The following is a 228,064-nucleotide window of genomic DNA, read 5'->3' on the forward strand; positions in this document are numbered from 1 at the left end:
GCCCTGCCTGCTTTGAAGGAATGCGTAGCCTGGCCCATTCCGCACCAAATCCTCCATCCCACATACTGCCCGGCTGGAATTGCTCAATAGCTTCATATAATCGGGGCATAGCTGTACCGGTATCTATCACACCTTCCAAAAAGGTGATGCGAAGGTTATTGAGTGGGATGTCAGACTTTACCTGTAGATAAAACAACATGGGATTCTCTTGAATATCCCTAGAAGCAGAAGAGCCCTCGCTCTCCTGCCCTTGACCGGAGTGATCAACCAAATCAAGAACTTCCGGCAAATTATCGGAGCGGGTCTCCCCGCCCCGATGGGTGTCTCCCAAACCATAGGAGACACTGGGGCGCGACCTATGAAGAAAATCCGCCCCGGGTGAATCAGCAACCTGTGCTGTGAGTGTGCTTGTGGGTACGCATAGGCATAGATATCCCACTAAGCATAGAAGTATGTTTTTTTTCATGCTTTTGATGTTTGTATTGCTGGATCCGCCACGGCGAGACAGGTGTCCGGTGTCGGGTGACCGATGTCCGGTGAAAAGAGACCGCAGACCGCAGACGGAAGACCGAAGTGAGTCAGTGCTCCTTGTGGAATTCCGAGTCATTTCGAACGGAGCCTGCGGAGAGAGAAATCTCTAGCTTCTTGACTCTTGACTCTAACCTCTTGGCTCTTGACTCTCCCCTCTTGCTACTTGATACCTGCTACTTGCTACTTCCCACAAGACATAGTTTTTCCACCTTAGCCTACTTGGCCAACCAGCAATAAATAAATACTAAGAAATGTGTCAGCTCTACCGGCTACTGTGAGCTTGCTGACGTGAGTGTGTGGTAACCGATCTGCTCAGGGATGTGCACCTCCCCTTAATCGGTCTTAAAAGTGAAGCCTTTATATAGGATTCTTAGGTTTCAAAGGATACAGGCGATCTACCGCGGCGATGCCGTGTACCTCTGGAAGGATGTAATAGGTATTCTCTCCAATACTGAGCTGGGGAGAACTAACTGACCCGCTTACCAACTGAGCATACCCTCCCACCCTATGGATCCTACAGGATACTGTCTGCAACAGAAAAGGAAGTAAATCAATCATGCTCGTTTTCATTAGAAATGAAAAATGGTAAAACGAGTCTTTGAGAATTGGAAAGCTGGCAATTCCAAAAATTGGAAGGGCGAGCAAACTCCAAATTCTAATGCCACTAGGCTCTGGTAAGCCACCTGTCAATGACAGTCCGCGCATTTCAAAAAGGAGTGCCCGCCCTATTTCTTTGCAAAATAGGAAACGGGACCACTCTTTGAACTCTCGCGCGGAAAATTTACCAGATTTAGTGGCGAGACTCATTGAGCAGTCCTTCAAAAGAAGTTCTGCATTTTAATTAGTGTTTACTTATATCGATTTTCAACTAATTTATATGAAGCCAAATATATAACTATATTATCATTTTGCAAATTTAAATTCCTATTTTGAAAATATTTCTTCTGAAAATAAAGTGATAACCCCAGTTTCGCTCCTAATGAAATCAAGGGGATCAAAAAATTCAGTAAACGAGTTCAAACTCATTGAAGAGTTTGAAGGGATTGGAGCACTTTTTAACCAAGGCTCGATAGTTAGTTTGTCTAGACTTCAAGAACATCAACCGACTAACTTATCTAAAGCCCTTCAAATGGGATTTAATACATACACTGATAAACTAAGGAATCCTGAGCGGTTTTCTCTAGAGGACATTATCAAGCTGGCTATAGTAATTGGAACTGACTATCGGAAGATTCTTGAGGTCATTCAGCAAGAGATTAAAGAAAAATTCAAAGTTTAGTAATTATGTCACTCTATATTTCCCATTTAGATATGGCTGAATCTGAAAGTTGAGATAGCCCAGAGAAGAGGTCTGTGATTACTGAGGAGGGGAAAGGGGTGATTTGAAATATCACATTGCCGAACTATATGGTTTCTCTAACGGAAATTTTTTCCCGAGTTCAAGTTTTAATTCAGTGTAAAACGAGTAAAGATTTTCAATGCCTGTCTTAAGTTTATCAACTCTTTTATCATAGTCAATCGCCTTACGTTTAAAAGAACCGTATCTCTTACCATCCTCGGATATTGAGCTTCGAAAATCGTTAGTGGTTTTTGGAAATCTATGTGCCATTGAATTTCTCAAATCATTAATCTCCTTTAAATTATTTGAGGCAGTGATCAATATATCCTTAATTTTTAAATCTTCAATCTTCGAAATCACACTTGTACCCCACCGAACATCAAATTCAGAACTGAACTTTTCAATGAATGCCAAATTGATAATTTGCAAAATAACATCACGGGCTGAGATCAAATAATACATCGTAGTTTCAAAATAAAACTCAAATTGATTCAAATGAATCACCTTTTCTTCACTCTTAAATTCCTGATCTGTTTGAGCTATTCCTCTGTTGAAATTCACTAGAGTATTTACATATGACTGTCGTAAATTCCATATTTTAGTGTTTAGAACTAGGTCCCAGTGATAAAGATTTTGAATCTGATGAACTTCTTTAATAGATTTTTCTCCTCCTAACAAAAGAGTAATGTCCTTAATAAAGGAAAATCCAAATCCCCCCATTTCAGGAAAAGTCCTAGAAACCTTCAACCACTCTTCATTTGTTGGGTATTTATAGTTTTCCATTCTTAGTATCATAGCCTTCGCTTATTCATTAAGAGCTCTCTCATGTATTCCAACAATTCCTGATTTTTCCAATTCATCAAATATAACCTCGATATTAGTCATGGCTTGGGGACGCATACCAAATCTTAATTCACGTTGTTGACTGAATGTAAACACTACTCTTTCTTTTGCTCTAGAAAGAGCTACAAAGAATGCACATTTATCTTCATCAGGTTGCCTCTGAAACGACCAAAACGCACCATCTTCCAATCCAACAAATATTATTGTATGGTATTCAAGACCTTTGCTTTTATGAATTGTCATTACCGGAATGGTGTCCTTTCCTAACAGCATATCTAAGGCAGTAATCAAGCTATTTGAACTTTGGTAATTTCTGATTAACTCATCTTCAACCTCCTTTATATATGAATCTAAAATTGATAAGTTTCTATAAGTTGGAAAAAAAGCTCTTATCCGATCTCTACCAGCGAAATCAACTATCTCAACAATCATTTCCCTTATCAGATCATCATTTAATGTTGATGTTGCTTTGCGATTCTTAAGCTTTCTAATAAATCCGGATAAAGAAACTTCCAATTTCAATAACTGATCGTCTTCGAATTCTGAGTGAATGTTACTAAGGAAACCAAATACAATTTGTCTAGCGGAATTATCTTTTGGCTCGAAAATAGCGTATAACGTATTAATTATATAAAGACAAACTTCTTGGGTGAGTATATCCTGAAATCTATTTTCATCACGGGCTTTTAATCCATTTTGATTAAAATATTCAATTATATTCCCTGCATATAATGGTAACTGCTGCTTTACTAGGATGCATATATCTCTTGGATTTAAGCCATCCGTTGTGACCCAATGATTCACCTCTTGAAACAAGATTCGCATTTCAGCGTCAGGATTTTCAAATATCCAAACTGAGCATTCTCCTTGATCGGGATGCCATTTAGGCGAAGGTGTTGCAATGTCGGTTTTACCGAGCAAATGTTCTGTGAGATGATTTAATAGACTAACTAATCTTGGCGCACAGCGAAAGTTCATTGTAAGCGGTACACGAGTAGCCATAGTGTCAGCAATAAAATCATCAAAGACCGAATCTTGTGCTCCCGCCCATAGCATTATTCTCTGCTTGTCATCTCCTACAGCGGTAAAATAACTATTGCTATGTAAAAAGCAGCTTTTAAAAAGGTCATATTGAATTCCAGTTGTATCTTGAAACTCATCCAAAAAAACATGTTGATAAGTTTTTTGTAGATATTGTTTGATTTTGGGATTGGCATTAATGATATACTCCGCCAACCTCATAATCATCTTGAATGTCAATTTTGATGGAGGCATTGCCAACATCTTTTCCCATACCTGATTTCTGACACGTTCTCCTGGCGTATTACTGCTATGCGGAAATTTAGCATCGTGCAAAGACCAAATTGCATCTCGACTTGTCATGTTGAAATAATCAATGTCCTCGGACTTGTAAAAATCTAGAACAGTCTGATCCTGAATTACAATATCATAATCAGCACTGACCTTATACCCATTTGGCAACCCTTCTTTAAATCTGTCCAATATCTGCTTAGCGAAGGAATCAAAAGTTAGTGATTCAAATCTTTTGGATAGTTCATCTCCGCACCGTTTCTGAACCCTTTCCTTCAAATTAAATGCAGCATCTCGCTTGAAGCTTATTGCTAAAATCTTGTATGGGTAAGGACAGGTATTGGTCTGGAGAAGGAAAGAAGCCTTTTGCGCTAGCAATTCTGTCTTCCCTGCTCCAGGACCTGCAACTACCAAGGTATTTTCTGACGTTTTTGCTATATCAAGGGCATTCGATTCAAGAGTCATATCGTCTGCTGGTTCCCACATTTCTGGTTTAATTCTCTTCATTCTTCTAGACTTAATTCACAATTGACGAGATTCGACGAAAGATTTCTGAAAAAACTGGAGGCAAATCATCTTCTATTTCCTTATCGCTCATGGAGGACAAAACCTGAATGTGCGTAGCAGGTTTCCCCCTACCTAAGAAATGATAATTGTACCAAATCATAAGCTCTCTTTCTTCTTCTGAATATGTTTCACCGGTAGCTTTTTCTGATTTTAGCGTAGCACAAACAGCAGTTTTTACTTTTTCTTTAAATTCACCCAACTCTTTAACTTTGTCCGGAATTCTTGGGCCTCCTCCCTTAGGAACAGCTTTTTTATAATGCTCAGGATAATGCGTTAACATCAAGAAATCTAGGTCTAAGGGACTGGAATAAAAAATGTTATGGTCTTTCAAATAATCAACCCATCCATTTAGTTCGTCAATAGAATTTTCTCCTGCCAAGCTCCAACTATGCATTCCATCTAGATCTTCATCTGAAAGTACATTATCATCTACTAATTTTAATAGCTCATTTTTATCTATTCCAATATTGACAAGTTGTTTTAGCGCATACTGCACGCGTCCCCAACCACCGCCTTCTCTTTCTATATCCAAATCAAGTAGTGTAATGTAGGGTATGTGCAGCACATTTAACAATTTCCAAATATGATTAACAAAACGATGACCTAGAGGAGCAAACGTCATAATATTGTCATCAAAATCGACATTCATAACACTCATCAATCTATTGAAAATAACCTCTTCACTATCTCCTTCTCCAATAACAACCAATCTAGCAAAGTAGATTTCTGGATAATTATGAACCGCTTCTTTGATATATTTATAAGCTTCGTTCGTTTTTTCTGGAAGAAGTATTGCATTAACTTCTGTCTCATATTTTTCAGTTATTCTGAAATGAAAAATGGTCTCGGGTTCCAATCTTTTGACTATTGCTGAAGTGTGAGATGAAAGGAAAACTTGAGAATTTTCTTTTTCAGAAATAGTTTTTAGAATTTTAATAACCCTTCCAAGCAATTGGGGGGCAATATGATTTTCAGGTTCTTCTATTGCCAGAATTGTGAGAAGTGGTCTACTCGTACCTATGGTTTCTGTTTCTTCTGTTTCTGCGAGTTTTTCTTCTACATCCAAAAGAGAGCAAACTAAGGTTAGATAAAACATTGAGCGGTATCCTTCCCCTAGTTCATCAATCCCGAAAGATTTATGAGTACCTGTCGGGTTAAAGAATATTTCCAACTTTTTGAGGATGGAATCAAAATCACTACCACCAAAACCAAGCGTTGCATCTCTGTAACGCTCGTCTTTATGGAATTTTTGCCAAAATTCAGTAATTGATGCCTGTACCGTATTAAATTCTGGTAATCCCTTAAAGGAACCATTAATCTCCTCAATTTTTTCATCAAATTCGTGCTTGAATTGATCACTCGACTTAATTTTTCGAAGAACCCTGTGCATGATACTGCCTGAGGCATACTTCAATTGTTCCGCAGGTTTCCTAATTGCAGGGACATAAAGAATCTGAATTAGACTTCTGAGATGATTCGGAAAAGGCTTTTTACTATCCTCCTGTTCTTGCGCACCTTCAGGTTTACTAATAAAGTGGGTTCTAACTTCTATCTCCCCTTGTGGAACAATTTCCGATTTCTTCCAAGTTGCATCCAGTCTAATTCGAATGTAAAGATCACCGAACAAGTCATCTACAACCATATTGGAAAAGAAATGTGGAACAGCTTCTTGCTCTTCCTCTGAAAAGTCCATCCTCACTTCTATAGAAAGTTCTCTTTCTGATATCTCTTCGAAGTTTTCATCTTTTCCAATATGAAAGTCTTGTCTGGTAATTTCTCGTTCTGATAAGGAAGATCCGAAAAGCTTTCTTAGCGCTTCAAGTGCTGCGGTTTTTCCTGCACTATTCAAACCAATAAAGGCAGCCAGTTTCTCCTTAAAAGCTATTTCAACTTCATTTGGGCCAAATGATCTAAAGCCCTTTATTTTTATATTAGATATCCTCATAAATATTGCTACTATTTTTAACAATGAGAAAATTTGCTTTTGTATATGATAATTAATACACTTAAAAACTGAAATTATAATTTAAAGACGCACAAATGAAAAATTAAAAACATTAATTGTATTCTATGTACACATGTTGTCCAAAATTCCTTATTCAGCTACTAAATCAAATTCAGCCTTTCTGTCACTTTCATAGTCTAAATCAGTTAAGTTGGACTTTAGATAATCATCATTTAATATTCCAATTATTATCACTTTAGATACATCTGTATCTAAAACTATTCTGTCAGCCGCTTCATTAAATCTAATCTTCAGACTCAATTTAGTGTGATTTCCAATGAAATCGATAATTCGTGCCTTAGCTAATTGTAAAACAGGTGATTCAGGATTAATCCTTAGAACCCGTTTCGCATATTTAACATTCTCAACAAATAAAATTAATTCATTAAGGTTTTCAATCAAATCAAGCCCTCCAATTAATTGGATTTTTTCTCTTGCTTGATTTTTAATTATTTCCTTAAACCCATATGCCGCTGACAAGGTATTAATGTTATTGACCACAAGTTTGTCTTCTGCATAAATAAAGTCAATAGAATTATTAATCTGCAAGATATTGGAGTTAAGTTTTTCAAATCGATTACCAATTGGCACTAATCCTAACATCTTATCTTGTCGAACAATTGTAATAGGATAAACATGTTTAAAAATTGTAAAATAATTATCCTCATTTCCAATTGTTATTAGAATTGCTTTAATGGATTCCAAATCGTCATTATTAAAAGAAAATTCATCATAGTCAGCCCAAGTATCGAAGTCTTGAAGAATACTTAATTTTGTTGGAAACTCTTCGATATCATAATAAAATGCGCAATTACTAGTTTCAAGAGCAGTTGATATATTTGAAAAGCTTAATTCTTCATTGTTAAAAAACTTTCTATTTATAGTTTCCTTAAATATCTCCTTTAAATCATTAGCCAATTCATCGGAAACATCTGCCAATAATAAACTTTGAGTATCATCATCATTTTTCTTAACTAAATGAACCCTTACACCAACAGGTTGATCATCACTATTGACAATGTTCAACAATTCTTTAAGCTCGTTTAATTCCATTCTTTTTTGATTTAATTGCAAAATAAATATTATCACTTATAAGTTTATGCTCAACCCAATCTTGCTCCTGAATAACATCTCTTGAAATAATAACAATATTTCCTTTATTAAACGTTTTAGTCTTATAAATATGATATCCAAGTATTGCTAAAGTAGGATTATTGTAAAACATATTAGTTTTTACATAAATCATACCTATAACAATTAATACAAGAAAAAACATTAATCCATTTCTATCTTCCGATAGATTAAAGTCTAAATCGAAACTCAATAAAGGAATCACATATGTAACTAAAAAAGTTAAATGTTCCCAATTTATATTTTCAATTTCTTCAATTTTTTCAGGAAGAGATTTTGCTCCTTTAATAATATACTTAAATCGATAATAAAACCAAAATCCAGCCACAATAAAAATTATGCAAATTATCGGGATTACATTTTGAAGTAATAATTCATTTAGACCGATAAACTGGCAGTTATCAAAGCAAATTGGAATTTGAATTTTATTCACAAATAAAAGTGCAAATAATAACCAGAGGGACAATATGTATAACTGGATCTTTAATTTCATTAGTTTTCAAACAGTCGGTAACAAGTTATGACCTGAATTACGATTATTTTTTGATATTTATGAATTATTACTGCCTAAACACTACCTTTGTAAATAGTATTAGACAGTACTTTTTCTAATTTTCACCAACTTTTATTCCTCTATATTTGGCTTATCATTTATTCTAATCACCTGTCTGGATATGGTCACATCGGTAGTCGAGACTGGGTGAGTTTAACTTCACCCTTCTATATTTAGCAATTTGCAATTGGATGTTCTACCTCATCCCCTCCTTCTTCCTGCAATCCTGCGGGCTAGGCATTTAGGAGAAGGCGGGCATATGATGATATTATTCAAGCTGGTGCTTCCACTAGAATGAAGGGTTCTCCGGATTTACGCCCGGATGGGTGATAAAAGTTGGTGTAGTAGTTCTCTACTAAAAGATTACTGCAAGAAAAAGGAAAAATCGGAAATTTATATACCCTATACAGGGTATATTTTGGGTGAAAGCCAGAAAGTTATTCACATTTTACGTGGGATAACCCAGAATTGTTGGGGTTGGGGACAGACGGTGGTGGGATTGCTCTCTTTAAGCTGTGACAAAAAGGCTTCCAGAGTATGCTGAGAAACCTGAGAAATTCCATGTTGCTGCATATATCCTGGAATATGGTGGTGTGAGACCTGTGCCATAGTGCAGGCGCACCTAGTCAAATTAACGGTTGCTGAGGCCGTCTATTCGATTATAAGCCGTTTTATATAAATAGTTCCTTTTTATAGTCTTCGATGATTTTTCCAATGGATTTCAAACGTGATTGATTATTAATTAACTCCATTTCTTTTAGTCTATAAATTATTGAGGTCTTTGACACATTGAATAGATATGCCATCCGCTTTGTTATTTCATTAAAGTCTTTAATGTTCTGATATTGGTCATCTAGAAATATTATGCCCCGGCTTTTGTTTAATTTGTCCTGACATTTCCAAAGATGTGCAAGAAATTGTGCTTTAGGTAGAACTAAAGATGTCGCAAAATAATTTGCCTGCCACTCAATCCATTGTTTAGGATTATTCAAATCATGTTTTCCAGTTTTGAAATTTAATTCAGAATCATTAAATGTGTTGTAAAGTGTTTGTCCTATCGAAAGCCTTTGGTGTAAGGTATAATGACCAAATTCATGAGCCAGAATAAATAGCTCGCGATTCGTGTTTCGGATTGAAGTATTTAACCCGATTGAATTATTATTAAAGTCACATGAGCCAAGAATTGAGGCTTCATTAACATCACATATACTTACTTTATACTCGCTTTTTAAATATTCCGTAAGCTTTTTTGTCGATAGAGTATACGCATGAGTAAAAATTTTGGAGTCTATTTTTTCTAATTCATTTTTGGATAGCTTTTCTATAGCTTCTTTCGATAGTTTGTCAATTCCAAAACTTATTCGATTGTCACTAGAAATTATTTGAAATGAGCTTAATATTTTTTTATCTATTAGTCGTTCAATATGCTCTACGCCCGTGTCTATTATACTTTTGTCATGTGTGTCTGTTATGAAGGGTAGTGTATTCGATTCTGTCTGTCGAGATTTCCTATGTAAAATAATTTTGTAGTCTTCACTAGACTCTGCTTCAATAACCATCATACCAGTTGATTCAGCTATATTGAAACCTCCTTCTTGAAGAGGGGAATTTGAAATAAAAACCCCTTTAACATTTACTCCCGCGACTTGTAATATTTTACTATGAAAATCTTCTATTTTACTTACTGGAACTCTTTTGTCATAATCTTTGCATTCTATAATGTAAAGTAAGACATATCTGTTAGCGCCAGGAGGCCATACCTCAATCGTTAAATCAAATTTTATGTTCTTTTTGCGTAGAGAGGAATAGTACTCTTTTTTTCGAAATATTTTGATATGCTCAGTTAGATGACCAAGTTGCTCCTCCTCAATCATTTTTTTTATGATGTCAAGGGATTTTGACTCGAATTTATCTCCAATTTCTACTGTATTCAATTTTGTCAAAATGTAGTGTCATTAAAATGGCTTATAACCTTATTTATTTAAGCCATATTATGGCGTTTATCTACTGATATTGGACGTCTAAGCCACACAAATGCCTTTACTTTTGGCGTATATATTTCTTTCGGGTATTCAATACTCGTGAGAGGGCGCCTTTTTAGTACTATCTTCAAGATATCAGCATCAAAAGGTTTATGATGGGTTCCGGATTTAAGCCCGGATGGGTACTAAAAGTTGGCGTAGTTCCCGGATCCTGTCAGTCTCGGTACCCTTCACATAATGTTATATACTTTAAGTTCCTTATTTTTTGTTCTTAAGATAAAAATAGTTTCTAAATGTATAATGCCAAACGGTATCAACCAGTGATTTAAAAGCTTGCCAATAACCCTCGCCATTTTCCAACTCAATGATATGGTGTTTAATATATTCATTAATCTCTTTAAGTTTATCCAAATTTTCGAAGTCTTTGCCTGAACCATTGATATTTTGGAAATCAGTTAATAAAATCTCTATTTCATTGGTTTTTATCACATCAATTTCCAATAGTATTTTGGAATAACTTTTCACCGCCCCAATCATAATTCTAAAGTCAAGATTTTCTTCGTAAACGAATTTGTAATTGTCCAGATTAAATATCTCCCTATTTACCTGAGTAAATATTTCTTTATAAGATTGATCTTTCTTGCTTAGTAATTTACAGATTTCCGCAAATCTTTGACGGTTTGTCTTAAACAAAGTTGACAGATTGGATCTATTTGCCATTTCTGCCCCTGCTATTATTGCAAATAGACAAACTCTGAATATAACGTTTCCGTATGCACTTAAAGAATGATAAATATTACCTTTTTCAAAATTCATTCGATACTTTGATGTGGTTCCGGAATGCACTATTTCAGATCTTGCTTCATAAAACTGTGTAATCCATGACTCTAAATTATTTACCGGCCCTACAAGTACTTTTACAGCATCTTTAAATCTATCTTTTAGTTTTGGCTCATTTGGAAGATCTAAAAGAGTTTCAAATGCGACAGCCAATTTCAAAATTGTTTCATTTGAATCATTTAACATCGAGTTGCTCCTATTATACCATTTTAGAGCATTAAATATTTTATTTTCTACCCTTGAATTGTCTAGCTTTCTCTTTTGAAAAAGAAACTTAAAAATGGGATACACTTCTACGAATTGATTAAGATCAAAAGCAATATCCTGGCTTATATTCAATATTATATGAGGTGGAGTAGGATATACTCTACATCCATCTATGGCTGACATAGAAATGTTTTCATTTATATCTATTGAATACCCATCAACCTCACCGCGCTCATTTCTTAATATTTTTTTTAGTGATCTGCCTTTGTTGGACACATTAAAATCCTGTGTAACCAAAAAATAGGAGACCATTTTAGGTATCACATGATAAAACGTAGCTGATTCATATTTTATAAAAGAGTCCAAAAAGGTGGGATGAGGTGAAGAATATACATATCCTAAAATTTGTTGAACTTCAGAAATTGTTTCCTTTAAAATCACAACTCCATCATTTGAGTCATCCGTGCATATTAAACAAAAAGTCATTTTATCAATCTGATAATTGTCTCTCATGTAAAAAAGTTTACTTACATTCTTAATCAACTGTTTTTGTTCCCCTTCAAATGAGGACAAATCACCAGTACTATGAAACTCTAAACCTCTCAATCTGAAGGATTTTGATGTTTTTAAAAATGGGAAAAAGATAAGGTTTGTACTTTTCAAATCAATTCGTTTAAATGTGGCAAGTAATCAGATTGGAAAAACAAATAGCAACGTGCCTGAAATCCTCATCCGCTGCTGCATACTCTTCATGTTTATAGTATCCCCCTTGGTTCATTCAGGACAATAAGGAGTTGAGGGAGATGGTTAAATATTTAATCAGACACCTCTTTTTATTTTCCAGTCATTCCATTCTTTAGTAACATCTGTTTTACTGTCGCAATTGACGGAAATTTTACCATCTATGTCTCTGGAAAGGAATTTAGGAAGCAGGTCAATGCTCTCTCTGTTATAATAGTCCACCAAAACATCATCAATTTCATCTTCTATTGCCCATCCAATTGAACCGCTCTCAAGTTCTATAGTTGAATGATAGAACTGCGCGTTCTTTTTAAGCCTCTCTAAAATTCCTATTGCACTCATACCTTATTTATTAATAGGTTAAAGGAGTTGGTAAAATAAAATTAGCCGAAAAGTTGTAATATTTTTTGGGCTAAAGTTGTATGTTTTTTTTAAATCCTTCTCCTAATTCTTTTACACTAAATACCCCCTTGGAGTAGTAACATCGCTCGTGGCACTGGGTTGAATTTGTATTTCAACCCTACTATTCTTACCGATTTGAAATTGGCTTCTCTACCTCCTCCCATCTTCTTCCTTTAGGAGAAGGCGCTTGTTAAGCACTAACCTCAAGATATCAGAATCACAAGGTGTTTGATGGGTTCCGGATTTAAGCCCGGATGGGTGCTATAAAAGTTGGCTGCTCTACCTCATCCCATCCTTCTCCTTTAGGAGAGGGCGATGGGCTGTGGTAACTGATAGTTTTCAGTATTTAAAAGACATCTGCAATAAAAGGAATAAAATGATACCAGCACATACCCTATACAGGGTATTTTTTTAAGAAAATGGGAGAAAATGCGAAAGAATTGTGGTGTTTTTAGGTCTGTCCGCGGAATTATCTGTATCCTTCTGTGACATTTTTCAGATAAAAATAGAAAGTGAGTCAAATAATCCTGTTCCTGATCAGAGACCAAAACCATGGATATGAATTGAGCTGCAGAGCTTAAAAAAATGTCTTTTGAAAATTTTAAGCAAAGGAGGGAGGAGAGAAAGGAGGTTGGTACGCCATGGCGGATCAAAGTCCTATACTGGGAACAACAATTACTCCTTTTAGACTGAGAAGAAAAGGATACCAAAGTATGGTGGATTATTACTCAAAATCAAAGCCAGAGATTCTATGAACCGCCGTATACGAGACTTGAATAACTATTTATTACATTTTAGCTCTGCCAATCATAAAGCCCTGCCAGAGATATTTTGACAGGCTTTTTCTAAAAGGAAACCCGTATATTCAAACTAACACAAACTTCCTAGCAATGCGAGATATCAATTTTGAAGGCTACAAATTCACTGAAATACCAACCCTAAGCAAGTAAAATCCTCTGTTATAGAATGGGGCTGGAGCACTTAAACTAACCGGAAACTGAGACCATAAAAAACATGAATCTCTGATGGAAGCATGGCTTGTATTTGATGATCCCAAGGTATGGACTGATAATTCAGAAGTAAAGAACTAGGCGAGTGGAAAATCCACCCGCAAGGCAGCGCCTTGTCCATTCCTGACTTCTTCCCATCAGTCCAAAAAGTAGGCAATCAAGTTAAAAACAGCCTAAATAAAGAAAAAAAGCTAGAAAATGAACTTTTGATTATTCATGGAATACAATGTTGGGGGGCGTGCTTTTCTTTTCGGCCGTATTGGCTCAGACACACTCTTTGACAAGCTTTGGTTTGCGGCCGGCTTTCGTGGTTTGGCAATGAGTGTGGTTGAATGGTTTGGTCTCAATCAAAGCTATTCTCAAGTATTAATCTGGTACTGTCAACTAGTGCCTTACTTTCTTCTTTTAACTCAAAGCCTTCTTTTGCTAAACTTGAAATTTCTTCCGAGTTATCTAGAATAGGAATCTGAAAATCAGATATACGATCAATTCTTAAATGAGGTAAAGTGGACGCTATAATTGTTCTTTGTCTTGCTTGGTAAAGACCAACTTCATCTACACTTAATGCAGTAAATAAATAATACGGGTCGATTTTATTTTTCATTGGAATAATTCTCAAAATGCCACTTCCAAGTATACACTTATCAGAAGCAGTAATCATAGCAGTTAGTCCTATTTTTCCATCTTTTGAAAACAGTATATCATTTTCTTCAACTTCTTGATTAATGTCTTCAAAAATCTCTTTATCTATAAAGAAATCTGGATACCTATCTATTTCATAGTTAATAATATCCGTTGTCCTTATGAAAGGTACATCGGATTCCGACCTATCAAGAAACAACTTATAATTATTTGAACCTACCTCATTTCCAGACTTGAATTTTGCTAATTCTCCAAGTGTTTTACAGTTGTGCTTCTTTTTAATTTCAATTTGTGTGTTGACGTATAGGGGTCTGTAGAACTCAGGAGTTATTATATCGTTAGTTTGAAATGAGTTATTTGGAACTTGATACATTAAATTATTTCCGATTTTCCCAAAGTCAATTTCTAGTGATTTCCGGAACTTTAGTTTTGCTGCATCTATTTTTTTCAATCCATCCTTAGCTAACTTCTCGGCACGCAATAGATTCTCAGTAATTAAATCGTGAATTTCACGAGACTTAATAAATACCTTGAGAGATTTTAATTTTGGATATGTAAGAATGGGGTGGGTGTTACCAGTAAATAAACTGTCAATCTGGTACCGAGCTACATTTGAATTGAGGAAAGCCGCCAAATATTGAGGGCTAGCTAATTCTTTGTTTATTCTTAAACGGACAACATTTTGATTAATATTTCCACCAACTAAATATTCATTGACAACAGCTGCTACGCCAAGATATTTTCCAATGGTTGTAAATAGAACGTCATGTAATTCAAGTTGTGACCTTTGAAGAATGCGGTTTTTCTCATGCGTAATGTAGAAACCATCGTATTCACTAACTACAAATCTCTTGACGCATGAGTTCTTTATAAATGTAGCGCCAGTTTCCACGAAGACTTGACCTGCATGTTCACCATCGGTTAAAACTTCTATTACACCTTTATCACCCAGACTAAAAGACTGAATATCGTTGCGACTGGAAAATTCTTTGATTTTCTTTTTAAATCGATAAAGGTTTGGATAAAGATGATCATCCAATTGATTGTTCGGTATCAATAGAGTTTTCAGCATAACTTATAATAAGCTTTTCTTGTATGCTTCACTTACTAAGGAAATATCATCTTCTTCGATATAATCACCTCTGCGATTGTGTCCACATGTTTCACAAATGGCCATAAAAACATTATGGTCGACAGGAATTTCTTGACCTTCTTGAATTTTCTCAGCAATTAAAACGGTGGTTTTAGTTGATGTATTTGGTTGGAAGGTCTCTTTTGGAACATCAATAATCGCAAGCACCTTCATGTTCTCTTTGATATATTGTCGGATATAACCAAGCTTATCATTTCCATAAATACCATCAGGAAGTACGATACCAAGTTTTCCTCCAACTTTTAAAAGTTGAATGCACCTCTCAATGAAAAGTATTTGAGGGGCAACACCTTTAGTATTTCCTTTATTGTTCAGAGTTTGTTGATTTTCCCAAACTTTAGTTTTCTTATCGAACTTCCATTTATGACCAAATCCATATTGTTTGAGAATCCGTTCTTCTTTTATTGGGATTTTTGAACCAAAGGGTGGGTTTGTTAACACTAAGTCAAATTTTCCTAAATCAATCTTGTCCTGACATTTACCACTCCAAGATGATGTTGGTTCTAAACTGTTTTCGCAAAATACTCCACCTCGTCCATCACCAATTATTGCCATATAAGCTTTGGTGACCTTGGCAACAAAAGAATCTTTATCAATTCCTCTAAAATTACTCGTTGCAACGTATTGCTTCTCTTCGTCAATTCTCTTCTCAGACCACCCAAGTTCTTTAGCACGAATGTCGATTTTACCCCATACATGTCTCAACGACTCAATTAGGAATCCTCCTGTTCCACAACTGGGATCAATTACCATTGTGCTTTCTCCTGGATCAACAATTTCCACAATCATACGAATGACATTCCTTGGAGTGAAAAATTGCCCCTCATCCCCCTTAAGAGCTTGAGAAACAAAAACTTCAAAAGCATCACCAATAACATCACGTTCTGATTCTGTAATACACAGGTCTTGTATTTGACCGACAAAAAATGATATTGAATCTGGGTTCAGGTCTATGGAATCGTCTTTCTCAAAAACATCACTATACCTTCTTTTTACTTCATCAAATAATCCTACGATTCTCTTCTTAATTTCTTTTTTATCTTCTCGAACCCCTGCTCTAAAAGTGACTTCCTCATTCAGTCCAGTATATTGTTCATCGTATATTTTGCAAAACAGGAGATTAATTATTTGTTTAGCTCTGTTTCTTGTTGAAGTATCTTGTTTGGCCATATTGCCATACAAGTAATTGTTGATGACCTTGAAATGAACCTTTAAGTTTTTGGCAGGCTTTAAATCTTTTCGTTTATACTTACCAATGTCTTCTATCCTTTGCCCTTTCTTTGGGATATTTGGAATTTCAGAATAAATAAAATCTCCATCAACTTTAATCTTCTCTAGGTTTATCTGCTCTTTGCCATTAAACCATACCCCCCATTTCACGCTGCTACACATGTCCATGTACAGCTTCAGTTGTTCAATTCCGTCTTTCCTAGATTCTTTTTTGCATTCTATTACTCCGATAAGATCACTTTCAGCCCTTCCCTTACCATTAAAAATTCCAATGTCAATTGGATATTCCTTTACTTCATCAGATGGGGTTTTCCGAACACAATATTGAGGCCTTGTTTGTATTTGGCTTTTTTCGTATTCATATTCCTCCACAAGTCTCTGAGCAAATACTTGAGTTGCCTCAACTTCTTCGGGTGTTGCTTTAATTACTTGTCCAGATATGTAATCGGTTAGATAACCGTCTTTTATCACCTTTTCAGTTATGTAGTCAACTACTGTTTCTTCTGCTTTCATTCTTTAGATACTTGTTCAGTCAAATTTATTGTCATTTCGTGGCGTTGGCAAATAAATAGGCTCTTTTGCTTGCGAAGCGTCTGCCTTGTTGGAGCAAGTAAATGTGCCAGTTTGTGCGGTCGCCTTTTTTGTATGCCCCCCAACACGTGTGGTTACAGCACTCCCGCTACCGTATTGCGTCTATATTGCCATTGTCCACAGGTCTTCAGGGTTCTGCAGTTGTCAAATTAAGAATTTCGTCGATCCCGTCAAGTGGTCTTTCGATATTTTTATTGGTCATCGACAGCACATGTGTATAGATTTCATTTGTCATATTTCTCTTATGGTCTAAAAATGTCTGCACACAACGAAGCCCCGTTCCTTTTTAATGCAATAGCAAAATTTTGCCGTAGTGTCCTGTTGGTTCTGGAAAGCAACATCACCTTGAAATCCTCGACAAACCCAATCCTGTCCTGATCCCAGACTTGTGCAAATACCTCATACACTGCCTTGAACTGGCTACCCTCGGAAGCAGCGAAGCTTTTGCTCTGTAGCTCAGGGTGATCTCAGCTACTTCATACAAATCAATTTTTCTTTCGGAGGTCTTCATAATCTTTTTAGTTTTTGTGGAACAATGAATTATGAAGCATCCCCACCTGGGCGTAGTTTCTTCTCAGTACCTCTGAAGTTCAATTGGACGCTGGGTGAAGTTTGTAACTTCACCCTCATATCCTTACCAATTTGCATTGGCTACTCTACCTCCTCCCGTCCTCTTCCTTAAAGAGTAGGCGATTGATCCTGCTCCAGAGGTCATTCAGAAATAAGAAGTAGGTTGGTTGTTCCTGAATCGCTTCACTTCTCGGGGTCTTCGGTTTCAAAACTAAAAGGCTTACGCAAGAAACGGAATAAAATGATAGGAAGCCAGCCCGCAACTTAGCTCTTCGCTAAAACAGTCCAAATGGATCATTTTTTAACGCTCGTTCCTCATGTACAGGGTACTTCATACTTTTGATTAACGGATTGACATTATCCAATTCAGGTCAGTATTTTTTTTTTAATTTAGGGGAATTACAATCTCTCAACCCAATAAAAATACTATTTATGAATCATTTTTTATTAAAAATTTTTGTTATTGTAGCTGCATTGACGATCAGCCTAAATGGCTACTCTCAGTCTCACTTCAGCACTAGTTTAATTGGCTCGGGTGTGGTGGTATCCGATCTGAACCGTTCCCTGGACTTCTATGTTGATGGAATCGGTATGGTCAATGCCTATAACTTCAAAATCAATGAAGAGTTTTCCAAACGTTCGGGTCTTTCGAACGGTGTTGCTGTTGAGGTAAGCGTCCTGAAATTAGAGAATAGTCCAAATGCCAATGAATGGAAGCTGATGAGCTTTGGCAATAAGCAAACCAAGCCAAAACCAGATTATATCCAGGATGGAACGGGCGTTCAGTACATCACCATCAATGTCAAAGCACTGAATCCGGTGATCAAACGCTTAAAAGAAAAAGGTGTGAAATTATTGGGGAGTACCCCAACACCATTAAATGAAAACTTACATTTTGTGCTGGTACAGGATCCTGACGGAATCTTTGTTGAACTGATAGGGCCTTTGGAATAGACCACCCCCTTCTGGGTTCAGTCAAATTGTTAGGCGGAACTGGGTGGAATTTGTAATTCCACTCTAATATTATTACCAATTTACAATTGGCTTTCCTACCTCATCCCAACTCTCACCTGAAGAGAGAGGGAGCACGTCTCTGCTATCATTTCAGTATTTGATTCAGAAATAAACGGTTTCCGGATTTAAGCCCGGATGGGTGTGATAAAAGTTGGTGTAGTCTACCTACCTCCTCCCATCCTCCTCCTTAAAGAGGAGACGCTAGCCTCTGCTCCAGATGGAATAAAGGTTAAGAAGTAGGTTGGTTGTTCTCAATAATTAAAAGGCATCTGCAAGAAAAGGAATAAAATGATACCAGCACATACCCTGTACAGGGTATTTTTTGGGGAAATGGGAGGAAACGTGAAGGAATTGCAGTATTTTCTGGTGGGACAACAGAATTAATTAACGGCCCATTGTAGTTATCACTACTAATACATCCATACCATAGGGATGACTCTTAAGTTCACTTACCTTATTGTAATAATCTATTTTTGGATCATATAAAATCTCCAGGACTTCCAACAACTCTTCTTTAGGCACATTAGATTCTAACTGTATTTGCTCAATTTCATAAGGGGAGAATAAAGACAATCTGGCAAATCTATCATTTAGATAGTCTTCCATTTCCCTTCTTCGCATTTTTATTATATTATACCAAAATGAGGCCATGATTTAAGTTATTTAGTTGTTAAATGACTAGTTAATTTCAAGTATTCTTTCCTTTTGAATTAAGCGTTGTAACAAAAACGAAGAATAATCTCGTCAAAAACAGCTTAAAATTTAACCTCCATATGCACAAGCCAGTCCCCATCTATTTTTACTGTCTGAAATACCTCACCTTTTCCGTTTGGGGTCGAAATAGTAATCCAAGCTCTATTTCCCACAATAGAATCATTTAACACTTCAAATTTAAAATCGGGATCAACAGGGATACTGCCCATAGCACTTGCCATATCTATCACGTTGCCTGTGGCTTCAGTTGCATACTTTTTTGCTTCCTCCACTTTCCCTTTAGCCAGATTTTCAGTAAAATTCTTAACTGACTCCTCAGGCCCGGACGAGCACGAAAACAGTAAGGTTGCTAGACTTAAAATCGTGAATAATTTCTTCATATCAGTACCAGTTATAGATTATATTACTTATCTCCTTTCCACTCAATTTTTTAAAATTATCATCTTGCCCCCCCGTCATTACCGTTAGGATTTATATGTTTCCGTCTAGGGCGCATAACTATTTTGGTAACAATGTGTTTGGAGGGAAATATCCTCTCATGAATTAAATTGTGACTCTGTACCCTGATATGATTGTGATAAATCACCTGACCGCTTGCGGTTACTTCCTTGACAATATTCCATTTTGCCAGGTGATAAATCAGCACAGAATAAGCCCGGTCCCAATCATTATCGTTGGGTCTGATAATTTCCTGAAAAGTAAGTATGGGTATATCCATATTCTAAAGAAAAATGTATAACGTATCCTTAATATCGGAAAATATAGTTGTTAGTCAAACCAAAAAGATTGTATTGTGCTGATTTTACACACTACTGTGCCTGCAGTAACAAAGAATGCATGGCAAGCATAAGGCATGGAACGTCTATGCCCAACCCTAAAAAAAGCTTTTTGAACTTGATTTGAAAAGGTTTAACGAACGATGGAAAAAACAACATTTTCGACAGTCAGGCACAAGGCACCATACGTACAGTGATACGGGATCTATGCGCCTTTGCTTAGGCAAACCCTGGGCTTATAGCTCACGGCCTTCTATTCATTGTACTTTCGCACTTTTTTTCCTTACGCTCTTTGAAATCCAAACGACTAGAATTATGATTAGTCCGAATATTATAACATACCCAAAAATTTCGCCAACTAGATAACCAATATCATACGAACGTGAACCCTCAGGTGAATAGCTCATTTGGTCCTTAGCTGTCAGTGATGATGGCAATTTAACCGAACTGAATAACCTCTCTCTTATTGGGGTCATCTCATCAGTCATTGATTCTAGTTCCCAAAAATAGATTGAATATGTTTTGTTGGCGGCAAACACTGCTAAACAATGTCGAATTTGCTTTTCATCTTCCATTGTAGGTTTTAGCGAAAACCTTAAGAACTTCAGACCGTTTATCTCTATTATCTCCTCTTTAATTAATTCTCCCTTTTGGGAATTAATTGCTCCCTTTTGGAATCCTGTATAGAAATCGATCAGTTCATTTTCATTTTGAACGTTGACAGCCGTCTTCCCTTTGTTTTCTAAAGCAGAGACCAAAATCAGTCCGTTGTCGACCTGAGAAGTTATTACTCTTTGCCCCAGTGTATCAGTGATTTCAAAATTGTCGGGAATAGTTATTGTCAAGGTGGAGTCAACCTTGCATTCAGTCCATTGTTGTCCGAAGGAATTAATTGAAATCGCAGTCAGAATTGCGAATAATAATAGTATTCTATTCATTTTAATTTAGTTGTTCACTCTGTCCATAAGCATGACACGCAACACTTGGGTTTTCACCATTCCCGTTACCTTATTGCGTCCATATTGCAATTGTCCACAAGTCTTCGGGGACCTGCTGTTGCCAAATTAAAAATTTCGTCGATCCCGTCAAGTGGGCTTTTGATATTTTTGTTGGAAATCGACAGCATATGGGTATAAATTTCATTTGTCATATTGCCCATATGGTCTAAAAATATTTGCACTCAGCGAAGGTTTGTGCTTTTTTCGAGCAAATGTGGAGCAAAACTATGCAGTAATGTATGGACTGTAGCCCACGGATTGGAATTGATTTTTGCGATAGCCTGTCTGTAAACCACCTGTATACCAATGCAGAATATTGACCACCCTCCTTCCCTTCAAACAGCCACTAGTTTGGTTTTAATTTTCGTTCAGGTTAAAGATCCTGGTTACAAATCTGCTCAGAGCCTTTCCATTATCCAATATCAGCTCTGCAAAGTAACGTCTCGGTAACAAAGCCATTCAGGTTTAGCAGGTAATGATAAAGATAAAACTCTGAATTTTTATGCTTAGCCAGCTAACAATGGGAGCCCTAAAGCTCCCAATTATCCGCAAAGGAATAATACCCTTCTTCAGTAAGAATCAGATGATCCAGAACTGGAATATCAAGGATCTTTCCGGCTTCCTTAATCCGTTTGGTCAACCGCTTATCCTGCTCAGAAGGCATCAGATTTCCACTCGGATGGCAGTGGGCATTATGTAAAGCTTTACATAATTCCCATTATGCAAAGAAAATAGTTATGTAAAGTAATTAATTTAATCAATTGATAATGAGTCATTTAATTTGATTTTTGTTTACATAATAAATTGCTCCTGATTGTGGCGTCATTTGTATATTAACCAAAGCAGAATTCTAGAATCTCTGCTAAATGCTCTTTAAGGCTATTTTTATGGAAATTGCAATACTATAAAAATGCGATATCCACAGTTTAAATTCTAATACGGTGTATTTTTATGTAAAGTAATTTGAACACAACTCATTTTTAATCAGTGTCTTATAAATATTTCTTTGCATAAATAAATACTTTGCATAATGGGCCAGAATCACAGAACTGGCATTTGCTTTAATAGCGGCTGCATAAACAAGCTTTACATCCACCACAGTTCCTGCTGTCCCGCCTGAACTGATGGTTACGATTCCTAGCACCTTGTTGGCTCTGGAAAGCAACATCACCTTGAAATCCTCAACAAACCCAATCCTGTCCTGATCCCAGACTTGAGCGAAAACTTCATACACCTGTCTTGAACTCTCTACCCTTGGAAGCAGCGAAGCTTTCACTTTTGCTCTGTAGCTCAGGGTGATCTCAGCTACTTCATATAAATCAAATTTTCTTTCGGAAGTCTCCATAATCTTTTTAGTTTTTGTGGAACAATGAATTATGAAGCATCCCCAGGCCTTGGGCGACAAAGACCGGAAGGAAAAGGAATAAAAAGCGCAGCGCAGCAAGCGGCTTTATGCCGGAAGCTTACGGTCGCCCAGAGCCCAGAGGACTAACTTTGTGAGGAATTCATGAACAAAAAAAAGACCTCTAGTCCATATTAGTCATTTCCACCAATGACCAATTGCTTAAGCCACATTTAAGAGTTAGCAGGTTGTATTATCAGCGTTCAATCTTCCTGGAACTCCCAATCTATTATTGACTGAAAATAATATACTCCAAGGGAATTGCTACCATAAAGCTGGTCCCAAAAGCTGGTCCCAGAAATCTTCATTTTAGAATATCAAGAGCCCAAACCTCGAATTGAATTAAAATAAGAATGCAGAAGAACAGAGCCAGCAAGTCTATATTTTTGGAAATAGTGTTGCTGCCACACAAAGATTCGTGGTAACTATTGGATTTTGATTCATAGGATAGAGCCAATGGTGTGCAAACGAAATTCCCACCTCAATTAACCCGCATACTATGCCTTCTACACCGCTTCAGAAAGCGTCTTGTACAATGCAAAGTACACTGTCAATACAATCACCTTCCACAACATTTACTTCAATGAATAGCCGGAGGGATTATTCAAAAAGTCATGCAAAAACATCAGCATAAATTATCCCGAAACCATCATTAAACGCTTCTGAAAATCTGGATAAATCACCGATGGATTCCGGTGCTTTGTAGTAAGAGAGTACTGAGACTGTAACCCTACCATAGTCTGCGCTCTTCCTAAAGCTTATCAAGTAATAACCATCTTCCAGCCAATAGACCCCTGCGGACTCCTCTATCCTGGAATCCAGATGAGTCATGCAAAGTTCTGCACCTGTTGGGGTAATAGACTTTGATATCAGTTCAAAATCATTCCACTCAATTAATTCACTGGTGACCGGGTCATCAATCATGGAAGCCAATTTATCCAGTTCAACCATTACTTCATGACTTGCTCTTTTCCCTCCATACAGAGAATAGTTGGCCAAAAGTATTTCCAAGGTTACCGGAAATATGTTCATGCCACTTCCATTTTAGGAAGCTCCTCATATGCCTCTTGAATAAGCACCTCCGGCACGTTTGAGTCTTCAGACCGGGAAGTGATCAACCTGCTGATCGTATGTGTATCCATGGATTCATAATCAAATGGAGCCATGAGTTCACGGATTTCCTCTTTTTTAATATCATTGGAAAGCCATTTAACAGCAGCATCATGATCCAAAATCAAGGGCATCCGTTTTTTGGTATTATGGATCTGCTCCATCAGCGGGTTGGCAGCAGTAGTAATAATGGAACAGGTTCTCTTGATTTCTCCACTCTCTTTATCCAGCCATTCTTCCCAGATCCCACCCATTCTGAAATATCCTTCACTTTTAGGATAGATATAATAGGGGTAGGTCTTTTTGTTGTAGTGCCTCCATTCATAGAACCCTGAAACAGGAATTATGCAGCGTCTCTTTAAAATAGCAGCCCTGAAAGAAGGAAGTTCAAAAATAGTTTCGGATTTGGCATTCAGTGTTTTGTTGGCAATGTCAGCTGCCTGATCGGGAGACTTCACCCAAAAGGGAACTAACCCCCACTCCATTTCCTGAAGCTCTGCCAGGTCATTTGCCAGCACCAATAATTGGGGATGTGCAAAGCCATTCAGATGGTATCCAACTTTTTCTTTGGCAACTCTTTTGTGAGGTTTTACCTTAAATTCAGAACTGAAATCCAGTTCCAATTGCTCTCCTTCTTGATTGACATTATAGCACATAAGAAAACAGCTTATAAATTCACTTTAATATAGCTATTTCCGTGCATTATTGAAATGCCTTAAATATGGGTCAAGCTTCGGATCAACCGGACTATAATTAACTACACCAACGTCTTTCCTAACTTGCCTTCTTATCCTTCAGTCCCACCTTTTTCATCGAACTGACTTCCAAAGCAAAAACCCCGAATTCCTGAACCACCCTGCCCTTCAGCCTATAGAATCCCCTTCCCTGGAACGGGAACCGTCTTAGTGTATTGGGAAAATGTACCGTATCCAGCCAATCCCCCTGGGGATCCAAAAATGTCCCAAAGGCCATGTATTCCCTGTTGACCGTGCGTACATCCTTGGTTGTCACCAACTGCCCGAGGATTTCAACCGTCCTGCCGAGCAGTCCCCCGATTTCTGCTGCCATCACCGTACCCCTTCCGTCATCCGCACACAGCCTGAACATATCGGTCAGGGCAAAGCCAAGTACATTAATCTCATCTATGGCATCCTCCAGGGGATAATCCGGGAAATCCGGGAGCACAAACTCCATCGGCGGTTCCCTAAACAGTGCAGGGGCATCAATGGGCACCGCATGTCGCTTTTGCAGAAAATTGGTCTGCCACAGCAGTTTCTTTTTTCCCAGTCCCGTAAACCCAAATGCCCCCACACTGATCAGGATATTGAGCATTTCAGGACCTGCATGCGTACGCCCGATAAAATCGTGCAACCCCAGATACGGACCTGATTTTTCACGCTCGGTCAGTATCCGCTCACAGAGTGATTTCTCCAGCTGCTCAATATGGATCAGACCCACAAACACATCATCCCCTGAAATATTGGTCAGGTAATCACTGTTGTTTACGCAGGGCGGATGGACGGTCGCCCCTGTCCGTTTCAACTCATGGAAATAAAACTCGGTGCTGTAAAATCCCCCGAAATTGTTGATGACCGCCACCATAAATTCCTTGGGATAGTACGTCTTCAGATACAGACTCTGGTAGCTCTCCACCGCAAATGAGGCCGAATGTGCCTTGGAAAAGGAATAGCCCCCGAAGGATTCTATCTGCCTCCACACTTCTGCAGTCACTGCTTCCTCATAGCCCATTTCCCTGCAGTTGGAAAAGAACTTCTCACGTATCTGGTTGAATTTATCATGACCCCGGTATTTGCCGGACATGGCACGCCTGAGTATATCCGCCTCTCCCATGTCCATTCCACCAAAATGGTGGGCAACTTTGATCACATCCTCCTGATACACCATCACCCCGTAGGTTTCCTCCAGCAGTTCCTTCATCCTGGGATGCAGGTAGACAATCTTCTTGGGATCATGGAAGCGCTCGATGTACTGCTTCATCATCCCTGACTGGGCCACTCCAGGACGGATAATGGAGCTTGCTGCCACCAGCGTAAGGTAATCTTCACACTTCAGCTTGGTAAGGAGCTGGCGCATGGCCGGGCTTTCTATGTAAAAGCATCCTATGGTATCCGCGCGTTTAATCTGGTTTGCCACTTTGGGATCAGCCATAAACTGCTCCACCCGGTGGATATCAATATCAATCCCCCTGTTCTGCTTTACCAACCGGATTGCTTCCTTGATATGTCCCAGGCCTCGCTGGCTGAGGATATCCAGTTTGAACAGGCCTATCTTTTCGGCTAGGAACATATCCACCTGTGCGGTACAAAACCCCTTGGGCGGCATTTCATTGACCGTATACTGATAGATCGGCTTTTCAGAAATCAACATGCCCCCGGGATGGATGCTGTGATGGTTGGGAAAATTCTCCAACAGCTTCCCGTACTTGAGGATGGTACGCTGGATCTTATCCTCGTTCATAGGTTGGTCTTTGCCTCTCACCAATAGATCTATTTCCTCCTTGGGCAGACCAAACACCTTTCCGAGTTCCCGGATCACCGCCCTGCGCTGGAATGTGCTGTACATCCCCAGAAGCGATACATGATCTTTCCCATAGCGTTTGAAGATGTAATCAATGACCTCGTCCCTGTCCTTCCAGGAAAAATCAATGTCAAAGTCCGGCGGGGAAGTCCTGTTGGGATTTAAAAAGCGCTCAAAATACAGGTCCAGTTTGATCGGATCCACATCGGTAATCTTCAGGCAATAGGCTACAATGGAGTTGGCACCGCTTCCCCTTCCCACATGGTAAAAGCCCCTGTTCTGTGCATAGCGGATCACATCCCATACAATGAGAAAGTATGCATTGAAATTCAGCTCGTTGATGATCTTCAGTTCCTTGGCCACCCGCTGCCGTGCAACCGGATTGTTTCCGTACCGGTAGTCAAGCCCCTCCATAGCCAGCTTTTCCAGCAGGATCCTGTCATCCTCCGGTGAGGCTGAAAAATGCCGCTTGTTCTTGTCTGTATGGAGCTCCGTCCGGATACTGCAGGCATCTATCAGCTGCAGCGTGTTGGTGATCATGACCGGATGGTTGCGGAAAGCAGCCATCAGCTCTGCCTCCGGTACAAACATTTCATTCGGAGCCGCAAAATCTGCTGCTCCCAGTTTGGTGATCAGGGTATTCTTCCCGATTGCCCTGAGCAGCCGGTGTACGTTGAAATAGGTTTTATTCTGGAACGTCACCGGGTGTCGGATCAGCCACTTTTTTGGAAATGCCTGCAATTCCTCCTTTTTAAGGCGGTTCAGCTCCCCTGCCAGCACCCCAATCAATTCATGGTCCTTCAGCTCCCCGGCCCCAAATTTCCCCACAGGATAAACGATAAAAACCCCCGAAAAGCAGTCCGGTCTTTCAGGAAAAGGCAGTTCCTCCTGCAGGTGCACGGAAAGGAAGCGGTTGATTTCAAGTAAGCCTGTATCGTTTTTTGCCAGGAGCACATAACAGAGCTCATCCCCGTTTCTGATCTCTGCCCCCGCAATGGGTTTGATATTTTTACCCCTGCAGAAATCCACAAAATCCCAGAGATCCGCCGTGCTGTTGATATTGGTCAGTCCCAGTACGGGCAGCCCGAAATCCGCTGCGGTCTCCACCAGCTCTTTGGTGGAAAATGTACCATACCGGTAGCTGAACCATGTTTTACAGTTGATGAACATATCAGGCTCCTGTTAATGTGATTGCCCGGGTAATGCTGTCAGAACCGTAGCGGTTCTTGATCCAGTCAATGGCCTGGTACAGGCTCACTTCCTCTTCAGTATGCTCAAACAGATCGATCTGCTGGTTTCCCTGTACCAGATGGCTCAGCTTCACCCCGACCAGACGCACAAGCATCCTACGGTCGTAGAGCTTGGCAAAAAGCTCCTTTGCCCGTTGCAGCAACACCTCATCCGAGCTGTTGTAGGAGATCATACACTGCCGGCTTACCGTATCGAAATTCGAGTACCGCAGCTTTACGGTAATGCATCCGCAGAGTTTCTGCTTCTGCCTCATTTCAAATGCGACCTTCTCAGTCATGCGGACCAGCTGGGCATGCAGGAAATGCATATCAATCGTATCTGATTCAAAGGTGGTCTCTGTACCGATGCTTTTCTGTTCCGTATAGGGTATTACCGGGGATTCATCAATCCCGTTGGCCTTTCTGGACAGCTCAATGCCTGATTTTCCCAGCAGGTTCTGCATCATGCGAAGCGGTATCTCGGAAAGCAGTTTAATATTCTCCACCCCCATCCGCTCCAGCAGCACAGAGGTTTTCTCCCCCACCCCGGGCATCCTGCGGATAGGCAGCGGGGCCAGGTAAGGCTTCTCCGTCCCAAAAGGAACGGTCATCTGCCCGTTGGGCTTGGCATCATGGGTGGCAACCTTGGAGACCAGTTTGTTCACAGCCAGGGCATAGGAAATAGGCAGTCCCGACTCTTTGTAGATTTTTGACTTTAGTTCAGCGGTAAATTTCCCGCAGCCGAAAAAGCGATCCATCCCGGTGAGATCCAGGTAAAACTCATCGATGGAGGCTTTCTCCATCAACGGCACCTGGTCCTGGATTACCTCGGTCACAAGGCGGGAATAACGGGTGTATCCGTCGTAATCCCCTTTGATATAAAAGGCATTGGGACAGAGTCTTTTGGCCAGCCGCATGGGCATGGCCGAATGCACACCGAATTTGCGCGCCTCATAGCTACAGGAGGATACTACCCCTCTGTCAGAGCTTCCTCCGATGATGACGGGTTTATTCTTCAGGGCATCGTTTTTCAACCGCTCCACGGATACAAAGAAGGTATCCAGATCCATATGCACAATATGCCTTTCCATTATCCAAAATAAGTAGTATATTTGATACAATTAGTATCAAATTTCAACTTCTAATTGTATCAAATAAAAATGGCAATTCAAACATATTTTTGGGCAGGCAATCTTAAATTCCTGAGAAAGAGGAAAAAATTCAGCCAGGATGAACTCGCCGAAAAGCTGGGTATGACCCGAGTAAAACTCAATGCCCATGAAAGCGGCCGGACCAAATCCCCTCCGCTGGATGATCTGCTGCTCTGCGCGGACTTTTTCAGGATGAGTGTGGATACTCTGCTCCGGATAGATCTCTCCAAGCTCAGTGAATTAAAACTTCGTGATCTGGAAGCAGGGAATGACATATTTCTGAGCGGATCAAAAATGCGTGTACTGGCGACCACCGTGAATTCTGCCAACGAAGACAATATCGAAATGGTACCGATAAAGGCCAAAGCGGGCTACCTGCAAGACTATGGGGATCCTGAATTTATCAGCACGTTGCCCGTGTTTAATCTGCCTATTTTCACCGGGGGCAAAAAGTACCGCATGTTCCAGACGGAAGGCGACAGTATGCTTCCTGTTCCTGACGGGGCATTTATTATCAGCTCTTTCCTGACAGACTGGAAACTCAGCAAGGAAACACCCTGTGTTGTAGTGACTGAAGATGAGGGCATCAGTTTTAAGATGGTAAGTTTTAACCCGGAGAATAAAAGCTTTTCCTTAAGATCCTTGAACCCTCTTTATGCTGCCTATGAAGTGAAGGCAGAGGAAGTCCGGGAAATCTGGAAATTTGAGGCCACCCTGTCTAAGGAATTGCCGACAGAAACGTTGACACTCCAGCAGATCGGGTTAAGCATAGCGGAGATCAACAGAAAGCTGGAAAAACTGGAAAGCTGAAACAAACAGTTTCCGGAACAGGGTATTTAGATGGCTGTTGCACCTGAATTTACAGTGTATACCCAATAACCAGTTTTTTTTCAGAAGGCATGGTTACTACACGGTTGTTGTAAAACGTTTTTCATTCATTGCATTCGCACAAATTTTCCAGAATGAGAAATCACGTGCAAATTCACACGCATTCTAAATTCTAGCGTGTCTTTTTTGCAATCAGCAATTTCGTAGTATGCTTGTCCGTTTGAAGTTAATGCTTTTTGAAATTCAGTTAATGAGTCCGTTTGTTTTTCAAGAGACTTTAGTCTAAAAGAATTCTCTCCAAGATTTTCAATCTTATATCTACGATTCAATTCAGAGTTTATCTCTGTTAAGTTTTGTCCGTCTATTACGAACTCAAATTTTGGATAGTCCGAATACCGTTTGTCATAGATGACTTTATACTTTCCGTTATTCAAATCGCAATTCTTATCAGCGCATTTAAATCCGAAACAGAATAATATTAATATATACAGAGTTTTTTTCATAATGTTTTACAACGGGATTCAGCTTGGAAACGGCTGGCATTCTGAGTTGTTCCCTTCCTGCCTACTCCTAACTTCTTAAAGATACTGATTTTCATAGTTACTCTGAAACGCCCGCTGGATCCAAAGTGATGTTATGGGCTTTTTTCTTTAGAAGAAGACTTTCAAATCGTTTAAAGATTTTCTGAAGTATAAAATATTTCCCTTCAAAAAGACCGTTTTTAATCTCAACTACATCACCTTCTGGGTATCTTATTGTTAAATTCATCTCACCAGTTCCTGGAAGGGGTAACAACTCTTTTTCTGGATAATCCCAAATTTCAATGATTTCAAAAAGTTGATGGAGTTGATTAATGCTTAATGTATCCAGTTGAATTTCGTGTTTTCCTATCATCTCTGAATAAAGTTCTCCTTCATATGTTACTCTACCAGATTCGTCAATTTCCATCCTAAAAACTGGCAATCTTCCTTCATCAATTCCAGCTTCAAAGATTAAGGAATTAAATTTTTTGGGATTTCCTTTGGAGACTCTTTTAAATTTTAATGTATCATTATCTTGGTTGATTGCTATTAAATGAAGGTTATTAAGGTCGAAGAAATCAATTTTACCAACGCTCTGTAAATCAGAATCTTCAATAATCAAAGTATCATTCTTTATTGAATAAAAGAAAAACCCATAACTGTCCCAAAATGGATTAATCATGGTAGAATTTTGAATCAAAATAATTTGTTCACCATCTTGCCAAATACCTGTCAGGTCAAAATTTAATGCTTCATCTTTGCTATCACTGCAGGAAGATAACATTATGCCAAAAAGTAAAATATATAGGTTTTTCATATTCTTCTAATTGCCCACAACGGCTCCGTTGCAACAGCAGTTTCATCGTTCGTGCTACGCACCCGACGAAAACCTAGTTGTTAGGTGCTGATTTTCATTTTAATCCTAACTCTTGCTTAACTGCTGGTAACAAAAATAGATCTTCAGTCTTGTGTAATTCTATAATTCCTTCTCTCGTCAGGATTTTATTTGTCAAAGGATTTATATGATTCAAAAAGAGTTTTTCCATTTTTTCTATCCGCTGCGGATCAGTTAAATTATTTTCTAAGACAAATAAGTCTTGAAAGTCATTACTTGGTCCATGCATTATGTCAGCAACGTCATGCTTAACCCAATCCTTTTCCTTTTTGAATGTCCTGCCGTAAGCTAGTTTGAAGTTGACCTTGATTCGGAGATAATATAATTTACTGTAACTGGATTTTCTTAAAATCAATGCTAAGACACATTCTTCAGACTCTTTAAACCAAGCCCCAAATTCCGTAGCGAACCCGTTTTTTAAAGCAAAGTCATTAAAAGCTTTTTTAAATTCTTTAGTGTCCATTCAATTGTTTCTCATTACCAAAATTGCACCTAATACTTGTAGTTACAGCACTCCCGCTACCCTATTGCATCTATATCGCCATTGTCCACAGGTCTTCGGGGTTCTCCTGTGACCAAATTAAGAATTTCGTCGATCCCATCAAGCGGGCTTTGGATGTTTTTATTGGAAATAGACAATACATGAGTATAGATTTCAGTCGTCTTGCTGCTCCCATGGCCTAAAAGTGCCTGCACATAGCGTAGATTTGTGCCCTTTTGAAGCAAATGAGTAGCAAAACTATGACGAAGGGTATGGACTGTTGCCCAAGGATTCGAATTACTTTTTTCAATCGCCCCCCTAAAAACAGCTTGTATACTCGTAGCAAAATATTGTCCACCCTCCTGCCCTTCAAACAGCCAGTAGCTTGGTTTATATTCCTTGTAATACTGTCTTAAAAGCACCAATAATACAGGAGAAAGTACCGTCTTCCGGTCTTTTTTGTTTTTTGCTCCTTTGATGAAAATATATCCTTCATCGGAATGAATATCCCGATTCCTCAGTTTGATGGCCTCACTAATTCTCAATCCAGCACTATAAATAAGCATCAAAATCGCCCTATGCTTGAGATTGTCCACACTTTGTAGGATAACTTTTACTTCCTGCTGACTGAGCATATTTGGAAGGGTCATGCTTTTCTTTGGGCGCTGTATATCATAAATCGTTCGCTCTCTGCCCAGAACATGCTCATAATATGCCTTTATAGCATTTATAATCGTATTCTTCGCACTTTCCGAAATCTTATACTTGGTGGTCTGATGGTATACAAAGGCTTCTATTTCTTCCTTGGTAATATCTTTGAGCCTACGGCTTTCGAAAAAACCTAAGAACTGAGATAAAGAAGAAGTATAATTTTTGATCGTGGAAGGACTATAGGCTTTTAGGGTAAGTTTTTGTTTCAGATCAGCCAACACCTGAACAGATTACTGATTTAAGGTTTTTACTGAAATACTAACCTTTTTCTCAGCCTGCCTGATCTCGAACTTGCCTGTATAAACACGCATAATCAACTCTCAATTTTCTTTGGTATTGACCAAGCTCCAGAGTTTTTGGTTGGAGTGATAAAAACTTGTGTAGAGCGCTTTCAATTGCTCCCGCTCCTGTTTTAAAGGATAAGGAATGAATATTTTGATACGACTGGCGTTGGGTAGTGAATGATAAATCAGTATTCGTTGAGCAGTTTCCATGACTTTTTGAAACCAGTTTACTAAACTTAGGTCTTAAATGCTGGGGAATAAACGTTTGTAGTAGATTGTAAACATTTGTAGTCAATTTGGTCGGACTTACTCTTAAACTCTCCATAGCCCTGATTTGACCCAACAACTGTAACTCATTACAAGTTTTATCAAAACAATAAATATAAAGTTTCTATTCATTAAATATGCCCATCCATCTCATCCTTTCACCTATACCCCTTTTCGTAGTTTTCAGAGAGAATTACCTCAAAATCAAATGCCCCAACTCAGGTGTGTCAAACACCCTTTCCATTTCCATTCTGATAATCTCCTCCACTTCGCGCTTGATACTCCTATAGTTTTCCTCCACCTCCTCTTGGGTGATTTCCCGAACTTTAGGGATGTCCTTATAGCTTTCTTCCTCCCGCTTCAGCGCTATATGATCATTAATGATCTCAGCATGAAAAGCTTTCAATGTGATCTTCTGTTCAGGTGTGTCTGCTACCATTCCCACAAATTCACCGGAGGAAAGTGCTGATATGGTAGAAGCAGGAACGGCCTGATCCAGTTGGGTTGATTTGCTCAGGGAGGTTTCTGAACTATTGATTGAAATGCTCTCCCTGTTTTGGATAATCCTTCCAAACCTTTCGGAAAGTTGCTTTGCGGTATCGCCCAATACCTGCCCACTAATGAAATTCCCTACCGTATTCATGATCACATCTGCCTGTTCTCTGCCGTAATCCTTTCTCAACTGGCTGTAATCCTGTACGCCTAAGCAGGTGGCCACCTTGTTGGACCGCGCAGTGGCAATCAGGTTATCAATCCCGTTGAAATAAATCGTAGGAAACTCATCAAACACCAGACTGGATTTCAGTTTACCTTTTTTGTTTACCTGCTTGACAATCCTTGAAATATAGAGGGAAAGCACGGCTCCATAGACCTGCTGATTCTGGGGATTGTTTCCCATACAGATGATTTTAGGTGCATCGGGATTGTTCAGATCAAGCGTGAATTCACTCTCTGAAAGCACATAATAAAGCTGCGGGGAAGAAAGCCGTGCGATTGTAATTTTAGCACTTGCCACCTGACCTTCCAGTTGATCAAATGCCTTTTTGACCAAAGCAGAGACAAAAGGATTCACCAAAACTTCAATTTCTGGTTCTGTCCGGAGCACAGTAAACAGCCTCTCGTACTCTACCTGCATCAGTTCGATGACATGGGGTAGCGTACAGTATTTGCCACGCCTGTATTTTTTGAGAAACCAGATGATTGCAGTAAGGAAATTAATGGAGCTTTCCACGAAGAAGTCTCCCTGCTTTTTAATCCACTCCCTGTTCAGTCCAAGCATAATAGTACGGGCAGCTTCTGAGGCATCGGTAATGTCCAGCATGTTTTCCGGCTCCAACGGATTACATCGATGGGTATGGGAAAGTCTGTCAAAATTGATCGTGTAGAATTCCGGTTTCACCTTATACCCAGACAGGTTGTTTTGCAATGTATTGTAAGCAATGCGGGAGAGGTCATCGTACTTGAAGTCATAGACAAACATGGAAAAGCCTTTTTTAATGTGCTGGGTAATTACATGACGGATCACAAAGTAACTTTTCCCGGAACCCGGTGTACCGGCCACCAACAATGCGCGGAAGGGATTGATGATGTTGATCCATGATTTTCTGATGGTATCCTTAAGCCGGTATTGTGCAGGAAGATTAACCGAGTATTCATTTTCCAGGTAGCGCTCTTCCTGGGGAAATGTCTCGTTCAAATGATTAAATATTCCCTGATCAAACCGGTTCTTCAGCAACCGGCTCAGAAGTGCTCCTCCCCTGAGAATGAGAATGAACCCAAGACTGGTGACTGATATGTATATAATACTTACCGTATCCTCATTAAACGGAAGGTAAAAGACAAAAAAGCTGCCCGCATAGCTTACCAATCCACTGATCAGCGGCCAGCCTATCTGAGCCATTCTGAGTTTATCATCCTTCCTGCCTTTCGCACCGATTAAGGAAATCAGCAAAAGCACCAAGGCAAATACTTTGGAAACATAGAATTCATTAAACAGGCCTGTATCGCGAATATTGACCAGAAGCCTTTCTGAAATAGAATGCGTAAGCCCCCATTGATTGAACGAATGATAACAATAGTAATAGCTATGCAGACACAGCATTCCAATACTGGCCTTTCTGGTCAGATCAATAATCTTTCTTAACCCCTCGGTGTTTTCTCCGGTTTGCATAGGCTCAGTTTATTGAATACGTCTCTTGCTCCTTTTCTTTTCCTTTTGCCTTAGCCCATACGGGGTTGGATCTTCCGGCTGGTAAGAATTAAAGAAAATCTCCAGCCCGGGAATTCTGATGTCTGGCTCAGTTTCCTGCCCACTTATTCTTACCTCCTGCTCTCTTTCCGATGGATCGGGAAGCACATGGTCCTTTGAAAATCTAACAGAAAGCGCATTAGAGGATAATTCCCTGCCCAAAGCCGGACCGTTAAATACGCATCGGCTCACGTTATCTATATAGGTCACCCCGTATAGCCTTCCTTCTTCATTGATCCTAAGCAGCGGCTTGATTCCCTTGGTTCTGAGTCTGGAAGTAAATTCTTCCAGGGAACTGCAACTTTGCAACGTACCGTGAATTAGGCCCCGTAGCGTTTCCCTGTGCTGCTTTCTTGCTTCTTTGTTCCGTAAGAACAGCCTTTCCAATCTGGCCAAGGTAGGTCTGCAATAAAATGAACTGGCCTTCACAGGAACTCCTACCCGGTTCCCTGCCGTATCCAAAATCGAGTAAACCAGTCCTTTGTTTTTAAACATTGCACTTTCCTTTTCACCCCGGTATGCACATACATTGAACTGCCCCAACACTGCATTCAGCTCAGGAAGCGAAGCAAACTGATACGAACGTATTACCTCCTGAACAATATTGGATATGGAGGCTTTCGTTTCCCGTTTGCCATACGTAGCTTTCTCCAACGGCTGGGGCAAATTAACTTTTTGCTTCCGCTGCTCTTCTGCTTTTACAAGATGGTATCGCCCCTCAATTTCCTTTCGGGTCTGTTCTGACAGCACCTTGCCCAGGTTATGCGTTTCAATCCGCTTTCCTGAACTTGAAATATTGGTTGTCACAATATGCACATGTGGATGGGCAGCATCAAAATGCTGATACAGCAGGTAAGGTTGGTTTTCAAATCCAATCCCTTTCAAATAATCAGCGGCAATCTTTTGAAGCATAAACCCATCTACTTTATCCTTTGGGGAGAAATTGAGCGAAATATGTACGGTGTTTGTTTTCGTCCTTATATTCAACTTCTGCACCTTTTCAAATGATTGGATCTTATCCCTCACCGTAAGATTTTTAACCGCAAACCCTCCCATCTGTACCAGTTTTGCCTGCCCGTTTTTCACCTTCTGTTCATTGTATCGGATCACGACTCCGATAGTCTTTCCGGTACTAATTTTAGCAACCAACTAGGTTAGGGTTTTCAATCCTTCAATCAAGCTATGGAGCGCCTCTATTTTTGCATTTGTCCGCTCAAAGTAGGGGAGCATTTCCTTCACAAAAAACAGACGCTCTTTTGGATCAGCCTGCATATGAAAATAGTGCGTAATCTGGTTGAGATTCACCCCGATTGTGTTGAGCTCATTTCTGAGCAGCCCTAATTCTACCAGCGTGTTATCCAAGGATTCGTTTCGGGTGTTGAGGGTTAACTTTCTTTTGAAAAGCATGTCTCTAACGAGCTCACTTACTGTCTGACAATAGGCACTTCTTTTCAGCAGGATTTCCAGTTTCTCTATTTCAGTTGGAGTAAACCGGATCGTCTTACGTATGGGATAGTTTACTGTTCTCTTCTTCATGGTTCACTGGATTATAAAATTCGACTTCGGAGAAATTTTATCCCCACCCGCAACTCCGGCAGCGGTGGGCAAGATCGGATTGTGCCACAATCTTACATCTTTCTCATTGACAAAACGCAATGGGATTTCCAACCCGGTAAAGGTTTATTTACCGGAAGGGAGAAGGATTGTTTACAATTTGGATAATATCAGTTTTCCAGATTCCAGACCCAGTCATCAGCGGCCATCACCCAGTCACGGATAGCGGAACCCATTTCATTACGCCAGTCCATTCCCTGGTAATAGAAATAGAAGACTTCGGCTTCGGAAGACGGAACTTGAAGGGAGTTAAAGTAGGCCTGTACCTGTTCCAGTGTAGGAGGAACATTCCTGGAAAAGTTGAGATGCTGAGCTTCGAGATTCATAACGATTATCGTTTTTGATGAAGCTCAAAAGTGTGGAAGCTTAAGCTGGAAAGGTCACACTGAAATCAGAAGGGGGGTGGGGATAATTATTAGTTGGGAATTAGGCAAAATTCTGTATTTTCCCCATGAGTAAGAACAAAATCATTTCAAATGTTAATCTCATTGATATTTCGTAAAGAAGATTTTCAGAGAATTAGGAAACTTTAAATAGTGAGCTCTTAATTGCATTTTTTGTGAGCATTGATATTGTTTAAAAATTCTAATTGCTCCAGAAAGTGCGGAACCAATATGCGGCTGGTGTGTAAGACCATGGCCGCCTCACTCTTTTCGCAGGGATACGTGAAGCGACTTTGCATAATGAGCCAAAGCCAGTCAAAGGAATGAAGCGGCTTGAAGTTCTAAAAGCCTGCATTAAATGTAATCGGGGATTCTCATTGGATGTAGAATACCTAGCTAGTTTCTTGGAACGTACTCTTTGGAAGCTTGTAAATTGACTATCGAAGGCAAACTCAATTTTCAATGTTAATTGATCAGGATTGAGTACATTGTAGCGGAATCGTGGCGTACCAGTTTTTACCGAAATTTCCACGAGGTCTTAAATTGACCTGAATCCATCTATTATTTTTTTTAGGTTTCTGTGAATGATTTTCAAAAATCAATTTAGATAGGTGATTTTCTCTCAGAAAAAATTTACTGTTTCCGTTTTTCGTCATTTCCTTTAGGCAAGTTCATCTGAATTTACTTTCGATTCATTTGAGTCCTAAGAAATCCATCGATGGTTTTACCTGAACAAGTCGATAAGGCAGCAAAAGACAACCGTCATTAAATCACAAGTAAATATTACGAAAAATAAATTATCCAAAGGAGCAACAAAAATATTCCCTCCTCTATTAGAACGAATTTTAACAAAATCGATTTCTGAAAATCTCTATAAATTAAAATAATTCCTCTAACTTTTTAATAACTTTAGCCGATACATCCTTCAAGGATGTATCCGTTTTTGCGATTTGAAGAATGAATGTTTTAATGGTATCAAATCCAAAGGCTTCAATTCCATTGGCACTTTCCTTTTGAATAGTAGAATTTAGATCTTTAACCAATTTCCCCCTTAACTCTTTATTATCCCCTTTGAAATAGGTTTTGGATATAGCGGTTAAAATTGTTTGATAATCTAATTCTTTATAAGTATCTTTAGACTGAGTTGACTCATTCTCAACTTTGTACTCTTCTGGTTCTGATTCGCTTAGTTTTTCAATTTCAGCTGTAGTTTTTGCTTCCTTATGACCTTTAGGTTCAACTGTTTCTTCTGATTCCGCAGCCTTGCCTTTAACTTCTTTTTTATAAATACCTTGATTAGATTTAACTTTCTTTGGAAGTTTCGGTGCTATTTTTGACTTGTCTAATTTATCTTGTGGATTCAGTTTTGCAGTTTCTTTACCTTCACTGTGATCCTTGTTTGTAGGCTTTTCCTCTAACTCTAAAACTGGTTCTTTTTTTATAGTTATTTGCTTATCAAAAATTGGAGCTTTCGATAATCTATGGATGGATTCATAGAGTCGATCAAAAGAATGGACATATCCGAAAATTGAAAGCGCATATGCTAATTCAACTGGACAATTATTCTTTAGATCATAAATCTCGGATTCGATTTTTGTTAAATCAAAATCTTTGTCTTTCAGAATCCTATTTAAAGAAAGATATATGAAATATGATAGAAAAGTATTAAATTTACCAAATTCACTATTTAGTGTTTCTTTAACTTTGTTAATTCTTATTTTATCTTCACTATTTACAAATTCGATCAGTCTTTCAAACTCTAAGTATGCTTTAAATAACGGCTTGTTATTTAAAGCATTCAAGTTTTCACTAATGATCCTAAAGTAAGGGCCATTTTTCAAAGCATCTATAGGCGCCCCTAGAGTAATAAGCGTAATGCAGCCAAGCTTTAAAAAACTTTCAACATTTCCAGATGGAATAAAGCTTGGTGTCAGGTCAAATTTTATTAAATGATTTAGGGCTTTTTGCTCTTTTCCATCAAATGCTTCATGGCTAATCATTTTGATAACAATTCCCCTTAAATTGATTAGAAAACTATTATCAATCTGAAGGTCATATAAGCCTAAAATTTTGTTTACTGCGCTTATTCTAATCCTATCTTCCCTTATCCTTTTAATATCTCGTGTTAATTCTTCATTTAATGGGTCGTAAATGTTAAAATCTGGATTTAATCTGCTTTTTAAAGAGTTAAAGGCAAATCCCGATGTTGGAATTATTCCTAAAACACCATCAAATGAAATTCTAATTCCATTATTCATGTTGATTTTTTCCTTTACATACTCTAATAAAATGACTTCATCCTCGGATTCGAAGTAAGGCAAGGCCGATTCAATCTTTTTCGAAATCGATCTTACTGGAAGGCTGCCCAAAGAATTATAATCAAGGTCAATGATTCTATGAAGCGAAATTTCAGCTTCATTGTACTTAAAGAGATAATTGAATTTTTCCCTCTCAATTGCTATCAGGACTTTTCTCATATCCTACTGGGGTTTAGATAATTATATTTGCAGATGAATCTCCAATTTTTCTTATTTCAGTACCACCCAAAAATTTCTTAAATATGGAGTTCATAATACCAGTAAAAGTAACGATTAAATCTCTTTTTGAGCGAGATAAAGCCACCAAAGCCAAGGCATCTGGATTGTATGAGTGGGAAAAAGATGTGTCCGAAAATGGCAAGAAAACTGCATCAAAATCTAATCCTTTAGAGGAATGATAGGTTAGCATGACCATTCTATTCTCCCTTTCAGCATCTTGGAGAGAGCCATGACCATTACCAACAAACATTAAAGGGACTTTCTGAGATTTTAGATGAGCATTAAAGCTCTCTAAATCTAATTCTTCCCCCCATGGTTTTTCAACCATTTTTTGCTCCCAATTTGGTTTTTTTTCCAAACTCAAAACCTTATTTACAAAAGAAATTAAGTCTTCTTTTTTAAAAAAAATACTGGCAATCATTTCTCCTGGTCGAATATTATGGATCATCTTCATTTCACTCCAGACCCACTCAATTTCTTTGCTTCGGTCTAAGGTCGAAAGTACCCGGATATCAGTATTTTCTTTACCCACAAAAGACTGACTGCTAAATAGAGAATCATATACCCTCCGAATCATATTTAAAACGTTCAGAGGCAATCTGAAAATCATACTTAGCAAATGCTTGACGGGTTGAATTTGTTTGTCTATTTCTCCAACTGAGGTAGTTGGAAGTTTAAATGCTGGGTCTTTATCGTAAATGGACTGAGCAGCATCACCTGCAATAATCAATTTTCCGCAAGAATTTTTCAAACCTTCAATGAATTGAATTGGTAAATCCTGTACCTCATCACAAAATATTGCGTCATACCGAATTTTTCCTACTTTATATTTCATTTCATAGATAGTATGAAGTGGAATATTTTTATTTTTTAAAACAGGAATCTGTTTTAGGCCTGTGTCCAAAAGATCCTTAAGGGCGTGGGTAAATACAACAACTGCAACGTTGGAATTTGGGTTTTTCAGAATGTAATCACTCAATGAATAAAGCATCACTACTGATTTCCCGCTGCCTGCGTGGCCCTGTATCCAAGCTACATTTTGGTTCGAACCAATGTTTTTGATTATTTCTCTTTGTTGGGAAGACAATTTATCTTCTGGTACCATCCATTTCATAGGCTATTTTAATTTTGGGTTTAGGTGGGTTATTTTATTTTCAAAAAGGACTTCGCATTTTAGCTCTAAATCGGTGTCCACATAAAAAATAGCTTTGAAGGATTTACTTAGCAATCCAGATTCAAACAATAATTGATCATCTCCGTATATAATTTCAAAACTCGGAGTAGTTAATTCTACTTCCACTTCATTTGTAGGGCAAACTGTACCTTTTTCGAAAAGAATGAGATGAGGTAATTTACCAATCAAAAAAATATCATGATGTAAAACTGGGTTGATAATGTTTTTCCCAAAAAGGTGTTGAGCAAGGGATTGAAGCGCATTCCCTCGAGCAACTTGTTCCTGGATATTATCTGAAATGTTAATTTCAGAACTCTGGAACATTTCGAAAGTAAATCTTTGAATATAAGGATTTCTACTTCCTCCTCCTGTAAGGATGATTTTTGAAATTTGACCGACAATCAATTTTGCTTTCTTGAGTGCTGAAACAATTGTTTCTTGTACCCCATCATTTGCTTGCCAATAGTGAATCATTAGAAGTGAAAAATCTGAAAAACTTAAAGAAAGATTGTCTTCAAAATCAGTTAGGATTTCTCTTTGCTCATTTGAAAAAGCTATAGGGGGGAGTTGAAAATTAACTCGCCTGTCAGTGGTTATTGCTTTACAGAGTTTTAATTTCAGCCTTTCACAAAACCTTTCAATTTTGTTTTGAGGAATGCTTGAAGTGGGAGAAACCTTCAATTTATTTGCCATCAACGTATTAATTTTGTTCCCTCCAATCTCATTAATCCTTTCTACTGCCAAAAGTTTGGAATTGATATTGTCAGAATCTTTTTCTATTTGGACAATGGAGACGTCAACAGTTCCAGCTCCAATATCCAAAACAAGAATTACATCTGATTCTTCTAAAGTGCTGCCGGACTCAAAAACGTAATTTATTAAAGCTGAAATCGGCTCCTCTACTAAAGGGCTTGACTCCATATCAAATCCTGCTAATTCAGCACATTCTCGCAATTCATTTTTTTGTGTGATTCCATAATTGGCTGGTACACTCCACGTATAAAAAAATTCTGTACAAATAGGAAATTTGTTCTGCAATTTTTGATCGATACTTGCTTTCAGCCGAGTGAAAAATGTTATCAATCCATTTTTTCCATTGCTGATTTTTACCAGAGCATGGTCTCTTAATTCTGAATCCTTAAACTCTAATGAGGATAGGTTTCCTAAATTCGCTTTAAAACCATCCCAATAATTCTTTCCAAAGGTTAAATTTGGACCTAGTTCGGCAGCATGTTTTCCAAGCATAAATTGGTTATTGTTCAATGCCATCGCTGATGGTACTAATGGGGAACTTGATAGAAAACCATTTCTGTCCTTTTGGTCGATTTTCAAGGTATCTAAGTGGATTTGGCCATCCTGTATATAAGAATAACTTATTACTGTAACAGAGGTACCAAAATCTAATCCTACAAAAACCTTTTCATTTACATCCTTAAACTTTAACAAGTTTTCTTTTTGCAAAGGCTTATAAAGTCCTGGAAACCCTAATTTGTCTTGATTACTTTGTTCAAGAATCTGATCTTTGACCATCAAGAAATAATCATATTTTAGATGCTTTCTAGGTATAAGGCCATCAGAACTATTGAGTAAGTATTTTATTATCAGTTCACTCGGAGTTGCATTCAACGACAACATGGGTGAAGGTCCATTATTTTTGAGGGTTGATATCAACTCCTTCGGACCAAATTTGGCGACCAAATGATTCTCTATCTTTTGCAGAATCGCCCTAACCGAAAAGGTTAGATCAATCATTAAAAAAATTGCATTCCCATTTAGAATTTGAAAAATATGTTCAGCATTTTTAATGACTTGTGGATAGAATGTGCTACTCACTTCATTGATACAATTTTGGAATACTACAAGGTCTGCGTTACGAAATATAATATCGTTGGCTATTGTGTCCTCAATGCAGGTCAAATCGTATTTAATTGCCTGCCATCGTAAGTTGATACCTGACCTCAACTTCAAATCTTTCACTAACTCTTTTTTAACTATTTCATGACTATACTTCCAAGTTGAGGCATTTATATCAAGGATTGAAATAGATAATTCTTTTAAATTCGTGCATCTTTCATTCAGATACTTCAATAATCCAAATGCCTCTGAACCAGGTCCCCCTCCGATAAAAATTATTTTTATAGAATCTTTTTCATTTAGGAATTTAAAATCCCTCTCTTGAAAGATCTTTTGAATAAGTTGATAATAATGTGGGAAATAAGTCAATAAGTACGCGCTTTGGACTTTCTCCTCATGATATGGAACATAAACAAGCCTTGCTCTGTAAGCTACTCTAAGAGCTTTTACGGGCTCCTGAAGGGTAATTAAAAATTGATCAACTGGAAGTGAATTACTTTTACTAGAATCAATTCCATCCAATATAGCATCATAAATATTTCTCATTCCTTAATCGTTCTAAAAGTAAGATTGATTCTTGGTTGATTGATTTTTTTCTGCATAGGGATTTGATGTAACCAATGATGCTGAAGAGCTCCTTTCATGACGACCAAAGAACCTGGTGACAATTCAAGCCGTAATTTTTGATCTGGATCATCCTTGCGTTTGAGGTCAAACCTTCTGGTTACACCCAAGCTTACCGAGGCAATTGTGGGATTTATGCCTAATCCTTTTTCATTATCCGAATGCCAACTAACTTTATCATTTCCGTCTCGATAAAGATTGAGAAGTACGCTATTGAACCGTTCTTCTTTAAGAAAAAACTCTATCACTCTTTTGATGTCCAAAAGCTCTTTAGTCCAAGGTTCTGGGTTGCAAAGGATTCCCGAGTATTTGTAATTAAAACCATCATATCCATACCAGGCAGTTTTACGAGGAACAGGAAAGGTCTTGCCATATAGTTTGATTTCTTCTTGCCTCCAATTGACGTTATTCAATAGAGTTTTGAAATAGTCCTTCGCTTTATCTGAGGGTATAAAGTTGGGCATATACCAAACCTCTCCATCTTTCAAAAGATGTTTTTCAAAAGTTCTTGGTTTTGGTTCTTGTGATTGGTTGAATAGATCCATAATTTCTATGTGAAAATCTTTTAATAAAAGCTATTTTCCAATTGTTTTATTTTTATAGATATCCATAACTTCAGTTATTTTTTTAAAAGACTATCCAGAGCGTTTTCTTTGATTATCTGTGTATATTCATTCAAATTCGGATAAATGAATGGCTTATTGATTTGATGAATCACATTGATTTTTCTTTTCAAGTATTTTGCTAAGTCTTTATGTATATTGAAACAATCAAAAGGGCTTAAGTGTAAATTGACGCCATCTTCAAAAATCTTCGGATTGAAGATATCTTCAAGGTTTTTTTCTGGATAGGGATTGAATATAAATAATCCTTCTTGAGGGATTATGTTTTGGTTATAAGTATGTGTGTAAGGCTTATCTGTTCTTATCATCAAATTTTTTGAGGGTTTTATTTTCCCTGTAGATTCTCCTTTCTCTTCAAAATCAGATATGTAAAAGATAAAATTTGAATTTTTTAAATTCTGGCCATGAATGGTCTTTTGAAAATCTTCAATGCTTGGATATTTCCCATAGTCAAAATCAATAATATTCAAAAGTTCTTTAACATAATTGCGTTTGTTTATTCGGTAAATTGAAAAATAATTCTCGATCTTATCTTTTTCATAGGTAAATAAGTCAAGCTTTTCAGTGGCAAAATAAAATGCCACGTTTTGGTTGTAGGACCAATCCATTAACGGAGTTGGAGCGCCATAATGCTGAAGCAAACTTAAAATAGGGAAATCTCTATGGGTTTTTACATTAGTAAAATAAAGGCTAAAAACTTTATTGATTAGTACATTTTTATTTGCATTAATTATCATGGTTTTCACAAAATCCAGAAAATCTTTATTGCCCCATTGATTTAGATTCTCCAATATCCAGAGCCTTTGAGCAGAAGTATAAAGCTTATACTTTGCTTCTTTCGTACCTCTATAAATCAAAGCTGTTGCATCAAGAGATGCATTATCAATTTCAAATTCCTTTACATTTTCAAACCAGATGTCAAGTTCTTCAATTGTATTAATTATAAAACTTTCATCATTTCCATTTCTAAATAATGCTCTTTTTTCATCAAGAGTTTTATATTCCTGTAATTCAGCCATATTGATTCATTATAATTTCCAGATTTCCCGTAGGCGTAATATCTGCTGCGCACCTTTGAAGTTCGATTTGACACTAGGTGGGAATTGTAATTCCATCCCCGTATTATTACCAATTTTCAATTGGCTTTCCTACCTCATCCCCTCTAGGAGAAGGGCGTTTGGTTCTGGTATCTAAGAGATTTCAGAGTCAAAAGGCGTTTTCCGGATTTATGCCCGGATGGGTGCGATAAAAGTTGGTGTAGTCTACCTACCTCATCCCCCTTCTCCTTTAGAAGAAGGCGATTGTGAGATTATATTTTTCCATCTAGTGCTTCCACTAGACTGAGAGGTTCTCCGGATTTAGGCCCAGATTGCTGCTATTAAAGTTGGCGTAATTCCCAGATCCTGTCAGTCTCGATACTTGAGAGCTTCAGGGGATAAAGAACAGTGGCAAGAAAGGGAATAAAAATATAGGAAAACATACCCTATACAGGGTATTTTTTAGATAAAAACCAGAAAGTTATCCACATTTTGGACTTAATATGTGAAGGCAGTTGCGGGAATACTTTCGGTGGTTGATTTGGATTTAAATAGGAAATACCCTAGGTCCATCGGTTCGAATCTTAGCCATCCCGAATAACATCCTACAAATTGATAGTTGCCATCCTTCACAAACCGCAAAAAAGCCAAGCGAATTTAAGGGGCCTTGATGGACTAGCTCATTACTAAAGAGGACAAGGGGCGGCATAAAGCCGCTCACTGGCTTCACTATTTATATCAGTTTCCTTTTTTCCCATCTACAGGCCCCTTATTCAGGGCTTTCTGTTTTACTGTTTTTTCTTTGTGAAAGTGTTTTTATGACGCTCTGAATCTCTCAGATGTAGGTAAATCAACAGTTTCCACCTTCGGGTTTCAGTGTGACAGTATAGCAGAAGAAAGGAAGACTTTGTGTCTTGCACCAAAGAAATCCGCAATGAAGGTCAAAAAGAGTTTAACGCCTAAAAAGGTTCAAGAGGTAATGAAAAAGGAAGGAGTTGATATAAACCAAGCGGAGTCTGAACAATTATTGGACATGATCTATAGGTTTAGTAAATTAGTTGTCGAGCAAATTGTTAAGAAATGACACGAGTTGATCTCTACATCAGAGTAAGCACGGATGAACAGGCTGACAAAGGATACAGTCAGCGATACCAGGAGGAAATACTGTGAATTCAATCACCTGCAGGTTGGCAGCATCGTATTTGAGGATTATTCAGCCAGAAATTTCGACCGACCCGAGTGGCAGAAACTCCTCGCCAACTGTAGGAAATTTAGGGGACAGACCCAACAAATCCTGTTCACGAAGTGGGATCGGTTCAGCAGAAATACCGGGGATGCATACCAGATGATTTCAACGCTATCTAACTTGGGTATAAAGCTACAGGCGATAGAGCAGCCTCTGGATCTGGAAATCCCCGAGCAAAAAATGATGCTGGCCTTCTATCTGGCTGCACCTGAGGTGGAAAATGACCGCAGGGCATTAAACACATTGCAGGGAATGCGGAGAGAAAAAAAGAAGGACGGCACATGGGTACAGCACCCATTGGCTATACGAACACAAAAAATGAGTTTGGAAAGAAGGTCATACAGCCTAAGCAGCCTATGGCAGACCTTGTGAAATGGGCATATGAAGAAGTTGCCAGGGATGTACTGGCCGCAGATCAGATCCGGAAACTTGCAGTAAAGGAGGGATTAAAAATAGGTAGTTCCCAATTCTATAATATGATCAGAAATCCGATCTATTGCGGATACATCAAAATAAGCGCTTACAAAGACGAAGAAGAGCATTTAGTCAAAGGCCAGCACGAGGCTATTGTGTCGGAAGATTTGTTTTACGATGTCCAGGATGTGCTATCCGGGAGAAGACGAAATAAAAGAAAAAGGACAACAAAGGTCAACTCTGTGCCGGAACTTCCATTACGCGGTCATCTGATCTGTCCAAAGTGCGGGAGACAATTGAGTGGGAGCGCTTCACGCAGCGCTCAAAAGAATCTTTACTTCTACTACCACTGTCTATCATCCTGCGGATTTAGGTTCCGTGCAGATAAAGCAAATACACTTTTTGAAGAACAACTTGCCTCTTTTCGTCTGATTAGGGGGCAAGAGCTATATATAGCCGCAATACAGGATTCTTTTAACTCAGTAAATAAGGAATCCAAGACAAGCTATGATCAAAACCTTAAGACTATTCAGGCCTGTAACGAAAAAATCTCAAAAGCAAGGGATCTATTTCTGGAAGACAAACTGGATAGCTCAGACTTCCAAGCAATTAAAGCAAATTGCCAGGAAGAGATAAGGAAAAGTGAAAGAGTGCTCACAACCCTGAATGGAAAGAAGTCGAACTTAAAACCGCAAATAGAACGCGCATTATCCGCTGTTAATCAGTTGGATGAAATCTATAAGCTCTGCAATACGGAAGGAAAGCGGGAAATCATAAGTTCGATATTTCCCGGTAAACTGGTGTTTGAAGACAATATCTATCGAACTAATAGGATCAACTCAGTGATTGAATGTATCTACACTGTAAATCAATCACTTAAAAAATCTAAAAATCCGAAAAAATCTAATTTTTCGGCTTTATCCTACGAAGTAGCCCCGCTAGGAATCGAACCTAGATCTAGCGTTTAGGAAACGCTTGTTCTATCCGTTGAACTACGGGGCCATATTATTTCAAAGATTCTTCGGCGTTTTTGTGCCGTTTTAGCAAATCTCCCGCAAGATAACCCAAAACCTTTCTTTTAGGCAAATATTCTTTAGTCAACTTATGGCTTTACAAGGATTTACACTATCTTTGCACTCCAAAATTAGGATGGACGGGTTCCATCCACTCACTAAATACATTATAATTTATGTCAGTAAAAATCAGATTAGCACGAAGAGGTAGAAGAAAAATGGCTATCTACGACGTGGTTGTAGCTGATGCAAGAGCTCCACGTGATGGACGCTTCATCGAGAAAATCGGATCTTACAATCCAAACACGAATCCTGCTTCTATCAACATCAACAATGAGCGCGCTCTTAAATGGTTGTTGAACGGAGCTCAGCCAACAGACACTGTGAAAGCGATGCTTTCTTACAGAGGTGTCATGCTGAAAAAACACCTTCAGATTGGTGTATTGAAAGGTGCGATCACACAAGAACAAGCAGATGCAAAATTTGAGGCTTGGGTGAACGAGAAAGAAACGAAGATTGCCGGCAAGACAGAAGGTATCACTAAAGCTAAAGCTGATGCACGCCAGAAAGCGCTTGACGCAGAGACAGCTAAAAACCAGGCTAGACTTGATGCGATCAAAGCAAGAGAAGACGAGCAGAAAGCATTGCTAGCTGCTGCTGAAGCTGCCAACAACCCTGCTCCTGTAGTAGAAGAAGCTGCCGCTGAAGAAGCACCTGCTGCTGAGTCTGAGGCTCCTGCAGAAGAGAAAGCTCCGGAATCTGGCGAAGACGAAGCAAAAGCATAATATAAATCCCCATGAATAAGGACCAAAGCTTTCAGTTAGGCTACGTGTCTAAAGTTCATGGACTTCGTGGAGAAGTAATGATCATGCTGGATGTCGATTATCCTGAGGATTATGAGACACTGGAGCATGTATTCCTAGAGCAAAAATCCCGGCTGGTGCCGTTTTTCCTGGAGCATTTTGTACTCCAACCCGGAAACAAGGCATTGGCGAAGTTTGAGGATTTGGACTCACTGAGTCAGGTAGAAGATTTGGTTGGATTGGGAGTTTACCTTCCTTTGACAGCACTGCCTGAACTGAAAGAAGATCAGTATTTCTTCCATGAGTTGATCGGATTCGAAGTCTTTGACGAGACTAAGGGACTGATCGGGCCTATTCAGATCGTCTACGATCTGGAAACACAGAATCTCCTCGGAGTAACACATCAGGAAAAAGAAGTGCTGATACCAATTCAGGACGGAATTATCCAGAAGGTGGACAAGGCAGCTAAAAAAGTTTACTGCCGCTTACCCGATGGTTTACTTGAAATTTATCTGGAAGACTAACCCATGCACATTGATATTATCACTGTAGTACCGGGACTGCTGGAAGGGCCATTTGCACACTCCATTCTGAAAAGGGCGGAGGACAAAGGACTTGCCAGTGTTCGCGTGATCAATCTACGGGATTATTCAACGGGCAGGCAAAAGCAGGTCGATGACTACGCTTTTGGCGGGGGAGCCGGGATGGTGATGTCCATTGAGCCGATCGCTCGATGTATAGAAGCACTTCAGAAGGAACGCAGGTACGATGAGATCATCTACATGACTCCTGATGGGGCTACTTTAGACCAGCCCATGGCAAATGCACTTTCGCTCAACCAAAACCTGTTGATCCTCTGCGGTCACTACAAGGGTGTGGACGAACGGGTGAGGGAGCGCTTCATCACCAAGGAAATAAGCATAGGTGACTATGTACTTTCCGGAGGGGAACTGGCAGCAGCTGTAGTAGTTGATGCCGTGATCCGACTGATTCCGGGCGTATTGAATGATGAGACCTCAGCATTGACAGACTCTTTCCAGGATGGACTGCTGGCACCGCCGGTATATACCCGGCCCGCGGATTACGAGGGCATGAAAGTACCTGAGGTATTGCTGTCCGGACATGAGGCCAAGATAAACGAGTGGAGATTTGAAGCATCGGTTCGCCGGACCCAACAGAGAAGACCTGACTTGCTCCGCAATAAGGAAAGTGGGAAAAGCGATACAGAATCGTATAAGAAGTAATTACATAAGCCACGCGTTGGCAAACAGCGAAAGCATAAAAACATAAAGCTATGAGCGATCTAATGAAAGTAGTAGAAGCGGAATACAGCGAAGCGAGAGCTAAGTTCCCTTCATTCAAAGCTGGCGATACCATCAACGTACACGTACGTATCAAAGAAGGTAGCAAGGAGCGTATCCAACAGTTCCAGGGAACTGTGATCCAGCGTAGAAACCCTAACTCTAACGGTGAGACTTTCACTGTAAGAAAAATATCCAATGGTATCGGAGTAGAAAGAATCTTCCCTATCATCTCTCCTGCCATCGAGCAAATCGATCTGTTGAGACAAGGTAAAGTGAGAAGAGCCCGTCTGTTCTACCTAAGAGGACGTCAGGGTAAAGCTGCACGTATCAAGGAAAAAATCAGAGTGAGAAAGTAAGATTTCACACTCCTGAAATCAAAGAGGAACCCATAGTAGGGTTCCTTTTTTTTGTACCTGTTACTATCAAAGCAACGGGATCAGAATATATACGAAGCTCACACTACCGCCTGCCTTTTCCAGTCTGGGCCAACATTTTACTCTTCTTCTTCCTCTTTCTTGGGCACTGCCGGCTGGCCAAGTCCCACTGCCCCCCTTAAACCGCTGAAGGTGGCGCGCCACCAGCCCCCAAAAATAAACCTGGACTTGTCCCGCTCAAAGTAAATCCTGGACACTACGCGACGGTTAAAGAATTTTCGCGGATTATCGCTTTTGGTAAAGACATTGGCCAGAAAACTCATCAAGCCTAACTTTCCCCTGCCCCGCTGCAGGGTCAGGGAATCCACAAACTCTATTTTCAGATCTTCGTACCTGAAGTTCATTTTACCCCTGGCCACATCATCATCCATTTTGAAATCCCACTTCGCGTCAGTCACTGTACCGTCAAGAATTCTGATAAATGAACTCCGTGTCAACATGTTATTCAGCTTGGTCAGGTCAAACTCTCCCAAGCTCACATCCACATCCATAGGATAGGGATCCCCAAAATTCATGTCGGCCATCAACTCAACCTCCCCATCCCCCATCAGCTTGGCGGTAACATGCAATAAACTGGACTTCAAAGGAAACTCCTCCGTACTTTTTCTCATTGCAAAAGGAGCTATAGAAGCATTGAGCTCATCAAACCAAATTGACCCGGGAAGCATTGCTTTGGGTGCGAACTCCTCATAACGAATGGACCCATCACTTAAAACCACGGAGTCCAACTCCATATCAAATGGGGCGTTCTCCATCAAATACTGCGGCATGGGCTTGATCACCCCTTCTTTGAGAGGAATTCTCTTATCCCTGAACACATCCATCTGCAGACCTTCCAGTCTCAGCACATGGGCCTTAAGGTTTTTATTGGCAAAATAGGAGTCAAAATCTATCCCCTCCAATTTAATCCTTGTCACAAAGGCGTCCAGTGCATCTTCCTGGTGCCCCTTCGCCCGCAAAAACTCATAACGTCCCAACGCAGGCCGGTAATGCACACTATCCAGAATAAAGGTATTATCCAAATACCTGATCTTGCCAATACTTAATTTACTCAGGCTGTCTTTGGTATAAATATCATAATCAGAAAGTGAAAGACTCAGGTCCTTTTCCAATAGAAGCTGGGGATTTACTTTGGTACTTCTCTTCATCAAGTCCAGGTTCAGGCCCTCCAAGCCTAGGCTGACATTGTTGAATGCCATCCTTGGGATCTGGCCGGTCTCTTTATTGTGGAGCGCAATATTCCCCTTGTTGATCAGCACATCCTGAAGCAAAACAGACTCTATCAATCCTCCGCTTTTAGCAGGTACAGAATCCGTCTTTGGGGCAGGCTTTCGTGCTTGGCTTACGGTATCGAGGTAAATATCGATTCTGGGATTCATCAGCCTAAGCTGCGCAAGATCAAGTACCCCGGTGGATTGGATCTCTCGGATGGTATTGTTCCTCACCCCGAGTGTGTCGATTTTAGCAGAAAAAATAGGAGACCCCAGGCTGCCTGATGTAGTACTTGGCACAATCTCGAAGTTAGAAAAGATTGTTTCATCTGCCGTATTGTCCACATACACATCAGAAAATCTAATGGTATGGATGCTGTCCGGCAGGGTATAGGAAAAATCCTTCAGCGTTAGATTGATCTGATCAAATAAGCTAGCGATGTCTTTTTGCGCGTTGGCCGCAGAGTCTAAATTCAACCCTGTGATCCCAAGGTCAAAGTCGGTTTGGATCGACTCAAAATCATCTTTCCCTACCCTATAATTCAGGCTAAGGTTTGAGTTGGTTGCTTCTATTGCCCCGATGGAAACCAGCTCGATGGATTTGGGCAGCGTCTTGCCGGCTACCTGGTCCGGTTTCTCTGCCGTCACTTCCTTCTGGTAATTTCTATTGATCTCCAGGTTTATCTTACTGCCGTCTACTGCGAGCCTGTCAAGTTGCAGCTCGTTCTTAAACAAGAAAGACTCTATATCCACCCCTTCCAGAGACACACTAGGCAGGTTCAACGATAAGGCGATTTTACTCCTTATCGTACTGCTCGGGCTCAGGGTAAGGTTATCAATTTCAATTGTCTTGGAACGGGAGTTAAAGCGGAGGCCATCTGTGTCCACTTCATAATTTCCACCTGCCACGCTAAAGTCATATTTTCTTAAAATCAGATCGATTTCATCCGAAAAAAAGGTCCGGTCAGGACTTTTGGCAAGTCCTTTTTCCAGATAGAATCCCTTCAGGCTCAATGACAGACTATCCTCACTGAGGGAGATATCCCGCTTTCCTGCGAAATTTTTGTACTGTACCTGCCCATCACTGAAGCTTATGGAGTCAATCTGTACAGTGGAGAAATAGGAGGTCAGCAGGTCCTGGATTTCATCAGATGATTCTACCTGGATCGCCGAGGTACCCGTGCTTTCCTTTCTGAACCTTGTGAAACTCGCCACCGGAGATGGGACCAAAATCCGGTTTACCACCAGCTTTTCATCCAGATAAGCGGACATCAGGTCAATCCCCTCCACACGGAACTCAGGAATGGAAATATCCATAATTACCGACTTCCCATAGGTATCCAGGATCACCTGCGTAGAATCCGGGTTTTCCGGCCTTAAGGTGAAATTATTGACCACCACTAAAGACTGCTTGGAATCTATCAGTACTCTATCGGCAAGAAACTCATGGAGATTATCCCGCAGCTTAAGCCTGTATTTGTCCAGACTGAGTATCATTTCCTCTGCCAGAAACTGCTCTCTTACATCGCTGTCCAAATTGGGCTGCAAAAAAACCTTCTCAAGTAATAGGCTGAATTTCTCAAAACCTATATCGTTGCTCCTCACCCCCTTCTCATTCTTGAACTGTACTTCACCAGCTCTAAGATCCACCTTCCCAATGGCAATTTCATTCATGTAGCCTTCCAATAGTTCTCTCACTTGGCTTCTCTCCTTATTTTCTTCAGGCTGGCTGAGCTCGGTGATCTCCACCTTTGGAGATTGGATCAGCATCTCTTCGATAGTGAAAATGCCCTCGTTATACAAGCGTTTCAGGTCGGTCCTGGACAGCTCTAATTTAGGCAGGGAAATACGCATAATATGGCTTGCCCGCCCTTGCTCCAAGGCATCGGCTCTCGGTTCCACAGTCACATTCTCAATGATAATCTCATCTTTGAACGAGGACACGCTCACCCGGTCCCCATAGATTACATGGACTTCGTCTGAGAGGTACAGGTCTGCATTTTCGATATCCATAGCAGCCTCCTCTCCATAGAAAAACTGATCTGTTTTTCTCGACTCATCTTCTCCCAGGTAAAAATTGATCATCTTGAAATCAAGTTTTTTGATATCAATCCGATTCTTAAGGGTATCTGACAAGCTAAATGTTGTGAACTGCCCATTATTCACGGACAGCTCCTGCACTTCAAATGACTTGAGTATGCCTTCAATCAATTCATTCAGATCCCCGGTTGCCGTACTGTCCTTTTCGCTTAAATCGTTGTTCTGGACCATAATCTCCGGATCGTTCAGGACAATTTCATCTATCCTGACATTTGAGGTCATGAACACCTCATTCAGATCAACATTCCCGACCCGCAACTCGCTCAGGTAAACATCGTAATAAGCCCTACTTTCACTGGATTTATCCGAGTTAAGCCTGAACCCGTTTATATCGATCACGTTTTCCATGGAGCTTATGTATACTTTCTCTGAGCGGATGGAATGCACGCCATCAGGCAAAGGGAAATCCACATTTTCCAGGTCAAACTCAAACCCCCGGGCGTTGAAAGGAGTCTTCCATTCCTCCCTTGTCGTCCAGTCGATGTCCTTCACAAGCAACTTTGTATTCTCGGCTTTTAGGGAGTTTTTACTCAGAAAGTTCAAAAAGAATAAGTCCGCATGGTCGATTTCCAGTTCACTTATGTAGACCCCGGTGAAATTGATCTTATCAAAGATCTTTTTAAGCTCGTATTCGAGTGCCTTTACAGGTGAGCCTTTTTCATGAACTTCTTGCTTAGCATCATCACTGCCTCTGGGGTTAGCTCTCGGCGGCAGATCCATGCTGATATTTGGGTTGTCAAACGCTATTTTACCCACATAGACCACTTCTTCAGAGAAACTGTACCAGAGGTTCTTCAGTGCCAGCTGGTCTAATGTCAAATCAAACAATGCCTGATTCTGGCCAGGTTTACGCTCACCCAGCGGTTTCATTATTATCCCATCCATGAACAGCCCCCGGCGTAGCAAAGAAAACCTCACCCGGTCAAAATCAACCTCATATACATCCTTGGCAGCTTCATTGATCTTTCTTCTGGCCCAATTGGACAGCACCAGGTCAGACCCGAAATAAACGATGAATTCCAGAAAAAGTACGGCCAGAAAAATAAACATGAGCCATCGCAGTGCCTTCTTTCTCAAAGGATGTCTGGAATGCTTCTCTCTATGTTCTTCTGTCATTCAGCTGGTTTTTTGTCTAAAATAAGTATAAGAACTAATTTAAACGAAAAAAGCAGCACTTGGGTGCTGCTTTCTATGCTGTAGGAGAAGGATTCGAACCTCCACGGGGTAGTTAGGCAATAGTCCGGTTGAATTACGCTTTCTACTTGATTCCCCACCCCCGAGACAGGAGGGCTTGTCTGCCAATTTCAACATCCTACAGTGATGGATTCTTTTGCTACTGTCCGTTTGACAGTATGCTGTTGATTTCCGTTGTCATCCGAAAAAACAAAAGTTTAATAGGTCTGAGAAGCAAATTCTACTGCGTGGCAAAGTGAAATCACTTAGACAGTTTTAAATTTTGCTGGGTCAAAATTAGAAATACCATTGGTTTATTAAAATTTTGATAACATTTAATTTATTTTTTTACAGTCGAATCAATATATCAGCTATTATGTTAAATTATTTATAAATACAACCCCAAAATATAGCTTCATATTAGTGATTTAATAATGAGCATTGAGGGCGATTTCACCAAATCTTATTGGGAGATATTGATTAAAATCAAAATTTCAGGAGATCGTAATAAAAACGCTTAAGGGCTGGGACTTCACAAGCGGAGAGGAAAGAGGGATTTCTATAAAAATAACCTGCGGAGATCCCCGCCTTTCCCAGCGATCACCTGAGCGTCAGACATGCGGGAATCAATAGAAAAAGGGCATAAAAAAAACCATGAAACAAAATTCCATGGTTTTAGTCAATTAACAATAAACCCAAAATAACCTGCTGTAGGAGAAGGATTCGAACCTCCACGGAGTAGTTAGGCAAATTTACGAGCTCGCTAAATGCTTTGTCCTATGACCTCCACCCCCGAGACAGGAGGGCTTGTCTGCCAATTTCAACATCCTACAGTGTAGTGTAATTCAATGTATTTTGAGTGCTTACCGTTTGTTTGCTCTCTTTCTATGATTCAAATATAGCAGGTCGGTTTGTTTATTAAAAATAATTCAAAAATATTTCTGAATTTTTACAGTATTTTTAATGAAATCGATTGAAAAATACCATTTTATTAAAATGAGCTTTATTTTAAGCACTCCTTTTAACTATTTTTCAATGAATCTTCTGAATATTGCTAAATAAGCCATTAAACCGCCTTTTTATTACCAAAATCACAACTTTTTAAAGGAATTATTGCGTATTATCTAACAGAAACCTGATTATTCAAAGTTCACATAATTCTCCCATTTGTCCAAAACTGTCTGAAAATCCTCCGGAAGCGGCGCCTCGAAGTACAGTTTTTCGTTGGACACAGGATGTATAAAGCCCAAAGACATTGCATGGAGCGCCTGTCTTGGCAATAGTTCAAATGCATTGTGGACAAAGGCTTTGTATTTGGAGAACTGGGTGCCTTTGCGGATTTTATCCCCTCCATACATGGCATCATTGAAGAGCGGATGCCCCAAATATTTCATGTGGGCACGGATCTGATGGGTACGTCCGGTTTCCAGGTTACACTGGATAAGTGACACATACCTCAGTCTTTTGAGCACTTTCCAATGGGTAACCGCATGCTTTCCCTGGCTGCCATCCGCAAACACATCCATGACCTTGCGGTTTTTGGCACTCCTGCCTACATGACCGGTGATCGTTCCCGAATCCTCTTCCGGTTCCCCCCACACCAATGCCAGATAGGTACGCGCAATGGTATGATGAAAAAACTGCTTTGCCAGATGGGTCATCACCTCCTCGGCTTTGGCAATCACCAGTAGACCGGAAGTATCCTTGTCTATTCGATGAACCAGTCCAGGACGGCCTTCATTTCCCTTCATTTCCGGTAACTGCTGAAAATGGTACACCAGTCCATTCACCAGTGTGCCAGACCAATTGCCGTGGGCAGGATGCACAACCATTCCCGCAGGCTTGTTTACCACCAGTAAATAGTTATCCTCAAACACAAAATCAAGTGGAATATCCTCCGGCACCACTTCTGTATCTCTTGGAGGCTTGCCCATCATCACACGGATGTCATCCAGTGGCTTTACCTTATAACTGCCCTTGACTGATTCCCCATTCACCTGGATCGCCCCTACATCTATGGCCTGCTGGATCTTATTGCGTGTGGCAAAAGCTATTTTGTCCGTCAAAAACTTATCGATCCGGGTTGGGGTCTGGCCTTTATCGATTACAAACCTGTAATGCTCGTAAAGGTCTACTTCTTCCTCATCAAAATCTTCGTCTGCTTGCATGCTCATGCTGCAAAAATAAGCTTATCAGGCTTAACTTTGGCACTTCTGCAAAAAAGCCCCCAAAATGCTGTTTTCAAATCCTGTTCCTGTCCAATTGCTTTCCCATCCAATCCTTGCAGGAAAAGGGCTCGAATTGGCCGTTAAGCGACTCGATCTGGTACATCCTGCCATTTCAGGCAACAAATTCTTCAAACTCAAATACAATCTGGAACAGGCCAAAAGTGAAGGAAAAAGTAAGATTTTGACCTTTGGAGGGGCTTTTTCCAATCATATCTACGCCACAGCAGAAGCAGCAAAAGCTGAAAATATGCTAGCAATCGGTGTTATCCGTGGAGAAAGAACAGAACCTCTAAACAGGACACTTTCACATGCTGAAAGCCTGGGAATGCAACTTCATTTTATTGACCGGAGTACCTACAAAAACAAAACAGAACCTGGATTCCTGGTGGGACTGAAAGAAAAATTCGGGGATTTCTACCTGATTCCGGAAGGCGGGACCAACGGATTGGCTATCCGGGGAACCTCAGAAATCTTAACCCCGGAAGATCAGAATTTCTCATTTATCTGCTCATCTATCGGCACAGGAGGCACTTTTGCGGGACTATATTCTTCACTCTCTGCGCACCAAAAGCTGCTCGGTTTTTCGGCCCTGAAGGGTGAGTTCATCCATCAGGAAATTTCCGGTCTGACAGGTAAATACCACCTCAGCAGTCCCGGGTCCTATGGGATTTTCACCAATTATCATTTTGGCGGCTACGCCAAACATAGCCAGGAGCTGATCGATTTTATATGGGCCTTTTACGAAAGTTTTGGAATCGTTCTTGATCCTGTTTATACCGGAAAAATGGCTTTTGGGATCTGGGATCTGATCAAGAATGACTACTTCGCCAAGGGATCAAAGATTCTGATGATCCATACCGGAGGGCTTCAGGGAAATACAGGATTTACCGAAATGACAGGTATAAAGCTTCCCGGTTCTGAGTAAGCTCCTGCGGATTTGAAATCCCGGGGATGTCCCGATTTTATGCAATCCAGATTGCGCAGAATCTGGAAAATCCGGACATTTGACAAAGACCCTTCTATCTGTTACACCTTAAGCTGATGGCAAAAAACAAGAAAAGAAAAAGCACACCTAGTAAAAATCAGGCAATCAGCCCAAAGAAATACCTGCAGACCAAAGCCAGGCAATTGCCTATTTACGCATGTTATATAAATAAAGAATGGGAAACCTCAAAACTAGCCCAGATTTTCATAGCCAGAAGACATAAGAACGGAAATGTCACATTCGCGGGATATCTCACAGACCTGCTTGGCTTAGGCGTGAAAGACGCAATGTATAATTACAACCTGCCTTTATCTGAGTTTGAAGAACTATTGGACAGCGCGGGGGAAAATATGGTTGAATGCGACTACGTTTTAGCGCATAATCTGATCTATGGAGCTGTAGAATTTGCCTTGGATTATGACGTCATACCTCATAAAGACTGGGAAATAGCCCGGTACGTCCTCGAAGAAGATACCGAGGATATCCCGCTGATGGAGCTGGAGTTTGGGGTGAACGGAGTGCCGGCATTTGTGCTAGCTAAGAACGAAGAATTTTTCCGGGATGAAGATGATGAGCCTGAGTACGGGGATTTATCAGAAGGGGAAATGATGAGAGAGGCCCAGAAGCTTGTTTATGCCCCCATTGATCTTGCTTATGAAAAGACTTTCCCCATCACAGCTGATGATCACTCCCAGCGGATTAAAGATGCGCATCGGCAACTGACAATTACCGAAGAACCTGAACATCAAATGCCCGAAGAGGAAGCAGACGCATTGGAAGCTCTGTATTATGAGCTCTATGAGCTCCAGAAATCAGGGGATAAGCCTGGAATAAAAAAGTTCAGAGACCAAATTTCAGATAAAATCAAACAATACCCCAAGCAGCCGATCTTACTAAACTACCTGGCTAACAGCTATTTTCTGGCGGGTGATGTGGCAGAGGGTGCAAAGCAATTTGAGCAATGTGTAAGGGATTTTCCTGATTATCTGCTGGGCAGGTTATTCTATGCCTTCCAGTTGACACAAAACAAGCAATACGCAAAAGCCTGGGAGGTTATCGAAGGCAAATCTGAATTGCAGGAGCTTGTGCCAAATAGAAAGTCCTTTCACCCACAGGAGGTGTATGTTTTCTATGCTGTGGTCATATTGTGTGCTCTTTTCTACGAAAATAACCTGGAAAAAACTTTTCCATACTACGAGCTGATCCTTGCCAGTGATGTTGATCCACTGCGCTGGGTATCGGTAGGCAGAGCGGTATTTGAGGTATCACAGGCAAAGGTGAATGCATTGGAAAGCAAGTACAATAAGGCTATAGTGGAAATCGTCGATGAATTGGGTGTTATGCCTGAGGCTATTCGGGACCTGTAACCCCGAATAGCGATATCCTGATTGCTGTATTAAGCACCCGGGTCCTTCAGCGTAAAAAAATCTTCTGACTCCTGGGGATGGATCTGAAGCACATTTGCCAAGACTAAGCGCACCAATGTTTTAGAGGCCAGAAATCTGGGCAGATTTGCCAGACCGGCAAATTCATGCAACGTGATCCTGCCGGATTCCCCCAAAGCCTTCATCAGGATTTCTTCCTTTCTTCCATAGGTAAAGACCATATCCCTGGGATTCCTGCCCCTGCGTAAAATCTCCCAAACTTCCTTACTTGCCTGTACAGACCGATCTGCAACACGGATGAAAGCTCTCTTCTTATCCTTCTCTTTAAGATAATGTGGACGCTGGGAACTTACCGGAACCTTAAAAACCGCCACTCCCTTCTTCTCATTGATCTTTATAGAAAACAACTCATATTCCAGTCTGGGGAACACAAGCTCCCTGATCGCTTTTTCCATTACAAAAACCTCTTCCTCTATGTACCGCTGCCCGCTGACAGTACCGTCGTCGTCTATCCCTATTAGCAGCTCTCCGCCGGAAGTATTTGCAAAGGCAATCAGCTCACGGACTATCTTCTCCGGAAAAGTCGCTTTCTTCTTAAACTCTATTCTCAGTCCCTCGCCTTTCGCAGCGAGAAGCCTCACATCCTGCAGCGTCATTTTAGTAGATTTTCAGTAGAAATGATGATGACTAAACGGTTTATGATCGGGAATATGAAGGGACCAATTCGCCTCCTAAGCAATAAACGGAGAGCGAAGAAATAAGTAGTATCATCCCTCCACATACGCATCCAGACCAGTGATACCCAACAATTGCACACGTGGTGTATCCTTGGAGCCTACCGCGGTTAAAGACGGCTAGTTGCTCACTCCACGGTTCAGTTGCTCCAATCTGGATTTCTGGGACTGCCACTCATCCCGAAGGCGCGCAGCTTCCATGAAATTGAGTTCTTTGGCAGCTTTTTCCATTAGCTTTTGCGTTTGTTGGATCAATTTCTCCAGCTTTTCCTTACTCAGGAATTGTACCACCGGATCTGCGGCCATACTTTCCTCTCCCGGCATAGGCTCAGCATAGAACTTGGCGTTTCGCTTGGAATCCGCCACTTTGGTCTGCCCCATGATTTTATCATGTGATTTCACCACTGTAGTCGGAGTAATGCCGTTCTCAGTATTGTATTCGATCTGGATCGCCCGTCTCCGCTTGGTCTCGTCAATAGCCAGTTGCATGGAATTCGTGATTTTATCCGCATACATGATTACGCGGCCCTCGGAATTCCGTGCGGCACGGCCAATTGTCTGCACCAGGCTCCGCTCATTTCTAAGAAAACCCTCCTTGTCCGCATCGAGGATTGCCACCAGCGACACTTCCGGCAAATCCAGGCCTTCTCTCAATAAGTTTACTCCGACAAGCACATCAAAGATCCCCAGGCGCAGTTCACGCAAAATCTCCACACGGTCCAGCGTCTTCACCTCTGAGTGGATGTACCGGGACTTCACACCGGCTCTTTCCAGAAATTTCTGAAGCTCTTCGGCCATTCTTTTGGTCAAGGTGGTCACCAGTGTCCTTGCACCGGTCTTAATCGTCTGGTCTATCTCCTCAAGCAGATCGTCAATCTGATTTTGGCTTGGTCTTACTTCTATGGTCGGATCCAGAAGCCCTGTAGGACGTATAATCTGCTCTACCACCACACCTTCGGCTAATGACAACTCGTAATCCGCCGGTGTCGCAGAAACATAGATTACCTGGTTGGTCAGGTCCTGAAACTCTTCAAACTTCAACGGCCTATTGTCCAGAGCCGAAGGAAGTCTAAAGCCAAAATCCACCAGGTTGACCTTTCTGGACCTGTCCCCTCCCCACATTGCTCGCACCTGGGGCAAGGTCACATGGCTTTCATCCACGACCAACAGAAAATCATCCGGAAAATAATCCAATAGGCAGAAAGGCCTCGCACCCGGGGCTCTGCGGTCAAAATACCTGGAATAATTCTCCACTCCCGAGCAATAGCCCAGCTCCCGCATCATCTCCAGATCAAACTCTGTCCGCTCCTGAAGCCGCTTCGCCTCCGCGAACCGGCCTTCCCTTTCGAAGAAATTAACCTGGTCCACCATATCATATTGTATTTCATGAATGGCGGTCTGCAGGGTATCCTTGCCCGTCACAAACAGGTTTGCCGGGAAAATAGAGATGATCTTCTCGTCATTGAGCTTTTTGCCAGTGGCCGGATCAAAGCGCTGGATTGCCTCAATCTCATCCCCCCAGAAGAAAATGCGGTACCCCCAGTCCGCATAGGCCACAAAAATATCCACGGTATCGCCCTTCACCCGGAAAGTACCGTGTGTCAGCTCATGCTGGGTCCGGCTGTAAAGGATGTCCACGAGTTTGAAGAGCAACTGATTTCTGGGAATCCTATCCCCCTCCTGCAGCTTGATAACATTTTTCCCAAACTCGTCCGGGTTCCCTATACCATAAATACAGGAAACCGATGCCACCACGATCACATCCCTGCGTCCTGTGAGCAATGCGGAGGTTGCACTCAAACGAAGCTTCTCAATTTCCTCGTTGATCGAAAGGTCCTTTTCTATATAGGTGCCTGAAGTAGGGATAAATGCCTCGGGCTGATAATAGTCATAGTAAGAAATAAAATACTCTACTGCATTGTCAGGGAAAAACTGTTTGAACTCTCCATACAGCTGCGCTGCAAGCGTTTTGTTGTGGCTCAACACCAAGGTTGGCCTTTGGGTCTGCTGGATTAGATTGGCAATGGTAAACGTTTTACCAGAACCCGTAACACCTAATAAAACCTGCGCCTGATCGCCGTTATTCACACCTGAGGTCAGCTGTTCTATAGCCTTAGGCTGGTCTCCTGTAGGTTGGTAATCTGAGATAAGTTTGAATTCCATAAGCTATGTCCGAAAATATCCAACATCAATCCCCTATAGAATAGTTTAGGGGACCAGAGAAAATTATTTGGGGATATGTTTGAATTTACCAAGGTTATAGTACAGGTAATTTGTTCTGAGAATAAGCACCAACAGCAAGGGGATAAGACTTGGGTGAAAAGACTGCCACCCCAAAATCCAAAAGACCACTGCCGCATCTGCCATGATCAAAGCAAACAGTAAATATTTCAACACCCACGGTTTAACGGTTTTCCTTAGCAAAGCGACAGCAAGGACGAGGTGCCCCGGAAAAGCCCACAGAATATTCCAGTTCCATTTGGTAGAGGGAATCAAGGAATAGATCCATAGAAAAGCGATCACCAGACCTACGGTTCCCAGTATCCCAAAAAAGGCCACGTCAAAACCTATGTAGAGTTTTTTCTTTCTGAAGCCTAGAAAGGTAATGGCTGTAAAGAGGATGGCTACTACCCAGAAAATCCAGTAGGGGTTTACTGCTCCAAAAGAGCCTTCAGGTTTTTCAAAATCCAATAGTACCCTACTTTCTGCAACCAGGGGACGCGTAGGCCCGTCACCCTGGATCTCTGCCCTGGCAAAGGCTTGCTCCATATACTTAGGCAGAAATTGTTCTTCCTGCGGAGTAGCATCTCTTTCCAGCTGGGAGCCTAAGGCCAAATCAATTCCCAGATCAGACCAGGACATGTAATAAACCATCTCGTCTATCAGCTCACGAAAACTTTTGTCCACAGCTTCCTGACGCTCATCATGCCAGATCAATTGATCGCCAAGCACCGTGCTGATCGCATCCCGCACCCGGGTGGCGCAGTTGTCAAAGAAAAAATCGTAACGATAAGCCCGGTTCTCGGGTAGGTAGTTGTTTTCCAAAAACCGGATCAACTCGATTTTCTGCTGCTCGTTGAGATTCAGTACCTGCTCCCGTACACTGCGATGAAAGTATTCATACTCAGCCATAAAGCGGTCATAGGTCGATACGGAGAGGTAATAATCCAATCTGCCTCCCGCAAAATTGAGTACAAAGTTTGGTGCGCCAAAGTCAAACGTACCATAGTTAAAGACCATGTCTCTGCCTGAAGTGAGATCCAACACGCGTATTCCACTATGCCCAAATGAACTGTAAATCTGCTCTCCGGGGTCACAGGTCAGCAAACTGATTTGAAATTGCTGGACTTGCGCAGAACCCAATCCACTGATAGTCAGCAAAAAAATTAAACTAATTACTATTTTTTTAAAGTTCATTTCACCAAATTAACAGACCCTTTTTTGCACCGCTTTTTAGCATGGATACGGACAAACTGTTGCCCGGGAGGAAATTTTTCAATGCCGAATATACTTCATATTCCCGGTAGTTGCTTTTTGTTGCCTGTACTTAAACGTCTCATTCCCTCAGGAAATTGACCCTTGCCGCAGGGCTGCTTCAGGGAATTTTGGAAATACCGCAATCCGGGAGCGGTATGATGGAATAGGTGGGACAGTTGCTCCCAATGGGGGGAAATTCCAGTTACCTGAATCAGTTGACAGGCCCCACATTAAACGGAAAACAAGAGGTAAAGCGCTTAGTTGTGCAGGGGCAGGATAAAAGCTGAACCGCAATGAATTCAAGCTGGACGTCCGGGGAACACTTCCGGCATTCTGCGGCGCAGCTCCCGGAATTCCGACAGGGCCATGGAATAGCCAAAACCGGGAAGGCAATTCTATTGGAAGCACCATGGCATTGTAGGGAACATCAAGAATTATCATTCCATGCTTGGGGCGGCTTTACAACCCAAAGTAGCTATACAGTAGTCGCTGACCCCGAAAATGGAAACACCTTAAGAGTTGAAGAGCCCAAAACCATTAAAATCAAAGTAAGAATCTGTAATTGACTGAGGCTAAAAAAGACCTCCTATCGCCTAATACCCCTCCCTCTGTCCGGAACATCAGTTTTTTGTTAAGTTGAAATTGCATACCCACCACAGCATTCCATTTTTCTTTTACTTGTTTATCCATACTATATCGGACAATCGCCTGCCCATCAGCATTCTCAACAAGGTCTACTATAGGTGTAAGAATTTCATCTGCTTTCTCCAATTTAGCTCTATCTACAGGATTAGTGGGATTTAGGCCGTCATACCATGTCCAGTAATCTCCCACAAACTCGTCTCTACGTGACCAGACATCCGGTGGCAGGGCATCAATGAGTTTGATTTCCCCTTCTGTGGTGGAAGCCATGACAGCACTCATCCCACCAACCCAGAAAGCAAAATTTCTATCCGGCTTTGCATTAAAGGTAAGCGTCCGCCCTATTCTAATCCCCAATACATTTACATTGACAGCCCTATCCAACAATTCAGGTTTGTTCCATGTCCAATTGGCGTCCACAGACATCCAGACTGGCCCAATCCCAAATGCTGACATAACCCCAAACCCTGCAGTGGAAATGCTTTGCTCTACAGATGTCTGTAAAGAAACCGGGGAAGTTATGTTAACCTTAGTGTGTGAATTACCATATCCAAAAACACCGTAAACATTAAGAAAAGGTAATATCCATAAATCAGGACGAACATTTACGGTGCTTGCAGAATTTACATTTCTTCCAAATTCAATAAAATCAACAGGAGTCAGCCCTATCTCAGCATTGTCTGTTTCCAGTCCAAGTTCAAGATTATCCAACACAACTTCTTGTTGTATCCACATGTAATTGGCCATTATACCTACAGGATAGGGTATATCAAAGCCCTTCTTATATACACCCTGCCCCAGAATCGGGAACGTATAGTTATATTCTACCTGCTTTATGCTATCTGTATATGCCTCATACTTTGACTTTACTTTCTTTGAGGCATATTGGGCCAGTAAGTCATTAGGAAAAAAACCCAACAGCAGAAACAGGGCACTAAAACTGAATGACTTCATCATAAGAGATCAATGAAAACAGAAAACCCAGACACTAAGCAAAGGATATCAACTAAGTAAATTTCAGGCTATGGTAAACACTACTTTTCAGCAGCTTTGGCGGCACCTATAGGAATATTCATTTTCAGGAACAAGGAATTGTTCTTTGTTCCTGACCTGTCTTTATAGACATCCACAAATCCGTAATAGTATTTTACCCCGATTGTCATTCCGTTGCCTTTCATGAGCCTATAGCCCATCCCCGCAGTTACCCCCACGTCCAGGCGGTTTATCATGTCCTTATTATAATCCCTGATCCTGGCATCCTTCCCATCTACATCGGACTTATACTCCACCCAACTCTTATGCATCAGCGCAAACTGTGGTCCCGCTTCAAAATAGACATGGTTTTTGAGTTTATATTTTGCGAGCGCAGGGACAATAAAATAATTTAATACCTGGCTATAATCCCCAGGCTCGGCATACTCTTCGGATTGAAGAAAATCCAGATCACCTGAACTCAGATTTGAGAGACCCATCCGGGATTTGGCCAGAAGTCCGGTATAGATGTACCAAGGGTCATTTAAGCGGATATCCAAATAGAAGCCAATATTGAGACTGGACAACCTTTTATTTCCATCCATATTGCCCAGACTGGACATGTTCACCCCACCTTCCAGACCAAACTCCATCCCCGGGGAATTGAGTTTATCACCAAACAAGAGAGAAATTAATACCTGGGAATGGGAATGGAAGCCAATACCCATAAAAAACAGAACGAAAAGACACTTCTTCATGGGTTGGGATTATTTCACTGTGTATCCTTTGCCCTCCAGGCATGCGGTGAACGCTTTTTTATAATTGTCCATAAGCTCCTTTTCCTGGGCTGCGGCAGCTTGGTTACTTTTTTGCTGGGCAGCCTCATCACCTACCACCTTAGCCCTTCTTCCTCTGAGCGCTCCGGCCACAGCACCGATTGCCGCTCCCTTGCCTGTATCTCCAGCAATGGCGCCAATAGCAGCTCCTGCTGCTGCCCCACCGGCTGCCCCTACCAGTGCCGTACCATCAGGGGATTTATCAACTTGCTCACTCTTTATTTCGGTTGGGTTCAAAGGGTCCACGCCCGTTTGTTCCTGGGCCCATTTATAGCATGCTGCCTCATCTGCCTCCTGGGTAGCCTGATCCTGCTGGTTAGAAGGAAATACATAGAGGCCAAGCCCGGAGGCAAGGCTGGTTTTCTTTACAGCTTGCGCCTCAGATACTGAGGCCAAAAGCAAAAACATATTCACTGCAAGCAGAAGTTTAAAAATCCTCATATCGTTTGGTTTTTATAAGTCGTTAGGATTAAAAAACACATAGCCAAGTTGCCTCAGAGCGTCAGCCTCATTGTAAAATGTATAACTTTTCAGAATCTTATCATCTTGGATCTGGTAGATAGAATTGGCCCAGATTGCGACTGTCCCTCTACCGTCTTTATAGGTAATGTAAAGTTCTGACCAGTTAGAAACCCATTCCCCCTGGTTTTCTCCGGAGCTGATGCTTATTGCTGCATTTCTTGTCCTGGTATAATCTATCTTTTCATACAGATTATCGACATTGTATTTCCAGTTTTCTACAGCTTGCTCCTTTCTGATAGAATCACCAAAAGAAGGCCCTAAACCAAGGTAGTTGGCATCAAGCAGATCAGCCATCACTTCATGGTCAAAGTTTTCTATAGCTTCTACATAATTTTGAATAAGGGCAATGTTCTTTTCATCATTACGTCCTACTGAAGAGCAGCTCATCAATACGGTCAGTAATATCACTAATGATAATAGTTGTTTCATAGCTTTTCTAATAACAGATGATGAGCTTAATTCTTTCAGGATTCAATTCCTGAACAAAAGGTCAGTGAGAAATTATTGTATGGAACTCAGGGTTAAAATCCAAGCCTGATTGCTTCCTGGGAAAACTTTTAACCCTCAGTTACGAAACCCATTCAATTACTTTTTGGGGTACCAGATTTTCGATTTACCGATGGTTCCGTTAAACCTAAAAGGGGCTTGTTCATAATAATCCACTGAAACAGGCGATCCCAGATCACTTCCAAAGTCCAGGCAATCATTTGCCGTAAACGTGAAGGCAGCAGTAATCGGCACCTGCCCCTTAGCTACCTCTTCCCCATTTACCATCAACGTGACATCTAAAGGAGAACCCCGCCCGGGTGCTGCCAATCTGGAAACGACTTCTATTTCTACCTTTCCTGTAGGCAGTTTAGTCTTTGCCTTAATGTGGGTTCTGTCAATTTCAAACAAATTATACTCATAGGAAAGGTACCCGTCCTTTACATAACAGGCCAATCCTCCCGAAAAACTCCCAAGAGCATACAGCACCCCATTTGCATTTTCCGGCACTGTTACCTCCATCTTCACATTATTATCAAACTTCCCGAGTTTTGGGGCAGCAAATTCAGGCATCCGCTCAATTGGCCCGGCAAATGACCATTCAGAATAGGGGGTTGCCGGCGCATCTTCAGGATGGTAAATCACAGACCATAGACCTCCACCAATAGGAAGGTTTTTGTTTTTTGCGGATTCTACCAGGAACATATTTTTCATTTCTGCCAGCTTTTCAGGCATCTCAGCGGATATATCATTGGCCTGGCTCCAGTCTTCTTCTATGTTATAGAGCTCCCAGGTATCCTCTTCAGGGTTCCAGCTGGCAGCTCCCGGCGGGAGTCCAGGAACCCATGGGTTACGCAGGCCGAATGCAGACGCAAAGTATCCATCATAATAAAGGCCCCTGCTCCCCATAATATCAAAGAACTGTAATTTCCGGGTTCCCTCCGCAGTTGGGTCTGCAAAGGTATAATCCATGCTTACCCCATGGATTGGATCCTGGGTAAATCCATTGACCACCTCAGGCTCCTGGATGTTGACAGCTTCATAGATGGTAGGAACGATGTCAACCACATGGTGAAATTGCGGTCTCGGGATAGTATCATGTTGGATTTTCTTAGGCCAGGACACAGCCAAAGGCTGACGTGTACCTCCAAAATGAGCCGCAACTAACTTCGTTGATCTATAGGGCGTAGATCCAGCCCAGGCCCAGCCGGCATTGTACATATTATCCGTCTTGGCAGAACCCAATGCTTCCAGTCCCCCAAGCTCATCCAAGGCATCAATATGCTGCTGAATGGTCGTAGGGATACTATTCTGGGCCAACAGCTCACTTATTGATCCATTTTGGCCCTCAGCTGAAGAACCATTATCACCCCATATATAGAAGATCAGGGTGTTATCCAGTTTGCCAAGATTTTCTATCTCGTCTATCAGTAACCCTACATTATGATCCGTGTGCTCGGCATATCCTGCATACACCTCCATTAATCTACTTTGGAATGCTCTTTCCGATTCTGGGATATCACTCCATCCGGTCATAGTCGGATCCCGCTCGGTAAGCTGGGCATCTTGGGGAATCCATCCCAGTTCCTTCTGTCTTTTAAACGCACGCTCCCGATAAGCATCCCATCCATCGTCAAATTTACCTTTGTATTTATCTGCCCACTCTTTGGTCACATGATGTGGCCCATGGACAGCACCGGGAGCCCAGTACATAAAAAATGGTTTGTCGGGTGAAAACGCCTCCTGCTCTCTTAACCAAACGATAGCATCCTCTGTAATATCCTCAGTCAAATGATAATAATCATGTCCCTGGGTGGTCTCCGGATGAGAAACCACGGTGGTATTTCGGACCAGATGCGGTTCATATTGGGAAGCCTCACCCGCCAGGAATCCGTAAAAATATTCAAAACCATACCCGGTAGGCCAGTAATCAAAAGGCCCCTTGGAGGTAGTTTGCTCAGCAGGCGTGTTGTGCCATTTTCCAAAGGCACTGGTATTATATCCGTACGCTTTTAAGACTTCCGCCACGGAGGCAGCTGTTTTTGGAATAGTGCCGCTAAATCCATCCCAATCATTTGCGATTTCAGCGATTTGCCCGTTGCCTACAGCAGTGTGGTTTCTCCCCGTTAGAATGGAAGCACGGGTAGGAGAGCACATTGCTGTGGAGTGGAATCTGTTATATGAAATACCGAGATCGGCAATACGGCTCAAATTAGGTGTATTTATCTCTCCGCCATAGGTAGATGGAGTGGCCGGGCCGGCATCATCAATGAGTATGATCAGAATATTGGGCGCATCTTCGGAAAGGCGCCGCGGATCCACCCTCTTATTATATTCGGAGGTCTGCATCGTGAGGCCCGCATTACTTGCTGATGGAGTTACCGGAAAAGGAAGCACATCCTGGCCTAGTACAACTCCGGAGTACCCACACAGAAGCAGAAAAAATGAATAAATCTTAATAACTTTCATAATGATAACAGTTAATTGTTTACAATTTTGTTCAAACCCCCACCCTATTCTTCAAAACTCATTACTCATTATTACCGTGCAGAACACGGAAATCAAAAACACTCCGGATTTCTCCAAAACACTGACGTTTTTAATCTCTATCTAAAAATGGCACAGTCAAATCTAAGCCTGCTATAGAGAGGAAATAAGTTAAATACGGTAACTTAACCGTTAAACAATAGATGAATTATATTACTAGTATAGCCAGGACCGAAATTGCTTTTTAAACTCTATATCAGCCTTCTCACAGACTAGTGTATCACTCCCATCCTATAAGCACATACATGATAAAAATCATCCCAGCGGCCAACCGATTTAGTCTGTAAACTATTTGTAAGAAAGATTTAAGTCCCTATATTAGGTAAGGAATCGGGGAAACATTAGCAATTCTGTTTAACTAAATTTTATTCCTAATATTACTTTTTTAGTGCTTGCTATTTATAAAAAATATAAAAGTAGCTGAGTTTGATTTTTAAAAACAATTGTTATAGCCTTATTCTGATTGATCCATGACAGATCCTCTAACTGATAGCTCGATTAAAAAGGAGTTTTCCAATGACGAAATACTCTATGAGCTGAACCTGATCCTTTCAAGTGATTTATTCTCAAACTCCTTTGTATTGTCAAATTTCCTATCCTATATAGTCAAGGAAACACTACAAGGCAATGCGCAAGCTATAAAAGAATACACGATAGGAGTTTGTGCCTTAGGCAAACCAGAAGATTTCAACCCGCAGGTTGATGCTTTGGTCAGAATACATGCCGGACGTTTGCGACGCCAGTTGAATGAATATTATGCTGGACCCGGGAAAGACGACAGTATCCTCATTGAGGTAGTGAAAGGGACATATGTCCCAGTATTTCGGCCAAAAAACCACCTAAACAAAGCCGCAGAGCATCTAAGCCAATTTCAATATAAAAGATCCAAACTTACCTTAGCGATCCTGCCATTCCGCAATTTATGCCCCGAAAATCAATTTCAGTTTTTCGTAGATGGTTTTGGAGAGGAGCTCACCCGTATTTTCAGTGCCTGGCCAGATATTGATGTGATCGCCCATCATTCTACAAGAAAATTATATGATAATTCGACAGACCCGCTTCATATAGGACAGAATCTAGGTGCCCATTACCTTATCTGCGGAACGGTTATGCGGGTCTCTAATGATATCCGCATCAGTGTAGGACTTTCAGAAAGCTTGTCCGGAAGACAAATCTGGTCGAAGACCTATTTCAAAAAACTGGAAATGGACAAGGTCATGGACATCCAAGACCAGATCAATGATGATATCTTCGCCATTTTAAGCGGAAACTATGGCTTTATAATCCGCAGTGCCATGAACGATTCAACAAGTTCCCAACAGCTGAATCTTGAATCTTTTGATGCCATACTATGGAATTATCATGCCCAAATGACGCATTCCGTACAAGCCTGTATATACACCCGCCAAATGCTTGAAAAAGCTTTGCTAAAAGACCCTAAAAATGTGATGTGTTCAGTGGTGCTGGGGGACCTATACCTATTCTGCCATACATTGGGCTACCCTACGGTGGAAGAACCTGTGAAAAAGGCCTTTGATCTGGTCAGCAATGCTATAAAAACAGATCCTTTATCACAATATGCACATATTATACTGGGATGGGTCTATGTCTATATGCACCAAGAAAAAAATGCCGTTACCGTATTTGAAAAAGGTTTGTTATTGGCCCCGCCCTCAGCGTCAATAAATGGAACTGTAGGCTTTGGGATGGCATGTGCAGGAGAATATAACAGGGCCCTTGAACTTCTTTCTAACTCTTTAACGCTTAACCCATATTGCCCCTGGTGGTATTACATGAGTTTTTTCTTCATTCATTTTGATCGGAATGAATACCAGGAAGCACTTGATTATGCCTATAAAATAGACGCTTCAGATGACGTGTTTTTGAAACCTTTGTTAAAAGCATCCGCAATGGGGAAACTGGGGTTAATCTGCGAGGCACAACATGAGATCGAGATCCTAAATCGACACTTTCAATCCATCCTAAATGACATCCCCTGTAAACTATCCGAATTTATCATAGACAAAAAAATGGTGGAAAACATATTAGATGGGGCTGATAAGGCTGGACTCCGATTGAACCTGGTGAAATAGCCCAGTAAAGGCCACCCATACCCATCCCAAAAACAACTATCATTTCAGCTAAAAATTTAACGGTTAAGTAACCGTGTAACACTTTTATGTTCCATCAGGGAGAGGTAAGTTTATCCATATTTTATATAAAATCGATGAAGGAAAAAATCAACACTATTGTTCGCATCTTCCCAGGAAAAGAGGAGGTAATCGAACTGCTACTGTTGAGTAATCCCAACTTCCTTGAGTTATGTACAGATTATATGTTATGCTCGAGCAGAATATTGGAGATAAAGAAAGAACTTGAGAAGCACAACGTGCAGATCAAAGAATATGAGGATCTTCAGCGAAATCTGGAGGAAGAAATATTGATCTATATAAATAAAGTCCAACACTAATTATTTATCCGGTATCAAAAGCCAAGTATAAAATAATAAAAAAATCGAGCATGCTGCAAGCAACACTAAGGGGTGATTATATACCGTGCGAGATTTCAAGAGAACAAAAAAAATAAAATCTATAACCCTATGAAAAAACCAATAACAGTGCTCGCATTCTGCTTACTGACTATAAGCGTAAGCGCACAAAGTTTTAGCGAAGAAATTGATCTTGTACAGGCAATTTTTGGAATGGAAAAAAAAGCTTTTGTAGCTAGCTTTATCACTATTGAAGATGAACAAGAGGGGATATTCTGGTCTATTTATGATCAATATGAAGCAGAGCGGAAACAATTGGGTAAAACAAGAATCGCGCTATTGGAGGAATATGCTGAAAATTACGACTCAATGGATGAGGCAAAGACCAGTGCACTCTTAAGTGATATGATGGCCTTGCAAGCAAGTACAGACAAGCAGCTGACCAAGTATTCCAAAAAAATCAAGAAAGAAGTTAATGTGAAAACTGCGGCACAATTTTTCCAGATTGAGGGATATATCCTAAGTAAGATCCGGGCAGAAATACTGGAAAACATCCCGTTGATAGGTGAAAATTGATTTGTAAAACGCTTCATTCCAAACCAAAAATACCTTGAGAGCCTCCGTATCCCCTGTCTTGGGATCCCGGATCTCAAACAGGTCATTTGGCGAACTGTCTTGGCAATCTTAATGCGTCTTTTCACTAGTAAGGTTGACAAGACAGTTCATTGGAATATCCTTAAACTGCAAAATTTCAATTTATTGATTTCAAATGATCATAATTTGTCTTTCAATGGTCATATGGAATCTTTGACGATTAAACTAATCATTGCACTGTGTGTTTTAATGATGATTTTAATCGTGTCGATTTCAGATAATTTTTAAGTTGTAGAGAAGCTTACCTAGGTACATATAGCCACGCAATTCCCCCCGATTTTTTTATATTGCCGGCTAAACCCGATCTCTACCTATGACCATTCTACTTGTTCTGATCAGTATCGCCATACTGGTGCTGCTTATTGTCTGGGCCAAGCTCAATCCTTTTTTAGCATTTATAATCTCTTCTATAGCTGCCGGCTTTCTTCTCGGACTGCCTGCCGACCAGATCGCCGGATCGGTGCAGCGTGGAATGGGCGAATTACTTGGTGACCTGGTAATCGTGATCGTCATGGGGGCCATGCTTGGCAAGCTGGTAGCAGAAAGTGGGGCCGCCCAGAAGATTGCAGGCGTATTGATGAAAATTTTTGGAGAGAAACACATTACCTGGGCAATGTCCTTTACCGGACTGATCGTAGGTATTCCCCTTTTCTATAATGTAGGTTTTGTGCTCTTGGTGCCCCTGGCATTTACGGTGGCTTACCAGTACAAAATATCTGCAGTCTACGTGGGTATCCCGCTGTTGGCAGCACTTTCAGTAACCCACGGCTTTCTTCCCCCACATCCGTCGCCTGCGGCGTTGGTGGCACAGTTTGAAGCCAATATGGGGCTTACCCTTTTTTACGGTTTTACGATAGCAATTCCAACCATTATTATAGCCGGACCTATTTTTGCCAGGACGCTGAAAAACATGAAGGCCAGTCCGCTCAAGACTTTTCAGGCGGAGACTAAGCCTGAGTCGGAGCTTCCAAGTGCGGCAACCAGTTTTTTCACCGCTTTACTTCCGGTGTTTCTTCTGGTAGGGACCACGGCATTGAACCTCAATATTTCTGCAGAAAGTGGCCTGGCCCCTGTTATTGCCTTTGTGGCAGATCCGGGAATAGTCATGTTGATTTCTGTGCTTATTGCCACCTACACCTTAGGGCTGAGAAGAAAGTTTGACATGAAGCAGATCATGGAAATCTATACCGTTGCTACCAAAGACATCGCAATGATCCTTTTGATCGTAGCCGGTGCCGGGGCATTGAAACAGATTTTTACGGATACCGGAGTCAGTCTGGTGATCGCAGAAGGACTGCAATCCTGGGACATTCATCCCTTGATACTTGCCTGGATCATTACCGCTATCATACGTGTCTGTGTGGGTTCGGCAACAGTTGCCGGATTGACCACCGCGGGAATAATAGCCCCCCTGGTGACTACCATGAATGTGGACCCAAACCTTCTGGTCCTATCCATAGGAGCGGGAAGCCTGATGTTCTCACATTTCAATGATGCCGGATTCTGGATGTATAAGGAGTTCTTCAATGTAAGCATCAAAGACACCATCAAATCCTGGTCTTTAATGGAAACCATTGTGGCGGTAGCAGGGTTGGCAGGTGTTCTGATCCTCGATATTTTTGTATAATTTTAAGGAAAACTAAACTACATGGAAACCCCTGAAAGCAATTTCTCCAAACTTGGCCTTTCGCTGCCACCGGCTCCGAAACCGCTAGGCGTATATAAGCCTTGTCTGGTTGATGGCAAATACTTGTACCTATCGGGTCATGGCACAGTGCAGGATGACGGTAGCCTGATCATGGGGAGAATCGGTGAAGAGCTTGATATAGAGGAAGGAAAGCTGGCCGCAAGGCAGGTAGGGTTGGCTATGCTGGCTACTATAAAAGCCAATCTCGGCTCCCTGAACCGTGTGAAGCGCGTGATTAAAGTTTTGGGAATGGTGAATTGCGTTTCCACTTTTGAGCGCCATCCCTATGTGATCAACGGATGCAGCGAGTTATTCGCGCAGGTGTGGGGAGAGGAATATGGTATTGGCGTGCGGTCAGCTGTAGGAATGGGCACCTTGCCTGATAACATTCCTGTGGAAGTAGAAGCCATGTTTGAGCTTCACGAAGGGGCCTGACCTGAAGCTGCCTGTGTGGAGCAGGCTGCGTTGCCTGCTGGAAAAGAGCGCTTAAGGCTGTACGAGTGCCTTATAGGATTCGAACACACTCATCACGTCCTTGACATAATTCACGGCCAGATGACCTTTGGCAAACCCACTCTTTACAATAGGGTCCCGGTAATAATCCGGGTCGCTTTTCAGCTCCAGAAACTTGGAGACCTCAGTCCAGGTCTGGGTATTTTCCCCATATTTCAAGGCCAGTCTCCAGGCGTCCTCCACATGTCCATGCCCTATATTGTAGGATGCCAACACGAAATTTAGACGTTCGCTGATATCAGGAACCCGTTCTATCCAGAATTTATCCAGGTATTTCAGATAACGGACCCCTCCCATTAGTGACTGTGAGGGGTCGTTCGGATTATCCACCCCAAAACGCTCTAAGGTCACCGGCATCAACTGAAGCAGGCCCCTCGCCCCGGCATACGAAGTGGCAACAGTGTCAAATCTTGACTCTTTATAAACCAAAGAAGCCAACAGGCGCCAATCCCATCCCAATTGCTCAGCCCCCTCTTTGATAATGCCATCGTAAACAGAGATCTGATTACCTGCCAGAGAGGAGAAAGGGCTATTGCTTCTGAAATAACTGTTCTTGGAATTGAGGAAATACTTAGCATAAAGATCAGGTATAAAGCGCTTTTCCTTGTCTTTAATCCACTTATTAAGTGATGCTTGCAGCTTGGGGGAATTCTTACGGACTACCCATGAGACACTCCCTTCTTTCTGGACTTTCCAGGAAATATCCAGGTCCTCGTAATAAGTGGCATTTACCTGCGCAATATTCTGATCCGCGATGGTCCATTTAATAGCGCCTTCTGCGACCTGATCGATGAGTGTTTCCTCATGTTCCGGAGTCGGGATCAACGTAAAACCAAGGTTCAGCGAATCTTTGATTACACAAAGCTGGGATTTGTAAACCGTTCCCTCCCGCACATGAACGGTATCCGAGCCTATATCATCCCATGATTTAATTTTACCCGATGATCCCAAGCCCACCATCACGGTGCTCATCTTACCGAGAGGATCAGAGAATAAGGTGTTTTTGGAGCGCTCCTTGGTCTTTTCCAGGTTCATCGCGATCAAATCCACCTGACCATCCTGTAAGTAATCAAAAGCTTTATCTATATCTGCGACCAATACCAGATGCAGCTGAACGTTTAATCTTTTGGCAAGATCACGTAGCATCTCATATTCGTACCCCATCCGTCTCCCCCGATAGATGTAGTAACCTGTGGAATTATTGTCCACTGCGGCCCGAATAAACCCACGGTTTTGGATCCCCTGAAGGTCAAGAATGTATGCTTTCTCCTTAAAATTGACATGTAGGTTCTTCTCTAAAAATGTGCACTGCACACCAAATAGAAGCAAAACCAGTATGGAAGTAAAGAGAATTAATGCTTTTTTCATGCACTAGAGCCAAGGCTCCGGATGTTTCTGAATGCCTTTTTGGCAAATGCTGTGCCAAAAGAAAAATAAAGTATTCGTTAAAAAAAGCAAATAAAAAAACGAAGACTATTGCTGATGCCTTCGTTTCATAACTAATCTTCTGATGTCAGCTCAAAATCTTCCTGGCTATTCTGAAAGAAAATCTTCCCGGAAAGCCTTCTTAATTCAATTTCTTGCTCCTTAATATTGAAAATAGACGTAATCAGACGGTTTTCGGCAGTGAGCAGATTTACCTGGGCATCCCGGAATTCCAGGTAGGACGCTATCCCCAGCCTGAATCTTTCCAGCGCGATTTCGGAACTTTCCCTGGCCACCGCATAATTCTTCTGCTCTACTTCAAGCAGGTTGCGATTGGTGGTGTATGTGTTGAATGCCCGATGGATATCAGAGCGGAGTTGGATCTCATATTGATCCACTGCATAGCCCTGGATCTTTTGCTGGACCTTCGCATTCTGGATCCTTCTGTTCAGGGTAAAACCATTGAATACATTCAATGCAATATTTCCTCCATAATTAAATCCTGAACGCTGGTTTTGTGTAAGGATACCGGCATCAGAATTAGAGGTATTGGTCGCATAGGTCGCGTTCAGATTAATCATCGGGAGCCTGCTGGCCCTAAGCTCTTTCAGCTCTAAATAGGCCACATTTTCCTGTCGCTGGGCTATGAGGTAAGTTTTGTTTTCCAGAAATGCATTTTCAACCAGATTTTGTAAAAGCAAAGGCTCGCCAACTGTAATCGTATCATTCACCGTAAACTGCTCCTCGGGGTTCAACGCCATCAGTTCGTTGAGATTAATGCGGGCATTTTGGATGACCTGCTCCTGACCGAGCAGCAAGCTCAGATCAGAATTGTAATCTACTTCAGCAGTCAGAAAATCACGTTTCCCTGCCCCACCCAGGGAGTACTGGGCTTCTGCAATATCCAGACGGGCCTGGCTAAGCTCCAAGGTACGCTGCAAAACTTTTTCCCGCTGCAGCTCCAGCACCAGCCTGTAGTACGCTGAAGAAATGGTGGCCACCGTATTTTCCACGGCAATCTTGGCATCCAGTTCGGAGATTTCTGTCAATACCCCCAGGCGCTTCAGCACAATGAAGCTCTCCGGACGAAATCCATAGATGCCGACTACGCTAAAATTCTTTGATCGTGACTTCGCATTGTCTATCGTCCTGGGCTCAGGATCTGTGGCAAACACCTGCTCCACATCCTCATTGCTAAAAGAGCGGGTGTAGGTGGCATCCAAAATCGGCATCAGGTAATCACCCGTACCAATACGCTGGTTTCCTTCCTGTATCCCCACCGTTTCCACTGCGATTTTGATATCCAGATTCTTTTCCAGACCTATTGTGATGGCTTTCTCCAGATCCAGAGATTCATTACTTTGGGCAAACAAGCTTGTTACAATAATGCTCAGCAAGAGCAATAGGCTAAGTTTCTTCATTAAATTCTGGCTAATCTTCCTTCTTTGGAAGTGAGATAAGTATAAATGGCAGGAATCACGAACAGCGTCAAAATTGTCGCAAAGGTCAATCCGCCGATTACGGCAGCTCCCATAGGCACACGGCTTTCAGCACCGGCACCAAGTCCCAGCGCAATAGGCAGAATACCTAAAATAGTCGAAAGACTTGTCATCAAAATCGGCCTGAACCTGGCCACAGCCGCTCCATAAATAGCCTCGTGAACTGACATCCCCGTAGCTTTTCGCTGATTGGCAAATTCCACAATCAGGATACCGTTTTTGGTCACCAGACCGATGAGCATGATAATACCGATCTGGCTGAAGATGTTCAGGGTAAAGTCAAACATCCATAGGGTAAACAGTGCTCCAAACAATGCCAACGGTACTGTAAACATGATGGTAAGTGGATCCAGGAAGCTTTCAAACTGAGCGGATAGCACCAGGTAAATCAAGATCAGGGCGAAGATAAAGGCGAAAAGCAGGGAATTGGAACTCTCTCTGAATTCCTTGGACGGACCTGATACATCGGTAGTAAAGGAATCATCCAGTACTTCAGCGGCTATTCTGTCCATTTCATCCAAGCCGTCCCCTATGGTGTATCCTTCCGCCAGGTTGGCCGATACAGTGCCCGCTACAAACCGGTTGAATCTGTACAGCTGGGGTGGAGTACTCTTTTCTGTCACGGTGACCAGATTATCCAGCTGTACCAAGGAACCGTTTTCTGCACGCACATAGAGCATTCTTAGGTTGACAGGTTCATTTCTGTCCTCCAGTCTCATTTCACCTACCACCTGATACTGCTTGCCGTTTTTGATGAAATAGGCGAACCGTTGTCCCGAATAGGATAATTGTAGGGTACGGGCTATTTCCTGGATGGAAACGCCGATATTTCTGGCTTTGGCCCTATCGATCTCGATCTCCAGTTCCGGCTTGGTAAATTTAAGGTTGATGTCAGAGAAAATAAAGATCGGGCTCTTATCCACTTCAGCCATGAAGGCAGGGATTACCTCTTTCAGCTTATCCAAGGTTGGAGCCTGCAAGACATATTGCACAGGAAGACCGCCCCGGCTGTTCCCTATAGACTGCGCCTGTGAAGCAAATGCTTTCACTCCCGTATATTTTTTGAGCTTTTGGTTGATTTCATTAAAATATTGCCCCTGTGTCTTCTCTCTGTTTTCTGCATCTGTAAGGATGAACCGCACAAAACCGGAATTCGTGCTGGAAGAACCAAAACCCGGTGAGGTTACCGACACCATTCCGCTGACCTCATCTTTCGGGTAGTCGGCTTTAAAATCTTCTACCATCCGATCAATAATCTGATCCATGTAGCTAAATGTCGCTCCCTCCGGCCCATTCATGCGGATGACGATTTCGCCCCTATCCTCAGTCGGTGCCAATTCTGTAGGGATTTCGTTGAACAACCAATAGATCCCAAAACCCATGACTGCAATCATAGCGAAGGAAACCCAACGAAACTGCATAAACCAGGAAAGGGCCCGGTCATACTTATTGTTGATCCATACAAAACCCGGCTCGGTAAAATTATAGAAGCGGTTATGCTTTTCTCTTTTCTTAAGGAATTTAGAGCTCAGCATAGGGGTCATGGTCAATGCCACAAAGGAGGAAATGATCACCGCCCCTGCTACCACTATCCCAAATTCACGGAACAGACGTCCGGTGGTGCCTGTCAGGAAAATCACCGGAAGAAACACTGCAGCAAGTGCTACTGTGGTAGCGATTACTGCGAAAAATATCTCCTCGGAACCCTTTTCAGCTGCTTCTTGGGGATCCTCTCCCTTTTCTATACGGGTGTAAATATTCTCCAAAACCACGATCGCGTCATCGACGACCAGACCAATGGAAAGCACAATCCCCAGCAGGGTCAGTACATTGATGGAGAAACCCATCAGGTACATGATGAAAAATACACCGACCAATGATATAGGGATCGTGAGAACGGGAATAAATGTAGTCCTCCAATCCCTTAGAAAAAGGAAAATAATTGCCACCACCAGGATAAAGGCAGTAATAATAGTCTCCTGAACCTCTGAAATAGAGCTTCGGATGTAGTTGGTCTTGTCAAAGCCTATCTCCAGTCCTACGTCAGCGGGAAGATCCTTTTTGATAAATTCCAGTCTTCTGTAGAATTCATCTGCTATCTCTATACTGTTGGAACCGGGAAGCGGCACCAATACCACCCCGACCATAGGCACTCCATCCCGTTTGAGGATACTACGCTCATTAAGCGCAGCCAGCTCTGCTTTTCCTATATCCTGAAAGCGGACGATGTTGTTCTGGTCTTCTTTGATGATCAGATCATTGAATTCCTGGGGAGTGCTCAGCCTGCTTTTGGTGCGGACAGAGAGCTCAATTGTCTCACCTTCTATTTTTCCCGAAGGCAACTCTACGTTCTCACTTTGCACTTTGGACAGCACATCCAAGGGAGTCACGCCGTAGGAAGCCATTTTCAGGGGATCCATACGCAGACGGATCGCATATTCTTTCTCACCCCAGATCCGGACCTGGCTTACGCCGGGGATGGTCTGGAGTCTTTCTTTGAAAATATTCTCTGCAATATCGGAGAGATCCAGAAGGCTTCTCTCGTTACTTTTAACATTCAGAAAAACGATAGGTTCGGAGTCAGCATCGGCTTTGGAGACTACCGGAGGCTCCGCATCAGGGGGAAGGTTACGCTGGGCACCGGAGACCTTATCCCGTACGTCATTTGCGGCAGCTTCCAAATCCGCCCCCACATCAAATTCCACGGTAATGCTACTTGCCCCGTCATTACTGGTAGAGGTAAGTGATTTGATACCCTGTATCCCGTTAATAGCTTCTTCAAGTGGCTCGGTAATCTGAGCCTCGATGACATCCGCATTTGCCCCTACATACGTAGTCCTTACATTGATGACAGGGGGATCCACACTTGGGAACTCCCGGATTCCCAACATAGAAATTCCTATGGCACCAAAAAGCATGATGACCAGGGACATTACGATGGCCAATACCGGCCTGTTTACACTTATATTGGATAAGCTAGCCATGTTAGTTGATTTGGGTGAATTCTACAGGAGTACCTGTAGTTGCTTGTAATACACCTGTGGTGAATACCAGATCACCTTCCTCCAGACCACTGGTGATCTGGACATGGGTATCTGTACGGGTACCGATCTCTACCGAGCGCTCCTCGGCTTTGTTGTCAGCACCGACTACGAAAACTTTATATCCCTGGAGTTCCGGTACAACGGATTCAGATGGAACCATCAAGGCATCTTCTGTCACTCCCAGTACAAACCGGATCCGGACAAACATGCCCGGTAAATATTTTCTTTCCTTGTTTGGGCTCTCAGCCCGCAGCTTCAAGGTCCGTGTAGCAGCATCTATCTGAGGCTCGAAAGCATACACCTTTCCCTCTACTTCTTCCGGAGAGGATTCATTGGAAAAGAAAATAGGGGATCCTACCGACACCTGATTGGCATAGCGCTCAGGAATGGAAAATTCAATTTTAATAGGATCTATATTCACAAAATTGGCTATGATATCCGTTGTCCCGATTACTGATCCTTCACTGATCTGGCGAAGACCCAAATTCCCGTTAAATGGGGCTCTGATGATAGTTTTGGTCAGCTGCGCCTCTACTAATTTAAGATCAGAGAGCGTGGTATTGTATTGGTTAAGGACGATATCATATTCCTCCTGTGAGATAGCCTCTCTGGCCAGAAGTTGCTTTTGTCTGTTCTCCTGGCTTTCAAAAAGTTTCTGGGTATACTGTAGCCGTTGGTATTGTGCCTGAAGTTCGTCATCGTTAAGATAAACCAGCGGAGTACCTTTGGTAACATATTGACCTTCCTGGAAAGCTATTTTAGTCACCAGACCGGAGATTTCGGAGCGCAGATCAACAGACTCATTGGGAAGGATGGTTCCCGTTATGGAAAGCTGGTTTCTGAGTGTTTCACGCTCAAGCTTGACTACCTTGACCGACAAATTGGTGGGAGCATCTGGACCGGCGCCCACAGAGGCAACCCCTGAATCATTGCTCTTGCGGCTGTCCATTCTAGGATAGAAGTATGCAACTGCGGCGATCACAACTACCGCAATGATCAATATGGTCTTAGTTTGCTTGTTCATGTAGAAAAGTAAAGGCTTATTAGATTTGGTTTTGGAGAAATGCGAGTGATAGCCTGTTGAATTCCTCAGGTCTTTCCACGTTTACTACATGTCCGCACTTCTTCAAAATATTCAGTACTGAGTGTTTATGTGTTTTAATTATTTTCTTTACCGGCTCCAAAAACATCACATCCTGATCTCCCATTACATAAAGGGTAGGAATACCCAGATCGGATTCCTTGAAGTAGTTAAGAAGCGGATTTATGTCTTTTGTCAATTGGAACCAACGGATAAATTCCTTCTGACAGAGCTTTTGCGCTTCATTTATAAAGACATTTCTCGATTCAGCATGCTGCTTTCTGGGCATGATCACAAAGGCGAACAACCTATAAAGCCACATATAAGGAATCACCCGCTTAAAGGTGCTGCCCAATGAAACCAGAACCCTTGACTGGGTAGTCAACCGGGTTACAGCTCCTGCCATTACCAGGGATTTAACTCTCCACTGTGCCAGCTCTGCCAACTGACGCACGATGATGGTTCCCAGCGACACGCCCATAAAATGGGCCGGGGGGATTTTCAGATGATCCAACACCTCAATCACGTCTGTTGTGACACTTTTAAACGTATATTCCTCATTGTATATCGACCGGGGAAGATCTGCAGACTTGCCATGTCCACGAAGATCAATCAGCAGAAGATTATACTTGTCCCTGAAATCCTTTAGCTGCTTAAACCAAACCGCAGACGATCCTCCTGCCCCATGTATAAACACGACCCATTCCTTACTCATCGAATGAGATACTATTTTGTAATACAACATGCTAGGTTAACCTCGGGATCTTTCTTAAGGTTGTCAGAATGTAAAAATAACTTACAATAAGCAGGAAAAAGAAATAAAACTTACTGGTGGCAAATCTCCACTATCAATGGAAGAAATAAAGGATACCCTTGTGATAGTGCCGATATCTTTTGGCATATCGCACTTTATAATTTAATGGTTAACCATGAAACTAATTAAAGCTCCCAGCCTATGGTAGTCTGTATTACATAATCGAGTTCTGCGGCATTTTCAACAGGCTGATTATCAAAGTTCATCGTAGTGCCGACTTTTAAATAAAAATCAGAGAAAAAATCATACTTGAGATCCAGTTTGAAATCCGTCCTGAATCGGCCGGATTCTGTAAAACTCGGATAAGCCATTACACTGGTCAGCAGATTGAGGTCGCCTATATCATACAGGTTAAGCTCTGCCCCCAGCATACCTTCCCCGGAATTCCGTGAAGGGGTGTCATCAAAATAGGATTCAGAGTTTAAGTTGACACCTGCCTGAAAACCAAAATAGGTCTTGTTGGTGTGGATGATGTATTTACCCAAGCCTATCTGATTACCGACCCTGCTTCTGATGAGCTGTTCTGTATTGGATAAATAGGTAAAGTTATAAAGTAAGAACCAATCCTGGGGAAGAAAATAGTTATAGGCAGCACTGGCATCTGTACGCTTTACATCCGATACATCATCCTGAGTTGATCTTAGCGCATTGAATGAAGAGGTGATTTTCCAGCGGTCTGCCAAATATCCCAAACCACTCCTCACATTGAGCTGTCGAAGATTGTTGGCACGTGTAAGGCTCCAACCAAAATCAATATTTGCAGAAAGACGGCTCCAAAAGCCTTCATCCAGCGCATTAAGGTAAACTACTTCTCCCAGATTCACTGTTTCCTTCCCCCCTACCGGTTGTTCGGTTTCGGTTTTTCTCTTTGAAATCGTGCGTAAAAGCCCTTCGGGATCATAGGTATCGATCTCGGCTTTGAGGCTATCTATGCTGTTGAGTGTACCATTGTAGCGTTTCCCGTTGGAAAGGGTGATCAGGTATTTCGATTTGGAAGTGACCTTCCTGATCTCACTCCAGGTGACCTTGAAATCAGAATCACTATAATCGGTCTCAATAGTCAGGACTCCTTTGTCCATACTTTTTATTTCCCCTACGATGATATTGCCATTGCTCAATATAAGTGAATCAGTCTGAGCAGAAGCACGGGAGAAAATGACTAAAACAACTACTAAAAACAGTATACTTTTTTTCATATGAGTATAATTTGTCTTTTAAGGGCCATATGGAATCTCGCATGCATTGTAATCATCCCGGTGTGTGACGTTTTCGTCATGCTCGATTTCATATGAGTATAATTTGTTTTAATGGATTGATCTGTCTAATCCTTCACCGAAGTCGGGACTGAATTCCCAAAATTGAAAATCAATGCTCCAGTGTAAGACTTGGAATCATTATCGAATTGATAGGATTAAATTTAGTGAATTCCAATATAATAAAATAATAAGACTATTCACTCAGAATTAGAAAGAGGCACAATCTTCTAACCTGGGTTTCAATTAATAAAGTGTAGAATTAAATGTAGAATTATAGGAGATTGATTACGGATAGAGCCAGTGTGTCTGATGGATAAAATGCTGCTCAGAAAAAGCTCGGTTATAGAAACGCTCAACGAGGAATACAAAAACATTTGCCAGGTCGAACATTTGAGAATTTTGGGTTAACGAAACTTTGGAAAAAGTTAAAAAAAAAAGCATCCCGGAGCCGGGATGCTTTTGATTATAGTAAGAGGTTAATCTTAGAAAATATATCTCAGGCCTAACTGCATGCTCCACGTAGTAGAGAAATTGCTTACGTTTTGGTAAGGGCTTGTAGGCAATTGACCAGAAACCTGATTCATCACATAATTTGGATTTGCACTTACAGCACCGGACCGGGAAAGTAGGTTCTGCGCACCATTGGTAGTTTGCTGGATTCCCCAATCTTTGTTCAAGAGGTTACCGAAGTTCATCACGTCCAAACTTACTTGAATGGTATGTCTTTCCTCTCCGATATTGGTAAAGATATCCTGAAGCACTCTTACGTCAAATCTGCTCAACCAAGGCTGTATGATTGCATTTCTTGGCACATATCCTCCTCTGTATTCTTCAAGGTCATTGTCGGCTACATACTTATCGAAAGCAGCTCTTTGCTGCTCGGCAGTATAGACCACGTTACCGTCTGATACGATATCCACAAAGTTGAATTCAGAAGTGTTGGAGGGGATGTACAACAGGTCTGCATTTATACCGTCACCGTTTAGGTCGTTACCATAGGTATAAGATAATCTACCTTGATTTCCTCCAGTGTAATATACACCCACTGTAGTGGCAAGGAAATTAGCATATTCTATTCTGTAGCTTAAGTTGGCAACTACTCTGTTTGGCAATGCAAAATCAGAGATGTTCAAACGCTGATCATTTGGAGAGTTGATGTTCGGAGAAGCACCCCAGGCAGAACTTGCATTGGATCCGGAGTTAGAGCTTACTTCCTTGGCAGCAGAATACGTATAGAATACACTGCCGGAAATGCCATTATAATCAGGTACAGACAAACCTACTGTGGCGGAGAATGCATGCCCCTTCACCTCTGTGTTAGTCAAAATAGTAGCACTATTGGCACCCATCGCCGGGTTATAGGTGATGTCATCAGTGTCCAATACCAATTCTCTGTCATCACCTGCACTGTTCATTTTATCCGGGGAGATTGCCCTGTTTGCCCCAAACTGGAATACCCCGTTGATATCTCTTGTATAAAGGAGATCAGCAGTCAACATAAAAGGAGAATCACCCAATTGGTAATCCGCACCTAAACTGGATCTCCAGACCATTGGCATTTTGAAATCCGTATCCACCAAAGCGAATGAGCTTGGTGCTCCTTCAGTTGGGTTTTTGATAAATACATCCTCTGCACCGGCAGGAGGGTTATTTAACCAGTAATATTTCTCAGGCTGGAAAGTTACATTCCCAATCCATCCTGCCACCTGCTCATAGCTGCCTGGCTCTACGTTGTTCTGAAGGACACCTGCACCGGTAGGCATGTTAGTCAACCATACAAAAGGAACTCTTCCGGAGAACACTCCTGTACCACCTCGTACGATCAGGCTTCTGTCGCCCATTACATCATAGTTGAATCCAAATCTAGGAGAAAGCATGATGCTTGATTCTGGCCAGCTTCCTGAATCGTAATTCTTAGGATTGTAATCCGTGTCCAGCAAAGTAAGCTCGTTGATAGATGGGTTTGCTGTCAGGTCGTTCAGATAGATGGGCAACTCAGCTCTCAAGCCCAACGTCAAGGTCAACTGGTCATTTACTGCGAATTTATCCTGGGCATAAAGGGAGGCCAAACCAAAATTAACCCGCGCGTAAGTTTCCTGGCCTTCATAAGGATAAGTCAAGCCGAACATGGTCGGAGCAACTTCATTGGGAGTGCCGGTAGTCAAAAAGTCTTCCACAGAATTGTATCTGTAATAGGAAGTACCCATCCTTACGTAAGAGTTACCGAATTTCTGGATTTCAAATGCCGCGCCTGCAGTGAAGGTATGACGGCCTTCAGTGTAAGTCAGGTTGTTGATAAATGAGAAGTTATCGTTTACCACATCATTGTTGTAAGAGAACAATTCTGTACCGAAGGTCATATAGTTCATATTGCCATCACCTCTTCCGCCGCCATCCCAGATATCAACCATTGGGAATTCAGAACCTGGGGTAGTTCTGGTGTCTTGAATCTTAGAATAAGTTGCCAAAAACTGGTTGGAGATCTTAGGGCTGAAGTAAGAGTTCAGTTCAGCCGTTACTGATCTTACCGTATTTTCGAAACCATAAGCTGAGTTTTCAAATGCAATGGAATTAGGTCCTACTCTCTCACCAGCTGGAAACGGAGTTCTTGGCCGCGGTCCGGATGTACCATTGGTCACCTGGGGAGAGGTGCCCACTACTTGGTTATACCTTACGGCCAGTTTATGCTTGTCATTGATATTCCAGTCTATTCTTGCAAGGATTTTAGTGCTTGCTTGCTCTGCTTCATTTGCGTAGCCCTGATATCGTCCCGGGTCATATCCCCACTGATTGATCAAGTGGCTTCTTACGGCTTCAAGATCAGTTACGCTGGTTCTTGCGATGTTGTTCTCAGGATCAGAGACACCGTCCGTAGAAGCTCTCCAAAGGTTGGCACCTGATGCGTTTGCCCCGGTATTAAGCTCTCTCTCAGCGTTTACAAAGAAGAACAGTTTGTTTTTAATGATAGGCCCTCCCAAGCGGAAACCAAAGTTATGGGTTGCAGCGTCAGTAGCCTCCAGCTCGTTGTCACCAATCTTCTTGCCCTGGAGGCTCTGGTTTTTGTTGAAATAGTAAGCAGAACCTGTAAAGGTGTTTGTACCACTACGCGTTACCGCGTTGATACCGGCTCCGGTAAAACCACTTTGGGTGACGTCAAAAGGAGCGATATTTACAGAGATCTGTTCGATCGCATCCAAAGAAATCGGCTGGGAATTACCTCCTGGAAGCGGGTTATTGCTCAATCCAAAACCATTATTGAAGTTAGCCCCATCGACCTGTAGGTTATTATACCTAGAATCACGACCTGCGAATGAGGTACCGTTCGCCTGGGGGGTCAAGCGTGTAAATTCAGTGACACTTCTATTGATCTGCGGAAGATCTGTAAGCTGTTGGGTGGAAATACTTGTAGAAGTACCTGTCTTGTTGGAATCAAACTCTGAAGACTTGGCAGCAGAAACAATTACTTCACCCAATTCTGTACTGTCGTCATTCAAAGTAACAGATACTGAATAAGGCTCACCTAGTCTAAGGACCACATCGCTGTAAGTAGCCGCCTTGTACCCAATAAAGCTTACCTGAATAGTATATGGCCCACCTATTCTCATATTAGGTATGGTGAATCTGCCGTCCAGATTGGTAACCGCCCCGTAGCGGGTGCCTGAAGGCACATGTGTCGCCACTACATTAGCTCCAGGAAGGGTCTCTCCCTGTCCATCCACTACCAGCCCTACCACCGAACTGGTAGTAACCTGTGCTTGAGACACACTGATAGTGGCAAGGATTACCAATACGAGTGACATCAAACTTTTAAGTAAATTTTGCCTCATAATTTGTACGTTTTGATATAAGTTGGTTTGAAATAATTCCCTGCAAAGGTAAATTCACCCGAACTCAAGTGCGGGTAGATACCGTTAAGTTTTAAGCCTCAAATTTCACAAATTTTAACTATTTGTTAACATGGAAACATGAATAAAATTCGGCTTTACGTACAAAAAATACTATTTCTCCACCCTTATACCTAGAAAACTACCAGTATTTTAGAATAAAATTTTAAACTTCTAAACTACCTGGATAAATGAAAATAAATGTTTTTGCAGTATTTAATTCGGATATTTCACCAAGTTCAAAATTTACAATCCTCATTTCCAGTCATACTCAAAATTATAATCGATTTGAAAAATAAAAATATCCTCTGGCTTTACCTGTTTTTATTCGCTACCCTGACCGATATGGCCTTTATACTTGAGCAAAAGCCAGCCCTTAGGTTTTTTACCAAGCCTCTCATAATTTTAGGATTAATAGGCTATTTCTACCAAATCACCAAACCCATTTCTTCCACTTTACTGGCAAGATCAATCCTGGGCGCTTTGCTTTTCTCCCTTCTTGGTGATATTCTACTTTTATGGGATCACCTTTTTGTTTATGGAATTGGGGCTTTTTTGCTTGCCCATGTCTGCTACATTATAGGTTTCAAAGTGGCACAAAAAGCCCCTGAGTCTGTTCTGAATGTAAATTTTGTCAAAACTTTTTTTATCAACCTACCCATCTATTTCCTGGCAGCTTTCACTTTTTATCTGATCAACCCAAATTTAGGCACACTAAAAATCCCGGTGATAATCTACATCATCGTAATCGTGAGTATGCTTACCACCGCAAGAGAACGCTATGGCAAATGCAACCCCGCTTCCTTCTGGCAGGTATTCATTGGAGCATGTCTGTTTTTTATCTCAGATGGACTGATCGCATTGAACAAATTCTACCAGCCTGTTCCAGATGCCGGACTTCTCATCATGGGTTCCTATGCCATCGCCCAGCTGATGATCGTTATGGGGATTCGATCACATTTTATTCAGCCAAAATAAGTTGGTTCCATATCCTGGATTCCAGGCTTGAATTCTTATTTCAACTGGAATCTGAGAACTGGTTTTACCTCCCCACAGGATTTATCCACCCCGTATCTATCCTCACCTCACCGTTGAGATACTTTTGTCTGGCTGACACCCATTCTGTCAGATTCAAATCGGCAAACTGGTTACCCTGATCCCAGGCAGACTCCATTCTTCCTACCTGGCGCTGCAAAGCCGTGCTTCCGTACCGCCTTGCAAAAAACTCAGCACTTGGTTCTTCCAGTTCCATCGCATCCAGCCACCGGTAAAGTTTCGCTGCTACCGCACGCTGAGACTTGTTTTTTGATGCCTCTTTGAATTCATTAAAATAAAATTCCTCTGAAACCAGATAGGCTTCACGCTTTTGCTTCCATTTACTGATCCCTGTGCGTAATAACCTGATGAAAACTGTCAAAGCTAAAATGGCAACTGCCGATACCAAGGTGAATTTCTCTGGAGACATTCCCATAATCCTAAGGGGCTGGTCGTCTACTTCTTCAGCCACAATTTCCTCCTGTGCACTCTGGGCTAAGGAATCCCGTACACTGGCCAGCACTCCCAGATCCGGATTTGGCTGAACCTCGATTTTCACTTCCTTCAGTGTGCGTTTGTAGAGTTGGTTCCTATAGGGATTGAACCAGGTAAATACCATCTCAGGAAGAACCACCTCTCCTTCCTTCTCAAAGAGGTAGCGCATATCCTCAGTTCTTGAAGCAGAAATCGCTGTTTTGGTTTTGTTGTTTTCCACCTCACTTCTGGAAGGATACATACCCACATTCATGATGCTGTCCCAGGCAATCGGTGGAATGAGTTCCGAAACCGTCCCGGCAGCGGTTCTTGAAATGGTCCGCTCCAGGACGTCCCCAACTTTTACCTTGTTCCGGTCACCGGACCAGCGCTCGGTCACACTCAGGCCTCCCGCGACAAGCCAGTCAGTTTCAGAAAATTTGCCAGGGATAGGCTTTACTTTTATGGACTTTGCCTCTGTTGTGACCGTATGCTTTTTACCCTTGTAGTCTCCAACTGCGGGGGATTCCACTTCTATAGCCAATTCAGGAAAAACAATATCCTTATCCGAGTATGGAAAGACATGATAAATCTGCTTCACACCAGCATAGGTCTGTCCGTCCCGGTTAAATGAAGTCGTCACTGGCCTGAAGTAAACAGTGAAAGCCCCCTCCACCTTGATATTCCCCAAATCCAACCCTTTTGTAAACCAGGTGGAAGTGTATACAGTAACCGAGACTTCTACCGGTTGCCCTAAGTAGGCACTGGTCCTGTCCACAGTCACATCCGACCACAGACTTTGCCCCAGCGCATCGAGTGAACTGAAAGGCAGCACACATAAAGCGTATAGCCAAAACTTACCAATCCCTTGCATTAGACCTTGGTTTTACACTGTCCTTTTTTACCTGAAATTCAAATTTCCTCTTGAGGAATAGGGATGGATCATCATCCACCTTACGCATAAGGATCTTGCTGTTGTCCTTTTGGATGTTTGCCTGGATATCTTCAGGCACCTCATCGAGCTCCTTGCCTTTCCGGACATCTGTATTGACTGTTTCTGCAAGCCGTTCCTTCTCCATATCTTCTTTGGTGGCTTCCTGTCCTCCCCCACTCAAGTCCTCCATGCTTTCGTTTTGCTTGGTATTAGCCTGCTGATTTGGATCAGCTTCCTGGGCATCTTCTGGATCCACTTCATTTTCTCCTCCGGATAGCTGTCCCATTTTTTGTTTGTTGGCTGTGGCCTGGTCCATGTCAGGGTCCAGTTCCTCTGCTTCCTGAAAAGCACTTTGTGCAGCAGCATAATCCCCGTTCTGATAATAAGCAAGCCCCAGGTTATAGGCCCCATAAGCAGAGGTATCTGCCTGAAACTCCTGGATCGCGGCCTCGTAATCGCCGGCTTTGTAATAGGCAACACCTTTGCGAAGCGGATCTTCAAAACGCTCCGCAGCTGCTTCATAGTCCCCCTGGTCGCTCAGCTTCTGGCCTTGATAATCTCTTGTAAACCATAGATCTTCAAATGTCTGATTTGCTGAGCAGGATGAAAACAGGAGCAAAACCAGCCCATAAAGCACCCAGCCTTTGCGGAACCAAAACAGGAGCAAAACAGCCATGGGGATGATCAACAATAAGCCCACATCCCGCCAATCGTCTTTCTTTTCCTCAGGTTTTTCAGTGAAAATGAGGTTCTTCTTTACCGCATTGCTGATCAATTCCACATCACTGTCATCCAGGGTCAACCGGTTTACTGTCACCTGTTCCAGAGAATTCAATTGGGCCAGCACATGCTCATTCAGTGCAGAAACAACGGCATTTCCATCCTTATCCCTGATCGTTCCCCGGCCGGAAAGATCCGGCACTTCTGCTCCTGTGGCGGTATTGATCGCCAAGAGCTGAACATTATGAGCTGAGCTCTGTACAAAATCCCGGATCAATTCAAACTCAGGCTCTTCTATGTCATCGGAGAGAATCAAAACTGTGCCCGGCGCATCCGTGACAGCCATCAGTGTATCGGCAAGGATCAAGGCACCCCCGAGATCCGAGCCCGGAAAAGGCATCACATCCGGTCTCAGACCATCAATATGTGAGCGTATGATATCATAATCCCTCGTCAGCGGGACGATGGTGTGAGCCGTTCCGGCAAAGCCGATCAATGCAGCCCTAGCCTGCGGATTTTCCTTCAGCAGGTCATTTATCTTGAATTTTGCCCGCTCCAAGCGATTGGGCTGCAGATCTGTAGCCAGCATACTTTGGGACAAATCCAGCAGCAAAACCAATGGGGTTTCCAGCTTTTGTCCAGGCACCTCCACTTTTTTCCAGGTGGGCCCTGCAAGCGCCAAAATCCCAAAGCCCATCGCCAAAAACCCGATCACCTGCATCCATATTCTCATCCCTTCATTGCCTTTTTGGATTACAAATGGCCGTAGGTGGGGAGCGATCATCCCTTTCCAGGTCACCTCCTGACGAATGCTCAGAATCCCTATGACCAGGACCAGGACCACAGGTACAAATGCCCATAAAAAGACGGGACGCAAGAAATGGAACAGGCTCCAGTCTATGGGAAACAAATCATCCACTGTAAACCTCCTTTCTGTTCTCACGGGAAATGTGAATCAGCTGGAAAAGACTTTGGAAGAACATCAATACCAGCAAAAGCCCCAAAGCCGCGCCCAAGGGGTAATAATAAAGCAAGGTCACTGGACGGTTTTCCTCCTCTTCATATTCTATCGGCTCCAGCTTGTCCACTTCAGCGTAGATTTCCTGTAGCCTTTTCTCATCCTTGGCCTGGAAATACTGGCCCCCAGTCATCCCGGCAATATCCTGAAGTGTCTGTTCATCCAGATCCACGCCCACTCCCGAAGGGTCTCCAATGCCAATCGTATAAATCAATATCGAATCCTGTTTTGCCAGATCAGCGGCATCAAGCGGCAAAATATCGGATCCGGCATCCACTCCATCGGTCAGCAGCAACATGACTTTGGTCTCGATGGTATCCCTGTCAAAAAGCTCTATTCCTTTTGTGATTGCCTTGCCCAAATAGGTCATCTGACCTGCCATTCCCACATCAGCTTCTTCCAGCAACTGGTCCACGGTCTGCAAATCCGGAGTAAAAGGAGCCTGGATGTATGCACTGCTTCCAAAAAAAACCAATCCCATCCTGTCTCCCTCGCGCTTCTTAATGAAATCATGCATCAGGGCCTTCACAGCATCCCAGCGTCTGACTTTTTGCCCATCGATTTCCCAGTCTTTCTGGGCCATACTGAAAGAAATATCTGCTGCTATCAGGAAATTTCGTGAGGTTTTTACTTTCATCTCTGGCTCACCCACCAACTGCGGGGAAGACAACGTGGCCAGGATCAAGATCCAGACCAGCGTCAGAGCCAGCCAGTTGAAAACACCCCTACGTCTGATGAATGCGGATTTTCTTGGTTTTTCGCCGGTATACCCTAAAGCTTTTTCATACGTGGGCAGCCGCAGGGAGGCACTTCGGATACGAAGGGAGGGAAGCAACCAATACACCAAAAATGGTAAGGGAAGCAGGAGAAATACCCACAGATGCGCTATTTCAAAGTTTGCCGGCATGCGTCTTTATCCATTTTTGGGCGTGGGACAAAATTTCTTTTCGGGTTTGAGCATCAGGTAAGGAATCCCGATATATCAATGCCTGGACCTGTTCCCCATACTTCAACAGGCGAACCTGTTTCCCGGTATCTTCCAGAAATCTGAGCCAGGAATCACCATGCAATGGGCCTACTTTCTCCCTGCCAAAGACATGGATTGCCACACGCTTCAGTACTACAAAGACCTGCGAAAAACCAGCTTCATTTGAGCCTATTTTCTGTAATGCAGCAAGAGCCTCTCGACGATAGCGGTTGTGAAGGTATTTCTTGATCCTAAAAAAAATCAGGAGCAACAACCCCACTAGTACTATGCCTCCCAAAACAGTCCAGCCGATGGTGTCAAAACTGAATTCTACAGCCGGTGGTTCGTAGATTGACCCCAGGTCGGAAGGGGCTGGGACAGTACTTTGCCGCATCAGGGAATCTACTGCTATGGTATCAGACTGGATCATTTTCTGCCCCCTTTAAAAACCTCCTTCAGCTGCTCTTCGATTGGCTGGACGGTGTTAATGGAAAATAATGGAATCCGGTGCTTTTTCATCTGTGCCTGGAAGGCTTGATAGTCCATATCATACCCCGATTGGAAGGTTTCACGGATCTTTTTGCTTTTCCCATCCACAGCTATCTGGGTCTCCTGGTTTCCGGCCACAAACTTTGTTTTTGGAATATCCCGCTCCAGGGGGTCAAACACCTTCACCAAAACCACATCATTGTGCTGGGCGATCTGGCTGATAAAGCGGGTCACTTCCGGGGAGTATCGTATAAAGTCAGAAATCACCACCACCAAATAATCATGGGTGACGATATTCCTTGTTTTCATAGCCACTTCCTTTAAGGCATCCTCAATATTTGCGGGTTTGGAATCCGCAAGCTCATGATTCCTGCTTACTACTTTCTCCAAAAAACGGAGAATATTTCTCCGGTCCCGTTTGGGCTGGATGATATCTATGCCATTATCGGCAAATACGACTCCCCCCACCCGGTCTCCCTGCTTTAACACCCTGAATGCCGCTACTGCTGCCAGCTCCGCCGCCACCACGGATTTGGTACGCTTTTGTGAGCCAAAAAACATGGATTTGGACTGATCTACGACTATCAGTGCAGGTTTTTCCTTTTCTTCAGAAAAAACACGGGTATGTGTTTCTTTCGTCCTGGCAGTCACTTTCCAGTCAATATTTCTTATATCGTCTCCTTTGACGTAATGTCTCACTTCCTCAAAATCCAATCCTCTGCCCCTAAGTTTGGATTCATGTCTTCCCCCTAGGATACTTTTCACCTTTTGCTTCCTGGCGATCAATGAAAAAAACTGGGAAACCCGCTCCATTCCCAGCAACTCTTTAAGAGAGGTAAATACCTGGGAAGGAAAGGGGGTAGTGCTCATTTTTATATCCGGTTTTTGGAAGTTATGACAGTAAGGTCAATTTCTTGAATTTAAGGTTGACAGACAGGAAAGATTCCAAATTCAGGAAAATATGTTATCCGACTACTGCTACCGCTTTAAGTACCTCATCCAAAACCTGGTCTGAAGTGACCCCATCAGCATTGGCTTCGTAACTGAGGATCAACCGGTGCCGCAGGCAGTCGTGCACCACTGCCCGGATATTATCAGGAGTCACAAAATCATTCCCGTTCATCCAGGCATGTGCTCTTGACGCCCGGTCTAGGGCAATACTTCCCCTCGGACTGGCCCCATAGTCTATCCAGCTATCCAATTCCTTGGAATAGTTATCAGGAAAACGGGTAGCCGAAATAATATCAACTATATATTTTTCCATATTCTCTGCAATCTTCACCTCTGCAATTTCCTTTCTGGCGTTGAAAACAACTTCAGGGGAAAGTTTTTCTTTGGGTTCCTGATTACCTGTAGCTGACTGTTCATTTCGGTTCAGCCGAAGTATGGCGAGCTCCGATGCATCATCGGGATAGCTGATCACCACATGCATCAGAAACCTATCCATTTGTGCCTCCGGCAGCGGATACGTCCCTTCCTGTTCCACAGGATTCTGCGTAGCCATTACCATAAAAAGAGGATCCATTTTATAGGTTTTGCCAGCGACGGATACCTGCCGCTCTTCCATTGCCTCAAGCAAAGCCGACTGAACTTTGGCAGGAGCACGGTTGATCTCATCTGCCAGGATCAAATTACTGAATATAGGTCCCTGCTGGAACACAAACTTTTCTTCCAGCTCAGGCTGGTAGATCTCTGTACCTGTCACATCTGAAGGCAGGAGATCCGGTGTAAACTGGATTCTACTTAGATCACAGTCCAGTTCACTTGCCAATGTCTTGATTGCTCTTGTTTTTGCCAATCCCGGAAGACCTTCCAACAGCATATTGCCGTCTGCAAGCAGCACTAGAATCAACCGGTCAATCAGTCCATCTTGACCTATAATGGAGGCAGACATCCTGGATTTAAGTTCCTGAATAGCTTCTTGTGGGGTCATACAGAATGGTTATATATATTAAATTGATAGGTAATAAAAAAGGTTATCCGACCTAGTCCCGGATAACCTTTTATGTACTTCAGTATTAATTTCTGGCTGGTGTCAGCATCTGTTTAAGAACCTCATCTACTGAAAGTGAGGAGCCTTGAACAGGAGGAAAATCCTTGAAAGTAGCAAGGAACTTGGCAGTCACAGACTGGGCCGGAACAAACAGCCACATGTTCTCGCCATACCATCTGATGTACATACCAGATTCTGGAGACACTTCATATGGATCAGCACGAAGATTAATGGCCAAAGGCCAGGCTGGTTTCATTTTATAGGCTGTACTGATATTTCCTTCCATAGTAGTGAAATGCAGCTTCCAATCCTGGTAACGGATAGCATTGAGCCCTCCCCCCTGATCAAAGTAGAAAATCTCTTTTCTTGGAGCCTCTGTCACTTCGCCTTTGAAGTATGGCATTAGATTATACCCATCCAAATGAGCCTTGAAGGTCTTGCCAGCGGCTTGGTGCCCATTCAATACTTTCTCTACGATATTAGGTTCTCCGGCAGCTGCCAACAGGGTAGGCATCATATCCTCATGGGAGAAGATATCATTGTAGACCGTCCCAGGTTTAATCACGCCAGGCCAACGAATTACAGTAGGAACCCTGAATCCACCTTCCCAGGTGGTGCCTTTTTCACCTTTGAACGGACTAGACCCTCCATCAGGCCAAGTGACTTTCTCTGCGCCGTTATCCGTGGACCACATAACGATTGTATTATCCGTAATTCCCAGTTCATCCAGTTTATCCAGCACCCGGCCCACAGCCTTATCGTGCTCCACCATACCATCAGGATAAAGTCCTATTCCAGTCACTCCGACACTTTCCTCTTTCAGGTGTGTCCAGATGTGCATACGGGTAGCATTTAACCATACAAAGAAAGGAGTGCCTTCTGCATGTGCCTTTTCAATAAAGGCGATTGCCGCATCTTCGAATTCCTCATCCACAGTCTCCATACGACTACTGGTCAAGGGTCCTGTATCCTGAATATTACCATCGGCAGTACTATGCAATACTCCTCTTGGTCCAAAGTTCTTGCGGAATTCAGGATCCTTCGGATAGTAATACCCTTCCGGCTCCTCTTCGGCATTGAGGTGATAAAGGTTTCCGAAGAATTCATCGAAACCGTGATTGGTAGGCAGGTGCTCATCCTGATCCCCCAGGTGATTCTTTCCGAATTGACCTGAGGTATAACCCAAAGGCTTCAGTAGTTCTGCGATAGTTGGCTGATTATCCTGAATACCCTGCTTAGAACCCGGCATACCAATGGTCAAAAGCCCTGTCCTGAAGGGATGTTGACCTAAAATAAATGCTGCTCTACCTGCAGTACAGGATTGTTGGGCGTACCAGTCAGTAAACATTGCTCCCTCATTGGCCAATCGGTCAATATTGGGAGTTTTGTATCCCATCATGCCATGGTTGTAGGCGCTGACGTTGCTCCAACCAATGTCATCCCCCCATATCACGAGGATGTTTGGCTTGTCCTGTGCCTGCGCCAAGAAAGGCATCAAGAGCAAGAGCAGGACTGCTGATTTGAAAATAGAGAATTTGTGTTTCATAGTATAAAATTTAAAAGTGGTTTACATTCTAAAATTTACTTAGCATACAACATGATTATCCATACCCTCCACCAGTTAGTCAGCTTAATCATCCACAGAAAACAGTCTTGTATTTGGTTAGTGACAAAAAGATGGATTACGCTATATGTATTGGCTTCCCTCATACATATAGTAAGGAAAAGATAACCTTAATTCTTTAAATATTCCAAAATAATCGGTAAAACCTGGGTTTCAAATCAGAATTTTAATGATTTCATCCTAATCTGTATGTGTCTTTTTATTCTAGTTCATAGGGATAAACAACTTTCCAGTCCTTGGCCATATCCACAACCAACCAATTGTACTTCGAAGCATCATCAAGCCCTTTGTCCAGCTGTCCTATAGGAGATCCCCTATCATATGCCACTTCCCTTACCGAATCGGTATGATGTACGATCATCCCAAACCTTTCCCCTTCTCCTGTACTGGTATATTGCAGCATCTGGTAGTCCCCATCACTGTTTCCTGCAGCAAACACAGGCCTTTTACCAATGGCCCGGGCTATCCCAACAGGTTTTCCAGCCTTATCGTCGTTAAAGAACAAGTCAGGGGTTTTTCTCAGCTCGGGACTCGCAGTAGTGTCCACATAGCTAAGCCCCATAAGGGAGCCCACTACCTGATAGGGAGGAACCCCATAAGCTTCTTCCGCCCAGGCTCTCATAAAATCAACTCCTCCACCAGAGACAATAAAGGTCTTAAACTCGTATTCTCTGAGGAGTTGTAACAGCTCGAGCATTGGCTGGTAAATCATTTCATTGTAATGCTTGCCGGTCTTTGGATGTGTGGCAGTTTTCATCCAGTTTTTCACATGGGAGTCAAACTCCTCTGTAGTCATCCCGGCATGGGTAATGGCCACCGTCTGAAGGAGCGCCTTTTCTCCTCCGGCCATATATCCTTTCATGTCTCCATTTAAAAGAGCAGCTATGGAAGGATTATTTTTCCATTCAGGGTGGTCGGGAGCCATACGCTTGACCTCATCTATGGCGAATGCCAGTTGAAAGTACATGGGCTGCTCAGACCAGAGAGTCCCGTCATTGTCAAATACAGCTATGCGGTCAGCCACAGGTATAAATTCCGCAGACCCTTCCTTGGTCACTGCATCTACCCACTCCAGGATCCGGGTTCGGGGATCTGACTCCCAAGAAGCAAGCTTTAAAGTCTGTCCTGAAATTTTCTCCTGTGTGCTTTCAGGTATTGCCTGCTCCTCTGTAGAATTTTGGGAGCATGCGCTTAAACCAAAAAGAAAAATGGCGCCAGCCAGCAAACGGTAATTTAAAGCCAAGGAAATGTAATTTTTCATAAACCCTTGTTTTTGATTTAGTTAAAATTTAAAAATACTTTAGCAATATCCATGTGGCATCTAAAACCGTTTCTCTATCCCGATTCCAATAGAAGTCACATTATACGCTTTGGCACGAAAATCCTGGGTTAGTGTACCAAGCACTTCCCATCCATTTCTGATTTCCTCCCCATATTCTATGGCGAACCTAGAGACGAAATAGTCCTCTCCTTCGGCAAACTCACCTCCAAACCCCAATCCAAAGCTCCAATGCTCTCCGGGTTTGTAGGTTCCCATCAATGCCGGGGCAATCGGCCTTTCCCGCTCAATTAATTCCCCCTCATCTTCTGTCTCGATATAGAAATTTTCATTCAGAAAATCCGTATGAATCCCTATAGCAAACCGGGGTGCTATCCAATAATTGTAATCAATTGCCGCAGACGGCACAGAGGTAAACTGCTTGTTTCCCTCTGCATCCCTGCCTTGACCAATACGGGAATGGGCGATTACCAACGCAAGGCTATGTCTGCCTTCTGCTTTCTCCTTTTCCCCATTTTCTTCCTGCGCAAAGCATAGATGCGAAGAGCAAATCAGGCTAAAGACGAATACAAAAAATCTGATCTTGTTCATTTCAAAAATTAGTAGACATTAGATTTCCACATCAGTAAAGCCGCCTCCTATATTTCTGTTGGTACTGACTGCAGTTGCTTAACTCCCCAACAGTGTTAATTGGATGGCTCCACCGGATATTCTTTCATCAATTTTTTGATTTTTTTAGGAATAGTTTTATCCCTTTTTTCAGGCTTCTCCTGTACTACCGAAGTCATTACCCCTTGCCATACCAGCTTTTTACCAGTGGAATCGTACATGTCCACTACCAGGGTTCCCTCCGTGTAATCATCCTCGTTATAGGTGGTAGTAGCAGTAGCCATACCCATTCCCCCTACACCCATTCCCCATCCCCAGCGGGGTCCGTATCCCATGCCCCCCACGAAATTAGTATAGGCCGTGGTAGAGGATTTTGAATCCAACACCAGATAAAGAGCTACTTCTGCATCAGCATCTGATTCTACCAGTGTCATACCCCTGGCATCAAATTCAGCTTTCAGCGCATCCAAAATCCGCTTCTTATCAAACTCGTTCAGCTGCTTATCGGAATCTTTCTGCCATCCCTGAAAGGAATAGGTCTTGTAAACCGTGAAATCTGCCTCCTTATCGTAATCGCTTTTCACCTGTGCAAATCCCACTACAGAGAAAAGCATCAACAATGCACCTAGCATTAACTGTTTGGATAAATTTTTCATGTGTTTATAATTTGTTTTTAAAAGCCATATGGAATCTCGCATGGTAGATAAACATTCCAGTGTGTGACGTTTTCGTCATGCTCGATTTCATGTGTTTATACCAGCTTTTTAGTAGCCACATGGAATCGTTGACGGTTTAAACAATCATTGTCCTGTATGTTTTAATCATGTATATTTCATGTGTCTGTGGTTAAAAATTGAATTTGTTTAGTTTTTATTTTATAGAAATTAAGTGGTCTTAATAGCCATTCATTATAATACTTCAAAATTCATTTTGTTTGGATAACGCTATCCTCCCTATATAAAAATCACCAGCTCAACCCTGCTCAGCTTAATGTACCAAAATATACATCATTTCAGCATAAAATCAAATTTATACTTGAAATCACAACACTGGTATTACCAAAAGGTAAACATGGCTTAATCCGGCACGCACCAGCTCCACTTATCTTCTTCTGATCCCTCCCCCACCTGTACGCTGAAAGGAATTAAACCGCTGGGTCTGCACCTGTCCGCGCTGGCGTGATAGCTGTGACCGGTCCAGGCCTGACATCACATGCTGCTGGGAAGGAGAGTTAAAGGTTCGTCCGTTACTTCCAAGGCCCTTCCAGTCGCCCCGATTATATTGGCTCCATCCCCCTTCTTCATTACGCCTGTAGACATTTCCGTCATGCCCTGCAAACACGCCATTATCCGTATGGACTACCGTGCCATTAGCCCTGTGCACAATCATCCCCTGTCTTCCATCCGAAGTTCTGATGCCAGCAGCAGTCCCCCTACCAGTAGTCACATGACCAGCCTGCACCCATTGATTTCCCCGGGTAGCCACTGAATTTCCCCATTGTGCATAAGGGCTATGCCCTTGGTTGGTATGTGCATAGGTTCCTGTCCAGGGATTGTAAGCGCTTGCTGATGTCCGGCCTCCATACCAGCCCTGTACACTCGCGGAACGACCATACCGCCCAGTGGCAGGATTGTACCAGGCCGCAGTATGTGCTGCACCATAAGGGCCATAGGCAGATCTTCCCATGGCATACCCCCCGGTCCATGGGTTATACACCGCTGCAACCCCGTAAGTCATAGGCCAAGGTCTGTAGATGGGATAAGGGTAGGGCCCCCAAAATAAATAGGGTGGATAATAAAAACCCGTACCATAGACGACAGTAGCCCCAACAGCCATCCCCATGACGAACATCCCGAAATAACCTCCACTCGCATTGCTTTGCACCGTAGTGTCAGATTTCGCCGTCTGGGTCACATAAGTGACATTATAGAGCGGGGAGCTTGGCGGTATGGTGTAAATTTCATTAGGTATTTGCTCAGAGGTCTTCCATGGCCCCATAGGATCACTGGCCTTAAACCAAACTGCCTGGTAGCATAAGTAATAGTCATCGTCTAACCTGATAACTTTCTGCGGGGTATTGGATGCGTAAAACATGGAAGTTCCTGCTATCGGCCTGAATTCAGGGTTACCATCGTAGCTCACGCTAACTTTGGCTTCGGCATCCGCTTTATTCACTAGGGCTGTGGTCGGGATCTGGGCAAGCATCACTGCATCAGATGCTTCTATCGTACCAGGCACAGCCACTAAAACATTGGCTTTGGGTGAATCTGAAGGGATATTGGAAAAATCCGTAGGTAAATCATTCCCTGCATATACCCATGGACCGTTCAACGCCGCTGCACTATACCATCTTCCTGACAGCAGCACAAAAAACTGATTTTCAGACTTATCCACAAATACATCATTCTCTGTATTAACTGCATATAAAAGTTCAGTACCCTGAATAGGCGCATACTTTGGTTCCCCTTCAAATAAAAGTAGCTCGGCAGGAGCATCGGAATAAAAGACTTTTGGTGCTGTGGTCAACTTGGGTGCCGGCACCATTTTTTTCACCTCATCAAAGTTTTCCCCTTCAGGAAGTTTCTTCATAGAATTAGGCAACTTACCTGTCCTTTCCCAAGGGCCGCCTAGGGCGGTGGCAGTAAGCCAGGCATGATCAGTCAGAAGGTAATACCTCTTTTTGGGCTTTTCATAGAATACATCCCAGTTGGTGTTCACCACAAATTCCAAGTCAGTTTTCTCTATCGGGGCAAGGACAGGATCTCTGTCCACCAGGAGTAGGATAGCGGGCTCATCACTGGAAAATAGGATTGGAGGGTCATTATTCACTGCTACTGTTTTGGTTTGAGGCTGCCCATGCTGCAGGTCAGCCATTACTCTGTCTACAGCAATGGATTCCCCTCCTGAAGGTGCTATTGTTCTAAACAATTTTTCCAATTCTTTGGATTGGCCCACATCTGCAGATGGGAACCTAACTCCTTCGTAGATGATATCCTGAAGAAATGCCGTACGGGTCTCCATATCCACCAAGGTATGTGATCTGATCGATGCCACTCCCATTGCCTGCTGGCCATCGCTTCCGGTAAGGGAAAAGGCAACCCTGGCTTTGATGATTTTATAATCTTCCCATCCATCCACCTGAGGCTGGTAGTAAAGCAAGGTTGCCCCATCTTTCTCCACCTGGCGTGGCCAGCCTATATCCTGAAGAGAATCCGGTTCTTGGGCAATAGCCAGCGGCCCTATGTTCAGGATCAATAGGATCAATATGGGAATGAAGTAAGCTAGCCGGTTTTTTGAAACCTTTAATGAGACTCCCGACCACTTTTTTACCCCGTCACCCGACTTCCTGTCCGGAAACCTGCTGTTGATTTGGATGTTGGATTGTCTGAGAAAAATCATAAAACGCCAGTTAACTAGTTAAATCACATAGGTAAATACCATCTAAATCCAAAGCGTATCCCGAAATTGTTCAGGTTCCGGGTATAGCCTTCCGAGCGATACAGCATAAATTCCGGTTCCACATAGGCATTATACTTCAGCTTGCCGGACCAGATATATCCTACTCTAAAATCCATAGGAATAGCCACCTTTCCTGTTTTATAGTCGATCTGCCACTCAGGTTCTATCCCCGCATACACACCATTGGACCAGGTATAGAATATGTTGGGCTGCAGGACAGCGTAAATGTTTGAGCCGTATTTATCGTTGCCAGTAACGGAGAAAAAATTCTCCCAGATCCAGTACATCTGCCAGTTCCCCAGATCCGTAAAGGTAACCGTAGCTGCAGGCCCGATCTGCAATTGGGGAGAGCCCAGTTCGGGGGATGTGCGGGTGGGGATGGTCGCATTCCAGCCTGCCCCAAACTGCCCCCATTGCTTTTTGCTGAGAATAAAAAACTGGTTTAGCGTTACATCCCCTAGCCCTGTGGGACCACCCGGAGCGGTATTTACAAAGGCAATCACCCGAATGAGCTGTGGAAAGGGTAGCAACAGTCCTTTTTGCAAGGGAATGATCCCTCTAAACCGGAAATTCTGGGCAAAACCATCCTGCCCTTCGGTATCAAAAATCGTGAATTCCTCCAATTGAAGCTGCCAAGCCAGTGTGGTAGGATTCATCACCTGCTGTGACAATTCTACAGAGGTTTTCCCCTCTTGTGTCTGTTCATTTTCCTCCTGCGCCAGCGCTGCTTGTGTCATCCAAAAGGGGATAAATAAGCATAGGATTTTGATAAATGCTTCTTTCTTCATGATTCCGGAATTTAAAAACATGCTATTTTTTTACGCTTTTGCTTTTTATTGCTTGTCCGATTCAAACGCCCTTGAGAGCCTTTGCCTGAAAATCAATGCTAGTTTCTGTTGTTCCACGCTGATCCAAAAACGATATACCATCCAAAATCCTCGTTTGACCAGGCCACATCTATTCCTGTTCTGACACCGAATTTCCTGGCTATCAAGTAGCGGAACCCTGTTCCATAATTATATACCAAGTCTGCATCAGAAAATGAAACCTTGTCCGGCAAGGCTTTCGCTGCCCCTACAAACCCTATCAGGCTCCATCTTTGGGTAAGATCATACCTCTGTTCAGTTTCCAGCAAGTACGTCTGGTCCCCTTGATAGCGTGCCGCAGGCACTCCACGTAAACTGACTCCCGGCTCGAAATAAAAAGGTGCATGTCCAAACTGGAGATTGCCCTCAAAGCGGAAGCCGCTGACCCATTTGTCTGTCAGCTGAAGGTACTGCAATGCCGAAACCATCCAGTTCCTATAGTCATAATCACTGCCTGTCCACCCCGCGTTCACCCTGAAAGAAGAGGTCACATACAATCCTTTGTTGGGAGTGAATACATTATCCCGCTTGTCATACTGTAGATTCACTCCCACACTGCTTAGGTTGTTATCCAGTGCTTTGTTATCCACAAAATCCGGCAATTGTACCTCTCCGAACTGCGGCTTCACCTTATTATGTAAGTAGAGGTACATCACGCCAAGATACAGATCTGATTGCCCTACCTGTCTAAGCACATTTCCAAACAACGCCGTCGTGTTGAAGTTAAAGGCAAATTGTCGTTCACCTATTACGGGAAAATCTCTGAAAAAATCCATATTTACATCTCCATATCCACCACCAACACGGTACTTGAGATGATGTTTGGGGAGTGAAGCAATCCGCATGGCACCTACGCCCCAGCTCTTATTTCCGGAATACCCTACCCCACCGGCGGTAATATTAGGAGGAGTATATTTTCCTGCCTCCTGGTATTTATTAGGTTCGATAAATATAGGTGTTACCATTACCCCTATTCCACCTAAAGCCGGTTCGGTAATAATATTGGCCAGAGGAATAAAACCATGGTAGTTAATTAAAAAGTCACTCATGTCAAGCTTCCCATCCAGAGAATCCTTGAATACCTTCATACTTAATTTCTCCTTCTCCGTCTTTTCCTGAGCAAAAGAGAAATTGAGTATAAGAAAAAAAACAAGTGCTGCGTAAAAAAATCTCATAGACAACAGTTTGAGTACTAATATTAATCTTTTTTCATTAAAAAATATAATCTATTGCCAAACTTCTTAGTCAGGAAATGCCTGTTTGATAGTTGTTCGTATTGATATAGCTAAATACCAAACTAATTAGGGATTGGGTAGGTGGAGATTTGGAACAAGAGATTGGGGATTAGTGATCGCCGAGAGGCATGGGGATAATCTGAGGTTGAAGGTTAAGGGTTATGAGAATTTGGCGGCTGTGGCTGCCTTTGAGAATTCCTGTAGGCTCCCCTCATACGTTGGAATTTGGGATCTGCTCGATTTCAAGGTATTGATATTTTCAGGTATCCCTAGAAATTCCAAAACGTAAGGATCTTTCAAAATGTCTTCTTATTGAATTTCCTGACCTTGTCCAGAAAGTTCCAATACACCCTTTTTGTCTTTCCTCAATGCCAAACGGCGGAATAACATACTTTCCTTTCGGAGCTTCAACTCCCTCACATTCCAATTTTCCTTTTCGGCCTGTCTAGTGTAAAAACTGATCTCAAGTTCGCTATCAGAGCATAAATCTCAAAATAATGGCTCCAACTCAAAACATTAGACAGTGTCTCACTTTTTGCCAAATTAAGATAGAACTTTCCTTACCTATAATTTCCGGATTGTCAGTAGTCAGCATCACTGGACAGGTGATTAAGAAATAATATACAAAGACTGTTTAGGACTATTGGATAGCTTCAGGAAAACCTCATATGGTAATCAGATGTTGGTTTACACCCGGGAACATTGAAGAAATAAACCCAAAACGGCCAACCTCAAACTATATCCTTAATTGTCACGGATTCCGGACAGGCTTAAAAAAACGAAACCCGGAAGTTTGAATTGCTTCAGGGACGACCGGGAATAAGATGTGCCAAAGTTATGAAATTTCTCACTAATTACATATTTACTTTACACTTATTTTCACTTCCTATACTCCATCAAAACAACAATATGTGTATCCGCGTGAATGCACGTAGCCAAAGAATGACAGATTGTGACATTAGGTTGTAGGGTATTCAGAAGCGGTGTTACTTGGTTAAAAATAGCCAAAACCATGAATATCATTGACTTTATCAACTATTTTCCTGATGAGGAAAGCTGTGAAATTTATCTTAAAGAGCATCGGGAAAAAGCGGGGATCCGCTGCAAAAGCTGTGGGGACACCAGCAATCATTATTGGTTCAGCGGGGCCAAATTTCTCGAATGCAGCGTATGCAGGCGCAGAAGTTCCCTCAAAAGCGATACGGTGATTGAGAAAAGCAAGCTTTCCCTGCACACCTGGTTCCTGGCCTTTATGCTGAAGTCAGCGACCAAGAAAGGCTTTTCCTGCCTGAAATTCCAGCTCCAACTGGGGCTGTGCAGGTATGAGACAGCATTCAGGATGATGCATAAAATACGGGTATATATGGGTAAAAGAGATGCGCTGTACACGCTGAAGGACATGCTGGAGTTTGATGAGGTGTATGTAGCGATAGCCACCCCTGGGCGTGTGAAAGGACACCTGAAAAGGGGCAAGGGGAGCCAAAGGAAAGCTGAAATCGGTGTCTCGGCCGAATCCATCCCTTTGGAGGACTTGGAGACCGGCAAGACAAGCAGGTTCTGCGGTTACTTTAAAATGGAAGTTTTGGACAAAGTAGACGGTGAGCACGTCAAACAGTTCATCAAAAAGAACGCTGACGGGGATATTGTGCTATTCACTGACAATAATACGGCATACTCACAACTTGAAGCTATTGTCCAGACCCATTTCACGGTTATTTCCGGAAAAGATTCCACCAACGACACGCTCAGATGGGTGCATAAGGCAAACAGCAATCTGAAGCGGAAACTGCTGGGAATTAACCATATGATCATCTACAAGTATCTCCAGAATTACCTCAACGAATTTGTCTACAAGCTCAATCGGAAATATTTTGGAGATAGATTGATTGATCGGTTGATTATTACGGCAATTCACCCTTATATGCCTAGAGCGGATACACATAAACAACAAACACAAAATGAACTATTCTAGCTTCCAAAAAATCATTTCTGCTGAAAGGATGAACAGGTATCTCACTGCCTGCAGAGGGAACAGCAAAAAAGCTATGACTCTATATAGAAAGAACCTGAAACTATCTCAGGAAATGTTTACAATAATAAGCTGCTTTGAAGTCGCTCTGAGAAATCAGATTGATCACCATTACAAACAAAAATTCGGTAATGACTGGCTCAGAAATGCTGCCTCGCTAGGGGGATTTTTTGCAAACCACAACTGTAGAACCACCGCTATAACCGTGTATGATGAGGTTTTAAAGCTAAACAACAACTATTCACATCATAAACTTGTCGCCAGTCTCGGTTTCGGCTTTTGGAGATATTTATTCTCAGATCATCAATACCGTGCTGGAGGTCAAGACCTACTGGATATTTTCTCCAACAGGCCGGCAAGTAGTAAGTCCTCCAATTACAACGCAAAATACATCTTCAGTAGACTAGCTGAGCTCAATACTGCCAGAAATAGGATTGCTCATCACGAGCCAATATGTTTTGCTCCGAGCCAAGCTATAAAAGATACAAACTATGCCCGTCAGCACTACCATCAAATAATAACTCTTTTTCAATGGATGCAAGTAGATGAATCATCGCTATTGTATGGACTTGATCATATTCTTCAAGTTTGTGATGAAATAGATAAGCTGTAGGGCGCCCTCGCCCCAACTTTCTTCCCGATAGCATTTTTTAAGTTGGTGCCGTGAACATCTATCCCCATCTGGGTGTAGTCAGATTGGGTGTGTTTCCGGGCCCTACAATCTGGCTTAAGACTAGAATCTTCCTCTAGAATAATTCTTTAAGTCTTGTCCTAGCCTAATATCCTTTCCAATTTACAATTGTTATATTCCTTCCTATCTATCATGCTCCCAGCAGTAGATTTCCTTGAGCATCCGAAACTACCTCAACCCAACTATCTCCTGAAGGGAGGGGGTGAATGTTTAGTGCTACCACTATGATTTCAGAATCGAAAGGTGTTGGAACGTTTCTGGATTTAAGCCCGAATGGGAGTGGTAAAAGTTGGTGTATTTACCTACTCCTCCCATTCTCCTCCTTAAAGAGGAGGCACAAGGCTCTGCTCCAGATGGGCTCAAAAACAAGAAGTTGGCCGGCTGTTCCCGCATTGCTTACCTCTGAATTGTTTTAATCTTAGAATACGGGATTAAAATCTCCGGGTCACGGCCTCGGGACCTGCGATTTCAAAAACTAAAAGGAACCTGCCATCCCCTTACTGTCTAGTAAGTCAACAAACGAACCAATCGTCTCAATAACTATTGGAAGTGGTTACTTATCCATTTTACCCCTGCCAATTGGCAGATTGCAATAGAAACCCCATTGCTGATGAACTTGTTTCCCTGAGTCGTTTTTCATCACATCAGAAAAACCACCATTGAAACGAAAGCCGATTGCGTTGAGCGATTCCCTGTCAAAAAACCATCCGATCCCAGCCACATACCCAAAGTCAAACCGCTGCACTTCCTCACGAATATCCACATCCAGTGAGATGTCCCCCTGCGGCAATTCAGCTTCGAACTCATCAATGGCTTTTAACCTAAAGGAAACCTGTGGCCCTAGCTCCAAGAAAAACCGCTTGGGCAGTTCATAACGTATGGCAATTGGCAAACTCAAATATTTGATGCTTCTGGTGAATTTTGTATCCCCATAATAGCCATTTAAGGTTTCATCACCCAAGTCATAGGCCGGGATGCCTTTAGCCCCCCGACGGTATTTGGCAAGCATATCCACATTTAGCTGCCAGTTATTTTTAAACTTATGTGTAAAAAATAGCCCCAGATTGAAATTTGTCATTCCCTCACTCCCACCCAGTCCGGTCATATTATTCCAGGCATAATCCATGTGAAGGCCGAACATATTCGTATCACTGTTTAGCTCATCCCCAAAAATCAGACTCATGATTACCTGTGATTTGGCAGCGCCGGAAAGGAAAATGAGAATTACTAGGGTAGATAAAAATTTTAGGGGAGAGACCATTGAAGGGTTAGGTTTTATGACATTTAGTAAAATTTTCAATTCTTCTTCTTGAAAAATCCAGGGATTCTATAGTTCAGGTTGAGCAAAAACTGGCTTCGTTTACCAAAAACACCCAATTCAGACCTCAGGATCCATCTTTTATCAAATTGGTATTGGGCCCCGAAAATCAGGTTGAAAGGAGCGGCAACTTTCTTATCCAGCCGGTATTCTATCATGGCGTCGCCCGGATCTAAACCCGCGGCAGCATCTTCGATTTTACCAATAATCTGCTTTACCACCACCCGCTGGGCAGGAGGCAATCCATCTGCCCATTCATTCAGGCGCTCTATAGCGGATCCGTCTCCCATACCCGGAACAAGGCTGGAAACAGGAATAGAACCTTGCGTATCATTTTGGATCACCTGAAAAAAGGTTCCTGCCCATATTGATAAGTTACGCTGGGGATTGCTGATAGAAGGAATGGTGTGTCCCACCCTGAAACTGCTGTTGAATGCAGGAACTGGCTCTACGACCACTTCTACATCAGCAAAATTGTAATTATTGTCCCAGGCAAACCAAAGCGGTCCGGCTGCGGCAGTTAAAGTAGCCCCTAATCCATAGCTGCTTACCGAGAAATTTTGTTCGGTCTGAAAACTAATGGGATCGAGCAGGGTCACCTCAGTGCTGGTCGTGCCTCCACCCAATATCCCATAAACATTCAAGAAGGGCAATACCCATACATCTGGCCGGAAGGAATAGGCATTTGTTGTAGCTATAGTTGGACCAAATTTGATAAATCTGCTGATGTCCACCAGATCTGAGCCCCCGAACCCAACCGCCGTGCTTTCGATCAAAATCTGTTGCTGCTGGGTAAAATAGATTGCGCTGGCTCCCCATGCATAGGGTAGATCATACCCCCTTTTAGCTGCACCTGCCCCAAGAAAAGGGAACAGGTAGGGATAATCCATATTCTTCAGACTATCGTAGTACTCTTCATACAGAGGATTGAATATTTTTTGGGCACCTTGGGCAAAGCCTTTGGAAAAAGAAAGAACAGTACAAAACAGGGTAAGTATAAGTAGTCGGGTTAGTTTAACACACTTCATGGCTATGGGATAAGACAAACATTCTACATTAAAATCAACACCTTTACCTTGGTCATGCATTGGAAAATCTACGCAGGACCGCTCACTTCTAGCTATGGCAACCGTAGGATACCGCGGGGTAAGCCGTTTACTTTGGAAACAAGAAAATCACCACAGCCCTCCAGCCCCAATCTGCTTTGCTTCCATCAGGCGCCGCCAGGTTAATTCTTGGCCCCACCACAAACTGGGTTTTCTGTTTTCCCAAGGAGGTAACCGCACTAACATTGGGATTCAGCCAAAGCGTAGTCGTCGAAGCTTTCCAGTTTTGTGTCCACTCCATGTTTGCTCCCACTCCGGCACCGGTTTTCCAGTTATAGACTACAAATGGCTGGACAAACATCTGGCTTACATCAGGTCTGTCTTCATTACCGGCCACAGACCAGATTTGATTGATCAAGCCTCCCACCGTCCAACCATTGCCCTGCTTGAGCGCCACAGCAGTAGGGCCAACCCCAAATTTCTTTGCCGTCAGAAAATCATCTGTACCGGTGGGCACCAACAAGGCCGGCCCGACTCCCCAAGTGAGTTTCTCTGAGTTTTTCGGGCTGAAAAAAGCCGAAACCACAGCATCAGATAATCCCGATTGCTTCTCACCGGGAGCAGTGATATTATATTGGGATACAATCGGAATGATCACCCGGGTAATCATATTTATATTCTCATTGATTGAGATAGGAATAACCGGCTGGAAATTCAACGTGTTTCTGGTCCCCTGCCTGTCGCCTATTCCATAGTCTGTATTGTTCTGGAAAGGCACTGAGATCAGAGAAGCGATGGGATTGGCCAGTTTCTTGGCGAGCTCTGCGGCATCGTCCTGGGCAAATGATGCTTTAACTGAAAACAGGAAAATAGCGATGATCAACAAAAATTTATTCATGGATATTTAATTAGATATAACGCTAACAGATTTGATAAAAATGGAATATTCTATTTTTAAATTTAAAAAAATTGTGATATAATGAAGTAATTTTTAAGAAAAGATTTGTGGTGTACCTAGAAGAAAAGTTGTGGGTTTACTTAGTATTGTTGGTTAGAGGGGTTTGGCCAGGGAGACCGGAGAGCAATCCTGCAATGGACTGCAAACTAACGCAGGCAAGTAGTTGAATCAAGAGTTCTGAGTAATTTATACCTCCGAGCCGTATCCCTGAAAGAAATGAAAGCACTATTCCTGGCCCTGTCTCTACCTATAGCTAATACGGATGAGAGGTTGTTGTAAATAGGTTTATAGTGGTACCAATTCCTGGCCCGCGTTTTTTCCCTTGAGCCCGAGAGCTGTAGACGAAATTGCCCGGTATTTTATTACGATATTCCTACTACATAATTTTCTTAAATTTTAAGTACGGAATTATGTGACTTTAGCAAAAATACCGTGTCATACTAAGAAGGTGAAGAACCTAACGCTTTCGAACCAAAAAAACCAAGGACTATTAATTCTAAATGAATCCCTCACGAGAACAAGATAAAAAAGAGCTTCAGAGGGTTTCTGCATTATCTGATGAGGATCTGGTCAAAGAGATTATAGAATTGAAAGAGTCCGTATATTATGGCATCTTGTATGACAGGTACGCGGACAAAATCTACAATAGATGTTTACGGTTTATTCCTGTGAGAGAAGAGGCCCAGGATCTGACCCATGACCTATTTATCAAACTATACTATAGGTTAAAACAGTTTCGAGGACAATCATCATTCTCCACCTGGCTGTATAGTTTCACATACAACTTCTGTCTAAACCACCTCAACAGAAAGCATAAAATAAAGCAGGAGAAGGAACAGGAACTCACCGATAAGCTTCAAAATGAAACTGAAGAAATTGATGACAATGAGATTTTTGCATTGAAGGCCGAAAAACTGAAAGTTGCTCTGGACCGTGTCGGTGACAAGGAAAAGCTGATTCTGCTGATGAAATACCAGGACGAGTTTTCTGTCAAAGAAATCTCCGAATCCCTACAGCTTGGGGAGTCAGCTGTGAAAATGAGAATCAACAGAGCTAAAAAGAGAGTATTGGAAGAATACAAAAATCTAGGGCATTGAAAAATCCATTTAAAGAAATATTGGAACATGAGCAATTGCCTGAAATTATCAAAACCAGGGTAATGAAGGATATCAACCTGATCAATCTATCGATAGATCTGGCTGATCTCTTTTTGGTCAAAAGCCCGGATGTCTTTAAGACAGTATTTGATGACGAACTGGATTTCAATAAGAACAAAAGCAAAAATCGCGGAGAGGATAAAGACCCAAACAAAAATAATAATGAATAATTTAGTGGATAATATGCATGCAGGTTATGATGTGATTGAGAGTCTCTTTCGGGAAACCGTAGCATTTTTACCAAGCCTGTTGGGATTTCTACTTTTTCTGCTGGCAGCATGGCTGTTTTATAAAGTAACGCTGTTCCTTATTTCAAGGATATTGAAGACCGTCAATCTGGACCAATTCTTCCAAAGAAACTTTCCCGGAATAGAGTCCTGGAAGCTACAGATCAATCCTACTGCCATTATTCTGGCTTTCGTAAGGATAACCTTACTAGTGGTATTCGTAGTTCTGGGCTCAGAAATACTTGGGTTGCCGGTCCTTTCGAACGAGCTCAGCAAACTGCTAGAGTTCCTGCCCAAATTAGTGATCGCAATCTCCTTGCTCTTCATTGGATTTAACATCTCAGCAGCTGCCAGAAAGCTGGTTTTTACCCTCTTTGACTCTTTTGGAATGGCAGGGGCAAAGTTGATCTCTACCCTTACTGGCTATTTGATCCTTTTCATCATTGTGCTTATTGCCATAGAGTTGGTCGGAATTGATACCAGTATTATTACAAACAACCTATCCATTATATTAGGCGCCATACTGCTCTGCATTTCAATTGCGGTGGGACTGGGCTCAGTAGAGCTCGTGAAAAGAATCCTCTTTGGGTTTTATTTTAAGAAAAACTTCAGACTTGGCCAGCAGATAGAATTCGATAATATTTCCGGTAAAATCGTGAAAATGGACAATATTAACATTGTCCTCCAGCAAACAAGGGGGAAACTCGTAGTGCCTATCAAAGACCTGGTCAATACCAGGGTGAGCATTCTAGAGGGATAGCCAAGCCGAAATCTCCAGACAGGATAAGGCCTCAGAAAGCTCCTGCAGCGTATAGGGTTTGGGCAATACCTTGGCTATTCCAACTATGCTTAACTCATGCTCGGATAAAAGCACCTTCTCACCGGTCACCAAGATGATTTTCATGTCTGGGTAGTGTCTTTTAAGCCGTCCGCTAAGTGTAATCCCATCCAGGTCCGGTAAATTCAGATCAAGAAAGATGATGGGATAGTGATTTGTGTACAACAAAGCAGTAGTCTCTTTTGCGCTTTCAGCAGTATCGCAGGCTACACCAAGCTTTTTTAACTGTTTGGTGGTCATTTCCCTGCTGATCACATCATCATCCACTACCAAAACCCTCCCCCCTGAAATCTGAAGTTCCTTGGGGATATCACCAATCTGTCGGACAGGGGCTAGCTGGAATTGAGCATCAAAGTAAAAAACAGAGCCAACCCCCGACTCGCTGCTGAGATGGATTTCGCTTCTCATGCTATGAAGTAGTTTTCGGGTGATTGATAACCCCAGTCCTGAGCCTCTCTGTTTTCTGGCGGTTTTACCGGGAATCTGGACAAAATCCCGAAACAGTTTCTCCTGGTCTTTTTGATTAATCCCAATGCCTGAATCCTTAACAGCAAAATGGATTTCAACACTGTCCCCTTCTGATTTTAGGAGTTGGATAGAGAGTTCTATGAAGCCTTGCTCAGTGAAATTCAACGCATTGCCGAACAGGTTATTTAATATTTGTGTCAGCTTGGTTTTTGATCCTATTAGGTGAACGGGAAGCAAGGGATCTATATCCAAAACCAATGAAAGCCCATTCTTCTTGCAAAGCACAGCATATTGGGAGATAAGTTCTTCCACTAGCTTATGGAGGTCAAATTCATTCCCATTACCTAAATCTTCTTCAGCCTCCCTATTTACCAAATACTTATTAAGAAGGTCTTTTAGATGACAGGCGGAGTTATGAATGATATTGACCAGTTCCTTTTGGTCATCCCCCTCGCTGTCTTTAAGCAATTCAGAACTTCCGATTACTATATTCAAAGAATTTCGGATCTCGTGGGACAATTCATCAAAATACCTTACACTTTCCGATTTCATCATGATGGATTTATTGTTTATACTTTTCGGATTAAAAAAATGAGCATTCATTTCCTGTTTTTACATCACCATACCTAGCTTAAAACCCGCAAATCATTAGTTCAAATCTTCGGCATTATCCCCCTCCAATTGACCCACCTCGGCAGCCCTCTTGGCAACTTTAGTCTGTTAGTAAAGAGGACTTCAGCTTTCAGGAATATGAGACCTTATATCTTTAGAAACGGGATGAACTAGAAAGTCACATCTTGATGTGAAATTATTTCTGCCTGCTCTCAAAAAAGTTTATCCTGTATATCTCTTTGCGGAAAGGAACTCCTCCATCAGATTAGGGGATTCTTAAAAAAACATAATGGGTGCCCACTCACGCATCAGAATTAGGTCTGGTCCAGCCTGAAAAAATCGACCTAACCCTCCACCGCAGCCTTGAGGGAATTGCCGTATTCGAATTTCCGGCATCAAGTCAAAATACCTACGTGCAGCTAAGCGGATATTTAGAATGACTAAAGCAAAATCGGAATTTTGCTTTAGTCAGGCTTATACACAGAAGGCTAGTTGATTTTCGACTAGCCTTCTCCTATATCTACTTACAAAAACTACTTAGGGCAAGGTCGGGTCAAATGTCCCTCCCCAACCTACATTCTGCTCGAGCTGATTATTCCTGTCCAAAACCGCTTTCTGGATAGGAAAGAAATAATAGGTCTCCGGCAATACACTACTTTGGACACCGGATCTTGGGACCTGTAAAACCTGATATTTAAAATCTTTCTCAGTTAGTGAATAGCTGGAGGCCAATTCCCTACCTACTGACAAAGAAATCTCTGCTCCATTTTCGTCAACTGCAATGGCTTCTACGCCATGTTTGGTCTTTCCATCCAGTCTATCCAACATCCTTAGTCTTCGTAAATCCCAGAATCTATGGCCTTCAAAAGCAAACTCTATATTCCTTTCTGCAAGGATTGCTTCACGCATTTGCTCCCGGTCATTGGCTACAATTCCAAAGCTACCGTCCTCCCCTGGAAGTATTCCTGCTCTTTCTCTGATCTCTTTCAGGATAGTCATCGCGGTAGAAATATCACCTGTTTCATTCGCCGTCTCTGCATAATTCAGCATCACTTCCGCAAAACGCATCAATACGAAATCCACGTCATATTGCTGCACTTCAGGCTGGGTCAGATTCAACATGCTGTTTTTAAGGATAAAGAAGCCGGTATACCTATCCAGGTTAGTGGAATTGATACCTGCATTTGGATTGATTCCAAAATCATCCAGCTCATGGGCTATTCCCAATGCGGTATATTGCCTTTTACCTGCTTTACCGGATACTTCATATTCTTTGCCATTCCATACAATGGACTTGCCAAATCGGGGGTCTCTGTTTTTCCAGTAGTTTTGAAGAAATTCCTCATCACTCATGTAATATTCGCCGGTGGGATCATTGTACAGCTTCCCGTCTAGCATAGGGAATTCTTGTATAAATTCCCAGGTAGGACAGGCAGAAGCCGGTCCCCGGCTTTCTGATCCTGGCCTGACGCCGTGATCCCAGCTAGCTGATTTGTTTGGGTAGCTATTGATCACAGAGAAGACTGTTTCTCTGTTTCCCTCATCCAGCGCGATTTCAGCATAATCCTCTACCAAGCCATACCCATGGGCACTGAGCGCCTCGTAGGCTTCTTTGTTCGCAGCGTGGGCTTCAGCCCAATAGCTGTTATCAAATGGGTTGGAAGGGTTAAACTGAGGTGATGCTTTATAAAGCAAGACTTTCGCTTTGAAAGCTAGTGCGAAACTACCGTCTACTTTTCCGAAATCACCTGATGAGGATGGGATGTTCTCAGGCAGTAGGCTAATTGCCTGATCCAAGTCTTCAATCAGAAAATCAAAGCACTCAGCAGTAGAATTCCTGGCTACAAACAAATCATCTTCATACCTGTCCTGGGGTACTTTCACATAAGGAACCCCTCCATGGTACATCACCATATTGAAGTAGGTATAAGCCCTCATAAATAACGCCTGCCCGGTGATATTATCTTTTATTTCCTGGTCAAGGCCTCCGTTATTTACGTCTTGTATTGCCTGGTTTATTAAGCGTATCCTAGTGTAGTTCCAGTCTTTATATTCACCATTTGAGATAGTGATGCGATCTGCATACCAGGAAATCCCGGCAATTTGCTGACTTGTCCTGTCAGCCCCAGCATCCCAGTTCCCAAACATGGAATATAAATTTGCCATATAGGCATTGGCCAAATTTTGATCACTCCACACAAGTTCAGGGCTGTAGTGGTTGATATCTTCAATTTCGAGGAGATCAGAACAACCCGAGGAGATTACAATAAATCCGAGTATATATAGTATTCTTTTCATTGTATTGATTTTTAGATCAAATGGAACCTTGATGAGTAAGACAAGCATTTCCTGCGCGTTCAATGCTGTTTTCAATCCTGTCGGTTTCATTGAAGTTTCTTTAGAATTTAACATCAAGACCAAGCGTGAATGATCTCATCAAAGGGAAGGAATCGTAATTCTTCTGCTCCGGATCCTGGAATTCCTTTACTTCGGATATGGCAAATAAATTGGTTCCGTTGAAGAAAATTTTAGCGCTTAGAATATTGAAGTTGGAAAGCACTGTGCGGGGGATATTATAGCCCAGATTCAGATTTTTCAATCGTAGGTAGGCGCCGTTTTTGATCCAGAACGAAGTAGCTCCTGTTCCAGACTCATACCAGTTCTGTCCAACAGGACGGGGATATTTACCATCGGGGTTCTCAGGAGTCCACACATCATCCGCCCATATCGGGTAATAAGGTCGGATGGATCCGCCGTGCTGTCTCATTCCGGCACCTTCCTGATTGCTTATAATCCGATCATAGACCCCTACGCCCTGGAAGTGGGCATTGAGTGAGAAATTATTCCAGTCCAGATCGAAGCCAAATCCATAATTTATTCTCGGAGCGGCATTGTTTGAAAGGAGCTGGAAGTCATTTCCGTCAATTTTCCCATCAGGCCCAGCAGAAAAACCATCTCCTCTGATGTCCTCAAAATACAAGCCTCCCAAATACGGGTCTCTGCCGTATTGCTTTAATCCGGCCTCTATCAGTTCATTCAGCTGCTCCTGGGTCCTGATTATCCCCAAGGACCGTAACCCGAATATCCTTTCACTGGGCTGCCCTATCTGCGTTTCAAATTCCCTGTTGCCACCAGGCATAAAAATAGGGTTCTGATCCAGCTTGTCCCACTGGTCGCGGGCATAACCCAGATTTCCATAAACAGAATATTTGAGTTTCCCGCTTCCGGTTTGATCTCTCCACAGCAACGCAAGCTCTCCCCCTTTCCAGGATCTTTCCGCATAATTCTCAGGGGCCAAAGATTGCCCGTAATTATCGGGAAGGGTCACCAGTCTCGATCCCAGGATGTTGACCTCCTGCTTATAGAATGCATCTATGGATCCTACCAATCTGGTGTCAATCAATTCAAAATCCAATCCGGCATTATAGGTTGTAGAGCTGGCCCAGGTCAAATTCGGGTTAGGGGTGGCTCCAGGTACAATACTGGTGTACAGCTCATCCCCAAAAATATATCTCCCTCCATTGCTATAAGTATTTACAAAGGAAAAGGGATTAATCTTTTCGTTATACATATCCAAGTCATTGCCAGTGGTACCATAGGACATTCTCAATTTCAGATCATCCAGCCAGCTGGAGGTTCCTGCCATAAAATCCTCTCCGGCTATTCTCCAGGCCGCAGAGACGGAGGGGAAGAATCCCCAGCGGTTGCCTTTGGGAAAGAGGGTATTTCCATCGTACCTGAAGGAAAATTCAGCGATGTATTTCTCATCAAAGTTGTAATTGACCCTCCCTATCAGCGATTGTCTTGCCCCTATTTCCTCCCAGCCACTTCCATACCTACGCTCAGCATCCTGGGAATACACAAAATCCTGATCGTAATTGGTCACCGGGTCCTCAGCTTTGGAATAAGCCCCATAGGCACCGTTTTCCGCCTGCTCATATACGAGCATAGCGGTTATACCATGCTTATCAAACGTCCTGTTGTAGTTTAAAAACCAATCAAACTGATAACTCCAAGCGGTCTCCAGCTCATAACTTAAAAACTCCTGGTTTTGGCTAAAATTAAAGATGTTGACATTATTGGGATCCGGAGCAGCCGGAATAAATCTGTTTCCATCAGGATCTGCCTGGGTAAACACATAATTTTTCTGGTAGGTCAGATACTTCTTTCTCATGTAGTCCTCTGCCAGGTAACTTCCGACCACCCTGGTGGAAAGTCCCTCAATCGCATCACTCAAATCAATGTTGAGTGATAGGATTGAGTTTACCTGGCGTTTTCTGGTTTTGATGTAACGGTCTCCCACGATCTGATCAATAACACTCCATGCCTGCCAGCTGCCCATAGGTGTCTGCAAAGGAAAGTCGGTCACATAATCTGCAGGGGTGCCATCGGCCTCAGTGTAGAATGGATATACCTTTGGCCAGTTGAAGCTAACCCGGTATAAATCCGAGACATCATAATCATCGTCTGGGGAAAATGGCCAGTAAAAGCGGTCATGATTCTGCTGTGTGGCTGCAATGTTCAGGTCTAGGGTAATGCGTTTGGTGATTTTTGCCGAGACATTGCTTCGAAGGTTAAATTTACCATGATCGACACTCTTGTACGCCCCCTTTTCACCCAGGTAACTCAGCATGGAGTAATAGGTCAATTTATCATTCCCCCCGGTTACACTCAGGATGTAATTTTGACTGGTCGGGTTCCTCCAGATGAAGTCATTTACGTTGTAGCTTCTGTTTTCAAAATAGGCGAATTCTTCAGGGCCATTTGGCTGTGTAGTACCAAGAAATTCCGCCACCCTATTCTGATAAATAAGTTCGTCTGTCGCGGTGGTCTTATCTGAAAGTAGCTCCTGGGTGGGATTATAGGCTGAATAAGAGGTCTGAAAGCCTATGGTCATTTTTTGCTCTGTCCCTTTCTTGGTCGTGACCAGCACCACCCCATTTCCAGCTCTTGACCCATAAATGGATGCCGAGGCAGCATCCTTTAGGAAGCTAAGGTTGTCTACTTCATTTGAATTAAGTGCGTCAAAAGCCTCCTTGTCTCTCACTATTCCATCTATGACATACAAAGGATCACCAAAACTCCCCCGGATACGGATTGAAGAAGATGCTCCTGACAACCCGGAAGTCCCTGTGACGTTTACACCGGGAGCCCTACCTGCAAGTGTATTGGAAAGATTCGTGGCAGGTATGTCATTTATTTCATCCGTTTTCACCGCTGTTATTGCCCCGGTGAGATTCACTTTTTTCTGGGTACCATAGCCTACGATTATAATCTCGTCCAAAGCCTGGGTGTCTTCAGCAAGAGTTACATTAATGACACTTTGACTGCCGATTTCGATAGTCTGGCTAGCATATCCAATAAATGAAAAGACCAGGGAAGAACCTTCGGGTGCATCAATCGAAAAATTACCTTCCCCATCAGTGACAGTACCCGTGGAAGTCCCCATCACTGTGATGGTTACCCCCGGCATGGGCAGTTGGCTTTCGTCAACAACTGTCCCGGTCACTATGACCTCTTGAACGGACTCAATCACTTGGGATTCAGCTTTCTTCACCCCTACATGGATGGTATTATTGACCTGTTTAAATTTTAAATTGGATTCTTTTGAAATCTCCTGTAACAGGCTTTCAATGGAAATACTCTCCCCTCTTTTTGTATTGGTGTAAACGGCTCCCTTGACATCCTGCTTTCTATAGGAAAACAAAAAGTCAGTTTCACGTTCGATTTTTTGAATGACTTCATTCATGGGCAGCTGTTGTGCTATAATAGTCACAAAAACCTCTTCCATCTTTGTTTGGCCGCTACTTGTGCTGGCCAAAAGAGTGCTTAAAAAGAAGCACTGAAGTACCATTCCGAGAAAGGCATATTTTCCCATGGTCACAATTTTTTTCAGTAACTTTGTGTTCATAATAATTCTGTTTATGGATAATATTCTGTTGTCTGTAATCAATTAGATCATTGGTCATCGCTGCACGGCAAAATCCAGCTTTGATTGATGGTCTTTTTGTTTTTTTACTACTTCTGTCTTTGCATAGGCACTTGGTTTTTAGTGGATAATTATGGTTGAATCCTGGATATCAAACCCAAAATCATAAGTAAATGAAAGACCGATCATTACTTCCTCCAGTGTCTGATCATCAAATCTTCCGGTGTAATCTTTTAGATTTTTAATGTTCCTTTTTTGTATAAAACTCACTCCATACCAGTTTTCTAATTTTCTCAAAACCTCCTCAAAAGTCGCATTCTGGAGCACAAGCACTTTGTCCTTCCATGCGAATGCATTATCATAGTCAACTTTGATTTTTTCAAAAGACCCCTGGGCCGCATCCAAACTGGCTGCGTCCATAGGTTCCAGATAAAGTTCTTCTGAGGGTTTCTGCTCTGTATGCGCTGACTTTGCTACTTTCACCTTGCCGGTCAATACTGCTACTTGGCTGATTTGCGCTGCAGAATCTTCCAAAATAGCAAACGAGGTTCCTATTACTCTGGTAATCAAACCCTTCGAATGCACAATAAATGGTTTGTTCTCATCACGTTGTACATCAAAGAATGCCTGTCCTTCCATAAAAACCTCCCTAAGCTCCCCGGTGAAAAATTTAGGAAAGCGAATTTTACTGTTGGAATTCAGATGAATAATGCTTCCATCATTCAGTTTGAGGGTCAACTTCTCCCCTGGACGTGTCTGTCTGGTCAGGTATTCTATCTGGGCTGAAGGTGCTGTCTCTGCCTGATCCCCTTCTCTTCTACTTAAGATAAGCCAAACCGCCGAGGCCATAAGGGTGAATAGCAAAGACGCGGCTATGCCTCTCTTCCATCGCTTTATCCATGTACCTTCAGGCATAGCTTTCTGTGCTATTCTTCTGACATTATCTTCTTTGGACCCACGCAGTTTATCCTCTTCCTGCCCTATTTTTTCGTGGATTTTGGCCAATAAAGGTTGACTGTTGATAGCTTCAGCCAAAGGTTCGAATTTTTCAAATTCTTCCCCCAATGCCCTTACACCTTCATCAGAGTTGATCCAGATCAAAACCTGATGCACTTCTTCCGGACTGCATTTTCCATCAAAGAATTTCCTGAGTAATTCTGGGTCTATTGGTTTCATTTATTGTACTACTGGAAAAAGCTACCTATCCCCCAATCCGCTTTGAAAAAAATTATATGTCAACTTAAGGGTACCGCTATCTTGGCATATAATAGAGGTACATATTTTTTATCGTCAAAGATAGTTATTGCAAAAAATTAGTGTTTTAGTAGTATGTTCAGAAAAATTTTTGACTTTCTTTTTCTATATTTAAGAAATATTGTCAATTCATAAACTTTCGCCTAGCAAAGTTTTTAGACAACTCCAGTATCCATGGTGCAGCATTTAAAGCCACTTGTATGTAGGTTGAAAAATGGGGACAAAAGGGCCTTTGATGAGCTCTATGGACTTTTTCATAAGAAGATTTACTTATTCTGCTTAAACTACGGACTGGCGATAGCTGATGCTGAAGAAATCACCCAAGAGGTATTTGTCAAACTATGGCTAAACAGAACTTCATTGGATTCTGAGAAAAGTTTCAATTCCTACCTATACAAAATCGGAAAGAATATCATCATTGATGAATTCAAAAAGAAGATCAAAACCAAGGCTACCCAAGAATACCAGATGAGTCTGATCGTGCCTGGAAATAATGTAGAAGAGGGGATGGATTACATGGATCTAAAAAATCTGATGGACGAAACTCTCCTTTATCTGCCCGAACGGAGAAGAGAGGTTTTTGAGCTCTCCCGGATTCAGGGGCTTTCCCATAAAGAAATAGCAGAAGAACTGGGAATTTCCATAAAGACTGTGGAAAATCATCTCAACTTAGCCTTGCATGACTTCAGAATTGCCCTGCAAAAAACCAATGCTTTATGCTTAGCACTGATTCTGGTTTCAGCTTTGTAGTCAACATACCTAAAACCTTTACACATCCGCTTTTAACCCCCCAGTGGGATAAAAGCGGATGTACAGCTTGATTTTTCTTTAGTTTAGTTGCGGGAAAACAGGACAAGGAAACAATTCCCGGAGGAGCTCACACATTTTATTCAGTCTTTAGGCTTACGGCGGGATTGACTATTGCCGCACGGATAACCTGATATCCGACCGTGAGTGCGGCGATCAGCAGGGAACTGCCCATGGCCATTGCGAATGTCCAAATATCCAGTTGTATTTTGAACTCAAAATCCTGAAGCCAGTTGCCCATAAACCACCAGCCAACCGGGGCAGCAATCAGAAATGCAATTATAATCAACCGCACAAATTCCTGCCCGAATATCCAAATGATGTGGCCAACTCCCCCTCCCATCACTTTACGAATGCCGACTTCTTTGGTTTTCTGGGAAACCATAAAGGAAATCAATCCATAAAGGCCAAGACAACCGATAAAAATGGCAATAAAGGAAAAGAATTGAATTCCTTTCAGCAGGGTTTCTTCAGCGGCATAAAACTGCGCAATGCTGTCGTCAACAAAGGCATATTCAAACATTTTGTCTGGATATTGCTCTTCCCATAGTTGTTGTATTTCATTCAATGTCGCGCTCACCGAATTGCCATTGATTTTAATGGCAAAATTGGAATACATAGTACTTGCCGTAGTAATCAATGCGGCTGAGATTCCTTCATGCAAGGATCTGTCGTGGAAATTTCTAACTACCCCCACAATTGGTCCTTTCATATTTCCCCCATTGGCATAGATCATTTCCCCCAGGGCGTCTTCGTAGGAAGTGATACCCAAACTTTGCAGCATTGCTTCATTGACCACCATTTCCCTTACTGTATCTGAAGGTGTGAGGTTTCTTCCTGCGAGTAGTTCCAGGTCAAACGTGGAAAGGTAATCCGCATCTGCCAATTTCATATTGGTACGGAAACCCACTTCTTCCGTGTCCGAGCCAAAGCGTATGGAATTGTTCCAGGAATTGTCTGAGGCCGGGGCCTGATAGCACAAAGAAACTTTTTCAACACCTGGCAGGCGTAAAAACTCGTTTTTCAGTGTTTGCATCGTAATTAATGAATCGCTTCCCAGCTTCACCATTACGATGGACTCCTTATCAAAACCAAGTTCTGCCTGCTTGGTAAAACGCAGTTGATTCATGATTACAATCACCCCGATGATCAATACCTGGGAAATGGCAAACTGCATGATGATCAAGGAACGTCGGGTATTGAATCCGCCCAGCTGCTGCATGGAAAGTTTTCCTTTGAGCGCAGCTACAGGTTTGAAACCAGTCAAAATAAAGGCTGGATAGCACCCTGCCAAAAGCGTAATGAGTATAGCCAAACCGATGATAAATAACACCAAGGTGCCATCTGACAAGAAATTGACTGGGATCTGGGTGCTAAAGAAGTCATTTACGTAAGGAACCAGAACAAAAGCTACCACGAGCGCGATCAGAATACTGACTGTAGCGATAATAGCTGTTTCTAAAATAAACTGCCCGAAAAGCTGTGCCCTGAAGCTTCCTAAGACTTTTCTTACCCCAACTTCCCTGGATCTTTTCAAAGCTTGGGCCGTAGCAAGGTTTACAAAATTTACGCAGGCGGTGAGCAATAAAAAGATTCCTATAGCGATAAGAATCCCTATATCAGATTTCTCCATGGCTCCCCCGTATCTGCCATCGAAATGGACAGCTGAAAGTGCCTGAAGTTTATAATGATGTACATTTTTGCTCTCCGGCCTATGTTGCTTGACATAAGGCTGTAAAGCAAGTTCAACTTCTGTAGGACTCACACCCGGTCTGAGTTTGGTGTAGCAATACATCCCTCCCGTAATTCCTCCCCAGGCATCATCACTTGCCAACCAAGAGTTAAAATCTTTCAGGCTGATATAGGAAACAAAAATCTCAGGTTTGATATCTGTATTCCCGGGCAAATCCTTCAATACCCCCGTAATAGTGAAGGGCAGAAAATTATCGTAGGTAATCACCTGTCCGATTGGATTTTGTTCACCAAAGTATTTCCTGGCAATCCTTTCGGTAACAATGGCTGTATTAGGTTCTGAAAGAGCGGTATTCATATTCCCTCTTACAAGGGGAAAATTGAAAATATCAAAAAATTCAGGCTCGGTAAATGCAAACCCCTGAGGTTCCTTGATCAACTGCTTTTGCCCGTTGCGCTCAAAAGAAATCACTGAATTTGCTTCATGAAACATACGGGCGACTTTTTCCCCGTACGTATGATTTTCTCTAAGTACCATACCTAATGGGGAAGGCACACTGTTTACATAAGAAACGGATTCCCGGTGTTGCTCGGTTACAACCCGGTATATTCTGTCTTTGTCCTGATGGAAATCATCAAAACCCATATGGTGCTTCACCAGTACAAAAATCAAAATGCAGCAGGTGATACTGAGTGCCAATCCGGCGATGTTGATAAGCGTATATTCCTTGTTTCTCACAAGGGTTCTCCAACCGATTTTAAAATAACTTCTGTACATACCGTAGGGGGTTAAGTTTTGATAAGGTCTTCTTGGCCTGATAATGCCGGGACGGAACAGGAGCAATACATCAAGAATAAACTTCCAGTCTGCTTTACGCTTTCCCAGTGTTTTGAAATTTCTTTCATAAACCTCCCATAAATCGCCTTCGATATAGTCCTGCATCCTCGGATGGCAAAACCAGCGGAAGAAGCTGACAAACAGTTTCGGCGGAGAAGGCTGTTGATTTTTCATGGCTTAAATTCCAGCAAGATTCGACTGCCAGATGGTTTCTGGGATGGCAGCCCAGAGACCGTCCCGGGTATCTTTAGCGTATTGAATAGCCTTTTTGCCTGTAGCGGTAATTTCAAAATATCTTCGTGGCCGCCCAGCACGCTCTTCCGTAGATTCACCTGCAAAGGATTTTAGGTAACCTTTGTCCTCCATCCTATTCAATGCAGTGTGCAGCGCCCCCATGCTGACAGTTCGTTTCAACCGGGATTCAATCTCATCTTTGATAGCCACACTGTAGGCAACATTATTCAGTATCCCAACGGTGAGGATTACGATCTCTTCAAACTCCCCCAGCTGATAGTCTTTCATAATAGATAGTCGGTATATTATCTAAATGTAGGAATAATAATTATGCCAGATTGGTAATTGCGTTTTTTGGCCCTTTTGGCCAGTATTATGAAATTGGAGCTGTCCGTCCTAGGACAAAAATGGGCGAAATTGGGAAATTAACGCTTTCCCTATATTGAGCTTTGAAATCAACATGTCGTGCGCATAAAAATACATTCATGAAGAAGAATTTCACAAACGGAGAAGAAAGTTGAACCTCTGTAGCCTGCAGTCTGAGAAACACCCAGATGCTCTTTGACACAGGCCATAGCGATAGCGGGAGCACTAGTCCCTTCAATAAAAAAGGCTGCCACATCATTAATGCGGCAGCCTTCCCGAGCCTGGTTTTGGCTTACTTATTTCTTCACAGCCAGCTGAATCGAAAGCTCGGTCAACTGCTCATCGGCAATGCTACTTGGAGAATCGATCATCACATCCCTGCCAGAGTTGTTCTTAGGGAAGGCGATGTAATCTCTGATGGAATCTGATCCACCGAAAATCGCGCAAAGTCTATCAAATCCAAAGGCAATTCCCCCGTGTGGCGGTGCTCCGTATTCGAAGGCCTCCATCAGGAACCCAAACTGCTTTTGCGCTTCCTCCTCTGAGAATCCAAGGTGCTTGAACATCAGCTGCTGGGTGCCACGGTCATGAATACGGATGGAACCTCCTCCGATTTCCACACCATTGATCACCAAATCATAGGCATTTGCCCTTACAGCTCCAGGATCAGTATCAAGCAATGGAATATCTTCTTTCTTTGGAGAAGTAAATGGATGGTGCATCGCGTGGTAGCGATTGGTTTCCTCGTCCCACTCCAGCAAAGGAAAGTCCATTACCCACAGTGGTTTGAATACCGTTCGGTCCCGGAGTCCCAGGTCCTCACCCATTTTTAGACGGAGTTCGGAAAGCTGCTTGCGTACTTTGTCCGCATCACCGCTCAAAATCAACATCAGGTCTCCCTGTGCTGCACCAAATGCATCTGCCCAATCCTGAAGATCATCAGCAGAGTAAAACTTATCTACTGAAGATTTTATAGTGCCATCTGCATTGTACTTGGCATACACCATACCTTTGGCTCCGATCTGGGGACGCTTCAACCAGTCAGTCAGTGCATCCAGCTGCTTGCGGGTATACGCTGCCGCTCCTTTAGCACAAATACCTACCACCAGTTCAGCCTGGTCAAAGATGCTAAATCCTTTGCCTTTGGCAAGGTCATTCAGCTCTACAAATTTCATTTCAAAGCGAAGATCAGGCTTGTCATTCCCATAATACCTCATGGCATCGGCATGCGTCATTCGCTTCACCTCTTCCAGCTCTACGCCTTTTACCGTACTGAACAGGTGCTTGGTCAATCCCTCAAAGGTGTTGAGGATATCCTCCTGATCCACGAAAGCCATTTCACAGTCAATCTGGGTAAATTCAGGCTGCCGGTCTGCTCTCAGATCCTCGTCACGAAAGCATTTCACAATCTGAAAATACCTATCAAAGCCGGAAACCATCAGCAATTGTTTAAACGTTTGCGGGGACTGGGGTAATGCGTAAAACTCCCCCGGATTAGTACGGCTGGGAACGACAAAGTCTCGTGCACCTTCGGGAGTGGATTTGATCAAAACAGGGGTTTCTACCTCGATGAAGTTTTGCGCATCCATATACTTACGCGTCTCCTGCATCATTTTATGGCGTAATTGGAGCTTTTCTCTCACCACATTCCTTCGTAGATCCAGGTACCTGTATTTCATACGAAGCTCGTCTCCTCCGTCTGTTTCATCCTCGATGATAAATGGAGGAACTTTCGAAGCGTTCAGCACTTCAAGTGCTGTTACTTTGATTTCGATCCCCCCTGTCGGGATTTTATCGTTTTTGGACGTCCGCTCGATTACTTTACCGGTCGCCTGCACTACGAATTCCCGGCCTAATTCGGCTGCTTTTTCCAACAGCGCTTTTTCGCTGGAATCCTCCTCAAAAATCAATTGGGTCAATCCGTACCGGTCCCGAAGATCGACCCAGATTAAACCTCCTTTATTTCTTACCCGCTGTACCCAGCCGGCAAGCGTTACTTCCTGATTTACGTGATCCAGGCGAAGTTCGCCACAAGTATGCGTTCTCAGCATTTTATTTTATTTTTTTGGGAGGTCAAAGATAAAGAAATGACTGTGAGAACACACGAATCATTGGAGGATTAGCATTTTTTTCAAAAATTTCTTCACAGTTTTCCAAAAAACCACGCAAATCATAACAAAAACACATTTTAAGAGAATAGTCTTTTTAATTCCGAATTAAGAAATTTCCATAAAATATTTAACCAGCCTTTTTCGTTGGTATGATAGTTGGGTGGCTGCTGCCAAAAGGTTTACACCTCAAAACTTGGATTAAAAGCCCATTTTTACTTCTTTGGGTTAAATTTTAAAACTCCCTTACTAGTATAGATTACAATGAAAAAGATTTGGATAGGAATTGCTGCATTAGTTATCACCATCGGCGCAGCATCTTCACTCCAATTTTTCAGTCTACCTTTTCAGGCAGAAAAGGAAGCAGAGATCGTAGAACCTCCATTGATCGATTCCCTTGAGAATCAGGTTTTTCTATATGGGATCAATGTCACCGGACTGAATATTGTGGAAGGAACGGTAAGCAAAAACCAAACGCTGGGGTCTATTCTCGCCCCTTTTAATGTTCCCTACCAGATCATTGATGAAATAGCAAAAAAGTCAAAGGCCATTTTTGATGTCAGAGGGATAGCTGCCAACAAGAAATTTACGGTAGTAACCCCAGCGGATTCTACCAAGGCCCAGTTTTTCATCTACGAGCCCAACCCTGCCGAATACGTTGTATTCAACCTGGATTCCATCGATATATATAAAGCAGAAAAACCTGCTGAGTACAGAACCAAAGAAGCTGGCGGAATTATCAATTCCAACCTCTCTGCAGATATGGGAAGTCAGGGAGTGACTTATGATATCATTGACCAGTTCGCAGATCTGTACGGCTGGTCTATTGATTTTGGAGCTTTGCAAAAGGGTGACAAATTCAAGGTCTCTTATCAGGAAAAAGTAATAGACGGAATTGTCGTGGGAGTGTCCGACATTCAGACTGCATTTTTTGAGCACAAAGGCGAACCCTATTATGCGATCCCGTTTGAGCAAAATGGTGAAATCAACTTTTTCGACCAAAACGGTGAAAGCTTCAAAAAAGCATTTTTGAGAGATCCTTTGAAATACACCAGAATCAGTTCCAGATACAATCTGCGTAGATTCCACCCGGTACAGAAGCGATACAAAGCACATTTGGGTACAGATTACGCTGCTCCAAGAGGAACAGAGATCCGTTCGGTAGGAGAAGGAACAGTGACCGATGCGCGATACACTTCCGCCAACGGAAACTATGTAAAGATCAAACATAACGGGACCTATACCACCCAATACCTACACATGTCCAAAATTGCCAAAGGCATCAAGCCTGGCACAAGGATCAGGCAAGGGCAGGTAATTGGCTATGTGGGAAGTACAGGTTTGGCCACAGGCCCGCATTTATGCTTTAGATTCTGGAAAAATGGTAAGCAAGAAGATTGGTTACAAGAAAAAATACCTCCTTCTGAGCCAATTGCAGCAAGTAATAGAATGGCTTTTGAGTCCACAAAAATTGAATACATGGAGAAATTGGCCGCCATTAGGCTGCCCGGAGACCCAGAAGTCTTGCTTGCAGAAACACCAAAGCCTACTGAACCTATAAAAAGCGAATAAGTGCATTTGCAGAGAAATTACCTAAGTGCAAACCAGCAGGTTTGCACTTTTTTTATTTTAAGCCAGGAAGCACCAAGTCTAATTCCTGGTTAGGATCAGTTCAAGTCTTTTGATGTGAACTCAATTTATCGCAGACTTCAGATTGCCTTCTGGAGTATCCATAAATCCGGATTTAATACCTACGGGTCTGAAGACTTTTCCCAGATTAAGTAACTTGCAGCGCAAATCCATTTAAAATTCCTTGGAAAAAGATCAACACATACGAATCAATAAGTACCTGAGTGAGGTTGGCTTTTGCTCCAGACGTGGCGCGGACAAGCTTCTGGAAGAAGGCAGGATCACCATCAATGGAAAAGTACCTGAACTCGGCACCAAAGTAGGCCCATCTGATGTGGTCGCAGTGGATGGGGAAGCGGTGGGCAAACCAAAAGAAGTGCATACTTACATTGCCTTCAACAAACCTGTGGGCATTGTGAGCACTACGGATACTAAAGGCGAAAAGGATAACATCATCGATTACATCGGCCATACACAGCGGATTTTTCCGATCGGAAGACTGGATAAGGATAGTGAAGGGCTGATTTTTTTGACCAGTGAAGGGGATATCGTCAATAAGATTCTTCGCTCTAAAAACAACCATGAAAAGGAGTATATCGTCACGGTGGATCGGCCAGTGAACGACGAATTCATCAAACTGATGGGCTCCGGAGTCCCGATATTGGACACCGTAACAGACCCTTGCACCGTAGAACGAATCAGCAAATTCAAATTCCGGATTATTCTAACCCAAGGACTTAACCGCCAGATCAGGCGAATGTGCGAGCACTTTGGTTTTAAAGTAGTTCAGCTTAAACGCATAAGAATCATGAATGTGCATTTGGATATTCCCGTAGGCAAATGGCGAGACCTGACCGAGAAGGAACTTGCAGGGATCAATGAGATGATAGCTGATAGCTCTAAGACATTTGATTGAGGGATAGCGTAGCTGCCTGTTTCTCCAAAATACTGCTTTCCAAGAAACTGCACAACCCAAATCATTTTTCTATTTCTGGTAAACCCGGACATAATCCACTACATACGCCCTGGGAAATGAAGAGCCGCTGGGATCACCACCGTTCCCTCCAATGGCCAGGTTCAGTAAAATATAATGTGGCTGATGAAAGGGATTAAATCCATCAGGATTTACAGTTCTGGCTAAATCTATTTCATTCAGCAATTCATTATCCAAGAAAAGCCTAATCGATTCTTCCGTCCATTCCATTCTCCAGAGATGGAATTTATCCGGCCAGTCGGGATCTTTTTCCAAAAACTCAGCGAACGGGATTTTAGCTTCATCCCATTTGGCATTGTATTGCCCCTCATCTGCCCAGGCGGCATTTGCAAGAATGGTCGCTTCCCCCTTAACACGGTAATATTCCATTAGGTCGATTTCCCCATTAGAAGGCCAGGGTTCGGTAATTCCCAGTGTCCAGATCGCCGGCCACATGCCCATAGCTGTGTCGATCTTGGCCCGAACTTCCATGATTCCATATTGGAATTCATACTTTCCACGCGTGTTGATACTTGATGAAGTGTATTCTCCAAACTCCCTGTTTCTCCTCCAATCGGTACTCCCAGCATCGTAATTTACATTTTTCACCTGCTCTCTTTTCCCGGTAATCACCAGCATTCCGTTCGTTATTTCGGCATTTGGTTCTTGGTACCACTGCAATTCATTATTCCTTTTGAACCCGGCTTCAAAAGACCAAAAAGCAGGATTTACTTTTCCTTCCTGATCAAATTCTTCCTGCCAGACCAGTTTGTATGCTGTTCCATCAGGGTTGAATTGAGCTTGGGCGCAAATGGACACTCCAAGGGATAGTAGCAGAACGAAAAGCCTGTGCATGGTCAATTTGAATGTAAAGAAGAGATCAAGATAAACCCAAAATAGTTTTATTAAAAGGATATCAACTATTCCGGGCTATCAACCAACAACAGCGGCACATTACCTATGCTTATTCACCTGTTTATAATTGTTTTAAAATGGTCAGATGAAATCTCGCATTCCGGATAATCATCCATCCGTGTGTTGCCTGCAACATGCACACCAATAGAATTGGCTTAAACCAGGCAAAGGGCTGCTCCGGGCAAGTCAATGGTATTACAACGTATGGACATTCTTCTTTCTTCCTGAATAGGTATGGGAATTTACCTAACCCTGAGTTCCGTACGGCGATTAAGCTGATGCATCGCTTCGGTACAAGAAATCTCGTTGCAGTCATTTATTGGTTTGGTTTCTCCAAACCAAGTTTCATCCATTCTGCTTTCTTCAATGCCTCTTTCTATCAGGTATTTTTTAACAACATCAGCTCTACGCTCAGACAATGGCTTATTGTATTCCTCGGAGCCTCTCTGGTCTGTATGCCCTTCTATGTAGAGCATTAAGTTTGGCATACGCTTCAGCATAATTGCCGTACGCTCCAGTTCTTTCTTGTGGACAGATCTCAGCATAGCCTTATCAAAATCAAAGTAGATGGTCGGTATTGCTGCAAGCTCTTTCTGTATCTCTTCAAATAATACCAGAGGATTACAGAAGTCCATGTCATTGAAACCCTCAGGCATTTCGTACTGCTTAGCCGGATCAGGGAAAGCCTCAAGGATAAGTTCTGATCTTCTATTTAGCTGATGTGCTGTTTCAGGACAAGGAACACCATTCCCACAGTCATTCACCAAATTCTGTTCACCGAACCATTCCAGTCTAATTCTATCAGCTGATACATTATACTGCGCCATGTACTCGGTCACGGCTTTAGCTCTATTAGTAGAAAGGATAATGTTATACTCCTCACTTGCCCTGGAATCGGTATAAGAGGCTACCAGTAGATCAAGGAAAGGATATTTATTCATCAACTCGCCCAGTTTATCCAAAGCCGGCTTTGCATCATCCCTGATCTTAAACTTGTCCAAATCATAATAGACAATATCCACATACACCGGCAGCTGATATGGAATAGCAATGAGCTTGTATTCTCTCTTAACTGTATCGCCAGCAACCCCCTTGGTAGTAATGCTTTCATCTGTCAGACTAAAATAGCCAGGCTTACTTATTACTATCCCAAAGTCGCTATCAGGTTCCAGCTCTGCCAGCAGTTCTCCGCTGTTGTCACGCGTCGTCTGTACATTACTGTTTTGGGTCTTGTCCCTTAGCGTAGCCACATAGCTGTCCGTAATCACTGTCCCTTCGCAGTCAATCACCTTGGCCAAAAACTGCTTATACACTTCTTGCATGGTATATATATCGTCCAATCCCATTCCTCCCTTTCTATTGGAAGAAAGGTAAACTTCCTCCTTACCATCTTTGCCGACTAGTTCCCGGTAAGCAAAGTCATCTGCCAGGGAGTTGATCGGGATGCCCATGTTTTGCACGTTGCCAAACTGCGTAGTGGTATAGTCGGCCTGAAAAATATCCATTCCTCCTACACCTGGATGACCGGTGGAACTGAAGTAAAAATTGTCCTCTTTTCTAAAAGCATGGGATTCATTACCGGCAGTATTGATTTCTGGACCGAGATTAACAGGTGTTCCGAAATCCATATTCTCGTCATAAGTCACATAGTACAGGTCAGTCCCTCCCATTCCATCAGGCATATCAGAAGTGAAATAAAGCCGTTTGGCTTCTTCATCCACAAACGGGTTCATTACAGAATAGCCGATTGAATCATTAAATGGTACCGGATTAAAGCCCTCAAGGGTGCCCTCTTCGGTCAGGTAGCTATAATAAATCTCAGGCTGCACTACAATTCCTTCTTGCTTTTTTACTTTTTTGATCCCTCTGGTGACAGAATAAAAAAGAACGCCCTGTTCTTTATCAAAACTAGGATCAGAGAAATTATAGGTTCCCGGAACGTTAGAAACCAATTCTGTAATATTTCCAGCTGTATCCTGTTTGTAAACAGAAAAATATTCCCGGTCTGTAAAATCATTTTTCTCATCACTGAAATATTTATTCTTGGCATCTATTCGCAAACCAGGCATTTCACTGGGAAATTGTCCGCCTCTATCTGAAACAAAATATTTATTACCATTTGAATCTACTGCTACGCTAAAGTCAGATCCTGAAGAATTCAAGCCCTCAGCGGATTCAATCTTAACCTTCTTTTTACTTTGGACGCTCAGCAGTTTAGCCACATGCAGACTATCTGCTGTAACCCCTTTTGCTTGAAGAGTACTGACCGCTTCATCGAAATTATCTGTCAACTGGGATGCTCTTAGGTATTGGGCATAGTCGGAATTGTCTGCATCCTCATACCCTATAGTAGTTTGCCACCATTTATAGGACTTATCATAGTCACGTAAAATATTCTGTACCTCTGAAATTTTTCTGGCCGTCTCATAGGTAGGTTTCTTTTCATAAGACTGTTCATATACCTCCAGGGCATGAGCATAATTCATCAGCTCCATTTGCATATCCGCATAACGGCTTTTGCTCTTCTGCGCGTTAACCGTCCCTAAAGATCCAAAGAGCATCACTGCGGTAAAACTGAGTAGTGTACATGTCTTTTTCATAATCAGAACCATCTTTGGTTTTTCATTACTGCTGTTCTTGGCGTGATGTAGTAGCCTACAGAAAGCTCATGGGAGTTATTTCGGTAGTTGCTCAACACATTCAGGTTTTGGTCATAAGCGTAGCCCAACCTTAGTCGCTTGGTAGCAAAGATCTCGACAATCGCTGCCACAGCATTCCGGTTGTTCAGATTCTCCGGCAGATTATCGTTCCATATCTTCATGTTACTTCTATAAGATCCTCCTACCCAAATTCTATCGACGAATAAAAACATCGCGTTGATATCATAATTTGTAGGAGCTCCTTTTACTTCCCTGATCAGGAAGCTGGGTTTGAATTTAACAAGCTGACCAAAATCAACGATTGCCCCAGCAGTTAGGTAAAAGTGAAAATCATGGTAGGCAAGGGCTACATCCTCTTTTTCCAGTGCTTTCTTACCGATCATATTGTACACACTAAAACCTGCATAAAATCTATCCGTGTTGAAAAACAATCCGGTGTTCAGATTTGGAGTGGTTAGGTTAATTCTGCCATCTGGTATCTCCGAATCTGGATAATCATTCGGATCCAACATGCTCCCATCAATAGAATATTGTGAGAATCCTGCACTTACACCCAGTCCCAGATGGCTTTTAGTCCCTGTCTGTATTCTGTAGGCATAGGTCAATAACCCACTGGTTGTCTTTGCCGGACCTAAGTTGTCACTCAGAAATGACGCCCCAAATCCCATAGCACCTTCATTGGCAGATAAATCTGCCGTGACTGTGAAAGTTTCCGGAGCTCCCGGGAAGTTAATCCACTGGCTTCGGTAGGTAGACTGAATATAGGCTTCCTGCTTGTAGCCTGCGTAGCCTGGGTTGATATGCAACCCGTTGAAGATATACTGGCTAAACTGTGGAAGCTGCTGCCCAAAAGTCTCCTCAGTAGCTAATACGGCCAGCAAAAAGGTCGCTGCAATAATCTTAAAAATAGTTTTCATATGATTATAATTTGATGTTATAGGTCACATGGAATCTTTGACGATTAAAATATTCATTGCCCTGAGTGTTTTAATGATGATTTTAAACGTGTCGATTTCCTATTCTAATAATTTGTCTTTTAAAGGCCATAACCTGTCTCACATTGAATAAACATTCCCCAAAATGTTGATTGACTATTCTCGATATACTATGCTGTCTATTTTCATTCTGTCTCTGGACTTGATCAGTCTTTGATTAGCTGACATCCATCTTTTGTATTTATGCTCCTGGCCTGATTTGTCTATGGATTTCAATACCGATAGTATATTCTGGCCGCGCGGATTGGAGCATACCGATCTTTCTAGTAGTTCATTTATCCTAAAATATGATTACCTAACCTGTTAAATATAATAATCTCTGTGCAAAAAAATATACTAATTCTTATATTTTAGGTCTATCATAACCTCTTAATCAGGTTAGCATGCCAGACTTTGATGGGCAGAATGGCCAGAAAATATCCATTGGTATTTTGATTTGCTACTTCTCTCATTCCCCCAGTCTCTTCATTGCTGAGTTCAAAAGCAGCCAAAATTAGTAACAGGGAACTATTGAGAAATGGGTGGTTAAAAACTTCGTGTTAATCCTGCCCCTAGCTTGGGGAATTCCATGAGAGACAGTATCAGGCGGGTATTTCCTGGACTCGTAGAGCTATTCAATGCATACCATTGTGCTGAAATCTTTTGTATCTTAATCGCTTCTCCATTCTCAAAAAGTATATTCATAGCTAACATGCCCACTAGTCAGTCAAGTCTGTTTTCCATTCCCGATATATTCTCCTCACAAGCTGTCAAGGCATCCCAATGGAAAAAATCAACTTTCCGCGAAAGAATTTCAAGGCTTAAATCAATCAGCGCTTGGATAAAAGAACATCAGCAGGATATCCGTAACGCATTACAGAACGATTTTGGTAAGCCTGAGGCCGAAACTGACCTGAGTGAAATCTATCCTGTGACCTCAGAAATCACACATACCCTAAAAAATCTGGAAAAATGGATGAGTCCGAAATCGGTGGGCAAGCCGCTGACCATGTTGGGAACTTCCGGAAAAATCTACCTGGAGCCCAAAGGCAGGTCCCTGATCATTGCTCCCTGGAACTATCCATTCAGTCTGGCCGTTGGCCCCCTGATTTCTGCATTGGCCGCAGGATGTACTGCTATCATTAAACCTTCTGAGCTTACCCCGCACACCTCCAATTTACTGGAAGAAATGATCACAGAACTTTTTGATCAGTCAGAAGTCGCTGTGATCCAGGGAGAAATAGAAACTTCGCAAGAACTGCTGAAATTACCCTTTGACCATATATTCTTTACCGGGAGTCCCGCTGTAGGAAAAATCGTAATGAAAGCCGCCGCCGGGCATTTGACTTCTGTAACGTTGGAACTTGGAGGTAAATCACCTGTGATTATAGACCGCAACACCGATCTGAAGGATGCGGCTGGAAAAATACTCTGGGGGAAATTTATCAATTCTGGACAAACCTGCATCGCTCCTGATTACATTCTGGCTCATGAAGAGGTTCTCAGTGAACTTTTGATGGAGCTCAAAGTCGGAATACAAAAAATGTACGATTCCAACTATAAAGGTATAGAGCACTCTCCGGATCTTTCCAGAATAGTCAATGACAAACATTTCAATCGTCTCACTGACTATATCGCAGATGCAGAGAAACTTGGTGCAAAAATAGAATTTGGAGGGCACTACAATCCGGCCACACGGTATATAGAGCCTACAATTCTCCTGGATGTCCAGGACAACATGAAAATCATGCAAGAGGAAATTTTCGGCCCAATCCTCCCTGTCAAAACGTATCAAAACCTAGAGGAAGCAATGGACTACATCAATTCAAGACCAAAACCACTCGCGCTTTACCATTTTGGAAATGATAAAGACAATCATGAAAAAGTCCTGCAGGAAACCAGCTCCGGAAATGTGGTTATCAACGATTGTGTCCTGCATTATTCACACCCTAATCTTCCCTTTGGGGGAGTGAATAACAGTGGAATTGGAAAAGCGCATGGCTATTTTGGATTTCTGGAATTCAGTAATCAAAAAGGTGTACTCAGGCAACGTGTCGGCATGACCAACTTAACCCTTCTCCGTCCTCCGTACGGTCTAAAGGCCAAGCAATTGATTTCCTCACTTATCAAATGGTTTTAGCTAGATGAAATCGAGCATGACTCAAGCATCACACACCGGGATGATTATAAGGCATGCGAGATTCCATATGGCCCTTAAAAGACAAATTATAAACACATGAAAATCCCATTGTTCAGAAATTCAATCCTTCACTTTTTGGTTATCTGCGTCTTTTGGGGGTGTAGTGCAGATCCAGATGAGGGTCCAATCCGAACCTTAGAGAAAAAAACGGAGCTAAATCTACCGTACGGGACAGCAGCAAACCAACTTCTGGACATTTACCTACCGGCAGAAAGGTCTGTAGAAACAACCCGGCTTCTTCTATATATACATGGTGGGGCATGGATAAATGGAAGCAAAGAGGAATTTGTGGGTTTTAGGAAAAGTATGGAGGGAATCTTCCCGGACTATGCGTTTGCGTCAATCAACTATAGCCTATATGACTTTGAATCAGGCAGCAATAAATTCCCTGCCCAAGAAAATGATGTACTCGATGCGATCAATTTTGTCATTTCCAAGTCTTCAGAATGGAATATTTCTGACAGAATCGTTTTGGCCGGTGCCAGTGCAGGAGGGCATTTGGCCTTATTGCATGCCTATAAACATCAGGAAATCGGAAATATCCAGGCAGTAATCGCTTTCTTCCCGCCTACAGATCTTGCTGCCTTGTATAACATTAGTCCAATTACCACCCAGGTAGGTTTGCAAGGCTTAGTTGGCGGAACTCCCCAATCCGATCCGGATGCCTTCGCTGCATCCAGTCCAATCCATTTTGTGGATGAAGAATCTGTGCCTACTATCTTCTTCCATGGCACACTGGATAGAATTGTACCTATTTCTCAGAGCGAAAGCTTGGCTGGGTCACTTAAGTCAGCAGGCGTGAACTATAAATTCACCATAGTGCCAGATCAGGGACATGGCTTCCAAGAGGCAATTTATCCACCTTTGCTACAAGAGGCTGCCTTATTTTTGGAAAATAACAAGCAATAAAAAACCCCGCAGATGCGGGGTTACCATGTTTTCAGACTCGCTCGAGCCCCGTAGATTGAGCTCTCTTTTTGATCGCCTGTACTACTTTCTCAGAAGGTTGGAGCTGGATCTGTTCCATTTGCTCTATAGTGCTCAGCATTTCCACATATTCTTGCATCAGTGAATTATCACTATGCAAGGCTTGCACGAAGAGTTCTTGCTCTACCTCCGACATTTCCTGGTAAATATACCTTACCAGTTCATTTGGGGTAAATGGTTTTGTCATATGCAAAATTTAGTTGTTTCATTTTCTTCCTCAGGTGAATCAGCGCGTATCGCATTCTTCCCAGGGCGGTATTTATACTTACACCTGTCTGATCTGCTATCTCCTGGAAGCTCATGTCCAGATAATGCCGCATAATCAGAACTTGTTTTTGAGACTCAGGAAGCTCCTCTATCAGACGCTTCACAAGCTCAATATTCTCTTCTCTTACCTGACGGTCCTCTACATTTTCCTCCGCAAATTTCAGGGAATTGAAAATATTGGAACCATCCTCCATTAGTATTGTAGGATATCTTTTGGCCTTTCTAAAATAATCAATGGCCAGATTATGGGATATCCGCATTACCCAAGGCTGAAATTTTCCCTCTTCGTTGTATTTATCTGAATTAAGCGTCTTGACCACCTTAACAAATACATCTTGAAGCAAATCTTCAGCTACTTTCTGATCCTTAACGATCAAAAATATGGTAGTATACATTTTACTTTGGTATCGATCTACCAATAGATCAAAGGCAGCATCACTACCATTCCGATACTGTGCTATCAATTCGCTGTCCTTAGGACCAATTCGTTTACTCATTTTAAGTTGGTTTATTATAAACGTAAAGGTCTAGGCCATAGTATCTGATAAGAGTGAAAGATATAGAAAGGTTTTTAAAAGTATGATTTCAAAAACAACTCTGCAAAAAAAACCGGGAATTTTATCTTACAAAGGAGGTCAAACTCATATTCCGAATTTTATTTCATAAAATATGCGTATAGCAAAATTTTATTAGAAACAATTGCAATTCAGAATTTCAATCGACCAATGTTTATGCCAAAAAATGTTAAAATCAGCTTCCTATTCAAAGTAATTTGCGATAAACCAAACGCGGGATTTCAACCGCATTGTGTAACTTCGTGGTGATAGAAATTTAAAAATACAACAATGGAATTGAGTGGAAAAGTAATCCAAAAACTACCCGAAGTAGGTGGAAATTCAAAAAGTGGCAACGCCTGGAGAAAGCAGGAGTTCATTTTAGAAACAGGTGGGCAATACCCTAAAAAGGTCTGTGTAGCGCTTTGGGGTGATAAAATCGATCAATTTTCTGTTAATGCAGGCGAAAATGTTACTTTGGGTATAGATGTGGAAAGTAGAGAATACAATGGCAGATGGTACACTGAAGTAAAAGCCTTCAAAGTAGAGAGAAACGGCGGAGGATCTGCTGCCCATACCTCCATGCCTGAGGTGGATACCTTTCATTCTGAAGGAGAAGAGGACAAATTACCATTCTAAAAAACTTCTGCCATGTGGGACGATGAAGATGACGATGAGGCAGGCTGGGACGAGGACGATGAGTTCGATGCACGCAAGGAGCACGAAAAAATTTATAAGCATCCTCTGATGAAAAAGGCCAAGGATATCTTTGCCTTGACCCGTGCTCTGGTAGGAAGTTTGGATGAGGCCAGAAAAGAGCTCTATGGCAACATCATGATGGAAGATGCTATGGTAATGAGTGCCAAGTTTGCCGGAGCGGAAGGTATTTCTGACTACGTGCTAAAAATGGAGAAAGCTGTAATCATGAAAGTTCATGCAAAAAGCCTCAACTCAATGACCTATCAACTTGGAATGGAAGAAACCCACGCAGAAGAGCATTTGGAGCTGTTGCGGGAAGCGATACAGGAATATCGCCTGCTCTTTATTGAGTGGATTAAGGGATTCGACCAAAGTGAGAAATATGATGACGGCTGGGGAATCTTTACTGATTAATTCCTTCCAAACTGAAAACCAAAGTAAGCTCCAACTCCCATTAAAACTAAGGTAATCCCTCCTAAAAGGATTAGTACGTCCAAGGGGATTTCCCACGGAACATCTCCTATCTTAAATCGAACAGTCTTTTTCCAATTCATGGCAATCAAAATGCGGCTCTTTTCAGCCGCATTTTTTTATTTCTTAAGTATCTCTTTCCAGCCTTTAGCTTCTATTTGGGCAGCTGATTCCTCCACTTTTTCCTTAAGCGTATTTTTATAAACATCCAGGCGCCCTCCCACTTCAGCGTCAAAAGAACCAACAATTGATGCTGCCAGAATTCCTGCATTTTTTCCCCCATTCAAGGCTACTGTAGCTACAGGGATGCCACCCGGCATCTGTAAAATGGACAAAATACTATCCCATCCATCGATGGAATTAGAGCTTTTGATAGGTACGCCTATTACAGGCAGGCTCGTCATTGATGCCACCATCCCCGGTAAATGTGCTGCTCCACCCGCTCCTGCTACGATCACTTTGAGGCCTCTCTCACGTGCAGAATGCGCATAATCAATCATCCGTTGCGGGGTTCGGTGCGCAGATACTACCGTCAATTCATACGTTACCCCCAATTCTTCGAGCATCTGCGCAGCTTCAGCCATGACCGGAAGATCCGACTGGCTCCCCATGATAATACCTACCTGTGGATTCATTATATAGATTTGATTTTGATTAATTCTTTGATTCGCTTTGCTTTTTCCTTTAAGCCGGTTACAGTATCAGATAAAATGGTCACATGTCCCATTTTTCTAAATGGCTTGGTGATTTTTTTTCCATACAAATGAATATAAACCCCCTGCTCCGCCAATGCCTCATCCTGTCCTTCTACCAATACAGGACCGGTGAAACCATCTTCCCCGAGCAAATTGATCATAGCAGCAGGACATCTCAGGTCAGGATTTCCCAGGGGCCAATTCATCACAGACCGTAAATGCTGCTCAAACTGGGAAGTAAAATTGGCCTCTATGGTATGGTGTCCACTGTTATGGGGCCGGGGTGCCACTTCATTCACCAGAACCTCACCCTCTTTTGTCACAAACATTTCCACGGCCAGAATCCCCACCATTCCCAGTTTCAAAATCACGTCCTTGGCAATCTGTTCTGCTTTTTGAGCAACTTCCTGGGAGATTTCTGCAGGTGCAAAAAGAAACTCCACCAAATTGGCAGTCGGATGAAAAGCACATTCCACCGCCGGATATGCAACCAGATCACCGGATTCATTTCTTGCCACCGTGACGGCAATCTCCTTGTCAAAATCAATCAGTTTCTCCAACAGCCCCGGTGCATCAAAAGCATATTCCAAATCAGCATCCGTTCTCAAGACCTGCACACCCCGCCCGTCGTAGCCTTCTTTACCCAACTTATTTACTGCCGGAAGAAAGCTGGAATTGTGGATAACTTCTGCTTTGTCTGAGGTTAATACAAAATCAGCTGTTGGAATTCCATGCAGCTGATAAAATTGTTTTTGCTTACGCTTATCTTTTATCAAACTTAGGATATCCGGCTGTGGATAAACTTTTTTCCCTTCACGCTGCAATTTCTCAAGAGCCTCAGTATTAACACTTTCAATCTCTACCGTAATCACATCACATCCATGTCCAAAAGCATAAACCGTGTCAAAATCCTTGAGAGAACCCACCGTAAACCGTTGGGCGAGATCTTTGCACGGTGCATTTGGATCTGGGTCCAAAATGTGGATATCTTGATTGTAGTTGATCGCCGACTGAATTAGCATTCTGCCCAATTGACCTCCTCCGAGGACTCCCAAGACCGGGGATTGCGATGGTATAGCCATAGTATTTTAGAAAGGTAAACTATTCTCAGTTCAGGGGCTACTTTTCTTGCTGAAAGCGGATCCCCATCAATTCCATGAGTTTATGTGCATTGAAACTCGGGCATGCTCCCCGTTTTATTTTGTAATCAAAGTCAATATTCTGATCGTGGATTTCCGAATGGAAACTGAAATTCTTCACTGATTCCATCCTTGTCTCCAGGTCTGCCAGTTCAATATCATGCGTACTGATTATACCGAAAGCCATCGTATTATCCACTTGTCTGATCAATGCTTCTGACCCGGCAATCCGATCTTCTGTATTAGTTCCCTTCAATATTTCATCCAATAAGAAGAAGACCTGCTCTCCTTTCTCAATTCTGTCTATCAACAGCTTGATCCGACTAAGTTCGGCATAAAAGGAACTCACACTTTCTCCCAAATTATCCGTATTACGCATACTGGTGTAAAGCTGAAACCCGCTCAAACCAAACTCCTCGGCAAAAGGACTTAAGCCTAGATTGACCAACACACAATTAATGCCCAACGTTCGCATGAAGGTCGTTTTTCCACTCATATTTGCTCCCGTCAGCAAAATTATACGCTGGTTATTGTCAATACTGAAATCATTTGGTACGGCTAGGCCTGGCATAAGCAAGGGATGAGAAACCATTTTTCCCTCCACGCCATGAGCCACAGATATCACCTTCCCTTTTCCGCCTACTTCATTTTCGAACGCTCCCAAGGAAACCAATACTTCCCATTGCACCAGCTGATCGGGGAAATCAGCAACAAGTTTCCCATACTTTCTCTTCCAGGAACCCAATCTAAGGTACAAAAACAGGTCAGTCCAAAACAATAAGTTGAGGGGGATATAAAGCAGGTTGACTCTATTCTGTATCCATAATCCCAAACTATCCAGCTGATCAAACAGCCTGGAGGCTTTGGTCCCTTTGGTAAGAAACGGGGATTGCATTGCTGTCAATAAAGGGGAATTAAACTGTTGATCTTCTAAAACAGCCAACCAGTACCGATATGTTTTTAATTGATCCCGACTGGGGATTGATTCAGCAGCTTTTTTCAATTGCGAGAAAACCATACCCAAAAAAACCATCCCGATCAATATCCAGACTCCAAAAAATGCACCGGGTACAATTCCAATATAGGTCAGCACTGAAAGAATCAGTCCACCTACAGGCCCTAAGGCAGCGGCAACGTAAATCAAGCGGTTGCCAGGGTCCTCCTCATGAAGCCAGTGGACCCATCCTGCATTTGATTTCTCTTCATTGTGAAAGGCAATTCCTATACTTTCCATTGCAAACAGAAAGTCGGCTTTCGTAGATAACTCGCCCGTAGCTAGCCGGAAAGTCTCCGCTTTGCCTAAGTTAAAGGCCGCTTTCATTTTTGTGGCAAGAGCTTCTTTGCCCCTTTTTGAGACCGTATGATTCAGTAATTGAAAAAGAGAATGCTCACCAAACAAATCAAGGTCGTTGGAAAAAGGATGGGTTTTCTCCTGAAATTCTATTCCTGAATCAAGGTCTTTAAGTTTTCTGCCTACCCTCATTTCTCTTCTAAGATTCATCTTCCCCAATGCCAGATAGATAGCCTCCTGATCTTTATGATCATTATATTTTCCTATCAATAAAATAAATACATAGACAGAAACTCCAAAAAACAGAAACCAAACAGGGCTCTCGGAAACCGACAATACAAATAATCCCCCCATGGCCACAAAGACCACTAGCCGGAGTAAGGATAATTTTACCACCTTATTTTTTACCGTTTGCAGCTTCTCTTCGAGACCGGAATTTTCAAAATCAAATCCTTTCATGCCCAAAGATAGGAATTGAAACATGCTAACTGATCAAATTGGCGCAATCCTTGCCACCTCTACCAATTTTAGAGCGCAACTGCTGTTTCTACACACACTGCACTACACCCATGGAAAAAAGTAAACGCAAGAAAACAACTGAAAAGGACACAGAAGCCGAAGAATGGGATCTATCTGAGGGAATGGGAATTCTGCCCGATGATGTACCATTTACACAAAACATTGGCTGCGTAGGTGGAAAAACCAAAAAGCCTGCAAGCGCTAAATCAAAATCATCCAAACAAAAATAACCAAACACCAATTTAACAACTCAATGAAAAATCTACCAAACAACCCCCTATTACTATTAGTAATGTCTGTCGTATTTCTCTTCTCTGCCTGCGATACCAACGAGGCACCTGAACCGGATGTTTCCGTTATAGAAGAAGATGCTGAGGCAACTATGGCCTTTGAAGATCTGGACAACCTCACCTTGACTGTACTCAGCAATTCTGGTTTTAGCGCAAGAACCACCCGTGAAATCCCCGCAGGAGATATTTGCGAAGGAGCATTGGTCAATGTTGATGAAGAAAATAAGATGATTACCGTCGATTTCGGAGATGGATGCACCAGCCCTAGCGGTGTGACCAGAAAAGGAATTGTGATGCTTTCCTATACAGGCAACCTGCTTTTCACCGGGGCAAAAATCATTACAACATTTGATGGATATGAGGTAGATGGACTTAAAGTAGAGGGCACCAGAACAATCTCCAACAAAGGCGGGGACCTGGAGACTAACACGATCAACCTGGAAGTAACAGTCCAAAATGGTAAGGTTACCTGGTCTGACGGCACCTCGGTAACATTTAACAGTGACCAAGTACGAGCGCTCAAGCTTGGTACCCAAGGAGATTACCAGGTTACTATCACCGGTACTGCCAACGGAACAAGCCGCGGAGGATATGAGTACACTTCCTCTATTACGGATGAATTGGTTTACACTAAAAGCTGCATTGAATCAGGGGTAAGTTCGGCACTTTCCGGAATAGTTGCCTTTCAATACAGAGGAATTGAGGCATCTGTGGATTATGGGAATGATGAATGTGACAACATGGCTACCATTAATTATCCAGGAGGATCTAAACCAGTGACATTAGATTAATCATCTTTAGATTATAAATCCAAACGGCTATCTTTCCCAGATAGTCGTTTTTTTTATGGAAAAGAAAATAATTGGGGGTTTCAGGCACGTACGATACGAACAAACCCAGATTAACCCGGAGGAAATGATTCTTCGCTCTGAGCGATTTTATGCGGAAATGGATAACAGACGTACGGTGCGCGAGTTTGATACCCGCCCAATTCCAATAGAAGTCTTGGAAAACATAATCCTCACGGCAAGTACAGCTCCTTCTGGTGCGCACAAGCAGCCCTGGACATTTTGTCTTGTTTCTGATTCCCGCATTAAAAAGAAGATTAGAGACGCCGCGGAAGAAGAAGAAAAAATCAGCTATTCGACCAGAATGCCTGAAACATGGAAATCGGATCTGAAACCATTGGGGACAAGCTGGGAAAAGCCTTTTTTGGAAGATGCGCCTTATCTGATAGTTGTTTTCAAACAATCCTATGGCTTGGAAAACGGTGAAAAAGTCCAGCATTATTACGTCAGTGAATCTGTAGGTATAGCCTGCGGGTTTTTGATCGCTGCTATACACCAGGCCGGTCTAGTTGCTGTAACCCATACACCAAGCCCCATGAATTTTCTAAGTGAAATTCTGCAAAGACCATTCAATGAAAAACCTTACTTATTAATTCCCGTCGGGTATCCGAAAGCTGAAACCTATGTGCCAGACATCCACAGAAAGCCACTAGAGGAAGTCCTAAAAAAATTCTAAACACAAAAGAGGCTGTCCAAGAATTTATTTTTTAACAGCCTCTTTTGTTTTGCAGCTTTTAAGAATTTGATTCCTCTTCCGCTGCTTTTTCTTTGATTTGATGTACCACCCGTTGTGGGAACGGAATTTCAATTCCATGCTTCTCAAACTCAGAATTAATTGCTTCCATTCCCGCAAAATACAGTGGCCACATATCTGCTGATTTAGCCCATACCCGCACCACAATATCCAATGAGCTGTCGCCAAAATTATTCAGGGCAACAAATGGAGCTGGTTCTTGCAATGTCCTTGGATCATTTTCAAATATGTTCAAAATGATCTCTTTTGCCTGTTTTATATTAGTACCATAAGCTACGCCTACCTTCAGCTCTGCCCTTCTGGTTTCCTGCGTGCTCATGTTCACGATATCAGAATTTGCCAAATTACCATTTGGTATAATCACTTCCTGGTTATCAAATGTCATCAGGTGAGTGTAGAGAATCTGAACTTTGGATACTACTCCGGTATGTCCCTGTGCTACTATTACATGCCCAACCTTGAAAGGCTTGAAAGCCAAGATCAAAATACCGCCGGCAAAATTGGAAAGAGATCCTTGGAGTGCCAGGCCAATAGCTAAACCCGCTGCACCGAAGATTGCTAAAAACGAGGTAGCATCTACCCCCAGGGTGACCGCTACCCCCACAAATAAGGCAGCGAACAGCATTATTTTAGCAAATCCAAAGAGAAACTCATTTAAGGATGGTGTATCATCCCTTTTCTCAAGATAATGTTTGATGGCATTTAGTAGCTTTTTTACTATAAATCTACCTACAAAATAGACTACAACTGCCGCTAAGAGCCTAAGGGCTACCTCTGCAGCCAGACTAATCCCCTGTGCATAAAGCGCATCTGTTGTTTCCTTAGAAATTCCCCAATCTTCCATGATTACTGATTTTTGGTTGATGATTAACTAAAATTTTATAGTCACTTGCCAGCGAAAAGCCCAATGCCAGCTTATTTTAAAATTGTCCAATTTAGCCGATTTCAAAATTCGATGCAGGTCTGATTTCGAAAAACTCCTCAATACGGATAGAGATGCATCGTTCTGCACCATTTTGGATTTGCTGAACAGCTTGGTTAGAACTTGAATACTATAGTATGCAAACCAATGCCTATGAAGGTCATTAATGACAATCCCCAATCTGGATTTCTCTTGAAGAGATTTCAACAAAACAACTAACTGAGTGTCTGTAAAATGATGTGTAAAGAGCGTGCAAGTAGAGACATCTACTTTTTCTTCCGAAAACCCAACGTCAAAAACATTCTGGGCCCTCCAGGCTACTTCAGGCAAGTGTGCTAACCTAACTGCCGCGAGGTCTATAATGTTCCTGTTGGCATCTATTCCTGTAAAGGTAACCTCTTTTTTTTGACTTTTTGCCCATTCATCCATCACTTGGATCATGTCTCCGCCTCCGCAGCCTATATCTGCCACGGTATAGGAAGGCTGTGGATAACTTTTAAAAATCTCCGCAAGTCCAGCTGTAGTCACATAATTGCCTCCCAGCCAGCGGTTGATGGTTTTTAGCTCCCCTAAAGTCTGATTTAGTTCCTCGCCAGAACAATTGAGGTCATCCATCAACTCTTTTTCTTCGCTTCTTTGCGCAAAAAGACCCATTATTTTTCCAAAAGTAAAGTTTCCAAGGTAAGCCCGGGGCCAAAACCCATGGATAGAATTTCTCCCTGAATCTTATTATCCCGCATCATCCGCTCCAGCACAAACAGCAGGGTTGCCGAAGACATATTCCCAAAATTTTCCAACACTTCCATCGCATGAATATTCACCGATTCCGGCAATTCAAATGCCTCCTGTACCTTTTGAAGGATCACCTTGCCTCCAGGGTGAATCGCAAAGTTGTCCACAGTGGATAACTTGAATTTTTCTTCAAAAATTTCCTTGAATTGCTGTATGCCTTTAGATAACAGTACGGGAATATATTTACTCAGGCGCATTTCAAAACCATAATCCCCTATTCCCCAAGCCATATCACCTCCTCCTTCCCAAAGTACCTGGCTTAAGTAGGATCTGATCTTCAGTCCTGCATTGGATTTCATAATCAGCGCCGCTGCCGCCCCATCTCCAAAGAGTGAGTTGGCAAGGATATTATCTTCCTCATACGCTTTCTGAAAATGCAGGGTACAAAGTTCTACAGACACCAGCATTACTTTGGCTTCCGGTTCTGCCCTTACTATTTTATCTGCCAGTTTCATTCCGGTTAAAGCGGCGTAACATCCCATAAAATGTACGCAATAGCGCTCTGTGCTGCCATCCAGGCCAAGCCTTCGCATCAACTCCAGTTCCACTCCCGGAGCTGTCATTCCAGTACAGGAAACCAAAATCAAATGAGTGATCTGTGGGGCTTTTACTTCCGTCTTAGAAAGGCAATCAACAATAGCTTGCTCACAAAGCTGCGGGGCGGCGTTTAGAAAAACTTCCATTCTAGTCTTCGTGCCGGGGAATGGTTCAAAATCTTTTGATTTCGGAAAAAAAGTAAAGTCGTTGGGGTCGTCCTTTTCAAAATCATCCAGTACACTATATCGCCTGGAAATCCCGGATTTTCTATAAAGAAAATTCAGCTTTCTCGCCTCCTGTTTATCTAACTGATGGGCTTTTTGCATAAAGACTGCAATAGCAGACTGGTCAATCGGTTTTCCCGGATTTGACAAGCCAATGCTTACTAAACTGCTATTCATAAAAAGAAATTTGGATTCAAAGAATACTCCGTTGCTTCACTCAGATGTAAAGTGCCTGGCTTGTTTATTCTAATACGGTGCCGAAATGTTTCTTCCTTTAAAAATTTCATTAGATCAAGTTAATTGATTATTTCTAAATTGGTGAATGCATCGTAACCACACACCGCGGAAAAAGTTATAAGTCCAATCGATCTGACAACATGATTTCTCTTTCCAGTATCAAGCACTTACGGATTCCTTTTTCGCTCTTTTTGATGCCGGTGTTTTTCTTTGCCCTGGCACTTACACCCAATCACAATGGGTCAAGGATTACATGGGTTTTCATTGCAATCCATTTCTTTCTTTATCCATCAAGCAACGGCTACAACAGTTACTTTGATAAGGACGAAGAAAGCATAGGTGGGCTGAAGTTCCCGCCTAAGGTCACCAAAGATCTCTATTGGCTTTCCCTGGTCTTTTTCCTGGTTGCCATCGGCATTGGGGCTACTATTAATTTGGGTTTTGCCCTGATGCTTTTGATTTATGGTCTGGTAAGTATGGCTTACTCACATCCAATGGTCCGTATCAAAAAATATCCATGGCTGAGCTGGTTTATTGCAGGTTTATTTCAAGGTTATTTCACATTTGCAATGACCTATGCCGGACTCAGCGATTTGAATATCGAAGTGCTTAATAAGCCTCATGTGGCCATACCGGGCATTTTGACGAGTTTGATGCTATGGGGAAACTATCCCCTGACACAGGTCTATCAACACGGTGAAGATAGTCGAAGAGGTGACCGTACACTAAGTTTAGTATTGGGAATCAAAGGCACTTTTCTCTTTTCCGCTCTGGTGTTTATGGTGACAGGGGCTTCTTTCGCCTGGTTTTTTCTCGACCGTAATCAAACGCAAGTCCTGTGGATATACCTGGCCGCGATGACGCCGATAATGCTTTACTTCCTGACCTGGTTTAATTTTATAAGGCTGAATCCGACTAAGTACGCAAACTATAACTGGGCTATGGGAATGAATTATTTTTCTTCCCTCGCGCTAAATGCTTTTTTCATCTACTACTTTCTGGAAAACACTCAGATTTTACAGGCGCTAGGTTACTAAAATGGTCTCCCATGTGTGTTTTTTATAATTTGCTTTGCCACAAAAGGCACATGCCGGATTAGTTTTCCGGTGAAAACCGATGCCTGTTTAGCGCCGAAAAACCTCTGGATTTTTCGGCCAAACCACAACCTTCGTTCAAAATGTAATTTCCACGAAGACCTGTACAAGTGCTCCGTTTCCTGCCTCGGCTTTCCGGCTAAAACTGCTTCTGCGGCCAATTTACCCGATTGGATAGCCATCGCCATTCCATTGCCACAAAGTGGGGCAATCAGTCCTGCTGAATCCCCCACCATGAGGATATGATTCTCCATAGGATTCTTGCTCTCAAAATTAATTTCATTAATCACTTCGGGCTTTTCGAAGAGAAACTCGCTTTCAGTAAACAAGCGTTTGAGATCCGGGTTTTTCCACAAAATCTCCTGCTCCAATACCTCAATTGATCCGTACTTTCTCAGGTGATCCCGGTTTCCCAAATAGCAAAGATTTGATTTACTCTTTTCTATTGCATTCACACCGCAATATCCCCCTTCGAAGTTGTAAAGCGCCACAGTTTCCCGATCAAAATCTGATTTGATATGATATTTCACACCGATATAAGGACTCCTTTTTTCGATAAACCTCCGCTTCAGGATTTTATCCAGCTTGGATCTTTTCCCAAAAGCCCCGATCACATAATCTGCTTCCAACCTGCTCCCATCAGCAAGTTCCACGGTAAACTGATCCGCTCTATCGTGAAATAATACAGACTCTGCCTGCACACCGGTTTTTACCTCAGCTCCTATTTCCGATACTTTCTGGAAAAGGTGCTCGTCCAGCACATATCTGCTAACTCCAAACCCTCCCAGATCCAATGGAACCGTAGTGCTTTTACCCGTAGTATCCGAGAACAAAAATTTAGTTATCCGGGGTAATTCAAATTGTTGGGGCATAAGCCCTTCCCTAGTCAAAAAACCAAGGACTTCATTGGACAGGTACTCTCCACAAACTCTATGAAACGGATAACTTTTCTTTTCCACCAAACAAACCTCCTGCCCATTTTTGGCCAGTAAATAGGCAGAAATCAGCCCTGCAAGACCTCCTCCTACCACTACAATTTTGCGCTTACCCATCATGAACTACCTTTAACTTTACAAATATACCGCTCATCAAAAATGAAGACTCCTTACAGATGCTTTCTTGAAATTCATAGTTTAGAATTTACCTAACCAAATATTAACTATGAGAAATACCTTACCCAAATTACTGAGGAGACTTACATTGGTAGTGGGCGTTTTTGGTGTTATGTGCTATTCTACGGATACTTTTGCCCAGAAAAAGAAGAAAAAGGATTCCAAGAAAGAAACAACTGCACCCGCTAAGCCAAAAGGTAATGATTCAGATCCAAAACCTTACAAAGAGGTAATCACCTCGAAAGCAAAATCAAAAGATGGTCTATTCAAAGTTCATCAGATTGAAGGAAAGTATTACTACGAAATCCCCGACTCCCTGCTAGGCAGGGACATGCTGATGGTCACTACTATTGCCAAAACTGCCGATGGTCTGGGCTATGGCGGAGAGCGTACCAACACGCAGATGCTACGCTGGGAAAAGAACAACAATGATATTCTCCTAAAAGTTATTTCTGTGAACAACTATGCGGCAGATTCTTTACCTATCGCCTTGGCAGTGAAAAATTCGAATTTAGAGCCGCTGCTTCAGAAGTTTGCCATCAAATCCCTGGCTACGGATTCCACAGGGACCGTAATCGAGGCAACAGACTTGTGGGCGAAGGATGTACAGGCTTTAGGTCTTCCTAAAGGACGACGTACACAATACAAGGTAACCCGTCTGGACACGGAAAGATCTTATATTGAACATATCCACACTTACCCGATTAATATTGAGGCCAGGTATGTAATGACTTACATTGCCAGCGAACCTCCTTCGAATAGCTCAACTGGATCTATCACGCTTGAGATGAACTCTTCCATGTTGCTTTTGCCAAAGGAGCCGATGAAACAGCGGTTGAGTGATCAGCGGGTAGGTTGGTTCAGCAGATCGATCGTCGATTATGGATCTGATGCCCAGAAAGCACAGCGCCGGACTTTCCTTGACAGATGGAGACTGGAAGTGAAGGATGAGGACATGGCAAAATTCAAGGCAGGTGAATTAGTTGAGCCGAAGAAACAAATTGTCTTTTACATCGACCCTGCAACCCCCAAGCAATGGATTCCTTACCTGATTGCCGGTGTAGAAGATTGGCAGGTTGCATTTGAAGATGCGGGTTTTAAAAATGCCATTGTTGCCAAACTTGCACCTACTAAAGAGGAAGATCCCGATTGGAGTCCGGAAGATGCCAGATATTCTGTAATCAGGTATTTTGCTTCCGATATTCAGAATGCTTATGGGCCTCACGTATCCGATCCCCGATCAGGAGAGATCCTGGAATCTGATATCGGGTGGTACCACAATGTGATGAACTTACTGAGAAATTGGTTTTTTATCCAAACAGCAGCGATCAATCCTGATGCCCAGCGTGTACAGTTCAAAGATGAAGTGATGGGCAGACTGGTTCAATTTGTCTCATCTCATGAGGTAGGACACACACTTGGACTTCCACATAATTTTGCCTCTTCGCATGCTTATCCTGTGGAGAAGCTGAGGGATGCCGCATTCACCAAAGCCATGGGAACCGCTCCTTCCATCATGGATTATGCCCGATTCAACTACATCGCCCAGCCTGGTGATGAAGGAGTAAGCTTGATGCCAAATGTAGGTCCCTATGACAAGTATGCTGTCGCCTGGGGATACAGACCAATTCCTGATGCTGCCACTCCAGAGGATGAATTAGCGATCTTGGATCAATGGATCCTGGAAAAGCAGGGTGATCCGGTTTACAGATATGGCCGACAAGGAAATAGCTATGATCCTACTGCACAAAGTGAGGATTTGGGTGACAACTCGATGAAAGCTTCTGAGTATGGCATTGCCAACTTGAAACGTATCATGCCAAACCTGATGGAATGGACAGCTGAACCAGAGAAGCCATACAAAGATTTCGATGATTTGGAAGAAATGTATGGTCAGGTGATCACACAATTCAACAGGTATATGGGGCATGTGAAAACCAATGTCGGTGGTGTGGCTGAAGTTTACAGAGCTGTTGGACAGGATTTACCAGTTTATACACATACAGCAAAAGAAACTCAGAAGTCAGCTGTAGCATTCTTAAACAAAGAGTTATTCACCACACCGGAATGGATGATGCAGGATGACATCTTCGCCAGAACGGAAGATTTCGGGGCTTTGGAAAGAATTCGCGGAGTCCAGGTGAACACCTTAAACTCGGTTCTTGATCTGGGAAGACTTGGCCGTGTGATAGAAAATGAAGCCCTTAATGGGGATGAAGCTTATAAAATCACTGAGCTATTCGATGACCTGAGAAAAGGCATCTGGTCTGAGTTGCCAGCTGGCAAAACAATAGACGTGCATAGAAGAGCTTTGCAAAGAGCCTATATCGAGCGAATGGAATACCTGATGACTAGCGATGGGCCAGACATTCCTGCAGCATTCAGAAGATACGTTGGGACACAAATCAACGCTTCCCAGTCGGACATCAGACCAATGGCACGGGGTGAATTGAAAATCCTGCAAAGGGACATCAGATCTGCGATAGCCAGAACTTCAGACAGAATGTCTAAGCTTCATTTAGAAGATGCATTGGAAAGAGTAAATGCTATACTTGATCCCAAATAAGCAGAAGAGTAATTGAATAAGTTAAACGGGTACCGGATCGGTGCCCGTTTTTTTTTCTTAAAGTCCTAAATGGTTCCTGCAGATTATTGTTGAAAAGGACTCAGATCCCAGCATATTCAGTGTAAAAGAAGTTCATCTTTTATTTCATATGATTATAATTTGTCTTTTAAGGGCCATATGGAATCTCGCATGCATTATAATCATCCCAGTGTGTGACGTTCTCGTCATGCTCGATTTCTGTTTGTGAATAACTTAATTCATGGCTGCTTTTTCCAAAATCTCCCGCAGCAGCACAACGATTTCTAGTTGAAATTTTTTATCATGGAGAAACCGGAGATTTATTCGCTGCTAAATCATTGAAAAATTTGGCTACACTACTTGCTATCCCAAATGGAAAAAATAGGTTGAAATTGATAAAAAGGAATTTATATGAGATAAACCTAATGAAAAACCGTTGCGCCATTGCGTCTTTGTCGGATATTAACCACTTGAAATCAATTTTTGATTAATTTTGTTTGAAACATATGAATATGTCATCTCCTCTTTCTATACTCCAAAGCCATAAGCTGCGCATTACTGACTGTCGTCAAGAGATTATCCGTGAGTTTCTGGATAAACAGGTAGCATTGGCCCATTCTGACCTTGAAGAATCCCTGGACAGCCAGTTTGATCGGGTGACGATCTATCGTACCCTAAAGACTTTTGTCGATAAAGATGTAGTGCATAAAGTTCTCGATGATAGCGGCGCTACCAAATATGCACTTTGCTCGCATGAGGAGGAGAAGCACAACCACGAACATGTGCACTTCAAATGTGAAATCTGTGGAGAAACTACTTGCCTGGAATCTACTACTCTCCCAAGTATTAAGCTTCCGAAAGGCTTTAAAAAGAAAGAAATGAGTTTATTGGTGCAGGGAATCTGCAACAAACACTAGGCTTCCATCGGTTCGGGAATTCTTGATTTGGGGGAATCACTGGGCCATTCCACGCCAGGAGGCAGATCTATTTTTGGCGGAGTGAAATCCTCAACTCCTCCATCTCCCTCATCTTCACTGTTATCACCATTCTTCAAGGAATTTTTGGTCATGGTAGCCATGACGTATATCAGAATGACATATGCCAAACCACAAAGAATCAAATCGATTACAAGACTGCTCATCGTTAAAAGTTTGAGATAAGATAATTGAATACAAGATTTAAATCAATGGTAATGCCGATTTGTTTTCCAAGAAAGAAGTTTTTTATGATTTAATCCGGCTTGCTAATTCCCTAGGATAGGTGGATATTTGCGCTCTGAAATAGACAAGTGATGATAGTAAAAACAAAAAAATATCAACTCCCAACCGGCACTTATATCAAAATGGCTTTGGTCAATGTTTTGAAAAAGCAGTGGTGGGTAATCCCGATCGCCCTGGTGATCATGTGCGGTTATTTCTGGATTCCCTCGATTTGGTGGATAATTGGTGCTTTGATAGCATATGGCCTTTATGTGCTGTTCTGGGCGATTCAGTTCACAGGAGTAACTCAGATGGAGCAAAACAAAGTGATATTTGACAAGATGGCTTATGAAATCGACAGCCGTCAGATATTGATGAAAATCAACACCAAGCAAGGAATGCCCGTGCAGTGGAATATGATCAAAAATGCCGAGATAAGAAAAGACGCTTATGTACTATACATGTCCAAAGCGCAGTTTATCCACCTTCCTTTCCGGATCTTCAACTCTGACAATGAGCGGAAATTTATGGAAACAATCTTAAAGCGTAAGGAGCTGATCAAATAAGTACCGCCCCAATACACAGCAAAAGCCTCCCACATTGGGGAGGTTTTTTGCATTAGTAACTAATAGGTGTAAAGGATCCCGTGATCGGAATTGGTGATATTAAGCCATACTTTATCTCCAACTACTTTCAACTCCGAAATGCCGAAAACCACTTCTTTGGTAAAATAGGCTTGACAATCTCCTGCATTTTTAAGTGATAAAATCAAATTTCTTTGGGGAGGATTTGAATACATTAGGGACCCGGAATCTATCAGACTTACTTCCCAGCTATTTTCATCGCAGCCACTTGCACCAAAATTGATTGTCAGAAAATCACCTTTTATGTGCAGGGAATTAATCACCAATTTGTCAGTGGAAGCTGAATTATAGATATCCATATCTATCAATACATTTGAATCAGCCAATGGAAGAATATCGTCTTCTGCACAGGACAAGAGCTGGAAGCTGGCAAGCAACATCACCAGTTGCAGTAGGCTCTTTTTCATAGTTCCAGTTTTTTCTTCTAGACGAAGCCAAAGTAATTGGCGCTACAAGATCTCACTATTACGTATTAGCCTTTTGATGTGCAGCCACGTGAGATTGTACCCAATACAGTCCATTATCTCAGTCTATCTGCCCCATAATCATCTCTATCGCCTTATCCAGCTGTTTTTGGTTCCCTTCCAGCCTATCCACGAATCCTTCATCTACTCGAATGTCAGGCTGCACCCCGTCTTTCTCTAAATTCCTTCCATCCAGCGTATAACAACCCCAAGCAGGAAGTCTATAAAATGAGCCATCCACCAAACCTTGGCCGGAGGTGAATATAATCCAACGGTAAGTCTCTGTACCGATAATAGTCCCCAAACCCAACTCCTTAAACCCTGCTGCTGTCATCTCTGCATCAGAGAGAGATTGTTCATTGATCAGCAGGACAATTGGTTTGTCGGAAGGGGAAAAATTAGGCTGGTTTGTCAGTGCCCCATCCCGGTACTTCCATTGCAGATAACTCTTCTGGCTTAGGAACTGCAGGACTTTATCATGGACATTTCCTCCGGTATTGTAGCGTAGATCGAGGATTAATCCTTCCCGGTTCCCTTTCGCAGACACCATCTTCTCCATAAAATGCTCCAGCTCCCCACCACCCATATTTTTCATGTGCACGTAGGAGATTTTGTTACCGGATTTCTCGTCCACATAGGCTTCATTGGTATCCATCCATTCGTCATAAAGCCAGGTTTTCATTTGTCCGGTAGATGCCGGATGGACTTTAAGCTTCACTTCTTTGCCTTTCCTGTCGAAAGTCAATATCAATTCCTCTGCCATGGCTGGACCTGCAAAGTATTGTTCACGATTGTTGCTTGTATCTATTTTTACGCCGTTCACTGCCACCAGTCGATCCCCGGGCATCACAGCAATTGGCTCAAGATCAGCAGGACTATGTTTCAAAATACGATTGACAGTATATGGTTTCTCCTCGTCAAAGACAATTCCCGCATTCATCGACCGGGTACCGAAATAGCCATTTTCCTCTTCGCCATAAGAATTAAATCCGAAGTGAGAGGTATTCAACTCACCAAGCATGTCATTAAAAATGGTGCGGAGATTCTCACGGCTGGTTACATAGGGCAAAAACCTGGCATATCTGTCACGCAGTTCTGGCCAGTTTTCCCCATGAAAATCCCCGTCGTAAAAATTTTGCTCCATGCCGGCCCAAGCCTCATAATACATTTGCTCAAATTCATCCCGCAAATTCTTTTCAAAGGACTGAGACAGTTTAATCTCTTCCATTTTATTCCCTTCAGGATCAAGCGTATGCACTTTCCCTGCTGCCAACAGATACAACTTCTCCTTTGATTGGGTCAGGTCAAAGCCTCCAATCCTTTCATCACTTACTTTTTCTGTTTTTGTTTTCTCAAAATCTTCCAATGTAGTTTTCCACAATTTCTGACTCCCTTCATCATGGTTGGAAGTATAAAATACCCAGGTTTTACTGTCCTTTTGAAGTACGATGGGATTTGATTGCTGGCCAAATGAAGGTCCTATCAATTCCAATCTCTCCATTAAATCATCTGGAGAAATCTTAACTCTCGGTGATGGTTCATCATTTTTTTTCTCCTTGTCATCCTTTTCCTCTTTATCTTCTTTTGGCTCTTCTTTGAAAAGCTCCGCGACTTTATCTGATTCAAATAGCTCCGCAAACTTGTCCAGTTTCATCCTGTAAATATGTGCGTCAGTAGTACCATAAGGATAGCTGGCATGAGTTCGGTCTGTGGAAAAGTATATATACTTGCCATCCGGAGACCAATAGGGGGAAGTCTCGGTCACGAAAGTCTCGGTCAGGTTAATTAGCTTCTTTGTCGCTCTATGATAGAGGATCACTTCCCGCTCGAAATTTCGGATTGGGCTGAAAACAACATATTCATCATCTGGTGATAAATAGGCATTTGGAGTATATAATCCCCAAAGCTCATCTTCCACCAATGTCTTACTTTCTAAGGTCGTTAGATCAATCTCCCTCACCTGATTCCTCCCTCCTATATAAATTCCAATCGTCCGGTCCTTATTTACCGTCAATTGGCGGTTTTTGAATTTATCGTCAGTCAGCTGCTTCTCAACTCCCGGGTTTTGGGCAGAGATCGTAAACCAATTGTGATAGCCTTTGACTGTACGGGAATAAAGAAGTGTTTTATTGTCTGCAAGCCACTTCACTTCCTCCACAGCTTCTTTTGTATCAGTAGGGATTTGCTGCACAAACTTACCTTTCACGTCAGAAATAAAAAGAACTCCACGAGAAACGAAAGCCATCTTTTTACCATCCACAGAGACATCAAAATTTGAAATATTTCCTGCTACCTCCCTTGAAAGCCCCTTTTGAAGCGTTTGATTTTGATAGATGGAAATATCAGGTTGCGTAGTATTTCCAGTAGCCACATCATAGAGGTAGACTTGGTAGTCTTTTCGAAAGACAATCTTTTCCCCATTGGCACTTACTTTCGGCCACATGATAGAAGTCGGGAAGTCTGTCAGCTTCGTTTTGGCACCATCCTTAAATGTGTATAAGTTGTATTCTCCATTGCCCTCATCGGACTTGAAAAACACATTTCCTTCTTGGTCAATGGTCACACCAAAGTCCTTTCCTTCATAATCTGTGTATTGGGAGAACTTCTTTGTCGATGGATTGTATGACTTGATATCTGGGTTATACTCGCCCTTATAGCGTTTTCGGTGTGCAAAATTCTTACTTTCCCAAGTTTCGTTGAAATAAATCTCTCCGGTTTTGGGTTGAACAGCCACTCCATGAACAGTATTGAAATAATGTGGAAAAAGCCGCTTTGGTGTAGAACCATTTAGATCAATCTCATAAGTGGAAAAGTTATTGTAGCGATTGGAAGTAAAATAAATCCGGTCACTCTCCCAACTCCATGATTCCACTTCGTCGGCTCCCTCATGGAAGGTCAACTGTCGAATTTCACCCCCGGCCAGCGGCATTAGAAAAACATCCTTGTTTCCGTATTGCTCTGCTGTGAATGCAATCCATTTTCCGTCAGGAGATACGGCTGGCTTACTCTCTATCCCTTCCATGGCAGTCAGTCGCAGCGATTCACCTCCTTCAACAGGAACTTTCCAAAGATCTCCCTCAACGCTGAAAACTATCACCTTGGCATCAGGGGTGAGTGTAGGATCGAGTACAAAAAATGGGGCTGAAGATTGGGCAAATCCCAGATTGGCTCCACAAAAAAATGTGAAAGCAGTTATAAATTTTCTCATATATCGGGGTTTTATATGTTTGTAGAAGGAAATTAAGTTTATTCTCTGAATTAGGAAAGGGAAACAGTACGGGCAGTATTTCTTATTTTCGTACATGACTATCAAACTGATTGCTATAGGTAAGACAGACAATAAAGCCATTGCTTCTCTCATTGAAGAGTACAGTAAGCGGCTGAATTTTTACATCAGGTTTGAATTTGAAATTATTCCGGATTTGAAGCACACTAAGTCACTTTCCGAAATCCTTCAAAAGGAAAAAGAAGGAGAGCTGATCTTAAAAAAACTAGTTCCCTCAGATGATTTGATTTTGCTTGACGAACGTGGCAAAAGCTACAGTTCCGTTGATTTTTCTGAGTTCCTTCAGAAGAAAATGAATGCAGGCCTGAAACAACTGATTTTTGTCATTGGCGGTCCGTATGGTTTTTCAGCTGATGTTTATAGCCGCGCAAACGGCAAACTCTCCATCTCCAAAATGACTTTTTCCCATCAGATGATCCGTCCCTTTTTTATCGAGCAATTATATCGTGGCTACACAATTCTGAGAAACGAACCCTATCATCATCAATAGCTGGTTTACATTCACAGGGAACAGTCACAGTATCATTCAAAGCCACTCCTCATGGCCTGGACTACCCTGGTGAACCGTTAACTATTGATCACACATCAGATAGACTATTCCTGCCAAGAGAATAAATCTGATGCTGTAAACTAATCACGACTATTTCCCTAATGTTAAGTTTTTGTTCTCTATATGATTTAATGTTATCAAATTGTTAACTTTAGATAACATTGGTCGTACTATTAGTAACATTAGCTTCATGCAGGGTGAAAACTATCCTACTTACATATATCCTTACTTTTGCCCTTGGCTTTCTTGCCATGGCTCAGGATGCTGTAGAGATCATAGCGGAGTTGCGTTTTGAGAGTAATTCCGAAAGGGAACTGTGGGAGGCCGGTCAACAGGATCCCTACTTACTTTTTAGGGCCGTACAAGCTGAAAAATCCCTTTCTGACAAGAAATGGAGTAATTTAGTAGCAGAATTAGATCAGAAATTCGAGAAGAAAGGGGCACATATAAATGTACTGCGCCAAATCTTTGAAAAATCCCACCAGCAGTTATTCAAAACTTACCAACAACATTCCACCTTCAATGCCATGCTGGATGAAGGTAAGTACGATTGTGTCAGTGCTTCAGCCGCCCTGGCCCTACTACTGGATCGCTATGATTTTGATTACAAAGTGGTAGAAACAGATTATCATGTATTTATTGTAGTCAGTATTGAAGGCAAGGATATTATTTTGGAAAGCACACTTCCCATAGGAGGAATGATCACAGCGCCGTCCGAGGTTGTCTCTTACCTGGAAGGTTATAACGTGGGTGATTCGGTGCAACTAAAGTCATTCAGTCAACGTCTAGGAGCGCCTAAAGTGGACTTATCAGACAATGCCATTTTTAGAAAAGTTAATCTTACCCAGTTGGCCGGATTACAATACTATAATGATGCTATTTCGCACTTCAATGAACAAAGCTTCGAAAAGGCTACTTCACAATTAACTAAAGCATTGAAGCTGTACAATTCTGAGCGTATAGAAGGGTTGAAGGCATTGGCAGAAGAGCAGGCAAGTTTACTGGCCATCTCAAACTAATACTGATCCCATAAAAGGAATCCAAAGCCCACCAGAACAATTACCACCCCTGTTGCAGGAGCTGGCCATTAAAATAATTTTATTTTAGTACTTGTCTGACACTGATTTGAAAACGTGAAGTCCAGTTATCCGGGTTATCAATCCGGTCATACCCCTCTTTCAAGTAAAGCAATACTATGCTTCCCTTATTAGAACGAGTATCTCCTGTTCTTTCAAAAAATACAATACCTACCCTAATATTTAGGATGCCACTTTATGACAAATGCCCTATTCCAGGAACAGGGCATTAAGTTAATTTAATGATGATGGTGTCCATCCGGGCCATGTGCATGCCCATGCTCGAGTTCCACAGGCAGTGCATCGCGCACTGCAATAATTTTGCCTTCAAAGAACAAATCATATCCTGCCAGAGGAGGATTAAAATCCATATGAACGCCAGTGTAATCGATCTTGGTAATTTCTCCCCGAATCTGCCCTCCTTTAGTATCCTGCATAGGAATAACATTTCCGACCCGGAGTAAATCTTTATTTTTCTTTCCCTTTTCCTTGAAATTAGCCTTTGGAATTACGGTCTTTTTCTCCTCCATATAATCTCCATAGGCATCCTCAAACCCCAAAAGTGCGGAAAAACCATCTCCCGCAGATTTTCCCAGCAATGCCTCTTCGAATTTGGGAAACACTTCTCCAGCGTTAAATAAAAAGTAGAAGGGTTTGTCCTCAGGCACAGATTCATAAGGAACCATTCCCGTCTCTCCATCATCTACTTTCAGGTCATAGCATACCGCTACCACTTTGCCCTTTTCTACTTTCATCTGTTTATAATTGTTTTAAATGGTCAGATGGAATCTCGCATGCATTATAATCATGCCAGTGTGTGACGCTTGCGTCATGCTCGATTTCATATGATTATAATTGTTTTTTTAAGGTCACATGAAATCTTTGACGATTAAAATAATCATTGTCCTGCGTGTTATAATGATGATTTTAATCGTGCCGGTTTCGTATAACTATCAAATCTAACCCCTATTGGAATATATAAGCTAATCCTACTTGGCCTACGAAGTTTTTTCTATCGTACCCGGGTACCACGTATTGGCCGGGGTCGTTTTCCAGATACCATTTATAGTTTAAGGTATTTACGTATTGCAAACGGGCATTCAGCAATACATTCCCAAACTTCCAATCCCCGATCAGGGATGGCACAAGATCCACATATTTATTTCTCAGATCCTTTGAAGCTTCGTATCTATAATAATAATAATCATTGTTATAGACAATCCGTTCCATTTGGAAGCCAATCCTATTCATATCATGGACCCAGGCAAATTCCAAAAAGATCACGTTGCTCCCTGGACCATTTCCTGCCCCCAGCACCTGGCCATTATGGGTATACCCGTCTACCACATGGCCGTGGATATACCAGGTATCCAGGTTCCTGATATCATCTCTTATTGTCTGTCCCGTTTGGGTCATTTCTGAGCTAAGCTGTAAATAATGTCCTGGTTTTTTCAGGCTCATTAAGTGGGAAAAACCAAACGTAAATGCACGTCCGGATTCAGGGGTACTTATAAAATCATTAAGCTTGCGGTCATTATCCCGTGTTCCATATTCACCATAAAATTCAAAGTGCCCCTCAGGGCTAAGCCATCTAAAAAATCCAGAACTAAATTGCTGTCTCTTTTCCTGAATAGGATCTACGATATTCTGGGCCTTTTTCCTGCCGTTGAAAACGGGAAGTACATCACCGATACCAGAGATATCATGCCGGTACATTTGGCTGGTGGATCCATACCCCAAAAAGAGTCCCGGCACCCATTTAGGCTGATAGGTCAGAACCAATCCAGATAAAAACCGCTTATTATCCTCAGGTTTTGGGATAAGCACATTGTTTTCCTGAATTCTGTAGTCAGGCCAAGGAGGAAGGAAGCCAGAGGATTTCAGGAAACCTCCGATCACTTGCCCTTCAAAAGATCCTATTTTCGTTTTTACCGGCTCCCGTGTATTTGCTGTAAAATGCACAAATCCCGGAGCATTATTACCTAGCAAAAGAGAGTTCCTTCTTCCAGGTCCCCACCAAAGATTTTCTGATGACACCCCTATTGAGTACGCATTGAAATTAAAACGAATACTGGATTGTCCCAAGTATGCCTGTACGTATGAACTACTACCAAAGCGCTCCGGCATATCAATCCTGTTCATGTAGTCATAATAAAACAGAATACTTGACTGATGCTCGATCGGGAAACCTATGTAATCACTATTCTGGGCCATCAGCAGCTCAGGCTGAAACTGAACGCTCAGTGGCCCATACGATAAATACATTCCTGGGCTCAGAATTGTCTGTAGTCCACGGTTGGGGATAAAAGCGCCATCATTGACACCAAAAGCATACGTAGAGTTGTATTGAAATTTAGCGACTGCAGGCATCATCAAAAACTTCCCTTTATCGTCCTTACCAAAAAATGTATGCACAGTGGACAAATCCATATCCACTACTGAACTATCCAGATCAAAACCATACTTGATCCCGAAAGCCGACACAGGATAAAGTGGCCTGATCATAAAAGAAGAAGCTGAGTCCACATTTCCAAGCAATTGCGCCCGTCTCAGGTAATCATCCAGCACAGGCGTACCCACGGGAACCGTCTGAGCCAATGAATAATTGTCCAACGATAGGAATAGCAAAGCAGCCCCCAAAAAACAATTCAAAAATTTTCTTGTCTTCATCATTCTCATTTCACGGTAAGGGCATCAACGGTTATTCCTGCAAGAGACCAGGATTCATCACAAAATGGATCAGGAGAATTCGAGGCCACAAGATCTGAATTCATATAAATCCGGGCAATTGAACTACTGTGTTCGATTAGTTTTGAAAACCTGTACCGGGTAGTAAAATTGGGTGTGGCTCCGAAAAGGCAACGTCCGGGTATATCCGTTTGAATTGCACCTGTTTTCGGTCTGTTTGTTTTTGAAAATGTATCCGGAAACGACTGATATAGGCAATAAGTAGATTCGCAGGGAGTATTAGAAAATGTAGTTCTGAAAATCTCTTCATTGTCCACTCCAAAAAACCATTGATCCGGGCCACTTACTCCATCTGAAGTATTACCATCCCAGCTATCATGGATCAAAATCTCAAACGTAATTCTAAGTAGATTATGTGGCGGCAAATTGGATAAATTGACTGCAACTTCCTCATTATGATAATACCCCACGACCGTATCATTTTCAAAAATTACCAGCCTCGCGTTTTCAAATCCTGCCAGATCCAAATCAGAGAACTCATTGGTATAGGCAACCACATCGGATTCTAACGTATCTGCACAGGAGAAAAATAAAACTACGGCCACGAGTAGCAAAAGAGATTTTACTCCCTTAGACCAAATATTGCAATCCATCAAATTCAGTTAGTTAAGAAAATATAACGCTGCAAAGAAACAAAAAAGGAGCCAAAACAGGCTCACTAAAAGAACGGTATTTTAAACCAATGCCTCCAAAAGGATTTACTATTTTTGGGATGAATAAAAAAAATGCAATGGCTACTTTTACAATAGTCGCAGGTGCACGGCCCAATTTCATGAAAATTGCACCAATCATCCATCAGTTTATCAAAAAACAAGAGCAAGGCATTGAAGTCAATTATCGGTTAGTCCACACCGGACAGCATTACGATAAAAAAATGTCCGGAGACTTTTTTGAGCAACTTAATATCCCAGAGCCACATGCCAACCTTGGTGGGGGTGGTGGTACCCAAGCTGAACAAACTGCCGCAATTATGGTCGCTTTTGAAAAAGAATTGCTGGAAAACCGTCCTGATCTAGTGTTGGTAGTAGGGGATGTCACCAGTACACTTGCCTGCTCGATTGCTGCCAAAAAACTTCAAATAGATGTCGGTCATGTGGAAGGTGGAATCCGGTCAGGAGACCTTGGCATGCCAGAAGAAATCAACCGGATGGTAACAGACAGCATTACAGACCACTTCTTCACTACCTCAGAAATTGCCAATAACAATCTGCGGAAAAGTGGCTTCCCTGAGGAAAACATCCACTACGTGGGGAATACTATGATAGACACGCTGATGGCTCAAATGCCAAGGTTTCAAAAACCCGAGGGAGAATTATTCAGCACACTTGAATCAGGGCAATACTTTGTCATGACGATGCACCGCCCTGCAAATGTCGATCAGGAGCATAAACTGAAAGCCATGATCGAGGCAATATTGGAAGGCACACAAGGTCTTCCCATCCTATTTCCGGTTCATCCGAGAACAGCCAAAAATCTTCAATCCCTCGGAATTGAAGCCCCAAACCTGCATATGAGTGATCCATTGGGTTATCTGGAATTCAACTACCTGGTCAAAAATGCCAAAGGGGTAATTACTGATTCTGGGGGAATTACCGAAGAAGCATCGGTAATGAATGTGCCATGTATCACGCTGCGCGATACTACTGAACGGGCAGAAACTATCCATCTGGGTACCAATGAGCTTGCAGGGACAGACCCCACCAAACTTAGGCCCTATTTGGAAAAAATCATGAAAGGCGAGTGGAAACAATACCAAGGTATCCCGCTTTGGGATGGAAAAACAGCAGAACGCATCGTAAGTATTCTTATTGATTCTTATCCTGCGAGCTAAGATGGAAGCAAAAGAAAGAATAGCGTTTTTGGTAGAAAAACTACAGCTTATACCACATCCAGAGGGTGGATATTATTCTGAAACCTATAGATCTGATGCTTTGGTTGGTACAGATTCAGGCCAACGAAACCTAAGCACTGCCATCTATTTTCTCCTTACCTCAGAAAGCGTATCAAAATTCCATCGTATTAAAAGCGATGAATTGTGGTTTTTTCATGAAGGAAGTACGCTTACCGTCCATACATTGGGTGAACTAGGCCATCAACAGCTTTCGCTAGGATACCCATCAAATAAGAATAAGTCAGTTGCCCAACAGTTGGTGCCCGCCAATACGATCTTTGGAAGCACCGTAGATGAGCCAGACAGCTATGCGTTGGTTTCCTGCGTAGTGTCTCCAGGTTTTGATTTTAAAGATTTTGAACTTTTCAGTGAGACAACTCTTCTCAAAGACTTCCCTGAATCTTCTAACATCATCAAAAAATTGACATGAAACCGAGCAGGTTGCAGGCAGCAAACGGACAGATGATTAGCCAAAATGCAAGATTCCATCTGAACATGTTAAAACAATTATAAACACATGAAAAAGGCTCCGCGTGGGAGCCTTTTTCATTGTGAAGGTTGTGCTTTAGAATGAGAAGGAAACTCTCATATTAATTTTTGTCCCTGGAGAAAGACTGCTGAAGATCTGATCTTCTGCCTCGTATGATTTATACACATACTCCTTTTTAGAATTCAGGATATTCTGAACACCAACACCAGCCTGGATACGCTCATCTGCGCCAAAGGTCTTGTTAATGTTCAAGTTCAAGCTATTGAAAGGGACTGAATAGGTATCCGTTCTGTTACCAAAACCTACGTATTGCAGGGATGATCCCTGTACATTGTAGAATACACCGGCTTCCCAGCCTGTAGTAAAAGAGTTATAGCTCAATCCTGTATTGATCAGGTACGGAGCCTGACCAGCCATATCACGGGTGTTCTCGATATCCTGCCCTTCTCTGGCGCTAAGTTGTCTTGACCTATATTCTGACTCGGACATTTCAATCTGCGACTTTGTAATTGTCACATTGGTATTCCAGCTGAAATTCTCAAAACTAGGAGCAATAAATTTCAGCGACCTTCTGAATTCCAATTCCAAACCTGCCACCGTTCCGTCACCTACGTTTCTTGGCTGGAAAGTGCCTGGATCTGCAAGAAACTGAACCATTTCGATAGGCTTCTCAAATGTTTTATAGAAAGCACTTACAGAAAGCATTTGCCCTTTGTCCTGGAAAGCTTCCCATCTCAAATCAAAGTTATTCACATGGGTAGAAACTAAGTTGCCATCCCAAAGAACCTCTGTACCTCCATTGGTAGTCTCCGGATAAAGCCCTCCGATGAAAGTTCTGCCTGTGATCGGGTCAAGGATTTCAGCGTAAGAAAGTTCCTTGAAAGAAGGCCTTGCAATAGTTCTGGAAGCGGAAGCACGAAGATTTTGATTTTCTTTCAGGTTGAAAATCAAGTTGACGGTAGGAAAGAAATCCATGTCATCCAACACTTCTACCAAATCATAATCGATCGTACCAGTTTGGTTAGTTCCTGTGTAATACTGGTTGAATTTCTCTACTCTCAAGCCGACAATAGCTTTCAACTTCTCAGTAGGGTTTGCCTCCAAAGAAGCATAACCTGCCATGTTGGTAGCAATAGAGTTGTACGCATTGGCATTGATAGGAATGAAATCTGCGTTGTACCTTACCCCATTTCTATTATCGGCAGAGAAAAGGTTTTCGTCAAGTAAAATCTGGTTTGGATCTCCGGTGAATTCAGTGTTTCCTGTGGCAAACTGAAAGCTTTGAATATTAAAATCACGTTGTTTGAACACATAATTCCCTCCAAATTTCACTTTGCCCTGTCTGGAGAAAAGTGTCAGGTTTTTGGAAATATCCCCTTTGGCAACAATGCTGTATTCTTCCAGGTCTCTCCATATTCTAGCTGGCAGACCAACTTCTGTAGAGATGGTATTTGTAGGCTCCCTGAATCTGGTAAACCTGATATCCGGATCAGCTATAGTTGATCTGGTCGGGGCCACTTTCCAATTGATTTCCCACTCATTTCCGTTGAGGTAATGGGTACCTGCCAGTAAGATGCTTGTCAAACCTCTTTGGCTGTATTCCAGGTTATACTGCTTTGCTTCGAAGTTTGCTCCCAGGTTGGTGTTGATAAAATTAAATTCACCGGCTTTTGATTCTCCGTTTTGCAGGTGCATCAGGTTTAATTTGAATTTGGAATGATCCGTTTTCAAAGCGATGCCGGCAAGTCCCCCCAGTAGTACATTGTTCACCCCGAAGTCACCTCGCTGTCTTTCCAATGGCTCCAGTTCGGTCTGGTCCGCTTCCCTAGGCTTAGCATACAGGTTGTATTCCGCATCCTGATAAAATTCCGTCTCGTTCTTATAGGTCAGGGCGAAGTTATAGCCCCAAGTTGCTTTTGGTCTGGCAAATTGATTTCCCATAGAAAAGCTAACCCCAACGTCCATTAAGCTATTAGCTCTATAACCACCTAATGTTTTATTGAAGTCCCCAAGAATCTGCTGGTACTCTAATCCTTTTGGACCATTCGGGTTACCCACTGCATCGCCATACTGGGGGATGTCGGTTCTCCCATCAGTAGGAATTGCTCTTGTACCATCATCAAAACCTAAAAAGTCTGTATTTCCACCATCATATTTGAGGAAGTTTGAATTGAAGTGCATCGAAGGATTGATGCCACCACTGAGGCTCAAACGCATGGATTTTTCTTCAGGAAAATCTTTTGTCTCTATGTCTACCACACCACCGGTGAAATCCGCCGGTAAGTCTGCGGTGAAAGATTTTGAAACGATGATGTTGTCGATCACATTGGTAGGGAATATATCCATCTGGATCGTATTTCTATCCGGATCAAGGCCTGGAATATCGACGCCGTTTAAAACAGTTTTGGTGTATCTGTCTCCCAGCCCTCTAACATAGATGTATTTACCACCTTCGATGGATACACCCGTTACGCGCTTTACAGCGGATGCAGCATCCCCATCACCGATCTGGCGGAAAGTGCTCGCTGAAATACCGTCGATTAGGTTGGCGGCATTTCTTTTTACAGAAAGAAGTGCAGACTCAGTAGTTCTAATGGCCGAAGCAGATACGGTAACACCCTCAAGATCAGAAGCCTCCTCAGCCATCAACAGATCACTGATTACATTCACCTCCCCAGCTTTAACAGCTACTTCAGTAAGGTTGATGGAAGAATAAGAAATGTAAGAAACCTGCAGGGTATAGGTACCTGGGGCAACTTGGATTTCAAACTTACCATCGAAATCTGTTACTGCGCCGGTAGATGTTTCTTTCACCAGGACTGAAACACCATAGAGTGGTTCTCCCGTGGCTTCCTCGAAGATCGTACCGCGAATAGTACCATTTTGGGCAAATGCGAAACCTGCAAATACCTGTGAAAGCACCAGCAGAAGTAAAACCAGGAATCCCTTCATTAGCGGATTAGTAGATTGATTGTTCATACAGCAATTTTTAAATACTTAAAAAGAAGGAAGAAAGTAACCTTGCAAGTCCCTCCTTCCTTCTTTGAAAAGTGTGTGATTATTAAAGATCAGAAATGGCTCCTGAAGCGGATGTCCAAGACCAAGTGCTTGCGAAAGCAGCCTTGTCAGCACCTACTGTATTTGCACCGGCAGCCACACTTGTAGCATAGGCAGCAGTTCCGTTTTTGAATACTGCATCAAGTGCAACACCCTCAGCAAGAGTAGCTTCAAGATTCATGAATTTCAATTCGCCGTCAGCGAAAGTGGCAAGCGTCTTGTCTCCGCTTAGAGAAAGATCGCCACGTCCTTCCGTATCAGCAGGATTTGCAAAATTGAAGAAGTAAATGTTTTCGAAAGTACCTCTTGCCCCATCTCTGAAGTCACCTAATTCGGATACATCGTTTCCGATTATCGTACCGTTTTTCAAGGTATGACCTGCATTGAATGAGCCTTCTGGACCGTCAATTTCAAGTGCATGGTCCGTTTCGGCGCCTGCCACTAAAATAAAGTTGTCCATAGTACCTGACCAAGCCTGGTCTGTATCTAACAAGTCATCACCGGCGTTCCAGATGATTGCGTTCTTAACATTCACAGCACCACCGAACCATTCGATTCCATCATCTTGGTTACCGATTACTTCTACGTTTTCGATGATAGTTCCTGATCCTACAGCTCCTAGTGTAAGGCCATTGATTTCATTTCCTTCACCGATGTTGGCACCACCATGGCGGATAGAGATGTATTTGATGATTCCAGAATTGTCCTCATCATCAGATCCTCCATAAAGCCCATTTGTATCGGATGGCGGGATACCTTCGATTTGCGTTTCGGTCACATCCCCTGCCAATGAAGCTTTCGCGTTACCCAATATGAGCAATCCACCCCAAAGTCCGGAAATATCAGACTCAAGATTTGGAGAAGCGATTTCGCCCGGTGCGATTTCGTCGGCCACAGTAGTAAAAATAATAGGGGAGTCAGCTGTTCCCTGTGCATCTAGTTTAGCTCCTCTTGCGATAATCAACGCGGTGGCATTGGATCCAGATCCAACTTCGCCTTTGACAATTACACCAGGCTGAATAGTAAGGGTATTTCCAGAAGTAACTGCAATTCTACCACCAAGGACATACGTTTTGCCCGTTTCCCAAGTAGTATTTGAACTGATGTTGGATTCTACCAAAAGGACATCATCCTCATCCGGATCGACTGGAGTCGGATCTGGGTCGTTGCCATCTACACAGCTGGTGAAGCCAATCACAACCGCCGCAAACATGAATAATAGGTAGTTGAACTTTTTCATTGAGATATTATAATTGATTATGGTTTTGCCCTTTTTGACGTTGCAAATCTGACTCAATTTTTGACCTCAAAAGAATTTTGTGAATTATGCTTTTTTTAACAAAGAGCACCATATTTAATATTGGAATAACAAAAAAGACATAAAAAAAGGCTTCTCTTTCGAAAAGCCTTTTTTTGCAGAAACAGCTGCTATTTCAATGTTATGGATTTGTTAATCGGAACCTTCTCCAGAAGGATTTTCACCAGGTCTCTCGTATTAATACCGTCTGCCTCAGCTTCATAATTGAGGATGATCCGGTGATTTAGTACATCTTCTGCTATTTCCTTGATGTCTTCCGGCAAAACATAATCCCTTCCATCCATAAAGGCAACAGCCTTCGATGCCAAGTTCAAATTGATACTCGCACGGGGAGAAACTCCAAACTGAATGTATTTGGCCTCTTCATTGAGCCCGTAATGCTGCGGGAATCTGGTCGCAAAAACCAGTTCTATAATGTAGTGTTCCAGTGGTTCTGCAATTTTCACGAAATTGATCTGGTCCCGGATCTCAAAGATATCCTGCTTGGAAAGCATCGCATTTACTTCAGAGCTGAAGGACATATTCGCCATCCTGCGCATCACTTCCATTTCGTCGGCCTTGCTTGGATAATCTATATGCACCTTCATCATGAATCTATCCACCTGCGCTTCCGGCAAAGGATAGGTTCCTTCCTGATCTACTGGATTCTGAGTTGCCAACACCAGGAAAGGACGATCAAGCTGATAGGTAGTTTCACCGATGGTAACCTGCTTTTCCTGCATAGCTTCCAACAGTGCAGATTGCACTTTAGCAGGAGATCGGTTCACTTCATCCGCAAGAATCAGATTGGAAAAGATAGGCCCCTTTTTCACTTCGAAATTGGCTGCCTGCTGGTTGTAGATCATGGTACCGATCAGATCCGCAGGAAGTAAATCCGGAGTAAATTGGATTCTGTTGAAATCCAGATGTAAAACTTTTGCCAGCGTATTTACCGTCAAGGTCTTTGCCAACCCAGGTACACCCTCCAAAAGTATGTGTCCATTGGTAAAAAGTCCAATCAATAATCGATTGACCATTCTGTCCTGGCCTACTACTACTTTTCTTACTTCCTGTATTACGTCTGCTATTTTTTCCTGATGCATGGAATTAAATCTTTGAGTGCTGTTAAAGGGAGTCTAAAATAGAGGTTTTTGTCCCAAAGGACAATCTTAAATCTTAGAAGCGGTAAAGCATAGCCAAGAAAGGGAATTTAGGAAATTTTAAGAAGGTTTCCAGCGTTGGTGGTGATAAGGGGAAATGTTGTAAAGATCGACCCTCAATTACGATTTGGCTTATTCAAACCAGTCTTTTTGAATCCAGTCAAGCCCAACCTGTGATAAATCGTCTGCTCATCGATCTGCTGCACTTCCCCTACTTTAAAGCCACTGATTGTTAATTTCTCCATAGACCAGCGGACCAGTCTCAACGTAGGATGGCCTATTGCCGCAGTCATTTTGCGTACCTGTCGGTTTTTGCCTTCTATCAGAGTAAGAGAAATCCATGTATCCGGAATCGAAGCACGGTAGCGAATCGGAGGATCACGGTCAGGAAGGGAGGGAATCGGATCAAGAATTTTGGCGATTGCCGGTTTGGTCTTATAATCACGGCCATCCACATTGATGAGCACGCCCTGTGTCAACTCTTTCAAAGATGCCGCTTCGGGAGAACCCTCCACCTGGGCATAATAGGTACGCTGGTGACCAAAGCGCGGATTTAGCAGGTGATGATTAAGGGATTTGTCATTGGTGATAATCAGAAGCCCCTCTGAGTCCTTATCCAATCTTCCCACTGGATATACATCCTTTGGAAAATCAAAAAGAGAGGCAAGCGTCTGCCCCTCTCCCGAAAATTGACATAAGACCCCAAAGGGCTTGTAAATGATAAAGTAGCTGGCCAAAGTCAGTGAATTAACTTCCGCAACCTACACAGTCTATGCTGGAATCCGTTGGTTTCACACCGTCACGCTCCATTTTCAGGTTGTGGATTTTGTCACGAATTTCCATGTCTGCAAACATATCACCAGTGATTTGCGCCTCCAAAGCTTGGATTTGCTCGTTGTAGTTTTGAATTTGTGCCTCGTTCATAAAAGTTATAGTTGAAGGGTTGAAATGATATCCTAAAATAGCCAACGATCCTGAAAAGTTCCTGACCCTGGCCTCATTATTTTCATCAAAAATGATTCCAACTGAGCAGTAGAAACTTACCTTCAGAAAAACACCCGATAAAAATGCCTAACTCCAACCTAGTGAATCTTCGCCAACACTTGCATCAAAATCCTGAGACTGCGGGAGAAGAATCCGGCACAGCAGCTAAGATTATGGCCTTTTTCACAAAACTTACTCCAGATCAAACCATAGAAAAGCTTGGAGGCAATGGTCTTGCATTTGTTTTCAAAGGCCAAAATCCAGGACCACGGAGTTTGTTTCGCGCTGAGCTGGATGCACTTCCTATTCTTGAAACCGGAGAACCAGGCTATAAAAGCCAGGTAGACGGTAAAGCGCATCTTTGTGGCCATGATGGTCATATGGCGATTATTTGTGGATTGGGGGAGAAACTAGCTGCGGAAAGACCAGAGAAAGGGGAAGTAGTGTTACTTTTCCAGCCTGCAGAGGAAACCGGTGAAGGGGCCAGATGGATCTTGGATGATCCGAAATTTCTTCAAATCAAACCAGATTATGCCTTTGCCCTTCACAATTTGCCTGGTTTTCCACTCAACCAATTGGTCACTAGAAAAGGTACATTTGCCGCTGGAAGTACTGGGCTGACGATTGCCTTAACTGGCAAAACCTCTCATGCAGCACACCCCGATGCGGGGATCAACCCGGCCCAATCGATCGCTGAATTGATTCAAGTCCTCCCGAAGCTACCGGAAAAACTCGAGACTTTTGCCTTGGTAACTGTCGTTCACGCGGAGATCGGAAGTTTGGCTTTCGGAACAAGTGCCGGTAAGGGAAGTTTAAGTCTGACCATCCGGGCTTTCGACCAAAATGAGCTGGAAACCTTAATCGAAATGATTACCAAGGAAGCCAATCGAATAGCTTCGGCTGAAGGGCTAGGCTGTGAGTTCAGATTTGTGGAATCATTCGCCGTTTCTGAAAACCATCTAAAAGCTTCTGAAATCGCCGAGGGAGTAATGAAAAACTCAGGTCTGGACATGATAGAAAAACCGGAACCCTTTCGCTGGTCAGAGGATTTTGGGTTATTCAGTCAAAGCTGCCCAGCCTACCTTTTCGGATTGGGAGCCGGTGAAGATTGTCCGCAACTGCATGAGCCTACCTATGATTTTCCTGATGAACTGATAGAAACAGGAGTAATGATCTTTGAGGGAATTGCAAGAAAAGTAAATGGATGAAATCAAGCATAACGCAAACGTCACATACCGGGATGATTCTAATGATGCGAGATTCTACGTGGCCAATGAAATCAATTATAAACACATTAAAAATTAGCTGATTACCTTCAGTGAAGCTATCCCCATAATTACTTTGCCCATCAGGCCAGAAGACCGATGACGGATTACCAAATCCTATAATGCTTTAGCCTTTACTGGCAGTAAAGTGGATTAACGCTAAGTCCGGCTTCTAGAGAAGCAGCACAACTTTGTGCAGTTGCGAGAGAATTAATAATGCCAAAAAACCGGCTTTCGCCGGCTTTATTGTGAGTTACAAATCTGAATATTCTGCCGGATAGAGCAGCTTTGTGTCGTTTCGGGACACGGTATTGGCATATTCAGGAAGATCTTTCATGCCTGCCCAGTCCGGATCCGATCCGAACTGCTTCCAATGTTCATTTCTGATGTCCATGTTTTCATGGGTAGTCATATATACCAGATTTGGCATATTAGCTCCGGCGATAGTCTCTGCATAGAAGATAGGACTGCAGTTTAACTTTTCGAAAATATCCATTTCCCCTGAGTTGAACATTTTCACTTTCTGCTTATAAAGGCGCTCGGTTGCCCCTTCATAGCTTCTCAGTTCGTAAACTCTGTCCTTCTTGGCATTTGTCAATGTTGACTCTGCAAACTTCGGTTGTCCTGTCATAGCCTGAAGCAGGGAGGTTTCGATTCGTTTGTATGGAGGTTTTGCATGAGAAGCATTGATGTATGCACTTCCTGCGGCCTGATAAGTTTGGTCTTTAGCCAGTTTGGATTCCAAACCCACATATTCATCCAATGACTTAAACGGCACAAATAAATAAACTGCCTTACCTGCATTAGGCTGGGAGTCAATCGGCTTGAAAACCCCTACTTTGGCAATTCCGTGCTTGTGGGCGGCCGGGATAAAAGCATTGGCCAGGTAGTCATCAAGCATTCCCTCCTGCTCGGCATTTTCGATGTGATAGATTCTCAACTCGTAGAAATCCCTCTTTTGAGCCATCAGATTTGCGCTGATAAAAAACGCCACTGCTATGGCACTAAAGAAAATCAGTTTGCTTGCATTCATTTTAGGTTTGGTTTTAGGTTTAATGGTATAATAACTATGAATATACGCAATAATGCCAGTAGAAAATATTCTCCATGCTTTACTAGACGGAGGGCCGAATTGGCCTCTACGCCAGTGCTCTTCAAATCCTACGATGGTTTAATTGCTTTACTGACAGAAAAGCGGATATCCATATGCAGAAACAGCTTGTTTCTGCATATGATAAGATGCTAAGTTTAAAAAAGAAAAGCCGACTTGCGCCGGCTTTTTTTATTATTGGTTAGATTTTGCTTTCTTCATAGGATTACTACCTGTAGATGCACCCCGCGCCGCTCCTGATCCTTTGAATAACTCGAATCTGCTCGGCTGATATTGTCTTGGCCAATAATTACTGGATTCGTCGATATCGGCGGTTTCTCTCTTAGGGTCAAGAATGATTTGGGTGACTTCCTTCTCTTTCACAAATACTTTTGTGACCTGTGATTCATTCTTTCTCCATATTTCTACGGGAATTCTGTCTATCTCAGAAGTACCATCCGCATACTGGAACTCCAAAATAATCGGCATTACCAACCCGCCTACATTCTTGAAAGTAATTTCGTAGAAGTTCAGATCACGGCCCATCAACTCTTTTTCCTTAGGTGAAAGGCTTGCCATAAATTGCTTATAGTTTTCCTCGTCTTCAGGAGTTACGGTAAATGGATTATAGCTGGTATAGAAATCATGCGTTTCGGGGTTGGCCTCCACGACAGTTTCTTTTACATCATTTCTATTGAATTCCTTAGACACATAATCTTCCTCACGGTCAGCTTCGGCCTTCATCGCCTCTTTCTTTTCCGCAGGGGTACGGTTATCCATTTTATAAAGTGCCACATTTTCAATAGCGATATCCACAGGCTCAGTGCCATAGAACCATCCCCTCCAGAACCAATCCAGATCCACGGCAGAAGCATCTTCCATGGTGCGGAACAAATCCTCAGGAGTCGGGTGTTTAAACTTCCATCTTCGGGCGTATTCCTTGAATGCATAATCAAACAACTCTCGTCCCATCACTGTCTCACGCAGGATATTCAGAGCGGTAGCCGGTTTAGCATAAGCATTTGGACCGAATTGAATGATATTTTCAGAGTTTGTCATGATCGGCTCCAGGGTATTTTTGGCACTTCTCATGTAAGGAACAATCTTATGCGCCGGTCCACGGCGGGAAGGGAAATTACGATCCCATTCCTGCTCTGCCATAAACTGCATAAAGGTATTCAAGCCCTCATCCATCCAAGTCCACTGACGCTCGTCAGAGTTTACGATCATAGGAAAAAAATTGTGTCCCACTTCGTGGATAATTACCCCGATCATTCCGTTTTTCACCGCTTCCGAATAAGTTCCGTCAGGATCAGGCCGCCCGTAGTTAAAGCAGATCATCGGATACTCCATACCATTGGCAGCTTCTACAGAAATGGCCGTAGGATAAGGATAATCGAAGGTATGGGAGGAATAGGATTTGAGCGTATGAGCGACCACCCGTGTAGAGTACTGACCATAGAGAGGATTGGCCTCTTTGGCATAATAGGACATTGCCATCACGTCTTTGCCGCCTTGCTTCACAGCCATTGCATCCCAGATGAATTTGCGGGAGGAAGTCCATGCAAAATCCCGGACGTTTTCTGCCTTAAATTTCCAGGTCTTTTTAGCTGTGGATTTTCCTTTTTCAAGTTCGATTGCCTCATCCTGGGTACGGATAACCACTGGAGCATCGTACGTTTTCCTCGCAGTATTCCATCGATTCAATTCCGTAGCGGAAAGAACCTGACTAGCATTCTGCAGTTCTCCGGTGGCTCCGACCATATGGTCTGCCGGCACTGTGATATTCACTTCATAATTTCCAAACACCAAAGCAAACTCACCAGAACCCATGAATTGCTTGTTTTGCCAGCCTTCGAAATCTGAATAGACAGCCATTCTCGGAAACCACTCTGCCATGGTATAGAGGTAATTGCCATCTCCCTCAAAGTACTCATAGCCAGGGCGACCACCAACATACCCTACCCGATCTGTAATATTAAATGACCACTCTACACCAAAGGTGAAGCTTTCCCCAGCTTTAAGCGGAGCTGGCAAGTCTATGCGCATCATGGTTTTATTTACCGTCACTGGCAAGGGGTTGCCTTTGGCATCTTTTACTTCAAGCACTTTATAGCCAAAATCCTCATTTGCCCAGATCAGTCCTTCAAGGTTTCGAAGGGTCATTCTGGAACCAATGGAGCTTTCTGCAGTCTTGGGGGAATCAGAATCTGCCCCACGCTGATTTTCCTCCAACTGTACCCACAGATAAGTAAGTTGATCGGGGGAGTTATTGATATAGGTAACTTTCTCAGAACCTTTGATGGATTGATTGGCATCATCCAGCTCCACATTGATCACATAATTCGCCTGTTGTTGCCAATACATATGGCCCGGTGCGCCTGAGGCAGTTCTATATACGTTTGGAGAACGCAGCATGGGGCCAAGCTGCTCAAAACGCTCTGCGTGATTCTGCTCAGAGTGCTGCGCAAAAGCTGGAAAAACCCCTGTGACTGCCAATGCTGCAAGTGCTAGTAATTTTTTCATCTGTGATATCAGGTTGTTTAATTTTCTAATCTATACTTAGGTTTAACGCTGTTTTTTACCAAAATTTCGTCTCCAGCATCAGCATCAAGGCAACACCAAAGACCATCGAAGAAACCACCAATGTCCATTCCTTTCTACTTACTCCAGCAATACCGACTAAAATGGATGTAATAAGAAGAAATACACCAACTATAATCAGCTGGCCTAATTCTAAGCCCAGATTGAATGCAAGCAACGGCTGCCATATACTTGCCTCTTTGCCCAAAAGGCTTCTCAGATAGGTAGAAAACCCCAATCCATGAATTAACCCGAAGAATAACGCGAAGATATAATTGATAGAAAGTCCCTTGCCGGAAGCAGGTTTTGGACGCAGAATTGTAATGAAAGCGGTGATCGCTATGGTAACAGGAATCAGGAATTCGATTAAATCAGAGTTTACATTGACCACTTTGAAGGTAGCCAAAGCTAAGGTTAAGGAATGGCCAATCGTGAATGCAGTCACTAAAATCACTACCTTACGCCAGTCCCTGGGAATAAAGACCGCACATAGTGCCAAAACGAAAAGAATATGGTCATAACCCTGGATATCGAGGATATGCTGCAGACCTAGACGAAAATATAATTGAAATGAGTTCATAGAAGGGGTGAATTACTTCTAAAGGAAGTAATTTGCGCAATAATACGTTTTAATTAGGAGAAAAGACAGTCAGCACAACACCAAATGCAACAGTATTACATATTATTGCTCAGCCTGGGATGGCTGGTATTTGCACATCCGTTTCACCTCAGTTTGACGGAGATCAGATGGAATAAAGACACTAAGAAACTGGAAATTTCGCAGAAAATTTTTTGGGATGATCTGGAAATCGCCCTGAGTGGATATCACAATGAATCGATTGATTTTTTGAATCCAGCAAACAAAGAAAAACTTCATAAACAAATCCAATCCTATTTGCTGGAGCAAAATACAATCTGGATTGAAGAAAGCGTCGTTCCAATAAATTTCATCGGATACGAAGTGGAAGAAGACGCTGCCTGGTTCTACTTAGAATCTGAACTGGTCAAAAAACCTACTTCTCTCAAGGTTAAAAACTCGTTACTGGTCACAAATTTTCCAGATCAAAAGAATGTAGTTCAATTTTATTTTGAAACAAACGCACCTAAAAGCATAATACTTGGAAAAGGTATGGAGTCAGGCGTTCTTAATAAATAAAAGAACATTTATAGTTTAACCTAAAATTTTAGCAGAAATACATTACTCTTTCAATATTATTTTTTTTAATTGAAAACTGATCTTTCATATTTTTAATATGTTGCTCAATTTTTGAGTAGAAAAACCGAAATAGCACCTTAAAAAGGTCTTTACAGGCGATTCTGACGCAGAGGAAGATTCCTTCAGAATATTATTAGGAAACCAATTTTATCATTACATTAATAGTCAGATTCCTTATAGTAGGGGATCAACAATTTACCCATCTCAAACCTGACAGGTTACACGAACCTGTTAAAATTTTACTAAACTTATGTGTAAACCGATTTACCCAAAATCTCGGGCACTTCCTCCATGGAAAAATTTTCATGGCCTTGTGCTCACACTTGTCCTGCTGATTTTTATGGCAGGAACCTCCTACGCCCAAACTAGAAGTGTAAGCGGCGTAATCAAATCCTCAACCGGCGAGACTATGCCCGGTGTAAATGTTCTGGTTAAAGGTACCACCATTGGTACGGCCTCAGATATTGACGGCAACTTTAGCTTAACCGTCCCCTCTGACGAATCTATCTTAGTTTTCTCGTTTATTGGCTACACCTCCCAAGAGGTGCTGGTAGGTAACGCCAGTGAACTGAACGTTGTCCTGGAGGAGGATCTTTCTTCACTTTCTGAAGTAGTTGTAGTAGGATATGGTACCCAGGAACGGGCCACGGTCACCGGGGCCATCTCTTCAGTGGGATCAGAAGAAATCCGTGCTCTGCCGGTAGCCAGCATAGCCTCAGCTATTCAAGGTAGGGCTGCAGGTGTCAATGTCACCAACACCGGCTCCCCCGGCACCAGTCCTATCGTCAGGATTAGAGGCATAGGCACCGTGGGGGACAATAATCCCTTGTATGTAATTGACGGGATGCCTGCTGGGGGATTAAATGAAATCAATCCTGCAGACATAGAATCCATAGAGGTGCTTAAAGATGCTTCCACAGCTGCCATCTATGGCTCTAGAGGGGCAAACGGTGTGATCTTGGTGACTACCAAAAAAGGAAAAAAAGGAAAACCGCTGGTGACTATGGATGCCTATTATGGCTCACAGCAGGCCTGGAAAACCCTGGATCTACTCAATAGGGACCAATACATAGCGTTTGGTAGGGAGTTATTGGGGAATGCAGGGGATGACCCTCCGGCACGGTTTGACAACCTGGGAGAATTTGCCAATAATGACATAGACTATCAGGATGAGATGTTCCGTACCGCCCCTATCCAGGACTACAACCTGGGAATATCCGGCGGTACTGACAATGTTCTCTACAATTTCTCCCTGGGCTACTTTGCTCAGGAAGGTATCATGAGAGGTACGGATTTCGAGCGGGTATCTATGCGCTCGAATACGGAATACAAAGTTCATGACAGGGTAAAAATCGGGCAGACGCTCACCATTGCCTATTCCAATAGAAACATTGAGCCTTTTTCTGGAGGTAGAAGCCAACTGGAGCATATCGTAAAAGCCGTTCCCTACATACCGGTCCGGGATGCCTCCCGCCCAGGTGGATTCAGGGCCTCCGATAGAGTGGATGGTTCCGATCCCGAGAATCCGGTTCTCAATGCCGAACTAAGAGAAAACAACAGTCAGGAATACAAAATTCTAGGCTCAGCTTATATCAATGTAAATATCCTAAAAGGACTTGATTACAAATTTCTGGTAGGTTTGGATGTGGGAATAGGGGATAATTTTCAATACAGTCCAAGTTTCGATGCAGGGGATTTTAGTGTTTCCCCCTTTGCTACAATCTCCAAGACCAAAACAAATTTTGTGTCTCCGCTTTTCAGCAATCAGCTAACCTATGAGAAAGATTTTGGCAAACACCACATTGATCTTTTGGGTGTAATTGAGAGACAAACTTCCACATTTACAAGCTTAAATGGTTCTGGACAAAACTCGTTGACTAACGATGTCAGAGAACTTCAGGGGGTGGAAAACCAAACCACTACCAGCTCTAAAACGGAATATGCGCTAATATCCTATGTAGGCAGGATCAATTATGATTACGCCCAGAAATACCTGGTAAGTGCCAGCATAAGGAGGGATGGAGGATCAAGGTTTGGCCCTGAAAACAAATGGGGTACTTTCCCTTCCGTATCCTTAGGATGGAGAATAAGCGAAGAGGGATTCATGAAAAGCCTGGCGGCTGTAAGTGATCTTAAACTCCGCGCGAGTTACGGGGAGACCGGAAATGACAGAATCGGGGACTATGCCTATCAGGCTACCATCAATTCCGACTTATTTTACAATTTTGACGATAATCTGCTTACCGGAAGTACCATTACGGCTCTTGCCAACGCAGAATTGAAATGGGAAACTACGATTATGAAAAACCTTGGCTTGGATTTAGGTTTATTCAATGACCAGTTCAATTTATCCCTGGAGCTCTTTGAGAACACCACAGAAGGCATGCTTCTGGGAGTACCAATTCCTCCCTCCTTGGGTTATGATGGTGCACCGGTAGCCAATGTAGGAACTGTAAAAAATACCGGTTTTGAAATAACAGCCGGATACGAACTGCGTAAGAGCGATTTTCAATTGGGAATCAACGGAAACATGGGCTTTGTGACCAATGAATTGACTTCTCTAGGAACGGGAAGCACTATATTTGGGCCAAATTTCCAAGGAGATGCAATGACTCTTACGGAAGAGAATCAGCCGATCGCTTACTTCTATGGATGGGAAGCTGAAGGGATATTCCAGAGTAATGAAGAGGCACAATCTGCCCCAAGGCAAAACCTACCGGATGACCTTAGCGAGTATGATCCTGCTTTACATACCGCAGCAGGCGATATCCGATTTAGAGATATCAACGACGATGGGGTTATCGATGCAAACGACAGAGTTAACTTAGGCCACTACCTCCCTGACTTTACCTATGGCCTGAATGTGGATGCTTCCTACAAGGGATTTGACTTCACCATGTTCTGGCAGGGGGTTTCCGGCAATGAAATCTTCAACAATCTCCGTTACCATACCGAGGGTATGACACGTCTGTTTGGTGCGAGTGACGTAGTCCTTGACCGATGGACCCCTAGCAACACGAATACCGACGTACCGCGTGCAATTTCAGGTGACCCCAATAGAAATGCCAGGGCAAGTTCCAGATTCGTAGAAGATGGCTCTTATCTCCGTTTGAAAAATATATCCCTGGGATATAGTATTCCAAACAGCCTATTACAGACTTGGAGCAAAGGGACGATTTCAAAGCTTAGGATATATGTATCTGCCCAAAACCTGCTGACATTCACAGGGTATTCTGGATATGATCCGGAAATCGGAGTAAGAACGGGTATCAATTCATCCCTAGGTTCAGGGATTGATTACGGGCAGTTCCCCGCAGCGCGTACGATCATGGGAGGAATTCAACTTGCATTTTAATTTATAAAAGGAAAATCATGAAAACAAGATCCACACTTTTGGCAATTATCATGTCTGTTGGGATGATAGCCTGTGATGAGGAGGTATTGAATCCAGTTAATCCCAACCAATTGGGAACTGAGACATTTTACCGTACCGGACCTCAACTTGTAGCGGCAGTTAATGCTGTATATGCCACACTTCAGGGAAACAACTTATATAACAGGGAGTATTTCTTTCTTCACGATCTGCTTTCTGACGATGTAGAAAGCGGAGGAGCACAACTTGAGGCCCCTAGGGCTCAAGTGCTTAATTACGGTTTTGATGGTTCCAATCCTCTCATAGAAGCTAATTGGAGAGGGTGGTACCGACTGATCCACCGCGCCAACCTAGTCATAGAAAACGCCGATAATGCAACCGAAAATATTACCGACGCGCTTCGTTCGAGAATTATAGGGGAAGCCTACTTCTTAAGAGGTTTAGCGTTCTATGAGCTATCCACTTTATGGGGAGGGGTCCCATTGATGCTATCAACAGTTACGGTACCAGAGGGACTTCCAAGAGCTACCCAGGAGCAGTCCTATGCACAGTCTCTAAGTGATCTCAATGAGGCAATCTCCCGGCTTCCACTTAGCTCCACTTATTCTGGCACTGATGTGGGAAGGGCAAGTAAGGGTGCAGCCCAGGCAGTTGCTGCCAAGCTTCTGTTATTTCAAGGTGATTTCGCAGGAGCCAAACCTTACTTGACAGAAATCATCAATTCAAATGAATATTCATTGACTGACCGTTATCTGGATAATTTTGAGGAGGAAAATGAAAACAATTCAGAATCAATCTGGGAAATTCAGTTTTCAGAATCCTTCGGTAACGCAGGTGGATGGAATGCTGATGGTACTGGAATAGCTGAAGTAACCTTTAGAGGTCAAGAGTATGGCCCGAATGCATGGAGAAACCTGATCCCGAACACGGGATTGGTAGCTGAATTTGAAAAACCGTCCACTGGCGCACCTAAAGAAGACCCTAGGCTTAGCTATAATTTCTACAGATTAGGAGATACCTTCAATGCTGGCGCAAGTGTGTTGGATGAGTCTACAGTTCAGGGTGACTTCAGTAAGCCTAGCTGGAGAAAATACCAAACCATCTACAAGAGAGCAAATGAAAATACGCAGTCCGGAATCAACTTCCGCGTGATTAGATATGCCGATGTATTGCTGATGATGGCCGAGGTAGAAAATGAACTCACCGGCCCAGCAGCTGCCTTGCCCTACCTAAATATGACAAGAAACAGGGCTGATGTAAAAATGCCGCCATATCCAACCGCACAATATCCTACGGGCACCAAGGAGCAGACCAGAATCGCTATCCAGCATGAAAGAAGGGTAGAAATGCCTGGGGAACAGGTTAGAAACCGCGATATCCGTAGATGGAGACGATTGGGCTTTTTACAAAGCGAGCCTATTTTCGGCTACCAGTCCAGAAATGACCTGCTTCCTATACCTACTGTGGAGCTGGATAATAATTCGGCATTAAGCAATGCAGATCAGAATCCTGGATATTAATCCATTATCAATTATCAAAGTAAATAGCCGGGCTTCCCCGGCTATTTTTCATTAAAACCGAGATGATTACCAGTCACTCGACTTTGATCACTTCTACCTTCTCGCTAAGACCATTTTCATTGATTGCTTCAATGGTAAAAAAATAAGCCTTGGTGCGGTCCATTGTTTTGAGCCAATATTCGTTATTGCCCAACACCATAATACTGGTATAGAGTTTATCCGGTGCGGTACCATAATATATAGTGTAAGCATAGGCATTGTCAATCGGTTTCCATTTGAGAAAAGCACTTCGTTTGTCTTTTTCTGTTCGCAGTACCACAAAATCCTTTACTTTTTCAGGAACATCCCCATTTCCATTTCCAAAAACCCTTAAGCCACTAAGTGCAAATTTTCCTGTAGGCATATGCACATTCTCCAGCTTGATAAACCTGGCCTGAACAGGCTCAGCCAATTCTACATAATCATGGGGAACATCAGTTAGGTTAGAACTTTTATCCACCAAAACTTTCCATTTTTTGCCATCAAGAGAGTAATGCAGCATGTATTGATGGTATTGATCGGTTCTTTTACCCAGACGATCTGATGCGACATCCTGGTCTGCGTAGTTGATCTGTATGGCATTGATTGTACTTATTCTTCCCAGATCTGTTTGAATCCATTCCCCTTTCTCATCACTTTCAGCACTCCAGTATGTTTTAAGATCCTCATCATTGGCTTTATTGGCTGTGTAATTTCCTAAAGTAGATGACACAGAGACAGGTTTGTCATAATTAAGCAGCATCCATCCAGTGAATTTGCCGGGAGTAGCTGAGCTGGGAAGAAAATGCGGATAATCGCCGTATGCCAGATTTGCCCACATCACATCATCCTTGTCAAAGCCGGCAGGCCATATTCCCAACCTTCTTTCAAAGGTGTTTTTAACCGATATCATGATGGTGCTTACATGCCAGTAGTTTTGCTGATTATCCTGAAAGGTCGCCCCATGTCCCGCACCTCTTGCAAAACCACCAAGTTTGATACTCAACGGATCAGACTGAGGGGTAAATGGGCCTAGCGGAGAGTCCCCCACAACAACCCCGTCAGCATAGCCACTGAATTCCGTTCCCGGCGCTCCATATTGCAGGTAGTATTTGCCATTATGTTTGGTCATATGAGCTCCTTCCATAAACGGATCCAGGAATGTATTATCCATATGCTCCCCAAACCTTTGCCATCCAAAGCGCTCTGGTTCGAGTAGATACATTTCCTTTCTTGTGCCAATGGGATCCAGTGTTTTGCTATCCAACTCTATCCCGTAGAGCGGATACTTATTAGAGCTTCCATTATACATATACAACCGTCCATCTGTATCGGTAAAAAAATCCGGATCCCAGCCCCCGATTTCAAACTTCTCCACCAAAGGCTTCCATTTATTTCCAATCGGGTCAGTGCTCATCCAGACCGTAAAGTCTTTTTCATAAGTTGAACCCATTACGATCAGCGTATCTCCCATAACACCTACTGCTGGAGCACACAATTCATCATAGACTTTATTCCAGGGACGAAGGAAAAGTCTTTCATGAAAAGTCCAGTTGAGCAGATCATTGCTGCTCCAATATCCCCACTGGTTGGTGCTAAAAAGTAAATAATCGCCTTTGTAATTTACAATTACTGGGTCTGCGGTAGCCCGGTGTCTGCCCCATTCGCTGAAGTTCGGGATCGGTGTATAGCCATAGTCGATGTTTATGGGGTTGCAGTAGGTAGTCTGTTGCGCATAAAGCGTAAAATTCACTTGAAACAGCACAAAAAACAGTAAGACGGATCGGTTCATAATGGGCATATTAAGTAATTAAAGTTACAGAACTAACCTAATTCCCCTTAAAAACGAAGGAAGATTGTGCTGAGTTAATCTCCTACATTATCATTTTGATCTTACAAAAAAATACCTTAGTTTAAAAAGACCAATTTAGACTCAATCTCTATGAAGAACATAAAAACCTTGTTTGCATTAATTGTTTCAGTGTTATTTCTCCAACCGCTTGTTGCAGGTTCCATGCTTGAAAAACCCATCGATGCGTGTCAAATGGGAACTCCTTTTTATCAATCTTTTACTTCTAATGAAGATGGCAATGTAACTTTGACTATTGAAGGCACTTATGATGCCTCCGCCCAGACAGTAGATGTCAATTACTTGTTCCTGTATAAAAACGGAGCCGTTGTGGCTCACTCTTCTAGTTCTGTATACGCAGAGTTCCCCGGAGGGAATTTGCTTCTTGGAGCAACCGTTTGTGAATTTCAAAATTGCTATAGTTTTGGAATAGCTGCGTCTTAATCATATTCAAAAGAAACCTATCCTGAATAAAATTGTCATTTTATTAAAACAATTTGTATTGGATTAGTTCTAAAAACTAATCGTATTCCATTCGTAATTTTTCTAAAAAAATCCCAACTTTTCCCCTTGACTGTTTCTAAATATAAAAGCTATGTTTTATTGCAAGCCTATTTTTAACTCTTTGTGCAAAAGCCAACAACCGTTTATCTTTTTTAAAAGCAAGATTTTAGAAATCTCTATTTTTCCACAAACCTTTGAATCCGACGAAAACTTAAGAATATCCTGAAAATGGCTTTTTTTAATATCTTTGAAAGCAATGGTCATATGGGGATGATAATTTCTGTCACTCAGCTCATCCACAAGATTCAATTCCCTCTTGCAAAAAGTTTTCAGGTCTTTCTGAAAATCATATAGATCCTGTCCGGCATCCACACCTAAATAGATCACTCTATCCCCAAATGTCTTCACTCCTGCTACAGTCATAGCCATAGGCTCATAACCTCCAATAAATTTGCTCAGTTTCTCAATCAGCTTATCCTCCTTCGCCTCATTGTAGATGAAAGGCATTTTCACAGTAATATGTGCCGGTGATTTTAATGCATATTTGGCCTGGTAGCGATCCCGGATTTCCAATTTTAGCCCGGTCACACGCTCTTGAAAATCCCCTTCGGGTACAATCGCCAAAAAATACTTTTGCATTACTTTCATATGATTATATTTTGTCTTTTAAAGGCCATATGGAATCTCGCATGCATTATAATCATCCCAGTGTGTGAGGCTCTGCCTCATGCTCGATTTCATCAAGCTAAATTACCTTGAAAAGGATTTCAATAGGTAAATACAAAAAAAACATTCGATAAACTGGATCAAAGCTTTAAATTAAGGGAATAAACACCAAACAGCTATGAAGCATTTTTATAAGGCCATGATCGGCCTTGATCTGACTGAGATGGATGATATCCTGATCAAAAAAACGATTGTATACCTGAAGTTCCTTGGAATAGATAAATGTTACTTTGTCCATGTGGCCAAGAACCTGGCTATACCTGATGAAGTTCTTAAAAATCACCCAGAGCTATTGGCTCCAGGAGATGAATCAATTGAAGCATTGATCAAGGCCAAACTTGATGAGTTTGATTTTCCTGATAGTATGGAAATTGAAGTTTTTGCCGAAGAAGGACCCCATCCTCTTGATACGCTTCTTCGATGGGCTAAGATCAAGAATGTGGATCTTATCATCATGGGTAGGAAAGAAGAACTTGAGGGGAGTGGATCTCTTGCGAAAGGAGTCGCAAAAAAAGCCCCTTGCTCTGTTTTACTGTTGCAGGAGAAAAGACCGCCGGGATTGCCTAAGAAAATAATGATTCCTTCAGACTTCTCTGACCATACAGAGTTGATCTATGATTTTGGAGAGCGAATCTCAGAGGAACTGGGAGCGGAACTTATTCCTGTCCACTTATACCAAGTGCCCCATGGATACTCTAAGACAGGGAAAACTTTTGAGGAATTTGCAGAAATCATGAAGGAAAACGCCCGGGAGGACTTCAATCGCTTTATCCAAAAATTCAACCATAAGAATCTGGATTGTCGATTTGTCCTCAACGATGGTGAGGGACAGGGAAAAGCCTTACTCGAAGAAGCACAGAAAATAGGAGCAGATATGATTTTGCTGGGATCCCGCGGTAAAACAAAATCAGCAGCAATTCTTCTTGGAAGTGTCGCTGAAAAATTAGTCATGGTAAATAATGTTTTACCTATGCTGATCTTCAAGAAAAAGGGTGAAACTATGGGATTCTTTGAAGCGCTGTTTAAAATTTAGCCGATTCTTATCCTGAAGGGACATTTTACCTATTCAGTACACGGTTTCTCTGGTTAAAAGGGAAACCGTCTTCATTTCTCGGGCTGAATTAAGAAAAGAATCACCCAGGCTGATTACTTTTGCACTCATTAATCAGCAGAAACGCCGACAGGGCAACGCATGAGTTTTATTTCAAATATATTTTTGACCTCCGAAGACCCCAACTCTTTGGGGGCCAAATTCAGACATCAACGACTAAAAGATTTCGAGGATTTATTCTTTCTGAATTATTCTGAAAATGACCCGGTCCGAATCTTGGACGTAGGGGGAGCTTCTTATTTCTGGGATAAGAGCAGGCTGCTCTCTCTTCCTAATATCGAAATTGTATTACTCAATCTCAACAAGCAGAAATCCAACCATCCTAAAATCAACGCTGTAGCCGGAGATGCTACAAACATGCCTGAATTCGGGGAAAACAGCTTTGATCTTGTTTTTTCCAATTCAGTCATTGAGCATTTATATACCTGGGAAAACCAGAAAAAAATGGCAAACGAGATTATGCGTGTGGGAAAAAAGCATTTCATCCAAACACCAAACCGGTATTTTCCAATAGAAGCCCATTACGCGATTCCCTTTGCACAGTACTTACCGCATAACTTCGTATACTTCCTGCTTACCAAAACCAAGCTCAGCAGATTTCAAAAATGGAATCCTCAAGACGCCCGGCAGTATCTCACTGAGATCAAGCTATTGAACCGACATCAGATGCAGCAGCTATTTCCTGACTCCAAGCTGTATCTGGAGAAATTTATGGGGATGATCAAATCAATCTCCGCCCACAATCTTTCTTAATCCGCAAACTGAAGCCGGACCAAGTTGGCATAAAACCCATCGGCTCTTTCGAGAAGATCCAAATGATTGCCTTGCTCCACTATTTCCCCATCACTGAGCACATATATTCTATCCACTTTGCGGATAGTCGCCAATCGATGGGCAATAATGATGGTGGTCCTGCCTTTCATCAGCTCATCCAAGGCCTCTTGTACCAAAAATTCCGATTCAGCGTCCAATGAAGATGTTGCTTCGTCCAAAATCAAAATTGATGGGTCTTTCAGGATGGCACGTGCAATTGCCACCCGCTGGCGTTGACCACCCGAAAGCTTCACCCCCCGCTCCCCTACCAAGGTATCCAACCCTTCGGGAAATTGGGAAATAAATTGCCACGCATTAGCTTTTTTCGATGCCAGAATAATTTCTTCTTCAGATGCTCCTGGCTTGGCATAAGCAATATTCTCACGAATAGATCCCCCAAAAAGCAGGACTTCCTGAGGCACCATACCTACATGCGAACGAAGACTTTGCAAATCCCATTCGTGAAGCTGGCGGTCATCCACTTGGATTGACCCTTGCTGCACATCATAGAATCGCATTAAGAGTTGTATGATCGTAGATTTCCCAGCTCCGGAGTGGCCTGCCAAAGCGACTTTTTCCCCAGGGTTTACATGGAAAGTAAGCGATTTCAGCACTTCCATTTCAGGACGGGTCGGATAATGGAACCCAACCTGATCGAAGGTAATTTTCCCCTGGAAATTAGCTGCTTTGGTTCCTGAGACAGGCTCCGGCTCCTCGTCCAATATTTCCAACACCCGCTCGGAAGAACCGATTGCTTTTTGCACCTGACCGTAAATATCCCCAAGCCCGGCTATAGATCCACCGATAAATGTGGTGTACAAGACAAAAGAAACAAGCTCACCTACGCTCATTTCACCAGAGCTCACCAGGCTTGCGCCGTACCACATAACCGCTACGATTCCACCAAACAGGGCAAAAATGATAAATGAAATAAATGCCCCCCGGTATTTGGCTGCTCGTAAAGCCACCCCCACTACGCTGTTCAATCCACTTCCATATCTGGCAGATTCGAACGCTTCGCCTACAAATGATTTAACTGTGCTGATGGATTGCAGCGTCTCCTCCACTATCACATTCGCCGCTGCAAGTTCATCTTGGGTACTTTTGGAAAGTTTTCGGATAAATTTCCCAAAAACCATTGCGATCACTACCAATACCGGAAAAGTAGCCAACATGAATAAGGTCAACTTTGGTGTATTGACCATCAGGAAAATCACACCTGCAACTAGCGTAACAACCTGCCGGAAAAGCTCAGCAAGCGTAACTGAAAACGTATCCTGGAGCATGCTCACGTCTGAGGTGATTCTGCTGATCAATTCCCCGGTTCTACGCTTATCAAAAAAAGTCATCGGCAAGCGTACCATTCTGGCATACAAAGCCAACCGGATATCCCGCATGGACCGTTCCGAGACCAATGCAAAAAGCCAGACCCTGAAAAAGGAGAAAATGCTTTGAACCGCCAGTATCCCAACCAAAATCAGCGCGATTGAATTGATATCACTTACGATCCAATCTGTTCCCTGTGCAGTATCGATAAGCTTACCTGCTACAAAAGGAAACGTAAGCAGCGTAAGTGAGGAAAAAACAAGGAAAACCAATCCTAAAAAGAAGGCTCCTTTATACGGCATCAAAAATTGAAAAATGCCTCCCAGTTTGCTTAAATTCTGCTTATTCAACTTCCTCTTTTCACTCTCGTCCAAAGCAGTTCCTCTTTTCTTAGCCATTCGTAGATTTTGGTATTGAGGGGACAAACTTAAGGCTTTTTTGCAAGGATTTATTCTGTCTGAGCGAAAGGTTTGCTGCACAAGGCTTTCAAAACTACCGAGACTAGGCATCTTCCTCAAATCATCGCCACAGCCTACTGGCTCAATAACAAGACATCCCTGATATCACGGGTTTCATTCACAGGCGAAATCACCGCAACCAATCAATCAGAATCCACACGGGATCACTTCCACTGGCAGCTTAGAGGATTTCATACCAACTTAACGGGTATAAATCCTACACACAGGTCATTACTTTAGCTACTTACTTTTAACAATCCCATCCTAGAATGAATCGCGTCAACCCTTCCTTTCAAAAAGCCTTCGAACTTTATCAGTTTTCCGGAGAAGTGGCAGAATCCGGTAAAAACATGGAAACCCGGGTCTCAGGCGGGGGCGGCGGGGGCTCTACCTATCGCGGATCTGGATACGCTGCCCCCGTAAGTATTACTTCACAAACAGTAATCCACGATCAGCTGTTTCTGGTAAACCCAGAGGGGAAAGAAAAATCATTTCAGCTTCAGGACTTCAACCTGGCATGTAGGAAAGGCAATCAGGTTACCATCCGTTGGTACATCCGCGAAGGAAAGAACCAGGGGCCATACTTCGGGGTCTATAATCACTCTACGGGTCAGAATTACATTTCCCATAAAGAGACTAAACGAATGTTTTTAAATCCCCTGATAGTAATCGCACTTGTTCTAGTGGGAATATTTTTCATTTTTCAGGCAAACTCTTTAAGCCTGTTGATTACCGCAGGCATTGCTTTCCTTATTTGGAAAATCCTCAGCACCTCCAAAAAAGAACGGGAAGAATTCCTGAAGAACCTGGCTGAGCAGTGAGGAAAGATGCTACTATCTGCCCATTTGCGCATCAACCAACTCACGCTTGAGCTTGCGCTCGCGATCAAGCATATTCTTTCGGTGGTTGTCAAATTCTTCCTGTATTTCTGCCAAATCTTTTTGTGCCTTTTTGATTTTTTTGAAGCTGGTGAAATACTGAAATGAAAAAACTGCAAGTGCCCCTGCCAAGGCAGCGACTAAAATCCACATCATAGAAGAATAGACTGTTTTGTGAATTCCCATTCCCAAAAAAGAAAAATTATCTTTTTCGGCGATGGCCTCCTGCTTTTCAGTTTCTGCCAGGGCCAACGTACTATTTAAATTTTTAATAGAATCTTTTTCGCTCACTATCAAAAGCTTGAGATCACCTACTTCAGCTCGCATCGTACGCATTGAGTCCAGAATATTGGACTTAAGCTGATCTAAATTAGTACGTTTTACTACTTTATACTCCTGAAAATTATTCGATACACTGTAGATGTATTCAAACTGACTATCGATCGTTCCAGATTTAAGTGATCCTTTATCATCAGTACTTGCTTGGGCAAAAGAGAAAGAAGGAACAGCTGTCAAACAAATTAAAATTAGCAACAGGGGCAATACGCTCTTCATTGGGGAATTAATTTACAAATTAGGGTGAAAGGAATCGGCTTCCAATAAACATGCCTTGGATACAATATATCCCCTTTTTTTCAAAAGAGATAAAAGACAACCCCCTAATATTTTTTGTTATATATTGATTTTCAGAGAATTATACCTTAAATTAATTAAGATTTTTTAAGATAATTTTTTTCCTATGGCTAAAACCGTAAAAATCTGGCTGGTTCTTTTGCCGATAATTCTGATTATCGGGGTGGTGCTCTACATGCAATCCTATAACAATCAGAAAGAGCTGGAAAACCAACTCATCCGCAGCATAGAGGCGTCGAAAAATGATATAGTCCGGGCACTTTCAGACTATTATACGCGGGTAGAGGCACATTTTGTCCGGCAAGGATCTGCCAAATCAGCCATCTCCCGTCCCAATGGCCGCACTAGATCAGAAGCTGAAAAACTCGACAGTATCATCAGGACTAACTTCCACTACTCCAATCCCAGATTAGTAAACCCCTCTTCAGCATTTGACAAATCCCTGAACTTCAAAAATGGCCTTATCCTAAAAAAAGGATTGGTTATCCACATTGACAATCTGTATACGGACTATAATTTGGAGGAATTTAAAAAGGCTTTTCACATTGCAGAAGGCTCCTCTAAAGATCCCGCCAACTCCTTGATTGTTGATCTGGAAATCCCCGTCTCAGAGCTTTTGCGCAAGCAGGAAAGCAACAAAATATTTGAGCACTTCTTCATAACTTTTAAAGACGGTACGGTCCTCTACCCTCCCGGGGATGCCGGAATTAAATTGTTTTTGCCAACCGATATAGAAATCGACAGTTTGGGGGTTATTGATTCCGGTACCGATGTGATCCGGCTCAACTATTCCTCAAATCAGTCCAGAGCATATGTATCTCCTATCCCTATGGAAAATCAGCAGCTTTATGCCGTAGGGGTATTATCAGAAGACACCTACCAGAAAGTAGGGATGCGACTGGATTTTAGCCGGTTGAGCATGTTGATTCTATTTCTTCTCACCCTGATCGTGTTGATCCCAATCCTTGGTGTTATGAACCTTTCCCGGGGAGATAACCTCACCCAAAATAAAGTGACACAGGCTGGTATCTCCCTGCTTTGCCTCAGCATCATAATCGGCTACTCCCTCTCGCAGTTTAGAAATAAACCCAATCCCGTGGAGGAGCAAACTACCTTAGTCAATGAATTAGAAATTGGCTTAAAGACCTCTCTGGAACACTATAAGGACGCTTTGGAATCAGGAAGTACCTTTGGGCAACTCGAAAAGATTGCAATAGATTTCAATGAGCTGATCGCTTTTAAACCGAACGGTTATGCAGAAAAAATCTATTTCAGAAATACCCCTGACGGACCAAAACTTATTGACTTTGGGCATGACACCTCGGCGATTGACTTAAGTCAGCGAGCATATTATTCCATATTTAAGGAAGAAAAGTACAAAACGGCTACCTTTTTAGACTCGCATTATAGCAGAACAGACGGACAATTGGAATCGGTAATCTCCAAGAACTTTGACGCATCCAAAGAAACAGGTCAATCCGAGATAAAAGCGATCACATTCAAGCTGAAAGTCAATCCGGACTATAGCAACCACTACCGGTTTCTTGTCCTAAAGGAAAATGGAAAGATATTACTGAAGAGCAACAAAATCTCTTCGCCTATCGCGCAGATTCAAGAAGGAATAAATCGTGAAAAGTGGGGAGAAATCAGCTCCTTGATGCAAAATAACTCCAGCTCCAAGTCTCGGATCCTGACTTCACTATATTTAAATGGAAATTTCTACACCGGCGTTCTTAAAAGAATAGATACCGATGATTTCGATGAAAGAGTGTGGCTACTCTTCCTGGTCAATGAAAACATCAGTCATTCATTTGCCTCTCTCAGCTCAGCAGAGTCCATCTCCTTATTGAGTATCTATTTCCTTAGCTTATTGCTTAGTCTGTTGATTCAAAAATACTCTCGAAGACCACTGGATAAGCAAGGGACTAAGGCCTTTTTGTATTCCTGGCTGGAACCAAGTGCCACCAATCTCCCCCGACTCAATTACCTTATTGTTGCTTACTTTTTTTACGCAATCGGTTTGGTGATCACCTACTATCGCGCTGATATCACCCACATCGATATGCTCCTGTTGCTGGTCTATTCCGGTTTCCTGATTTCATTTGTCAACTTATCCACATCGATCACCGCAACTACATTCGATGATTTTGCCGAATTCAAAATACAGCGATATTCCATGAGATCTGTCATTTTGGGAGGGATCAACGTAGTGCTGTTGGTAGCCATTGTACGCTGGAATTGGCAGCTTATTAAACCTGCTCTCTTTCTCACACTTCTGGCTTGTAGCATTGTGGCTATCTGGTTTTTGATAATCAAACCCAAAGCCCGGCCCACAAGCCAGCCTAAAAGCATTACAATCCCTGCATTTTTAGGTTTCTGGTTTCTTATCATTGGCTTTTTACCTGGGTATTTTCTCCAATCAAAAACCCAACTCTATGAGCAAGCCCTTTGGAATGCCGCTGCACCTGAGCTTGTGCAGGAACAATGTGCCGACCCTGATTCATTCTATAGCCACTATGAATTAAAAAGAAGGGAACTACTTACCTGGATAGCGGATCCTTTTGATCAAAAAATCAAAAATTTCATCGCTCCAAATCAATGTGTTTTCAAAATGGCAATGGAAAAAGGAAGTCTAGCCAGTCCAAGTGGCTCAGCCATCTTATTCAATGCATTGTTAGTGCTCACGATGTTGGTACTATTTATACTTTTTGCAAACCTCATCCAAAACATCATTTTCTACCCCTTTTTACCTTTGCAGAGAAAGAGAATAGATTTTTCAAAACCCAAGTTGTTTCTGTGCTGTCCCCAGGCAGGAACAGTAGTCAAAATGCTTCAGGATAGGCTAAAAGATGCACACATCGAGACCATAAACTTAGTAGAGGCGGATATAGCAAAGCGGGATCCCATACCCTATAATACATCCATTGTCCATATTGAAAATATTCACTGCCAGAAGAACCCACTTGAAATCATCCCATTACTAAACAGACTTAGCGATAAAAATAAATCGATAATTATCAGTTCAGGCAGAAGCTGGGATGAGTTATTTTCCAGAATCAATGAGCTAGACGATCAGGTGATATTTGCTGAGACTTTTACCGGGTTTGATTTCCATGTGATCCCTATCAATCTTCAAAATTTCAAAGCAGAGCCCAACAGTAAAAAGCATGCCCTCCTGCATCAAGCCGAAAACGAAGAAAAAATGCAGCTCAAAATTGCCCAGTTTGCAGATATTTGGTCAGAATTGAATTTTCAGGAAAAACTCGTCTGCTATTCATTTTCGATGGAGCGGTTTCTGAATAAATCACGTAAGCATGCCATATATGAACTGATCCGAAAAGGCATACTCATCACAGTAAAAGATCCTTCCGGACAACCAAGGCTGGCACCAGAAAATTCTCAGGAGGCCAAGGAGATACACAAGGGCTTAGTATGGCAGAAGTATGAGTTTTTCAGCAGATTGTTTCAGACTTATATACTTGCCCATGTGAGCAAGGAGGAGATTAAAACATTCCTGGAATTTGAACGGAAGAACGGAAATTCCAGCATGATCCAAGTCTCTGCAATAAGCTTTGTTTTGATCTGCTTCGGACTGATCAGCATATTTGACAGGACTTTTTTAAATGAAGTCTATGCTTACCTAACGGGTACCTTGGGATTGTTGGGCAGCCTGTATGCCATGTTGAACCGCGGCTTTTCTGGATTTAGATTGGAAAAAAAATGAGGCAGTCTTTTAAAGTCCAGCTTCTATATCTCCTTCACTGTATCTACTTGAGATGCGATCCAAGCCGGTCTGGAAGAGGCAAAAAAGGTGATCCCAATCATCGCAATGCTTATGTAGAAAAAGTCACTCCAGATCATTTTCACCGGATAGGCATCTACAACGGCAGAGGAAATCCCAAGTGAAACCAATCCAAAAGTCTGCTGTAACCAGCAAACCATGTAGCCAAGAACCAACCCGATCACTGCACCGCTAAAGGCAATCAGTGCCCCCTGCTTTAAGAAAATTCTTCGGATCAGTTTCTCGGGCGCCCCCATAGCCTTTAATACGGCAATATCCTTCTTCTTTTCTATTGCCAGCATACTCAGCGAAAAGAAAATATTAAAGGAGGCAATGGCCAGAATAAATGTCAGGGTGAGGAAGACAAATAACTTTTCCATCTGAACGGTACGGATCAGGCCTGCATGCTGCTCGTCAGCATTTTTGACCAAGAAGTCATCCCCTAAATGGGCTTTCAGTCTTTTCTGGACTTCTGTTATAGAATATCCTTTGGCAACCTTTACTTCGAGCGAGGTTCTTTTTTCTCCGTATTTCAACAAATCCCTGACAAAGAAAAGCGGCGCAATCACATATTCATCATCAAACTGACGCTCGCCGATACTGAAATATGCCACTGGATCCAGGACTGCAGATTCATAGAACTGGGAAGGATCTATCGAAGCGGCACTTCTGGGAGCTTTTGGATAGTAGATTTTCAGCGGAACGTTGACATTGTCCAGATTTACAGAAAGAAAGAACCCAACGCCCCGCCCTAAGATGGCAGCGGGATTAAGCGCTGTGCCCAACGTGGTATCTCCCCAAAAGTAACCCCGGGAGAATCTTTCCTGATCGAGAAAATTATCCGAGACACCTTTTATTCTGCCGATCATTTGGTTGCCGTTATAATCCAGCAAGGCATTGTCTTCGATGACCTCAGTAAGGATAGCTACGCCTTCTATAGTTTTGATACTGTCCAGCCATTCTTCATTGGTCATGAAACTTTTGCCTGCAGCCGCCTCGATTTTGAGCTCAGCATCAAAGCCTGCAAAAATCCCACGGATCAGGTCCTCTAAGCCGTTGAATACAGACATTACAATCACAAGCGCCATTGTGCCCACAGCAACTCCTATCATAGAAATTCTGGACAAAATGGTGATGAAGTTCCGTTTCTTTTTGCTACGGAAATACCTGGAGGCTATGAAAAAACTGAGATTCAACGATCGCTGGATTTAATCTTCTTCTTCTTCTTCTTGGTCTTCCTCCTGGAGGGGTGCCGGCGGAATCGATAGCTTAGCTATTACTTTATCCATATGCTGCGCATAGGCAGCAGAGTCATCCGGAAAAAAAGCAATTTCAGGAATAACACGCACTGATTTGCCAATTCGTTTGGCCAATTGATGCCTGATTTCCTTTTTGTGCTCATTGATCAGCTGAAAGGTCGCTTCCGGATCTGCCAACAGAAAGCTCAGGTAAACCTTTGCCAAACCCAAATCCGGACTCATCATCACTCTGGTAATCGTCACCATAGCGCGGCCGACCAGATGTTTTGATTCTTTTTGAAAGATATCGCCCAACTCTTTTTGAATAAGCTTGGCGTATTTTTGTTGTCTTTTACTTTCCATATAAAGTATTTATGGTACAAATTTAGCGAAATACTTTGGCAAGCTTTAATTTCGGGCAAAACCAACCAAACACTCTTCTCCACTATACCTTGTTCAGTTTTTTTAAATTAAATGATCCGTTTAGACTTATCGGCATTGGAATTTATATTCTCCTGCTGACAATCTTCTACATTACCCTTAGTCCTTTCCCGATTACCAATCCACAACTGATGTGGATGCTGCTTGGAGAGCGGCTAGGACAGGGTTATTATCTGTATCAAGACATCATAGATGACAACGGGCCTCTGTCCGCCGGTTTCTTCACATTCATGGACATGTTCTTTGGCAGGAGCCTTTTTGCATACGAAGTGGTAGGCAGGATTTTAATATCCTTCCAGATCCTATATTGGAATTCCATGCTGATCAAGTTTAAGGCTTTTGATGTGAATACATACCTACCTGCGATCATCATGGCTTCACTTTTTCATTTCTCATTTGACTTACTGAGTCTGAGCCCGGCATTACTGGGAAGCACCTTCCTGATATTGGCTCTTGGACAGCTTTTTTCCCAAACAGTCCTTCAGCAGGATACTAGCGAGTCCACTTTATTAATTGGGATATATGCAGGTCTTGCGACAGGGTTTCACCCAAACTACATTGTGTTTTTACCCTACATGATTTTCACTGGAATCGCTATCAGTAGTTTTTCCTTCCGTCAACTGATGCTTTCACTTGTAGGGTATGCCCTTCCTCTCCTATTAATTTCATTATTCTACTTTTGGAATGATGGATTGGAGGAAGCAATTCAGATCTGGCCACTGACTTTCCTTTCCAGGAAATATGAATACCAGTCGCTGCTGAACTGGTTGATCCCCGGAATATTTCCTCTATTGCTTGCTGTTGCGGGTTATTTCATGGCCACCGTATTGCGCGGGTCTACGGTTAACCAACAGAAGCAACGGCAGCTGGTCATTATCTGGTTGCTCTTTTCAGCAGCAGTGTTTTTCATTATCAAGAAACAAGCATCGTTTCAACTGGTGATTCTCATACCTGGGCTTACCTATCTGATCACCCAGTTTTTCCTGAACATCAAAAAGGAAATTGTTGCCAAAATCGCCTTTTATCTTCTTGTCATAGGCCTTCCTGCCGTTGGCTTTTTGTTCTGGCAGAAAACAATTCCTGATTCAGAATATTTTGTAGCCGAAAGTGAGGTAGTATACCCGGGGGATGTTCTGGTTTTGGGTGATAATCTCTCACCTTATCTCAATGCCAAACTAGGAGGTCCGTTTCTTAATTACCGGTTAAGCCAGCTTTATCTTGATCAGGATCGCGACCTGCGGGAGAAAGCCAGGCTTTTCCAGATGCTTCAAAAGCAAAAACCTTCTAGGGTACTCGACCCCAATGGAGATTTTGAAAAATTACTTAAGCAGTTTCCGGCATTGGAGCAGCAATACAGAGAAACTTCAGTAGGCCTATTTGAGCTTAAGTAAAATTTACTAAAATCAAACTCAACATTGGGAATAATCACTTGAATATCAGTCTAATTACAATTACTTTTAAGTAAGTCTGGTTTTTCTCATTTTCATGGCTTTTTCATATGATTATAATTTGTCTTTTAAAGGTCATATGGAATCTCGCACGGTGGATACTCATCTGTGTGTCGCTTGCGTCATGCTCGATTTCATGGAATTAGTTCTGCATCCGAAAAACAACCTGAATTCTTATGAAATACTCGGTTGCCGGATACAAACAACCCATTGACTTACTGGTTTTGAACTAACTAAAGGTTGAAGAACAATAAGCCAATTTTCAATACTTGGAAAAACGGGAAAAGCTGCACTAAAACAAAAGCCTTTTTAGTCATATATTTTTAACTATACATTCTATGGAGCAGCACAGTATTATTAGCGAATCCACCTTACTTTCCGAAGGTCTTCAGCACTACCTGACACTTAACAGGCTCGCCAAAGTGGATTTAATTTCTTTGAAAGAGCTCAAAAAAACAGGGAATACCTCTTTAAATGTAGGCCATTTCATTTGGCTTGATGTAATTCCGGAAATCAAAAAGCTAATCAAACTAACCCAAACCATAAGCAACCAGAGACCTTGTCAAAAGATATTGGCATTTGGGGAATTCAGGGATTCACCCAGAATCAGGTCGCTATTCAAAGCAGGGGCTTCGGCATATCTGCTTTCCAACTGTGGCACACAAAGCATCAAGGAGGCAATTCAGCATGTCTATAAAGGCGAATTTTTTATAGATCCTCGATTGACCTACCAGCTAGAGGAAAGTCTATTTCAGCCCAAGTCTGCCCTGTCTACTAACAATCGACTGACCAGAAGGGAAAAACAGGTTCTTCAATTGATCGTGGATGAATATACCACCCATGAAATTGCAAATAAGCTTTTTATCAGTTTTTGTACGGTTGAAACCCATCGTCTTCATTTGATCCAAAAACTGGGCGTAAGAAATATGGCCGGATTGGTCCGGGAAGCTATTTCCGCCAATTTAGTGGATTGACATGCTTGAAGTATATCTGCATTAAAATCCATGAATTCATGGATTTTAATGCAGATATAATTGATCAACTTTGGTATTTCGCGATCCAAATTAGACATCAGTTCTGCCCAGCGGAGACCTATTTTGTCGGTGATATTTTTGGCCACTTTTATTTTGTAGCATGATAGATCAAGTTTTAAATGCGGTAGTCGGGTTATTAAATGACCATATCGGAAACACGGAGCCAGAGGTTTTGCTCGGGAATTTATCGCTAATAGAATCCTCCCAACAAGGAACAGATACAAATATTTCAGATCGCCTCGTCGTATCCGTGGTCAATATCCAGGAAGAAAATATCCTACGGAACAATCCCTCAAACAGACAGGTTTTTGACAACATGGGACTTCCAAGGGGAGTTGCCAGAAACCCTGACCTTTACCTGAACATCTTTTTACTCATTGGTGCCAATAAGGAGCAATACACGATTGGATTACAACGGATTTCCCAGGTTATATCCTTCTTTCAGGCCAACTCGATTTTTACTGAAGCTGAAATTCCTGGACTTACAGCCAGCGGACTGGATAAAATCATCTTTGACCTTCATTCCACCAGTTTTGAGGAACTCAATCAGCTCTGGGGAATTATGGGAGGAAAATATATGCCATCCGTGGTTTACAAAATGAGGCTGGCATATTTCAGCAGTATTGAAGAAGGCATGGAGGTCCCTCTGGTTAAATCTATTGATGCTCAATTCAGAAATAAGCCCAATTAATCATGGACAGGATCCTCACTAAATATGAGAAATTATTCTCTGTCAGATTTACCCATAACGCTTTCCCGTTTTCTGCGTCCAATGGAAATCTGTTGACGCCTAACCTTAGCATACTTCCTGATTCTGTCACCTCGGCCCTCTTTAAAAAGAATGACATTCATTACCGTTTGAGAAATGACATGTTACTCTGTTTTGTACGGGTGAAAAATGAGGAGGAGTCCCCCTATTTCCGACTTCCAAACCTTCTCACTGCCCGGTTTATTATCAATTTATCCAGCTCCCTACAAAACCAGACTGAAGTAGCTACTAATCATGGCAAAGACACTATTTACCGGTTCCGTATCAATGTGCGCTCCTCTGCTGATTCAATGAATTTAGCTGGCGCCACCTTGGGACCATTGCTTTCATTAGAACCCACCAAAGTATTTACTCCGGGCAATCCCGGAACCTGGACGACAGTTAATGAAAAGCTATCTGGGCATTTTGGGGTCATCGATATAGTGACTGAAGGATCAAGTACGCATAGACTATATACCGATGTGTCTAACCAAATTTTATTTTATACAACAGCCAATGGTAATGAAGATGAACACCTGTTCACCATTCATTTAACTAATTAGAGATAAAACTGCAACTAAAACATTATATCCATGTCACAAATCAATGAATCCGCAATCAAAACGCCGGGAGTCTATATCAATGAGATTCCACTTTTTCCACCTTCGGTGGCACAAGTCGAAACTGCCATCCCCGCATTTATAGGATACACGAAGGATGCAACAAACGAGATCGGAGAGTCGCTGGAAAACATTCCGACAAAAATATTCTCCCTGAAAGAATATGAAACCTATTTCGGAAATGCTGAAAGCGAAGAAGGCATCAGTATATCTATAGTCAGGGAAACCTTGGCTTCAGATGCCACTATAACAGATCCTTCGGATTTTACCATGTATTACAATCTGCGGATGTATTTCATGAACGGAGGAGGACCCTGTTATATTATTTCTATTGGCAGTACCACAGCAACGCCTGATCCCTTAGCTTATGAAAATGGCTTGTTGGCCTGCGAAGCTGAAGATGAGCCTACCCTCATTGTTTTTCCGGATGCTGTCAATACCCTCGATGAAGGGGACTATTATACCCTGATTTCATTGGCGATAGACAAATGTGCCCTTTTGCAGGATCGTTTCACGCTGCTGGATGTACATACTCCAGGAACTAACAATACCACAACTATCAGTGATTTCAGGTCTGCATTCACCAAAAATGACAGCCTTAATTATGCGGCAGTGTACTACCCTTTCCTCAAAACAACATTTGATTTTGAGTTCGATGAAGCTGATGTTGACGTAATAATAAATACGGGAGGGGTAGATGCCGCTGCAGTTCCATTATCCACCTTACGAACCGGTGAAACTGCCATCTATAATGCCGGTATTGCAAAAATACGGGAGAAGTTAAGTCCAACACTTCCTCCTTCATCGGCCATGGCCGGAGTGTACGCCAAAGTCGATGCGTCAAGAGGGGTTTGGAAAGCACCTGCAAATGTTTCACTGAATGCAGTGTATGACCTTACTGCCAAAATCAGCGATGCTGAACAGGGAGGAATGAATATAGATCCTACCACAGGAAAGTCTGTAAATGCAATCAGAATGTTTCACGGTAAGGGCTTTTTGGTTTGGGGGGCCAGAACTTTGGCCGGGAATGATAATGAGTGGAGATATATCAACGTAAGGAGATTTTTCATCATGGTGGAAGAATCTTCCAAAAAAGCCACCATGCAGTTTGTCTTTGAGCCCAACGATGCGAATACCTGGGTAAAACTCAGGGCAATGCTAGAAAATTATTTGACCCTGTTGTGGAGGCAAGGGGCACTTGCGGGAGCAAAACCAGAACATGCATTCTATGTGAGGTGTGGCTTGGGCCAAACGATGACTGCCCAGGATATTCTTGAAGGGAGACTTATTGTCGAAATCGGTATGGCTGCAGTGCGTCCTGCTGAATTTATTATTCTTCGCTTCTCGCATAAAATGCAGGAATCATAACTGTTTTATTCAAGACAAGAACTTTAAACCAAAATCATCATGGCTAATTATCCTCTTCCTAAGTTTCATTTTCAAGTTGAATGGGGTGGAACAAAAATCGGTTTCACCGAAGTGACAGGTCTGGAAGTATCCACCGAACCAATAGAATATCGTGATGGAGCGAGTCCGGAATATTCCAAAATAAAAATGCCAGGAATGCAGAGTTTTTCCAACATAACACTCAAACGGGGGACATTCAAAAGCGATAATGAATTTTACCAATGGTACAACACCGTGGCATTAAACACCATCGAAAGGCGAGATTTGATTATTTCACTTTTAGATGAATCCCATGCCCCAGTAGTCGTCTGGAAAGTAAAAAATGCCTGGCCGATCAAAGTGCAATCCACCGATTTGAATTCCACCGGAAATGAATCGGCAATCGAGACCATTGAGATTGCACATGAAGGACTCACTATTTCAAACGAATAACTATGTTTTCATATCCGCCGGTAGGGTTCCATTTTTCAGTAGTCTTCCAGTTATTCCCACAAACTCCCAATGATTTCAGGTTTCAGGAAGTCAGTGGGTTAGATATGGAAATGCAAATGGAAACAATTATAGAAGGAGGCCAGAATCGCTTTGTGTGGGAATTGCCAGTCCGGGCAAAATACACTGATCTGATCCTTAAAAGAGGAATGTTTATAGGCTCCGGAATTTTGATGTGGTGTAAAAACGCCTTTGAAAATTTTGTGTTTGAACCTGTGAACATCATCATTAGTCTGTTGAATGAACAGCACATCCCCATACAGTCATGGTATGTGGTGAATGCAATTCCAAAAAAATGGTCTGTCTCCAGCTTCAACGCCGAACAGAATTCAATTGTCATAGAATCCATCACGCTGAGCTACCAATATTTCAACATCATCAGCTTAGACTCGGCAATTTCTATGGCAGGCAATATCAGTGCATCTGGAAGTATTGGAATTTAATCCCGTCACAAAATGCCCATAGAAATACGAGAACTTCTGATAAAAGCCGCAATAGGAAATAGCACAAATGTGTCGAATGCGCAGAATGCAAACACTATGGACTTAGACCGGGTCAAAAAGGAAATTGTAAAAGAGGTCACTGAAAATGTATTGAGAACAATTCAGTTAAAACTTGAAAGGTAATGTTAGACCTAAGTCAAAAAGCCGAGAAATTATACGTGCAAGCTTATAGAGATGCAGCGTACCAAGACCAGGTTTCCGGAAATAAATTCGATGCGCTGATCAACCCGGCCACGTACAGTGCTACCTACAAATTTGAGTTTGATGAAACCCAGGCTCCGGGAACTTCTGGTACCAATATGAAATTCAACCGCATTCTTCCGGGTGATTTCAACTTTGATTTTTTGTTCGATGGTACCGGGGTAGTCAAAGACATGTCAGTCTTGAGCTTAGGCATTGCCAACCCATTTGAAAAACCCGCTACGGTCACTGATCAAATCGAAGCGTTCAAACGCAAAATAATAGACTACCAGTCTGAAAAACACCGTCCCTATTACCTGAAAATTCATTGGGGTGAGCTGCTTTTTAAAGGTGTGCTGAAACAGATGGATATAGAATACAAAGTATTTACCCCTGACGGCAAACCCATCCGGGCAATCGCAAAATGCCAATTTGTTGAAAGTGTAGCCGATGTAGAACGGGCTGCCATAGAAAACAATGAGAGCCCCGACATTACCCATGAACGGGTTTTTAAAGGTTCAGATCGCCTGGATTTAATGACGGAAAAAATCTATGAAAAGAACAGCTATTACATCCAGGTCGCCGGGTTTAATTCCTTGGACAGTTTCAGGAATATCAATTCTGGATCAAAATTATATTTCCCTCCATTAGCTAAATAACATAAACCCATGATACCCACTGCAAACAGGGAATTAGTTACTTCAAAAATCCTATTGGGAGATGGGCCCTTTGCTGTACCTGAACAGGTAGTGTCCGGACAGGTTCAGGTGCTGGAGATCAATGTTTATTCAGAACTGAATAAAATCCCCTATGCCACCATCAAATTAGCAGATGGCTCAGCCGCAGATTCAGATTTTGAAATCAGTAACAGGGGGGATTTTGCATTGGGAAAAAGTATAGAAATCCAACTAGGCTACAATACTGATGACCAATCGGTTTTTAGAGGAATAGTAATCTGCAATTCCCACATCGTCCAAGGGAATAAGTCCATACTGCTTGTCACCTGCAAGCACGAAGCCGTAAAAATGACTGTTTCTCCAAAAAGCAGGCATTTTAACGAAATTACTGACAGTGAAGTAGTAGAGCAGATTCTTCAGGATAATGGATTGTCAGAAATAGACATTCAAGCATTTGGAAACACCCAGGAACAACTACTCCAGGCAAATGTGACTGATTGGGATTTTATGATTGGAAGAATCGATACCAACGGCATGGCCTGCCTGATTGACGGGTCTGAGCTCAAGGTGATAAAACCCGACCCTTCCCTTAATCCAGTCCTGGATTTGATATTCGGAACCAATATTCTTTCTTTCAGGGCAGACTCCGACATTCGTTCACAGGCTACGGCGGTGAAGGCCTTCTCATGGGATTATGCCAATCAAACGGTTCTAGAAGCAGAAGGTGCCACGCTGGATTCTGCCTCACCAGGAAATATCCAAGGGTCAACACTGGCGGAAATCAACGGCCAGGAATTTGAGATCAGATCCTCAGGCAAGTTCTCTAATGAATCTCTGCAATCACTGGCGGATGCCAAAAAAAACAAACAATCCCTCTCCAAAATCAAGGGAAAAATAGCTTTTGGCGGAAATGCCGATGTCAAACCGGGTGAATGGCTAAACTTGGCCGGTATCGGAGATCAATTTAACGGGAAGGCCTTTGTCAGTGCAGTCCAACATGAAGTGAGTCAGGGGAATTGGGTTACTGAAGCCGTATTGGGTTGGGAAGAAGATTTTTTCACTGAGAAATTCAACAGTTCCTCCATCAGCTCAGCTTCCGGCCAATATTCAAGGATACAAGGTCTTCATATTGGAATTGTCACAGACATAATCGATCCCTTGGGAGAAGGTAGAGTCAAAGTCCGGCTGCCTTTGGTAAATCCAAATGATGCAGGGATTTTTGCCCGGGTTTCCACTTTAGATGCAGGCGATACCCGAGGTACATTTTTCCGTCCGGAAGTCGATGATGAGGTAATCGTAGGCTTTATCAATGATGACCCATCACAACCCGTAATTCTGGGGATGATCCACAGTAGTGCTAAACCTACGCCCTTTGAGCCAGAAAATAATAACGACAAAAAAGGTTATGTCTCCCGATCGGAAATAAAGATCACTATTCATGATGGTGATAAAAGTATTGTTATAGAAACTCCCGGAGAAAGAAAATTCACATTAGATGATGCCGCCGGGATCATTCAGGTTGAAGATGCAACCGGAAATAGGTTAACCATGGACGACAGCGGGATTGTATTGGATTCTCCAATGGAAATCAGTCTCAAAGCCGGTTCTAAAATAAGTTTTGCCGCGCCGGAAATTGCGCTTAAAGCTGATATGAAAATCAGTGCAGAAGCTTCTGCAGGGTTAAGCTTTAAAAGCAACGGAACCGCTGATTTCGAGGGGTCTTTAGTGAATATCAAAGGGAGTCTTGTCAAAATAAATTAAACGCAGAATGCCTTTAGCCGCCAGAATAACAGACATGCATACCTGTCCAATGCTGACTCCGGGAGGAACCCCTCATGTAGGAGGGCCTATCTTACCGGCTGGTGAACCCACGGTTTTGATCGGGGGATTGCCTGCAGCCAGATTAGGTGATTTAGCCAGTTGCGCAGGGCCACCAGATACTATTTTGACAGGCTCATCCTCGGTGATAATAGGAGGAATGCCCGCGGCTAGAATCGGTGATGCTACCGCACATGGAGGAGTAATCAGTATTGGTTGTCCCACAGTAATTATCGGAGGATGAAGCTATGGAAAATTTGAACAGATCATTTTTGGGTAGCGGTTGGAGCTTCCCTCCTCAATTTGAAAGCCAAGGAGCCAAGACACATATGCTCCGGGATGAAGAAGACATTCAGAGCAGTCTGGAAATACTCCTTTCTACAAAAAGGGGAGAACGGATTATGCGTTCAGATTACGGATGTGACTTACATGAACTGGTCTTTGAGCCTCTGACCACGACTTTCAAAACCTACATCGTTGACCTGATTAAAACCGCAATTGTATATCACGAACCGCGCATCGAAGTAGAAAAGATTGAGCTTGATGATACAGGTGAACTGGAAGGAAGAATCCTACTATCACTCTCCTATAAGGTTAGGGCTACCAATTCAAGATTCAACTTTGTCTATCCATTTTATAAAACAGAAGGAAGTGAACTGAACCCATGAGGTATGGCCTGCAATGACAAAAATCCATTGACCAGAGAAGGTGTAGATAGACTGACAAGAAGACTCTCTGCACTCCCACCCACTTTCGCCAAAGTGGATGAGAGATCTATGGAAGACATTATCCTCTTTGCAAAAAAGTATGCCGCTTATCTCAAATACAAAAACGAAAACAATCAAGAGGAAGGTACGTGGGAGCCCTTAATGAAAATGGATATTTCCGCAATCCTCTCTGTTTTATTGGCCTTAGACCTTCTTCAACTTTCAGATTATTTAAAGCTGCTCCGCAAAAATACCAAACTTGCCGTTGCTGCCGGAAACGACGAAGAAGCAAGCCTGCACTTTAAATTCTACTTTGACCTGATCTTTTCTTTGGTCTCGCTCATTGATGAACAATGTGGATTGCTGACCGGAGAAGCAGCATACCAAAACACAATTCAGTCCATCATCCAGTCAAAATTAAACACCCCTTTTTCCAGATTGGCAAACTTTAAATCAGCTCATGTTGATCTATTTTCGGTTTCTGATCAAACGGACCCTAGTGCGCCTTTTGTTACCCAAAATTCACATGTCCCCCTTTCTTTAGACTTTTTTTCGATGACCTCCGAAAAGCTGAATATTACAATCCCCGGCATTACTGTCAGCGAAAAAATCAGTCATGTCATCAACCATAACCTTTTCAATAACCAGCTCACCGCATTTCTTGGAGGCATTTCTTCCATACTTATCAAAGCGCAGGATTTACTTGAGGCTTCATTGAACACCTATTCCAATCATGAACCGCATTACGGACTTTTTCTGGCATTTTTAAAACTATTCAAAGCAGCACAGGACAGTGTCAATGGCTTTACTAAACGACATTTAGACTTTTATTACAACGATGTCCTTAGACTTGAAAACAAACCACCCGTAGCGGATCAAGTTCATTTAACATTTGAACTACAAAAGCACATCCTCTGGCACCAACTCAAAAAAGGAACTCTTTTTAAAGGAGGAAAAGATCTCAATGGAAATGAAATGACTTACGGTCTTGTTGAGGATGTGATTTTCAATCAGGCTGAGGTCAGTGAAATAAAAGCTTTCCAGGTCCATAATCAAAGTCTGCTTGCCTTTCCACAAGTGAATAGCAAAGACGGCAAAGGAGAAAAATTTGAAGGAGATGACAAAAGTTGGTTTGCCTTTGGGGATCAAAAATCCGAGCCCACAAATGAGGCTGGATTCGCCATCGCATCCAACGTATTATTCCTAAAGGAAGGGGAACGGAAAATTTCAATTACTGTAATTTTTTCAAGTCCCCTGAAGTCCAAATCGGGATTTTCAGCTTTCGGATATCAAAAAAGCATCCCCTTTCAACTCTCGATTACCGGAGAGAAAGATTGGGTGATTAAAGAGGTGGATGCCCAGTTCACAGAAAATCAAAAAAGCCTGAGCCTGGAATTTTCCTTGGGAGTGGAGGAACCTTCCATTATTCCCTATTCCGAAAAAACCCATAAAAAGCAATTTGGTACGGCTTTGCCCCTGCTCATAGCAACGCTAGACCAAAAGTCCAGTACTGTCTGGTACACCGAACTGATGGATAATCCCATTAGCTCAATCAAGCTTTCAGTAGAGGTGATCGGAGTAAAGGACTTGGCACTCAGTAGTGATGGAGGCTCAATAGATGCGTCTAAACCTTTCAAACCATTTGGTGATTTCCCAAAACTAAATGCTGGATTTTATATTGGTTCCAGGGAAATCTTTCAAAAAAAACTGGATTCTCTGAAGGTCAATTTCCCCATATCAGAAAATATCACCTGCCAATATTTGCATGGAAATGTCTGGGATTCCTATCCCAAGACCAAAGAAAACAATTCCTATCTGATCGAGAAAAATCCGGATGGCCACTTATTGAAACCAACCAATATGGACTTTGGGGCCAATACTTTTTTACAGGCGACTTCTTTTGAAGGATTTTTTAGATTCAGGTTAAATACCTCACTTTATTCCCTTGCCAGCTATATGGCCGAAGTAAACAAGGCGCTGGACAAAGTAGTCATCAATTCCCAACAAGGAGTAGTGACGGCCAGAGCCATTGAAAGAAAAGCTGCCTCTGCTCCGGAAGATTTTACGGCTAATACATCCATTGGAGCTGGAATCAACGGTCTAAGTGATATCAATGCACTAGCTGGATTGAGCACGGTATCCGGAAACTCTGTTCCCGTTCCCAAAGAGCTGATTTCCGAATCCTTTTCGATAGACTATTCAGCTTCCCAGATCATTCCTTTTGGAGCTGTTGATCCAAAAAACACCTTTTATCATGTGACTCCATTCGGCTATTTCCAGCCTGGGACTGATGGGAATTTATCACTTATTCCTCGATTTGACCAAAGTGGAGAACTCTTACTAGGTATTGCCAAATCAGTACTTCCCAGCACAATTAATCTTCTTTTTCTCCTCGCTGAAGGAAGTTCCAATCCATTAAAAAACATGGAACAAGTCAATTGGTCCTACCTGGATGAAAAAGATCAATGGCAGTTTTTTGAATCAAACAACGTAATAGATGGAACTGTCAACCTGACTAGAACGGGTATAACCACACTAAGCTTTCCCAAAGAAGCGGCCAATTCCCATACAGCATTGACAACTGGTTTAATTTGGCTTCGGGTATCGGTCGTTGACAATACAGATGCTGTCTGCAAAATCATTGAGATCAAGGCGCAGGCTGCTTTAGCAGAGTTAATTCAGGATGAATCCAAAGCCATAGAATTCAGATCAATTCTTCCTGCCGGGACAATAAGTAAACTGGTCCGATCTGATAGTGCTGTTAAGTCTATCTCGCAGCCTGCTGATTCCCTCGGCGGAAGGAGTCGGGAGAAGGACGAAGATTATTATCAGCGGGTAAGTGAAAGACTTAGACACAAGCAAAGAGCCATAACGATGTGGGATTATGAACACCTGATCCTGGAGGAGTTCCCTTCAATTTATCAGGTCAAATGTCTCAATCACGCTGGTTTTTATGAAAAAAACGGAGAGCAGGTTTTCTGCGAAAATTTCCCGGGGAATACCACGGTAATCTGTATTCCGGATCTGAAAAACAAATCCAACATCAATCCGCTCACACCTTATACCCCTATTGGCACCCTGACGGATATTAGCCTTTTTTTGACAAGGCTCAAAAATCCTTTTGCCAAACTTCATGTGGTCAATCCAAAATTTGAAGAGGTTCAGCTGGATTTTGAAGTTCGTTTCCATGAGCATAGGGATGAAATATTTTACCGCAACTTATTAGACCTGGAGATCGAGAAATTTCTATGCCCATGGGCCTGGGACACTGGCAAAAAAATCAATTTCGGCGGGAAGGTGACCAAATCCATCCTGATAAATTTTGTTGAGGAAAGGCCATACGTGGACTTTTTAAGCTGCTTCAAACTCAACCACATCATTCGTGATAATGAAGGGAATGTCTACCAATCCACCTACGACGTGGACGAAATAATAGCTACCACCTCCCTATCAGTTCTGGTTTCACATTATGATGAATCCAACCTGAGCTCTCCTAGACATCTCATTGATGTAATCCAAACCTGCGACTGCTGATGAAAGCCTCTCCGAACATACCTAAGAACTCCGCATTGGCCCATTCCATGGACTATGAACGATTGCGTCAGGAAGGTTTGCACTACATAGAATCTCTGTCAAGTGATCTATGGACGGATTACAATAGCCATGATCCAGGCATAACGATCTTGGAGGCAATCTGCTACGCCATTACCGAATTAGGGTATAGAACGAATTTCGAAATCAAAGACCTTTTGGCAGAAGCAAGCGGACAAAGCTTCTATACGGCAAGAAATATTCTGACCTCAGCTCCCTTAACTATCCTGGATTATAGAAAACTTTTGATAGATATTCCAGGGATCAATAATGCCTGGCTATTTACTGATGGCAAACAGGAAACTCCCATTTTTCTCAATTGCCAAGAAGACCTCCTCCAATACGATCCCACCAAACATGAATTAGTACTGAAAGGATTGTACACCGTGCTTTTGGACTTATCGGTAGATCTCGAACTAGGCGATATGAATACCGGGGATGTGGTATTGGAAAATATCGCTTTCCCACTTACTCCAACTGTTTCTATTGAGGCTGGAGAATTTCAGGTCAAATTTGAATTTCCCGGCATCAAGCAAGTAAATCCGAAAATACTTGCAGAGGAAGTCAGCAATTTTTCGGTGGAGAAAAATAACATTGCAAACTGGTCTTATCTCTTCAAAATACAACTGGCATCCGGAGAACTCATTGATCTCTTCTTTAAAGTCAGTGTCCCAAAAAACCCGACAAAAGGAAAAATTTTGGATCCTCATGTTGAGCGGATGCTTCAGGATAATGACTATGTCCAATTGATTTTTGATACTTATGTAACTAAACTATCCAAGGCTGACCTGGTAATAAAAAATAGTGTCAAGACGCTTCATGAAAACCGAAACCTATGTGAGGATTTTATTTCTGTCCAACCCATAGATTCAGAAGAAGTCGCCTTTTGTTTTGACGTAGTGGTCCAGCCAGATGTAGACATAGAAAAAATACAGGCAGAAATCTATTTTACGATAGAGAACTACCTGAATCCCCCAGTGTCATTCTATACGTTCGGTGAGCAGAGAAAAAAAGGAATTCCCGTAGAAGAAATTTTTGAGGGACCTAAGCTCGGACATGGGTTCATTGTGACTGATGAACTGGAAAAGGCACAATTAAAACAAGTCATCTATGCTTCAGATATTATCAATCTGTTGATGGATCTGGAAGGAGTCAAGGAAATCAAAAACTTCCTGATGACCAAATATGATCAAAATGGGAAGCCCGTTCCAGGTCAAAAGGGGGTGTCTTGGTGCTTACCTATTTCCCCTATGCACAAGCCGGTAATGAGCCCGGATTTTTCCAAAATCTTATTTTTCAAAGATGGATTTCCTTTTCTCTCCAGGTTTGAGGAGGTCCGGGATACTGTTCATCTACTTCATACCCAGAATATGGCAGGTAAACTGGTTCCTACCTTTGAAGATTTACCTGTTCCAAAAGGTACGAAAAGAGACACTACAAGCTATTGGCCAATCCAATATGACCTGCCTATTGTATATGGGGTGGGAGAATATGGATTACCCCCTGAAGCTACAGATTTGAGAAAGGCCCAGCAGCAGCAATTGAAAGGATACCTCATGTTCTTTGAGCAGTTGCTAGCTGATTTTTTTGCCCAACTAAGCAACGCCAAAAAGCTCTTTTCCACAGATACTATCCGACAGACCTATTTTGCCCAATACCTTGGAAACATAAAAGAAGTAGAAGGAATACTCCATTCGGATATGGAACCAGCATTGGCTAATAGTTCAGGAGATCCCGTCAGTGAAGCACTTTGGCAAAAACTATATGAAACCAAAACACAATTTCAGGAAAGAAGAAATCGATTTTTAGACCACTTGTTAGCACGGTTTGCGGAATCCTTCAATGATTATTCCTTGCTCATGTATCGAATTAACCTGGAAAACCTAAACCTTGAAAAAATTGAGCCGGAAGAACTTATCGAAATTAAGTGCAGAACCCTACAGTCTTACCCCGAAATCAGCTATGGAAGATCATTGGCATTCAATTATTTCCCCCAAGATGAATCTTTCAATCTCGAGGAATCAAACTTATGGGATACGGATAATGTCTCAGGCTTAGAAAAAAAGGTAAGTCAGCTTACGGGTATCAAAGATTTTACAAGGCGTTTTTTGTATTGCATCAAAAATGTTGAAATCATATGTGAGGAAACAGAGGTTGGAGATGAGGTTCACTGTAGGCATTCTTTTTCCATCACTGCCAGAAATGGAACCCGATTGATTTCCAAGCTATATGCTGACAAAGCCGAGGCTGAGCAGGTCCTGGAAGAAGTAATGGAATTGGGTGCCAATCCAGAGAACTACCATTATACCACCAAGCAGGTCAAACTAAAAAAAGGAAACTCCATCATTCTTGAGAGTGAAACTACTTTTCCCAATGAAGAAGAGGCGAATGTGGTTATCGAAGAACTGCTGACCGAATTGACCGGAGACTGCCAGGACCCCGAAGGTTTTCATCTGATTGAGCATATTCTATTGAGGCCGAAAAGCAAAGACTTCAACTTGATGGAAGTCTGTCTTCATGATTGTGATTGCCCTTGTGAAGCAGATAGTTATTCATTCAGGGCCTCCGTGATTTTGCCCCATTGGCCAGGTCATTTTGACAATATGGCCTATCGTAACTATTTCGAAAGGAAAATTTTTGAAGAAGCACCGGCACACATCCAATTAAAAGTTTGCTGGGTGAGCAATGAGAAATTAAGAGCGTTTGAAACGGCCTATAAAAGATGGATCGAAGAACTCGCAAAATTCAAACGGGATGGTAATAACCAGTCAACGTATCACAAGGCCAATGACAGCATGCTGGAACTATTGGCAAAACTCAACTCTGTGTATCCAAAGGCAACGCTGCACGATTGCGAAGAAAGCGATGCCGACAAAAACCCTGTCATGCTGGGTAAAACAATTTTAGGAACTCAAAATTTATAATCATGCAGCCTATACTATCATATCCCGTTTTTGAAGCTGATCAGGTATTGTCCAATGGCCACCTGAACAACCTAATGAATTACCTTGAACAACAGGAAAGGTTGACTCGGATCAAGCTCATTGGTAGAGGTATAGTCTGTGGATTAGAGATTCAAACCTCCGCTTCAGAGATTAAAATCAGCAAAGGCTGCGGCTTAACTTCCCAAGGATACCTGATTCAGCTTTGTGCTACTACCTATTCCTTTTATTCAACTTATACACCGCCCTCCCTTCCCAATGACCTTACTTTTTTGACGCAGTGTAGTGCTGAAAACAGGAAAGATATTCCCTATTACCAGCAAACAGACCTCTTGGAGCTGATCCCTAAAAACGATAAAGACGTAGAAGACAAAAAACCTTTAACATCCATAAAAACAGAGAATTATGCAATAGTCTTGTTTTTGGAGGCTGAGCAGATTGATCTTAAAAACTGTGATACCCAGGACTGTAATGACAAAGGGAGTAAAATGGAATTTGCCCTTCGTGCCTTGCTTGTGCATAAGAAATTTCTGGATCCCCATAATAAAACCGGCTTTAACTCTCTTCTGCTCAAGCGATACAATGTTCCGGTAAAAGAACTTAAAACTTCAGAGGATATCCTTCAGGAATTTTTGACCATTACTGATGATGTCACTTTGACAAAAATGTCCGAGAATCTGATCCTATGCTGGGATAAGTATGCAACACTTCTTGGTCTACCTGCTGAGAACCCCCTGAAAAGCCTAAATCTAATTGAATTCAAAAAGAAATTTTCAACCAGTCCCAATCAACGGATCTATATCCAGTACTTCTATGATTTTGTAGACGACTTGTTCAAAGCTTACCTGGAATTCAGATCAAAAATCAGAGAAGCCTACGGGGAATGTTGCCCTGAAGAAATGGATTTTCCACTTCATCTGACACTGGGTACGGCCAATGAAAACACAGCTCTTGGTAAAGGGAATGGGTATAGGAATTATTTTGAGCCTGCACCAATTCTAAACCACCAGTCAAAAAACAGGGAAGAAGCCGCTTCTTTATTGGAAAGGCTGGCAGCCATGGTAAAAGCATTTATCGGGGATAAACTATCAGTCAATGAACCCATTCAGATCACCCCAAATTATCTAGGTCCGGAAGCCATCAGCTATAGGGCCATTCCCTACTACTATGACTGGAAAACCATCAATCCAACATGGTATTTCAACCGAAGCTTCAATGGCAATGCGCGCTATAACTTAGGATATCGGGCTGCCCAACAAGTGGATGCTCCCGAGCCGGTCAGGAATCCATTGCTGTATGATATTGAGCGATACAATGCCTTTAGGATTGAGGGACATATCGGCAAAAATTACCGCACAGCACTGACGGATATCATCCAGCAAAAGAACAAATTCAATCTCCCTTTTGAAGTGGTTGCACTCAATGCCATTGATCTTTCGACCATTTTGAATGGGAAGGAAATCAGCTGTCACGTGATTGATTTAGCCTCTGATTATCGGGTGATGATCACAGGAATCGTCTGCCAGCTCCAACAAATTATGGCTTATGTGGGAAATTTAAGACCCAAGAAAACCGTAGAACCAAACCGAAATCTGGGTGCTCTTGCCCTTACAAAGGATTTCTACATTTCCAGAAATCTGGTGGATATGCAGAAAGCCATCAAGGCAGATCTACTCCAAAACCAACCCTTGAGCATTTCCAATGAAGACATTATAAAGAACCTTGCTTTGAGAGATGTAGAAGAAGGCGAAAAACTCGCAGACTTCGTAGCAAAAGACGTGGGTTTATTCATTGTAAATCAAAAGGCATTTTACGAGTACATCATCAAGCAGCCAGACCTTTTATTGATCTTTTTACAGCAACTGGCGGAAATAGTAAAATATCTGCTTGCTTTTGATTTGGATAAATTTGATGAGCAAAACTATAATAAGTTATGGACCCCCTATTCCAAAACGGTGGCTAGTCTTATCCAGGAGGCAAGCCAATCTGAAAATGAGGAAATCAAACGGTATTTCTCTGCCGGCAATACAGAATTACTTTTCAAATGTGCCAATGAAAAGCTTTTTGCACTTAAAGATGAATACCTAAAGAGAATGGAAGAATACAATGCTGCAATCAACTTCAGTGAATATTTCAAAAAACACACTGGAATTGAACATAAGGCTGGTGTGTCAAAGGGTGGTACTTTTATTTTGGTTTATAATGGAGCTACAGATCAGGTGTTGACCTTACCGGACCTGACCTTTAACAGCGCGTTGATTTCAGGACTATCTTTAGCAGCTACCTCTCCCAGGTTTACTGCTACTACTTCCGTAAGTGATAGCGCTTCAATTCTTTCAGAAGAGATTCCAACCTCCGCTGGCGCTTTAACCCTTAAATCAGTCGAAAAGACTGAGTTCGGATTCGCCTCGGATTTAGTCAAAAATTTAAATTTAGGAGATGCTGCAAAAAAGGTGTTGGATGCACTCAACCTCAGAGACAGGGAAATCAGAGATCAAGGATCCACAATTCCAAAAGGAACTGTAATTGCTGATTTTTATCTGCCTTATTTATGTTGCAGCGAGTGCCCCCCTATAGCCTATATCCTTCCTGAAGAAGAACCCGAAAACATTGGGCCAATAGCAGATGCCGGAGAAGACCAGACATTTACCCTGGCACCAGACCAGCCTATTTCTTTCGCCTTAGACGGTTCAAAATCATCTGATGAAGACGGGACAATTACTGTTTTTGCATGGACTCAAGTGAGTGGTCCGCAAATCACTTTGAAAACACCAAACAAGCCGAAAGCAACAGCAGAAGTCAGGGACGCCGGGAATTATGTTTTTGCCCTGAAAGTGACCGATGATAAAGGCGCTTCCGACCAAGATGAGGTTACCATCCACGTGATTGCTGTTGAAAATAAAGGCCCTCAGGCCGATGCCGGTCGGGACCAATCCCTTACCCTTGCTACTGGCCAGTCTATTTCAACCACTTTGGATGGCTCCGCCTCCAAAGATGAAGACGGAACCATCAAGGCTTTTACCTGGAGCCAGGTGAGCGGTCCTCAGGTTATCCTGAAAACACCGGCTAATGCCAAAACTGCGGTAGAATTTAAAGAGGCAGGCGACTATGTTTTTGCCCTGAAAGTGACCGATGACAAAGGTGCTTCCAGCCAGGATGAGGTAACTGTTAAGGTTGTAACTGCTCAGAGCAATCCTCCAATCGCTGAAGCAGGTGACGATATTTCCCTTACAATCGCAGGCCCTAACAGTCCGGGTAGAACTACTTTAGATGGAACTAAGTCTGCGGACCCGGCTAACGGGGCACTGACTTTTAACTGGAGCCTGGCCAGTGGCCCTAACGCGCCAACTATCCAAACACCAAATCAAGCAAAAACCAATATTTCCGGCCTTTTAGAAGGGGATTATAAATTCAACTTGGAGGTTAAGAACAGTTCGGGTCAAAGCTCGAACGATTCTGTTTTGGTCAGGGTCAGCAGTGCGACAATAGAAGAAGACCCCAGAACAAAATCCTGTGGTTCTTTGACTGATATACTCGAAGCATTTACAGCTTTCGATCAAACAGAACCGACGGAGAATTTCAAAAAATTCCTGGAAACGTTAGGTTCATATGGTGAAATAAAAGAATTCTTCACCAGCATGAAAACTATCTCCAGTTCAACTACCACAAAACAGACAGACTTCTTCGCCTCCGCATTTGGTCGAACCGGTCTGGTTTCAAAAATGAGGGAGTGGCTGGTAAGTATCCAAAACATTATTCTGGAATTTAAGGAATTCAGAGGATTTGGATTCCAGCTTTATCAGATCCTCAGCATGCTGGTGAACTACATCGTCTGCCTTCAAAAAGAAGATTATGATGCCGCTAAAATCCCGATGGAAAAGGTATTTGATGCAATCGAAGAACATGCCAAAAGCTGGGCTGAGTTGAAAGAAAGTGGAACCTTTGGCAGAGTTGAGATAGCGTTACTAGCAAAAATAGAAACAGGTTTCACTGCAGCATCCACCCAGACCACAGCGAATGGTGAAGCCACCGCAAAACCGAAATATTTGCGTAGAATCAAAATCATTGAAGGAATTCTATAAAGGAAAAAATGAGCCCGGCCCAAAAGCATAAAATCCACACCACAGCTCTTCAAGTTGATTTTGAGGGAATGGAGGAAGGTTTGGGCCTTCAGGATAGACTTACTCAGGTATTTTATGAAAAGCTGAAGCCCGCCCTAGAAAAGGAATTTGATGATCTTGTGGATTCAAAAACTACGCTGGAAATCGATTCCCTGGTTTTGGACTGTGGTTTTTTGACCGGTGAGGACTGGGAAGAAAAATTACTTCAAAATCTCCAGGAACAGGTTAGAAAAGAGTTAACAAGAAGCAAGTCTGGAAAACACAACTACACTTCAAAGGAATCCAAAGCCAGTGAGGTATTCTTCTTCTTTCTGGAAAAAGGGTATTTCCCTTGGAACAGCCCATTTGCTTCACCGGAAGAACTGGAAAATACGATCAATCTGAACCAACGTTTTTTTGAAAAATTAGCCAGTTCTTACCGCAAAAACACCTTTTGCAGAAATAGACTTTTCAGCTCTTTCTCCCAAAAATTCATTACTAAAATTTTCGAATGGCTGGGTAAGGAATCAAATCCAAAGATTTCAGCTATTTATAGTTTCTTACAAAGACAGGGAGCGGAGAAAAGCCTAAATGAAATTCTTTTGGTGTTTTTGCCTTTCGGATCAAAAAAGGTCACAGTATCCGATAAAAAGCTGATTGAAACAGTGATTTCCAGCTTAGATAGCGCCGGAATACCTGCCCTTTCACCTTTTTTTGAATTGGAAGTAAAGAAAGACGCTGAATTTCTGGAAGCTTTTGCCAGCGTAATTTCAGGGCCGATAAATGAGGAATTTGCCATGAAAATCAACTTTTTGTTGAAAACTATGGAAAGAAGCTCACCGCAAATAGTAGAAAACCTGAAACGCTCAAAAACTGAAATCGCAATTCTACAGGACAAGAACAATTTTTCCGAAAGCATTAAACAGGATGAATCAGATTCTGAAAACCCAACAGGTGAAATTCCATTAACCCATCACCCCGCAGGTAAGGAAAACACCTTAAATTCTAAAGAGGAAATATACATTGAAAATGCCGGTCTAGTCATTTTACATCCTTATATCAAAGGCTTATTCGAGAATTTAAAATTGACTGAAAATGGGAAGTTTATAGATTCTTCAGCGCAAAATTCAGGGGTAAAAACCCTTCAATTTCTGGTCTACGGCGATACTGATTTGCCGGAGAATTACTTCGTACTGAACAAGCTTCTTTGTGGAATGGGGGTCTATGAAGGTTTGGAATTGAAAGATAAAATCACTGAAGAAAGTAAACAGGAATGCGCAGAGCTCCTTCAACATGTCATTGCGCACTGGGAGATTTTGAAAAACACCAGTGTGGAGGGGCTCAGAGAGACATTTTTACAAAGGAACGGAAAATTAACCCGTGTGGATAAAGGCTGGAAGCTGAAAGTAGAACGAAAAACAGTAGACATCCTCATGGAGAAACTGCCATGGGGAATTGGACTTATCAGACTCCCCTGGATGAGTGAAATGATATATGTGGATTGGAACTAAACCGAAAGTTGGCGATGAACAAACTAAAAGAAAAACTAAGCGCTAATCACCCAACACACCAGAAGGGAACATTTTTTCAGGCAAAGCTAACAGTAAACCGGCCTGGGGACAGGTATGAGCAAGAAGCAGATGCGATGGCAGAAAAAATAGTGAAAGGCGGAAGTTTCTTTGGCTTAAGCGGCCCGATTTCGACAGTTAATCTGCAAAAAAAGTGCACTGAATGTGAGCAGAATGAACAAATCCAGATGAAAGCTTATTCCAATGGTGGCAGTGCCAGAAAAGATGTTGAACATGGGGTTTTATCTGAAAAGACCAATGGGAAAACCCTGAATCCAGAAACCAGAAATTGGATGGAATCCAGATTTGGTATTGACTTTGGAAATGTGAAAATCCACGATGGAAATAATGCCCAGCAATTGAACGATAAATTAAATGCCAGAGCTTTTACACATCGAGACCACATTTTTTTCAATTCAGGCGAGTACGAACCAAACACACTAAAAGGGAAAAAACTTTTAGCACACGAACTGACACATGTGGTGCAGCAAGGAGCAGCGCCCAAGAATGAAATTCAGCGGGATGATAACAAAACCCCTAGCCCAGATGCGGAGGAAGAAAGTGAGTTTGAATTCGATTATAACTTGTTGCCTCCATCCCTTCAATTTTCTTTGGGCCAATGGATGCTGGAAGCAAATACAAGTCGGGTGGCACTTCAGTTTACTCAAGGCTTGATGCAAACTAGATTTGGATACAATTATGGAGGGAATCTGACATTAGGAACAAAAACCCCATCAATGAGTACCGAATTGGGTTTTAATCCACATTCTCCAGCACTCTCATTTGGTTATTCCCAAGATCAGTTCCGGTTTGGAGCCAATGCAGACCTCACAGGTGGAGGCTTCGGATTTAATTTAGGTTACGGATCCAGGCTTTTACCAATGCCATTTGATCTGGCCGGACCTGTGAATCAGGGCTGGGCTGGTGCTCGTGGCATTTTGGGAGACTTAGGTTCCATGCAGGACCCGCTGAGTTTTTATCAATCACATGGCGACAATATCGATGATATCATGGGAGCGGTGAAGGCTCTTCAGCCCCTGGCCGATGAAGAAAATCAAGGTTTTGGGGTGGGATTACGATTCACTTACAATCCTCAGACAGGGGTATTGATCCACGCAGGCGCCCAATGGATGTTTTAAGAAATAATGGGCAAAGAAATTCAAAATATTGTATCCTATCTTCAAGCAATCACCTCTCAAAGGTTGGAGAATTATTTTGGAGAAAAAGTGATCTCTCCTTTTCCGGATTTTGAGTTATCCGGGAGTTCTCCCTTGTCAAACTTTCTTCAGCATTACAAGCTGAGTAGATCAGAAATTACCCTTCTTATCTCTGCGTTAGTCCCCCATATTCTCCCAGGTTTTTTTGACAGAATAATTCAAAAATTTCTCCCCAATGGAGGGGATTTTCCGGAATTCGGAGGAGTCAAAGTTGACCAGCACCGTGGAATGATCCCAACAGGAGAAACTGTCCTATTCCTACTGGCTGGAATGGATATACAGGAGCGTCTGAGTTATTTCTCCCTCTTTGACCAAAGCAATCCGCTCATAAAACACCATATTGTTTCCTTGAACCCAGTCAAAACCGGCGAACCCAGGCTAGGCGGAACACTGATCATGGATTCCGAATATGTTGAGGTGTTCATATCCGGTAAAATCAGTCTTCCGACTCTCAGTATCAATTTCCCCGCAGAGCATCTTCAGACGCAAATGACCTGGGAGGATCTAGTATTACCAGAACAAGTCTGGAATCAGATCAATGAACTTCAGATTTGGCTTAAACACAAGGAATCTCTACTCACTGAATTTGATTTGGGAAGAAAAATCAAACCTGGATACAGAGCATTGTTTTATGGCCCACCGGGAACAGGAAAAACTGTGACGGCTACGCTTTTGGGAAAATATACGGGCAGGGAAGTTTTTAGAATAGACTTATCAATGATCGTGTCCAAATATATAGGGGAGACAGAAAAGAATCTTTCTGCACTTTTTGACAAAGCCGAAAACAAAGACTGGATCCTGTTCTTTGATGAGGCCGATGCCATTTTTGGTAAAAGAACCGGAGTCAGGGATGCCCACGATAAATACGCAAACCAGGAAGTGTCCTATTTATTACAAAGGATTGAAAGCTACAATGGGCTAGTCATATTGGCCTCCAATTTTAAAAACAACATCGATACAGCATTTATCCGAAGGTTTAATTCCATTATTTATTTCCCCACTCCAAAAGCAGAGGAGCGGCTCATGATTTGGAAGAAGACCTTGCCTGAGCAATTCATTTTAGAAGATGAAAGCATCTTAAAAGAGCTCGCCCAACAATACGAATTGACTGGCTCTCATATCCTAAATATTGTACAATACATCTCGTTAGCCTCTCTGGAAAACAAGAGTTACAGTCTATCAAGGGAAATGATTGTCAAAAGCATCAAGAGAGAAATGGAAAAAGAAGGAAAATGACCTTATAAATTTTTAAATCTATGAAACATTCAAAAGAACAACATAAGTCCAGTTCTTTACTTAAGGGGAAAATGAACCTTTCCTTTTTTTCACCTACTCAAGTTCATGCCAAACTTAAGATCAATACGCCTGGCGACCAATATGAGCAAGAAGCGGATGTTATTTCCAGCCAAGTTGCTTCACACCAAGAATTAAATGATTCCATTTATCTAAAAGGGAATTTCTCTGGGAATACAAAACAAAATAGTCCTTTGAAAGGACAGCCTAATGGATCTCCTTCACCAGTCACTGATTCTTGTAGAACCGCCGGGGAGCCTATAGAAAATAGAGTAAGGGAATCGATGGAATCCTCGTTTGATCAAGACTTCAGAAATGTCAGAATTCATAATGACGGTACTGCCAATAAAAGTGCTGATGAAATCAATGCCAAAGCATACACTTTTCAAAATTACATCGTATTTGGGAAAAATCAATACAACCCCCAAACTTTTGAAGGGAAAAAGCTTCTTGCCCATGAGTTAACCCATGTAGTGCAGGGCACAAAACAAATTCAAAGGGATCCGGATGAAGAGGCAGAAAAAGTAGAACAAGAAAAAATCGCAAAACTAAAATCGGCTATCAAAACAGCTTTTTCCCTCAAATCAGTAGAGGATGGTTCTTCTAATTGGACTTCGGAAGAATTGAGGATAACTAAAGAAGGAATCGAAATGATTCCAAAAGCTGATATCCCCGCCCTTAAAGATGTAGTCCTGAAACGTGTTACTAGTTTAGGGGGCAAAATAGCAGGTCAATTTGGGTCAGAACAATCGGTAGACGATACCACTGTTACCAATGAGTACGAGCTTGAAATTGCAGATTTGAATTTCAGCACTGGTTCTACGGAGGCGGAGCAAAAAAGGTTAGTACAGCACGAAGTTGGCCATGCAATCGCAAGCCTACCTAGCAGAAAGGCCAATTTAGCAGCAAACGTGGCTTTAGCAAAATTCAATGAAAAGGTAAACCTACAAAATGACAGCGCCGATCCATTCAATACTGCTAATGATGAATTCAATGACGCAGTGACAGACTACAACAACAAGGTAGACGAGTATAATAATGAATCCGATTCTACGATCAAAAAACAATTAAAATCTGAAATGGATGCGTTAAAAAAAACAGTAGAGCAAAAGAGAAAGGAGAGAACAAAAAAGGAAACTGAATTTAATTCTGCAGAGGACGCTGCAAAAAAAGCAAAAACAGCATGGGAGAAAAAAGACACAGAAGCGAAAAAACACGCTATTGCCCAAGCTGACCTAGATACGATAAAAAAGAGCGCAGATGCTGCCAAGGCGGATCACGATACCGCATTGACCAGTGCCAAAGGTAAACTAACGACGGGGATGACCGATCTGGGCGAAGCCAAACAATATGTTACTTCTGTAGAATCTCTGAGTACCGAAATCGAATCATTTTATACAGAAACCAAGGATCAGGACAAATCTGAAAGTGAGGTAGAAACCTTGATTGAAGCGGTTAACAAACAAATCGAGACAAGAGGTCAAGCATTTGAATCACTTTCCAAAAAAGATGGAAAACATCCCTTACTGACAATTTTACCATCCTTTGAAAAGTATCAGGACACATTTTTTCATACGGCTAAGGCCAATGCTTTAGCACATGAAAGATCCGCACGAGTCCAGAAATTTGTGGCGTTTGTAGAAGCTAATAATATCCAACCAATTTCTGATTATGCCAGGAAAAACTGGCCTCATAAACCCGAAGAGTTCTATGCAGAAGCCTATTCATTTTGGGTGTCAAATAAATTGAATTCCATTTCTGCCGACCTCAAAAAATGGTTTGACGACAAGAAATACAACTAATTCTCTCCCCCAATAAAAATACCATAGATGGAAACGCAGCAGGAAAGAAAAAATAGCAAAACCGCGTCCAATGGACAGCGGCGTAGCCCTTTTTTCTCTCCCATACCTGTCCAAACAAAATTAAAAGTCAACGAACCTGGTGATAAATTTGAACAAGAGGCTGATAGCGTAGCCGAGCAGGTTGTTACCCAACGCTCTGAGTCTTCTACCAATTCTGACCCATCCACCCCCCTTCCATCTAGCCCAAACGTTACCTCCCAGTCCGATAGCGGGATCTCAAACCTTAGTACTATAGGCAAACCCTCTGCTGTAACCGTTGGATCTTTTCAAGCCAAATGCGACACTTGCGAAGCGGAGGAAAAAGGGCCCCAAGAGGAAGAAATCCAAAGGATCCCCGAACCGAAGATTTTCTTTCAGGCTAATGCAGGGGATGATCAGGAAGAATCTACGTTAATGGCCAAGCATGGAGCTTCGTCCCTACCGACCGTTTCGGATGAAACTGCACGCCAGCTATATTCTTCTAAAGGGAGCGGCAATCCATTGCCCAAAAACACAAAGTCAGAAATGGAGCGGAGTTTTGGAGCGGATTTTAGCCATGTCCGGATCCATACTGATTCTGCAGCCCAAAAAATGAGTAAGAACCTTGGAGCGAAGGCATTTACCCATGGCTCAGATATTTATTTCAATTCTGGGTATTTCGAAACCAGTAGCCAAGAGGGTAAAAAACTATTGGCTCATGAATTAACACATACAGTTCAACAAAATGATGGAACTGCAATACAAAGATTTGAAGGTGAAGAAGATGAATCGGTTGGGACTGAAGGGACAGATCAAATCCTTGATTTTTCCGGAGATGGTGCAGAGCCATTTGCTACTGCTTTCCTTCAAAACTTTCGCCTTCTCCGTCCTGAGATTTTCGAAGAAAGTGATATCAGAGTAGTGGTACAATTGGACAGGGAAGGGGTCGTTTTTTTTAATGAAAGCGGAGAACAGTTAAGTGCCCTGATCCCCATAAACTTTTTAGTCAGACCTGGAATATATAAAGTTGTCTGGTCTACTTCGGGGCCAATACTATATCCGCTCAATGAAACAGGTCACGGGACTTTTCAGGGATCTATTGTGACCAACGCAACCGTACCCAGTGATTTTTATGAGTTCTGGAATTTTAATTCTACTTTCTTGATTGTGCCTGACGCCACCGGTAGTGGTGGAGGTTCCAGCATGCCGGAAGAAGAAACACAAAGAGAAGATCCTCAAGAAAGACCGCCTTTACCCGCCTGGGCTGATGAGCTAAATAGAGGTATTCAAAATCACATCAGGCAATTGAGGACATCTCCAGAAACCAGCCCTGATCAGGCAACCAATTTACCAGACCGGGCAGTTATATGGATTAATGGGCACGATGATATTTATTTAAATATATGGGTAGATCAGGCAGTACGTCCCATCAGGTTAAATGAAGAAGATAGCCAAGAGACTGCCATGGACCGTATTGTCGAAACAGTTCGGCAAATCGAATCTGGAAGAGACCCGAGTGAATCCCTCGAGGTAGCCGAAGGAGTAGAGCAAACAGGGTTTGAGCCAGATGACTCCCCAGGTGCAAATGGAAGCCCCGCACAAGTCCAACAGGGAGCCATACTTACTGACGAACAGTTAACATCTCCAGACAGTACTGCGAATGCCATTGCTTATGGAGCTGAACTAATTTCGTACGATCTGGCTAATGATGAAATGCCTTCCTTAGAGGAAATTTCCGGGCCGGATTTTTTGGTTGCAGTATTAGGAGCAAACAACCGAATGTCCATGCAACTGGACTTTTCCATAGCCGGTGCAAGATTGATTGACCAGGTTGGAGCCAGGATGCAATACATCAGGTATTACTGGGAAGTGATCGATGTAACTGGACTAAATCCCATTGAACGGGAAGAGGGAGTGGATGAAACACTTCCGGGTCAAGGCGAAATGATTAACCCCCTTAGCGGTGAGCTAATGCGATTCGGCAGAGATATGGAGGCGATACAAGAAGACACCGTGGCCGATTTAAATGAAATGGCAAATGACCCTTACCTTTTTGTTACATGGCCCCAAAGGGCTGCCTACTTAGAGCTAATAGGATTGAGTAATGGAATTCGTGTAGCAGGAAGTATAATAAGCAGCTATTTAAATCTTCTTACCACCCCCTCAAATGAAATAGATATTGGTTGGGCTGAACCCGGTGAATACATCATCCGTTGTGTAGCCTCTCCGGTTTACGAAGAAGATTCTCAAGTGCGCAGAGCATCGAGTGTTGCCGTCAAGGCAGTGCGTGTAGTCAATATTCATGAAAGAGCAACCCAATTGGTTGACAAGGAATTGACTGACTTGGACAGACTTTATGATCTCTTGGATTCTGCTTCAAGCGAAGAAGAGCGACACCTGCTTTTAACACAACTTTCCGAACTTGAACGAATACAATCGCAAAGTGCAGTTGAGCGGGCCAATGAACAACTGGGACAGCTTGAAATTCAATTAAACGCCTTAAACGAAATAGAAGGAAGAACTGGTACTGAGGGTCTGAGTCCCGCAGCAAGATTGCTAAGAGTTCAGCTGGAATTAAGCGGGGTTACCGCTGCAGAAATGCGCGATCACCTCACAGAACAACGGCGGGTATTAAGCAGAATGCGTTCCTATGGCAGAAGGCAGGAAGCCGACATGATACAATCCTACCGACCAAGAGTTGTGCTGGTATCCGAAGAAAATGGAGCCTCCTACCCTTTGATCATGATATTGGGAGAAAGCACCGATTCCGAAGAGGGTGCATACCATTTCAAGCTTATAGATTTGACAAGTCCGGCGACACAGGATGAATACGAAGGAAGAAGCAGCGGAGAAGGGATGAGCGGTAAAAATGAAGCGCTGAGAAATGCCTTTGTAAATTTCAGAGAGAGGAATGGTTACGGGAGAGGAACTATCGCAATCCGCCTCCCCGAAGAGATGCCAAGGGGTCTGACTGTAGAGACAACAATGCGGAGTGCACCAGGTTCCCGAGACAGGGCATTACGTAGGCTACAGGATTTGGCTACTGCCGCAGAAATTGCGGGATTGGTCATCTCTGGACCGGTTGGAATAGGTATTGGATTAGCAGGTGGTGCAGCCGGGGCAATTATAGCAGGCGAGCATCTATGGCGTCGACATCGGGCAGATCGTTTTGATTGGGATTTTGCCACATTTATGGATATTTCCGCCATTGTGGGGGGAGCAATACCATTCTTGGGTATGACCTCAAGAAGAATGGGCAGCCTAGTATACTATGTAGGAGTCGCACAACTAGGTCAATCCGTTCTGGTCATTCCAATCCAGCTTGAACAACAATTGCGGCAAATTGAAATGGATACGACCTTATCCCCTGGCGAGCGAAGTGCACGAAGGGCTGAAGCATTTTTACAAGCTGTTAGGTCAGGGGTTGTGACTACGATTTCAGCAGCTCAGATGCTTGAGCATGGACCTCCGGTATCGGAAGGAAATGGTGAAAGCGCTACCCCAACTGAATTGCCTGAAGTTGATACGCCAACTGTTCCCAATATTGATTCTCCTACCGTCCATCCGAACCCCCCATCTGTTGACAGAGGATCAGATATACCAGGCATACCAGTTGAAACAGAAGTTACACCCGAATCTTTACTAGGAGGAGAAGTATCACCTGTCAGTTCCTCTTCTCCCGAAAACCCAGTTGTTGGGGATACTGCTGACCCATTGGTAAGAGAATTGGTCCTTCATAGAGATCGGATACAGCAGCAACTGGATACACTACGTAGAAGTTCTCCGGAAGCAACGCTTCTAGGACTGGAAATTGCTGACATTAATGAAGCCTTGGAAGGGCTAAGGATGGCAGACGAAGATGTGGCGAATGCTGCGGATCTGGATAGAAATGCCATAGAATTACTGGAGCATTTAAGGAGTATCGATGACAGTGCACCTGCCGGAGACAGAATCTGGGAAACAGACCCAATGCCAGATGCAACGGTAATGCAAGACGCTGACCCTACTGACAGCTTTGGATCGAACCTGATGTACAATAACTCGATAGCAAATGATCCTCTTAGAGAAGCTGCAATTTATCGAAATAGTGAAACAAACGAATATATCATTGTTCAGGGAGAAGAGCGAATGGTTTCTGTTGGAGATGGTGAAGGCCCACTGTCTGGTGGAAGGCAGCAAGCTTGGAAAGAACTATTGAATGAAGGCCAGGATCGAGGTAGCTGGGAATTGGAAGCCCATTATCATCCTCTGTCCCCAGAAACAGGTGAGGCTTTATATACCAATAGGATTCCGAGTGGCGGGGGTGGAGATATTGGAGTTATAGTGTTAGAGTCGATAACGGCGGGCGGAAATCCTCGATCATCCAGGATTGATTTCAGGCTTCCTGATGGAACTATGGAATATACCATTTACTCATTTATACCTGGTGTGGAAAACCCCATTATTGTGGACATTCCGCAATCATTTGGTAGTCGTCGGCGAAGTAGGCTTGAATTTCCAAGTGTAGAGGCGTATCACGAATGGGCCAGTGATCAACTGGGAGGAGCAGATATGGGTAGCGTCCCAACCTTGATTTCAGAGACTGTTTTGGGATCCCGGGTCACCGAAGTCTCAGATGTTCCAAGATCTGCGGACAGTGAAACCCCATCAATAAGCTCGCCGGGTGAATCAATAACCCCAAGAGCCGCTGGCACCAGGCGGGGTCCGGAGACGGTTGCAGCCAGAGCTGAACGCCTCGCCAGAGAACAAAGTATGATGGAATATGATCAACGTAGACAAGCAAATGGTGGACGTGAAAGTATAACTGATTTTGCCAGACATGGACAAACTTTCAACTCAATATTACAGACCCTTAGAAATGTACATGCAGCACTAACCTCAAGTGGACGGGGAGAACTTCTGCCTCAAATTAGGGAAGAAGTCCTTCAACAGACAATAGACCATTTTATTTTGCAAAACACTCCGCTGATGGAGCATTTGAGAAGTATAATTGACACCCTAAGACAATCCCCTAATGGTGCCAGAAATAGCGAAGGATGGCTAACCATAAGAGATAGCCTGCTTGGAGGAGATGATGCATTACTAAATTACCTTTTAACAGGAAGATACCAGACAAGGCATAGAGGAGGTATAGGTTCACGATTGGTTGGAGCCAGAATACCAGACCTGGTAACATTTGATCTTGAAAATGGAATAGTTCAGGTAATTGATTGGACTACTGATATAGTGGGGGCAAACACTCCACATAATTTAAAAACCCATTTCTACATTGAAGTTATGAGGGCATTGCTAGGAAATACAGGCCCAGAAGTTTCAGGAAGAGATGTACGTATTCAGCTGGATAGTTCGGGAAATGCACTGGATCATTCCCTCACTGTTGAAGGCCCATTGATTGAATAAGCTTATTTCCTACTCGTATCAATTCCGGAAAATCCTTTACGCTATAGTACTCATCTGATTCAGTAGGTATTTTTTGTGGAGAATGCCCAATCCTATAGTCGAAGATTTATACTAGCTTTCAAGACTGGTCCCTTTGGCTATTTCAACCATAGCATTTATGAATTTGATATCCTAAGGAGTTTTCCATTGGAAAATATGAAATAAATCCCCACTTTAATTAGATGGTTTATCAGCATCGCATCGGAAACTTCAATTTTACTTTTTCTGATCTCAAAACCGTCTTGGCAAAGGCTTCCCCAGAAAAATCCGGGGATCAAATGGCAGGATTGGCTGCGCAAAGTGAACAGGAAAGGATTGCGGCCAAACTAGTTTTGGCAGATATTCCTCTGAAACTGTTTCTAAATGAGGAAATCATCCCCTCGGAAATCGATTCGGTATCCCAATTGATTCAGGAATCCTTTGATACCAATGCTTTTCAGACAATTTCTCATCTGACGGTAGGGGAATTCAGAAACTGGCTGCTGGACTACCAAACAGACGGAGAAAAAATAGCTCAAATCAGCTCCGGTCTCACGCCAGAAATGGTGGCTGCAGTCAGCAAAATCATGGCAAACCAAGATCTGATCCTTGTAGCCTCCAAAATCAGAGTCATCACCAAATTCAGAAATACATTA

Annotated in this window: 178 protein-coding genes, 1 tRNA gene and 2 pseudogenes; 71 read left to right on the forward strand and 110 right to left on the reverse strand. The window is 42.4% G+C overall.

Translation table 11 applies throughout. From position 1 onward, the window contains the following. Together AS141_RS16685 and AS141_RS26645 are read right to left on the reverse strand one after the other, a co-directional pair. Positions 1 to 466 (reverse strand): hypothetical protein (locus tag AS141_RS16685; protein ID WP_157243512.1); only part of this gene is annotated, 466 nt, incomplete at its 3' end. A gap of 422 nt (positions 467 to 888) precedes the next feature. After that, entirely contained in the window at positions 889 to 1,101 is a 213-nt protein-coding gene (locus AS141_RS26645) for a hypothetical protein (RefSeq protein ID WP_157243513.1), read from the reverse strand. A gap of 409 nt (positions 1,102 to 1,510) precedes the next feature. Here AS141_RS26645 and AS141_RS16695 point away from each other — a divergent pair, with 409 nt between their 5' ends. After that, the gene (locus AS141_RS16695; protein ID WP_057938834.1) at positions 1,511 to 1,810 is read left to right on the forward strand and encodes a hypothetical protein; all 300 of its coding nucleotides are present in this window, start codon (positions 1,511 to 1,513) and stop codon (positions 1,808 to 1,810) included. 111 nt (positions 1,811 to 1,921) lie between these two features. Here AS141_RS16695 and AS141_RS16700 read toward each other — a convergent pair whose 3' ends face one another. From AS141_RS16700 to AS141_RS26650, 11 genes are all read right to left on the reverse strand, one after another. Next, entirely contained in the window at positions 1,922 to 2,653 is a 732-nt protein-coding gene (locus tag AS141_RS16700; RefSeq protein WP_057938835.1) for a Cthe_2314 family HEPN domain-containing protein, read from the reverse strand. A gap of 21 nt (positions 2,654 to 2,674) precedes the next feature. Continuing rightward, complete coding sequence (locus AS141_RS16705; protein ID WP_057938836.1) at positions 2,675 to 4,531, reverse strand: UvrD-helicase domain-containing protein; 1,857 nt, start codon at positions 4,529 to 4,531, stop codon at positions 2,675 to 2,677. A 10-nt stretch (positions 4,532 to 4,541) separates the two neighbouring features. Next, positions 4,542 to 6,560, reverse strand: a complete 2,019-nt coding sequence (locus AS141_RS16710) for an ATP-dependent nuclease (protein WP_198293567.1) — start codon at positions 6,558 to 6,560, stop codon at positions 4,542 to 4,544. Positions 6,561 to 6,686: 126 nt separating this feature from the next. Continuing rightward, the gene (kwaB, locus tag AS141_RS16715) at positions 6,687 to 7,649 is read right to left on the reverse strand and encodes an anti-phage protein KwaB (protein WP_057938838.1); all 963 of its coding nucleotides are present in this window, start codon (positions 7,647 to 7,649) and stop codon (positions 6,687 to 6,689) included. Continuing rightward, positions 7,630 to 8,220, reverse strand: coding sequence for an anti-phage protein KwaA (kwaA, locus tag AS141_RS16720; RefSeq protein WP_057938839.1), 591 nt, complete (start codon positions 8,218 to 8,220; stop codon positions 7,630 to 7,632). Before kwaA ends, kwaB begins: the two co-directional genes overlap by 20 nt. 731 nt (positions 8,221 to 8,951) lie before the next feature. Next, positions 8,952 to 10,214, reverse strand: a complete 1,263-nt coding sequence (locus tag AS141_RS16725; RefSeq protein WP_057938840.1) for an ImmA/IrrE family metallo-endopeptidase — start codon at positions 10,212 to 10,214, stop codon at positions 8,952 to 8,954. A gap of 306 nt (positions 10,215 to 10,520) precedes the next feature. Then, positions 10,521 to 11,972: a HEPN domain-containing protein gene (locus AS141_RS16730; RefSeq protein ID WP_057938841.1), complete on the reverse strand. Its 1,452-nt coding sequence runs from the start codon at positions 11,970 to 11,972 to the stop codon at positions 10,521 to 10,523. A gap of 156 nt (positions 11,973 to 12,128) precedes the next feature. Then, entirely contained in the window at positions 12,129 to 12,392 is a 264-nt protein-coding gene (locus AS141_RS16735) for a hypothetical protein (protein WP_057938842.1), read from the reverse strand. A gap of 1,413 nt (positions 12,393 to 13,805) precedes the next feature. After that, on the reverse strand, positions 13,806 to 15,176 hold the full coding sequence (locus AS141_RS16740) for a restriction endonuclease subunit S (protein ID WP_057938843.1): 1,371 nt from the start codon (positions 15,174 to 15,176) through the stop codon (positions 13,806 to 13,808). A gap of 3 nt (positions 15,177 to 15,179) precedes the next feature. Next, entirely contained in the window at positions 15,180 to 17,000 is a 1,821-nt protein-coding gene (locus AS141_RS16745; protein ID WP_057938844.1) for a restriction endonuclease subunit M, read from the reverse strand. A gap of 418 nt (positions 17,001 to 17,418) precedes the next feature. Continuing rightward, a complete protein-coding gene (locus AS141_RS26650; RefSeq protein ID WP_157243514.1) occupies positions 17,419 to 17,589 on the reverse strand; it encodes a hypothetical protein in 171 nt (56 codons plus the stop codon). Positions 17,590 to 18,080: 491 nt separating this feature from the next. On the opposite strand from AS141_RS26650, the gene AS141_RS16750 reads away from it, so the two are divergent. Continuing rightward, entirely contained in the window at positions 18,081 to 18,602 is a 522-nt protein-coding gene (locus tag AS141_RS16750; RefSeq protein ID WP_057938987.1) for a VOC family protein, read from the forward strand. Between the two features lie 444 nt (positions 18,603 to 19,046). Here the strand turns inward: AS141_RS16750 and AS141_RS16755 are convergent, their stop codons facing one another. The 9 genes and pseudogenes from AS141_RS16755 to dinB all read right to left on the reverse strand — a co-directional run bounded on the left by AS141_RS16755 (position 19,047) and on the right by dinB (position 28,520). After that, positions 19,047 to 19,283: a hypothetical protein gene (locus AS141_RS16755; RefSeq protein ID WP_157243515.1), complete on the reverse strand. Its 237-nt coding sequence runs from the start codon at positions 19,281 to 19,283 to the stop codon at positions 19,047 to 19,049. A gap of 134 nt (positions 19,284 to 19,417) precedes the next feature. Further along, positions 19,418 to 19,756 carry a nuclear transport factor 2 family protein gene (locus AS141_RS16760; protein WP_057938846.1) on the reverse strand — a complete coding sequence of 113 codons (339 nt, stop codon included), beginning with the start codon at positions 19,754 to 19,756 and terminating at the stop codon, positions 19,418 to 19,420. A 653-nt stretch (positions 19,757 to 20,409) separates the two neighbouring features. Further along, the gene (locus tag AS141_RS16770; RefSeq protein ID WP_057938848.1) at positions 20,410 to 21,090 is read right to left on the reverse strand and encodes a hypothetical protein; all 681 of its coding nucleotides are present in this window, start codon (positions 21,088 to 21,090) and stop codon (positions 20,410 to 20,412) included. A 589-nt stretch (positions 21,091 to 21,679) separates the two neighbouring features. After that, positions 21,680 to 21,844 (reverse strand): annotated as a pseudogene (locus AS141_RS26070) (JAB domain-containing protein); the annotation flags it as partial. A gap of 255 nt (positions 21,845 to 22,099) precedes the next feature. After that, entirely contained in the window at positions 22,100 to 22,495 is a 396-nt protein-coding gene (locus AS141_RS16775) for a JAB domain-containing protein (RefSeq protein WP_057938849.1), read from the reverse strand. A 669-nt stretch (positions 22,496 to 23,164) separates the two neighbouring features. Then, positions 23,165 to 23,584, reverse strand: a complete 420-nt coding sequence (locus AS141_RS16780) for a hypothetical protein (protein WP_057938850.1) — start codon at positions 23,582 to 23,584, stop codon at positions 23,165 to 23,167. Then, on the reverse strand, positions 23,581 to 24,318 hold the full coding sequence (locus AS141_RS16785) for an SOS response-associated peptidase (RefSeq protein WP_057938851.1): 738 nt from the start codon (positions 24,316 to 24,318) through the stop codon (positions 23,581 to 23,583). Before AS141_RS16785 ends, AS141_RS16780 begins: the two co-directional genes overlap by 4 nt. A 118-nt stretch (positions 24,319 to 24,436) precedes the next feature. Next, positions 24,437 to 27,370 (reverse strand): DNA polymerase III subunit alpha, encoded by a 2,934-nt coding sequence (locus tag AS141_RS16790; RefSeq protein WP_057938852.1) that lies wholly within the window; start codon positions 27,368 to 27,370, stop codon positions 24,437 to 24,439. A 1-nt stretch (position 27,371) separates the two neighbouring features. Next, the gene (gene dinB, locus AS141_RS16795; protein WP_057938853.1) at positions 27,372 to 28,520 is read right to left on the reverse strand and encodes a DNA polymerase IV; all 1,149 of its coding nucleotides are present in this window, start codon (positions 28,518 to 28,520) and stop codon (positions 27,372 to 27,374) included. Positions 28,521 to 28,589: 69 nt separating this feature from the next. Between dinB and AS141_RS16800 the strand changes: the two genes are divergently transcribed. After that, on the forward strand, positions 28,590 to 29,390 hold the full coding sequence (locus tag AS141_RS16800) for an XRE family transcriptional regulator (RefSeq protein WP_057938854.1): 801 nt from the start codon (positions 28,590 to 28,592) through the stop codon (positions 29,388 to 29,390). A 125-nt stretch (positions 29,391 to 29,515) separates the two neighbouring features. Here AS141_RS16800 and AS141_RS16805 read toward each other — a convergent pair whose 3' ends face one another. The 14 genes from AS141_RS16805 to AS141_RS16865 all read right to left on the reverse strand — a co-directional run bounded on the left by AS141_RS16805 (position 29,516) and on the right by AS141_RS16865 (position 44,643). Next, positions 29,516 to 29,911 carry a hypothetical protein gene (locus tag AS141_RS16805; protein ID WP_198293568.1) on the reverse strand — a complete coding sequence of 132 codons (396 nt, stop codon included), beginning with the start codon at positions 29,909 to 29,911 and terminating at the stop codon, positions 29,516 to 29,518. 97 nt (positions 29,912 to 30,008) lie between these two features. Further along, positions 30,009 to 30,746, reverse strand: a complete 738-nt coding sequence (locus AS141_RS16810; protein ID WP_157243516.1) for a DUF6438 domain-containing protein — start codon at positions 30,744 to 30,746, stop codon at positions 30,009 to 30,011. Between the two features lie 94 nt (positions 30,747 to 30,840). Continuing rightward, entirely contained in the window at positions 30,841 to 31,287 is a 447-nt protein-coding gene (locus tag AS141_RS16815; RefSeq protein WP_057938856.1) for a hypothetical protein, read from the reverse strand. 56 nt (positions 31,288 to 31,343) lie between these two features. Continuing rightward, a complete protein-coding gene (locus tag AS141_RS16820) occupies positions 31,344 to 32,234 on the reverse strand; it encodes a tyrosine-type recombinase/integrase (protein ID WP_198293569.1) in 891 nt (296 codons plus the stop codon). Positions 32,235 to 32,336: 102 nt separating this feature from the next. Further along, entirely contained in the window at positions 32,337 to 32,510 is a 174-nt protein-coding gene (locus tag AS141_RS26890; RefSeq protein ID WP_198293570.1) for a hypothetical protein, read from the reverse strand. A gap of 250 nt (positions 32,511 to 32,760) precedes the next feature. Next, positions 32,761 to 34,737 carry a conjugal transfer protein MobC gene (gene mobC / locus AS141_RS16825; protein ID WP_057938857.1) on the reverse strand — a complete coding sequence of 659 codons (1,977 nt, stop codon included), beginning with the start codon at positions 34,735 to 34,737 and terminating at the stop codon, positions 32,761 to 32,763. 9 nt (positions 34,738 to 34,746) lie between these two features. Further along, a complete protein-coding gene (locus AS141_RS16830; RefSeq protein WP_057938858.1) occupies positions 34,747 to 35,964 on the reverse strand; it encodes a relaxase/mobilization nuclease domain-containing protein in 1,218 nt (405 codons plus the stop codon). Further along, on the reverse strand, positions 35,965 to 36,351 hold the full coding sequence (locus AS141_RS16835) for a plasmid mobilization protein (protein WP_057938859.1): 387 nt from the start codon (positions 36,349 to 36,351) through the stop codon (positions 35,965 to 35,967). 188 nt (positions 36,352 to 36,539) lie between these two features. After that, positions 36,540 to 36,755, reverse strand: a complete 216-nt coding sequence (locus AS141_RS16840; RefSeq protein WP_057938860.1) for a hypothetical protein — start codon at positions 36,753 to 36,755, stop codon at positions 36,540 to 36,542. Between the two features lie 935 nt (positions 36,756 to 37,690). After that, on the reverse strand, positions 37,691 to 39,289 hold the full coding sequence (locus tag AS141_RS16845) for a hypothetical protein (RefSeq protein ID WP_057938861.1): 1,599 nt from the start codon (positions 39,287 to 39,289) through the stop codon (positions 37,691 to 37,693). A gap of 13 nt (positions 39,290 to 39,302) precedes the next feature. Then, the gene (locus AS141_RS16850; RefSeq protein ID WP_057938862.1) at positions 39,303 to 40,463 is read right to left on the reverse strand and encodes an AAA family ATPase; all 1,161 of its coding nucleotides are present in this window, start codon (positions 40,461 to 40,463) and stop codon (positions 39,303 to 39,305) included. A 3-nt stretch (positions 40,464 to 40,466) separates the two neighbouring features. Next, positions 40,467 to 42,923: an Hsp70 family protein gene (locus AS141_RS16855; protein ID WP_057938863.1), complete on the reverse strand. Its 2,457-nt coding sequence runs from the start codon at positions 42,921 to 42,923 to the stop codon at positions 40,467 to 40,469. Beyond that, the gene (locus AS141_RS16860) at positions 42,920 to 43,546 is read right to left on the reverse strand and encodes an alpha-ketoglutarate-dependent dioxygenase AlkB family protein (protein WP_057938864.1); all 627 of its coding nucleotides are present in this window, start codon (positions 43,544 to 43,546) and stop codon (positions 42,920 to 42,922) included. The genes AS141_RS16855 and AS141_RS16860 overlap by 4 nt, the downstream gene beginning before the upstream one ends. A gap of 74 nt (positions 43,547 to 43,620) precedes the next feature. Further along, a complete protein-coding gene (locus AS141_RS16865; protein ID WP_057938865.1) occupies positions 43,621 to 44,643 on the reverse strand; it encodes an FRG domain-containing protein in 1,023 nt (340 codons plus the stop codon). 1,135 nt (positions 44,644 to 45,778) lie between these two features. Between AS141_RS16865 and AS141_RS26895 the strand changes: the two genes are divergently transcribed. Together AS141_RS26895 and AS141_RS26075 are read left to right on the forward strand one after the other, a co-directional pair. Continuing rightward, positions 45,779 to 46,279 carry a recombinase family protein gene (locus AS141_RS26895; RefSeq protein WP_057938866.1) on the forward strand — a complete coding sequence of 167 codons (501 nt, stop codon included), beginning with the start codon at positions 45,779 to 45,781 and terminating at the stop codon, positions 46,277 to 46,279. Continuing rightward, positions 46,264 to 47,289: a recombinase family protein gene (locus AS141_RS26075; protein WP_232424953.1), complete on the forward strand. Its 1,026-nt coding sequence runs from the start codon at positions 46,264 to 46,266 to the stop codon at positions 47,287 to 47,289. The genes AS141_RS26895 and AS141_RS26075 overlap by 16 nt, the downstream gene beginning before the upstream one ends. Here the strand turns inward: AS141_RS26075 and AS141_RS16875 are convergent. Beyond that, positions 47,252 to 47,323, reverse strand: a tRNA-Arg gene (locus tag AS141_RS16875). The genes AS141_RS26075 and AS141_RS16875 overlap by 38 nt on opposite strands. A 187-nt stretch (positions 47,324 to 47,510) precedes the next feature. Here AS141_RS16875 and AS141_RS16880 point away from each other — a divergent pair. From AS141_RS16880 to rplS, 4 genes are read left to right on the forward strand one after another with little or no spacing between them, the layout of a single operon-like run. Further along, complete coding sequence (locus AS141_RS16880) at positions 47,511 to 48,119, forward strand: 30S ribosomal protein S16 (protein WP_057938867.1); 609 nt, start codon at positions 47,511 to 47,513, stop codon at positions 48,117 to 48,119. 11 nt (positions 48,120 to 48,130) lie between these two features. Continuing rightward, positions 48,131 to 48,661 (forward strand): ribosome maturation factor RimM, encoded by a 531-nt coding sequence (gene rimM / locus AS141_RS16885; RefSeq protein WP_057938868.1) that lies wholly within the window; start codon positions 48,131 to 48,133, stop codon positions 48,659 to 48,661. Between the two features lie 3 nt (positions 48,662 to 48,664). Further along, positions 48,665 to 49,381: a tRNA (guanosine(37)-N1)-methyltransferase TrmD gene (gene trmD, locus AS141_RS16890; protein WP_057938869.1), complete on the forward strand. Its 717-nt coding sequence runs from the start codon at positions 48,665 to 48,667 to the stop codon at positions 49,379 to 49,381. Between the two features lie 50 nt (positions 49,382 to 49,431). Beyond that, positions 49,432 to 49,797 carry a 50S ribosomal protein L19 gene (rplS, locus tag AS141_RS16895; protein ID WP_057938870.1) on the forward strand — a complete coding sequence of 122 codons (366 nt, stop codon included), beginning with the start codon at positions 49,432 to 49,434 and terminating at the stop codon, positions 49,795 to 49,797. A gap of 137 nt (positions 49,798 to 49,934) precedes the next feature. Here rplS and AS141_RS16900 read toward each other — a convergent pair whose 3' ends face one another. Together AS141_RS16900 and AS141_RS16905 are read right to left on the reverse strand one after the other, a co-directional pair. After that, on the reverse strand, positions 49,935 to 54,302 hold the full coding sequence (locus tag AS141_RS16900) for an AsmA family protein (RefSeq protein WP_057938871.1): 4,368 nt from the start codon (positions 54,300 to 54,302) through the stop codon (positions 49,935 to 49,937). A 1,196-nt stretch (positions 54,303 to 55,498) separates the two neighbouring features. After that, positions 55,499 to 56,533 (reverse strand): RluA family pseudouridine synthase, encoded by a 1,035-nt coding sequence (locus tag AS141_RS16905; protein WP_057938872.1) that lies wholly within the window; start codon positions 56,531 to 56,533, stop codon positions 55,499 to 55,501. Positions 56,534 to 56,591: 58 nt separating this feature from the next. Here AS141_RS16905 and AS141_RS16910 point away from each other — a divergent pair, with 58 nt between their 5' ends. Together AS141_RS16910 and AS141_RS16915 are read left to right on the forward strand one after the other, a co-directional pair. Further along, positions 56,592 to 57,512, forward strand: a complete 921-nt coding sequence (locus AS141_RS16910; protein WP_057938873.1) for a 1-aminocyclopropane-1-carboxylate deaminase/D-cysteine desulfhydrase — start codon at positions 56,592 to 56,594, stop codon at positions 57,510 to 57,512. A gap of 116 nt (positions 57,513 to 57,628) precedes the next feature. Further along, positions 57,629 to 58,939, forward strand: a complete 1,311-nt coding sequence (locus AS141_RS16915) for a tetratricopeptide repeat protein (protein ID WP_057938874.1) — start codon at positions 57,629 to 57,631, stop codon at positions 58,937 to 58,939. 29 nt (positions 58,940 to 58,968) lie between these two features. On the opposite strand, the gene AS141_RS16920 is transcribed toward AS141_RS16915, so the two are convergent. The 9 genes from AS141_RS16920 to AS141_RS16960 all read right to left on the reverse strand — a co-directional run bounded on the left by AS141_RS16920 (position 58,969) and on the right by AS141_RS16960 (position 69,095). Beyond that, positions 58,969 to 59,613, reverse strand: coding sequence for an AlbA family DNA-binding domain-containing protein (locus tag AS141_RS16920; protein WP_057938875.1), 645 nt, complete (start codon positions 59,611 to 59,613; stop codon positions 58,969 to 58,971). Positions 59,614 to 59,811: 198 nt separating this feature from the next. After that, a complete protein-coding gene (gene uvrB / locus AS141_RS16925; protein WP_057938876.1) occupies positions 59,812 to 61,854 on the reverse strand; it encodes an excinuclease ABC subunit UvrB in 2,043 nt (680 codons plus the stop codon). Positions 61,855 to 61,917: 63 nt separating this feature from the next. Further along, positions 61,918 to 63,108 carry a lipoprotein N-acyltransferase Lnb domain-containing protein gene (locus AS141_RS16930; RefSeq protein WP_057938877.1) on the reverse strand — a complete coding sequence of 397 codons (1,191 nt, stop codon included), beginning with the start codon at positions 63,106 to 63,108 and terminating at the stop codon, positions 61,918 to 61,920. A 147-nt stretch (positions 63,109 to 63,255) separates the two neighbouring features. Beyond that, positions 63,256 to 63,609: a hypothetical protein gene (locus tag AS141_RS16935; RefSeq protein ID WP_057938878.1), complete on the reverse strand. Its 354-nt coding sequence runs from the start codon at positions 63,607 to 63,609 to the stop codon at positions 63,256 to 63,258. Between the two features lie 102 nt (positions 63,610 to 63,711). Then, positions 63,712 to 64,767: a hypothetical protein gene (locus AS141_RS16940; protein ID WP_057938879.1), complete on the reverse strand. Its 1,056-nt coding sequence runs from the start codon at positions 64,765 to 64,767 to the stop codon at positions 63,712 to 63,714. A 77-nt stretch (positions 64,768 to 64,844) separates the two neighbouring features. Then, positions 64,845 to 65,540, reverse strand: coding sequence for a porin family protein (locus AS141_RS16945; protein ID WP_057938880.1), 696 nt, complete (start codon positions 65,538 to 65,540; stop codon positions 64,845 to 64,847). Positions 65,541 to 65,549: 9 nt separating this feature from the next. After that, on the reverse strand, positions 65,550 to 66,059 hold the full coding sequence (locus AS141_RS16950; RefSeq protein ID WP_057938881.1) for a glycine zipper family protein: 510 nt from the start codon (positions 66,057 to 66,059) through the stop codon (positions 65,550 to 65,552). A 12-nt stretch (positions 66,060 to 66,071) separates the two neighbouring features. Beyond that, positions 66,072 to 66,569, reverse strand: coding sequence for a nuclear transport factor 2 family protein (locus tag AS141_RS16955; RefSeq protein ID WP_157243517.1), 498 nt, complete (start codon positions 66,567 to 66,569; stop codon positions 66,072 to 66,074). Between the two features lie 156 nt (positions 66,570 to 66,725). Beyond that, positions 66,726 to 69,095, reverse strand: a complete 2,370-nt coding sequence (locus AS141_RS16960; protein WP_082632342.1) for an arylsulfatase — start codon at positions 69,093 to 69,095, stop codon at positions 66,726 to 66,728. A gap of 548 nt (positions 69,096 to 69,643) precedes the next feature. Here AS141_RS16960 and AS141_RS16965 point away from each other — a divergent pair. From AS141_RS16965 to AS141_RS16990, 5 genes are all read left to right on the forward strand, one after another. Then, positions 69,644 to 71,266, forward strand: coding sequence for a hypothetical protein (locus AS141_RS16965; RefSeq protein WP_057938883.1), 1,623 nt, complete (start codon positions 69,644 to 69,646; stop codon positions 71,264 to 71,266). Positions 71,267 to 71,400: 134 nt separating this feature from the next. Beyond that, the gene (locus tag AS141_RS16970; RefSeq protein WP_157243518.1) at positions 71,401 to 71,643 is read left to right on the forward strand and encodes a hypothetical protein; all 243 of its coding nucleotides are present in this window, start codon (positions 71,401 to 71,403) and stop codon (positions 71,641 to 71,643) included. Positions 71,644 to 71,772: 129 nt separating this feature from the next. Further along, entirely contained in the window at positions 71,773 to 72,237 is a 465-nt protein-coding gene (locus AS141_RS16975) for a hypothetical protein (protein WP_057938885.1), read from the forward strand. A gap of 391 nt (positions 72,238 to 72,628) precedes the next feature. Then, positions 72,629 to 73,942 (forward strand): gluconate:H+ symporter, encoded by a 1,314-nt coding sequence (locus tag AS141_RS16985; protein WP_057938887.1) that lies wholly within the window; start codon positions 72,629 to 72,631, stop codon positions 73,940 to 73,942. 21 nt (positions 73,943 to 73,963) lie between these two features. Beyond that, positions 73,964 to 74,437, forward strand: coding sequence for a RidA family protein (locus AS141_RS16990; protein WP_057938888.1), 474 nt, complete (start codon positions 73,964 to 73,966; stop codon positions 74,435 to 74,437). Between the two features lie 51 nt (positions 74,438 to 74,488). Here AS141_RS16990 and AS141_RS16995 read toward each other — a convergent pair whose 3' ends face one another. The 6 genes from AS141_RS16995 to AS141_RS17020 form a co-directional block, all read right to left on the reverse strand. After that, the gene (locus AS141_RS16995; RefSeq protein WP_057938889.1) at positions 74,489 to 75,883 is read right to left on the reverse strand and encodes an MltF family protein; all 1,395 of its coding nucleotides are present in this window, start codon (positions 75,881 to 75,883) and stop codon (positions 74,489 to 74,491) included. 131 nt (positions 75,884 to 76,014) lie between these two features. Continuing rightward, complete coding sequence (locus tag AS141_RS17000; protein ID WP_057938890.1) at positions 76,015 to 77,361, reverse strand: TolC family protein; 1,347 nt, start codon at positions 77,359 to 77,361, stop codon at positions 76,015 to 76,017. Further along, positions 77,361 to 80,423: an efflux RND transporter permease subunit gene (locus tag AS141_RS17005; RefSeq protein WP_057938891.1), complete on the reverse strand. Its 3,063-nt coding sequence runs from the start codon at positions 80,421 to 80,423 to the stop codon at positions 77,361 to 77,363. The genes AS141_RS17000 and AS141_RS17005 overlap by 1 nt, the downstream gene beginning before the upstream one ends. A gap of 1 nt (position 80,424) precedes the next feature. Then, the gene (locus tag AS141_RS17010) at positions 80,425 to 81,507 is read right to left on the reverse strand and encodes an efflux RND transporter periplasmic adaptor subunit (RefSeq protein WP_057938892.1); all 1,083 of its coding nucleotides are present in this window, start codon (positions 81,505 to 81,507) and stop codon (positions 80,425 to 80,427) included. A gap of 19 nt (positions 81,508 to 81,526) precedes the next feature. After that, entirely contained in the window at positions 81,527 to 82,309 is a 783-nt protein-coding gene (locus AS141_RS17015; protein WP_057938893.1) for an alpha/beta fold hydrolase, read from the reverse strand. A gap of 194 nt (positions 82,310 to 82,503) precedes the next feature. Beyond that, entirely contained in the window at positions 82,504 to 83,574 is a 1,071-nt protein-coding gene (locus AS141_RS17020; RefSeq protein ID WP_057938894.1) for a DUF481 domain-containing protein, read from the reverse strand. A 366-nt stretch (positions 83,575 to 83,940) separates the two neighbouring features. Between AS141_RS17020 and AS141_RS26080 the strand changes: the two are divergent. After that, positions 83,941 to 84,030 (forward strand): annotated as a pseudogene (locus AS141_RS26080) (transposase); the annotation flags it as partial. An 86-nt stretch (positions 84,031 to 84,116) separates the two neighbouring features. Here AS141_RS26080 and AS141_RS17025 read toward each other — a convergent pair. Continuing rightward, a complete protein-coding gene (locus AS141_RS17025; RefSeq protein ID WP_082632344.1) occupies positions 84,117 to 87,461 on the reverse strand; it encodes a TonB-dependent receptor in 3,345 nt (1,114 codons plus the stop codon). A 345-nt stretch (positions 87,462 to 87,806) separates the two neighbouring features. Here AS141_RS17025 and AS141_RS17030 point away from each other — a divergent pair, with 345 nt between their 5' ends. After that, positions 87,807 to 88,496, forward strand: coding sequence for a lysoplasmalogenase (locus AS141_RS17030; RefSeq protein WP_057938990.1), 690 nt, complete (start codon positions 87,807 to 87,809; stop codon positions 88,494 to 88,496). Between the two features lie 64 nt (positions 88,497 to 88,560). Here the strand turns inward: AS141_RS17030 and AS141_RS17035 are convergent, their stop codons facing one another. The 13 genes from AS141_RS17035 to AS141_RS17095 all read right to left on the reverse strand — a co-directional run bounded on the left by AS141_RS17035 (position 88,561) and on the right by AS141_RS17095 (position 104,160). Beyond that, on the reverse strand, positions 88,561 to 89,901 hold the full coding sequence (locus AS141_RS17035; RefSeq protein ID WP_057938896.1) for a BatD family protein: 1,341 nt from the start codon (positions 89,899 to 89,901) through the stop codon (positions 88,561 to 88,563). Continuing rightward, positions 89,885 to 91,624 carry a VWA domain-containing protein gene (locus AS141_RS17040; RefSeq protein ID WP_232424949.1) on the reverse strand — a complete coding sequence of 580 codons (1,740 nt, stop codon included), beginning with the start codon at positions 91,622 to 91,624 and terminating at the stop codon, positions 89,885 to 89,887. Before AS141_RS17040 ends, AS141_RS17035 begins: the two co-directional genes overlap by 17 nt. Continuing rightward, positions 91,593 to 92,606, reverse strand: a complete 1,014-nt coding sequence (locus tag AS141_RS17045; RefSeq protein WP_057938898.1) for a VWA domain-containing protein — start codon at positions 92,604 to 92,606, stop codon at positions 91,593 to 91,595. Before AS141_RS17045 ends, AS141_RS17040 begins: the two co-directional genes overlap by 32 nt. Further along, on the reverse strand, positions 92,590 to 93,096 hold the full coding sequence (locus AS141_RS17050) for a DUF4381 domain-containing protein (RefSeq protein ID WP_057938899.1): 507 nt from the start codon (positions 93,094 to 93,096) through the stop codon (positions 92,590 to 92,592). The genes AS141_RS17045 and AS141_RS17050 overlap by 17 nt, the downstream gene beginning before the upstream one ends. Continuing rightward, on the reverse strand, positions 93,093 to 94,025 hold the full coding sequence (locus AS141_RS17055; protein ID WP_057938900.1) for a DUF58 domain-containing protein: 933 nt from the start codon (positions 94,023 to 94,025) through the stop codon (positions 93,093 to 93,095). Before AS141_RS17055 ends, AS141_RS17050 begins: the two co-directional genes overlap by 4 nt. Positions 94,026 to 94,119: 94 nt before the next feature. Beyond that, positions 94,120 to 95,088, reverse strand: a complete 969-nt coding sequence (locus tag AS141_RS17060) for an AAA family ATPase (protein ID WP_057938901.1) — start codon at positions 95,086 to 95,088, stop codon at positions 94,120 to 94,122. A gap of 85 nt (positions 95,089 to 95,173) precedes the next feature. Beyond that, positions 95,174 to 96,694, reverse strand: a complete 1,521-nt coding sequence (locus tag AS141_RS17065) for an arylsulfatase (RefSeq protein WP_082632345.1) — start codon at positions 96,692 to 96,694, stop codon at positions 95,174 to 95,176. Positions 96,695 to 96,971: 277 nt separating this feature from the next. Beyond that, entirely contained in the window at positions 96,972 to 98,033 is a 1,062-nt protein-coding gene (locus AS141_RS17070) for an HAD family hydrolase (protein WP_082632346.1), read from the reverse strand. 60 nt (positions 98,034 to 98,093) lie between these two features. Continuing rightward, on the reverse strand, positions 98,094 to 98,642 hold the full coding sequence (locus AS141_RS17075; RefSeq protein WP_057938902.1) for a hypothetical protein: 549 nt from the start codon (positions 98,640 to 98,642) through the stop codon (positions 98,094 to 98,096). 95 nt (positions 98,643 to 98,737) lie between these two features. Then, a complete protein-coding gene (locus AS141_RS17080) occupies positions 98,738 to 99,316 on the reverse strand; it encodes a DUF4136 domain-containing protein (protein ID WP_057938903.1) in 579 nt (192 codons plus the stop codon). A 445-nt stretch (positions 99,317 to 99,761) separates the two neighbouring features. Then, positions 99,762 to 102,059 carry a hypothetical protein gene (locus tag AS141_RS17085; RefSeq protein WP_057938904.1) on the reverse strand — a complete coding sequence of 766 codons (2,298 nt, stop codon included), beginning with the start codon at positions 102,057 to 102,059 and terminating at the stop codon, positions 99,762 to 99,764. A 23-nt stretch (positions 102,060 to 102,082) separates the two neighbouring features. Continuing rightward, positions 102,083 to 102,907 carry a hypothetical protein gene (locus tag AS141_RS17090; RefSeq protein ID WP_057938905.1) on the reverse strand — a complete coding sequence of 275 codons (825 nt, stop codon included), beginning with the start codon at positions 102,905 to 102,907 and terminating at the stop codon, positions 102,083 to 102,085. 98 nt (positions 102,908 to 103,005) lie between these two features. Continuing rightward, positions 103,006 to 104,160, reverse strand: coding sequence for a BamA/TamA family outer membrane protein (locus AS141_RS17095; protein ID WP_057938906.1), 1,155 nt, complete (start codon positions 104,158 to 104,160; stop codon positions 103,006 to 103,008). A gap of 1,072 nt (positions 104,161 to 105,232) precedes the next feature. Here AS141_RS17095 and AS141_RS17100 point away from each other — a divergent pair. Further along, positions 105,233 to 106,192 carry an IS1595 family transposase gene (locus AS141_RS17100; RefSeq protein ID WP_057938907.1) on the forward strand — a complete coding sequence of 320 codons (960 nt, stop codon included), beginning with the start codon at positions 105,233 to 105,235 and terminating at the stop codon, positions 106,190 to 106,192. Beyond that, positions 106,179 to 106,862: an Abi family protein gene (locus AS141_RS17105; RefSeq protein ID WP_057938908.1), complete on the forward strand. Its 684-nt coding sequence runs from the start codon at positions 106,179 to 106,181 to the stop codon at positions 106,860 to 106,862. Before AS141_RS17100 ends, AS141_RS17105 begins: the two co-directional genes overlap by 14 nt. Before the next feature lie 631 nt (positions 106,863 to 107,493). Here the strand turns inward: AS141_RS17105 and AS141_RS17110 are convergent. From AS141_RS17110 to AS141_RS17120, 3 genes are all read right to left on the reverse strand, one after another. Beyond that, positions 107,494 to 108,123: a porin family protein gene (locus AS141_RS17110; RefSeq protein ID WP_057938909.1), complete on the reverse strand. Its 630-nt coding sequence runs from the start codon at positions 108,121 to 108,123 to the stop codon at positions 107,494 to 107,496. A 113-nt stretch (positions 108,124 to 108,236) separates the two neighbouring features. Further along, on the reverse strand, positions 108,237 to 109,286 hold the full coding sequence (locus tag AS141_RS17115; protein ID WP_057938993.1) for a hypothetical protein: 1,050 nt from the start codon (positions 109,284 to 109,286) through the stop codon (positions 108,237 to 108,239). Positions 109,287 to 109,413: 127 nt separating this feature from the next. Beyond that, positions 109,414 to 110,202: a hypothetical protein gene (locus AS141_RS17120; protein ID WP_057938910.1), complete on the reverse strand. Its 789-nt coding sequence runs from the start codon at positions 110,200 to 110,202 to the stop codon at positions 109,414 to 109,416. Positions 110,203 to 110,762: 560 nt separating this feature from the next. Here AS141_RS17120 and AS141_RS17125 point away from each other — a divergent pair. From AS141_RS17125 to AS141_RS17135, 3 genes are read left to right on the forward strand one after another with little or no spacing between them, the layout of a single operon-like run. After that, the gene (locus AS141_RS17125) at positions 110,763 to 111,359 is read left to right on the forward strand and encodes an RNA polymerase sigma factor (RefSeq protein WP_057938911.1); all 597 of its coding nucleotides are present in this window, start codon (positions 110,763 to 110,765) and stop codon (positions 111,357 to 111,359) included. After that, complete coding sequence (locus AS141_RS17130) at positions 111,356 to 111,589, forward strand: hypothetical protein (RefSeq protein ID WP_057938912.1); 234 nt, start codon at positions 111,356 to 111,358, stop codon at positions 111,587 to 111,589. Before AS141_RS17125 ends, AS141_RS17130 begins: the two co-directional genes overlap by 4 nt. Beyond that, a complete protein-coding gene (locus AS141_RS17135) occupies positions 111,582 to 112,406 on the forward strand; it encodes a mechanosensitive ion channel family protein (protein WP_157243519.1) in 825 nt (274 codons plus the stop codon). Before AS141_RS17130 ends, AS141_RS17135 begins: the two co-directional genes overlap by 8 nt. On the opposite strand, the gene AS141_RS17140 is transcribed toward AS141_RS17135, so the two are convergent. The 4 genes from AS141_RS17140 to AS141_RS17155 form a co-directional block, all read right to left on the reverse strand. Then, entirely contained in the window at positions 112,395 to 113,507 is a 1,113-nt protein-coding gene (locus AS141_RS17140) for an ATP-binding response regulator (protein ID WP_198293571.1), read from the reverse strand. The genes AS141_RS17135 and AS141_RS17140 overlap by 12 nt on opposite strands. Positions 113,508 to 114,101: 594 nt before the next feature. Next, positions 114,102 to 115,952 carry a RagB/SusD family nutrient uptake outer membrane protein gene (locus tag AS141_RS17145; RefSeq protein WP_232424950.1) on the reverse strand — a complete coding sequence of 617 codons (1,851 nt, stop codon included), beginning with the start codon at positions 115,950 to 115,952 and terminating at the stop codon, positions 114,102 to 114,104. A gap of 10 nt (positions 115,953 to 115,962) precedes the next feature. Next, positions 115,963 to 119,475 (reverse strand): SusC/RagA family TonB-linked outer membrane protein, encoded by a 3,513-nt coding sequence (locus tag AS141_RS17150; protein WP_057938915.1) that lies wholly within the window; start codon positions 119,473 to 119,475, stop codon positions 115,963 to 115,965. 138 nt (positions 119,476 to 119,613) lie between these two features. Further along, a complete protein-coding gene (locus AS141_RS17155; protein ID WP_057938916.1) occupies positions 119,614 to 120,669 on the reverse strand; it encodes a FecR family protein in 1,056 nt (351 codons plus the stop codon). 252 nt (positions 120,670 to 120,921) lie between these two features. On the opposite strand from AS141_RS17155, the gene AS141_RS17160 reads away from it, so the two are divergent. Then, on the forward strand, positions 120,922 to 121,497 hold the full coding sequence (locus tag AS141_RS17160) for an RNA polymerase sigma-70 factor (protein ID WP_057938917.1): 576 nt from the start codon (positions 120,922 to 120,924) through the stop codon (positions 121,495 to 121,497). Positions 121,498 to 121,633: 136 nt separating this feature from the next. Here AS141_RS17160 and AS141_RS17165 read toward each other — a convergent pair whose 3' ends face one another. The 3 genes from AS141_RS17165 to aspS form a co-directional block, all read right to left on the reverse strand. Beyond that, positions 121,634 to 124,258, reverse strand: a complete 2,625-nt coding sequence (locus tag AS141_RS17165) for an ABC transporter permease (RefSeq protein ID WP_057938918.1) — start codon at positions 124,256 to 124,258, stop codon at positions 121,634 to 121,636. Between the two features lie 3 nt (positions 124,259 to 124,261). Then, the gene (locus AS141_RS17170) at positions 124,262 to 124,606 is read right to left on the reverse strand and encodes a PadR family transcriptional regulator (RefSeq protein WP_057938919.1); all 345 of its coding nucleotides are present in this window, start codon (positions 124,604 to 124,606) and stop codon (positions 124,262 to 124,264) included. A 374-nt stretch (positions 124,607 to 124,980) separates the two neighbouring features. Next, positions 124,981 to 126,735 (reverse strand): aspartate--tRNA ligase, encoded by a 1,755-nt coding sequence (aspS, locus tag AS141_RS17175; protein ID WP_057938920.1) that lies wholly within the window; start codon positions 126,733 to 126,735, stop codon positions 124,981 to 124,983. Between the two features lie 321 nt (positions 126,736 to 127,056). Between aspS and AS141_RS17180 the strand changes: the two genes are divergently transcribed. Together AS141_RS17180 and rluF are read left to right on the forward strand one after the other, a co-directional pair. Beyond that, positions 127,057 to 128,364, forward strand: coding sequence for a peptidoglycan DD-metalloendopeptidase family protein (locus AS141_RS17180; RefSeq protein ID WP_057938921.1), 1,308 nt, complete (start codon positions 127,057 to 127,059; stop codon positions 128,362 to 128,364). 241 nt (positions 128,365 to 128,605) lie between these two features. Next, a complete protein-coding gene (gene rluF, locus AS141_RS17185; RefSeq protein WP_057938922.1) occupies positions 128,606 to 129,337 on the forward strand; it encodes a 23S rRNA pseudouridine(2604) synthase RluF in 732 nt (243 codons plus the stop codon). A 69-nt stretch (positions 129,338 to 129,406) separates the two neighbouring features. Here rluF and AS141_RS17190 read toward each other — a convergent pair whose 3' ends face one another. The 3 genes from AS141_RS17190 to AS141_RS17200 form a co-directional block, all read right to left on the reverse strand. Beyond that, positions 129,407 to 130,249, reverse strand: a complete 843-nt coding sequence (locus AS141_RS17190; protein WP_057938923.1) for a glycoside hydrolase family 16 protein — start codon at positions 130,247 to 130,249, stop codon at positions 129,407 to 129,409. A 302-nt stretch (positions 130,250 to 130,551) separates the two neighbouring features. Continuing rightward, the gene (locus tag AS141_RS17195; protein ID WP_232424951.1) at positions 130,552 to 132,909 is read right to left on the reverse strand and encodes an OmpA family protein; all 2,358 of its coding nucleotides are present in this window, start codon (positions 132,907 to 132,909) and stop codon (positions 130,552 to 130,554) included. A gap of 2 nt (positions 132,910 to 132,911) precedes the next feature. Continuing rightward, a complete protein-coding gene (locus tag AS141_RS17200; protein ID WP_057938925.1) occupies positions 132,912 to 133,886 on the reverse strand; it encodes a PorP/SprF family type IX secretion system membrane protein in 975 nt (324 codons plus the stop codon). Positions 133,887 to 134,655: 769 nt separating this feature from the next. Here AS141_RS17200 and AS141_RS17205 point away from each other — a divergent pair. Both AS141_RS17205 and AS141_RS17210 read left to right on the forward strand, forming a co-directional pair. Further along, entirely contained in the window at positions 134,656 to 136,083 is a 1,428-nt protein-coding gene (locus AS141_RS17205; RefSeq protein ID WP_057938926.1) for an aldehyde dehydrogenase family protein, read from the forward strand. A 96-nt stretch (positions 136,084 to 136,179) separates the two neighbouring features. Beyond that, on the forward strand, positions 136,180 to 137,052 hold the full coding sequence (locus AS141_RS17210) for an alpha/beta hydrolase (protein ID WP_057938927.1): 873 nt from the start codon (positions 136,180 to 136,182) through the stop codon (positions 137,050 to 137,052). A gap of 31 nt (positions 137,053 to 137,083) precedes the next feature. Here AS141_RS17210 and AS141_RS17215 read toward each other — a convergent pair whose 3' ends face one another. Together AS141_RS17215 and AS141_RS17220 are read right to left on the reverse strand one after the other, a co-directional pair. Then, a complete protein-coding gene (locus AS141_RS17215; RefSeq protein WP_057938928.1) occupies positions 137,084 to 137,317 on the reverse strand; it encodes a hypothetical protein in 234 nt (77 codons plus the stop codon). Next, positions 137,292 to 137,894, reverse strand: a complete 603-nt coding sequence (locus AS141_RS17220) for an RNA polymerase sigma factor (protein ID WP_057938929.1) — start codon at positions 137,892 to 137,894, stop codon at positions 137,292 to 137,294. Before AS141_RS17220 ends, AS141_RS17215 begins: the two co-directional genes overlap by 26 nt. Before the next feature lie 348 nt (positions 137,895 to 138,242). Between AS141_RS17220 and AS141_RS17225 the strand changes: the two genes are divergently transcribed. Together AS141_RS17225 and AS141_RS17230 are read left to right on the forward strand one after the other, a co-directional pair. After that, a complete protein-coding gene (locus AS141_RS17225; protein ID WP_057938930.1) occupies positions 138,243 to 138,590 on the forward strand; it encodes a DUF3127 domain-containing protein in 348 nt (115 codons plus the stop codon). 12 nt (positions 138,591 to 138,602) lie between these two features. Then, a complete protein-coding gene (locus AS141_RS17230) occupies positions 138,603 to 139,064 on the forward strand; it encodes a hypothetical protein (protein WP_057938931.1) in 462 nt (153 codons plus the stop codon). A gap of 176 nt (positions 139,065 to 139,240) precedes the next feature. On the opposite strand, the gene purE is transcribed toward AS141_RS17230, so the two are convergent. The 3 genes from purE to AS141_RS17245 are packed head-to-tail and all read right to left on the reverse strand — an operon-like array spanning position 139,241 to position 142,729. After that, positions 139,241 to 139,756, reverse strand: a complete 516-nt coding sequence (purE, locus tag AS141_RS17235; RefSeq protein WP_057938932.1) for a 5-(carboxyamino)imidazole ribonucleotide mutase — start codon at positions 139,754 to 139,756, stop codon at positions 139,241 to 139,243. Continuing rightward, a complete protein-coding gene (locus AS141_RS17240; protein WP_057938933.1) occupies positions 139,756 to 140,898 on the reverse strand; it encodes a 5-(carboxyamino)imidazole ribonucleotide synthase in 1,143 nt (380 codons plus the stop codon). The genes purE and AS141_RS17240 overlap by 1 nt, the downstream gene beginning before the upstream one ends. Positions 140,899 to 140,935: 37 nt before the next feature. Further along, positions 140,936 to 142,729, reverse strand: a complete 1,794-nt coding sequence (locus tag AS141_RS17245; protein ID WP_057938934.1) for a MutS-related protein — start codon at positions 142,727 to 142,729, stop codon at positions 140,936 to 140,938. Between the two features lie 86 nt (positions 142,730 to 142,815). On the opposite strand from AS141_RS17245, the gene AS141_RS17250 reads away from it, so the two are divergent. Genes AS141_RS17250 through AS141_RS17260 form a run of 3 tightly spaced genes read left to right on the forward strand, consistent with a single transcriptional unit; the run spans position 142,816 to position 144,579 of the window. Continuing rightward, complete coding sequence (locus AS141_RS17250) at positions 142,816 to 142,995, forward strand: hypothetical protein (RefSeq protein ID WP_057938935.1); 180 nt, start codon at positions 142,816 to 142,818, stop codon at positions 142,993 to 142,995. A 23-nt stretch (positions 142,996 to 143,018) separates the two neighbouring features. After that, positions 143,019 to 143,846: a hypothetical protein gene (locus AS141_RS17255; protein ID WP_157243520.1), complete on the forward strand. Its 828-nt coding sequence runs from the start codon at positions 143,019 to 143,021 to the stop codon at positions 143,844 to 143,846. Positions 143,847 to 143,901: 55 nt separating this feature from the next. Continuing rightward, a complete protein-coding gene (locus AS141_RS17260) occupies positions 143,902 to 144,579 on the forward strand; it encodes a nitroreductase family protein (RefSeq protein WP_057938937.1) in 678 nt (225 codons plus the stop codon). A gap of 58 nt (positions 144,580 to 144,637) precedes the next feature. Here AS141_RS17260 and AS141_RS17265 read toward each other — a convergent pair whose 3' ends face one another. The 3 genes from AS141_RS17265 to AS141_RS17275 are packed head-to-tail and all read right to left on the reverse strand — an operon-like array spanning position 144,638 to position 147,309. After that, on the reverse strand, positions 144,638 to 145,501 hold the full coding sequence (locus tag AS141_RS17265) for a mechanosensitive ion channel family protein (RefSeq protein WP_057938938.1): 864 nt from the start codon (positions 145,499 to 145,501) through the stop codon (positions 144,638 to 144,640). A gap of 27 nt (positions 145,502 to 145,528) precedes the next feature. Further along, positions 145,529 to 146,233, reverse strand: coding sequence for a methyltransferase domain-containing protein (locus AS141_RS17270; protein WP_057938939.1), 705 nt, complete (start codon positions 146,231 to 146,233; stop codon positions 145,529 to 145,531). After that, complete coding sequence (locus AS141_RS17275) at positions 146,233 to 147,309, reverse strand: type III polyketide synthase (protein WP_057938940.1); 1,077 nt, start codon at positions 147,307 to 147,309, stop codon at positions 146,233 to 146,235. Before AS141_RS17275 ends, AS141_RS17270 begins: the two co-directional genes overlap by 1 nt. A gap of 200 nt (positions 147,310 to 147,509) precedes the next feature. On the opposite strand from AS141_RS17275, the gene AS141_RS17280 reads away from it, so the two are divergent. After that, entirely contained in the window at positions 147,510 to 148,406 is an 897-nt protein-coding gene (locus tag AS141_RS17280; RefSeq protein WP_057938941.1) for a UbiA family prenyltransferase, read from the forward strand. Here the strand turns inward: AS141_RS17280 and AS141_RS17285 are convergent. Then, positions 148,403 to 149,515, reverse strand: coding sequence for an NAD(P)/FAD-dependent oxidoreductase (locus tag AS141_RS17285; RefSeq protein WP_057938995.1), 1,113 nt, complete (start codon positions 149,513 to 149,515; stop codon positions 148,403 to 148,405). The two genes, AS141_RS17280 and AS141_RS17285, sit on opposite strands and share 4 nt — an antisense overlap. Before the next feature lie 109 nt (positions 149,516 to 149,624). On the opposite strand from AS141_RS17285, the gene AS141_RS17290 reads away from it, so the two are divergent. After that, the gene (locus AS141_RS17290) at positions 149,625 to 152,141 is read left to right on the forward strand and encodes a zinc-dependent metalloprotease (protein ID WP_057938942.1); all 2,517 of its coding nucleotides are present in this window, start codon (positions 149,625 to 149,627) and stop codon (positions 152,139 to 152,141) included. A 530-nt stretch (positions 152,142 to 152,671) separates the two neighbouring features. Further along, entirely contained in the window at positions 152,672 to 153,076 is a 405-nt protein-coding gene (locus tag AS141_RS17295) for a Fur family transcriptional regulator (protein WP_057938996.1), read from the forward strand. Here AS141_RS17295 and AS141_RS17300 read toward each other — a convergent pair. Beyond that, positions 153,073 to 153,300: a hypothetical protein gene (locus AS141_RS17300; RefSeq protein WP_057938943.1), complete on the reverse strand. Its 228-nt coding sequence runs from the start codon at positions 153,298 to 153,300 to the stop codon at positions 153,073 to 153,075. The genes AS141_RS17295 and AS141_RS17300 overlap by 4 nt on opposite strands. Before the next feature lie 150 nt (positions 153,301 to 153,450). Between AS141_RS17300 and AS141_RS17305 the strand changes: the two genes are divergently transcribed. After that, positions 153,451 to 153,924 (forward strand): YcxB family protein, encoded by a 474-nt coding sequence (locus AS141_RS17305; protein WP_057938944.1) that lies wholly within the window; start codon positions 153,451 to 153,453, stop codon positions 153,922 to 153,924. 59 nt (positions 153,925 to 153,983) lie between these two features. Here the strand turns inward: AS141_RS17305 and AS141_RS17310 are convergent, their stop codons facing one another. Together AS141_RS17310 and AS141_RS17315 are read right to left on the reverse strand one after the other, a co-directional pair. Further along, on the reverse strand, positions 153,984 to 154,409 hold the full coding sequence (locus tag AS141_RS17310) for a hypothetical protein (RefSeq protein WP_057938945.1): 426 nt from the start codon (positions 154,407 to 154,409) through the stop codon (positions 153,984 to 153,986). Between the two features lie 118 nt (positions 154,410 to 154,527). Further along, the gene (locus tag AS141_RS17315; RefSeq protein ID WP_057938946.1) at positions 154,528 to 157,674 is read right to left on the reverse strand and encodes a S41 family peptidase; all 3,147 of its coding nucleotides are present in this window, start codon (positions 157,672 to 157,674) and stop codon (positions 154,528 to 154,530) included. 94 nt (positions 157,675 to 157,768) lie between these two features. Here AS141_RS17315 and rlmH point away from each other — a divergent pair, with 94 nt between their 5' ends. Together rlmH and AS141_RS17325 are read left to right on the forward strand one after the other, a co-directional pair. After that, a complete protein-coding gene (rlmH, locus tag AS141_RS17320; protein ID WP_057938947.1) occupies positions 157,769 to 158,242 on the forward strand; it encodes a 23S rRNA (pseudouridine(1915)-N(3))-methyltransferase RlmH in 474 nt (157 codons plus the stop codon). Between the two features lie 257 nt (positions 158,243 to 158,499). Then, positions 158,500 to 159,321, forward strand: coding sequence for a hypothetical protein (locus tag AS141_RS17325; RefSeq protein ID WP_157243521.1), 822 nt, complete (start codon positions 158,500 to 158,502; stop codon positions 159,319 to 159,321). A 296-nt stretch (positions 159,322 to 159,617) separates the two neighbouring features. On the opposite strand, the gene AS141_RS17330 is transcribed toward AS141_RS17325, so the two are convergent. From AS141_RS17330 to AS141_RS17340, 3 genes are all read right to left on the reverse strand, one after another. Beyond that, entirely contained in the window at positions 159,618 to 160,133 is a 516-nt protein-coding gene (locus tag AS141_RS17330; protein WP_057938949.1) for an FKBP-type peptidyl-prolyl cis-trans isomerase, read from the reverse strand. 211 nt (positions 160,134 to 160,344) lie between these two features. Then, positions 160,345 to 162,051 (reverse strand): capsule assembly Wzi family protein, encoded by a 1,707-nt coding sequence (locus tag AS141_RS17335; RefSeq protein WP_317043049.1) that lies wholly within the window; start codon positions 162,049 to 162,051, stop codon positions 160,345 to 160,347. 2 nt (positions 162,052 to 162,053) lie between these two features. Continuing rightward, positions 162,054 to 162,719, reverse strand: a complete 666-nt coding sequence (locus AS141_RS17340; protein ID WP_057938950.1) for a hypothetical protein — start codon at positions 162,717 to 162,719, stop codon at positions 162,054 to 162,056. 137 nt (positions 162,720 to 162,856) lie between these two features. Between AS141_RS17340 and wecB the strand changes: the two genes are divergently transcribed. Together wecB and AS141_RS17350 are read left to right on the forward strand one after the other, a co-directional pair. Continuing rightward, positions 162,857 to 163,957, forward strand: a complete 1,101-nt coding sequence (wecB, locus tag AS141_RS17345) for a non-hydrolyzing UDP-N-acetylglucosamine 2-epimerase (RefSeq protein ID WP_057938998.1) — start codon at positions 162,857 to 162,859, stop codon at positions 163,955 to 163,957. Between the two features lies 1 nt (position 163,958). Continuing rightward, positions 163,959 to 164,447: a cupin domain-containing protein gene (locus AS141_RS17350; protein ID WP_057938951.1), complete on the forward strand. Its 489-nt coding sequence runs from the start codon at positions 163,959 to 163,961 to the stop codon at positions 164,445 to 164,447. A 135-nt stretch (positions 164,448 to 164,582) separates the two neighbouring features. On the opposite strand, the gene AS141_RS17355 is transcribed toward AS141_RS17350, so the two are convergent. The 5 genes from AS141_RS17355 to AS141_RS26900 all read right to left on the reverse strand — a co-directional run bounded on the left by AS141_RS17355 (position 164,583) and on the right by AS141_RS26900 (position 170,945). Beyond that, the gene (locus AS141_RS17355) at positions 164,583 to 167,486 is read right to left on the reverse strand and encodes a TonB-dependent receptor (RefSeq protein WP_232424952.1); all 2,904 of its coding nucleotides are present in this window, start codon (positions 167,484 to 167,486) and stop codon (positions 164,583 to 164,585) included. Positions 167,487 to 167,568: 82 nt separating this feature from the next. Next, complete coding sequence (locus AS141_RS17360; protein ID WP_057939000.1) at positions 167,569 to 168,804, reverse strand: hypothetical protein; 1,236 nt, start codon at positions 168,802 to 168,804, stop codon at positions 167,569 to 167,571. Between the two features lie 188 nt (positions 168,805 to 168,992). Then, positions 168,993 to 169,964: an AAA family ATPase gene (locus AS141_RS17365; RefSeq protein ID WP_057938952.1), complete on the reverse strand. Its 972-nt coding sequence runs from the start codon at positions 169,962 to 169,964 to the stop codon at positions 168,993 to 168,995. Positions 169,965 to 170,137: 173 nt separating this feature from the next. Further along, positions 170,138 to 170,758 carry a pseudouridine synthase gene (locus AS141_RS17370; protein WP_057938953.1) on the reverse strand — a complete coding sequence of 207 codons (621 nt, stop codon included), beginning with the start codon at positions 170,756 to 170,758 and terminating at the stop codon, positions 170,138 to 170,140. 10 nt (positions 170,759 to 170,768) lie between these two features. Continuing rightward, the gene (locus AS141_RS26900) at positions 170,769 to 170,945 is read right to left on the reverse strand and encodes a hypothetical protein (protein WP_198293572.1); all 177 of its coding nucleotides are present in this window, start codon (positions 170,943 to 170,945) and stop codon (positions 170,769 to 170,771) included. A gap of 143 nt (positions 170,946 to 171,088) precedes the next feature. Between AS141_RS26900 and AS141_RS17375 the strand changes: the two genes are divergently transcribed. Further along, a complete protein-coding gene (locus tag AS141_RS17375) occupies positions 171,089 to 172,213 on the forward strand; it encodes an amidohydrolase (protein WP_057938954.1) in 1,125 nt (374 codons plus the stop codon). Positions 172,214 to 172,523: 310 nt separating this feature from the next. On the opposite strand, the gene AS141_RS17380 is transcribed toward AS141_RS17375, so the two are convergent. From AS141_RS17380 to AS141_RS17390, 3 genes are all read right to left on the reverse strand, one after another. Next, positions 172,524 to 173,303, reverse strand: coding sequence for an NIPSNAP family protein (locus AS141_RS17380; protein WP_057938955.1), 780 nt, complete (start codon positions 173,301 to 173,303; stop codon positions 172,524 to 172,526). A 252-nt stretch (positions 173,304 to 173,555) separates the two neighbouring features. After that, positions 173,556 to 175,886: a M1 family metallopeptidase gene (locus AS141_RS17385; protein ID WP_057938956.1), complete on the reverse strand. Its 2,331-nt coding sequence runs from the start codon at positions 175,884 to 175,886 to the stop codon at positions 173,556 to 173,558. Between the two features lie 55 nt (positions 175,887 to 175,941). Further along, a complete protein-coding gene (locus AS141_RS17390; protein ID WP_057938957.1) occupies positions 175,942 to 176,523 on the reverse strand; it encodes a HupE/UreJ family protein in 582 nt (193 codons plus the stop codon). A gap of 84 nt (positions 176,524 to 176,607) precedes the next feature. Between AS141_RS17390 and AS141_RS17395 the strand changes: the two genes are divergently transcribed. The 3 genes from AS141_RS17395 (at position 176,608) to AS141_RS17405 (ending at position 182,052) form a co-directional block, all read left to right on the forward strand. Beyond that, a complete protein-coding gene (locus tag AS141_RS17395; RefSeq protein WP_057938958.1) occupies positions 176,608 to 177,099 on the forward strand; it encodes a DUF6702 family protein in 492 nt (163 codons plus the stop codon). Positions 177,100 to 177,409: 310 nt separating this feature from the next. Further along, positions 177,410 to 180,514: a SusC/RagA family TonB-linked outer membrane protein gene (locus tag AS141_RS17400; protein WP_082632350.1), complete on the forward strand. Its 3,105-nt coding sequence runs from the start codon at positions 177,410 to 177,412 to the stop codon at positions 180,512 to 180,514. Between the two features lie 17 nt (positions 180,515 to 180,531). Continuing rightward, complete coding sequence (locus AS141_RS17405; RefSeq protein ID WP_057938959.1) at positions 180,532 to 182,052, forward strand: RagB/SusD family nutrient uptake outer membrane protein; 1,521 nt, start codon at positions 180,532 to 180,534, stop codon at positions 182,050 to 182,052. Positions 182,053 to 182,125: 73 nt separating this feature from the next. Here the strand turns inward: AS141_RS17405 and AS141_RS17410 are convergent, their stop codons facing one another. Further along, on the reverse strand, positions 182,126 to 183,862 hold the full coding sequence (locus AS141_RS17410) for a family 43 glycosylhydrolase (protein WP_057938960.1): 1,737 nt from the start codon (positions 183,860 to 183,862) through the stop codon (positions 182,126 to 182,128). A gap of 150 nt (positions 183,863 to 184,012) precedes the next feature. On the opposite strand from AS141_RS17410, the gene AS141_RS17415 reads away from it, so the two are divergent. Next, complete coding sequence (locus AS141_RS17415) at positions 184,013 to 184,363, forward strand: hypothetical protein (protein ID WP_057938961.1); 351 nt, start codon at positions 184,013 to 184,015, stop codon at positions 184,361 to 184,363. A 156-nt stretch (positions 184,364 to 184,519) separates the two neighbouring features. Here the strand turns inward: AS141_RS17415 and AS141_RS17420 are convergent, their stop codons facing one another. Next, positions 184,520 to 185,071, reverse strand: coding sequence for a 2'-5' RNA ligase family protein (locus AS141_RS17420; protein WP_057938962.1), 552 nt, complete (start codon positions 185,069 to 185,071; stop codon positions 184,520 to 184,522). A gap of 196 nt (positions 185,072 to 185,267) precedes the next feature. Here AS141_RS17420 and AS141_RS17425 point away from each other — a divergent pair, with 196 nt between their 5' ends. Further along, a complete protein-coding gene (locus tag AS141_RS17425) occupies positions 185,268 to 186,182 on the forward strand; it encodes a universal stress protein (RefSeq protein WP_057938963.1) in 915 nt (304 codons plus the stop codon). A 159-nt stretch (positions 186,183 to 186,341) separates the two neighbouring features. After that, the gene (locus tag AS141_RS17430) at positions 186,342 to 187,013 is read left to right on the forward strand and encodes a methyltransferase domain-containing protein (protein ID WP_057938964.1); all 672 of its coding nucleotides are present in this window, start codon (positions 186,342 to 186,344) and stop codon (positions 187,011 to 187,013) included. On the opposite strand, the gene AS141_RS17435 is transcribed toward AS141_RS17430, so the two are convergent. After that, positions 187,010 to 188,797: an ABC transporter ATP-binding protein gene (locus AS141_RS17435; protein WP_057939002.1), complete on the reverse strand. Its 1,788-nt coding sequence runs from the start codon at positions 188,795 to 188,797 to the stop codon at positions 187,010 to 187,012. The two genes, AS141_RS17430 and AS141_RS17435, sit on opposite strands and share 4 nt — an antisense overlap. A 329-nt stretch (positions 188,798 to 189,126) precedes the next feature. Here AS141_RS17435 and AS141_RS17440 point away from each other — a divergent pair, with 329 nt between their 5' ends. Further along, positions 189,127 to 189,678 carry a hypothetical protein gene (locus AS141_RS17440; protein ID WP_057938965.1) on the forward strand — a complete coding sequence of 184 codons (552 nt, stop codon included), beginning with the start codon at positions 189,127 to 189,129 and terminating at the stop codon, positions 189,676 to 189,678. 12 nt (positions 189,679 to 189,690) lie between these two features. On the opposite strand, the gene AS141_RS17445 is transcribed toward AS141_RS17440, so the two are convergent. After that, on the reverse strand, positions 189,691 to 190,290 hold the full coding sequence (locus tag AS141_RS17445; RefSeq protein ID WP_087149439.1) for a hypothetical protein: 600 nt from the start codon (positions 190,288 to 190,290) through the stop codon (positions 189,691 to 189,693). Between the two features lie 184 nt (positions 190,291 to 190,474). Here AS141_RS17445 and AS141_RS17450 point away from each other — a divergent pair, with 184 nt between their 5' ends. After that, positions 190,475 to 194,092 (forward strand): hypothetical protein, encoded by a 3,618-nt coding sequence (locus tag AS141_RS17450; protein WP_057938966.1) that lies wholly within the window; start codon positions 190,475 to 190,477, stop codon positions 194,090 to 194,092. Between the two features lie 23 nt (positions 194,093 to 194,115). On the opposite strand, the gene AS141_RS17455 is transcribed toward AS141_RS17450, so the two are convergent. Then, positions 194,116 to 195,345 carry an FtsX-like permease family protein gene (locus AS141_RS17455; protein ID WP_057938967.1) on the reverse strand — a complete coding sequence of 410 codons (1,230 nt, stop codon included), beginning with the start codon at positions 195,343 to 195,345 and terminating at the stop codon, positions 194,116 to 194,118. A gap of 12 nt (positions 195,346 to 195,357) precedes the next feature. Next, positions 195,358 to 195,750, reverse strand: coding sequence for a 30S ribosome-binding factor RbfA (gene rbfA, locus AS141_RS17460; protein ID WP_057938968.1), 393 nt, complete (start codon positions 195,748 to 195,750; stop codon positions 195,358 to 195,360). A gap of 35 nt (positions 195,751 to 195,785) precedes the next feature. Here rbfA and AS141_RS17465 point away from each other — a divergent pair, with 35 nt between their 5' ends. The 21 genes from AS141_RS17465 to eutB form a co-directional block, all read left to right on the forward strand. Then, on the forward strand, positions 195,786 to 197,219 hold the full coding sequence (locus tag AS141_RS17465; protein ID WP_057938969.1) for a hypothetical protein: 1,434 nt from the start codon (positions 195,786 to 195,788) through the stop codon (positions 197,217 to 197,219). 395 nt (positions 197,220 to 197,614) lie between these two features. Continuing rightward, entirely contained in the window at positions 197,615 to 198,250 is a 636-nt protein-coding gene (locus tag AS141_RS27295; protein ID WP_057938970.1) for a LuxR C-terminal-related transcriptional regulator, read from the forward strand. Positions 198,251 to 198,410: 160 nt separating this feature from the next. Continuing rightward, on the forward strand, positions 198,411 to 199,001 hold the full coding sequence (locus tag AS141_RS17475) for a DUF4255 domain-containing protein (RefSeq protein WP_057938971.1): 591 nt from the start codon (positions 198,411 to 198,413) through the stop codon (positions 198,999 to 199,001). A 2-nt stretch (positions 199,002 to 199,003) separates the two neighbouring features. Then, complete coding sequence (locus tag AS141_RS17480; RefSeq protein ID WP_057938972.1) at positions 199,004 to 199,621, forward strand: hypothetical protein; 618 nt, start codon at positions 199,004 to 199,006, stop codon at positions 199,619 to 199,621. Positions 199,622 to 199,651: 30 nt separating this feature from the next. Continuing rightward, a complete protein-coding gene (locus AS141_RS17485) occupies positions 199,652 to 201,046 on the forward strand; it encodes a phage tail sheath family protein (protein ID WP_057938973.1) in 1,395 nt (464 codons plus the stop codon). A gap of 39 nt (positions 201,047 to 201,085) precedes the next feature. Next, entirely contained in the window at positions 201,086 to 201,517 is a 432-nt protein-coding gene (locus tag AS141_RS17490; protein ID WP_057938974.1) for a phage tail protein, read from the forward strand. A 2-nt stretch (positions 201,518 to 201,519) separates the two neighbouring features. After that, complete coding sequence (locus AS141_RS17495) at positions 201,520 to 202,017, forward strand: phage tail protein (RefSeq protein WP_057938975.1); 498 nt, start codon at positions 201,520 to 201,522, stop codon at positions 202,015 to 202,017. 12 nt (positions 202,018 to 202,029) lie between these two features. After that, entirely contained in the window at positions 202,030 to 202,200 is a 171-nt protein-coding gene (locus tag AS141_RS26655; protein WP_157243522.1) for a DUF5908 family protein, read from the forward strand. Further along, complete coding sequence (locus tag AS141_RS17500) at positions 202,200 to 202,916, forward strand: CIS tube protein (RefSeq protein WP_057938976.1); 717 nt, start codon at positions 202,200 to 202,202, stop codon at positions 202,914 to 202,916. The genes AS141_RS26655 and AS141_RS17500 overlap by 1 nt, the downstream gene beginning before the upstream one ends. A 9-nt stretch (positions 202,917 to 202,925) precedes the next feature. Next, a complete protein-coding gene (gene vgrG, locus AS141_RS17505) occupies positions 202,926 to 204,695 on the forward strand; it encodes a type VI secretion system tip protein VgrG (RefSeq protein ID WP_057938977.1) in 1,770 nt (589 codons plus the stop codon). A 7-nt stretch (positions 204,696 to 204,702) separates the two neighbouring features. Next, positions 204,703 to 204,996, forward strand: coding sequence for a PAAR domain-containing protein (locus AS141_RS17510; RefSeq protein WP_057938978.1), 294 nt, complete (start codon positions 204,703 to 204,705; stop codon positions 204,994 to 204,996). Positions 204,997 to 205,000: 4 nt separating this feature from the next. Then, positions 205,001 to 205,420: a GPW/gp25 family protein gene (locus AS141_RS17515; RefSeq protein WP_057938979.1), complete on the forward strand. Its 420-nt coding sequence runs from the start codon at positions 205,001 to 205,003 to the stop codon at positions 205,418 to 205,420. 3 nt (positions 205,421 to 205,423) lie between these two features. Next, positions 205,424 to 208,993: a baseplate J/gp47 family protein gene (locus AS141_RS17520; protein WP_057938980.1), complete on the forward strand. Its 3,570-nt coding sequence runs from the start codon at positions 205,424 to 205,426 to the stop codon at positions 208,991 to 208,993. Then, complete coding sequence (locus AS141_RS17525; RefSeq protein ID WP_057938981.1) at positions 208,993 to 211,974, forward strand: hypothetical protein; 2,982 nt, start codon at positions 208,993 to 208,995, stop codon at positions 211,972 to 211,974. Before AS141_RS17520 ends, AS141_RS17525 begins: the two co-directional genes overlap by 1 nt. 2 nt (positions 211,975 to 211,976) lie before the next feature. Continuing rightward, positions 211,977 to 216,074 (forward strand): PKD domain-containing protein, encoded by a 4,098-nt coding sequence (locus AS141_RS17530; protein WP_057938982.1) that lies wholly within the window; start codon positions 211,977 to 211,979, stop codon positions 216,072 to 216,074. 8 nt (positions 216,075 to 216,082) lie between these two features. Then, complete coding sequence (locus AS141_RS17535; protein WP_057938983.1) at positions 216,083 to 217,603, forward strand: contractile injection system tape measure protein; 1,521 nt, start codon at positions 216,083 to 216,085, stop codon at positions 217,601 to 217,603. Between the two features lie 14 nt (positions 217,604 to 217,617). After that, on the forward strand, positions 217,618 to 218,799 hold the full coding sequence (locus AS141_RS17540; protein ID WP_057938984.1) for an eCIS core domain-containing protein: 1,182 nt from the start codon (positions 217,618 to 217,620) through the stop codon (positions 218,797 to 218,799). Positions 218,800 to 218,805: 6 nt separating this feature from the next. Then, on the forward strand, positions 218,806 to 220,113 hold the full coding sequence (locus AS141_RS17545) for an ATP-binding protein (RefSeq protein WP_087149440.1): 1,308 nt from the start codon (positions 218,806 to 218,808) through the stop codon (positions 220,111 to 220,113). Between the two features lie 20 nt (positions 220,114 to 220,133). Then, a complete protein-coding gene (locus AS141_RS17550; RefSeq protein ID WP_057938985.1) occupies positions 220,134 to 221,972 on the forward strand; it encodes an eCIS core domain-containing protein in 1,839 nt (612 codons plus the stop codon). A 27-nt stretch (positions 221,973 to 221,999) separates the two neighbouring features. Next, a complete protein-coding gene (locus AS141_RS17555; RefSeq protein WP_057938986.1) occupies positions 222,000 to 227,390 on the forward strand; it encodes an eCIS core domain-containing protein in 5,391 nt (1,796 codons plus the stop codon). A 221-nt stretch (positions 227,391 to 227,611) separates the two neighbouring features. After that, positions 227,612 to 228,064, forward strand: a 453-nt coding sequence (gene eutB, locus AS141_RS17560; RefSeq protein ID WP_198293574.1) for an ethanolamine ammonia-lyase subunit EutB, incomplete at its 3' end; no start/stop codon positions are given.

The sequence above is a fragment of the Algoriphagus resistens genome, assembly GCF_001442615.1.
Lineage (GTDB): Bacteria > Bacteroidota > Bacteroidia > Cytophagales > Cyclobacteriaceae > Algoriphagus > Algoriphagus resistens.

What these genes read in the sequence shown, in the direction of transcription:
- AS141_RS16805 (WP_198293568.1), bottom strand. Translation starts at nt 29,911, where the DNA reads ATGAAAAAAACTCTGTATATATTAATATTATTCTGTTTCGGATTTAAA.
- AS141_RS17215 (WP_057938928.1), bottom strand. Translation starts at nt 137,317, where the DNA reads ATGACAAAACCATTTACCCCAAATGAACTGGTAAGGTATATTTACCAG.
- rplS (WP_057938870.1), top strand. Translation starts at nt 49,432, where the DNA reads ATGAGCGATCTAATGAAAGTAGTAGAAGCGGAATACAGCGAAGCGAGA.
- wecB (WP_057938998.1), top strand. Translation starts at nt 162,857, where the DNA reads ATGGCTACTTTTACAATAGTCGCAGGTGCACGGCCCAATTTCATGAAA.
- AS141_RS17440 (WP_057938965.1), top strand. Translation starts at nt 189,127, where the DNA reads ATGAATCGCGTCAACCCTTCCTTTCAAAAAGCCTTCGAACTTTATCAG.
- AS141_RS16760 (WP_057938846.1), bottom strand. Translation starts at nt 19,756, where the DNA reads ATGAAGAAATTATTCACGATTTTAAGTCTAGCAACCTTACTGTTTTCG.
- AS141_RS17200 (WP_057938925.1), bottom strand. Translation starts at nt 133,886, where the DNA reads ATGAAAACTATTTTTAAGATTATTGCAGCGACCTTTTTGCTGGCCGTA.
- AS141_RS17540 (WP_057938984.1), top strand. Translation starts at nt 217,618, where the DNA reads ATGAACAAACTAAAAGAAAAACTAAGCGCTAATCACCCAACACACCAG.
- AS141_RS17395 (WP_057938958.1), top strand. Translation starts at nt 176,608, where the DNA reads ATGCAACAGTATTACATATTATTGCTCAGCCTGGGATGGCTGGTATTT.
- AS141_RS26900 (WP_198293572.1), bottom strand. Translation starts at nt 170,945, where the DNA reads ATGAACGAGGCACAAATTCAAAACTACAACGAGCAAATCCAAGCTTTG.
- AS141_RS17205 (WP_057938926.1), top strand. Translation starts at nt 134,656, where the DNA reads ATGCCCACTAGTCAGTCAAGTCTGTTTTCCATTCCCGATATATTCTCC.
- AS141_RS16695 (WP_057938834.1), top strand. Translation starts at nt 1,511, where the DNA reads ATGAAATCAAGGGGATCAAAAAATTCAGTAAACGAGTTCAAACTCATT.
- AS141_RS17085 (WP_057938904.1), bottom strand. Translation starts at nt 102,059, where the DNA reads ATGATTTTTCTCAGACAATCCAACATCCAAATCAACAGCAGGTTTCCG.
- AS141_RS17060 (WP_057938901.1), bottom strand. Translation starts at nt 95,088, where the DNA reads ATGACCCCACAAGAAGCTATTCAGGAACTTAAATCCAGGATGTCTGCC.
- AS141_RS27295 (WP_057938970.1), top strand. Translation starts at nt 197,615, where the DNA reads ATGGAGCAGCACAGTATTATTAGCGAATCCACCTTACTTTCCGAAGGT.
- AS141_RS17415 (WP_057938961.1), top strand. Translation starts at nt 184,013, where the DNA reads ATGAAGAACATAAAAACCTTGTTTGCATTAATTGTTTCAGTGTTATTT.
- AS141_RS17105 (WP_057938908.1), top strand. Translation starts at nt 106,179, where the DNA reads ATGAACTATTCTAGCTTCCAAAAAATCATTTCTGCTGAAAGGATGAAC.
- AS141_RS17155 (WP_057938916.1), bottom strand. Translation starts at nt 120,669, where the DNA reads ATGAAACCAATAGACCCAGAATTACTCAGGAAATTCTTTGATGGAAAA.
- AS141_RS17300 (WP_057938943.1), bottom strand. Translation starts at nt 153,300, where the DNA reads ATGAGCAGTCTTGTAATCGATTTGATTCTTTGTGGTTTGGCATATGTC.
- AS141_RS16850 (WP_057938862.1), bottom strand. Translation starts at nt 40,463, where the DNA reads ATGAAATGGATGGTACCAGAAGATAAATTGTCTTCCCAACAAAGAGAA.
- AS141_RS17080 (WP_057938903.1), bottom strand. Translation starts at nt 99,316, where the DNA reads ATGAAAAATTTATCCAAACAGTTAATGCTAGGTGCATTGTTGATGCTT.
- AS141_RS17295 (WP_057938996.1), top strand. Translation starts at nt 152,672, where the DNA reads ATGTCATCTCCTCTTTCTATACTCCAAAGCCATAAGCTGCGCATTACT.
- AS141_RS17290 (WP_057938942.1), top strand. Translation starts at nt 149,625, where the DNA reads ATGAGAAATACCTTACCCAAATTACTGAGGAGACTTACATTGGTAGTG.
- AS141_RS17385 (WP_057938956.1), bottom strand. Translation starts at nt 175,886, where the DNA reads ATGAAAAAATTACTAGCACTTGCAGCATTGGCAGTCACAGGGGTTTTT.
- AS141_RS16915 (WP_057938874.1), top strand. Translation starts at nt 57,629, where the DNA reads ATGGCAAAAAACAAGAAAAGAAAAAGCACACCTAGTAAAAATCAGGCA.
- AS141_RS16995 (WP_057938889.1), bottom strand. Translation starts at nt 75,883, where the DNA reads ATGAAAAAAGCATTAATTCTCTTTACTTCCATACTGGTTTTGCTTCTA.
- kwaB (WP_057938838.1), bottom strand. Translation starts at nt 7,649, where the DNA reads ATGGAATTAAACGAGCTTAAAGAATTGTTGAACATTGTCAATAGTGAT.
- AS141_RS16705 (WP_057938836.1), bottom strand. Translation starts at nt 4,531, where the DNA reads ATGAAGAGAATTAAACCAGAAATGTGGGAACCAGCAGACGATATGACT.
- AS141_RS17475 (WP_057938971.1), top strand. Translation starts at nt 198,411, where the DNA reads ATGATAGATCAAGTTTTAAATGCGGTAGTCGGGTTATTAAATGACCAT.
- AS141_RS17050 (WP_057938899.1), bottom strand. Translation starts at nt 93,096, where the DNA reads ATGATCCAGTCTGATACCATAGCAGTAGATTCCCTGATGCGGCAAAGT.
- AS141_RS17090 (WP_057938905.1), bottom strand. Translation starts at nt 102,907, where the DNA reads ATGAAGAAAGAAGCATTTATCAAAATCCTATGCTTATTTATCCCCTTT.
- AS141_RS16910 (WP_057938873.1), top strand. Translation starts at nt 56,592, where the DNA reads ATGCTGTTTTCAAATCCTGTTCCTGTCCAATTGCTTTCCCATCCAATC.
- AS141_RS16770 (WP_057938848.1), bottom strand. Translation starts at nt 21,090, where the DNA reads ATGAATAGAATACTATTATTATTCGCAATTCTGACTGCGATTTCAATT.
- AS141_RS17525 (WP_057938981.1), top strand. Translation starts at nt 208,993, where the DNA reads ATGAAAGCCTCTCCGAACATACCTAAGAACTCCGCATTGGCCCATTCC.
- AS141_RS17075 (WP_057938902.1), bottom strand. Translation starts at nt 98,642, where the DNA reads ATGAACAAGATCAGATTTTTTGTATTCGTCTTTAGCCTGATTTGCTCT.
- AS141_RS16840 (WP_057938860.1), bottom strand. Translation starts at nt 36,755, where the DNA reads ATGAATCTCGAAGCTCAGCATCTCAACTTTTCCAGGAATGTTCCTCCT.
- AS141_RS17495 (WP_057938975.1), top strand. Translation starts at nt 201,520, where the DNA reads ATGTTTTCATATCCGCCGGTAGGGTTCCATTTTTCAGTAGTCTTCCAG.
- AS141_RS16810 (WP_157243516.1), bottom strand. Translation starts at nt 30,746, where the DNA reads ATGAAAAACCTATATATTTTACTTTTTGGCATAATGTTATCTTCCTGC.
- AS141_RS16740 (WP_057938843.1), bottom strand. Translation starts at nt 15,176, where the DNA reads ATGCTGAAAACTCTATTGATACCGAACAATCAATTGGATGATCATCTT.
- AS141_RS17140 (WP_198293571.1), bottom strand. Translation starts at nt 113,507, where the DNA reads ATGATGAAATCGGAAAGTGTAAGGTATTTTGATGAATTGTCCCACGAG.
- vgrG (WP_057938977.1), top strand. Translation starts at nt 202,926, where the DNA reads ATGATACCCACTGCAAACAGGGAATTAGTTACTTCAAAAATCCTATTG.
- AS141_RS17400 (WP_082632350.1), top strand. Translation starts at nt 177,410, where the DNA reads ATGTGTAAACCGATTTACCCAAAATCTCGGGCACTTCCTCCATGGAAA.
- AS141_RS17310 (WP_057938945.1), bottom strand. Translation starts at nt 154,409, where the DNA reads ATGAAAAAGAGCCTACTGCAACTGGTGATGTTGCTTGCCAGCTTCCAG.
- AS141_RS17170 (WP_057938919.1), bottom strand. Translation starts at nt 124,606, where the DNA reads ATGAAAGACTATCAGCTGGGGGAGTTTGAAGAGATCGTAATCCTCACC.
- AS141_RS16900 (WP_057938871.1), bottom strand. Translation starts at nt 54,302, where the DNA reads ATGACAGAAGAACATAGAGAGAAGCATTCCAGACATCCTTTGAGAAAG.
- AS141_RS16755 (WP_157243515.1), bottom strand. Translation starts at nt 19,283, where the DNA reads ATGCGAAGAAGGGAAATGGAAGACTATCTAAATGATAGATTTGCCAGA.
- AS141_RS17010 (WP_057938892.1), bottom strand. Translation starts at nt 81,507, where the DNA reads ATGAACAAGCAAACTAAGACCATATTGATCATTGCGGTAGTTGTGATC.
- AS141_RS17165 (WP_057938918.1), bottom strand. Translation starts at nt 124,258, where the DNA reads ATGAAAAATCAACAGCCTTCTCCGCCGAAACTGTTTGTCAGCTTCTTC.
- AS141_RS17490 (WP_057938974.1), top strand. Translation starts at nt 201,086, where the DNA reads ATGGCTAATTATCCTCTTCCTAAGTTTCATTTTCAAGTTGAATGGGGT.
- AS141_RS17315 (WP_057938946.1), bottom strand. Translation starts at nt 157,674, where the DNA reads ATGAGAAAATTTATAACTGCTTTCACATTTTTTTGTGGAGCCAATCTG.
- AS141_RS17530 (WP_057938982.1), top strand. Translation starts at nt 211,977, where the DNA reads ATGCAGCCTATACTATCATATCCCGTTTTTGAAGCTGATCAGGTATTG.
- AS141_RS16935 (WP_057938878.1), bottom strand. Translation starts at nt 63,609, where the DNA reads ATGATAATTCTTGATGTTCCCTACAATGCCATGGTGCTTCCAATAGAA.
- AS141_RS16800 (WP_057938854.1), top strand. Translation starts at nt 28,590, where the DNA reads ATGGCAATTCAAACATATTTTTGGGCAGGCAATCTTAAATTCCTGAGA.
- AS141_RS16920 (WP_057938875.1), bottom strand. Translation starts at nt 59,613, where the DNA reads ATGACGCTGCAGGATGTGAGGCTTCTCGCTGCGAAAGGCGAGGGACTG.
- AS141_RS17260 (WP_057938937.1), top strand. Translation starts at nt 143,902, where the DNA reads ATGGAAAAGAAAATAATTGGGGGTTTCAGGCACGTACGATACGAACAA.
- AS141_RS17020 (WP_057938894.1), bottom strand. Translation starts at nt 83,574, where the DNA reads ATGAAAAAAAGTATACTGTTTTTAGTAGTTGTTTTAGTCATTTTCTCC.
- AS141_RS17510 (WP_057938978.1), top strand. Translation starts at nt 204,703, where the DNA reads ATGCCTTTAGCCGCCAGAATAACAGACATGCATACCTGTCCAATGCTG.
- AS141_RS17190 (WP_057938923.1), bottom strand. Translation starts at nt 130,249, where the DNA reads ATGCACAGGCTTTTCGTTCTGCTACTATCCCTTGGAGTGTCCATTTGC.
- AS141_RS17275 (WP_057938940.1), bottom strand. Translation starts at nt 147,309, where the DNA reads ATGAATAGCAGTTTAGTAAGCATTGGCTTGTCAAATCCGGGAAAACCG.
- AS141_RS17110 (WP_057938909.1), bottom strand. Translation starts at nt 108,123, where the DNA reads ATGAGTCTGATTTTTGGGGATGAGCTAAACAGTGATACGAATATGTTC.
- AS141_RS17390 (WP_057938957.1), bottom strand. Translation starts at nt 176,523, where the DNA reads ATGAACTCATTTCAATTATATTTTCGTCTAGGTCTGCAGCATATCCTC.
- AS141_RS16815 (WP_057938856.1), bottom strand. Translation starts at nt 31,287, where the DNA reads ATGGACACTAAAGAATTTAAAAAAGCTTTTAATGACTTTGCTTTAAAA.
- AS141_RS17285 (WP_057938995.1), bottom strand. Translation starts at nt 149,515, where the DNA reads ATGGGTAAGCGCAAAATTGTAGTGGTAGGAGGAGGTCTTGCAGGGCTG.
- AS141_RS16780 (WP_057938850.1), bottom strand. Translation starts at nt 23,584, where the DNA reads ATGAACATATTTCCGGTAACCTTGGAAATACTTTTGGCCAACTATTCT.
- AS141_RS17405 (WP_057938959.1), top strand. Translation starts at nt 180,532, where the DNA reads ATGAAAACAAGATCCACACTTTTGGCAATTATCATGTCTGTTGGGATG.
- uvrB (WP_057938876.1), bottom strand. Translation starts at nt 61,854, where the DNA reads ATGGAATTCAAACTTATCTCAGATTACCAACCTACAGGAGACCAGCCT.
- AS141_RS17550 (WP_057938985.1), top strand. Translation starts at nt 220,134, where the DNA reads ATGAAACATTCAAAAGAACAACATAAGTCCAGTTCTTTACTTAAGGGG.
- AS141_RS26895 (WP_057938866.1), top strand. Translation starts at nt 45,779, where the DNA reads ATGAACAGGCTGACAAAGGATACAGTCAGCGATACCAGGAGGAAATAC.
- AS141_RS17365 (WP_057938952.1), bottom strand. Translation starts at nt 169,964, where the DNA reads ATGCATCAGGAAAAAATAGCAGACGTAATACAGGAAGTAAGAAAAGTA.
- AS141_RS17065 (WP_082632345.1), bottom strand. Translation starts at nt 96,694, where the DNA reads ATGAAACACAAATTCTCTATTTTCAAATCAGCAGTCCTGCTCTTGCTC.
- AS141_RS16845 (WP_057938861.1), bottom strand. Translation starts at nt 39,289, where the DNA reads ATGAGAAAAGTCCTGATAGCAATTGAGAGGGAAAAATTCAATTATCTC.
- AS141_RS17435 (WP_057939002.1), bottom strand. Translation starts at nt 188,797, where the DNA reads ATGGCTAAGAAAAGAGGAACTGCTTTGGACGAGAGTGAAAAGAGGAAG.
- AS141_RS17230 (WP_057938931.1), top strand. Translation starts at nt 138,603, where the DNA reads ATGTGGGACGATGAAGATGACGATGAGGCAGGCTGGGACGAGGACGAT.
- AS141_RS16750 (WP_057938987.1), top strand. Translation starts at nt 18,081, where the DNA reads ATGAATCATTTTTTATTAAAAATTTTTGTTATTGTAGCTGCATTGACG.
- AS141_RS17280 (WP_057938941.1), top strand. Translation starts at nt 147,510, where the DNA reads ATGATTTCTCTTTCCAGTATCAAGCACTTACGGATTCCTTTTTCGCTC.
- AS141_RS16745 (WP_057938844.1), bottom strand. Translation starts at nt 17,000, where the DNA reads ATGAAAGCAGAAGAAACAGTAGTTGACTACATAACTGAAAAGGTGATA.
- AS141_RS17055 (WP_057938900.1), bottom strand. Translation starts at nt 94,025, where the DNA reads ATGAGCACTACCCCCTTTCCTTCCCAGGTATTTACCTCTCTTAAAGAG.
- AS141_RS17015 (WP_057938893.1), bottom strand. Translation starts at nt 82,309, where the DNA reads ATGTTGTATTACAAAATAGTATCTCATTCGATGAGTAAGGAATGGGTC.
- rimM (WP_057938868.1), top strand. Translation starts at nt 48,131, where the DNA reads ATGAATAAGGACCAAAGCTTTCAGTTAGGCTACGTGTCTAAAGTTCAT.
- AS141_RS17150 (WP_057938915.1), bottom strand. Translation starts at nt 119,475, where the DNA reads ATGAACACAAAGTTACTGAAAAAAATTGTGACCATGGGAAAATATGCC.
- AS141_RS26645 (WP_157243513.1), bottom strand. Translation starts at nt 1,101, where the DNA reads ATGAAAACGAGCATGATTGATTTACTTCCTTTTCTGTTGCAGACAGTA.
- AS141_RS17100 (WP_057938907.1), top strand. Translation starts at nt 105,233, where the DNA reads ATGAATATCATTGACTTTATCAACTATTTTCCTGATGAGGAAAGCTGT.
- AS141_RS17045 (WP_057938898.1), bottom strand. Translation starts at nt 92,606, where the DNA reads ATGCCGGCAAACTTTGAAATAGCGCATCTGTGGGTATTTCTCCTGCTT.
- AS141_RS16785 (WP_057938851.1), bottom strand. Translation starts at nt 24,318, where the DNA reads ATGTGCTATAATGTCAATCAAGAAGGAGAGCAATTGGAACTGGATTTC.
- AS141_RS17220 (WP_057938929.1), bottom strand. Translation starts at nt 137,894, where the DNA reads ATGAGTAAACGAATTGGTCCTAAGGACAGCGAATTGATAGCACAGTAT.
- AS141_RS17330 (WP_057938949.1), bottom strand. Translation starts at nt 160,133, where the DNA reads ATGAAAGTAGAAAAGGGCAAAGTGGTAGCGGTATGCTATGACCTGAAA.
- AS141_RS17000 (WP_057938890.1), bottom strand. Translation starts at nt 77,361, where the DNA reads ATGAAGAAACTTAGCCTATTGCTCTTGCTGAGCATTATTGTAACAAGC.
- AS141_RS17125 (WP_057938911.1), top strand. Translation starts at nt 110,763, where the DNA reads ATGAATCCCTCACGAGAACAAGATAAAAAAGAGCTTCAGAGGGTTTCT.
- AS141_RS16945 (WP_057938880.1), bottom strand. Translation starts at nt 65,540, where the DNA reads ATGAAGAAGTGTCTTTTCGTTCTGTTTTTTATGGGTATTGGCTTCCAT.
- AS141_RS17240 (WP_057938933.1), bottom strand. Translation starts at nt 140,898, where the DNA reads ATGGCTATACCATCGCAATCCCCGGTCTTGGGAGTCCTCGGAGGAGGT.
- AS141_RS17145 (WP_232424950.1), bottom strand. Translation starts at nt 115,952, where the DNA reads ATGAAACCGACAGGATTGAAAACAGCATTGAACGCGCAGGAAATGCTT.
- AS141_RS16855 (WP_057938863.1), bottom strand. Translation starts at nt 42,923, where the DNA reads ATGAGAAATATTTATGATGCTATATTGGATGGAATTGATTCTAGTAAA.
- AS141_RS17420 (WP_057938962.1), bottom strand. Translation starts at nt 185,071, where the DNA reads ATGAAAGTAATGCAAAAGTATTTTTTGGCGATTGTACCCGAAGGGGAT.
- AS141_RS26890 (WP_198293570.1), bottom strand. Translation starts at nt 32,510, where the DNA reads ATGGAAACTGCTCAACGAATACTGATTTATCATTCACTACCCAACGCC.
- AS141_RS17250 (WP_057938935.1), top strand. Translation starts at nt 142,816, where the DNA reads ATGGAAAAAAGTAAACGCAAGAAAACAACTGAAAAGGACACAGAAGCC.
- AS141_RS16700 (WP_057938835.1), bottom strand. Translation starts at nt 2,653, where the DNA reads ATGGAAAACTATAAATACCCAACAAATGAAGAGTGGTTGAAGGTTTCT.
- AS141_RS17245 (WP_057938934.1), bottom strand. Translation starts at nt 142,729, where the DNA reads ATGTTTCAATTCCTATCTTTGGGCATGAAAGGATTTGATTTTGAAAAT.
- AS141_RS17335 (WP_317043049.1), bottom strand. Translation starts at nt 162,051, where the DNA reads ATGATGAAGACAAGAAAATTTTTGAATTGTTTTTTGGGGGCTGCTTTG.
- AS141_RS17160 (WP_057938917.1), top strand. Translation starts at nt 120,922, where the DNA reads ATGGTGCAGCATTTAAAGCCACTTGTATGTAGGTTGAAAAATGGGGAC.
- AS141_RS17095 (WP_057938906.1), bottom strand. Translation starts at nt 104,160, where the DNA reads ATGAGATTTTTTTACGCAGCACTTGTTTTTTTTCTTATACTCAATTTC.
- AS141_RS17270 (WP_057938939.1), bottom strand. Translation starts at nt 146,233, where the DNA reads ATGGGTCTTTTTGCGCAAAGAAGCGAAGAAAAAGAGTTGATGGATGAC.
- AS141_RS16790 (WP_057938852.1), bottom strand. Translation starts at nt 27,370, where the DNA reads ATGTTCATCAACTGTAAAACATGGTTCAGCTACCGGTATGGTACATTT.
- AS141_RS17135 (WP_157243519.1), top strand. Translation starts at nt 111,582, where the DNA reads ATGAATAATTTAGTGGATAATATGCATGCAGGTTATGATGTGATTGAG.
- AS141_RS16950 (WP_057938881.1), bottom strand. Translation starts at nt 66,059, where the DNA reads ATGAGGATTTTTAAACTTCTGCTTGCAGTGAATATGTTTTTGCTTTTG.
- kwaA (WP_057938839.1), bottom strand. Translation starts at nt 8,220, where the DNA reads ATGAAATTAAAGATCCAGTTATACATATTGTCCCTCTGGTTATTATTT.
- AS141_RS16775 (WP_057938849.1), bottom strand. Translation starts at nt 22,495, where the DNA reads ATGGAGACTTCCGAAAGAAAATTTGATTTATATGAAGTAGCTGAGATC.
- AS141_RS26655 (WP_157243522.1), top strand. Translation starts at nt 202,030, where the DNA reads ATGCCCATAGAAATACGAGAACTTCTGATAAAAGCCGCAATAGGAAAT.
- AS141_RS17115 (WP_057938993.1), bottom strand. Translation starts at nt 109,286, where the DNA reads ATGAAGTGTGTTAAACTAACCCGACTACTTATACTTACCCTGTTTTGT.
- AS141_RS17005 (WP_057938891.1), bottom strand. Translation starts at nt 80,423, where the DNA reads ATGGCTAGCTTATCCAATATAAGTGTAAACAGGCCGGTATTGGCCATC.
- AS141_RS16960 (WP_082632342.1), bottom strand. Translation starts at nt 69,095, where the DNA reads ATGAAAGTTATTAAGATTTATTCATTTTTTCTGCTTCTGTGTGGGTAC.
- AS141_RS17340 (WP_057938950.1), bottom strand. Translation starts at nt 162,719, where the DNA reads ATGGATTGCAATATTTGGTCTAAGGGAGTAAAATCTCTTTTGCTACTC.
- AS141_RS16865 (WP_057938865.1), bottom strand. Translation starts at nt 44,643, where the DNA reads ATGGCTGAATTACAGGAATATAAAACTCTTGATGAAAAAAGAGCATTA.
- AS141_RS16955 (WP_157243517.1), bottom strand. Translation starts at nt 66,569, where the DNA reads ATGAAACAACTATTATCATTAGTGATATTACTGACCGTATTGATGAGC.
- purE (WP_057938932.1), bottom strand. Translation starts at nt 139,756, where the DNA reads ATGAATCCACAGGTAGGTATTATCATGGGGAGCCAGTCGGATCTTCCG.
- AS141_RS17360 (WP_057939000.1), bottom strand. Translation starts at nt 168,804, where the DNA reads ATGAAAAAGTTCAACTACCTATTATTCATGTTTGCGGCGGTTGTGATT.
- AS141_RS17035 (WP_057938896.1), bottom strand. Translation starts at nt 89,901, where the DNA reads ATGCAAGGGATTGGTAAGTTTTGGCTATACGCTTTATGTGTGCTGCCT.
- AS141_RS17535 (WP_057938983.1), top strand. Translation starts at nt 216,083, where the DNA reads ATGAGCCCGGCCCAAAAGCATAAAATCCACACCACAGCTCTTCAAGTT.
- AS141_RS16965 (WP_057938883.1), top strand. Translation starts at nt 69,644, where the DNA reads ATGACAGATCCTCTAACTGATAGCTCGATTAAAAAGGAGTTTTCCAAT.
- AS141_RS17410 (WP_057938960.1), bottom strand. Translation starts at nt 183,862, where the DNA reads ATGAACCGATCCGTCTTACTGTTTTTTGTGCTGTTTCAAGTGAATTTT.
- AS141_RS16930 (WP_057938877.1), bottom strand. Translation starts at nt 63,108, where the DNA reads ATGAACTTTAAAAAAATAGTAATTAGTTTAATTTTTTTGCTGACTATC.
- AS141_RS17255 (WP_157243520.1), top strand. Translation starts at nt 143,019, where the DNA reads ATGAAAAATCTACCAAACAACCCCCTATTACTATTAGTAATGTCTGTC.
- AS141_RS16985 (WP_057938887.1), top strand. Translation starts at nt 72,629, where the DNA reads ATGACCATTCTACTTGTTCTGATCAGTATCGCCATACTGGTGCTGCTT.
- AS141_RS17070 (WP_082632346.1), bottom strand. Translation starts at nt 98,033, where the DNA reads ATGAAAAATTACATTTCCTTGGCTTTAAATTACCGTTTGCTGGCTGGC.
- AS141_RS17500 (WP_057938976.1), top strand. Translation starts at nt 202,200, where the DNA reads ATGTTAGACCTAAGTCAAAAAGCCGAGAAATTATACGTGCAAGCTTAT.
- dinB (WP_057938853.1), bottom strand. Translation starts at nt 28,520, where the DNA reads ATGGAAAGGCATATTGTGCATATGGATCTGGATACCTTCTTTGTATCC.
- AS141_RS17350 (WP_057938951.1), top strand. Translation starts at nt 163,959, where the DNA reads ATGGAAGCAAAAGAAAGAATAGCGTTTTTGGTAGAAAAACTACAGCTT.
- AS141_RS17025 (WP_082632344.1), bottom strand. Translation starts at nt 87,461, where the DNA reads ATGAGGCAAAATTTACTTAAAAGTTTGATGTCACTCGTATTGGTAATC.
- AS141_RS17265 (WP_057938938.1), bottom strand. Translation starts at nt 145,501, where the DNA reads ATGGAAGATTGGGGAATTTCTAAGGAAACAACAGATGCGCTTTATGCA.
- AS141_RS17375 (WP_057938954.1), top strand. Translation starts at nt 171,089, where the DNA reads ATGCCTAACTCCAACCTAGTGAATCTTCGCCAACACTTGCATCAAAAT.
- AS141_RS16835 (WP_057938859.1), bottom strand. Translation starts at nt 36,351, where the DNA reads ATGAAGAAGAGAACAGTAAACTATCCCATACGTAAGACGATCCGGTTT.
- AS141_RS16970 (WP_157243518.1), top strand. Translation starts at nt 71,401, where the DNA reads ATGAAGGAAAAAATCAACACTATTGTTCGCATCTTCCCAGGAAAAGAG.
- rlmH (WP_057938947.1), top strand. Translation starts at nt 157,769, where the DNA reads ATGACTATCAAACTGATTGCTATAGGTAAGACAGACAATAAAGCCATT.
- AS141_RS17430 (WP_057938964.1), top strand. Translation starts at nt 186,342, where the DNA reads ATGAGTTTTATTTCAAATATATTTTTGACCTCCGAAGACCCCAACTCT.
- AS141_RS17545 (WP_087149440.1), top strand. Translation starts at nt 218,806, where the DNA reads ATGGGCAAAGAAATTCAAAATATTGTATCCTATCTTCAAGCAATCACC.
- AS141_RS17180 (WP_057938921.1), top strand. Translation starts at nt 127,057, where the DNA reads ATGAAAAAGATTTGGATAGGAATTGCTGCATTAGTTATCACCATCGGC.
- AS141_RS16880 (WP_057938867.1), top strand. Translation starts at nt 47,511, where the DNA reads ATGTCAGTAAAAATCAGATTAGCACGAAGAGGTAGAAGAAAAATGGCT.
- AS141_RS17445 (WP_087149439.1), bottom strand. Translation starts at nt 190,290, where the DNA reads ATGAAGAGCGTATTGCCCCTGTTGCTAATTTTAATTTGTTTGACAGCT.
- AS141_RS17210 (WP_057938927.1), top strand. Translation starts at nt 136,180, where the DNA reads ATGAAAATCCCATTGTTCAGAAATTCAATCCTTCACTTTTTGGTTATC.
- AS141_RS17425 (WP_057938963.1), top strand. Translation starts at nt 185,268, where the DNA reads ATGAAGCATTTTTATAAGGCCATGATCGGCCTTGATCTGACTGAGATG.
- AS141_RS17305 (WP_057938944.1), top strand. Translation starts at nt 153,451, where the DNA reads ATGATAGTAAAAACAAAAAAATATCAACTCCCAACCGGCACTTATATC.
- AS141_RS17355 (WP_232424952.1), bottom strand. Translation starts at nt 167,486, where the DNA reads ATGAACAATCAATCTACTAATCCGCTAATGAAGGGATTCCTGGTTTTA.
- AS141_RS16975 (WP_057938885.1), top strand. Translation starts at nt 71,773, where the DNA reads ATGAAAAAACCAATAACAGTGCTCGCATTCTGCTTACTGACTATAAGC.
- AS141_RS17380 (WP_057938955.1), bottom strand. Translation starts at nt 173,303, where the DNA reads ATGAATGCAAGCAAACTGATTTTCTTTAGTGCCATAGCAGTGGCGTTT.
- AS141_RS17225 (WP_057938930.1), top strand. Translation starts at nt 138,243, where the DNA reads ATGGAATTGAGTGGAAAAGTAATCCAAAAACTACCCGAAGTAGGTGGA.
- AS141_RS16990 (WP_057938888.1), top strand. Translation starts at nt 73,964, where the DNA reads ATGGAAACCCCTGAAAGCAATTTCTCCAAACTTGGCCTTTCGCTGCCA.
- AS141_RS16905 (WP_057938872.1), bottom strand. Translation starts at nt 56,533, where the DNA reads ATGAGCATGCAAGCAGACGAAGATTTTGATGAGGAAGAAGTAGACCTT.
- AS141_RS17515 (WP_057938979.1), top strand. Translation starts at nt 205,001, where the DNA reads ATGGAAAATTTGAACAGATCATTTTTGGGTAGCGGTTGGAGCTTCCCT.
- trmD (WP_057938869.1), top strand. Translation starts at nt 48,665, where the DNA reads ATGCACATTGATATTATCACTGTAGTACCGGGACTGCTGGAAGGGCCA.
- AS141_RS17555 (WP_057938986.1), top strand. Translation starts at nt 222,000, where the DNA reads ATGGAAACGCAGCAGGAAAGAAAAAATAGCAAAACCGCGTCCAATGGA.
- aspS (WP_057938920.1), bottom strand. Translation starts at nt 126,735, where the DNA reads ATGCTGAGAACGCATACTTGTGGCGAACTTCGCCTGGATCACGTAAAT.
- AS141_RS17120 (WP_057938910.1), bottom strand. Translation starts at nt 110,202, where the DNA reads ATGAATAAATTTTTGTTGATCATCGCTATTTTCCTGTTTTCAGTTAAA.
- mobC (WP_057938857.1), bottom strand. Translation starts at nt 34,737, where the DNA reads ATGCAAACCGGAGAAAACACCGAGGGGTTAAGAAAGATTATTGATCTG.
- rbfA (WP_057938968.1), bottom strand. Translation starts at nt 195,750, where the DNA reads ATGGAAAGTAAAAGACAACAAAAATACGCCAAGCTTATTCAAAAAGAG.
- AS141_RS17485 (WP_057938973.1), top strand. Translation starts at nt 199,652, where the DNA reads ATGTCACAAATCAATGAATCCGCAATCAAAACGCCGGGAGTCTATATC.
- AS141_RS16940 (WP_057938879.1), bottom strand. Translation starts at nt 64,767, where the DNA reads ATGATGAAGTCATTCAGTTTTAGTGCCCTGTTTCTGCTGTTGGGTTTT.
- AS141_RS16735 (WP_057938842.1), bottom strand. Translation starts at nt 12,392, where the DNA reads ATGAGTGCAATAGGAATTTTAGAGAGGCTTAAAAAGAACGCGCAGTTC.
- AS141_RS17480 (WP_057938972.1), top strand. Translation starts at nt 199,004, where the DNA reads ATGGACAGGATCCTCACTAAATATGAGAAATTATTCTCTGTCAGATTT.
- AS141_RS26650 (WP_157243514.1), bottom strand. Translation starts at nt 17,589, where the DNA reads ATGAAGACCTCCGAAAGAAAAATTGATTTGTATGAAGTAGCTGAGATC.
- AS141_RS26075 (WP_232424953.1), top strand. Translation starts at nt 46,264, where the DNA reads ATGGCAGACCTTGTGAAATGGGCATATGAAGAAGTTGCCAGGGATGTA.
- AS141_RS17520 (WP_057938980.1), top strand. Translation starts at nt 205,424, where the DNA reads ATGGCCTGCAATGACAAAAATCCATTGACCAGAGAAGGTGTAGATAGA.
- AS141_RS17450 (WP_057938966.1), top strand. Translation starts at nt 190,475, where the DNA reads ATGGCTAAAACCGTAAAAATCTGGCTGGTTCTTTTGCCGATAATTCTG.
- AS141_RS16860 (WP_057938864.1), bottom strand. Translation starts at nt 43,546, where the DNA reads ATGGATCTATTCAACCAATCACAAGAACCAAAACCAAGAACTTTTGAA.
- AS141_RS17195 (WP_232424951.1), bottom strand. Translation starts at nt 132,909, where the DNA reads ATGAAAAAGACATGTACACTACTCAGTTTTACCGCAGTGATGCTCTTT.